Here is a 230,686-nt window from a genome sequence, read left to right as displayed (position 1 = left end):
GTGCGGATGTGAAAATGAATGCCGGAAGTTATAAAATATCTTAATACATTTCTTCAAATTCATCATAACGCAAAATGGCAATATGTGGGAATCGATTATTTTTTAATTGATGTAGATGACGATCATTGCTTATGATATAATCCGACTGGCTGGCTATATAACAATCTATAAATTTGTTGTGGTCTTTGTCATTCTCTACCAATTGCCATAAGTAGGATGGGTTTTGAGGATAACATTTGGAAGTAATAAAAGAAGCCAAGCGATGCTTATGTATGCTCGATGCTATACTGAATTGTTATTTGTTCCTGGTATCAGTTAAAATTTCGTTTGACACTATCATGTCAAATTTGCTATGGTTCAATGATTGATATATCCAAATTGTATTTATAACGTGGAGCAAGCGAAACCACGAATATGTTAGTATCAAGAATAAGGCGGAACTTATTCATCAATCCAATTATCCAAATCAGCTTCTGTTATACCCTTTTCGTCAATAGCTAATTGAATATTTTTCTGATGCTTATTTGAAAAATATTGAGCAAGCAAATTTTTTATTGCCAAAAGATCTTCTTCTTTAGGCTCAAATGAGTACAGGTTTAAGAGCTCTAATTGTAAATCGTTTAATTTTTGACTTTGCATAACACAATCAATTTATACAAAATACGTATTTTGTTAATTCTTATTGCTTATCAAAAATTGAATTAATTGTGAGCATTTATCCAATAAATTCACACAAAAATTTTCATTTCATACCTCCTTAAATCTGCAAACTTCATACCTTTGCAGCAATGTTAAGCCGTATAACTACATTGTTCCTGATGTTTGCCATTCTATCGGCAAATTTTACGCAATTGTATGTTTTTGCAGGTTTCAACTTAAATCAGAAGTTTATTGCCAGTACGCTTTGCGAAAACCGCGATAAGCCCTGGATGCATTGTAACGGTAAGTGCTACTTAGCCAAAAAAATAAAGCAAGCCGAAGAAAAGGAACGAAGCGAAGAGCGCCAAACTCAGAAGAGCCTTTTCCAGGAAGTATTCTTCGCCACTTCGGCACCTATCCAATTCCACAATCAATTGTTGCAGATCATCGCGACCCCCTATCATTTCGCCGTACAGCCTGTACAGCCCGGAGTTATCTTTCAGCCACCAAGAGTGTAAGTTTTAGTTATTGGGTTAACTGTTATTGTTACTAACTAACTAACTAACTATTAGTGATAAGTTATAGCATCGCGGAGTATATCTTCTGCGAACTAACTCTGCGCAGGTATTCACGTGACAAATAGCGTCTGTAAATTAGTTTACTAACAGCATAAGCCCCATAATTACGGCGAGGCCCTGTGCCATTTGCCTCTCGGAGCGGGTGTGTTCTATGCAAGCGACAATAAATATCTGTCGCGCGGTGAACACACCCCTTGCAGCCGCACAGCGAAACCCGCCCCCCTCAAGGGGGGAACTAAAAATTAAAAAGCCAGGCCCCGTGCGATTCCCCTCTCGAGAGGGGCGGAGGGGTGTGTTCTATGCGAGCGACAGGATATTCGTCGCGCAGCAAATACCCTCCAGCAACCGCACAAGCAAACCCTCTTGAGAGCATAGCCGTCAACTTTAGAAAAAAAAGGGATAAAATTTTTTTAGAGCAAGAATCGGAACTGCAAAATTGCAGTCATTATTCGAGCGAATGAGTTCGGAACTATTTGAACCAACGGTGTTAGATGGCCTGGCCCGTAAAACAGAGGCTATACAACGCAAACGAAAAGTGGGAGGCAAGGAACTATTGGATATGGCGTTATTTGATGGAGATCAATCGTTTAACGGCATGAGTATGCAGTTAATGCGGAGGGATGGGCTTGATATTTCGAAGCAGGCATTGCATCAAAGACATCACAGCAATATGACAAAGTTTGTACAAGCCGTTTTTGAGCAATTAATAGCAGTTGAGTTACCGCAAGAGCAAACACAGGGCTTGGAGATCCGTATCAAAGATTCTACCCGTTTCGCGTTGCCGGAAGTTATTGCAGAGACATTCCCCGGAACAAAAGGAAGTGGGATGAAAGCGGGAGCATCTGTACAATTTGAATTTGAAATCAAAAGTGGTAAAAGCGATATCAAAGTAACTCCGGCCAACGCAAATGACCAGGGTGAGAGTCATCTGGACAAGGCATCAATTCAGCCGGGGGTATTATATATGAGAGATCTGGGTTACACTCACTTGAGTTATATGAACAATATTAACAAAGTCAAAGCTTTCTTTATTAATAAATTATGTCCGAAAACAACGATTTATCTATTAAAGGACGACCAATACCAAAAGTTAGAGTTGTCGAAACTACAAGGCATAACCGGCGTATTTGATCAACAGGTATATATCGGAGCTGATAAGATGCCGGTAAGGATAATAATAGAACCGGTAAGTGAAGAGCTCAAGGCAAGGCGGATAGCCAATACTGAAAAGTACAATAAAAAGAAAGGCAGTACCACCAGTAAGGGATTCAAAGAGCGGGCAGGGTTTAACTTTATTGTTACCAACCTGGTGAGCGAAAAATATAGCGCTGAATTGATCCAAAAGTTATATCACCTGCGATGGCAGATAGAATTGGTTTTTAAAGCATGGAAGTCGTTTTTAAAGATACACACGTTCCCCAAAGGAAGTTCGGATCGTATAACCAGTATATTATACAGTAAGTTGATCTGGGCAGTTTTGAGTTGGAAAATATGCATGGCTATCGGTAAGATAGGTCAAATTAGTGTTTTAAAGGTGCATCGACTAATCGCTTCTACGAAAGAAGAATTGCGAGCGCAGCTTTTAGGGATATGCTCAAAGTGGTTAGCTCTGTTGGAGAAATTAAACTTAAAGCACCTTTCAAAAGAGCACAGAAAACATAGGTTAAAAATAGAAGAAATTGTAATAAGTATTTGATTATTAGATATTTAAATACTATATTTAGATAGTTAAACAAAAATAAGAAAGGCGGGGTCATCTAAACCTCCCCGCCTTAAAAAACGAAAAATATGAGAGTAAAAATACATAGGTTTGCCCATGCGGGCAAACCGCGCCTAAAAATTAAATAACTGAAAATCAACAATATATGAGTACAGCTACTTAAATTGACGGCTATGCTCTCAAGAGGGGAACTGAAAAAATATAAACATCAGCAAGCATCAAAATATTCACTAAATGCGCTATATCATACTCTCCATCCTACTACTGTTCTCCATAAAAATACACGCCCAAATTGCAGGTACCGTAACAGACGCCATTACCCACGAGCCCCTACCCGGCGTGGTTATCACCAGCCCCGCTGGGAAAGGCATCACTCAAACTAATGCTAAAGGAATATTTAACCTGCCCGAGTCGGTTAACGGTATACTCAGATTTAGCATGATCGGTTATACCTCAAAGCTGGTCGACTTAAATAAGCTCACATCCGCGAAGGCGTTAAACATTACTTTAGAAACTTCGAATGTAGATTTGCAGCCCGTTATTGTATCGGCCAGCCGCGAGGGACAATCGCGCCAGAGCGCCCCTATCGCTATCAGTCAGATCAACTCCATCCAGATTAAAGATACCAAAGCCACTGCTTTATACCAGTTGCTCAATAAGGTGAGCGGCGTATACATGGTTAACCTGGGCAACGAGCAGCATACCATGGCCATCCGCCAACCCATCACTTATAACGCCCTTTACCTGTATATGGAAGATGGGCTGCCTATCCGCCCAACGGGAATTTTTAACCATAATTCGCTGTACGAAATTAACATGGCGGGTGTAAAGGATATCGAGGTAATTAAAGGCCCGGCCTCATCGCTATACGGAAGTAATTCTATCGGCGGTGCGGTCAACTTTATCACGCAAAGTCCACCATCCGGTTACAGCGGCGATATATCCGTTCAGGGTGATAGCTATCATTACCGCCGGGTTGATGCTGACGGAGGTTTTACCGCAGGTAAATTCGGGCTGTATGCGGGCGGATACGTAGCACACCAAAAGGATAGCTGGCAGGATTATTCCGATTTCGATAAATATTCCGTCAACCTCAAAACTACTTATGATTTTGATGCCGATACACGCCTTACCACCTCGGCGGCTTACAATTACCTCAATACGCAAACTCCGGGTAGTTTAGATAGCGCCCATTTTTACAGCCGCAGCTATGGCTCCAACCAGCGCTTTACCTACCGCAAGGTAGAAGCTTTCCGTGCCAGCTCAAGGCTTGAACATGCCTGGAACGAGCGTAACAATACGTTTTTTACCGTCTTTTTTCGTGATAACTCCACGGCCCAGCTGCCCAGTTATTATATTGCCGATGTTCGGGATGCCTCGGGTAAATACCTGAGCTCGAACGGGCAGGTAAACGATCAGAAGTTTACCAGCTATGGCATTTTAACCCAGCACCGGGCCGATTTTAACTGGCTGCATTCCCGGTTAATTGTTGGTGCTTATCTTGATGATAGCCCAAGCTCATACTATGCCCAGCTTTTAAATATCCAGAAGGATGTTGTTAATAATTATTATACCGGCTTTAGCAATGCAGGCACTTATATCGATAATTATAAAATAGGCCTGTTAAACACTGCGGCATATACCCAATTTGAGCTTCGCCCGGTAGATGCCCTGCGTGTTGTGGCCGGTTTAAGGTATGACCATGTGCATTATAATTTTACCAACGGACTGCCTGCAAGCAATACCAAATACAAGCAACAGGAAACCAACGATTTTAATATTGTAGCACCCAAGTTAGGTTTAACTTATGATTTGGGCGGCAACAAAGGTTTTTACGCCAACTACAGCGTGGGGTTTCAGCCGCCCGAAACCAGCGGCCTGTACAGCGCGCGCCAGCTAACGCCTTTAAAGCAAGCCACTTTTAGCAATTACGAGTTGGGCGGATGGCTATCGGCATTAGATAAAAAAATGTATCTGGAATTGAGCCTGTATGACCTGGAGGGCCATAACGAAATTATATCGCAACTGTTGCCCGACAATACCACCCAAAACCAAAATGCCGGGGCTACAAGGCACCGCGGTATTGAATACGCGCTTACCTACGCGCCGGTTAAAGCAATCAGCTTCCGCTTTAGCGGTACCAATGCCAGGCACACTTATGTAGAGTATAGCGAAGTGGCTAACGGCAAGGTAAAGGTATATAACGGTAACCGAATGAGCAACGCGCCAGCCTGGATAGCCAATTCCGAACTAACTTATAAGCCACTTTTTATGCCGGGTTTCCGCGCTTCGGCCGAGTGGCAGCATATCGACAAATACTTTACCGATCCGGCCAATACCAAAACTTATTCAGGTTATGATATTTATAACCTGCGATTCGGGTACGATTTTAAGCGCATTGTAAAAGGCGCCGGCATCTGGTTTAACGCCATGAACGTGACCAATAAGCTGTACGCTACCACGGTAACCAGCGGCCAGTATGGCGATACTTATAACGCCGCGCCGCCAAGAATATACACTTTAGGCGTAAGCTATTCCTTTTCAAAATATTGATCGTCAACTATCATGAAAAAAAGCTTTTATCAATGGCACCGTGTATTGGGCTTAACTGCCTTGGTACCGGTGATCTTCTGGACGCTGAGCGGCTTGTCGCACCCGTTTATGTCCAACTGGTTCCGGCCTTTTATCCCGCGCGAAGTGTTTCATCCGCTTACGCAGGATCAGATGAAGCCGGTATTGTCCCTTCAGCAGGTGATGGATCAGAACCATATCCTTCGATTGCGAAATTTTAGCCTGGTGAATTTTGACCGGGGGACGTTTTACCAGATCCAGCAAAGCGACAGCACTTACCAATATTACTCCGCTATTAACGCGACAATATTGCCTGACGGCGATAAGCGCTATGCCATTTACCTTGCCCGTTATTTTACCAACGATACGAGTTCGGCAATTAAATCGGCACAGTTGCAAACTACGTTTGATGGCCGGTACCAACCCATTAACCACCTGTTGCCGGTGTGGAAAATATCGCTCGACCGCCCGGATGGAATGGATGTGTATATTGAAACCAGCCAAAGCCGGATGGGGACTTTTAATAACAATACCCGGAAGGCCTTTTTATGGTTGTTCGATCAGTTTCATACCTGGCGTTTCCTGGCCTGGATGGGTGGCGAAAAATTCCGCGTCATTGTGTTAATCGTTATCGTGGCTGTGATGTTGCTCTCGCTCATCAGCGGTTTAACGGTTTATGGTTTATTCTGGAAGCGATTTAAAGAGATTAAGCAGAAGCGTGAAGCAAACGGCACCGTGGATAAACGCTTTATCCACCGGTTTCACCGGCAAATCGGTTTAATCGTTTCGTTGGTGATGTTTACCTTCGTTATTAGCGGCGGCTTTCATTTGGTGGTTAAGCTTTATAATCTAAAGCCGGAGCACCGGCCATACCATCAATTAATTACCCGGCAGGAGCTGGGCCAGTCAAACCTGCGGCTACCTGTTGCGGATAGTGTGATCAGGAGGGTTGCCCTGGTCAAATTTAATAATAACGTATACTACCAGGTGCTCGATAAAAAGAAGCAAATTCAATATTTCAGGGCGGCAGATCATCAATTACTACCCAATGGAGATGTGGTATTTGCTACTTACCTGAGCCAGTTTTATCATGATGGGCCGGTGAACGGGCGGCCGGCAGTTAGCCAGGTTAAGCAATTTGATAACGAGTACGGCTTTATCAATAAACGCCTCCCGGTTGAAAAAATAAGTTATCCCGACGGCGAAAATTGGTATATAGAAACCACCACCGGTAAGTTAGCCACCAAAGTATCCGGTACCGACAGGGCAGAAGGGCTCTCGTTCATCTTTCTCCATAAATACTTCGGCATGGCCTGGGCCGGTAAAAACATCCGGGATATAGTGAGCATGCTGGCCGCGCTGGGTGTATTGGTAGTATCGCTTTTTGGCTTTGCCTCGTTTTTAAAGAATAAGTGATAGCAGGCCATGGGTGAGGCCATGTAAAAGCGTTATGATCTATCATGACGCTTTTACTGTTATTTTGAATTTTTTTGACTACCCAATATCCAATAACCCAATAACTCAATAACAAAACAACCAGTAACCCAATAACCAACAACTACGTTAATTTTTGTTAAAACCTCAACCAACTTATTACTCCTTTAGAATTTAAACAGAATTATATTTTACCTTTATGGCAAGGTTTTTTTAATTTCGCGAATATTTAGGTAAACTATGGAAGAATTTGAAGCCAGCATATCGGCAAAAAAAACCAAGGCGATATACATTTCAACCGTATTTGGTATTGCAATGGTATTGTTGATGATCGGGCTTTTGGGTTTGATATTGGTACATGCCAATAATTTATCGCGCTACGTTAAAGAGAATATCGTACTCAATATTATTGTTGACGATGCCGCGCGCGAAACCGATGTACTGCAACTGCAAAAACAATTGGATACCAACCCCTTTGTAAAAAATACGCAATATGTAAGTAAAGAGCTTGCCGCCCGTAACTTACAAAAAGATTTGGGCGAGGATTTTGTGAAGTTTTTAGGTTATAACCCCTTATTATCATCCATCGATGTTTACCTGAAGGCCGATTACGCCAACAATGCCAATATAGCGCAGTTTAAGGCGCAGTTGCAAAAAAATCCGCTGGTTAAGGAGGTAATCTATCAACAGTCCCTGGTTGATTTAATGAACCAGAAACTGGCCTCTATCAGTTTGGTGATATTGGCTTTTGCCGGTATCTTCCTGGTGGTATCGGTGGCGCTTATCAATAACACCATCAGACTGGCCATTTACTCGCAGCGGTTTTTAATCAAATCCATGCAGTTGGTGGGCGCAACCAAGGGCTTTATCCGTAAGCCGTTTTTATTATACGGTATATGGCATGGTTTATTGGGCGGCTTAATAGCCATTATTTTATTGATAGGTATGTTATACCTGGCTACCATCCAAATTCCGGATCTGGTTATCCTTCAAAATTATACCGAGTTCGGTATCGTGTTTTTGGGAGTAATAGGCTTGGGGATATTTATCTCAGCCTTCAGCACCTACCTGGCTGTAAGCAAATTCTTACGTTTAAAAATTTACGATCTATATAGATAATAATGGCACAAAAATACACAGCAAAGTACACTGCCCCGGCGGCAGCAAAACAGCCACGGCCAGAATCGGCCCCAGCACAATTTGTTTTTGGAAAAAACAATTACCGCGTTTTTTTACTGGCTATAGCCGTAGTTATACTGGGCTTTATTTTAATGATGGGTACAACCGATATTTACGATTTTCGTAAAATCGTATTGGCGCCTTTAACAGTTCTGGCTGGCTTTGCCATCGGGTTTTTCGCTATCTTCCAAAAATCTGAAAACAAAGCATGAACATTATCCAGGTAATTATCCTCGCTATTATTGAGGGTATCACGGAGTTTTTGCCTGTATCATCAACCGGGCACATGGTTATTGCCAGCGCTTTTATGGGCATAGGCAAGGAAGATTTTGTAAAGCTGTTTGAGGTGGTGATACAATTAGGAGCCATACTCTCGGTTGTGGTATTGTATTACAAACGTTTCTTCAAATCGCTCGATTTTTATTTCAAACTCGTAGTAGGTGTAATACCTGCGGTAATTGTTGGTGTACTGCTCAAAAAGAGGATCGATATGCTGCTGGAAAGCCCGCTGGTAGTAGCATGCTCGCTTTTAGTAGGTGGTATTATTTTATTGTTTGTTGACCAATGGTTTAAACAATCAACCGTTAAGGAGGAAGAAGATATTAGCTATGCAACAGCCTTAAAAGTTGGTTTTTTTCAATGTTTAGCGGTTATTCCCGGCGTATCGCGTTCCGCAGCTACCATAGTCGGCGGTATGAGCCAAAAGCTGAGCCGTACTGCTGCTGCCGAGTTTTCGTTCTTTTTAGCGGTGCCTACCATGTTTGGTGCTACCCTGAAAGAGATTTGGGATTATCATAAAGAGCACGAGCACCTGTTTAACAGCGAGCAAATAAAGTTTTTGGTTGTTGGTAACATTATCGCTTTTATTGTGGCCATGCTGGCTATCAAAACCTTTATCACCTTTTTGGAGAAAAAAGGATTTAAGTTGTTTGGCTTTTACCGTATCCTGGCAGGCATTGTATTAATTGTAATGTACTATACAGGCCACCTTACTGCTTAAATTACTTTAATTGATAGATAGAATATCGAATAATGCCCGTCATTATTCGATATTTTAGTTTAATAGCATCACTATATTTGTGATTCATTTTTTACCATCATCATTTGGATTCCCCAAACTCAAAATTCCGCGACTTTAACTTTACCCAGGGCGAACTGCTGCTGGTTAACAAACCTTATAACTGGACGAGCTTTGACGTAGTAGGCAAAATACGCAATACCCTCAAACCTCTTAAACTGAAGGTTGGCCACGCCGGAACCCTCGATCCATTAGCTACCGGCCTGTTGATTATTTGCACTGGTAAACTTACCAAGCAGATAGATACCTTTCAGGCCGAAGAGAAGGAATATACGGGCACCATGATATTAGGCGCCACCACACCATCATACGATATGGAAACCGATGTGGATGAAACATTCGATCCGGGCAGTTTAACCGAAGCGCAGATCCGTGCTAATTGTGCCCAGTTTACAGGCGATATTCAGCAATATCCGCCTGCGCATTCGGCTGTGAAGATTAATGGCGAGCGACTGTACGAAAAGGCCCGCCGCGGCGAGGATGTGGAGCTGCGCCTGCGTTTTGTAACCATCAGCGAGTTTGAAATAACACGGATTGAATTGCCCGAGGTTGATTTCAGAGTGGTATGCAGCAAGGGTACCTACATCCGGTCGCTGGTGAATGATTTTGGCAAGGCGCTTAATAATGGCGCTTACCTTTCAAACCTTTGCCGTACCCGTAGCGGTAGTTTCAGGATTGAGGATGCTTTTGAAGTGGTGGAGCTTGTTGAGCATATCCGCGAATTAAAAACTCAACCGGAATTGCTTAAATAATCTATTTTTGCATTTTAGTTCTCTGCGGGATACATGAAGATTTACAACAGTATTGACGAGTTTAAGTTAATCACAAACGCGGTTGTTACCATTGGTACATTTGATGGTGTACATACCGGCCACCGTAAAATTATTGCCAAGTTGCAGGAGCTTGCCCAGGAGTGCGGCGGCGAAACGGTGATACTCACTTTTTTTCCGCATCCGCGGATGATATTGAATCCAGAAGATCAGAGCCTGAAAATGATCACTACCATTAACGAGAAAGCAGAGCTTTTGGAGGGATTAGGCGTAGATCATTTAATAGTGACACCGTTTTCGCGGGATTTTTCAAATCTTTCGGCGCTGGAGTATATCCATGATATCCTGGTAGCCAAAATCGGCATCAAAAAAATTGTAATAGGCTATGACCATCGTTTTGGCAAAGACAGGAAAGGCGGCCTGGAAGACCTGCAACGTTTAAGTAAGATCTACGATTTTGAGGTGATTGAAATACCCGAACAGGATATTAACGATGTTGCCGTAAGTTCTACCAAAATTCGCACCGCTTTATTGAGCGATGATATCAGCCTGGCCAACCAGTTTTTAAGCTATCCTTTTTTCATTACCGGGAAAGTTATCCGTGGCGACCAGATTGGCCGCCAGATTGGCTATCCAACGGCAAACATCCTGATAGAAGAGACGTATAAGCTGATACCCGCCGACGGCATTTTTGCGGTAACAGTAGAAGTAGAGGGAGCAACCTACAAAGGCATGGCCTATATAGGGCACCGCCCAACCATCAACGGCATGACGCGCAACATCGAAGTGAATATATTTGATTTCGACCGCGATATTTATAACCAGTCTATCCGGATGAATTTTCACTACTTTGTGCGCAGCGATATTAAATTTAACTCGCTGGATGAGCTGAAGCTACAATTGGCTAAAGACAGGGAGAGTGTTTTGGCTTTGTTGTAAGGTTTGCCTGGTTGTACTTACCAGACAAGAAATACGATGAGTTATTGCTGACTGATATGTGTTATTGAATCTGTGGGCCAATTTTATCAATCAAGAACTACAATTCTGCCATGTAGGATTCGTAATTGCTCCGTTCATAGCATTCATATCACACTATAACTAACTTCGATTAAACCTCTTTCGCCCCAAAATTCCATCCATCGCAAATAATTCAAACATTCTATCCAATAAGAATTATCTTTAATCAATTAAAAAAAGGCCATTTTGGAAAAACTTGATCTGGATAAGCAAGAGAGCGAATTTTTAAGTCGTGCTATTAAACATTGGGAGCGCGAAGGCTTTATTGACAGTCTGGTTGCCGATACCTTACGAAGCTCTTATGATGTTAAAGGATTCGATTGGATGCGCCTGGCTAAATATTCTTTCTGGATCGCGCTGATCTGCGGCGGTATCTCCTTCGGCTGGTTCATCATTGATGATGCTTTCCTCAACTATATCAAAAAACTATACGATACGCCCAACATCGTCATCAGCATCCTATCGGGTATAGTTTCCGCTTCGCTGTTTTTGTGGGGCAGGCGGCTCAAACGCATCTCGCCCGAGAAGGTTTTCAGTAACGAGGCTGTCACGTTTATGGCCGTATTGTTCACCGCGCTATGTATCGCCTACCTGGGCAAAACCTTCGATAATGGGTCGGGCCATTACTCTATTTTATTCTTAGTATCAGTATTTGTTTACGGAGTGTTAGCCTGGAATATGGATTCGCGGCTGATCTGGTTATTCGCATTAGTTTCCCTGGGGAGTTGGTTCGGCAGCGAAACAGGTTACCAAACCCATTGGGGCTATTATTTTTTAGGGATGAATTATCCTTTGCGCTTTGTATTGTTCGGCATAGTTATAGTTACGGCAGGAGCAACTTTAAAGCGACAAACCTGGTTTAAGCATTTTGCCGATATTACTTATATCGCCGGCTTATTATACCTGTTTATGTCGCTCTGGTTCTTGTCTATCGTTGGTAATTATGCCAATTTTGACCAGTGGTGGCCCGTAAAGCAAATTACCTTATTTTACTGGGGCATCATTGCGGCGATATTTTTTGTCGGCTTTTTGCTATACGGTTTAAAAAATAACGATGTAATAGCCCGCGAGTTCGGCATTACATTTCTCATCATCCTGATCTATACCAAATACTTCGAATATTTTTGGTCGAACACCAACAAACCGCTTTTCTTTGCCATATTGGCCATTTCTTTCTGGTTCATCGGCCGCAAGGCAGAAAAAATATGGAACGTATCAACGGCTAAGCGAAAAAAGTAGCACCTTTGCGGTGCGTATTCAGGGAGTGAATCAGCCTCTTTATTTATAATACGAATAACAATTATGGCAACAGAAGTTAAGTGCCCCGGATGTGGTAATGTGTTTCCGTTAGAGGAAGCCATGACCGAGGAATATAAAAAGGAGCTGCGCGAAAAGATGCAAACCTTTACCCGCCAAAAAGAAGATGAGTACCAGCGTAAGCTGGATGAATTTAGTAAAAAGGAACAGCAGCAGTTGTTACAATTTGAGCAGAAGCTAAACCAGGAGAAAAAAAACCTACAGTTAAGCCTGGAAGAAAGCCTGCGTAAAACCATAGCAACCGATTTTGAAAACAAGCTGCGCATGCTGGAAAGCAGTAACAAAGATGCCGAAGAAAAATTAAAGCTATCGCGACAAAAGGAACTGGAGTTTTTGCAAAAAGAGCAAATACTGAAAGCCCGTGAAGAGGAGATGGAGCTTAACCTACAGCGTAAACTGCAGGAGCAACGCGCGGAATTAGCAGATCAGATCCGTAAACAGGAGCATGAAAAAACCCTGATGAAGGATACCGAGCACCAGTTGCAGATTATGGAATACAAGAAGAGAATTGAAGATCAAAGCAAACTTGTAGAGGAAATGAAGCGCAAAGCCGAGCAAGGCTCCATGCAATTACAGGGCGAAGTGCAGGAGCTGATACTGGAAGAGTTGCTGCGTAACAGCTTTCCGTTTGATGTGATCAGCGAGGTTGGGAAGGGCGTTCGCGGGGCCGATTGTATTCAGCTGATCCGTAACCAGTTTGGGCAGGAGTGTGGCCGCATTATTTATGAAAGCAAACGCACCAAGGATTTTGGCGGCGATTGGATTGAGAAATTAAAAAAAGACATGCGCGCCAACGGCGTGGATGTGGCCGTTATTGTAACCCAATGTTATCCTAAAGGCATGGACTGCTTTGGTGAACGGGACGGCGTTTGGATCTGCTCGTTCGAGGAGGCTAAGGCCGTGGCTTACGTATTGCGCGATGGCATTATCCGCTTGTATAACTCCACCCGTTCGCAGGAGAACAAGGGCGATAAAATGCACCTGCTGTATGATTATTTAACCGGCAGCGAGTTTTCTGAACAATGGAAAGCCATTCGCGAAGGGTTTATGAGTATGCGTTTATCTATACAGCGGGAGCGCGATGCGATGGAGAAGCTTTGGAAAGCCCGCGAAAAACAGCTGGAAAAAGTAATGCTGAACGCGGCCCATATCCGCGGATCGATAGAAGGCATAGCAGGCAGTGACAATATTCAACTCAGTTTGACCGACGACACAGACGAGTTATTGCTCGAATAAAACCTCGACAGAAAGGCCCGGAGTTAAAATATAAACACTCCGGGCCTTTTGTGATAAAGGTGGGTAATGTAAAAACACGATCTATATAATCGCTTGTGTGGGAACACATCGCGGCTCCTCTCCAAAGCTATTAAGTCAAGCAGTTTAACAGCGAGTTACAGAGTTCGTCGCACGACGAAACACACCCCTGCAGCCGCACCGCCTAGCCCGCCCCCTCTCAAGAGGAGATCTGGAAAAAAGCACTCATTATCAATGAGATAATTAAAAAAACGAAGGCCTGTGCGATTCCCCTCTCGAGAGGGGCGGAGGGGTGTGTACTATGCGAGCGAATATAAAGCGCAGATAGATTATCATTTAATAATCAACCAATTTCTTAACTTAATAGCGTTGCCACCCCTCAAGAGAGGATCAGATGTGCACGCCATTTCTTTTTGATATCGGATTGATAATGAGTGTATTTATTGTGTTTTCATATATAGGGGAGGCGATAGTACAGCTGTAGAGGCACCGCGCGACGAACTCTGCAAATTGGCGTAAGCTGCTTAACTTAATGTGTATTCAAGGTAAATGGAGTGTCTACTATCACCTATTATAGTGCCCTGTGTGCTAATGATATCCCTGAAATCTGCTCGCTTAAATTTTGAACTGTAATATAAATGCAATATATTGCGATATCAAAATATGAAGTGTTTACTGTTTTCCCTCTTATTTACATTTAACCATTTTGTTAAACCTTTACCTAAAGGCGATAACGTTAAAATTCATCCAGCAGCAACAGTTTGTAGTCCCGATGATGTTTGCCCTGATGATCTTTTATATTTTGCTCAAACCTTAATTGGTACGCGTTATCGCTCTGCATCGTCTAACCCATTGTACGGTTTTGATTGTTCGGGTTTTGTGAGTTATGTTTTTAAGTATTTTAACTTCAGCGTACCTCGTTCATCCTGCGAGTTTATTAATGTAGGCGAGAAGGTGAAACTGGAAGACGCCAAACCCGGCGACATTATCTTATTTACAGGCACAAGCAAAAAAAGCCGCAGAATAGGCCATATTGGGATTATTACCAATAACGAAAACGACGATGTGAAATTTATCCATTCTACCTCGGGTAAAGAGCATGGTGTAACCATCACCACTATGGATCAAAGTTACAAACGCAGGTTTGTTCAGATCATCCGGATGCTAAAACAAAACGAAGAGCCATCAATATAAGTGACAGACCCGGCGGGCCGGGAAAAAACGGATGACGTCAAGGTAGGCGTACAAACCCCTTCCTGCACCTTCCCAAGGGAAGGAATCGCACAAGGCCGCTGCTTTTTTTAGCCCCTACGCAGGACTCGGGGAGATTATGCACACTGGTTTATTAAGGAGACTTTAAGTCCTAACTGCCGGGTAGGATTTTGGTGGGCCTTAGATGCCATGAATTAAGAACCAATGATTATCAAAGCAAAAATAAGCACATTGATAATCAGTGCACCTAATATGATGCATACTTACCGCTTTTAGAAGTTCCCTCCTCGCGTCGGGATGACAAAATGTAGAGAAATTTAGTACTGATAATCAACACCTTAATAGGTCGTCATTATAAACCCTGCGTAAGCACACACGGCATATAGCTATCCGGGTAATACCGTTAGTGTTTAAAAAACAGCAAATAAATTTGTTTAACCAGGTGATAAGCGGCAAATAAAAAAAATAGAGCCGCTATACAGGTATTGATAATCCGGTTGCTCAATTCAAATTTGGCCTGGATATAGTTTGCCGACCTGGCGTATAAATACAGGCATAAAAACGCACCCGAGGCCGATCCTAAACTAAAGATAATTAAGGGCAGGGTACCGGTTAATATCCACCCGTGAGTAATTAAATAGGTTCCGCTAATCATCCAGAAAGGTATTTGCATGGGATTAACAAAACCCAGTATAATACCATATTTAATACTTTGATATTTGGAGTAATCGGTTTTGGGTGCCTTATTCCGGTTTATCCAGGTGGTAATAGCCAATGCCGAGAAAACAACAATCATCACCCAATCAATAATAATATTCAGTTTTAGTTGCCCTGAGAGCCAGTTGGCGGCATGGATAATAAACCAGGTAAAAAAAAACTCCACACACGAAAAAGCCGAAATAAAATACATGGCCTGTTTGTTGCCACGGTTTATCGCTATCTGAGCCAGCGTCAAGTTAATATTGCCCGGAGGTACGTATCCAATAAAGTTGACCACCAGGCCCAGGATAAATGTTAAAAAAATCATCGGCGCAAAAGTAAACAGTTTTTTTACCGGGGGTAAATGTTATTTGTGAATAGTTATTATGTTATTGGTTATTTTGTTATTTGTGGATGATTATCGGGGATTGTTATTGGTTATTTTGTTATTGAGTTAATGTGTTTCGCCTAACATAAGTTTTGATAGTGGTCACAAATTAACACTTGCCCGTGCCGGGATAAACAAGATTTGTACATTTGCGCAAATTTATATCATGGCTTCTCAAAAAATCATTTCGCTTTTACCTGCCGCTACCGAGATTGTTTGTGCGCTCGGCTTAGAGCATCAGCTGGTAGGACGCTCGCACGAATGTGATTATCCCGAAACGGTTAAAAATTTGCCGGTATGCTCTGAAGCTAAATTTATACCGGGCTCAAACAGTGGTGGTATCGACAGGCAGGTGAAAGAGATCTTAACCGATGCGCTGTCTATTTATACCATCAACCAGGAGCTGATCAAACAACTGAATCCCGATGTGATGATCACCCAAGCGCAATGCGAGGTATGCGCGGTAAGCTTAAAGGATGTAGAGGAAGCGCTTGAAAATCTGCTGGAAAAAGAAGCCGACATCATATCCCTGGAGCCGAATACCCTGGATGATATATTTAACGACATCCAACGGATAGCCGATAACTTGGGCGCAAGCGCACAAGGCGTAGAGTTATTGGAAAGCATGCATGAACGCATAGACCTGATTCGCCATAAGTTGAAATTTATTGCAGATAAGCCAACAGTAGCTTGTATAGAGTGGTTAGAGCCCTTGATGCTGGCCGGAAACTGGACTCCCGAACTGGTTGCAATTGCAGGTGGGCAATCGGTATTAACCACGGCAGGCAAACATTCGCCCTATATCGATTGGGGCGTATTGCAGGAGCAGGATCCGGAGATTTTGATCGTGATGCCTTGCGGGTTTTCTATTGAGCGCACCATGAAAGAAATTGACCTGTTGTTATGGGCGCCCGGCTTTGCCGAAATGAAGGCCGTAAAAAATAATCGTTTATATATTGCTGATGGTAACCAGTACTTTAACCGGTCGGGCCCACGGATAGTGGATTCTGTTGAAATACTGGCCGAAATAATTTACCCTAAACAGTTTATTTTTGGTTACGAGGGTAAAGGATGGATTAAGTTTTCGGTTTCGTAGGTTGAATTCACGCAAAGGTGCAGAGCCGCAAAGAAAACCTTCAAGAAAATTGCGTCTTAGCGCCTTTGCGCAAAATACAAGCAGCTTAATACCTTAATCCTACACCACCAAAATAATTGCGTAAAGGTGCCGGGTTATAATAGCGCCCACCGGCGGCATTTAAATCATTACCCAAACTATAATTCTGGTTGAGCAGATTATCTGCGCCAGCGTAAATTTCAATTTGAGTTTTTCCTTTTAAAAGGTGTCGCCAGCCCAACTTGGCCTCTAACAAATGGTAGCTGGAGGCATATACCGTATTGGCATCGTTTAAGGGGAGTTTATCAGTAAAACTATATTGGGTAAACAGATAAAAGCTTTTGGGCAGCAGCAAATAAACACTTGTGACTATGGCCTGTTTAGGTACGCCGGTTAAGTTATTGCCCGTGTAATTTTTGGTAGCATCCTGGTAATCCCTGAAAGTAAATTGGCTATAAGTATAACTTTGGTTTAACTGTAAGCCCCTGATTAAACCTGTTGAATTTTGTTGAATTAACCAGCCCGTAAAATAAAGCTCCAAACCCGGTTGGTTAGTGCCACCGGCATTGGTATAATAAGTGGTACCATCCTCGTGTGTTAACTGTACAATGGCATTGTTTAAACGGTAGTAAAATATGGAGGCATCTAATAAAAAGCGTTCATCTTTATTTCGTAACCTGAAGCCGGTTTCATAGTTGTAGCCATCCTGGGCTTGTAACGAAGGGTTGATGGTGTGATCGGTTGGCCTTACTTCGCCCGTGGTAGGCGTGGAGTATCCTCTGCTCAGGGACGCCCGCCAGATAAAATCGTTTGTTAGCTGGTACGAGAAAGCCAGCCTTGGCATCAGTTCGGTACTAAAAGGTCTTTTAATAAAGGATGTTTGAGCCAGCGGGTATAGATTTTTAAATTGGTATTGGTAATTATTTAAACTCAGGGCAGCTTCAACCTGTAGCTTTTCGGCAACATGCGCCTCAAACCGGGTAAAAATGAAGTTTTGGGTGGTGTGGATCTCGTCGCGCGTTTGGGTGGTATCTTTAGCGCCGCGATTATTACCATAATTGCCGATGGCCGAATTGGTTTGCTGCCACTCGCCGCCCAGGTTAAGTTTCCAATTGAAAGCTTTTTTCGGTGTGCCGGATAATTCAAAATAGGTACGCAGGCCGATGGTGTTTTCGTCGCGCTGTTCGTAAGTGGTAAAGGATGGGTTTGAAAAATCAACATGATTTCCGGATAAGGTAAGCACATTGCGTAACCTGCTGCTTAAATGTATATCATTTACCAGGCCGCCAAATAACATTTTGCTGTATATGGCTGCCTTCAAATCAGTAGCTCCTGGAATTGTTTTTGTGCCCAGGCGGGCGGCTTTCGGGTCGGCCTGTAGCTGCGTCAGCGTTAAACCACCGGGAGTCTGGTAATCGAGATCGGAGTAGAAAGCAACCGCTTTTACGCTGTTGGTTGGCGAGTAATTGAATTGATTAACCAATTGCAGGTAATTACGGTGCATGCCACTGTTTTGGCGGTAGCCGCCGTAATCTTGATAGGCCTGGCTAATATGAAGCAAGTTATTGCCCGATTGATTTTGCAGACTGACATTTTCATGTATCAACCCGAAGGAACCACTGTTAACAGCCGCAGTTATTACGTCAGCATCTGTGTGTTTATCAGCTGGCTTAATTAAGACTACACCGCCCGAATTAGCGCCAAATAAGCTGCCATCTGGCCCTTTTAATATTTCTATTCCCCGGATGGTGTTCACATCGATAGCATTAAGGTAGGTATTTCCGCCTGCATCAGTTAACGGGAGCTCATCAAAATAGATTTTTACATCCCGAACACCAAACGGCGACCGAAGTAAACTGCCGCGAATGGCCAGGCGGTAACTGCCGGGAGAGCGCTCCTCCATACGTACGCCGGGTACGGTATTCAGGGCGGTAACCAAAGAGTTGCCGGGTTGTAAACTTAATTGTTGTGCACTCAAAACACTAACCGATGTAGGGATATTTAACAAAGGCCGTTCGGAGAGGTAGCCGCTTACGGTAACCTCGTTTAAATGCCTGTTGGTATCTAAGCTGGTGGTATCGCCCCGCAATTGCGAGCGGGCCATGCTGTACTGGAGCAAAAAAATAACCGGAAGTAAAGTTTTGGTAAATCTGCCCTGCATATTGGTTTTAAACTGTAAAGATATTGATTCAAGCCAGGCTTGGTATTTGATTCCGGGCAAATCAAACACCTGCTATCAATATTTTACAATTGGGTGTATCATTTTATCCCCTGTTGCCTAAATTGATACCATAGTCCTCCGGAATAAGAGGAAGGTGGTAAGGACCTATTCGGCCAAACTCACCTTCCATATTTTATTTGAAGTATCATCGGCAACTAACAACGATCCATCATGTGCCACCGCTACCCCAACAGGCCTGCCGTGTACTTGTTTCTTGTCCAAATCTGCTATAAAGCCAGTTAAAAAATCCTCCGGCTTGCCGGGTTTGCCGTGGTTAAAGGGTACAAACAACACCTTATAGCCAACCAGTTTCGAGCTGTTCCACGATCCGTGCTGGGTAACGAAAGCACCGCGCCAGTATTTAACGGGGAATACTTTGGAAGTATAAAAAGTTAAACCGAGCGATGCCGTATGCGCCCCTAAGGAAACATCCGGCACTATCGTCTTTTTAACCAGGTCCGGGCGTTCATTTTTGTGGTTAGGGTCCTGGTGTGGGCCAAAGTAGGCGTAAGGCCAGCCATAAAAGCCGCCGTCTCTCACGCTGGTCAGGTAATCGGGCACCAGTTCGTCGCCTAAATCGTCGCGCTCGTTAACGGAGGCCCATAGTTCATAATTAAAAGGGTTGATGCTGATGCCTGCCGGGTTACGCAAACCGCTGGCGTAAACCCGCTCTTGTGATCCATCCGGTTTAATCTGTAAAATATCGGCCCGCCGCACTTCGTTTTCCATGCCATGTTCGCCGCTGTTGCTGCCCGAGCCTACCGATACAAATAAATGGGTGCTATCGCCGCTTACAACCACGTTACGCGTCCAATGGTTGTTATAACCACCGGCGGGCAGGTCGAGCAGTTTTTTACCCTCGCCGGTAATACGCGTGTCGCCCGCGTGGTAAGGGAATGCCCATAAACCATCTGTGCAGGCCACGTAAAAATAATTGCGCCATACCAACATCCCGTAGGGCTGGTTTAAACCGCTTAAAAACACGCCCATATTAACAGGTTTACCATTGATCTCCCTGAACAGAATAATATCGTTTTTACTTTTACCGAGGTATTGCGATTTGCTGATACCCAGCAGAGCGGCTCCCCATCGCTTAATCAGGCCAACCTCGGTATTAGCCTCCGATACAAAAACATCGCCGTTGCGGCCCACATAAATATTACGCGGATTGGTTAGGCTATCGCCAAATAAACTTACCTTAAAACCTGGCGGGGCAACAGGGGTTTTGTTATCCCAGCCTATTACATCACAGTATGCTTTGGTTGATTTTGTGGCGTATGGGGCGGGTAAATCAATTGTTCCGGTATGAGTTGCAATACTGGTTTTGCTTTGATCGGCCTTTTTATTGGGGGCACAACCGCCCATTGCCGTTATCAAGCCAATTAATGTTAACGCCTGTATCCTGGTCATCATATCAAATAGTTGAATTGATAGTTAACTGATAGCGGCGGCTTTTTGTTTTTTGGACAGGCATATCCTCGACTCCCTGCGAAATTCAGGACTCAACGCTCCCGGCTCAAGGCTCCCGATTCAGGACTCCTGACTCCGGGCTCAAGACTTAAGACTCCCGGCTCAGAACTCCCAACTCAAATAATAACGTAATATCAAGACTAATCCTAAATTGCTGATAGGCGTTGCCGCTGCTGCTAAAGCTGCTTACCTTTAACGATGCACCACGAGAACCATTTAAAGAGCTCCGATACGATACGCGATATTGTAATTGGCATGTCCGACGGACTAACGGTACCTTTTGCCCTGGCAGCTGGCTTAAGCGGCGCCATCAACTCGTCGGCCATTGTAGTTACGGCAGGCATCGCCGAGATTGTGGCGGGATCTATAGCCATGGGTTTGGGCGGCTTTTTAGCCGGGCGTACCGAGGCCGACCACTATACCTCTGAATTGAAAAGAGAATATGAAGAAGTGGAACGCGTTCCTGAACAAGAGAAAACCGAAGTAATGGAAGTTTTTGCCGACTTTGGTTTATCCGAAACCCTGCAAAGGCAAATAGCCGATGAGATGGCCAGGGACAAGGATAAATGGGTCGATTTTATGATGCGTTATGAACTGGGCCTGGAAAAGCCGGAAGCAAACCGGGCTACCCAGAGTGCTATCACCATTGGCCTATCCTATATTGTTGGCGGCATTATCCCGCTCTCACCTTATTTTTTGGTTGATAATTCGCAAATGGCCCTTTATTATTCCTGCGGTATTACTTTGATCTGCCTGTTTATATTCGGTTATTTTAAAAGCAAGGTAACAGGTCAAAACGCCGTAGTTGGCGCATTTAAAGTAGTAATCATAGGCGCGCTTGCCGCTGCGGCTGCATTTTTGGTTGCCAGGCAGATTACTGGTAAGTGATGAGATGTGTTATGCCGATAAGCGCTAAATAAGACTTAGTTTAAAGTAGGCTCTATGACGTTTTGTAGGGGTACTAAAAAAATCGATTTGTAAGTCATAAGCTAAACCAAGATTTTGATAATGACATTTTTATGAAATTTCAGTACTGTTTTAAGAACTCATTTTTAAAATAACTCTTGATTATCAATGTTCTATGTCTTCATGAGTAGAAGATCCAGCCACCCAAAAAATAGCGATGACACTTTGAACTTATAGATTACCCAACGCAGATAGGCAAAGTGCGCAAAGGCCAGACTGCACGCCGGGCCGGGTTTGGCCTGTGGGTGGAAGGATCGGGCAGTCCAAAGCCCCCTCTAAACAGCGTAAGCTCTCATGCACACAAAAAAACAAACACAGTGCATAATCTCACCCGGTAGGGGAGACTTTTTGAGCCCTCCCTACCGGGGAGGGTTGGGTGGGGCTTCTTCACGCGGCGATTGAGCGTGCCGATGCTCTAAATTATGAATATTGATTTTCGGGGAAAAAAACGAATTGGTAATAAATGCCTCTAATATGATGCACATTTAACGCTTTAAGAAAATCCCTCCTCGCGTCGGCATGACAAAACGGAGAGGTAAATGGAATTGATAATCAATAACTTAAGTAGATGCCATTATAGCCGTAATTTACTGGTTTGTTTTTCATCAGAAAAGCAGCAATGCAGATGGCTTTTATTCTATTAAAAATTACGGTTTGGAATTCCAGCGGACAAACTAAAACTATCCTACCCACACTATCCGTAATAGTGCCTTAAAGCTGCGGTGTTATCGCAAAATAAGCCCTCAATTAAAACTTAATAAACTTATCTATCTGCTCATGTACAAATTTAACCGTGTCGGCGTTAAAGAGCTCGGCGTTTTCATTTAGCTCACTCTTAACGGCAGTAATATGTATTTTGAGCGCCATTACATGTAAATTGATATAATTACAGATACCTGTAAAATGCTCAACACCCCTGATGTTGCCATATTTGCCCGAAGACAGGCCAACCAGTGCCGCCTTTTTATCGTAAAAGCTCTCCGGAAAATTACAGGCATCAATAAAAATTTTGAGCACGCCGGGGAAGCTTCCGTTATATTCGGGTATAATAAAAATAAATTTATCGCTTGCCGTTATTCTTTGCTGTATTTTTTCAAATTCGGGACTGCGTTTACCGTACAAATCGCTCACCATACAATTGTCGGGCAGCTCCGTTAACGATAGCAGATCGGCTTGTATACCCTTCTCGCTTAATACTTTTTGGTAATATTTTGCCAGTTTCAGGGTTGAGCTTCCGGGCCTGTTGGTGCCAGCGATAATTGTAACCATTTATATCGTTTGTTTGTAAGTTAATGTTAGGTGTAGATCGCCGAATTATTTAATTTTGTATCTTTAACCCGGTTTAAAACTTTGCGAAAATAGAAAATTCTGCTTGGTTTCCATTGAAGTAGTGTATTTTGAACAAGAATGAGGCTGACATGACAAATTTATTGTCCTGACTTTTATATCATTGGATAGCAATGTTTCGTTCTTGAAAAATACCAGCTTTTCCTTTTGTAAATTTAATAATATATAATGAGTAAAATTATTGCTTTAGCTAATCAAAAAGGGGGTGTAGGTAAAACTACATCATCTATTAATCTGGCTGCGTGTTTAGCTGTTTTGGAGTTTAAAACGCTGCTTGTTGATGCCGACCCGCAGGCTAACTCCACTTCGGGGATAGGTTTTGATCCACGCAATATAAAAAACAGTATCTACGAGTGTATCATTAACGATGTACATCCGGTTGATGCTATACAAAAAACAGATACACCATTTCTTGATCTTTTACCCGCCCACATTGATTTGGTAGGTGCCGAGATTGAAATGATTAACCTGAACGACAGGGAATATAAAATGAAGGCCGTGCTGGATAAGGTGCGCGATGATTACGATTTTATCATTATCGATTGTTCGCCATCTTTAGGTTTGATCACCATCAACGCCCTGTCTGCCGCCGACTCCGTGATCATCCCGGTACAATGCGAGTATTTTGCGTTAGAAGGTTTGGGCAAGCTTTTGAACACCATCAAGATCGTTCAAAACAGGTTGAACACTAAACTGGAAATAGAAGGCATTTTATTAACCATGTATGATGTGCGCCTTCGCCTTTCAAACCAGGTGGTTGAGGAAGTGAAAACCCATTTTGAGAATTTGGTTTTTGAAACCATCATCCAGCGCAACACCCGTTTAAGTGAAGCGCCAAGCTTTGGCGTATCGGTAATTATGCACGATGCCAGCTGCAAGGGCGCTATTAACTACCTTAACCTGGCGCGCGAGATTATCCGGAACAACGGCTTAACCAGGGATGAATCCAACTTAAAGATTGCAACTGTAGAATAGATGAGTGCTGAAAAGAGAAATGCTTTGGGGAGAGGCTTAGGAGCCCTGTTAAATAATTCTGAAGATAAGGTACCTAATACCAAAGGCCAGGTTGCAAGTAGCCCGCAGGTAAACGATATGGGTTCGGTTAATGAAATCAAGATCAGTGAGATTGAGGTAAACCCGTTTCAGCCACGCACCGAGTTTGATGAACAGGCATTAATTGAACTCGCTGATTCAATCAAGCTGCAAGGGCTCATCCAGCCCATTACCGTACGTAAAGTTAACGCGCATAGCTATCAGCTGATATCAGGCGAGCGCCGTTTGCGTGCCTCAAAATTAGCAGGCTTAGTACAAATACCGGCTTATATACGTACCGCCAACGACCAGCAAATGCTGGAAATGGCGCTGATAGAAAATATCCAGCGCGAAAACCTGAACGCCATTGAGGTAGCCCTGAGTTTTCAGCGAATGATTGATGAGTGTAATTTAAAGCAGGACGAATTAGGTGAACGTGTGAGTAAAAACCGGTCTACGGTTACCAATTATCTGCGTTTATTGAAATTACCCCCGGTTATACAGGCCTCCATCCGCGATGGGCAAATTACCATGGGCCATGCCAAGGCTTTAATTACCATGAACGACCCTGTGAGCCAGTTGTATATCCACCAACAGATTTTACAGGGCGGTTTATCTGTGCGGAAGGTTGAAGAGATGGTGCGCGAGATGCAGCAGCAACGTCCATCGGCAAAAAAAGACAACAAAAAACCGGAAGGATTAACATTCCAGGTTCAAAAGATACAGGACGACCTGGCCTCGAAATTTGGTGCCCGTGTTAAGCTTAAAATGAGTGACCAGGGTAAGGGCGCTATCGAAATCCCCTTCCTGTCGCAAGATGATCTGGGCCGGATCCTTGAAATGTTGGATTGGTAAGCATGCGCAGGTATCTACTGTTTGTTGCCCTGTTGTTTGTTAGTTTGGGCATTAAAGCCCAGGCATTACGCCCTCCTGCCCATCGCAGCAAAACCGACAGCCTTAATATGGTGCGCGATTCTGTTACTTCAAAGCCATTTGTGCCCAAGGTAAAGCCCGAAAAGGTTTATCATCCCGATAGTACCCACAGCCCGCATAAAGCTGTAATGCGCTCATTGATGTTCCCTGGGCTCGGGCAAATTTACAATCGCCATGGTTTGTGGTGGCGCTTGCCGGCCATTTATACCGGTATTACGCTGTTGGCCATTAATATTTATTCGAACGGGAAAGACTATAATCTTTTCTTAAAAGAATCTGAATGGCGGGCGCATGGCAGGATAGGTAATGAGCCTTTACCTGTTTATCAAGGTAATGTGATTACAAATATACTCGACCAAACCATTTACGATTATAAAGACAACCTGAGGCGTAACCGCGACTTAAGTATTTTTGGAATGGTAGGCGTATGGGGTATCAACATGATTGATGCCTATGTGGAAGCTAAATTTATGCATTCGTACTCGATGGATAATAACCTGAGTTTTAAAATTACGCCATCCATAACTGCGCCGCCTGTTTACGCTTCAAATTTTAATACTACATTTACTCCTTCATTAAAAATAACGATCTTTTTACGATGAGCCTGTCATTATATCCGGCTGACAAACAGGTTATAACCACTCGCTATAGCATCACGACCAACAGAAAATAAAATATAGAATGAAAATTGCATTATTGGGATACGGCAAAATGGGCAAAATAATTGAACAGATAGCCCTGGATCGTAAACATGAAATTGTATTAAAAATAGATTACACCAACCTGGACGAACTCACTGTTGATAATTTAACTAAGGCTGATGTAGCCATTGAGTTTAGTACGCCCGATTCTGTTTTAAATAATATCCGACAATGTTTTGAAGCTAAAGTGCCCATTATTATTGGTACGACAGGCTGGTACGGGCAACTGCAACAAATCAAGGACGAATGCATTAAAACTAATAATGCGTTGCTTTATGCGTCAAATTTTAGCGTGGGGGTAAACATATTCTTCCACATGAATCAGATTTTAGCTAAGCTGATGAATAGGTACCCTTACTACGAGGTGCAGGTTGAAGAGATCCATCATGTACAAAAGCTTGATTCGCCAAGCGGTACCGCCATGACCATCGCCGAAGGTATTATAGATAACCTGGACAGTAAAACCGAATGGGTGAATGTACTGCAAGAAAATGGCGATGAGCCGATTGATGCAGTAAAATCTAACCAATTACTCATCGAGTCGTTACGAATAGATAGCGTGCCGGGTACTCACACCGTTATTTACGATTCGGAAGTGGATATGATTGAATTTAAGCACACCGCGCATAACCGTTCTGGTTTTGCCTTGGGTGCCGTTTTAGCTGCCGAATGGATCCAAAATAAAAAAGGATTTTTTACAGCAAGCGATATGTTTAATTTTGATGTTAAATAATTAATAAACTTAAAAATTAAGTAAGTGAATATATTAGAATTTATTGTTGCCTTTATATTGTTAATTATATTGCCTTTTATAGGCTGGTATAAACTATTTGAAAAGGCTGGGCAACCAGGTTGGATGGGATTAGTTCCAATTTTAAATATCTACATCATGTTGAAGATATGTGGCAGGCCTTTATGGTGGATGTTTCTCCTTTTAATACCTGGTATAGGTATTATCGTTGCTGTAGGTATATCCGTCGACGTTTTAAAATCTTTCGGTAAAATAAAAGTTGGTGATCAATTCAAAGGAATTGTATTAGCATGTTATTTTATTCCTAAATGGGGATTTGATAGTGAAACTAAGTATTTGGGCCCATCCGCAAGTCCTGAATTTCGTGAAAAATATACGTCTATACTAAAAAAGTCATCAACACAGGAGTGGACCGAAGCTATCATATTTGCTGTTGTAGCTGCTACGCTTATCCGTACTTTATTTATTGAAGCTTATACCATCCCTACACCATCGATGGAGCGCTCCTTACTGGTAGGCGACTTTTTGTTTGTAAGTAAAGTGAATTACGGCGCCCGTACTCCTATGACGCCTGTTGCGTTTCCATTTGCGCATCATACCATGCCGCTCATCAATACCAAGGCCTATTGGGATGGCATCAAAATACCTTATTATCGTTTACCCGGTTTAAGCGAAGTGAAAAAGGGAGATGTGGTGGTATTTAATTACCCTATGGATGCCGATTCGCCATTGTATCGCCCGGTAGATAAACGCGAAAATTACATTAAACGCTGCCAGGGTACGCCCGGCGATACGCTTAGTTTGGTTGACGCCCAGGTTTACGTAAATGGTAAAGCGGCACCGAACCCGCCCGGCGAGCAGATTGACTACACCATGACCGCCAGTACCGAGCTTAACCCTAAAATATTGGACGATTTGCACATTACCTATTACGAAAGTAATCCAAACCCGACGATGACTAAAGAGGCCGCCAGTACGCTTAAGGGCTACTCAAACATACAATCGATAAGCCCTAAGATTACTCCGAAAGGTACCGATCCTATGGGCCCTGTATTTCCTGTTTACCCGCTATACAAAGTGTATAAGCTAAATAATAAGGTGCCCGATTATAAATGGAACCTGGATAATTTTGGCCCTATCATTATTCCTAAAAAGGGTTGGACTGTAAAGTTGGATAGCCTGACGTTCCCAATCTATGCCCGTGCTATAGAGATATATGAAGGCAATAAGTTAGAGGTAAAGGGCGGCGATATCTTTATCAATGGCGCCAAAGCTACCACCTACACCTTTAAAATGAATTACTATTGGATGATGGGGGATAACCGCCATGATTCATTGGACTCGCGTTTCTGGGGATTTGTTCCGGAGGATCACATTGTAGGCAAAGCCCTGTTTATCTGGATGAGCTGGGATGATAACGCAAGCTTCCTTAATAAAATACGTTGGAGCAGGTTGTTTAGGGGGATACATTAAAAAGATTAGTTCGCCCTTTCTCCTAAAATGTCATTTCGACCGGAGGGAGAAATCTTTTACGCGCGTTGTATATATGGCGTAAAAGATTTCTCTTCGTACCTCATCGAAATGACATTTTTGCGATATATATCCAACTATGTCATTCCGAGGTAGGGGGATCTTCTATGAGTGATAAGTCTGTTGTAGATAATCGCTGGTAAAAGATTTCTCTTCGTACCTCATCGAAATGACATTTTTTGTGATGTATATCTCCAATTATGTCATTCCCTTTGGTCTAAAGATAATAATTAATAGCAATTGTTATTGTTGAAAACGGGGGGTGCAGGGGGGTGTTAAAAACTAAAGAGTTTGTGGATAAGTTATAAAAAAGGCAGGGTGAACTTTTGTCATTCCTGGTTTTTAGAACCAATCGTCGTATTAGTTCCCTGCCTTTTTAAGATTGCCCAAGGCCCAGCTAGAATAATTCCATTGATTTATCAAAGGTGATTGGCAAAAGGCAATTAAATTAATTGATCAAAACACAAACGTATGAAAACATGGAATGTTGTTTTAGGTGTCGATGTATCAAAAAAGACGGTCGATATCTGTTGGTCGGAGCGTAAGCTGTTCGTTCACATCGATAACAATAGTGAAGGATTCGGCAAGTTTAAAAAATGGTGCAAAACCAACCTGATCGATTTACGGGAAACGTTTATCGTACTGGAATATACCGGCGGTTATGAATACCGTTTCATCCAGTTTTGCGAGTCACAGTCTATAGCTTATCGGCGGGTGCCTGGACTAGAGATTAAGCAATCGATGGGTATGATCAGGGGCAAAAGCGATAGGGCCGACGCATTCCGGATCGGTCAGTATGGAGAAGATAAGATCAAGCGTCTTGAACCATCTAAGTTGTTGGATAATAAAATCTTAGAGCTTAAGACCTTGCTTTCATTCCGTAAACGATTGGTACGGGAAAGTGCTGGATATCAGAGCTCTGTTGGTGAGCGGAAACATATGTATGAGGTAAGTAACCAGGATATGATCGTCCGTATATCTAACGAAAAAAGAGATGCCAATTCGGAATATATCAAGGAGCTAGAATCGCGGATCATGGAACTGATCAAAAGCAATGAGCAGATGTATCTGAATTACCGGATCATCACCAGCATTAAAGGCATAGGCGCAGTGAATGGTTGGATGACCATAGCCTACACGGAGAATTTTACAAGCTTTCCTGACGCGAGGCACTATGCTGTATATGTAGGGGTGATTCCCTTTGAGCATACCTCGGGAACAAGTAAAAAAGGACGAAGGCGAACAAGCAACCTAGCGCAAAAGGAATTGAAACAGGAACTTAACCAGGCAGCTAAAACAGCTATGCAGCATGACCCCGAAATCAGGGCATACGCAGAGCGCAAGATGCAGAATAAAGAATATGGGTTGGTGCTAAACAATATAAAATTCAAACTGATACTACGAATGTTCTCCTTAGTGAAAAGGGGAGAAATGTATGTTGAAAACTATCGAAGGTCAGCTTAAAATATCTTTTTTAAATTAAATTTGGAATTGTTCGAAACCTAGAATACGACGTAGGAGGAATCTTCTACGAGCGATAAGCCTGTTGTATATAATCGCTTACAGGAGATTTCTCTTCTTATCCTATCGATGACATATCAGGTAGAATATTATTACAATTTCTCCAGCCCAAACCTATCCGCCAGCTCGTTCAGATCATCCACAACCGCATCCACTAAAGGTATTCCGCTTTTTGATCGCTCTTTTTCGGCTTCCAGTTCCGGTTCGCCTGGGATAATTACGCTTGGCTCGCCGTTTACGGTTTTTGCTGATTTAAACCGGCTGATCCAATTATCCATATGGGTTTTAAACTCATCAACCGGTCGGAAACCATCTACACGCATGGCACCTAAAAAGTGGCCTATGCCTTTGCCAACCGGATCGGTTGGCGGATCTAAAAACGAAACAAAGGGTGGCACCCAGGGGCCATAGTTGGCTCCGGAGAGTACGGCGGATAAGATATCAACCGTTGCGCTTAAGCCAAAACCTTTGTGGCTGCCATGCTCGCGGTCGCTGCCTAAGGGCAGCAGGGAGCCGCCTTTTTTCAGGGCGTGCGGGTCGGAGGTGAAATTGCCGTCTTGATCCTGTATCCAGCCTTCGGGTACGGGTTTACCCGCGCGTTGTGCTATTTCCAGTTTGCCGTTCGCCGCCGCGGATGTGGCCATATCAACTACCACCGGTGGAAAATTACCTGCCGGGAAAGCATAACACATGGGGTTGGTGCCCAGCATCCGCTCGTTTGAAAAAGTAGGCGCTACCAGCGGACTGGCATTAGTCATGGCAAAGCCGATCATATCCCGCTCTACGGCCATCAAAGCATGGTAGCCCGAAATACCGAAATGGTTGGAGTTGCGTACAGATACCCATCCCGAGCCGTATTGCTCAGCTTTCTCCATAGCGATCTTCATGGCGAAGGGCGCTACAACTAAGCCCAGACCCGAGTCGCCGTCAACCGTGGCTGTGGTAGGCGTTTCATGAACGATCTGTATATCGGGTGTGGCGTTAATGCGTTTCTTTTCCCAAAGCCTTACATAGCCACTCAGGCGTGCCACGCCGTGCGAGTCGATACCGCGCATATCAGAGCGGATCAATACATCGGCAGCCAGTTCGGCATGTTGCTGGCTGCAACCTATGGCGAGGAATATGTTTTGAGTAAAGGTGCGGAGGGTGGGCTCAGAAAATGTCATGGCCCAAAGGTAGCAGTTTTACAGATGTGCGGATGTGCGAATTTGCAAATGTGAAGATGTGAAAGTGATGTGGGAATGAACAACCGTGCAAATGAATATTGACAATGTACATATCTCTACATTTACTTGTTGGTGGAATATTTGGACCCGCTAAATCTACCTGGTTATTCGGACGTTACCAATCTTGACTTGCTTCTTTCTTCTTGCTTCCTGCCTCTTTCCTCCTGCTTCTTATTCAACCTTCCGTTAGCACAGTAAACTTAAAATCCAGAGGCTCAAATTTTTCAATCAGGTCGTCAATCAGTTGGCGGCCATATTTTACATAAAACAAGCCGAAGTTTTCGGTGCGTTCCTGCAGGCTGCCGTTGGGGAATAGTGCGTTCTTAATTTGATCTATCTGGCTGAGGCGGGTGTCGTAGTTGCGCTTTTCGGCTTTAACTATTTTACGCTCCAGGTTATCTATGGCATGTTTTAAACGGGCCTGTATAGCCTCGGTGGAAGGGGCCAGGGTCGGGTCTATTTTAAAGGAGCGCAGTTTTACGCGTTCAAATATACAGTGCAGTTCGCGCCATTCTTCTTTCAGGGTAAGATCGTTATGGCTGTGCTGCTTTACCCACATCGTTTTTAAATTGTCGGCGCTTTTAAAAATATCGGCGGTTTTAAATCCCATCTTACGGATCTTGTCGGCAGCTTCCTTGTGGATCACCAGGCCGGAGTTGCGTAATAATAAGATGGGGAAATCAACCTTATAAAAATCGAAGTTCGATTTCAATTCAAGCCAGTAAACAATTTCGGCACCGCCACCTATGTAGGCCAGGTTAGGCAAAATCACTTCCTGGTAAAGCGGGCGCATAACTACATTGGGGCTAAAGCGATCGGCATGTTGTTCAATTTCCTGGCGCAGTTGCTGTTCGGTAAATTGAATGTCCGAATTTAAAACCTGGTACACACCATGTTCAAAAACAATCCGCTCGCGCAATCCATCGGTCAAGTAAAAAAAGTTGATCTCGCGCGGGTTCACCTGGATATGTACGCCCAGTTTTTGCAGGGCTGCGTTACTATCCGATATGTTTTTAAAGCTATGCTGACCTATAATATCCTGCTCAATAATGGGCGCGAATAGCTGTTTTAGTCGCTCATCATCGGCATCCACAATCACCAAACCGTATTGGGCAAACAAGGCGTTCACCATATAGCGGGTAGCATCAGCCAGTTGATCAAAGCGCGAATAGGCGGTTTCAACAATCTCTGCTAATTCGGGTGCATGGTTATCCATGCCCAGCACCCCCTTGTAGTGGTTTAAGGCTTCGCGGATAGTTTTGGTATTTAACCGGCCGGTTGCACCAGCGGCATCAAGGTTCCACTGTATTTTTTTGCCACCGGCGTTGGTATGGTTAATCTCCGCAAAATCATGATCTTCCGAAGCCATCCAGTAAACCGGTACAAAATTCTGATCCGGAAATTCAGCCTTCAGCTGCTTACACAACTTAATAGCCGAAGCTATTTTAAAAATAAAGTAAAAAGGTCCGGTAAAAATATTAAGCTGGTGTCCGGTTGTAATGGTATAGGTATTTTCGGATCTGAGCAATTCAATATTGGCATTCACCAAATCCGAAACCGGAAAACCGGTATCCGCTATTGATGCGTATTGCTCCCTCAGCACATCGGCCAGCAGCTGCCTGCCCGGCGTGGGCCTTTTGTTTTGGATGAGTTGTTTAAAGCCATCCAAATCGGGCCTGTAATTGTAAAAAGCTTTCAGTTCGGGATCGTTATCCAGGTAACTAACGATAGTTTTGGAGAAGAAGCCGGTTTCGGCGTAGTTAATACAATTAGCGTCCATTGGGTTCAAATGTAAAAGCAAAAAATAAATTAGCCTTACCGGATCAATTATTTTACAATTTGTCCATAAAGATCAAAGTCCTCGGCATTATCAATCTTTACGTTTACAAAGCTGCCCACGGTTGCATAATGTTTGCTCGCATCAATTAAAACCTCGTTGTCTACCTCCGGCGAATCAAATTCGGTGCGGCCAACAAAGTAGTCACCCTCTTTTTTATCGATCAGCACTTTGTAGGTATGGCCAATCCGTTCCTGGTTTTTATCAAAAGAAATACCTTGCTGAATTTCCATAATGGCATCGGCGCGTTCCTGTTTTACCTCATCGGGTACATCATCCACCAATTGATGCGCATGTGTTTTTTCTTCGTGCGAGTAGGTGAAGCATCCCAGGCGGTCAAACCGGGTTTCTTCCACCCAATCCATCATTTCTTCAAAGTCCTGCTGCGTTTCTCCAGGGTAACCGGTTATGAGCGTGGTGCGGAAAGCGATATCGGGCACCTTATCGCGGATAGCGTTAACGATGTCGATGGTTTTTTGCTTGGTGATACCGCGGCGCATCGATTTCAGCATATTATCGCTGATGTGCTGCAAAGGCATATCCATGTAGTTGCAGATGTTGGAGCGCTCGTTCATCACATCCAGAACCTCCATAGGGAAGCCCGAAGGGTAGGCGTATTGCAAGCGGATCCACTCAATACCATTCACATCCGATAATCGCCTGAGCAATTCGTCAAGGTTACGTTTGCCGTAAAGGTCGAGGCCGTAGTAGGTGAGGTCCTGCGCTATAACAACCAGCTCTTTGGTGCCATTTCTGGCTAAGTTTTCGGCGTCCTTCACCAATTGCTCCATTGGAGTAGAAAGATGTTTGCCGCGCATCAGCGGGATGGCGCAAAAAGAGCAGGGGCGGTTACAACCCTCGGATATTTTAAAATAAGCAAAGTGCGAGGGCGTGGTTAGCAAGCGCTCTCCCAATAACTCGTATTTATAATTAGCGCCAACACTTTGCAGTAAATTTTGCAGGTCGTTGGTGCCAAAGTAAGCATCAACATTGGTTATTTCGGCTTCCAGCTCGGGTTTGTAGCGTTCGGACAGGCAGCCGGTTACAATTACCTTGCCTACCTTGCCCTGTTCCTTCAGCTCACTGTATTGCAAAATGGTATCTATTGATTCCTGCTTGGCATTATCAATAAAACCACAGGTGTTAATCACAATAATATCATCGCTGGCAAGCTCGCCACTCTCGTGTACCACATCAAAGCTGTTGCCACGTAGCTGGCCCATTAATATCTCAGAGTCGTACGTGTTTTTGGAGCAACCCAGGGTAACTACGTTTACGCGTGGTTTCTTGATAGGAAATGGCTGGATTATATTCTTCGTCTTCATGAATCTTTCTTTTACTATGCCATCGCGGCCGATAGAGTGGTAACCTTATACTATACGGATGTTCTACTTTTCTTCATCCGGCGTCATTGCGAGGTAACGAAGCAATCTCTACTTAAGAAGAGCGGCCACGCAACTTCGCCCTGTACAGTTTAGAGATTGCTTCGTCGTTCCTCCTCGCAATGACGATAAGGTTTTTTTTTACTGTTTAAACAAGCTATCTACAAATCCCTTTCTATCAAATAATTGCAGATCATTCATCGCCTCGCCAACACCGATGTACTTTACCGGGATCTTAAACTGGTCTGAGATTCCAATCACTACGCCGCCTTTGGCTGTGCCGTCAAGCTTGGTGAGGGCAAGCGCATTAACATCGGTAGCCTGGGTAAATTGCTTGCATTGCTCAATGGCATTCTGGCCGGTTGAGGCATCTAATACCAGTAATATTTCGTGTGGGGCATCGGGTATCACCTTGAGCATTACGTTTTTAATTTTAGTAAGCTCGTTCATCAGGTTCACCTTGTTATGTAAGCGTCCGGCGGTATCGATAATGACTACATCATCGTTATTGGCCACGGCAGATTTTAAGGTATCAAATGCTACCGAAGCCGGGTCAGACCCCATCGGTTGCGCCACCACGCGTACGCCAACACGCTCGCCCCAAAGCTTAATCTGGTCAACAGCGGCGGCCCTAAACGTATCGGCAGCTCCCAGTACTACTTGGTTGCCAGCTTGTTTTAATTTATGGGCCAGTTTGCCAATGGTGGTAGTTTTACCTACGCCGTTAACGCCAACCACCATAATTACATAAGGTTTGTGTTGGCCGTATTCAAAGTTCTGAAAATCGTTGCTGTTGTTTTCGGCTAATAATTGCTGAATTTCGTCGCGGAGCAAATTGTTCAGCTCGGATGTGCCTAAGTACTTGTCGCGGGCAACACGAGCCTGTATCCGGTCGATAATTTTCAGGGTAGTGGTAACCCCAACGTCTGATGTAACCAGGATCTCTTCCAGTTCATCCAGCACGTCGTCATCAACGGTGGTTTTGCCGGCAACGGCTTTGGTTATCTTTGAAAAGAAGTTTTCCTTGGTTTTTTCTAAACCAGTATCCAGCGCTGCCTGCTCCTGCGGGGTGCTCTCCTTTTTCTTAAAAAAATCGAATAATCCCATTAAAATTCTAATTAACAAAAAAAGCCCTTCCGGTTATAAACGGAACGGCTTTTGTATTTTGGTTATAAAAAATTACTGACCTTTTTGACCTGCAATAATTGCATCTTTAACGCCATCGTTATGTACAATTACTTCTTTGAATGAATAAGCACCAGTTTTTGGTGATTTAGCCATTGTGATCACTTTTGAATATTCTTTACCCTTACCAGTGTTCAGGGTTGCAACTACTTTCTTTGCCATTGTTTTATTTTTTTAGTTGTTATGTTATTTGTTATTGAGTTATTAAGAGCCGTTATGCTTTGCGCAATAACTTAGTAACCTAATAACTTGTTAACTAAACTAAAATTACTTAATCTCTTTATGAACAGTAACTTTACGTAAAACCGGGTTGAATTTTTTTAATTCTAAACGCTCAGTTGTATTTTTCTTGTTCTTGGTAGTGATGTAACGAGACATACCAGGCATACCGCTGGTTTTATGTTCTGTACACTCTAATATTACCTGAACTCTGCTGCCTTTTTTTGCCATTGCCTTGTTGGTTATTGAGTTATAGGGTTATTTAGTTATTAAGCCAAACCGAGTTCAAAAATAACTCAGTAACCCAATAACAAATAACGTACTGTTATATGTATCCTTTTTTTACAAATTTATTGATGCAAGCAGTTATACCGTTCTTGCTGATAGTTTTAATAGCAGCAGTGGATACTTTTAAAGTGATCCATTTATCTTCTTCTGGTATGTAAAACTTTTTTGTTTGCAGGTTAGGATAAAATCTACGTTTCGTTTTAACGTTTGAGTTAGAAACGTTGAACCCATTCATTGAGCCCTTGCCTGTTAAATCACAAATTCTTGACATGATTGATCAATTTTTTTAATAAACCCCTTCTGTAAAAAGAGTTTGCAAATATCAGGATTCTAAGTCAAATATTCAATACCCTGCAGTAAATATTTTCAAATTCTTTTTAATGAATTTTTTTGGGCTAATTTTAGGGTATAAATTGTATTTTAACGCCCTCCAAATATACCTATATCAAAATGAATCTAAAAATAGCATCGTTTGAAGAGTACAAGCAAGTATACCAGCAAAGTGTTGAACAACCCGAACAATTTTGGGAAGGTATAGCTGATAACTTTTTGTGGCGCAAAAAATGGGACAAAGCCCTGGAGTGGAATTTTAAAGAGCCAAGCATCAAATGGTTCCAGGGCGCAAAGCTGAACATTACCGAAAACTGCTTAGACAGGCACCTGGAAGAAAAAGGCGATACCCCCGCCATTATCTGGGAGCCTAACGACCCTAATGAAGATCACCGCATATTAACGTATAAGCAATTACACGACAAAGTTTGCCAGTTTGCCAATGTGCTTAAAAATAACGGCGTAAAAAAAGGCGACAGGGTATGTGTTTATATGCCTATGGTGCCCGAACTGGCTATAGCGGTTTTGGCCTGTGCGCGTTTAGGTGCTATCCACTCGGTGGTGTTTGGCGGTTTTTCGGCCCAATCCATTGCCGACAGGATTATCGATGCGCAGTGCGAAGTGGTAATTACTGCCGACGGTAGCTATCGTGGAATAAAAGAAGTTCCGCTGAAATCGGTTATTGATGATGCCTTGGTGCGTTGCCCGTCTGTTAAGCGGGTAATTGTTTTAACCCGCAGCCATACCGGTGTATCTATGATTAAGGGCCGTGATGTTTGGTGGGAAGATGAAGTTAAGAAAGTAGAAACACAAGGTAACCCCGATTGCCCCGCCGTAGAAATGGATGCCGAGGATATGCTGTTCATCCTGTATACATCCGGCTCAACCGGTAAGCCTAAAGGCGTGGTGCATACCTGCGGCGGTTATATGGTTTATACCGGCTATACCTTTGCCAACGTGTTTCAATATGAGCCGGGCGAGGTGTATTTTTGTACCGCCGATATAGGCTGGATAACCGGGCACTCTTATATTGTTTACGGGCCGCTGTCGCAAGGGGCAACTACGCTGATGTTTGAAGGTATACCTACCTGGCCGGATGCTGGCCGCTTCTGGGATATTGTTCAGGAGTATAAAGTGAACATCTTATACACAGCGCCAACGGCCATCCGCTCGTTAATGAGTTTTGGCGATGATATGCTAAAAGGCAAAGATCTGAGCTCATTGAAAAAGCTGGGCTCGGTAGGTGAACCCATTAATGAAGAAGCATGGCATTGGTTTGACGAAAAAATTGGCCACGGGCAATGCCCCATAGTAGATACCTGGTGGCAAACTGAAACCGGCGGGTTAATGATATCGCCTATATCTAACGTAACGCCAACCAAGCCGGGGTATGCTACATTACCCTTGCCCGGAGTACAGCCGATATTGGTTGATGAAAACGGGAAAGAGATTATAGGTAACGGCGTGAGCGGTAATTTATGTATTAAGTTTCCGTGGCCCGGCATGCTGCGCACTACTTATGGCGACCATGAGCGCTGCCGTACAACCTACTTTGCTACTTATCCCGACCTGTATTTTACAGGAGATGGTTGCTTACGCGATGAGGATGGCTATTACCGCATTACCGGCCGTGTTGATGATGTGCTGAATGTTTCCGGCCACCGGATAGGTACCGCCGAAGTAGAGAACGCCATTAATATGCACTCGAGCGTGGTAGAATCTGCCGTGGTTGGATACCCGCACGATATTAAGGGCCAGGGCGTGTACGCCTTTGTGGTGAGCCCTAACAAGCACGAAAGCGAAGAGCTAACCCGCAAGGATATTATGATGACAGTATCGCGCATTATTGGCGCAATTGCCAGGCCAGATAAAATTCAATTTGTAAGTGGCTTGCCCAAAACGCGTTCGGGTAAAATTATGCGCAGGATATTGAGAAAGATAGCCGAAGGCGAAACATCAAACCTGGGCGATACATCAACCTTGCTTGATCCGGGCGTGGTAGAAGAAATTAAATCCGGGGCCTTGTAATCATTGTCCTTTTCAGCTTTGTCAACTTTTTAGAAGTTGACAAAGCTTGTTATCTATAAAAACATACCTGAGGCGATGATCCCGGAAACAACCCACACTGTATAGACCCGTTGGCCCGGAAGAACTGGCGCTGATAGAGCAGTCGGGTTACCGTCGGTTCCCGAAACGGTTGGCCCAGCAACCCATTTTTTATCCGGTTATGAACGAGGAATATGCCATCCAGATTGCAAGGGATTGGAATGTGCCTGCATGGGGCTCCGGCTTTGTAACCCGCTTTGCCGTATCAAGCAGCTATCTTAAAAAATTTGAGGTGCAAAATGTAGGTGGAGTAATTCATAACGAACTCTGGGTTCCGGCAGAAGAGCTGGAAGAGTTTAATGATCATATCATCGGGCTGATCGAGGTAACCAAAACGTTTTTGCCGGAATAAGAAATTGCCACTTAACCCGAAGTCTGATTTATTAATGATCCAATCTGAAAAATCAAGCTCGGGATTTAAGTATTTCTTAATTTGTGTTATTTAAACAGCGCCTCTACCTTAATATCATTTTGTATCAAACTGGTTTTGTAGCTATTATCTGTTGTTCCAAAAGTGGAGATCATCACCATGAATATTGTTTTTGAAGTTTTGGTTTTGTTTCTGAACACGTCCTGCTTGCGCTGCAGCTCAGTTGCATAGGCCTTATCTATAGTGAAAGTTGAGTTTGAAAACTTCATTTCGCATATACTGATGCAAAAATCCTGCCGGTCGAAAAGCAGGTCGATCTGGGCGCCAGGTTGATCGTTACCCGGAACATACCGCCATACCGATTCCTCCGTATAAACTCCGGCAATGCCTAAGGCTGCTTTAATTTCTTTGGTATGTTTTAAGCATACACTTTCAAATGCAGTGCCGCTCCAGCTTCGCCATGCAGGCGCCGCAGATAATTTAAGCCATGTACCCGCTCCCGATGCCCGGTTGCTGTCGATAAATTTAAGATAGAACCTTGAGTATTCATCAGACAGTTTATAGATGCTGTCCCGTGAGTTTTTTTCAAACGGCAGATAGGCAGAAATAAAGCCTGATTCTGTTAATTCTTCCAAAAGCAAAGATGCTGTACCACCGGTAGAAAGCCCGCAGGTTTTGATGATTTCTTTTCGTGTTAAGCCCGCATGTTTAGCGGAAAGCGCTCTTACAATCGCGATATGCTTATCTGCTTCAGCAAATAAAGATTGATAAAGGTTGTTAAACTCGTTTTGTAAAGCGCCGTCTTTTGTAAAGCAAATCCTGTCAATATTCTGTGCGGCACTTTGTCCGGGTAAAATCTCTTTCAGGTATTGTGGAATGCCGCCTAAGGCCATATATAACTGTACGATCTGATAATGGTCCAGGTTAACATGGTTATACTTTAAATATTCGGCGGTTTCCGCCAGGGTAAATGGCAGTAGCCTGATCTTTTTAGTGATCCTGTTATGTAATCCTCCTTTATTGTTTACTACTTTTTGTATCATCCAGGAAGCCGCAGAGCCACAGATAACGAAAATCAGGTTATTTTGCTTGGTGCCCCAGGAATTCCAAAAAAACTCGAACGCAGGCAGAAAGCCCGATTTAGCTGAGCTTAACCAAGGGAATTCGTCCAGAAAGATGATGCCTTTATTTGCATTCAGCAAAGGCTCTGCATAGTTTTTAAGCATTTGGAATGCTTCTGTCCAGCCTGAAGGGATTGCAGGTGGAATGGGTAACCTCATTAATTCTGCCAGGGTATTTCTGAAATTGCTTAGCTGATCCTTTAAAGTTGCGTTGTGCACGCCAGAAAATTCGAAGATGATGTGTTTGCGGTACGATTCTCTGATCAGGTAGGTTTTGCCTACACGCCTGCGGCCATAAACAGCAAGTAATTGCGCTTCATTTGATTTTAAGGTCTGTTCGAGAATTTTCTTTTCTTCTATCCTGCCAATAATTTCTTTCATTATAGGTGGCTTTATTTAAAGTTCAAGGTGTTTGATGGTAGTTGTGGCTGGATATGTTTTGGTATAATCAGCCATAACCATACAAATATACATACTTGTGGCTGATTATGAAATTTTATAATCAGCCACAAGTGTATTTTAAAAGATAGTTGTGGCTGGATATGTTTTGGTATAATCAGCCATAAGTGTGATTGCCATATCCCTATGGCCATACTGCAATGACTCGCAATTAGTGCTTGCCGTATTTTAAAAAAGGTTTTTTACCGTGGCGGAGGCTCTTTATATGAATATCTTTTCCAGGCCGAAAATTAGGCCTGGTAGTAGTACAGATGTGAGCTGCTCTGTTTTACCAGCCTTTTGTTTGAGTACAAAAATGCCATTCTCCAACACATACACATCAGCGTTTTCTTGCATCGGGTCAAATATGATGTACTCCTTTACACCATATTTCTCGTAGATGTCTTTTTTCTGACGGAGATCATAATACGCGTTAGACGGAGATAAAATTTCAATTACCAGATCCGGTGCGCCTTCGATTCTGTCTTTGATGATCTCTGCTCTTCTTTCCTCGGATATGAATAAAATATCTGGCTGATAAATATTACCGTCATCAAACCTTACATCCGTAGGCGCGTAAAACCATTCTCCCGAGTTTTCTATAGCCGAAAAGAAAGCAATAATGTTGGCAAGCCTGACCAGTATACGCTGATGTAATAAACCCGGAGACGGAGAAATAATTAAATCGTAATGAATTAACTGAAAAGGAGAACCTTCTTCCAGTATCGTATAGTCCTGATCTGTATATTTTTTCTTTTCAGTGGTAGGCATTACACCAAATTAGCTAAAAATAAATTTACTTAAAAGCGGCAGTTTATTATAAATTATTTGATACAGAGCGTCATTATTTTCAAACCAAATTGATGCTGCCTTGTTATCCTTATACATCTAAATAAAAATATAAATATCATGGATAAGTTAGAAATAAAAGGCAAGTGGAACGAGATTAAGGGAAAAGTTAAACAAGCGTATGGCGATTTAACCGAAGATGACCTGACCCACGAAGAAGGAAAAGATGATGAGCTATTGGGCAAGTTACAGCAAAAAACCGGCAAAGGCCGCGATGAGCTGGTGAAATGGATCAATAGTTTGTAAATACTACGGTACAATTAACAAAAAAGGTCGGTTTCATCCGGCCTTTTTTGTTAATTGCTTTTTTGATGGTGTGTTGTGCGGGTGATAAAATGTCGGTTATGCCTAAGTCTCCCAATCAATCTACGCGGCAAAATTTGAATTATAATCAACAATATCTACGGTACGCTTTATGTTTGCCAACGGTAAAATAATTCTTTAATGAGGCCGCCTCATTTCTTTAATGCGCTTTCCGGAAAAAATCAGGGTAAATTCTCCTGGAAAACATTTGCTCTTTCGTTAATCTGCTACACCCATGATCTGGCTTGGAGCAGGCGTTTATGCAATCTCATCAAGATTAAATTTTTACTTTAAATTATTGGGGGTTTTCTGTTGAATTCTGAATTTTTGCTTTTTTTTAATGTTTAGTTCGTCTTTTTCTAACGAATAAAAATTAAAAACTGATTATTTCTGCCTCGTGATGCTTTTTAGTTAGTGTGTATTATGCGTTTAGTTAATTTCTTGTTAAAAATTTACGTTTTAGATAAAATTATTGACACGTTAGAATATTTTATTTAATTTTAGCCCAGTAAATTTATTGTATTAGTAATTATAATGCAGAAAAACAACTCAGGTTCCCTTTCTAATTCCCTCGCGATGGTTTTTTTAGCGGGTTATTTGTTTTGTACGCTCGCAAATTTATTTTTTGTGCCAAAGCTTACATCTCCTGCTCAGCTGACTGTTTTTTCGTCGCAATCAGATTTGATAAAAAGTTATTCTAATCTGCACAGTACTAATTTTGTTCAAATTATAGATAAATCAACACTGGATGCCAAGCATTTTCAGTCTTATCCAATGTGGCCTGTATGTTTACTGTTGATTTTTTCGGGATGCGGTTTCCTGCTGATGCTTAAAACACTCGTCTGGCGGCGGTATCCATTCTATAATTTACAATATTGTTATATCAGTTTTCGCACTTTCCGGATCTGACAATAAATTGCCCTGCCCCCTCACCAATAGTTTATTTGTATTAAGGGAGTTTTTGCAAAAAACGGGCATTGCTTCAAATTAGTTTGACGATGCTGCTCCGCGGGACTAATATCCCCGGCATTAATATCTTTTTAATTTTTAAATGTTATCGCTCTTCATCGGGGAGCACCATGTTTTGTTTTTAGTCATCATATCATAATCCCCCAATTAAAGTTATGAAACTCTTTATTCCACTTGCAGCGGCATCAGCTTTATCTGTGATTTCGCTATCCAATACTTTTGCGCAGAGTTTAACCGAAGCTCAAACCGCTATCGACGCTGAACAATATCAAAAGGCCAAAATGCTATTAACCAAACTTACGCAGGGCGCCAAACCTACCGACGAAGATTGTTTTTATTTAGGCTGGGTATATTTACAGCAGGATTATCCCGATTCGGCCAAAATGGCTTTTAACAAAGGCTTGGGTATCAACCCTAAATCGGCCCTTAATTATATAGGTTTGGGTGCGGCGGCCAAAGCCGATAATGATGCAGCCAACTTGCAGGCTAACTTTACTAAGGCCCTGCCCTTAACCGGGAAAAACGATAAGCCGTATATTTTTATGGCTAAAACTTATTTGTCCGAGCCAAAGCCGGATGCCGATGCCGCTTTGGCAACGTTAGAAAAAGCTGCTGCCTTCGGCACCAAAGATCCGGAGTATTTTATGACACTGGGCGATGCTTATCGCGGTAAAGCAGATAATAACCACGCTTATTTAAACTATGCACAGGCGCAAAGTTTAGATGCCAAAGCCGCCGGTACTTATGTTGCTATCGGAATATTATGGAAACAAGCGCATAACTTTGAGGATGCCACCCAGAAATTTAAAGATGCCCTGACTATAAACCCTAATTATGGGCCTGCTTATCGCGGACTGGCAGAAACAGATTTGTTATGGGCAAAGATGGATCCGAAGATGGCTTCGGCCAAGGTTAAGGAAGGGGCGGATTATTATAAAAAGTATCTTGATTTTACTGATCAATCGGCAGAATCAAAAATGCGTTACGCCGATTTTTTAATACAAGCCGGTGATTATAAGGCGCTGGAGCAGGTAGCTAACCAGCTTGCTCAGTCCAGCAAATCAAATTTAAGAATCTACCGTTACCTTGCCTATTCGGCCTTTGAAAATAAAAACTACCCCGCCGGTTTAGAAGCGATTAACAAATTTATGAAAGAGGCGGAGGCAAAACGGATCATTCCACGCGATTATTTATACCTGGGCCGCCTGCAATTAAACAATAACCTGGATTCGCTGGGTATCATCAGTTTAAAAAAAGCGCTTGAATTAGATAGCACTAACACCGAGGTTTATGCCGAAATTGCCCGCGTATATTATACAAAACAAAAGTATGTGCAGGCTGGCGATGCTTATCAAAAATACATTGCAAGCTCAAAGCAGCCCAAATTGGGCGATTACTTTCGCGAAGGGATGAGCTATTATTTTGGCTACAGCGATCAGTACTACAATAGCGGCCAAAAGCCCGGAGCAGCCCGGCCAGATTCAACTTTGCTAACCAAAGCCGATTCGGCATTTAGCTATGTTCAACAAAAAACAAGCTCAAAGCCCTATCCTGATGTGTTTTTGTACCGTGCAAGGCTCAAAGATATGGAAGAACCCAACAGAAATAACTTACAAGGTTTTGCCAAACCTTTTTACGAGCAGTACATAACGCTTGCAACTGCTACACCGGCGGCCGACGAAAGAGTTAAAAAGAATATTGCCGAAGCCTACGCCTACTTAGGGTCGTACTTTGAGTTTAAAGAAAAGGACGATGCCAAAGCTGCCGAAAATTTTGCGAAGGCAAAGGATGCTTATGCTGATAACAAACAAGCTAAGGCTTATTTCGAGAGGAAAGAAACAGCCTCGGTAAAAGGAAAATAATCTGTATTGATTTGATATTATTGATGAACAAGTCGCCCCTTACCCTGGCGGCTTGTTCAATTTTTAGCGTGTCCCTTTTCTGTTGCATGGATACAGCTAAATAACACGCTGGTGGCGCAGCACGCTGTATTTTGCCGGCTAAAATGATATTGGCAATTGGTTTTTAGCAGGGCTAAAGGCGCAACTATAGTTGATATGAGGTAAGGCATTTATAAAATTCCTACCTTAGTGCCGATATGAAACCTACCATACTTGTAGTAAACGACGACGGCATAACCGCGCCCGGAATTAAGGCGCTGATGGATGTAATGAAGCAGATTGGCAACGTAGTGGTTGTAGCTCCGGATAGTCCACAATCAGGCATGGGCCATGCCATTACCATTGGTAAACCCTTGCGTTTGGATAAAGTTGATATTTACGAAGGCATTGAAATGTACCGCTGCTCGGGCACGCCTGTTGACTGTGTAAAGCTGGCCGTTACCAAAATATTTAAGGGTAAAAAGCCCGACCTGTGTGTATCGGGCATTAACCATGGTCTAAATAACTCCATTAACGTACTGTACTCGGGTACGATGTCTGCCGCGGTTGAAGGCGCTATCGAAAGTATCCCTTCCATCGGCTTTTCACTTGACGACTATACGCTTGATGCCGATTTTAGCCATTGCGAAAAGTTTATTAAACAAATTGCCTTAATGGTTTTGCAAAACGGTTTGCCAACTGCAACCCTGCTCAATGTAAACTTCCCAAATACTGCGCATATTAAAGGCATAAAAATATGCCGCCAGGCCAACGCCAAATGGGCCGAAGAGTTTGATGAACGCCTTGACCCTTATAAGCGTAATTATTACTGGTTAACAGGCGTGTTTCAAAATAACGACCTGGGAGAAGATACTGATGTTTGGGCACTTGAAAATCATTATGTTTCCATCGTCCCTGTTCAGTTTGACCTGACGGCCCATCACGCTATCCCGGTTTTAAACAGCTGGAAGTTTGATGTGTGATAGCCTGTTTTTGTAGAACTAATCCTTACGGTTTCAAATATTTTATTAGCGCTAAACGCTGATTTGATCGGATATTGTTATTTGTTTTTAGCAGTCGCAAAAAATTGAGGCTGCTAAAAACAAAAGTTATTGGGCTGAATTTAGACGACGGTGATCACGCTTGTTTGTCGCATTCGTTAGATTTTTATCCCCTGGCAGAAAATTGAGCCATTAAATTCTGACAGAATTATACTACAAATGTTTAAAAAGCAGTGTATGGAAAAAAAACTTCCTATTTTGGCCGGAGAAATAATTTATCTATCGTTATAAATGGTCTCCCATTTTTAAACCTTGTTGCAAATGACTAACGCTATCAAATTAACTATTGCTGCTGTGCTTATGGGCGGTTTAATCCATCCCTGCATAGCACAGCCGCCAACCCGTACCGTATGGCTCGATCAATTAGATTTGAGCGTTGCCACGCAAGGCTACGGTGTTCCCAAAAAAAATCGTTCGGTGGAAGGGCATACCCTTACCATTGCTGGCAAAACCTTTGAAAGGGGCTTCGGTACCCATGCAGAAAGTTCATTGCTTATTCAACTGGATGGTAAAGCAACTGGATTTGTGGCGCAGGTTGGGATTGACGATGAGGTGAAAGAACATCAGCCGGCGGTTGAGTTTGTGCTGGTAGGCGATGGCAAAAATCTATGGTCAAGTGGTGTGATGCGTTTAGGTGATCAGGCAAAATCATGTAAAGTGCCGTTAATCGGCGTTAAAAGGCTCGAACTTGTGGTTACCGATGGTGGCAATGGTAATTACTACGACCATGCCGACTGGGCTGACGCTAAATTTGAAACCAACGGAGGAAATGCATTGGCGACAATTAGTCCGGTACCAAGAACACCATATATTCTTACCCCGCCGCCTTCTCCTTCGCCTAAAATCAATAGTGCCAGCGTTTTTGGGGTTCGGCCGGGTTCGCCTTTCCAATTCCTGGTAGCGGCCACGGGCGATCGTCCGATGAAGTTTTCTGCCACAGGATTGCCTGCTGGGCTGAAGATTGATGCTGCCACCGGAATTATTACCGGGCAGCTCAGCCAAAAAGGCACTTTCCAGGTTGTACTTGCTGCAACAAACGGCAGAGGTAAAACAAAAAAAACAATGCGTATCGTATGCGGAGAGCGAATTGCACTTACGCCGCCGATGGGATGGAACAGCTGGAACTGTTTTGCCGATCAGGTTTCTGCCGAGAAGGTAAAACGTGCAGCCAAAGCCATGGTGCAAAGCGGCCTCATTAATCACGGGTGGACCTATATCAATATTGATGATTTCTGGCAGAACAACAGGGATTCAAAGGATCCTTCGCTCCGTGGTAAGCTACGCGATGAGGCAGGCAATATTGTACCTAATGTGCGGTTCCCGGATATGAAGGCCCTTGCCGATACTATCCATAGCCTGGGATTGAAAGCCGGGCTCTATTCCAGCCCTGGCCCATGGACCTGCGGTGGTTGTGTGGGAAGTTACGGTTACGAAAAGCCAGATGCGCAAAATTATGCTAAATGGGGGTTTGATTACCTTAAATATGATTGGTGCAGTTATGGGAACGTGATTGATGGTATGCCCGGGAATGATCCTTACAAGGTATCTTCCTTGTCTTACAAGGGAGGCGACCAATTGCAAACGGCTATAAAACCTTACCAGCTGATGGGCGAAGCGCTTAAACAGCAGCCAAGGGACATCGTTTACAGCCTTTGCCAGTACGGGATGTCTGACGTTTGGAAATGGGGCGACTCCGTTGGTGGTACCTGCTGGAGAACCACGAATGATATTACAGATACCTGGGCAAGCGTAAAGAGCATCGCGCTGGCGCAAGATAAAACTGCCGAAGGAGCCAAGCCCGGTAACTGGAGTGATCCGGATATGCTGGTGGTGGGTACAGTAGGGTGGGGCAATCCGCATCCAAGCAAACTGAGACCAGATGAGCAGTACCTCCATTTTAGTTTATGGAGTCTTTTTGCTGCGCCGTTGCTTATTGGCTGCGATATGGAGAAACTGGATGATTTTACGATGAATTTGCTCACTAATGATGAGGTGATTGCCATCGATCAGGATCCGCTTGGCAAACAAGCTACATGTGTTCACACTATTGGCGATTTACGTATTTATGTTAAAGAGCTGGAAGATGGCAGCCGTGCGGTTGGCTTTTGTAATTTTGGCCTCAATATTACCAATATATCCTTCCATGATTTTGATAAACTCGGCATCAAAGGCCGGTATAATGTGCGTGATGTTTGGAGACAAAAAAATGTAATGGTGATGGACAGCCGGAAGGATAAACTTCCACTTCGTGTACCAGCGCATGGCGTTTTGTTATATAAATTTACCGCTGTTAAATAGACTGTATCTGGGAGGATATAACGGAGTACTATTTTAAGTAACAGACCGGGGGGGCGACTTTGTGAATTACAATACTGATTATTAACGCAAAAAAACCATTGACAATCGGTGTGGGTATATATTGTATACTTGCCGGGTTATAATGATGTCTTATTAAGTTATTGATAACCAATGTAAAAGAAAGTGCCGTTGTGAGCAGGGAAGGTAACCGACAGAAGGGTGCTCGTTAATACTAATAAAAATTGACGCAGATTAATACTCGTTAACAATACAGAGCGAGCATGTCTCCGTGAGATTGCTTCGTCCCTTATAATGAGATGCTATTAAGTTGTTGATTGTCTATGCTGAATTTCTCTCCATCATGTCATCCCGACGGGAGGAGGGATCTTCTAAAAGCGGTAAGTATGCATCATATTAGGTGCACTGATTATCAATGTGCTATGTTTGCTAAGATAATCAGTATCCTTAATTTACAACATCGGCCCGCTCAAACGCCGCGGGAAGGGCTTTGTTCTTTTTGTCTTGACACAAAAAGAACCAAAAAAGTCAAGACTGCCCGATCCTTCCGCCCGCGAGGCCTAACCCGGCCCGGCGTGCAGTCGGGGCCTTTGCCCGCTTTCCTATCTGCGCTTGGTAATCTATAAGGTTCAAATGTCATCCCAGTTTTTTTCCAGTTGGCCTGGTCCATTACTTATAATTATGCGCTTTTTTGCGCGCGAAAGCTGTCAACCTAATACCTTTCAGAGACCGACGGTTTTAAATTCCCAACGACATAGTTAAGATGCTTTTTGAACGTCATCCCTTTTTTTTCGGGCACCCGGTTGCTTATTTAGGATGTCTTTCTTCCTATGTGATTAAGTTAAGAATTTGATTGCTTTTGCAATGAATTATAAAAGAGTAACGCAAAGATGCTAAGAAACGCTACATAAAAACTTGCGCCTTGGCGTCTTTGCGTGCAAAATCCCTTAACTTAATAGTGTTGGTTACTTCCTCGTTCCGGATTGCCAAAGAGGGGTAGTTTCGCTATCATGAACTTAAACTGCATGAAGTACTTGCTTCAATAAAAAAGGACAGCGTTGAACTGTCCTTTTTTATTCCCCATACAGCTATCGGCTTATTTTATGTATCTAATCAGGGTTTATCCGTGCGGAAAGGGGAGGCGGGCAGCCCTTCTTTATTCGAAAGATTGGCGCCTTCCGGATTGTCTGCCCACGCATACCTTACATATTGGGGATGATCTACTTCGGGGCTGTAAACAATAACCTTATCGCCTTCAATCCGTGCTTTGGCCCAAACAAACCTTTTATCGGAGCCAGAAATGGCAAATTGATTAAGTGGTTCCCCGTCTTTGGAAGCTAACCCGCCGCCAATATCAGCGAAGCTTAAAATAATCTGATTGCCCCGGATCTCGGCAGAGCGGAAGAGGGGGCCGGAAGAAGTGTTTTTAGCGTCGCCATAAGCCAACTTCTGTGCTGCCAGGGCAAGCCTTTCGCCCACATCTTTTTTATCAAGTGGATGGATGTCATTCCATTCTCCAACATCAATAGTTACGGCCATGGCGGTTGCCGGGAGTGCTAATGCCTGCCTTTGCGCTTCCCTGATCTCTGCCCATGCACTTTCTGACGGTGAATATTGAACTTCCGCATAATTGGGGAGCTGTACAATTAAAAAAGGCAGGTTGCCTTGCTTCCAGTCGGAGCGCCAGCTGTTAATCAGGGTATCCAATAATTCGCCATAGTTCCTGGTGCCTATATTGGCTTCTCCCTGGTACCATATAAAGCCCTTCACCGCAAAGTTGACCGCTGGTGCTATCATAGTGTTGTATAATCCTGTTGGTTCATTCTGGGCTGAAAATGGAGGACCGTTGCCCGCGCCCCGGAACCCTCTGAATGGCGGATAAACAAGTCCTACCTGGTATTGCCAGTCGCCACGCAGGTCTATTGTTGTCTTACCGTCAGTAAGTTCGTATCGCTTCTCCGGTACAAATCCCCCCTTGCCGGAGGTATTGGTAATGCGCACTGTGATTACATTTTTTCCCTCTTTTAATAAACCTGCAGGTATTTCATATCGCCGTGGCGGATACTGATAAGTGATATTGCCAATTTCCTTGCCGTTTACATAAGTTTCATCGGCATCGATAATCCGGCCGAGAAAAAGTTTGGCGGGTTTTCCAGCCATCCCGGCCGGAATGTTGATTTCTTTCCTAAACCAAACTATGCCGTTCAAATCCTTAACACCCTGGTCGGCCCAATACCCTGGGAGCCAGAATTTGTGCCAGTTTTTGGGTTCATAAGCCGGGTCATACCACTTCACATCGCCTGCCAGGCCTTTATCCGTGGCCAGGGCTGTTCGTGTGGCTGCCCCTATGGGCCTTTCAGGCCGTACCATGCGGTTCATTAAGGCGGTATCTTTAAACATCTCGAGCCGTTTGGCGTAGTCGTTAATGTTTTTGATACCGTTTTCGCCAATCCATGCTTGTATTGGGGTACCACCTACGCTCGAATTGATGATGCCGATTGGCACACCATACCTGGCATAAAGTTGTTTAGAAAAAAAATAGGCGACAGCGCCAATATCCAATATATGTTCTTTTGTTGTGCTTACCCAGCTACCTGGCGGCAGATCCTGGTGAACCTGGTCTACATCAGCCAGGGTTGGAACAAAGAAATACCGGATATTAGGAAAGTTGGCAGTAGCTATCTCCTCGGGGTATTTCTCTTTAACCCGCTCCATCTTGATCGTCATGTTGGATTGCCCGGAGCAAAACCATACATCACCAACGAGGATGTCTTTTAAAACAATACGGTTCCTGCCGATGATTTCCATTTGGTATGGGCCACCGGCTTTGGTTTCGGGCAGCGTAACTTGCCATTGGCCTGCACTACTTGTTTTAGTACTTAGCCTGCGGTTGTTAAATTTTATGGTAATTGACTCACCTGGCGATGCCCAACCCCATATTTTAAGTTTGGTATCACGTTGCAGAACCATGCCGTCACTAATCAGTTGTGGCAATCGTACTTGGGCTTTTACCGGTATCGCGTAAAAAATGGTAAAGATTAAAATAAAGTAGGCGAGGCGTAGCTTGTTCATTGTTATACTACACTAATTATTTTTTTACTGTGGTAGTCGGTTTAAAAGGATCGATCATGGCTATGCTGCCATCAGGCTGGTGGTATAGAGGGGTAACCTTAACGTTTCTTAAATGCGTTTTGCCCGAAAGTTGCGTATCATGATAAAACAAATACCACTTGCCCTTAAACTCTACGATGGAATGGTGAGTAGTCCAGCCCTGAACCGGTTTCAGGAAGATGCCTTTGTAATGGAAGGGGCCGTAAGGGCGATCGCCGATGGCGTAAGCCAGTAAATGGGTATCCCCGGTAGAATAGGTGAAATAATACTTCCCGTTGTACTTGTGCATCCACGAGCCTTCGAAAAAGCGACGGTTATGATCTTTACCGAGCAGCGGTTTCCCGGCAGCATCCAGTATGATAACATCCTGAACTGGGCCGTCAAATTCCTTCATGTTTGCTTTCAGTTTAACAACCTTGCAATTCAGCGCTGGCTGATTATCTTTTTGCAGGTCTGTTTTGGAACCGTTTGGATTATATTTTCCACCCGCCCAGCGTTGCAGCTGGCCTCCCCAGATCCCGCCGAAATACATATAAGATTGCCCGTCGGTATCGGTGAACACGGCAGGATCAATGCTGAAACTGCCTTTGATGGGTTGCGGTTCTGCCTTGAAAGGTCCCACGGGGCTTTTGGAGGTTGCAACTCCGATATGAAACACATCTTTTTTGTCTTTTACAGGAAAGTAAAGAAAATACGTCCCGTTATTATAAGCGCAGTCTGGCGCCCATAGCTGCCTGCCTGCCCAGGGGATGTCTTTAATGTCAAGGGCTACGCCGTGGTCGGTAACGGGGCCATCGATACTGTTCATGGAGAGGATATGGTAATCTCTCATTGCAAAATGGTCGCCGTTGTCATTTTCTGGTATGCCCGCGTTGATATCATGTGAAGGGTAGATGTAGATTTTTCCATTGAATACATGAACTGAGGGGTCTGCCGTGTAGATCGATTTGATCAGCGGTTGCGACAAATACTGTTTAGGAGCCTGAGAGAATACATTTACGGCCTGGCAAAGCAGCGGTACAATAAGCATTAACCGCCCTGTTTTAAACTTTCTTTTCATCATGATATTAATTTTTGTTTTATCAAATTAGTTAACTCCTTGTCCGGGCACGTTGGGGTAACGTAAAGACCGGTAGTAGGCCAGGTCATGTTCCGGCCTGTCATACCCCACAGGTATCGGCTGCCTGGAAAAGGTTTGAAAATAGAGTACACATGAATTTCGCCACCTGATGGCTTCTTCATATTGTACAGCCATTAACTGCTGTACTTCACTGAAACGTTCCTGATCCACATAAGGACGGAGTGAGTTCCATGTTTGCTGCATTTTTTTTACAGAATCAGCACCTGCATAGTAGTGATGAACCATTTCTTCCCAAAGGGTTTTTCCCGATCGCATTTTGTATTGCCAGCTGAGGTGATGAAACCACAACAGGTATTCATCCGGGCAAGTGTTCAGGTTGCCAAAATAGGCCTGCACCTCTGGCGAATATTGGCCAAGGGCATTGCTACCGCTTTTTGTACGGTCAAAACCGATACCAGCGGTATCTGCTTTATGGTAATAAACGGCTGTCCAATCCGCCCGCCCCATATTGTCGGTCCAGGGGCCGGGGCCGTAGTGGCCGCTCGCACCCATGATGTGGTGTAAGCCGAGTGGTGTCATGTAGTTCACGGTATTTTCCCGCGATTGTAACATCTCCCGCTTCATGGGGTCTATAAATACTTTTTCGCTGCTAAATGTCATGCGCAACCAATCATCAGCAATAGCCGCCGCACTTGCCTGCGGATTCCAGGCGAGCCTGCCAAAGGCATACCAGTTGGCTTGGGCAAAAGGGTGCCCGCACCAGTTCACATCCGTCCCGATGTTGGCCACACCGGCCATCCCTGTTATCAGTTTGGGATTGTATACTCCTTCTAATATCCGGGCTACGGTACTGTTTTTTCCCTGGCGGTACGTGTCGGCATCCATACATTCTTTAAATAGCGGAGCTTCGTAAACCAGGTGTGTTGAAAAGCCCAGGTATTCTTGCGTAAGCTGCAACTCCAGCATCACCGATGTGTTAGGCAGCGCGCCAAATAGAGGATGGAAAGCCTCCCGGGGCTGGAAATCAATAGGGCCACTTTTTACCTGGATAATAACGTTGGCGTTAAACTGCCCGTCTAATGGTTTAAATTCATTATATGCCTGTTTGGCTCGGTCATCCGGAACCTTGTCGTCATAAACAAATGCGCGCCACATTACAATACCATGGTGTGGCGCCAGTGCGTTACCCAGCATATTGGCGCCATCGGCATGGCTGCGGCCATAGGTTTGCGGCCCAGGCTGACCCTCCGAATTGGCTTTAACCAGGAAGCCTCCGAAATCGGGGATGTAGCTGTATATTTCATCGGTTTTTATCTTCCACCATTTAATAACTTCAGGATCGAGCGGGTCGGCCGTTTTTAAGCCACCAAGTTCAATTGGGCTATCAAATTTAACAGACAGGTAAACCCTGATCCCGTAAGGGCGAAAGGCATCGGCGAGTGCTTTAATTTTAACCAGGTAGGCAGGCGTAAGCATTTGGATACTCGCGTTCACATTATTCAAAACAGAACCGTTAATCCCCACGGAAGCGTTGGCGCGTGCATAATCTATATAACGCGAATCGATATAGCCGGGTAGTTTATGCCAGTTCCAGATGGAAAAGCCCGCATAGCCGCGCTCTACCGTCCGGTTGGGATTATCCCAGTGGTCCAAAACGCGAACCATTGTTCTCGGGTACTCAACAACGTCTAAACCGGAAAGTGTTTTACCTGTTTGCATTAATTTTAGCAAATAAAAGGTACCGTACAAAATACCCAGATCGGAGTTAGCTGTAACAAGCAGAACGTTGCGGCCAGCCTGATTAATCGTTTTGATGACAAATCCATCGTTCCCGATTTTTTTCAACACACTGTCGGGTACCCATTTTTTAAGCGCGCCTATTTTGTTGCTTGTTGCTATTACGGAGCTGCCTTGGGCGCGCACAAGTAATTGGGGTTTTATGCCAATCAATCCATTAAGGCCTAAGTTAAGCTCATCCAACGCAGCTTTTAAGCGATCGGACTCTGAGGGAAAATAGATTTGATTAAGATAGCTACGGTATTCTGTTTTTAAACTGGTGCTGTTTACTGGTTTATATCTTAGCCAAAGGTTATAGCCGTTTTCGCCGTGACACGGCTGGCTAAGCCAAATCATTAATAATGCGACTAATGTGATTAAACGTTGTCTCATAAGGATAGTAATTGGTTTTGTGTCGGGGCGGCCAGCGTTTTATTAATGCAACCGATTGTAAATATAGTAACGTTTTACGGTCTTTATCAAATTACATATAAACAATACTATTCCCCCTTTCTCACCCAAGTTTAGCATTGAAAAGCCTGATTTAACGACAGGTTTATAAGCAACAAAAACAAAATATAGCTGTCGATATGTTTTATCTGATTGTTTTTTAGGTGTTTACACCAGGTAGGGAAGAGGGGGAGTACTTTGCTGATAGCCGGTTACGAAGAAGCTTTGCCTGTAACACATCAACCGATTTGATGATTAATTTAACATTTGTACTATAAAAATGATCATTTGTCATGGTGAAATTTATCATACCTTGCCCAATAGACCCAAAAACAAGGTTACAGCCTTGGCCTTTAATCTATTAAAAAGCAGCCGGCATTAAGAGGGATAACAAAATACCCCGGGGCAAAAGTATTGCGTTTATCCCCCGGGGTTTGTAGTAGTCGTTTGATACGACGGGTTGATTAAGAATTTAACTTAATACTGGTGAAAAGTTGTCACGCTTTGCGCTGGCAGTGTATACGTAAAAGCATTGCCGGTAACAGCTACGCTGGCTAAATTAGCCATGTTTTGCGAGCTTGAGGTTTGAGTTACATTGAATGAACTTAAGCCGGTAATATTTTGTAGGGTGAATGATTGCGAAACCGCAGACGTACTGGTATTAACCGCCACAAGTACAATTCCGCCGTTTCTGTAGGCTGTTAAATAAACACCTGAGCTGGGGTTATAGGTTGCAGCTATACGTACTTTGCCCGGACGTACCCATTTTGCAAACTGGCCAATGGTGTAACCGTTTTTAAAGATAGTGCCGCTATTGGTTACCAGGTTTACATTGGTATCGTTATCATTTACCCACCACCAAAAATAGGTACTCATTTGGTTGTTCATACAGTCGCTGATATTTTTAGCAATCGTCATGCAGGCGGTAATATCAGTTTGCCCGTTAATATAATACTCGGTCATCCAAACATGTTTCCCTTTGTTAATAGCATTTTGATGAACATTAAGCCCCGATCCGTAAATATGGCCGCCTACATACGTTACTTTATTTACGGCGTCGGCATCATTCAAAACCGGATCTGAATAGGCATCATCAAAGTGAAAGGATTCAGGCATAACGATAGGCTTCCCGATAGTTGCCGAGTTGTTTTTAACAAAAGTCAGGATCTGGGCTGGAGTCCATAATACGGCGCCGCTGATATCTGGTTCATTTTGAAAAGAAACGAAGTCTAACCCAATGTTGGTTGCTGCCTGGTTGAGATAAGATGCGTAATTAGCATAATATTGGGGAAGCAGGTAGCCACCTGTGCTTTGGCCATTACTGGTCCAGGCCACCGGGGGCGACCATTCAGAGCCTAAAACCTTAACACCTGCGGCATGGGCTGCGGCCGAGTTTGCAGTTTCATCTGCCCAGTTGGCGCTGTTTTGGTCAATCCGCACACGTAGCAACGACATGCCCAGTGTCCCATAAAGGGCATTGTTTTTTGCTGTGCTTAGCTGTCCGCACCACGCACTGGAGAATCCTATTCCGTCGATTGCCTGATAGAGTGTGCCTCCATCAATCACTGCTGTTCCTTTCAAAGTTTCCTCTTGTGAGGCCTTTTGCTGGATACTGTTTTTGCTGCAACTGCCCATGATGGCTAAAAGCCCAAGCAAGCCTAATAAATTTTTTTTCATAGAAGGTAGTTTTAAGTTTAATAGGTCCCTCCGTGAAGAGCGGGGGGACCTATATTTTAGTTAGATACCAAAGTGGTTACACTGGAGCCAGTCAGATTAATTCCGAAGGTGTTTCCAGTAACAGTTAATGAGTTTGAAGCCAGGTTTGAGGTGCTGTTGGTATAATAGCGATTAAACCCGCTAACCGTGATGCCGCTCAAAGTGAAACTTTGATATGTAGTTGCCGCATTTTGATTTACGATAACAATAACAAGTTTGGTACCGCTTTTATAGGCTGTTACGTACACGCCGCTTGTCGGGTTAGATGTACAAGATATCTTGCTGTAACCCGGGCGTACATAACGTGCATATTGAGCCATAACATAGCCCAATTTAGTGATGGCACTACTTTCGTTGATGGGGCCATAGCTCCTGCGGATATACCACCAAACGTAGGCGGCCCAGCCGGAGTTCATGCAATCGTGAATTTCCTTAGCCGCTGTCATGGCGTTGCCCCAATCGTCTCCGCTGATAGATGAATTGGTATAGTGTTCTGTCATCCATACCGATTTGCCTATACTACCTAAATTATAAGGTGTTTTACCATAAATGTGCCCGCATACAAAGCTGGTGTTTGCTTTTGCGGTAGCATTACTAAGGTAGGTGTTGATAAAAGTTTGATCCATATTAAATGGTTCGGGTGCCATAATGGGTGCACCGCAATTGTTGCCCTGTGCTGCCACAAAATTAGCCACCTCTGTGGCTGTTGCTTCCATCCATCCGGAACCACTATAATTGGGCTCGTTAAAAGGGCTTACCGCGTAAACACCTCCTACAGCAGTGTTATAAGAGCTGATATGTGCCGCAAAAGCACCGTACGATGCGGTGTTAAGATGGTTGCCCGTCATCATGCTGGCAGGTGCGTTCCATGCGGTTGCCACTACCTTTGCTCCAAATCCTTTCGCTGCATCAATAGTTGGTTTCTCCGCTGCAAAACTACTGCTGCTGGTTGGTACCATAACACGTAATATGCTCATCCCGATACCGCTTGTGGTTGAAAAAGCTTTAGTTCTTTGGTCGCTGGTTAAATCAGCCTGCCAGGCCAAAATACTTGCGCCCCCAAAGCCCTGGATGGTTTGTTGCACTGCGCTGGCATCAATAGCAGCGTCGCCCTTTAGGGCCTCGTCTGGAATTTGTTGTTTAACATTCTGTTTGGTACAACTGGCTAATACCAAAACCACGCCCAACAGGCGTAATAATTTTCTTTTCATAAGAGAGGTAAATTTTGGTTAAATAAAATGATTGGTGCCTTCATCAGGCAAGTCAAAACTAAGTACAGCTGCCCGTGAGGAGGTATCACAAATCGGTCAAATAGTATAAAAAATGATGAAAGATTGATGCCTCATCGTCGTTACCGGCCATGTTTAGCCTTAACGTAGATTTTATTCAGCAGTTTTTTTTAGAAAGCCCGAAGGCGACTTGCCATATTGCTCTTTAAAGCTCTTGGTAAAATAAGCAGGCGACTTAAAACCAGTAAGATAAGCCACTTCAGCTATCGAATGCTTTCCGCTTTCCATTAGCTTTATCGCTTCTTTAAGTTTAATCGCCCTGATAAAATCAATAACTGATTTGCCCGTAGCTGATTTTACTTTTCTAAACAAATTGCTCCGGCTCAGGTTAAGCGCTTCCGACATGCTTTCTACCCCAAGGCTACTTTCACAACTTAAATTTTTCAAAACATAATCAGTCGCTTTTTTCAAAAATTCCTCCTGTTCGGTATTTAAAGTTTGGTTTTGGTGGCTGAAATGACTGTCCTGACTAATAGGCGCACGAAGGTGCTGCTGCGCAGTTACCAGTTGGCTAATATGTGCCTTTAGTATATCTATACTCAGGGGCTTTGTTAAGTAAGTGTCTGCTCCCGAAGTCATACCCTGCAATTGGTCTGCAATTGAAGTGGTTGCGGTGAGTAGGATGACAGGGATGTGAGCCGTTGCCCCGGTCGATTTAATTTTTTTACATAAGGCTATACCGTTGCAATGTGGCATTAATACGTCACTGATAATCACATCCGGCAAATACCGGAGGCTGATTTCATAGGCCTCATTTCCGTTGGCCGCTTCAATAACACGGTAGTTTTCTGATAATGCTGATACCAGGTAAGCTTTTAAGGCAAAATCATCTTCGGCGATAAGAATAAGTGGGACGTTGAGTTCCTCTTTTTTAGCTTTGGGGCTACGAAGATTTAGGCTTAGCGGCGCCCTGTGACGCAAAGGTTGTATAGCGAAATCAAAATTATTAAACGGATCAATGCGCAATGGGATTTCAACAACAAAGCAGGTTTTAAGCCATTTTTCGCTGGTGACGTAAACCGCGCCGTTATGCAATTCAACAATGTTTTTAACCAGGGTCAATCCAATTCCTGCTCCTGCGTTGTGGCCCGTGGCATTTTCTGACCTTTGAAAAAAAGGGTCGAATACCCGGCTTAAATCAGCTTCTGCTATACCGCTTCCGTTATCAATTACAGCTATTCTAACTTTGGCATCGTCGGGGAGTTGTGTGCCGGTACCAGATTGCTCGATGCATAGTTGGATACTTCCGCCGTTCGATGTATAATTAAAAGCATTGCTGATCAGGTTAACTATTGCCTTTTCCATCCTGCTTTTGTCAAACCAAGCCCAAATTTCAAAATCCTCACAAACAAAAATATAATTGATTTGCCGGTGTGCCGCTTCTTCAGCAAAAATACTGAACAGATCGCTGGCAAATTGAACTATGTCGTATTGATAAATATTCAATTTAGAGTTGGTATGTCCCGGTTTGGTAAAATCCATTAATTCGTTAACCAGTTCATGTAACTTTCCGGCATTGTGGTATACAAGGTTTAGCTCTCCTTGTACCTCGTAGGTTAAACTGCGGTTTTTAATAATCTGCTCAAGCGGAGCGAGCATTAAAGTTAACGGTATGCTGAGTTCGCGGGATATGTTAAGAAAAAACTGCATTTTAGCCTTACTTAGGTCTTCCACCTGACTGCGTTGTGCATGTTCTGACCTCTGTTTTTGCGCTTGAGAAATCCGCGATAGCATTAGTTTGATCAATACCCAGGCAAGAGTAATCAACACGGCGAGGCAAAACAGGTATGCCCAGGAGGTTTTCCAGTAAGGGTGTAAATCAACCATTCTTAACAGGGCATATTGGTTTGACCGCGTAACTTTAAAGGTATATTTACCTGGATAGGGATTGATGAAGGCAGCTTTATGTTTTTTGGACGCTATGTTATTACCTTTATCATCGCGTCCAACGGTATAGGCTTGATAGTTTTGGCCAGGTGTTTCATCCAAGGCGAGCAATTGGATTAAAAAGAACGTTTGTTTAAATGCCTGATGACGTTGGCCAAGTTGTTTATTTTCAAAGTGACTTTTTACTCCGCATTGCGCCAACGCTCTTGGCTGACCGCCAAGGGCACACACTGCCAGAAATGCAATGCCAGTTGTAAATGATAATTTGCCCGACAATTTCATATCAATGGATGATTACTGGTTCAATTGGCTTAGTTATTTATATCACCTGTTTTGTACGATAAATTTGGATGCCATTTGTTTTCCCGCGCTCATCACATAGAGCAGGTACACGCCCGGCTGGAGATCAAAAAAAACTCGTGGAGCAACTTCCGACGGGCGGAAAATTACCGGGTGCTGGTGCCCTGATATATCGTAACACCGCACATCGCTGACGATGAATCCATCCGGGGTGATCATATCCACATAGTTGTTGGTTGGATTGGGGAACAAGAGCAACTGGTTTCTTGTTAAGGCAGTTGAACGGCCGTAGCACTCCGTAATACTGATAGCAAGCGAGGTGGAATAATAAAATGGATCCATTGTTTGGGTACTGTTCCACGAACCATTAAAAACATACATAGATGATGATCCTCTTTTTCCGCGGTCGGCGGCATGATAAACGGCAAATAGGTAGGCCGGGCTATTGTAATTGATTTGATAGCCGATAAAGAAACCAGAACTTACCTTCACCGCAGAATCCAATGTGATGTAATTGGCTATCCCGGCTTTAAGGTCTTTTAAAAATACGGTCTGGTGGTATATTTCTTTTTGTGGTGAATTGTTGCCTTGCCATATTTTTACCTCAATGCTTGCTGCGGGGTTTGCGTAGGATAGGCTGGCTACATCGATATAAAAACCGGGGATGAGCAAAGAAGAAGCCGTGGTGAACTTTTCGGCAAAGGCTGAAAATCCGGAAGAGTTATTGCCGGAAAGATATCCCCATTGCAGCCCCGCAGAGCTTACCACCTTTTTCTCCGTGGCCGAAATCTGGGATATGGTATCGCAATCACCAGGGTTAAAACCATACGGGTCGTAGCCATCTATCACACCGGCGCCTGAGTTTGCAGGGTCAAGGGCGGCTTTTATGCTATTTACCGAATTAAGGGATGCATCCCAGGAGGTATTCAGTTTGTTAAAAAAATCACTTCCCTGGTAGTTACAAGATGAATAGCCGCCGGTTAATGTCCCGATTAAATGGTGTTGCTGATTAAACAAAGGCGCGCCCGACGAGCCTGGTTCGGTAGACCCAATATCCCAACGCTCAACTTTCCACGATGAGTTGGGTAAATATCCCATCCCGAAACTTGCCGTGCTAATTGCATGATAGTCCAGCGCAATTTGAGTATGCTTACCCCCTGGATGATGAATGCAGACTCCATTAAGCGGAACGTTATCGCGGATGTCCCACCCGGCGTAATAGGGACTGAATGAGGGTGGGGGCACATCATTTAGCCTGAGCAGGGCATAGTCCATCCCGGGGGTACTGGCAATGATGGTAGCGCCCGATAAGCTTTGCAGCTCATGTAGCGTTGTTTGGTTGCAATTGTTTTCGTAGTTAAAAATGAAAACAGCATCGGCGGCATGGATGCTGTCAAACATGGTGTGGTACGCTGTAATCAGGTACGGTTGCTTGCCTTTTGCAGTATTACCCATCATACAGCCTGTACTAAGGGCGCCATCCGTAATAATTTTACATACCGCCTTCTTTTCGGTTTGCCAGTAAATGCCGTTTTCGCAATTGATATTTTGATCGCACAAATCAGCGGAAACACCGGTACTAACCAGGTTTGATTTTTTAAAAACACCCACCACATCATGATAAACCCGCGACAGCTGCAAATGGCCGAAATTGCTGACACCCGCAGGTACGTCAAGCTCCAGGATCAGGCTGTCGCCTGATATCGGCGGAGTAGACAATCGTTTAAAAGCTTGGTTTGTTGATGTAATACCGCCTCTCAGTTGTTCCAGTTTAGGGCTGTAAACAAATAGGCGGGCACCATTTATCAGATCAAAAGTTTTAAAGTTTAAGTAAATGGAATAAGCCTTGGCGGATCGGATACCCAATCGCCACACGGAGCCGGCGGTGGTTGTTTCCCATACACCTGCGTTTGCCGGCGTTATGGCTACTTCGGTACGTTCTGCAAATTGAAAAGCTTTTACCGGTATGGAGTCTGGTTGGGATTTGAATGCCGACGTATTGATAAGAGCCGTATCTGCGGTTATGGTTAAAAAAACAGGCGACCTTTTCAGGCCGGCCAATACACTAAACGGAATGCTGCCATCACCTGTTTGACAAAAAGCAAGGCTATTGACGGTCATTAAAATGAGCATCAGAAAATAGCGCAATACTAATTTTGGCGTAGCCGGTAATCCAATCCACTTTTTTTTTAATGTAATGGAGCTCCGGCCCTGGCATACTTTAGTAAGCAGGACTGGTAAAGCAGTAAACATGTTTCAGGAATTATAATTCAGGGTACCCAAATTAACGAAGTATCTCAATAACAAGATGGAACGAATGTCCAAATCAATGCTACATATATTCATAAATATAGATAGATATTTTTTTTACTGCCTGTTTTGATATTCGTTTTCTTGTCGGGCGTAGTTTATCAATTGGTTTGCATAAACGGACGCAGGTTATTTGGCCGCCATAAAGTTTCGTTTTTTATAGGCTGTGGGTGTTAGCCCTGAATTTTTTTTAAATGTGCGCGAAAAATGCGAAAGGCTTTCAAAACCTGTTGATTCGGCGATGGCCGAATAGGTGGCCTGGCTGGTACTGATGAGGTATTGCGCGTGCTCAACCCGCTTTTGATTAATAAACTGTAGCGGCCTTGAGCCGGTATATTGTTCAAACAATCGTGAAAAATATTCAGGGTTCAGATTAATTCTTTCTCCGAGAAATTTAACCGACAAGGGCTTGTGCAGGCTAACAGAAATAAAATTAATGGTCTCTAATATTTTGTCAGGGATATAGTCCGGTTGTTTTTGTATCAAAAATTCAGGAGCCACAAACCTGGAGGTCAGTTGGATCAGGATGCCTTGTGTTTCCAGGAAATCGGACATATTTTGGTTATTATTCAGATCCTGATATTCTTTATAATAATTATTTTTTTCGTATATTTTAGGATTGTCCGACCGGTTGATTCCACGGCCCGGGTTAATTTCCACTAAGCGCTTAAAATTAATGATGTCGATATCCCTTGCAGGCACCGTTAGAATTGAACGGATGTTTGAAAATAACGATATTCCGTTTGACGATTCTTCAAAAAACTGTACGAAAAATTGACTCAGGTGTTCTGTACATTTCAGGCTGCACATAGTATAGCTGGGTATCATATACAAATGCCCCCGCTCAAGTTTGAATTTTTTTTGAAAATGAGATATTTCACCTTCTCCTTCGTTGATGTAATAAACGCGATGGTAAGGGCTGATCACATTGGCGTAATTCCATTTAGGGCCAAGTTTGACATGATCTGTATTGAGTAAAGAAAAATTATAGTTAAGAATCCGCTTGATCATGATGGCATCTAACGAAGATAATGAAAAGTCTGTTTTGTGCAAAAAAAAGTCTGATTGTGTTTAATTTAAAACAAAAGTGGCGCGTAGTTTTGGTTTATAAGCATAGTTGCCAGTATGGCGCCGTGTAACCAATTATCCATGCTGATCAGGAATCTTATGTCATATCAGGAAAGTATGACATAAAGAAACTGTCGGGTTAGGTTTAAAAACGTATCATTATCAATAAATTATGAAAAGAAGAACATTGATCAAAGGCGGGCTGGCCGCGGCATCATCTTTATGGCTGTCAAAATCATCTGCAAATAATCTTTTTCTATCCGGAGAGGGTGTTAAGGCTGCAGGTCCGTTTCAACCCACCTGGGAGTCACTCGCTAAATACCAGGTGCCCGATTGGTTTCGAGATGCTAAATTTGGAATGTGGGCACATTGGGGCCCCCAATGCCAGCCTGAACGTGGCGACTGGTACGCGCGGGGCATGTACCAGGAAGGGAGCGATCAATATAAATATCACTGTAAAAAATATGGGCATCCATCCAAATTCGGCTTTAAGGATGTGATTAACGAATGGAAAGCTGAGCGGTGGGATCCGGAGGAACTGGTATCGTTATACAAAAAAACCGGTGCGAGGTATTTCATGGCACTGGCAAACCATCACGATAATTTAGACTTATACAACAGCAAGTATCAAAGCTGGAACTCCACTAAAGTTGGCCCCAAAAAAGATTTGATCGGTGGCTGGGCAAAAGCGGCAAAGAACGCCGGTTTACCTTTTGGCGTGAGTGTGCATGCGGCACACGCCTGGAGCTGGTACGAAACCGCGCAACGAGCAGACAAGAACGGGCCGCTGGCAGGTGTTCCTTACGACGGCAAATTAACAGCTTCCGATGGGGCCGGAAAGTGGTGGAATAAATTTGATCCACAGGAACTGTATGCGCAAAACCATGCCCTGAGTGAAAAAAGCGATATTGATGGGACGATACACAGGCAGTGGAACTGGGGTAACGGGGTTTGCCCGCCTTCAAAGGAATACTGCGAAAAATTCTATAAGCGGACCATAGAGCTGATAGATAACTATGAGCCTGAATTTATCTATTTTGACGATACCGCATTGCCCTTATGGCCTGCAAGCGATGCGGGCCTGCGCATAGCTGCGCACTTATACAACACCAATTTAAAAAGGCACGGAAAGCTTAATGCCGGCATTTTTGGAAAGATACTGGATGAGCAGCAACGTAAATGTATGATATGGGATATTGAGCGTGGGCAAAGCAATAAAATTGAGCCGGAGCCGTGGCAAACAGATACCTGCATTGGGCAATGGCACTATGACCGTAGGGTTTACGAGGAGAACGGCTACAAAACCGCTAAAACAGTTATCCATACGCTTGCTGATGTGGTGAGTAAAAACGGTAACCTGATGCTGAATGTTCCATTGCGGGGTGATGGATCCATGGACGAAAAGGAAAGAGCCGTGGTAGACAATATAGGGCAATGGATGCAGGTTAACAGCGAAGCTATTTATGGTACCCGCCCGTGGACGGTTTTTGGCGAAGGCCCGGCTATCGAGTCTGCAGCACCATTAAGCGCACAGGGTTTCAATGAAGGGAAAGGTAAACCATTTACCGCCGACGATATGAGGTTTACCTCCAAAGGCAAAACATTATATGCCATTCTTTTAGGATGGCCTGCAGACCATGCTGTAACTATCAAATCGCTTGGCGAAGGTGTGCGGCAGCCGGGTAGGGTAAGCCTTTTAGGCCATGGCGGAAACCTTGTTTACAGCCAATCTGCTCAAGGCCTTAAAGTAACTATGCCAGAGCAGGCACCCTGCAAAGATGCCTTTGTGCTGAAAATAGAAGGGTTAATAGGTTAGGTCTCAAGTTAATTGCCTTAAATAACTTGTAAATAAATATGAGCTATAGTTAGTGCTGCAGGTAATACTATTCCGGCGGCCCTAAATAGCTCGGCTTTAATCCGCCGGAATCAACAATGATTTTTTCCAGCACTACAGCGGGATCGATCATCCAATATTTAAGGATGTGTGCACCTGGTTTGGTAATATGGTGCCTGGTGGACAGCTTCCTGATGTTGTTTGATACGGTTTTGGACCAATCTCTGCCATCCACCTTTGTTGTAATGACTACCTGCTGCGGTACTTCGTCATCTATTGATATGGCGTAGAAAAGCCCGTCGCCTTTTCTAAAATCTAATGTGGGCGAAATATAGCAGCTAACGGTTACTGTACCGGTGTCTTTGAGGTTGATGTTGTATTCCAAACGCGGGCTCATGGCATCCGGTTTAACACGTGGTGCTGTTACCGGCCAGGGTGTAACGCCTGAAAGCGTATTACCATAGTCTGGAATAACCATCCAGCTAATTCCGCCTGATCCCTCAATAGCGCGGCTGTAATGCGCAGCTTCTATGGCGACATAACCGCGGCTATCTGTATAATCAGCCTGTTGCACGCTTGCGCCAGTTTTACGGTTCGCTGGCAATAAAGCCTTGTTTAAAGCACTGTCTGGTTTCAGTATGGTTAAGGCAGGTATTTTATTATTCGGGGGCTGCTGCCAAAAAGTGTAACCGATATGCGTTTGGTCCATCATATGATTCCACTTGCCACCTGCCAGTTTGGTATTATAATAGGCCGATATTTGTTGATCTTTTTCAAAAAGACTTTTTACCCTTGCCGCAGCCGCGTTAGCTTCCATGGCATTTCCCGCTTGGGCGTAATACTTGTTTTTTGCTGTTTCATAATACATTTCATTCAAGTTGGCACAGGCTTGTATGGGGTGTAACACCAATTGATAAAAGGCATCCTTATCCTGTGCAGGTAACTTTTTATCCAAATCTTCGGCCTCTTGTTTTAGCTCGTTATATTGGTTAACAACGCTTCCAAACTCGTTGTAGTTGGTTAAGCTATAGGTGTTTTCATTTAATAATTCGGGTTTGCAGCGGGCATTGTAACGTGTGTAGCGTAAAAGCATGCCGGCAATTTGGCTGGCGTATTTTAACCCAAATTGCTGTGCTGCCCAGTCTACCGAATATTGATGTAGCTTTTCGGCGGGCCAGCGGTCGGGATTCCATGCATAATCCAGGAAAAAACTGATTGGATATTCCATCGGTTTCAGGTCACCTACATTCACAATCCAAATCTGGCGGGCGTTATAGGCATATGCCAGGTGCATTTGTTCCCAAGTTTTTGCAACGGTGTTGGTATTAAGCCATTTGTAATTTCGAGGCCCCCCAACGTAGTCAAAATGGTAGTAAATACCATATCCGCCTTTTCGTTGTTTGTCGGTGAGAGATGGAAGCTTACGGATGTTTCCCCAGTTATCGTCGCAGAGCAGCAGGGTTACATCGTCGGGCACGCGCATGCCTTTATCGTAGTAATCCTGTACCTCTTTATACAAAGCCCACATTTGAGGTACCTCCGCCGGATCCTTTTTTAAAACATCCCCAATAATCGTCCGCTGGTCTTTAACAATGTTTTCCAGCAAGGTAATATTACTGCTCTCGCTCATCGGCATATCACCATCTCCACGCATGCCTATGGTAACTATAGTTTCTTTGGAACCCATGTTTTCAATCCCTTTGCGCCAAAACGCCTGCAGGTTATCCTTATTAGTTTCATAGTTCCAATCCCCTTTGCCATACCGTTTCCATTCTTGCTGTGCTCTGTCCATGGGTTCGTGGTGCGACGTGCCCATCACAATACCATACTCGTCAGCCAGCCTCGGATTTGCCTTATCATCATCGTTAAATGCATTTCCCCACATGGCAGGCCATAAATAGTTCCCCTTTAACCGGAGGATTAATTCAAACATTTTTTCATAAACCAAGTGGTTTACGCCACCAAATTTTTCTTTGGCCCATCCGGAGAAGGCAGGAGCTTCGTCGTTGATGAAAATGCCCCTGTATTTAACTGCCGGTGTTCCGTCGGTGTGCGGCCCGGGCTCAACAAAGAGGTTTTTTTTAATTTTCGGACTTACATCTGCCCACCAATACCATGGCGATACCCCAATCTGGGACGACAAATCATAAACGCCGAAAATTGTTCCGCGTTTATCGCTACCGGCGATGATCAAAGCGTTATCAATGCCCGGAAACGGATTTGCTACCGTCTGCAAAAGATAAGTTTCCCACTTGCCTGCTATAGCGCTTGCATCGAGCTTTTTTTGCTTCACAAGCAGATCAATCCATTTGTTTTTACCGAGTGTGCCAATGATAACAACTTGCTTTCCTTTAAGGCTGATAGCAGAATCCGGCATTGAGCCGGTAACCGAATGTATATCCTTAATTAAATTCCGGCATGCAATCCTTACACCAGCCCAATCATTTTGGCTAACTACAATTACAGCTGCTTTTCCTCCGGATACTAATGGGAAGTATCCTTTTTGATTTTGCTCAGCGATGTATGAAGCGTGCCCGGGCTGCTGTGCGGTGGCCGGCAATGAAAAAAAGTACAGCGATAACGTAAATATCCCCCAAAAGTATTTTATGGTCATGATTTCAAAAGTTTAATTGGTTATACCAAGGCTTGCATATAGCACATCAATCCCTGGGTGCCTCAGTTGTTTATTGGTAATGATGTTTTAATTATTTTTACTATCATTCAGTTATTATTATTCGAATTATGGTAAGATTAGCACCAACCATGAACATTAAACTAACTGTTGGACAAAAAACTATTGGCGTAAACAAAATAAAAGGAATAGTTAATTTAATGCAACCGATTGCTATGTAATTTTTTCGATACCTGTGGCTAAATCGGTTGATATATAAAATATATGATTAATTAGGATTTGTAACCGATTGCTTTTTTATATTTGCGATAGAATACCAATTATAATAACCAGCGGCAAGCCTATTTAGCTGTTGATAAATACCGTACTTATGCGAAAATCCTGGATAGAAGTTTTGTTAGTATGTTTTTTTGTGTGCTGTTCGGGCGTGGCAGCCATGGCGCAAAGCAACATCAACTTTACGTCTCTTACTGTAAAGGAAGGACTGTCGTCCAATACAGTTTACACGATGATTAAAGATCGGCATGGAGTAATGTGGTTTGGGACAGCCAACGGTTTGAACCGGTTTGATGGAACAAATTTTACGGTATACCGGCATGATGCGAACAAGATCAACACATTGCCAAGTAACGAAGTGCTTTCGTTATTTGAAGACGGTGGAGGTGAAATTTGGATCGGAACTGTTGCCGGTGGCCTCAGTTATTATGATCGGGCAAAAGATAGAATAATGCATTATAAGGGCGACGGAACCTGGCCAGAGTTGAATCATATTTCTGCGAGAGCAATTCTAAAAGACCATCAAGGTAAATTATGGGTTGGTACCTACGGCGATTTTCGTTCCATTGATATCAAAACCGGCCATGCTACGCGCATGTTCACGCAGATCGCAGGGAAAAGCAATGATGATGCTTTTGTAGTGTTATCTCTTTTTGAAGACAGTAAGCATCAGTTGTGGATAGGTACCAACAATGGCTTGTTTTTATATAACGGGCAAAACCGGCCGATCAGGAAATTTATCAATAATCCTTCCGATGCGTCAAGTTTATCAAACAATGTGATCAAAGATATTGCCGAAGATAAGAACGGAAATTTGTGGTTTGCTACCCTCGGCGGGCTAAATCAAATGCGCTCAGATGGACATTTTAAAGTATATAAACACCGTAATGATTCTGGAAACAGCATCAGTAGTGATGCAGTATTCACCATACGTCCGGATAACGATGGTAAAATGTGGGTGGGTACCGAAGATGGGCTGAATATTTTAAATCCGGCCACGGAATCTTTTCAACTTTTGCAGCCTGACCCGAGGAGTGCGTTCAGCCTGAAAAGTAAATCCATCCGAAGTGTTTTTATAGATGCAGCCGGTATTTATTGGGTAGGTACCTATGGTGGTGGCTTAGCTAAATACAATAAAAATCTGGCCTTATTTAACCTCAAGCAAAGCAATCCTTTTGATGTGTCTGGGTTAAAATCTCCTATTATAACATCGTTTGCTGAGGCAGACGATGGATTGGTTTTTGTAGGTACCGATGGTGCCGGAATAGTAGTTTTTAACCGAAAAACGGGCTTATTCAAATCTTTCAATATCAGCAGCAGGCTGCACCAGCCTGGCTCCGGAATAACGATACTAAGATTGTTTATTGATCATAGCGGTTTTTTATGGGCCGGAACTTACAATGATGGGCTTTTTCGCATCGACCGGCGCAATGGCCAATATGAGCAATTTACCGCAGGGACTGATGTGAATGGCCTTAACAATAATAACGTGACTGCTATAGCAGAGGACGGAACCGGTAACCTGTGGCTGGGTACGTTAGGCGGCGGAGTCAATGTTTTCAATTTTAAAACACATAGTTTTACGCACTTTAATAATACATCCGTTTCAAGTCAATTTAACAAACTCCTCCCTCTTAATAAATTTATTAATTCGATTGTTAAGTCGCCGGGCGGAGATATGTGGATAGCTTCCGCCGGAACAGGCGTGGCTGTATTCAAACCCTTAACCAATAGCATTATCCATTATACCAAAGCCAAAAACGCTTTGCCTGACGATGGGGTTGCGAGCTTGTTTTTTGATCGCGATGGCTTACTTTGGCTGTCTACGGATGGTGGCATGTGTTCTTTGGATGAAAAATCGCAAAAGGTAACCAGCTATACCGAGAAAGATGGTTTGGCTAATGGCATGGTGAAAGAAATTCTTGAAGACAAATCAGGCATCCTTTGGATAAGCACCGACCGAGGTATAAGCTCTTTCAATAAAAACACCAGGAAATTCAGGAATTTTGATGCAGAAAATGGTGTTCAGCAAGGCTCGTTTTCAATAGGCGCGGCAATGCGGGCAAATAACGGAGATATATATTTTGGCGGAAGAGATGGGTTTAACTTCTTCAATCCATCTGCTTTACCTCAAAATTATAGTCCGGGGCAAGTGCTGCTAACCGATCTGAAAGTAAGTAATGAGTCGGTTATACCCGGAGAGGACGCGCCAATAAATCAACAGATTGCGGTGTCAAAAGAAATTAAGTTGCACTATGGCCTCAATTTTTCAATAGGTTACGTCGCTTTAAATTACACGGCACCCAAGCAAAACCAGTATGCATACAGGCTGGTTGGCTTTGACAAAGAATGGAACTTTGTGCATAAAGGCCGGATGGCTAATTATACCAACATTGACCCCGGAACTTATACATTTCAAGTTAAAGCCAGTAATGATGGCGAACACTGGAGTTTGCCGCCAACGGAGATCAGGGTGGTTATTCTTCCTCCCTTTTGGCGTACCAACTATGCTTATGCGGCTTATGTATTGTTTGCGCTGCTATGCCTGTTAGTGTTAAGGCGCAGGGGGATTCAAAAGATTCGTAAAGAATTTGAAATTCAACAGGAAAAATTAAAAGTTAAACAGCTGATGGAACAAGAGCGCCGGGAAGCTGAACAATTACATGAACTCGATCTTTTAAAAATTAAATTTTTAACCGACCTCAGTCACGAGTTTCGGACCCCTATATCCCTGATTTTAGCTCCGGCAGAAAAACTGCTTGAGCGAAAGCAGCTTACCCCAGAGGCACAGAACGACGTCAGGATGATTAATAGGAATGGGCGGCGCCTCTTGAATATGGTGAATCAACTACTGGATTTTAGGAAAATGGAAGAGCAGGAACTCCATATCCACCTGGAGCCCGGAGATATAATAAATTTTATCAGGGAAACCAGCGATTCTTTTCAAGATGTAGCTTCCGGAAAACAGATTTTATTTTTAATAGAAAGTAACTGCAACTCCTGGCAAACTTGCTTTGATCACAATAAACTTGAACGGATAATTTTCAACTTATTATCCAACGCATTCAAATTTACCCCATCGGGCGGAAAAGTTAGTTTATTAATTGAAGTTGTTGATATTTTGGGATCTAATCCGCATCTGTTGATGTCGGTTACCGATACGGGCATCGGAATTCCTCCGGAGTGCCTTACACGTATATTCGACCGTTTTTATCAGCATCAAACCAGTGCGGTACTTAACCAGGGAACCGGGATTGGTTTATCCATCACCAAGGAATTTGTTGAACTTCATGGCGGGCATATTTATGCCGAAACGGTATCTGAAACAGGGGCGCGCTTTGTTGTTGATTTGCCTGTACCCCCATCATATGAAAAGATGACCGATACCGGTATGGCCTTGCAACCACCAACAGAAGATTTTGCAGAAAACGATGCTGTTAAGCCTGAAGCCTGCACCATAGCACATCATGGAGGAGAGGCTGAATTGGAAACACAAACTAAGGATAGAAAAATAACGGTGCTGTTGGTTGAGGATAACGATGAATTCCGTTCCTACCTTGCAGATCATCTTAAACAATATTACCATATCATAGAAGCTGTGAACGGCAAAGAAGGTTGGCAAAAAACACTAAGCTCCCATCCACAGCTTGTTGTAAGCGACATTAATATGCCCGTGATGACAGGCATTGAATTAAGTAAAAAAATAAAGGATGATAAACGCACATCACACATACCGGTTATTTTACTTACTGCCATGACGGGGGAAGAAGACCAGTTAGCGGGATTAAAATCAGGGGCGAGCGATTACCTCTCTAAACCTTTCAATTTTCAAATCCTGAATACAAAAATCGGAAATCTTCTTGATTTGAACAGGAACCTGAAAGATACTTACTCAAAGCAGATACAGCTTATTGGGCACGATATGATTACCGAATCCGGCAATTTAAAATTGTTGAACTCCATTATGAATTATATCGAAGCGAAATTAAGTGATTCAGACCTTTCGGTAGAGGATTTAAGCAGGCATGTTGGAATGAGCAGAGGGTCGCTGTATTACAAATTAATTGAGCTTACCGGTTTATCGCCAATTGAATATATCAGAACTATAAAATTGGAGAAAGCTGCAGCATTGTTGGAAAACAGTGAGTTAAACGTAGCGCAAATTGCTTACATGACCGGATTTGGCACGCCGAGCTATTTTTCAAGAATGTTTAAAAATAAGTACGGCATGGTACCTTCGGAGTATTTGAACTTTAAACGTAACGGAGGTAAATTTGCTGCCGTGCCCGTAGGTTGAATTCTGTTTGGGTGAGGTTTTTTACGCAAATTTGATTGTCAATTTTTTGTTTTCCGGTATAGCATGCTGTTGACTTCAGTTAATGATCATCGTAACAGGGGTAGGCGTAACAGATGATAAACATTTATGCTCTTATTTTCTGCATTTGTGTTACCGGCGTTAAGCAATTAGAATATAAATTTGAATAGTTTCAACTGTTCAAAGGATAAATTTATTTTCTTATGCTCAAAAATTGATCAGATAAAATATCTTTACTGCTAATCCTCCGCCGGCCCAGAAGAAACAACTAAAGATAAAGTTGAAGCAGGCCACGCGGGCCTTTATTGCAAGTGTATTTTAAAGGCAGGAGGCAATTCTGCAAACATTTAAGGTATGGCGGGCATTGTTTTACCAGGGATGTTTTGAAACGTAAACCAATTTATCTGAAGATTATAAACCAATGTACCTATGCTCAAACCCAAGTACAATTTACTAACTATTTTACTTTTTGCCTGTTTAGCCCTGGCTGCAGGATCGGCAACAGCGCAAACATCTTTAAAGCCCGGGATTGATTATCCTGCCGAAATTGAAAACCCGGAGTTAACCGGCATCAATAAAGAACCCTACCATGCCACGTTGATGCCCTATGCCGACTTAAAGGAAGCTTTGCTGGCCAACCGGCACGCTTCGTCATATTGCCGTGTTTTAAACGGCAATTGGAAGTTTAATTGGGTTCCGAGCCCGGAGAAAAGGCCGGTTGACTTTTATAAACCTGATTTTGATGTGACCAAATGGGCCGATATACCGGTACCCTCAAACTGGGAAGTGCAGGGTTATGGTACCCCATTTTACCGTAATTTAGGATACACAATTAAAAAGGATTATCCGCGCGTAATGAGCGAACCACCCAAAAACTACACCGCTTTTGTTGAACGTAACCCGGTTGGCAGTTATCGCCGCGACTTTGACGTGCCTGCTGAATGGGATGGAAGAAGGATTTTTATCACTTTTGACGGAGTAGACAGCGGATTTTTTTTGTGGATAAACGGAAAAAAAGTTGGGTTTAGTGTGAATAGCCGTAATGCGGCAGAATTTGATATTACCGATTATTTAAAGCCCGGTAAAAATACCCTGGCGGCAGAAGTTTATCAGTATAGCTCGGGCACCTGGCTGGAAGACCAGGACATGTGGCGTTTGCATGGTATTTTCCGTAACGTTACTTTATGGAGCTCTCCGCAAGTCCATATCCGGGACTTTTTTATTAAACAAGATTTGGATAAAAACTATCGCGACGCAACGGTTGAAGTTGTTGCCAAAATAAAAAATTATGGCGATAAGGCAGGTAAGGCGCAACAGTTAACAGCAACGCTGTTTGATAATAAAGGGACAGAAATTGCTACACGAAGCATAGCGGGTAAGTCGCTCGGTTCCAAACAAGAGGAGCAGCTAACGATCCAATTTCCAGTTGCCGACCCTGCAAAATGGACTGCCGAGACCCCTAATTTGTATACTATGGTGTTGAAAAGTACCGACGGTGAAATCCTATCTCAAAAAATAGGTTTCCGCAAGCTCGAAATCAAAGGGAGGATATTCACGGTGAATGGCGTACCTATTAAACTTAAGGGCGTAAACCGGCATGAACACTGGTCGGACGTAGGCCATGCGGTAACAGAAGAGCAGATGATCAAAGATCTGGAACTGATTAAGCAGGGCAACTGTAACCACGTGCGTACCTGCCATTACTCGGACGACCCGCGTTGGTATGAGCTGTGCGACGAATGGGGAATTTGGCTGGTTGCCGAGGCCAACATGGAGTATCATGGCTACGACAGGTTTTTTGACGAAGAGCCAACCATCAAGGCAGCTATTGTTGACAGGAACGTTGCCAATGTAGAAAACTTTAAAAATCACCCCTCCGTAATTATCTGGTCGCTTGGTAACGAAGGTGGCATTGGCGGCACTAACCTAAGAGCGGCGATGAGCACAATTAAAGCAATCGACTCCTCTCGCTTTGTACATTATGAGCGTTTTGGAATCGGAAAGAATAATCCGGCAGACCTTGATGGGAGAATGTACGGCACTGCCGACGATTATATTAGAATAGCCCAGAACAAAGAACTTACCAAACCTTTGTATATATGCGAGTTTGTACATGCGATGTTTAATTCGATGGGTTCGTTGGATGAGTATTCGGCGGCATTTGATAACTCGCCCGAAATTTTGGGTGGCGCCATCTGGGAATTTCAGGATCAGGCGTTGTGGAACAAACGCAATCCTAACCATCCGATACTGGCTTACGGAGGCGGTTTTGGCGAATATCCTAATGATCATTACTTTATCCATAAAGGCGTTGTTGCATGGGATAGAAAAACAGTAAAGCCGCACTTCCCCGAAATGAAAAAAGCTTTTCAATGGATTAGTACGGATTTGAGCGAGCCTTCGGCCGGAATGATCCGGATCAGGAACAAGTTTCAATTTATTTCGCTTGATGGATTTGATGGCTCGTGGAGCTTAACAGAGAACGGGATAGAAATAAATCACGGAGATTTCAAAGTACCCGGCATACCGGCAAGAAGGGAGGGGAGAGCCTTTATACCCTATAAAGTTGAACATCCTAAACCGGGAGCCGAATACTATTTGCGGATATCCTTCACACAAAAAAACAGCACCTTGTGGGCTGCCAAAGGTTTTGAAGTAGCTTCAGATCAGTTTAAATTACCTGTTAGCACCTTGCCTGTTGTAGAAAAAAACATAAACCAGCCACTAACGCTAACCCAGACCCCACAACTGATAAAAGTTGCAGGCAACGGTTTTTTTGTAGTTTTCGATAAGCAAAAAGGGGTTATGAGCCAGCTGAATAAAGGCGGCGTGGATATTTTAACCGCTGATGGTTTCCCCAAGGTTAATTTGTGGCGCGCTGCGCATCGTAACGATGATATGTGGGCCTACGCCACATGGGAGAAATATGGGTTGACTGATTTGAAATATTCGCTGGTTGACATCAAAGTTCAAGCCACCGACCGGTTTAACGTGAAGGTAATCGCTACGGTTAAAGCCGAGGGCAAAGAGGGCTTTAGCGTTTACCACACCGCCACCTACGTTATCAATGGTGCTGGCTCTGTTAAGGTTGATAACGACTTGAAATTTGTGGGCATGCAGATCAACTTAGCACGGATAGGCGTTAGAATGCTGTTCAATAAACATTTAGATCATATGAGCTACTTTGGCAGGGGGCCGTTTGAAAACTATTCTGACCGTAAAAGCGCCTCCGATATAGGCATTTATAGCCTTGATGTAAACGATCAGTACGAATATGAAAAACCCATGGAACGCGCCAATCACGAAGAGGTAAGATGGGCCAAGTTAAGCGGCCAAAATGTGCCCACCATTTTAATAAAAGCAGATGAACAGCTGATGCAGGTTTCGGCATTACCCCATACTGATGAACAAATGCATCCGGTTGAATATAAGATAGACCTTCCGCCGAGCACGGCAACAGTTTTTTGTTTGTCTACCAAAACTATGGGTGTTGGTTCGGCAAGTTGCGGTCCGCGGCCTTTGGATAGGTTCCAGGTATGGTCAAACCGTACGCAATTTGTATATACGCTGCAATTACTTTAAATAAAATCACTTATAAAAAAGCCGGACCAGGATAGCATTAAGTCGCTATCCTGGTCCGGCTTTTTTACTTTAGGTAAGTTTCGGATTTATACTGTTACTTAGAAACGGAATCCGGCAAAGGGCTGTAAGCTAAGCTCACTAAAAATTAACCACCGACCAGTAGGCCTTCTTTCGTTGTAAATTTTCGTCAAATAACAAAGGATAAGCTTTACGAACAATCCTTGGTGTATTTATGCTCGCCGCCGCGCCCCCTGCTAAGCCCCCGTTCCTAAAGTCAAGCCAGCTGTACCGGTCAGAAAGATTCCAAAAAGTAACGCTGGTAATCACCTTTTTGTAATCCCTGAATATTTGAAATATGGATTGATAACGATCAGCCTGTAAACGTGCAATTCTTTCAGTATAACCTGAGTCTACAGGCATGGTAGCTGCCGTATCCGGTGGGCGGTTTGTTCTGGGCCTTGGCTCGCGGATGGTAACATCAAGCTCAGTGATTTGGATTTTTAATCCCAGCGAGGAGTACCGGTCTAAAGCCGTCCTGATCAGATCGGGGCTCGGATCATTCAATTTCCAGTGTCCTTGCAGCCCCACACCGTCTATAGGTACTTTGGCATCCTTTAAATTTTTGAGCAGCCGGTATATCTTTTCCCTTTTTGAGGGATCTTCGCTGTTATAGTCGTTGTAATAGAGCGCTGCCGTAGGATCTGCCTCATGGGCATATTCAAAGGCTTTCGCCAAAAAATCCTCGCCGCATATCTGGTACCATAACGAATTGCGAAGGTACTTTTCGGGGCTATCATCTATGGCTTCGTTAACCACATCCCAGGCGTAGATCTTACCGCGATACCGCTTAACAACCGTTGTGATATGATCTTTAAGGCGCCTTAGTAGTACTTCCTTGCTAACCAGGGCACCGGTACTGTCCCTGAACATCCAATCCGGTACCTGCGTGTGCCAAAGTAAATTATGACCGCGTATCTTAATATGGTGGCTCACGGCAAAGTCCACAATGGCATCTGCATTCTTCCAGTTATATTGCCCTTCCAGGGGATGGATCACCGAGATCTTCATATCATTTTCGGGAGTGATACTATTGAATTCCCTGTTAATCAGTTCGGCCTGCTGCCCATTCAAAGCAGCCATGTTAACGGCAACGCCTATCGGGAAGTAATTTTTATAGTAATCCTTTAATCCTTTCTGCTCCTGCAAACCGGGCTTACCCGGCCCGGTAATTTTGGGGCTGGAACCGTAGTTTATAAATTGGAGGCTGAACAACGCTGTCAGCACAGTTAATAACATAATAATAAAACGTTTTGAGGTTAACTTCATATGGCTTGTTTGCAAAATGTGATGATTGAAATTGGTTAACTTAGGTGTAGACAAAGTAAGGTGATTACTCAGTGATTTAGTTGTCGTTTTGTTTAAAAATATGCACCATAAGTTTATCAGGACAGCTAAATAAACATTTTTGTTTTTTCATCGCTTAAATGCAGTTCTTGTAAGCGGGGGTATCCCCTGTGGGAATACAGAGCGATTTTGGGCAGGTAAAATTGATGTTAAGTGCCGGTAACATGGCGTTCCATATGCAGGTTAAACATTCGTTGTATCAAATTGGTAAAATGTCACACACTCACTTCGCCAGTGTGCATACTTTCGTAGTGCCCGTTATACTTGGTTATAAGCCATATAAAACAAATAGTAAATACTGTTGAGTTTAGCCAGCCTGAACCCGGTTTGTTAATGATTTGTATTCACAAACGTATTACAACGGAGCAAAAGTTAACGAGCAAAACGTCAGCCGAAAATGTTTTATCCAAATTACCTGCGCATCTTCAGGATGCCTTTCATTTATGCTCAACTGCTGATGGCGGTATTTTTGAGGCCGTTTGCTTCTAAATCCCAGGATACAGTTAGCCTGTATTCAGGGAAAATACCAAATGCGAGGCCGGGGTATTTTAAAAATCCTCCAGCAAAGGCCTCAGCAGGAATGGTTTACTTCGTTAACAATCCTATACTGGAAATTTATCTTCCCGAAAAGTCGACAGCTACGGGTGCGGCGGTTATTATTTGCCCGGGCGGGAGTTATAAAGTACTTACCTACCAGGCCGAGGGTGTAAGAACAGCAATGGAACTTTCAAAACGTGGCATAGCGGCTTTTGTGCTTAAATACAGATTGCCTGATGATTCGCTGATGATTGATAAAAAAACAGGGCCTTTGCAGGATGCGCAACAAGCAATCAAAATAGTTCGCGAGCATGCTGCAGCCTGGGGCCTGGATGGAAAAAAAGTGGGAATTATGGGTTTCTCCGCGGGCGGTCATTTGGCTGCCACAGCGGCAACTCATTTTAAAACTGCGCTGATTGAGAATGAAAACCATACCGACTTGCGACCGGCTTTTCTGATTTTGGTTTACCCGGTAATTTCCATGCAGCAAGAGTTAACCCATGCCGACTCACGCAGAAATTTACTTGGGCCGACGCCATCCAAAGAAACAGTTGATTACTTTTCAAACGAGTTACAGGTTAACCAGGAAACGCCTCCCACTTACATTACACACGCCGGTGACGATAAGCTGGTAGACGTGGATAACAGCATTGTATTTTATGAACGGTTGCGGCATGCCAACGTTGCCACGGAACTGCATATTTTTCCGAAAGGTGGTCATGGATTCGTTCTGGGGCAGCGTCCTGAGGAATGGATGCCGCCTATTTTTAAATGGATGGCTAAAAATGGTATGATAAATCCGTGATACTGAAAACAACCTTATTGCCTGGCGAATAAAGATATGGCCGGCCGGTGAAACCTTGAATTATGAAACAGATAAAGCACAGTTTATTAGTTTTGATGATGTTGCTGGCAGGTAATGCCATGGCACAAAACCCGTTGATCCGCAACCAGTTCAGTGCTGATCCCTCAGCACGTGTTTTCGGCGACCGCGTTTATGTTTATCCCTCCCACGATATTTTAGCAACTCCCGGACATGGGCGCGTGGGATGGTTTTGTATGGAAGATTATCATGTTTTTTCCTCTTCGGACCTTACCGAATGGACGGATCACGGCGTCATAATAAGCCAAAATAAAGTTCCCTGGGCAGATTCTGCCGCCTATAGTATGTGGGCTCCCGATTGCATCTTCCGGAACGGTAAATATTATTTTTATTTTCCGGCAACGGAAAAGAGCAGTGCGAATGGCAGAGGCTTTCGGGTAGGCGTGGCGATAGCTGATAAACCATATGGGCCTTTTGTACCTCAGAAGGAGCCTATAGCCGGTATTCGTGGAATTGATCCGAATGTGTTTATGGATGACGATGGGCAGGCTTATATTTACTGGGCACAAGGCAATATTTATGCAGCAAAGCTAAAAAGCAACATGCTTGAACTTGCTTCAGAACCGGTTACCCTGGGCGTACTGCCGGATAAAGGCTTAAAAGAAGGGCCGTACCTGTTTAAACGTAATGGCATGTATTATTAACCTATCCGCATGTTGCCAACAAAACGGAAAGGCTTGAATACGCAATGTCGGAAAGTCCGCTCGGGCCATTCAAGTACGCCGGGGTAATTATGGACGAATCCGTTTCAGGTTGCTGGACAAACCACCAGTCTGTTATTGAGTTTAAAAAACAATGGTACCTGTTCTATCACAATAACGATTTATCGCCCAAATTTGATAAAAGCCGATCCATCCGGGCTGATAGCCTCTTTTTTAACCAGGATGGAACCATACGCCCGGTTATGCAAACCTTCAGGGGAGTAGGGGCTACTCCGGCTTTTTCAGCTATCCAGATCGACAGGTATAGCGCTATCAGCCAACCAGGTGTTTCGGTAACGTTTATAGATTCACTTCATACAATGAAAGGCTGGAAAACTACCCTGAATGAATCCGGAGCATGGATAAGGTATAACAAGGTGTCTTTTAGCCGTGCTGGTTCAAAATTTGTCACTGCTCAAGTGCGTTCTGCAGTTGGCGGCCGCTTTGAAATACGTGCCGACAACCCAGGCGGACCACTCATTGCCGTTTTGAATATTGATGCTACGCCGGAATGGAAACCGGTGACAACCAATCAGGCTAAAGCCCTATCCGGGATGCACGACCTGTTTGTGGTATCGGTTGATCCCCGCCCGATTGAGATAGACTGGATCAGCTTTAAATAACCTTGACCTTGCGGCTTTACTCGCCTTAAAATAATAAAAAAGAATAATAAAAATTTTAACCTGCCTGTACCAGGGGCATTTAGCCCACTATAAAGCAACCGTCCACAATCAATACTTATGAAATACCTACAACTGCGTTTATCACTTACCATGTTGCTTTTAACCGGACTAATATCCGCACGCGCGCAACAAAGTAATTCAGCCGATTCCTCCTCTTTCTATCAATCTGTTGGCACCTACGTCAATCCTGTTCTTCCCGGAGATCATCCTGATCCCACTTTGCTCAAGGTAGGAGACGATTTTTATCATTGCGGTTCCAGTTTTCATTTTAACCCATATATGCCGGTTTATCATTCCAAAGACCTGGTGCATTGGGAAATCATCAGCAGGGTACTTACATCAGCCAAAGGCAAGTGGGTGTCAGACCGCCCTTCATCAGGCACCTGGCAGGGGGCAATTACCTATTTTTATGGCTCCTACTGGATCTATTTTTCGGCAGGAGGGCAATGGTTTTCTAAGGCCAGCTCTCCAAAAGGCCCCTGGAGTACGCCCGTACAGGTGAAAACCAACCCCGAAACAGGTAACCTGGGTTACGACAATTCGATATTTGTGGATGATGACGGCAAGCCTTATATGGTGATTAAAAATGGGCAAAAAGTTAACCGCCTGCAGGCCTTAGGCAGAGACGGGCAATTGGCCGATGCCGTGATCAACCTGGATTGGATTAATGCAAAGCTGCAATACAGTTGGGCCGAAGGGCCGGTAATGTGTAAACGTAATGGCTATTATTACTATTTCCCGGCGGGCGATGTATCCGGCGGCCAATATGTGCTCCGTGCATCAGCTTTAACGGCAGATTCGACTAAATGGGAGCGGTTAGGTTCGTTCTTTAAGCCCATTTCAGATCCTAACGTAGGCTTTCGCCGTCCCAATCATATTTCAGCTCCGATAAAACTGGCTGACGGCACCTGGTGGACAATTGGCCAGAGTTACGAAAAATATGATGGGAACGACTGGTCGGGCCTTGGGCGGCAAACGGCACTCTACCCGGTAATTTGGGAAGGTGACAGGCCATGGGGAATGGCCCCCACTACTCAACCTATCGTGAAGCCAGCTCTCCCCCAATCTGGAATTCCGTGGAGAAGCGTGAAGACAGATTACTTCCAAAAGGATTCTCTCGGCCTATGGTGGCATTTTCTCACCAAAGCAGCATCATCACAATATTCCTTAACAGCCAGAAAAGGCTGGATTAGGCTCACACCCGATACTACACGAACGCATATCATGCAAAAAGAAACCGACCATGTGTATACTGTTGTAACCAAGGTGGATCTGGACGCGGTTAACGAAGCTGCAAAAGCAGGTATTTACCTTACAAATGGCAATCAAAAGGAGATTGTTAGGTTGTTTACAGGGAACGAGGATGGTAAAAAAATCATTTTTCAATTTGATACCGCTAAACGTACTGTTAGCAATACAGTGGGTAATACAGTCTGGTTAAAACTGGTGCGTAACCAACACATTTTAACAGCCTATTATAGCGGTGACGGCAAATTATGGACTTTAGTTGGAGCGCCTATCGGCGCGGAGAACCTGGACAAGGCTCAGCCCAATTTTAATTCGTGGGTAGGCACGAGCGTTGGTTTATTTGCCGAAGGGAAACCGGCAGATTTCAATTTCTTTATCTGTAAGGATGGTAAGTCGGTTTTGCCTGCGTCGGGCTACAGTAATTATTTTGGCGTAACAACCATCAATAAGGATGCTGTGAAAGCGGTAAGCAATACCACCGGCAAGGGCGGATGGTTCATGATATCCGGGGTTGAACTGGGCACGCAAACACCATCGTTAATTGATTTGATAGCCAGCACTCCAACAAACACCAAAGTGGAGATCTGGCTTGATGATCTGGAGAACGGGAAATTGATAGCAACCATACCATTAACGGCAAACGCGGCACACAAATGGCAGCACTTTAGCCAATCTATAAAGGGGAGCACGGGGCAGCACGATATTTTTGTGAGATTCCCGAAGGGCGCCGCTCCGGGTGTTTGTATTCAAAGTATTCAGTTTATTTCAAAATAGAGAGTGGCCAAATCCATCAAAAAAAATCACCTAATGATTCGGAAATGAAAAAATTAATGTCACTTTTTGCTGTGTTTGTTTTTTTACATGGTTTGGCAGTCTGTCAAAGTACTAAAAAGGCCGCGCGGTCCGCACATAAGGCCGCGTTTGAAACAGGCAGATACCGCAATTTATTTCTGCAAGCAGGCTATAGCCAGGCATCTATTGACGCGAAGGTAGCTAAAGCGTATCATGATGTGTTTGAGGGGCCAAACCGCGTATATTTCGAGGTTGGCGATTCGATGGCTTATGTTTCGGATGTGAAAAATCATGACGCCAGGACAGAAGGCCTTTCTTACGGAATGATGATCGCTGTGCAGCTGAACAAGAAGGAAGTATTTGATCGGATCTGGCGTTGGTCAAAAAAATACCTGCAACACCAGGAAGGGCCAAGGCAAGGTTATTTTGCCTGGAGTATGAACCCCCAAACGCTGAAGCGCAATTCGGAAGGATCAGCTTCTGATGGCGAATTGTATTTCGTAACCAGCTTATTGTTCGCGGCCAACCGCTGGGGAAATGATTCGGGTATTGCTTATGGTCAGGAGGCACGTAAAATTTTGGATGCTATGTGGAAAAAAGACGGCACCGGCAACATATATAACCTCATTAATACCGAACATAAGCAGATTAGCTTTGTACCCGAAGGGCATAACTATAACTGGACCGATCCCTCTTATCATTTACCGGCTTTTTACGAGGTATGGGCACTATATGCTAAGGATGGGCACGAACAATTTTACAGGGATTGCGCCGATACATCGCGGGCTTTTTTGCGTAGGGCGTGCACCGCAGCAACCGGTTTAAATACCGATTATACCGAATTTAGCGGTAAGCCACATTCAACACCATGGATGCCTGCTGCCTTCAGATATGATTCCTGGCGTGTGCCGATGAACATCACCATGGATTATGCCTGGTTCGGAAAAGATAAACAGTGGCAGGAAAACTATGCAGGTCGTTTTCAGGCCTTCCTGAGGTCTAAAGGGATAGATACTTTTGAAGATCAGTTTAATACGGACGGATCCCGTCCGGACTTTATCTTACAGGCCGGAGACGTCAAAAAACTAAGGCATTCCCTGGGTTTAGTATCTACTGCAGCCACCGCTTCTATGATGAGTAAAGATAAGGGAACGCTCGATTTTGTTAATGCGCTTTGGAATGCCAAGCTCGAGCCTTACCCTGACGGATACTTTGATCCCTATTATGATGGCTTGCTATACCTCTTCAGCCTGATGCACCTGAGTGGTAAATATCAAATTATCAAACCAATCGTCAATTAAAACCTTAATTTTAACCATCCAGTTATGAAAACATTCTCAAAAACTAAATCAGGGCTTTTTGCCGTCGGCATGGTCATGATTTTGAACGTTCAGCTTTTTGCTCAAGAAGTAGTTAAACAAGCGCCAGCCGGTTTTGATGTTTTACATCCCGAGATAGCGCATGGCCGGATCGATTCTATCAATTATAACTCCACTACGGTAGGGGTCACCCGCAAAGCGTTGGTTTATACCCCTCCCGGATACACCAAAACAAAAAAGTACCCTGTGCTATACCTTTTGCACGGTATTGGTGGTGATGAAAAGGAATGGCTGAATGGCGGAAAGCCGCAGGTTATTTTAGATAACCTTTACGCTAAAGGTAAGTTGGTACCCATGGTTGTTATACTACCGAATGGCAGAGCCATGAAAGATGACAGGCCAACCGGTAATATAATGGCGCCAGACAAGGTGCAGGCTTTTGCTACTTTTGAAAAAGACCTGCTGAACGATTTGATCCCTTATGTGGATCATCAATACCCTACTTTGGCAGATAGGGAGCATCGCGCCATTGCCGGGCTTTCCATGGGTGGCGGGCAATCGTTAAACTTTGGTTTAACCAACCTCGACAAGTTTGCCTGGGTAGGCGGTTTTTCTTCGGCCCCGAACACAAAAAAGCCTGAAGAACTTGTGCCGGACGCCGACGCGGCCAGGAAGCAATTGAAACTCCTCTGGATTTCATGCGGCGCCAGCGATGGCTTACTGATGTACAGCAAACGCACACACGATTACCTGGTGGAAAAAAATGTACCGCATATTTATTATGTAGAACCGGGCGTACATGATTTTAAGGTTTGGAAAAATGGACTGTATATGTTTTCGCAGCTTATTTTTAAACCTGTTGATGTTTCAACGTTCCCCAAGTACGTTTACAGCGACGAAGGTGTGCCTGCATCCACCAATATCCCGGGATTGAAATATCCTCAGATCTATCCGGATAATAGGGTACTGTTCAGGGTTAAAGCTCCAGGTGCGCAAAATGTTAAAATTGATTTGATGAAAAAATACGAGATGAAAAAGGATACAGCGGGTTTCTGGACTGTAACTACCGATCCCGTTGTACCGGGCTTTCATTACTATTCGTTACTGATTGATGATGTGCCCGTGGTTGACCCATCCAGCCAAACGTTTTATGGTATGGGCAGAATGGCCAGCGGAATTGATATTCCAGACCCGGATGGCGATTTTTATACGGCCAAAAAAGTTCCTCACGGGCAGGTGAGGTCAGTCAATTACTATTCGGAAATTACCCAGGCCTGGCGAAGAGCATATGTTTATACACCGGCGGGTTATGATGCGGTAGTAGCAAAGAAATATCCCGTGCTTTACCTGCAACATGGTTCGGGCGAGGATGAAACAGGTTGGGTTGCACAAGGCAAAATGGATTTGATTATGGATAATTTGGTAGCGGCTAAAAAGGCTGTACCGATGATTGTTGTAATGGATAGGGGCTATGCGTTTAGCCCGACTGGTAAAGCCGGCAATATCTTTCCGGAAGTGTTGGTGAAAGAGATTATTCCGATGATTGATCAAAACTTTAGAACCCTGCCAGACCGTGATCACAGGGCTATGGCCGGGCTATCTATGGGCGGATTTCAAACCTTCCAGACCACCATGGGCAATCTGGACAAGTTTGCTTATATCGGTGGTTTCAGTGGTGCCGCTTTTCTTCAGCCGGATGTAGATATCACTAAAATGTTTGCCGGTGAATGGGCCAACGCGGCAGCTTTTAATAAAAAGGTAAGGGTAGTTTACCTCAGTATTGGCACCGCCGAGCCGGAAAGAATGTATACCGGGGTGAAAAACTTCCACCAGGCACTCGAAAAAGCCGGGATAAAGCATACTTATTATGAGTCGCCCGGTACCTCGCACGAATGGCAAACCTGGAGGCGATCACTCAATCAGTTCGCGACATTGATTTTTAAAAACTAAGTTATTGATATGAGCATAAAATTAAAGTTTTCAATCATAATGATATTGGTTTTGCTGAGCAAGGGGGCTTTTTCGCAAGACAAAAATTTTTATATCTTTCTTTGTTTCGGTCAGTCCAATATGGAAGGTAATGCAAAGTTTGAACCGCAGGATACCACCGTTGATCAGCGTTTTAAGGTTTTACAAGCTGTTGATTGCCCCGAAATAGGCAGGGTTAAAAACAATTGGTATACCGCCGTTCCGCCTTTGTGCCGCTGTAAAACGGGGATTACCCCGGCAGATTATTTTGGCAGGACATTAGTAGCCAATCTGCCGAAAAAAATAAGGATCGGTATCATTAATGTTTCCGTGGCGGGAGCCAAAATCGAAGTCTTCGGGCAGGATACCTATCAATCGTACTCGGCCACTGCGCCCGACTGGATGAAAAGCATGATAGGCGAATATAACGGCAATCCCTATGCCCGCCTTTTGGAATTAGCCAAGCTTGCTCAAAAATCAGGCGTAATCAAGGGTGTTTTATTACACCAGGGAGAATCGAATACTAATGATACCTTATGGACAAAAAAGGTTAAGGCTGTTTATGATAACCTGGTTAAGGACCTTAATCTTAAAGCAAAATCGGTGCCTCTGCTTGCGGGCGAAGTTGTCAATGCCGATCAGGGCGGTATCTGTTCAAGCATGAACAAAATTATTGCCACGCTGCCGAAAACCATTCCTAACACCTATGTAATTTCTTCGGCAGGCTGCCCATGCTCGGCCGATCATCTGCATTTTACCGCGGCAGGTTACAGGGAGTTGGGGAGAAGGTATGGGCTGCAAATGCTCACGCTCCTTGGAGTTAAAAATCCTGAAGTAAAGTGATAATTATTTGCCAGGTCGAGAGCGTACTTATCGGAAGAGTTTAGTCGAATTCTGTTTTTTCACCAAAGGTTCTGTACGCTCAACTGGCCTACAACTGGTTGATAAAGCGGAATCCAATCTTTACAAAATAGGAGCCTGAATTTGGGAGCCATTGATTAAAATATACCAGTTACAAACCATATTTTATTTTTAACATATGAAATTGAAGAAAGTAATCATGTTAGGGGCTAACATGCTGCTAATGGCCCCGGCATTATTGTACGCTCAGCATTACCAGCGCACCTCGCTTGGGGTTAAAGCTACCATTGGTGCCGTTGATGTGGATTTGCAGTTTTATAGCCCTGTAATTGTAAGGGTTATCAAAGTTCCTGCTGGCAATCATTTCAATAAGGCAAGCCTTTCGGTAATTAAGGAGCCACAGCAAACGCAAGTCAGCGTGAAGCAACAGGGCGATATGGTAGATATACGGAGTAGCAGGCTACGTGTTAGCCTTGACCTTAAATCGGGCCAGGTTTTGTTTGCCGATGCAAATGGAACGCTATTACTTAAAGAAAAGCAAAACGCAACGCCTTTTACACCATTTAATGATGCGGGAAGCAATACCTATAGCGTATCGCAGGGTTTTACGTTAGATAAAGATGAACCCATCTACGGTTTAGGCCAGCACCAGCGCGGTAACTTAAGCCAACGGGGCCAGCGGTATAACCTGGTTCAGGGCAATACGGACGATGTGGTCCCCTTTTTTCAATCGATCAAAGGCTATGGCGTATTTTGGGATAATTATTCGCCGACGGTGTTCAGTGATGACATGAACGAAACCAGTTTTAAATCGGACGTAGGCGACGGTATAGATTACTATCTGATGAAGGGCGATAATGCCGATGGGGTAATTGCCGAGATGCGCAATCTTACCGGGGAGGCGCCAATGTTTCCGCTATGGACGTTTGGCTACTGGCAAAGTAAAGAGCGGTATAAAAGCCAGGACGAATTGGTAGGCGTGGTAAAAAAATACCGTGAGTTGAATGTTCCTTTGGATGGTATCATCCAGGATTGGCAGTACTGGGGCAGCAATTACCTATGGAACGCCATGGACTTTCTGAATGCCGATTTCAGTAATCCGCAACAGATGATCAAAGATGTACATGGTTTAAACGCGCACATGATCATTTCCATCTGGTCCTCCTTCGGTCCGCAAACCAAGCCGTATCGGGAACTGAAGGAAAAGAATATGCTGTTCAATTTTTCCACCTGGCCCGAGTCTGGTAGCGATAAATGGCCGCCAAATATGGATTACCCCTCGGGTGTAAAAGTATATGATGCTTACAATCCCGAGGCAAGGGATATTTACTGGAAATACGCCAGTAAAGGATTGTTCTCGTTAGGTATCGACGGCTGGTGGATGGATTCTACAGAACCCGATCATTTGAGTTTCAAACCGGAAGACTTTGATAATAAAACCTACCTGGGCTCGTTTCGTAAAGTGCGTAACGCTTACCCATTGATGACGGTGGGCGGCGTATCGCAGCATCAGCGCGGCGAAAGTTCAAACAAGCGGGTATTTATCCTCACCCGTTCGGCGTTTGCCGGGCAGCAACGTTTTGGCGCCAATACCTGGTCGGGTGATATTACTTCTTCGTGGGAAACGTTAACACGGCAGATACCTACCGGACTTAATTTTTCTTTAAGTGGAATTCCTTATTGGAACAGTGATATCGGCGGCTTCTTTCTAACACAATTCCGGAGAAAGCTGGCCGATCCCGAGTATAGGGAACTATACGCACGCTGGATAGAATTTGGCGCTTTCTGCCCTATGATGCGCTCACATGGTGCAGATGCTCCAAGAGAAATCTATCAGTTTGGGAAAAAAGGAGATAGGGTATACGACGCTATCGAAAAATTCATTAACCTACGTTATCGGTTTCTGCCCTATATATACGCTGCTTCGCACGATGTTACAGCTCACCATTCCAGCATGATGCGCGCGTTAATGATGGATTTTTCAAACGATAAGGCATCCTGGGACGTTAATGACGAGTTTATGTTCGGCAAATCAATTCTGGTAAATCCGGTAACCACTCCCATGTATGTTAAGCCCGGCGCCGTTGAAGGTCGGGGCAATATAAAAGAAGAGGATTTTACCAACTTAAAGTCAAAAGCAACTTATTTACCTAAAGGCTCTGATTGGTACGACTTCTGGACCGGCGAGAAATTTTCCGGTGGTCAGAAGGTAAGCAAACAAACACCGCTCGATATTATACCCCTTTATGTTAAAGCGGGTTCAGTTTTACCTTTTGGCCCTGCAGTGCAGTTTGCCAGCGAAAAAAAATGGGACAATCTTGAGATAGCCGTATACCCTGGAGCGGATGGCGATTTTACCCTTTACGAGGATGAAAACGATAACTATAATTACGAGAAAGGGAAATATAGCGAAATTAAGTTTCACTGGGATGATAAAAAGCGTAAGTTGAGTATATTGGACAGGACAGGTACTTTTGATGGAATGCTTAACGATCGCAATTTTAAGATCGTACTTGCGCCCGACAATCAAAGCCAGTTTGATCATTCAAAGGTCGCTAAATCAGTAACTTATAGTGGTAAGGCCTTAAATATCAGTTTGTAGTATAATGTGTTTGTTCGCACTAAAAACAAACTTTTGCAATACTACCAATCAAAGTGTAGTCAGTAATTTGCAGGTACTCAGGGTAATGCAAATTACTGATGCCACTACTTCAGGCTAAAGTACTATTGACTTGATGCTGCTGAATTATTGTTGGGGGCTCGTTAAACTAATTGAGATTCCTGCGGTATCCAGCAACACATAACTTGACAGCGCGAAAAGATCCTCGAAGAGGATTGCATATCAATCAGGGGGAAATGTTGTATCAAAGCTATTTCTGATTCAATTGAACTAATGTGCTATGTTTTTAGACATCAGTGATACCCGGATCAAGCTTCGCTACCTTACTTTTGAATGGATAGACCAATGGATGTTGCTGACCTGAAAACATCATTATTGTTATTTTTTTGAAAAGTTTATAAGACAAGATCAACAACCGCGCTTTTAAATAAGAAAGTTACAGACCCAGATCATCGAACCTGGCACAAGGAAAATCAAGTTGAATTTCCTGGTCAGGCATTGTATAACGGAACTGTTTACTAATGTCAGCGGTGTCTAATTGTTAGCGCCAAATAATAAGTAACTATAAATGAATGAAATGATAAAAAAATTAGTTTGGCTATTGCTGATACCTGTGTTCACAATTCCTTCTATTACTTACGGAAGAAGCGATACTACGCACTATGTGTTAAGCAAACAGGGTAATGGTATTGTTTTAAGTGCAGGAACACGGAAGTTAAGTATTCAATTCAATAGTGCTTCAATGGTAAGGGTACGTTATGTGCCCAATGGAGAATTTAAAGACAATGGTACCGAGGTTTGCGTACCCCGGAAGTTTAAAACGGTGCCTTTTATGGCCAACCAAATTTCCGGATCTGTTATTTTAAAATCAGCTGTTCTTAAAGTGGTGATATCTACCCAGTCCGGATTTATTCAATATTTCGACAGGTCTGGTAAAATGCTTCTGTCCGAAAATCCTACTCAGCCCAGGCTTACCGAAAAAATAGTTCTAAATAAAAGCACGTTCAATGATGCGGGCAGTCAGGTGGTAAAGACAGCCAACGGCGATCAGTTTTCGGCAAATATTACCGCTAAACAAGCTGTAGGTACGGCATTGAAAGCAAGGCAGCAATTTGTTTGGCAGCCCGGCGAGGCGCTTTATGGCTTAGGATCACACCAGGAAGACCATATGAACTTACGTGGTACCAGCCAATATCTCTACCAATATAATTTGAAAAAGAGCATGCCTGTACTGATGTCGAGTAAAGGCTATGGCCTGCTTTTCGACGCGGGATCTGCTATGATTTTTCATGATGACCATGCCGGGAGCTTCATGGAGATGCTTGCGGTAAACCAGGTTGATTACTATTTTATGTACGGCCCTGAGTTTGATCAGATCATTCACCAATTCAGAACATTGACCGGTAAAGTGGAGCTGCCGCCCAAATATATATTTGGCTATGTACAGTCGAAAGAAAGGTATGTGAACCAGCACGAAGTTGATAGCGTTGTGACCCGTTTTCGGGGCAGCCATATACCATTAGACGTTATCGTTCAGGATTGGCTGTATTGGAAGGATGGTTTGTGGGGTTACAAAAAATTTGACGCACAAAAGTATCCCTCCCCCCAAAAAATGATTGACGATGTGCATCAACAGAATGCACACTTCATGCTATCGATATGGCCACAGTTAGCCGCCGAGGAAGAAAAGGAGATGGGCGATAAGGGTTTAGTATTGGGGCGGCGCATTTACGATGCCTATAGCCCCGCTGGCCGTAACATGTATTGGGATAATTATGTTTACCCCAATTTATTTACCAAAGGGGTTGATGCCTGGTGGTGCGATTCGTCTGAACCGGTAGAAGCCGACTGGAACCGCGGCGCCAATGATATTGCCGGAGACGCTACCGCCCGGTTCGTCAAAAATGTAAAAGTGATGGCAGATTTGCTTGGAGAGGAGAGGGTAAATACCTTTTCGCTGCATCATGCCATGGGTATCTACCAAAACCAGCGTAAAACAGGTAGTGATAAGCGTGTGGTTAATTTAACCCGGGCATCTTTCCCAGGCCAGCAGCGCTACGGAACAATGGTTTGGAACGGCGATACCAAAGCAACCTGGGCAGATTTCAAGAGTTGGATTCCAGGAGGGTTAAATTATATGGTTACCGGATCGCCGTACTGGACTATTGATGCCGGCGCTTTTTTTGTTCGCACCCATGTGGAGTGGTTTGGCAAAGGTGAATTTCCCAAAGGCACTGCGGATAACGGCTATAAAGAATTTTATGTGCGTAACATCCAGTACAGTCAATGGCTGCCGCTTTTTAGAAGCCATGGTACTGATTTTGCCCGTGAGCCCTGGAGGTTTGGCGCGCCCGGAGATCTGTTTTATGATGCTATCCTTAAGCAGATCAATCTGCGCTATCGCCTATTGCCCTATACCTATTCTGTAGCCGCTATGGTAACGCGCCAGGATTATACGATGACAAGATCCTTACTTTTTGATTTCAGAAAAGATAACCTCGTGTATAATATTAAGGATCAGTTTATGTTCGGTGGCGCTTTCCTGGTATGCCCGGTTACATCGCCCATGTATTACGCCCCCGGAGATAGTGTTTTAAATACGGTCAATAAATCCCGTACACTGTACCTGCCTGCCGGAACCAAGTGGTTCGACTTTTGGACAGGTAAACAATACCAGGGAGGAAACACAATCGTTTCAGCCGCTCCTATTGATCATATTCCCGTTTTTGTGAAAGCCGGTTCAATTGTGCCGATGGGGCCGGTTATGCAGTATTCCGCCGAAAAACCTGATGCACCCTGGGAAATCAGGGTTTATCCTGGCGCTGATGGAAAGTTTACCATCTATGAGGACGAAGGAGATAATTATCATTATACCGAAGGCAAATTTGCAACCTGGCAACTTTCGTGGAACGATAAAATAAAGGAGCTCATGATAGAAGCCAGGAAAGGGGCCTATACAGCGATGAAAACTGCACGCGTGCTGCATGTTGTTTTAGTGAAGGAAGGCGTGGGGATTGACCTTAATGAAGGGAATGGAAGGATTGTGGAATATGATGGCAAAAAAGTAACTGTAAGACTATAAACAGGCTGATAGAATAGAACTAAACGATCAATTTAAAATTTACATATGATGAAGACAAAAATACTTATTGGTGCAGGCCTGATGTGGGGGCTTATCGCCTCTGCGCAGCAACTGCCTTATCAAAATCCGGCTTTATCCTCAGAAGCAAGGGCTAAAGACCTGGTTACACGACTGACATTGAAAGAGAAGGTGGGCTTGATGAAAGATGTGTCGGAAGCCGTTCCTCGTTTGGGGATCAAAAAATTTAACTGGTGGAGCGAGGCGCTTCATGGTTATGCAAACCAGGGGCCGGTTACGGTTTTCCCGGAGCCTGTGGGCATGGCGGCCTCGTTTGATGACCAAAAGCTGTTCCATGTATTTGACGCCGTGTCTGACGAGGCACGGGCCAAAAATAACGAGTATAGAAAACAGGTTGAAAGCCAGCGTTTTCATGATCTTTCCGTTTGGACCCCTAATGTCAATATCTTTCGCGATCCGCGATGGGGCAGGGGGCAGGAGACCTATGGTGAAGATCCATATTTAACCTCGCGCATGGGCGTGTCTGTAGTAAAGGGTTTACAGGGGCCTGCCGATGCCAAATACCGTAAGCTGCTGGCCTGCGCCAAGCACTACGCAGTTCACTCCGGGCCGGAGTGGAGCCGTCATGAAATGAACGTTACCGACGTTACTCCGCGGGATCTGTGGGAAACTTATCTTCCCGCTTTTAAGTCCTTAGTTCAGGATGCCGATGTAAGGGAAGTGATGTGCGCGTATCAGCGTTTGGATGATGAACCATGCTGTGGCAACAGCCGTTTGTTAGGGCAGATTTTACGTGAAGACTGGGGGTTCAAGTACCTTGTTGTGTCGGATTGCGGCGCCATTACCGACTTTTACAATTCTCATCATAGCTCATCCGATGCTACACACGCTTCAGCTAAGGCCGTTCTGTCTGGAACTGACGTAGAGTGTGTGGGTTACGCCTTTGATAAAATACCCGATGCGGTTTACCGCGGCCTGATTAAAGAAAAAGATATCAATACCAGTGTTGTACGCCTGATGACGCAACGTTTTGAGCTTGGTGAAATGGATAAGGACGAATTGGTTCCCTGGACTAAGATACCCTTGTCGGTAGTTAACTCCGAGGATCACCAGAAACTTGCGCTTGATATGGCTCGCGAAACCATGACGCTTTTGCAAAACAACAATAACATTTTGCCGCTGAGTAAAAGCATTGGCAAGTTAGCTGTTATAGGTCCTAATGCCAATGATTCGCAAATGCTATCGGGCAATTATAACGGCACCCCGTTGCGCACTATCAATATTTTAGAGGGTATCAAAACTAAACTGGGCGCAGATCATGTTATTTACGACGCCGGTTGTGACCTTACCGATGATAAAATTACAGAAAGCCTGATTGGTAATTGCTCTATTGATGGTAAAAAAGGCATCCGTGCTACTTACTGGAATAACCGCAATTTTGAATCTCCTACCGTAATAACCGAGCAATTAACAGCGCCGGTAGCACTTACTACGTTTGGGGCTCACCAATTTGCGCAAGGGGTAAACACACAAGACTTTTCTGCAAAATACGAAACAGTATATAAGGCATCTGTTACCGGCGAACTGGTTTTTAAACTGGAAGCAACGGGCTCAGCAGAATTATTTATTAACAATAAGCAGGTTTTTAGAACCGGCAGCTGGAGATCGCTCCCTGCCCGGTTCCCTTTGCAGGTTGAGGCTGGAAAAGAGTACGTGATTGAGCTGCGATACAAACAGTTGAACAACTGGACGGCGAACCTGGGATTTAACTTTGGTAAAGAAATTCCGCTTACTTATGACGGCATAATTGAAAAAGTAAAAGACGCCGATATTGTTGTGTTTGTTGGCGGTATTTCTCCGAAACTTGAAGGCGAAGAAATGCCTGTACAACTGCCTGGCTTTAAAGGAGGCGACCGTACTGACATAGAGTTGCCTGCCGTACAGCGTAATTGTATAGAGGCACTCAGGAAAGCCGGTAAAAAAATCGTATTTGTTAACTGTTCAGGTTCGGCAATAGCGATGGTGCCCGAGACGCAAAATTGCGATGCCATCCTGCAGGCCTGGTATGCGGGCGAGTCTGGCGGCCAGGCGGTGGCCGATGTGCTTTTCGGCGACTACAATCCTTCGGGACATTTACCGGTCACCTTCTACCGTAATGTTCAGCAATTGCCGGATTTTAGCGATTACTCCATGAAGGGCCGAACTTATCGCTATCTCAAATCTGCGCCCCTTTTTCCTTTCGGCTTTGGCTTAAGCTATACAACATTTAATATTGGCGAAGCCAAGTTAACCAAAAACAATATCACTAAGGGCGAGGCAATTCAACTTCGCGTACCGGTAGCAAATGCAGGCAAAACAGATGGTACCGAACTTCTGCAGGTTTACATCCGCAAGGTGGATGATCCTGATGGCGCATCAAAAACATTGAGAGGATTTAAACGGATACCTGTTTCCGCTGGAAAAACGGAAATGGTAACTCTCGATCTACCGCCTAAAACTTTTGAATTCTTCGACCCGACGGACGCTGTTGTACGCGTATCGCCCGGTAATTACCAGTTGTTATACGGTGAAAGCTCAGATCCAAAAGACCTGAAATCAATACAGCTGACCATCCGTTAGGTAGCCTCAAGTCCGATCTTTTTAAACAAAACTAAAAAACGATAACCGTAGTTAATCTGCGGTTATCGTTTTTTAGTTTTGGCCATGGGGAGTCTTTATCATAAAAGCAGGATCCCCAATCACCTGGAAACGGTATGAACATGTGTTATCAATCGTCAATATTAACGATTATAAAGAAGTGGATGGAGTTATGTATAGTAATAACTACCTGCTGGGCATACCTATTTCTGTTTGCCGTCAAAAGAGGCCTTGGGCTGCTAAATAGACCTGTTATTTGAGGTTAACCGGTATTTTGAATTTGCTTAATTACAATACAATACGGCCGATTTTTTTTATAGTTTGAACATTTATGATAGAGATTTATACATATGTAATAGTACAAAGGACACTTAATGTAGAGGTTTGCAATACAAATATTACATATGATGCCGATTGTGTGTGATTATAACCAATAAACTACAAACCTATTTTTTTAGCTCTTTTAAACATCTGTTTGCACGCGTTGATAAAAAAATGCAATCGATTGAATAAAAAACTAATCACTTAGGTGCTATATGCTCATTTAAGTGTTTTTGGTATCATAAAATCGATTGCAATTTCTGAATAAAGGAATAGCAATTGAGTTTAAAGTAGACCAGTGATTAACCGACAGAAAATTATGACTTGAGAAAAAACAAATTGAAATTAATGCACTCTCCCATATGCAAGGCATAGTGGGAATGGTAATTGAAACTTTGCTCTAATTGCAGCTAATAGTTATCCGTCGTGCAGGATGGAAAGTTATAATGCAAATAGCGGCGGAGGGGTAGAGGAAATCTAACTTATTAAAGAATGAGAAACTATGTTATCCGGAAGCTTTTGTTAGTGTTTAATTGTGCTTAAAGCTTTTAAATAACAAAGGTTCAATACTTCACCTAAGGAATTATGAAAGAATCAGTACTTAATTGTTTTAAATGGGGGATATTTACTTAAATAATTGAATTATAGCATTTTAAATACTAAACGTGATGGTGCTTTGTTTTGCCGGTAGCGGTAATTGAACATTTGTACTTGAGATTTAGACATTTGAAGTAGTACCAATCAGAGCGATTGCTGACTTTTGATGAGGTAAGTGTACCACATCTGGGTAACCGAGGCCAAGATTAAACCAATTCTAAAACAAATAGTATTATTTTGGGGGATTAAACTATGTTATTTGAATATGCTTTCATTTATTAATGCAATCGATTGAAATGTTTGTTTCGATTTAGTTAGATATATGGTTATATGTAGCTATTGAGCCCATTTAAACCGATTGAAATTAATCAACCTCATTGTATTTTGTAACTGGAATATCGCAAGGCAACCTAATGTAAATGAAGAAAAATGTATAGACCGTATAAATTAAATTTTAACATATGATAAGAGATACGCTGACCTGAATTGCAAACCTTAATGGGTAGACCTCTGAAATAAGACTTCTAAGAGGATTAATTTAAAATCACCAATTATTACAATAAAATTATGCAAAAACTTCAACTTATTAAATTTTGGAAAATTATGATGATCACCATTTCGGTGAACTTATTTTCCCTCACCCTTTTTGCACAGACGGTCGCTTTACATGGTAAGGTGGTCGATGAAAGAGGAGAAGCCCTAATAGGTGCTACAATAAAGGTTCCTGGTACTACAACTGCTACTACAACCGATATCAATGGCGCTTTTACTTTGAAAGTTCCAGCCGGAACAACAAAGGTCATCGTTTCTTTTGTTGGATATACCGAACATGAAAAGTTACTGTCCAAAGGCGTAACTAACCTGGGTACTATTTCTTTAACTCCAAATGCCAAAAACCTCAACGAAGTTGTGGTAGTAGGTTACGGTACACTGAAAAGAGAAAATGTTACCGGAACAGTAGTTAGTGTTGACGCCAAGGTTTTGAAAGAAATCCCGGCATCTAATGTTTTTGACCAGTTAAAAGGCCGTGTAGCCGGCTTGGACGTAGTTCAGGGGACTAACGGCCCTGTCATTAGCTTACGAGGTAACCGCACTATAGGCGCTTCACCTGGCACCGATGGCCCGCTGATCGTTTTGGATGGTGAACCTTATTACAATTCTATCGAGAATATTGATCCTAATAACATTAAAAGCATTGATATATTAAAGGGGGGCTCGGCAACTGCCATTTACGGCTCACGCGCCTCGGGCGGTGTAATTTTAATTACAACTAATCGCGGTCGTGTTGGCGAAACCATCACATCTTACGATACTTATTATGGTATTAACAAACTGGAAGGCAAAGTAAAAATGTTAAACGGGAAACAATTCGCCCAGTTACAAATTGATGCCAGACAAGGTGCGGTTCTTCAAAGTAATCAGAATGTTAACCCATACGACCTTACCGCTACAGAAACTCAAGCTTTAAACGAGGGTGTAAGTACAGATTATCCGTCATTGTTAATTAAAGATGCGTTTGTTTGGGATCAGAGCTTACGGATATCAAGTGGTACAGAAAAAACACAGTTCAATGTCGGCTTAGGCTACCGTGTAAACAACAACCTGGAACCTAACAACGGTACCAAACGTATTTCGTTAAATGCGGCACTTGATCATAAGATAAATAATTACATCAAGTTTGGCTTGAGTACCCAAACCACGGTACGGTTAATCAACGCAGGCGGTGGTAGTCAGTACCAAAATGCGCTGTATATAAGTCCGTTAAGCTATCCTTACAACGCGGATGGTTCAATAAATTTAACGCCTCAGGTAGGGCAGGTAGATGCTACTTTTGCCAACCCGCTTTTTCAAAGCAGCAGGCCAGATATTTATTATAACTATACCAGAGGTTTGGTATCAAATAATGTTCTGTATGGTGAGCTAAGCCCGGTTTAACACCTTAAGTACCGCTATACGGTTAATTATAATTTCTCTCAATCTCTGGCCGGAACTTACAATGGTATCAACAATTTCAGTATTTTTAATGTATCACAAACCACGGCCAGTACGGTAAATAATTATTCTTACCGCCTAAATCAGGAGCATTTATTAACCTATGATAACGTTTTTGCGAAGAAACATGCCGTAAATGTTGTTGCAGTTTTTACCAATGAACTGGCGCATACAGAAAATTCCGGGTTTAACGCAACCGGTATTGCTTCCGCTACCAATCTTAATTCAAATCTTGCACTGGCAAAAACTGTTGTACCACAAAACGGAGTTTTTAGCGAACAGGGACTTGTGTCTTACGTTGGTCGTTTAAATTATGCCTTTGACCGCAGATATGACTTTACTGCAAGTATTCGTTCGGATGCTAACTCTGCTTTAGCGAAAGGACATCAAACTACCAGTTATCCGGCTATTGGTTTAGGCTGGGTGATCAGCAACGAAAGTTTCATGAAAAAATATAGCTTTATTGATAATTTAAAGTTGCGGGCCGGTTATGCTCAAACATCAACCATTACAACTATTCAGCCTTACAATTCATTGGGACAGTTGAGTTCAAGCACTTATCAGTTTGGAGGAGCGTCGACAGGTGATCAGCAAGGTGTAAGGTTTACAAATATTGTTAATCCAGATCTAACCTGGCAACGCAGTTCGGAATACAACGTGGCCTTAGATTTTGCTGTATTGAAAAGCCGTCTTACCGGCTCGATTGAGGTTTACCAGACCAAAACTAACGGTATCATTTTACCAAACCAACTGCCGGTAACCAACGGCGCATCTACACAAACTTCTAATTTAGGTACATCACAAAATAAAGGGCTTGAAATTACATTAAGCAGCATCAACATTCAAAATGCCAAGGGTATTAATTGGAGTACAGATTTCAATATTGCTTTTGACCGCGAAAAAGTGCTTGATTTGCCAAATGGAGCTCTTGTTAACATTAGTTCCGGTGAATTTGTGGGACAACCGCTTAACGTTATTTATGACGTACGCAAGATTGGCATCTGGCAAACCAGCGAAGCTGCCCAGGCTGCAGTTTATGGTCAAAAGCCAGGCTCGATTAAAATTGAGGATGTTGATAATAACGGTAAAATTGATGCTAAGGATAATCAGTTCATTGGTCATTTTAACCCTAATTATACCTTGGGTCTAACCAATCGTGTGAGCTATAAGAATTTTGACTTGAGCATAGTAATCCAGGGCCGAATGGGCTTCACAACGGCAGTACCTTACGTGTCCTCGTCAAATTCGTCTAGTAATGGTTGGCAGTTCCTCAACTTGGGCCGCCATAACCAACCGGTGATTGATTACTGGACACCAACAAACCCAACCAATGCATTCCCCGAACCTAACGCTTATACTCAATTACCTTATTATTCAACCCTGCAATATTATGATGGTTCGTATATCAGGGCCAAAAGTATCAACCTCGGATATAATATTCCAGGCAATTTGGCTAAAAAAGCAGGCTTGAGTTCTCTTCGGATTTATGCCAACGTAACTAACCCATTCTTTATATATGCGCCGATAAGGAGCCATGGTTTTTCTGTACCTGATGCAGAATCAGGTTATGCCTACAACGCTGGAGCATTACCTGCCGACCCGTCGGTAAGCGGTAATATTGCAGGCGCAAATTCAGGCAATGGCGCCCAAAATTTCCGAGGTGTAAGTATTAATGCCGGTGAGCAGACAAGGGATTTTATTATTGGTATTAACGCAAGATTTTAATAAACGATTATGAAAATATTTAATAAAAGCAGTTTTATGATTGCCGCGGCAGCGGTACTATCATTAACCACGGGTTGTAAAAAGCTCCTGGAAGAAAATCCGCGTGCGGCGCTATATCCTGATTATTTTAGCACTGCAGCTGGTGTGCAGGCAGCGGTTGTAGGTATATATAATGATTTGAGAGGATCATTTTCCGGTGAAGGCCTGGTGTTTTACTATGATGGAACAGATGAAAATATCCCAGGCGGCAGCGCTGGTACTGTAGCGCCACTGTTTAATTCGTTTAGAGGTATCACGTCGTCCAACGGTCCGGATATTACCGGCTTATATGTGGATATCAATACGCTTAATGGCGTTTTTAAATTCGCATCTGCAATTACCGATCCAACTGCCCGTACACAATATGTTGCCCAGGCGAAATTTTTACGCGGTTTTCTTTATTTTTATTTGGTGCAGACTTATGGTGGGCTAACAGCCACGCAGAAAAGCGGCATACCTTTGCACACTACTTTTCTTACGACAGCAATTACTTCTGATGCTCCCGCACCATTGACTGATATTTACAATCTGATCATTCAGGACTTCACTGATGCTGCCGCCAATCTACCTAATACGATCACCAATACAAATCCGTTTTCGGCTGGTGGCGTAGGTAAAAGTGCTACCGCCGCAACAGCTAAAGCTTATTTAGCCAAAGCTTACCTTACCCGGGCTTATACAGAAGCTAAACAAAGCACCGATTTTCAGCAAGCTGCCGACATCACAGCCTCATTAATCGCCAGTAAAGGCACTTATGGTTTAGACTTATGGCAGGACTATTGGGATGAGCACAAGCCCGCAAATGACTATGGTAAGGAAAATATGTTCGCTATTGATTACGGCGGCATTTCCGATCCCAACTACACCGGTTATACACTACAGGGTTCAGGCGGTTATGGCTTAAATCAACTGTATGTCTTGGCACGTCAGAATTATGTAGGTCCCGGTGTTGATAACGTTACCGGTATTGATGCCGTTCCACAAGTGTATAGCACTGCAAAACCAGGTATGCTCCGTGACGTATATAATGGCCGCCCTTATGTCCGTTTAGCTCCTAATAAGCCATACACTATGGACGTGGCTTTTGCAGATCAAATACACGACACTCGGTATGACGCTACTTTCCAGACTTTTTGGATATGCAATAAAACGACAGCCGCAGGTACTCAAAGTAATGGAGCATTAAAAGGTGCTTTAATTCCAACATCAAATGTTTCTTTATCATCATTTAACGTGCCTGTTGATGGCGATACTGCTATCCTGATGCCAAGCACAGACGTGACTATGGCCCGCAGGGATGCTTTTAAAGGGCTGATCATTACGCCAAGACAGTTTAACGCGCTCAACTTCCCAACCGTAAAGAAGTTTGATGACCCTCTTCGTACGGGGACTGGTGACTTTTCCAGTCGTCCGATTATTATGATGAGGTTTTCAGAAGTATATCTGATGAATGCAGAAGCTAATTATATGTTGGGTAACGTTAGTAATGCTGTTACTTCATTAAATGTGTTAAGGCAACGCGCTGCATATCGCACAACAACCGATGCAGCTCTTACAGCAAAAAATCAATTTTATGTAACATCCGCAACTATGGCTGATGCCAATGCCACTAATGCAGCCGCCATGTTGTTAACTCCTACTCAGGTAGCATTGTTATCTATCCCTAATAATACTACCGATAAAAATACGAGGTGTGGAATGGATCTGATATTAGAAGAATACTCGCGCGAGCTATATGGCGATCCACGCCGTTGGTATGATTTAGTACGTACTCAGCAACTTGTGCGCAGAAACCAGATGTACAATCCAAACGGAGGTGCCAACGTACAGGCTTATCACGCCCGTTGGCCAATTCCGCAGGGACTTATCAACAACGTTTTATCCGGTCCTGCTTATCCGCAGAATAATGGCTACAACTAAAAAAGATTTATCAATCAAATAAGTTCGATAATTGAGGCTGTGTCATCAATTGAAGTGAACCCCAAAAGTTAGACAAAAACTTTTGGGGTTTATTATTTATGTCAAAGCACACATTTGAAGAGAAACTTGATGTAGTTTCTCAAGTAAGAAAGGGAAAGCCGATTCTACGGATATCCCGCGAACGCCATATCCGTGAAGGCATGATATTGGAATGGGTTCGGAAATATGATCTTTATGGCGAAAGTGGGCTGCTCAAACAACCTAACGTCAAGCCCACGCCTGATTTCAAAGAAGAAGTTGTAAGGCTTGTCATAGAAAAAAAAGTACCTTTAAATCAGGTTGTTCTGGAATATAGATTAAGCAAGACTGCTTTAGAGCGCTGGGTAAGATCAGTACGGGTTGAGGGATATGCAGTACTATACCAGCAAAAGAATCCTGGACGACCACCTAAATGCATGGGAAGATCAAAGAAGCTTGAACCTGAAACAGAAGTAGAGAAGCTCCAGGCGGAAAATAGCCGTTTGCGGGCGGAGAACGCACTATTAAAAAAAGTCACGGCCTTAGTCAAGGAAAAAGAAGCCCGCGAACGCATGAGTGGGCAAAAGCCATCGAAGAACTAAGGCCCGAACATGATGTTTCAATTCTATTGGATTGCAAACAGATGGCTCGTTCTGTATTTTATTATCATCGCAAGCGCCTAAATGATGATAAATACAAGCATGAAAAAGAAGAGATCGCAAGTATATACCACTTGCATAAAGGCAGATATGGTTATCGGCGGGTCACCGCCGAAATGAAGAACCGGGGTTATAGCATAAATCACAAGACTGTCCAAAAATTGATGGGAACATTAGGCCTAAAATGCAATATCAGGAAAGTAAGTTATCGCTCATACAAAGGTGAGGTTGGTAAAATTGCCCCTAATGTACTTGAAAGGGATTTTGAGGCAAATCTGCCTAATCAGAAATGGGCTACGGATGTCACTCAGATGAACATTAAAGGGGAGAAGATCTATTTATCTCCTATAATTGACATGTTCAACGGGGAAGTCATTTCTTATAGTATTTCAAAATCTCCAAATATGCAGATGATAGATGAAATGTTATATGAGGCTTTTGATAAAGTGAAAGATATAAGGGGACTTATTTTTCACTCTGACCAAGGGTGGCAATATCAACATTATGGATATAGAAAGGCTTTGGAAAAACATGGAATTATTCAAAGCATGTCCAGAAAGGGAAACTGCTTCGGATAATGCCTTGGCCGAAAGCTTCTTTGGGATCTTAAAGACAGAATTACTGTACAAACAGAGCTTTGAAACTGCGGAAGAATTTATAACTTCGTTAAAAGAATACATTCATTTACTATAACAAATGAAAGAATAAAAAACAGGTTAAATGGAAAGAGCCCGGTGGAATACCGAGCTCTCGTACAAAAAACTTAATTTTGTAAACTGTCCAACTTTTTGGGGTCACACCATTTTATGATACGGCCTCTTTTTATTAAACCAGCAGCATTTTCTGAGTATCAAGTTTGAGATGATACTACACTTTAAACATTTGTTTTATTAAATCATCAATTTATCACCCGCAATTGTCTGTCAATAGCTGAATTTAGAGGCTGAATAAACCAGCATACACATCAAGATCCGAGAAATATACCAATTTGTGGTGACTGTGTGGGGCTCTGTAAAATATGTGGGAAGAGGCTCTATAATAAATGAATAATTAATAAAATGTATATTAAAAAATCAGTTAATCAGTGGATTATACTTGTATTTAGCTTTCTTGCAACAATAAATGCAGGTTACGCGAAAGCGCAAACCAATCCTAAAGATCAGACTACCCTCAGGCTCTGGTACAATAAACCCTCAGGAAAAGTATGGGAAAATGCTTTACCCATTGGTAACGGAAGGCTGGGCGCAATGATCTATGGTAACGTTGGCGTTGAAACCATCCAGCTGAACGAGCATACCTTATGGAGCGGCGGTCCTAACCGCAATGATAATCCGCTGGCTTTAGATTCGTTAGCCGCCATCAGGAAGCTGATTTTTAACGGGAAGCAAAAACAGGCCGAACAGTTAGCCAACAAGGTTATTATCAGCAAAAAATCCCAAGGCCAGATATTTGAACCTGCGGGCGAACTTTATTTGGCTTTTAATAACCAGGAAAATTATACCAATTACTACAGGGAGCTGGATATTGAAAAGGCCATCTCGAAAACTTCTTACCAGGTGGGTGATGTTTCCTTTACCAGGGAAGCCTTCGCTTCGATCCCCGATCGTGTTATAGTAATGCATTTAACAGCCAGCAAACCAGGCAGCATTTCTTTTACGGCCTTTTATTCAAGTCCGCAGCATGATGTAGCCGTGGCAACCTTTCAGGCCAGGCAAATTACTTTTGCCGGTACCACTATTGATCACGAAGGGGTAAAAGGTATGGTACGCTACAAAGGTATTGCAGAATTTAAAACGAATGGAGGAACCAAGAGCGCAACCGATACATCTGTTACGATATACGGCGCTAACGATGTGACGATTTACATCTCAATAGCAACCAATTTTAACAACTACCACGATTTAGGTGGCAATGAGACGGAAAGGGCGGCAAACTATCTCAATAAGGCGTCAGGAAAATCGTACACTGAATTACAGAAAACGCATATCGCTGCCTATCAAAAGTATTTCAACCGGGTACGTTTCAGCCTCGGTGCGGCGGACATATCCAAACTCCCTACTGATGAAAGGTTAAAAAACTTTAACCAGGGCCAGGATCCTCAATTTGCAGCACTTTATTTTCAATACGGAAGGTACTTGTTGATATCTTCATCACAACCCGGCGGGCAGCCAGCCAATTTGCAGGGTATTTGGAATAATAAGCTATATCCTGCATGGGATAGTAAATATACAATCAACATTAATGCTGAAATGAATTACTGGCCGGCAGAGAAAACCAATCTTCCGGAAATACACGAGCCTTTTTTACAGATGGTGAAGGAACTTGCTGTTAATGGTGAACAAACCGCAAAAGTGATGTACGGTGCCAGAGGCTGGATGGCCCATCACAATACAGATATTTGGCGTGCCACAGGAGCTGTTGACGGCGCTTTCTGGGGGATATGGAACCAGGGTGGCGGGTGGACGAGTGAACATTTATGGGAGCATTACCTGTACAATGGCGATAAAGATTATCTCCGGTCTGTTTACGGCGTGCTCAGGGGCGCAGCTCTGTTTTATGTTGATTTTTTGGTAGAGCAACCCGTTCACCATTGGCTGGTAATCAATCCCGATATGTCGCCCGAAAATGCGCCGGCGGCACATCAGGGCTCATCGCTTGATGCCGGCACAACCATGAGTAACCAGATTGTTTTTGATGTATTCAGTTCAACCATCAGGGCGGCTGAAATTCTTAATATAGATAAACCCTTTGTTGATACCTTAAAACAAATGCGGAGTAAGCTCTCGCCGATGCATATCGGTCAGTTCGGGCAGCTGCAGGAGTGGCTTGATGATATTGACGACCCTAAAGATAATCACCGGCACATATCCCACCTGTACGGCTTATTTCCGTCGGGCCAAATATCCGCTTACCGCACCCCCCAACTATTTAACGCGGCAAAAAATACGCTGCTGCAACGCGGAGATGTTTCTACGGGCTGGAGCATGGGCTGGAAGGTGAACTGGTGGGCGCGAATGCTCGATGGTAACCATGCTTACAAATTAATCCAAAATCAATTAACGCCATTGGGTGTAAATAAAGGTGGCGGCGGCACCTACAATAATCTTTTTGATGCACATCCGCCTTTTCAGATCGACGGTAATTTCGGATGTACATCTGGAATGGCCGAGATGCTGATGCAAAGTGCAGACGGGGCTGTTTTTTTATTGCCAGCTTTACCGGATGCCTGGGAAAACGAAGGGTCGATAAGTGGCCTGAGGGCGATTGGCGGATTTGAAATCGTATCCATGGATTGGAAGAAAGGCAAGGTAACCAAGGTTGTGGTAAAGTCTGCCCTGGGCGGCAATTTGCGTTTAAGGGTACCTAATACCTTGAAAATGATTTCGGGCATTCTTAAAAAGGCAAATGGCGAAAACGTAAACCCTTTTTACCAGGTAAGCGCTGTGCCCGATCCTATTATTTCTCCTAAAACTACGCTTGCGCAGCCAGCGCTAAAAACAACAATGCTGTATGACATAGCTACCGCGCCTGGTAAAACCTATACACTTATAGCTCAATAATTAATTAACAGTATAAACCATTGAAACCATTTGTTTGCATGAAGATTAAGATAATCGTTATCAATACCCTAATAATAGGCTGCCTGCTCAAAGGAATATATGCGCAGGCTCAATCAATTAAATTGGTTAACCCCATATTGAGCGGCTTTTATCCCGACCCAAGCATTGTTAAGGTAGGGGCGGATTACTACCTGGTGAATTCTACTTTTGCTTATTTTCCCGGCTTACCCTTATTTCATAGCAAAGATTTAAAAAATTGGAAACAGGTAGCCAACATTATCGACAGAGACTCGCAGATGAATTTTATTGGCGATAGGATGACCCGGGGTTTATTTGCACCCGGCATCAGCTATAACAAGGGCACTTTTTACGTAACCTGTACCAATATCGACCATCGGGGCAATTTTGTAGTTACCGCCGCTAATCCCGCAGGGCCATGGAGCAATCCGGTGTGGCTACCTGAGGTTAAGGGTATTGATCCATCTATTTTCTTCGATGCCGACAAAGCTTATATTGTGTATAACAGTGATGCGCCCGATAATAAGCCTGCCTATTCCGGGCACCGCACCATCAGAATTTATGAGCTTGATATCCAGAATTTAAAAATCACCGGCGAGGAAAAAATATTAGTGAACGGCGGGGTTGATATCAGTAAAAAACCGGTATGGATTGAGGGGCCGCATATTTTAAAAAGAAATGACTGGTATTATTTGTATGCTGCCGAGGGTGGAACTTCTGTTAACCACTCCGAAGTGGTTTTCAGGAGCAAGCGGGTTGACGGGCCTTATGTACCCTACGAACATAATCCGATATTGACACAACGGGATCTTCCTGAAGATAGAAAATATCCTGTAACGTCTACCGGACATGCGCAGTTTGTTGAGGGGCCCGATAACAAGACTTATGCCGTTTTTCTGGGAGTAAGGCCTTATACCGGCGACTACTACAATACCGGCAGGGAGACTTTTATAGCCCCGGTGGAATGGAAAAACGACTGGCCGGTTATCAACCCCGGTAAGGGCGAAATTAAATACGAATATACAGCAGCTTACAAAGAGGTAAAACTTGGTAAGGCTTTACCCCAAAGCGGCAACTTTAGCTATACGTTAACATTTGACAAGGGGATAGATGCTTCACTGTTATTTTTACGAAGCCGCGACACGGCTTCGTACAGTTTTAATAAACAAGCGGGCCTGATATTGAAACTTAAACCAGAAACCTGTATGGGCACCGGCACGCCTTCGTTTGTAGGCAAAAGGCAGCAGCATTTGATTTGCACAGCGGAAACAGAACTAACTTTTTCGCCTCAAAAAGATAACGAAAAAGCGGGCCTGGTGATTTTTCAGGATGAGAAGCATTTTTACTTTTTGGGTAAATGCATCACAAATGGAAAAAATGTATTGCAATTATATAAAAGCAAGGATGATAAAAAAACAATGGAAGTGATTGCCGAGGTGCCCCTTACCCCAAATGCCAAGCCGGTACAATTACGGATAGACGCCGATGGCGAAAATTACAGTTGTTACTATGCCGTTGAGCAGGGTAAATGGATATTGCTTAAAGATAAGTTAGATGCTAAGTTTTTAAGTACCCATGAAGCAGGTGGCTTTATTGGCTGCATCTTCGGTTTGTATGCTACATCATCAGGCGAAACAGGTTCAAATACGGCCTCGTTCAAGTACCTGCGTTATAGCGGAAACGACCAGGTTTACAAGCAATAAAAAGACTACCCAACATAAAAAATGTAAAGGGAAAGGCCTTGCGCTATCACCTTCAGTATTTTACAACCCAAACACCTGTTAAAATCTGGACCTGAAAATTAACCGGATAAAAATTTGATGACACTGAATTACCAAAAAGCCTTATGAAAAAACTTTTCTTCGTTTATTTAACGTTTGCAGCTTTGTTTTCCTTTAACAAAGCTTTGGCACAAGAGGAAGCAAAAGCGCAAAATCCTATTATTTACGCTGATGTGCCCGATATGTCTATCATCAGGGTAGGGGACACTTACTATATGAGCAGTACAACGATGCATATGAGCCCTGGGGTACCGATCATGAAATCAAAAGATCTGGTAAACTGGCGTATGATAGGTTACGCCTCGGATACGTTAGGCCATATTGACGAACTGACGCTTACCAACGGTAAAAGTACCTACGGCCGCGGGTCCTGGGCAAGCAGCCTTCGCTATCATAACGGCATTTATTATGTTACTACTTTTGCACAAACCACCGGTAAAACCTATATCTACTCTACCCGGGATATAGAAAAAGGCCCATGGAAAGCTGTTTCGTTTAAACCGTCGTTGCACGATCATTCTTTGTTTTTTGATGACGACGGCAAAGTGTACATGCTTTACGGCACGGGGAAACTAACGCTTGTTGAATTAAATAGCGATGTTTCTGGTATCAAGGCTGGTGGAATAAACCAGGTTGTTATAGAAAATGCCAGTTTACCATCTGGTAGTAATGGAGGGCTTCCCGCCGAAGGATCTCAATTGTTCAAAATCAACGGTAAATATTATCTTTTCAATATCACCTGGCCCAGGGGAGGTATGCGTACGGTAGTGGTTCACCGGGCCGATCAAATTACCGGCCCTTACGAAGGTAGGGTGGCCCTACAGGATAAAGGTGTAGCCCAAGGGGGGCTTATCAATACCCCGGAGGGCAAATGGTTTGCTTATTTGTTTAAAGACAATGGCGCGGTAGGGCGTATCCCTTACCTTGTACCCGTGACATGGGCGGACGGATGGCCGGTTTTGGGTATTGATGGCAAGGTGCCGCAGACACTTGATTTGCCTCAGGGAAAAGGACTCATCCCAGGCCTGGTTGCTTCTGATGATTTTAACCGGAAAAAAGATGAACCTTCTTTACCGCTGGCCTGGCAGTGGAACCATAACCCGGATAATAAGCTCTGGTCGGTAACTCAGCGAAAAGGTTTTTTACGCCTTACTACCGGAAGAATAGACAGTAGTTTTTTAGGTGCCAGAAATTCATTAACCCAGCGCACTATTGGTCCGGTTTGTACTGGTTCTATTTTGGTTGATGTATCAAATATGAAAGACGGGGATTTTGCAGGCTTGGGTTTATTACAAAAAAACTATGGGCAGGTAGGTGTTAAAATTGCCGGAAATACCAGGGCGATTGTAATGATTGATGCCGGCACAGGAAAACCTGTAGAGTCGCAAAGTATCCCCTTGTTGCAAAAAATGGTTTATCTGAAAGCCGAATGTGATTTTACGGACAGAAAAGACGTTGCAAATTTTTATTATAGTTTAGATGGAAAAGCCTGGATAGCACTCGGCACGCAGCTTAAAATGGCCTATACCATTCCGCAGTTTATTGGGTATCGTTTTGCATTGTTCAATTACGCAGGCAAAAATCCAGGCGGATGGGCTGATTTTGATTTTTTCCATATTGCTGATACCATATCGGGCAGCGATAAGCAGGGGCAAAAAAAATAAATATGATACGGTTTGTTATCGCTGATTAGTTGCGGGTTAGCATCATAATGTTAAACATGCTTTGCACTTGGCTATCCAGGGGAGAAGCATGTTTAACAATTTAGTGCTGTTGGTACAGGTACCGTTAAACTAGCTATTGGCTTGTTGGGCAGGTATAGTTTGAGGTATAAATTTATAATACATGATAACAGCCAACAGTAAAATAAAAGTTGCTGCTACGTATAATATAGCCGGACTGTATAAATAGATAGCCGCCGCACCCACAGGAATAAGCACATTATTTGCCGATTGCATACTTTGATTTACGCCCTGTAACTTACCCTGTTGGCTTTCGTTAATAGACTGGGATAATTTTCCATTGTAGGTAGGCTCGAATAAACCTGAGCCGGATATGATGCATATGATGGCCATCGATATCATGGTTACCGAAGGTATTAATGCGCTTGCCGCAATTAACGCTAAGCCAATGCCGAACCCAACTAAGCCAGCTATCCCGATATTTTTTTCGGTAAACTGTTTCAATAACCAGGGCAGTAACAACGCGCGGGTAACCATATCGCAAATGCCAACAAGTGTTAACATTGTGCCGATAACGGCTGGTCCCCATTGATAAATATCTTTGAGGAAGATGATAAAATTAAACTGGAAAATACCCAGGCCCGCATAAAATAGAATACCCAAAAGCAGCAGCAATTTAACTTCTTTCAGGCTGAATATAGCTGCAAAATGCGAAAACGTATTGAAACTGCTGAATGTTACCTGTTTAGTTCTTTTTTCGGGCGGCAGGGATTCGGGCAACAGAAAGTAAACAGCCAACCCTGAAATGAATATCAACCCGGCAGTAACATAGAAAGGCAAAGCAATATCAATGCCACCCAGCAAGCCGCCTAATGCTGGGCCGCCCAACTTGCCGATACCCATGGCAGAGCCGATATAGCCGAACCATTTAGCCCGTTGTTTTGGTTCGGTACTGTCTGATACGTAGGCAAACAGTGTGCTGATATTTCCGGCAGTAAGCCCGTCTATTATGCGCCCCAGGAAAAGGATCCAGAGTGCTCCTCCTATGCCAAACAAAATATATCCCGCAACAGAGCCCAGCAAGCTTACAATTAAAATATTTTTCCGGCCATACCGGTCGCTTAATGCCCCCAAAGCGGGAGCTGCAAAAAAAGTACAGGCCGCGAATACTGATAAGAGCGCGCTCATGCCAACAACAACCTGCCCGGCGGAAAGATATTTACCCACTATGAAAGGCAGCAGCGGCAGCACTATCGACATGCCTATGGAGTTCAAGGCCACAATCCCTATAATAATCCATAATTGTTTCTTCGATTTCATTTCGTTACAGAAATTATTTTATGTTTAAAATGGTCAGCATCTTATCTAAAGCGCATTCGGAGTGCATCAACTCGCCATTTTCAAGCGAATGTCTCGCTGCTATTGCCGCTCTATTGCGCATATTTATTTCATAAAAAGAAATAGCATCCTTCAAAGTTGGATGTTGGCCGGATGTTAGGCATTCACTCAATTCCAAAGCATCAAACATAGCTGTGTTCGCGCCTTCTCCCGCAAAGGGCGGCATCACATGTGCGGCGTCGCCAAGTAAGGTTAAGTTGGGCAAGGCTTGCCAGGTTTGATCTAAAGGCATGCAATAAATTGGCCGCGGAACAACAGGCATTGTGGCACGCTCAAACAACTGGTGCCAAATAATACCCCAGCCACTATATTCTTTTTTAAACCAGGCCAACATTTCTGTTCGGTCAGAAAAATTTAAACCGCTATTTGCTACCCAGTTTTCGCCTGGTTTAAAGCTGACATAAAAACCCAGGCTTCCGTTGCCTTTTTGGCCTCCCAATATACATTTGCCATCTCCAAAGGCCATTATTTTTCCTCCGTTCAGCAGTGTATAAATATCAGGTATTGCTTTTTTAGCATCATCGATGTTTATCTCAACCATGGTGAAGCCGGAATAAAAGGCTTTAATGTTGGTAACATATGGACGGATTTTGGAATGAGTACCTTCGGCCGCGATTACCAGATTTGCATAAGCAGATGAACCGTTTTTAAAATGCAGTAACCAACCCTCATTCTGTTTTTCCATGGATACAAAATGGCTGTCCCAAACAACCGTTTCTGTTTGTAAAGATTCCAGGAGGATTTTTCTTAATGCACCGCGGCTTATTTCTGGGCGGGACGGTTCGTTGTTTAAATCCTCAGCCGGTTCGGTTTCGTGGTCGCTGAAGATGATCTCCGCTCGTTTATTAACGATGATCTTTTTATCCGCATCCTGTAAAATATTCTTTTTAAACTCTTGTATTAAATTCCCTTTGCGTAAAGCAGCCCATCCCGATGTTTCATGCATATCAAGCGGCGAACCTTGCACCCTGGCGTCTGCATTAATATCGCGTTCGTACACTTTTACATTTGCGCCTTTAAGCTGTAAAAGCCTGGCTAAGGTTAAGCCCCCGGGGCCGCCACCTACAATGGCAATTTGTTTGTTGTTGAGCAACATAATTTTGAGTTGTTAATTACAGTACAAAATTGTTGAGTATATTAGGGGTAAAATAACCGTTTTAGACTTAAAAATAGCTCTAAAAGACTTTTATGGAGACCAAATTGCAAACGGAACCCAATGTGCTGAAAGCATTTGCCCAATTATTAGGCACAGAAATCAAAAACTGGAGATTGGAGATCCCTCAAAAGTTTGGTAAAGGTTATTGTTCCGGATTCGTTTTCAATCAGCATATCCGGATGATGGTCTTTAATTATGAACTCAATGAAGATTTAATTGTTGAGAATCCGGATGTTAACGCTGCCGCCAGAACTATTCTTTTTAAGTTTCAAAACATATTCCCTCAAACTGAAATATTGCCGGGGGAAAGGCAATCAAGGGCAATGCCTTCGGTTTTAATTGCTACCAGAAGTTTGGATACCGAAGTGCTAATCCCGGTACATACCAATACGAGTACTATTAATATAGAAGTGAATGCCGACTATTTAAATGGGCTGTTTTATTCGTTTGGAGGGTCGGCGGTTTTACAAAGTCTTTTGCGGAATACACAGCCCCTATTATTTGAGCAGATTATTTATCCTTCGTTACAAAAAATTGTGGACGAAATGATTGCTGAACAGGTTGACGAAACTTTTAAATTGTTCTTTCTAAGGGTAAAGGCAGAAGAACTGATCTGCAGGCTATTGATGGTGCTGCAAATAAGGGATGCAAAACAGCTGTATCCTTTAAATAAACACGATGTTCAAACCATTTACAAAGTTAAAGAGCGAATGTTGGAACGGCTGGAAACTCCGCCCGTTATTAAAGAGCTGGCTGCTTCTGCCGGTATGAGCCCAACCAAGCTGAAACGTTTATTTAAGCAAGTTTTTGGTAACAGTATTTTTAATTATTACCAGGATTTGAGGATGAAAGAGGCCGCCCTTTTATTGAAAGAAGACAAACTATCCGTGTCTGATGTTGGTTACAGGCTGGGCTTTACTAACCTAAGCCATTTTTCGAGAGTGTTTAAAGATCATACCGGGATGAAACCAAAACAATATAGCCAGTCGTTTTAAGGCGAAAAAAATGAGCATCTGAGCAATTTAGGCTATTACTCCCAATATGCTTAGGTGCTCATTAATTGCTATCCTTTAAGTTGAAACTATCTTTAGCTTAAAAACAAAGGAACCACATGGCGTTCGTACAGGTTTGTAGTTACGTTGGCGGCTACAATATCTTTGTATTTTTTTAAGGCAGCGTAATAGCGGTCGGCATTTTCGCCGGCAACTTTGTAGGCTACGTGCAGCATCTGCCTGAAGCTTGGGTTAAAATCAGGGTTACTTTGGATATGGCGCAGTGTATTGGCAAATTTTTCGCCTGTCCATCCGTTTACTTCTTCGGCAGTTGGCAGGCTTGCTTTATCTACATCAATTACGGTGGCATAGGGTACGCAGAGTTCGTCAAAGCGGCCCAGCGAATTGGCATAAATTTCTTTAGCAAGCTCAAGGGCTTCGTTACCAGCTTCGGCAAGGCCAATCAGTTCTTCCAGCCAGGTGGTTCCGGCGGTTTTTAAATGGATACCGGTATCGTGCTTTTTAATCAGGTCGCTTATCGATTTGTATATCGAAAATTTATCGCTTCCGGAGTGTACGCTCAGTTTTAAATTTTCGGGTAGGTCAAACTCTTTAATGGCAAATTTGATCACCAAAATATCTTCTTCAAACTCCTTGGCAAACTGCGCTACATTACCAACATAGTCTACCCCTTTATTAAAGCGGCCGGTAAATTTAGGTGCAATGGTTTGAGCTTTAATGCCGTTATCAGCCAAAGCACTCAAAATAAAAAACAGCTCTACCGGTGTTTGCGGATCGTTCACTTCGTCCATAGATACCTCGGCAATAAAATTATCCTCGCCTTTGGCCTCAGCAATGTGTTTGTATAGCTTTCCGGCCTCAATGGCGGCTAATAAAAATTTGCCTGCAATTTCGCGAAGCATAGCCTCGTTTATTTCAAATTGCTCATCAATTCCGGGAATAGACAGGCTGCCGGTGTATTTTTTACGACGTTCAACAAAGGCATCTATTTCGTTTTGTGGGGCTGGTTTACCTATAAAGTCGGCAACATCTAAAGTGAAAAAATCAGAACTGTCAATAAAACCGTCTACAGTAGCCAGGGTGATATGGTCGGCATCCACGCGGTATGAGTCTGTCCAGCCTAAAGCTTTTACCGCTGCATCCGCTTCTGCACGCAAATCAGCCGGGTAGGTTTTAACTGTTTTGTGTTCGCGGTTTGATTTATTCCAAACCGGAGTAATATTAACGCCTTGTTCTTTTGCTTTTAAAACTGCTTTTAGCTGTGCTTCGCCCTGATGTGCGAAACGATCGCCCATCCCGAAGGAAAACTTTTCTAATTTCATGTTATTTACTGGATTTACGGTTGCTTATATTGTGGGCTAAGATATAAAACGGAGGTTGGATGCTTTGTTACTATAAACATTTTTGTTAGTGATTTTGATCATCAATTGAATAAAAGGTAAGCGCTATATGGGCATAAAACGGCAGCTAAGAGGCCCTGATTAGACAGCCTTTTCATAGTGAACTCAATCAATTTGAATGGCTATTGCCTATGTTTAGTAGTGTCGGGCTTATGGTGCCGCTATTGACGGCCAGCCGTTGGCGTTCTGGCGAAGTCCAAACTCGCCTAAGCTTGCTAAGTTGCTCCAGGTTTTTAATCATATTTTTCTAAGTAAAAGAGTATGTCCTGCTTGTTTTATTATCATAATGTGATATTGATCATGTTTTATACAGGCCGGTATTCCGAAATTTACTGCCGATGGCTTTGTTAATTTAAGGTCGTTCTATTTTTATGTTTTTGCAAATCTTGAATCTGCATTTTCTTCCCATACTTAAACTACAATCAATGAAAAAAATATTGACTACAGGTCTTATAGCCGGATGCATCTTATTTGTTATCAGTTACGGCGGTCTTTTCCTCGCTGTACGGTTTTTTCCGGGCCTTTTTATGGAGTATAATAACCCCTTGTTCAATTCGGATGGTAGCCGGGATGTGCTTTTTTATATGCACGCCTTTATTATCAGCTTTGCGTTATCATGGTTTTGGGACAGGTTTAAGGGGATATTTAAAGGTACTTTTATTATGAGAGGGCTGGAGTTTGGTTTCGTATATTCTATCGTTGCCCTGTTGCCTGTAATGTGGATATCTTTTAGTTCGTTAGATATTACTTTTACTATTGTATCAACCTGGTTTTTGTACGGCTTAACCCAAGCAATTATTGCAGGGTTGGTGTTTGCAAAAGTTAACCCTTGAGCGGCACGATGAAAAGCAAAAGTGGATGGCTCACAACGCTATTACTAATTGCTGCCACAAGTTTGGTTTTGGCTCAACAAAATGTGGGCGGCGGCCAGGCAAAAAAATGGATCATCAGCAAAAACAGCAGCCTGAGCGTAAACGGAACTACAAACGTTAACAAGTTTTCGTGCGCGGTGCCCAATTATGATCAGGTCGATACGCTCACGCTGAGTAAAAGTAAAACGGACAACGGGATCATCCTTTCGGGAAGCGTAACACTTAGCATCAATGCTTTCGATTGCCACAATTCGGGCATGACCAGTCAGCTACGGAAGACATTGAACGAGAAACAATTTCCGGTGTTGCGCATCAAATTTTTATCGTTGAATAAAATGCCGGTTTTAAATGCGAAAGCCGAAGCAATAACCGGTTTGGTTGAAATTAAAATTGCAGGCGTAAGCAAACGGTTTGAGGTAAATTATCAAATTACACAAACCGATCAAAAAAATATCCGCTTGTTAGGATCAAGGTATGTTAACTTCTCTGATTTTAACCTGGTGCCCCCAAGTAAGTTGGGTGGGATGATCAAAGCGAGAGATCAACTGAGTGTTGATTTTCAGTTGAATATGACTGTGATGAATTAGCTTGCTGAAGCTGTATTGCCTTCGCGCTAAATCGATGCTTGCTTGGTTCGGTGGCAAGATAAAAGGCTCCCGCAATAGTGATTGCCTTATACTTCCCTAATCAGGATATGTGTTTGCCAATTTTTTCCGGCAGTGGTTGAAGTCGTCCTGATTTCGCCATACTTTACCCCAGGTTACGATAGACTAACCCGGGGTTGCAAACTGACTGATATCAATTAGCTTATGGCTATGCTGCCAGTCTTAATAAGAGAACGCTACTTTGGCGATTCTGAATTTACCGTTGAGGAAGTTAATTTTAGCCTGATTTGAAGGATAAGTTTGGATGAAACTCAGATCAAATGTTCCGGTAAATATTTGTTTATCCGGATCGTAAGCTGTGATGGTTACCGAACTAACGGTATCGCTTCTCAGTCTATATCTGGATAACATAACATCTTGTCCTATGGTAGTGAAGTAACTGCATTGATCTGCTGTTACGCTGTATTTACCAATCTTGACGAACTTGATTTTCATGTGTAAGGTTTCTTCATTTCCATAACCCTGTAAATAAAGGGTATCGTTTACAAATCCGGCGTAAGTACTATTAGTGCCCCATGCATTGTTGCTTTTTAAGGCTGTTAGATAAAAATTAGTTTCTTCCGCCGGTTGATCGTGATCCTTTTTGCACGAATAGATGATTGTTAAAAGGAATAATAGAGATAGGGTGAGCCGTGTTTTCATGTTTTTCTTTTTATTTATTACGTAGCCCGAGTTGTTTATGCTACAATAAATAATATTATTTTATCTGGTAATAACTAATGAGTACCATCTGGTATCGCCCTTTTGATTTGAAGATTACAAATACACAGATATGGCTTGTTATGTAGTCTGCATCTCACGAAAATCGTCAGTAGAAGGATTTTATCTCCAATTATGACGGTGGGATATATAGATTTCGATAATGAGTAGCTGGCACTTGATATTGACCAGGTAAATTAGCTCAAGGAAAAATGTCGTTTCCGATGAGGTACGAAGAGGAATTTTTTAAGAGCAACACGTCTACAGTATACTTATCGCTCGCAAAAGCTTTCTTCTTTTGTGTGGGAACAGCAGAATTTGAGAACTGAGCTTACTATCCCAATATCCAACTTTAACGCAAAGTAGAAAAATTATAAAACTGCAACCTGCCGTTACCATTTATTTTAATGGTTTTAGTTTCGTCAGCTCCATTGCTGGTTTTCATGGTGATGCTGATGGTGTTTTCGCCTCTTTGCAATGGGATACGCGCGTAGCAGATCTGCGCGGGTAAAGTTTGCCAGTTGCGTGTATCGGCCTTTTCCGATAGCAGGCTATACAGTTGCATGCCGTAGCTCCCGGCCTCTAACAGCGAGTTGGTTTTGCCGTTGGTATTGGCTGCCGCTCGCATGCTGTACTCTGCCATTTTTTTTACGGCCAGCCGGGATAATACCTTACTCATTTCGGCCAGGGCGCGTTGCTTCAGTGTTTTAATAGCCAGGTCGGTTACGTCTTCCGTTTTTTCGAGGGGGACTTGTACCTGGTTATTGGTAATTGTAGCGCTGGCATAGTAAGGCTTTTGTGGGATGTATTTGGGGAAAGCGGCTCTTAAGCTTTCAACCGATTTCAGGTCAACCTTATTCCGGTCGCCACTGTATTCAAACGGAACGGTGATGCCTCCGGCTGCGTCGGTAAAAAATAGCGCGCCGTTACTATCCCTGATCAAGCTGAAATCCAGGTCGACCTGGGTTTTCACCGGGGCCAGTCCGTTCTCCCAAAAAAACACCAACTCTCCGCCTTCCGGTAATGGGGCAGGTTGATAAGTGATGCCAAAGGTTTTTTCAAATTGTTCAGCCTCGGTAGTAAAACCGTTTAACGATGCCGTGCGGATCAGGTCGCGCTTCAGTTCGGCCGGGATCCTGGTGCCATAATAAGTACTGTCCGGGCTGGCAAAGTATATTTCGGCAGCATTTCGGTAGGATATAAAGGCATTATTTACATCCTTATCGCTTTCATAAAGTAATCCCTGGAACGCCAGCGAAAAAGCGTCGTTGCTATACCTGTTGTTATTGTTGTTAAATTTATCGCCCTGTTGCTGTGCCTGTAGGCTGATGCGGCGCGCTTCAACAATGGCATCCTCGGTATTGTGCAGGTAGATATAGTTAAGGGCCTTATAATAGTGGATCATGAATTTTTCAAAATCCTCGCCTTTATACCGTTGCGACATCGGGTTAACAAACAGCCCTACAGCCGCATCGGCAACACTGGTAAGCCCCTGTTCCAACATCGAATCTGCTTCGTTAAAATATTGATTGCTCTCGTTATATTTACCGTTCAAATGGCATACTCTTCCCTTTTCCATCAAATACAATAACCTGTTGCGCGGTTTTTGTATCAGTGTGTTCTTGTCGAGCTGTTTTTCTGCATCTGCATAATTTCCCGCCGACACGTCTTTATAATAAGGTATGATGCGGTCGTTATAAGTAGCACAGCCTAACAAAAAAAGCATCAATCCGATAACAGATGATGCTCCAAGAATATTCTTACGAATGTTTATCATTAATTACAAAATGTAAATAACCCCTTTAACCAATGGTTACGGGGTTTAAGGTAAGGTCGGCTTGCAGCTTAGTTTTTAACGTATTTGGCTATTTTTTTCTCGCCTATCCATACCACTTCGTTGGTTTGGATATTGGTTAACTCCAAATTTACCTGGTAATAAACAACCTTTTGGCGTTTGTGCGCATCCACGATAGAATTGATAGAGCCCTGTAAAATAAAATCGGCACCGTTTTCCAGCCCGAATTTTTTCATTGACGAAACAGAGGCGTTGTTTTGCTGGTCTTCTTTCTCGGCACGCAGCTCTTCACGCTTTTTGCCTCCCTGTACCAGGCGTATCTTTTGCGTTTGTATAAACGAGTTTTCTACATCCTTTAAAAAGGTTTCGGCATCAATATGTTCATGGCTTTTATTCTGAACAAAACCAACAATAACGGTTGGCCTCTTGCCTTGCTGTTCTGTTTGGAAATTGGTGATCCAGGGGCCGTTTAAAATTTTACCGGTTAAATCTTCGGCAACCATCCTCGAGTCGCTGTTATTCCATGAACCGCTGATATCGATCGTTTGATCGGTACTTACGCGGGTTACCTGCCTGGAGCATGATGTTATGATGAATCCTGAAGTTAAAAGTGCGGCTATGGTTACTAATTTATTAAGTTTCATTACGTTGTTTAAAGGTTTATGATGTAATATAATTGTGTTGTCTGTAAATATTTACCAGCCGATGCCGAAACCAAAACGACCGCGACCGTAAAAGTGATTGCCATAGCCATAATTGCCGAAAATGTACGGGTATGAATAACCGCCATAAAGGCCCCATGACGGAGAGTAGTCATAGTAACCTGAATTCAGCATTTCCTGATGCCTCCATGCGCGGTTTTGCTGGCGTCGTTCCTGGCGGGCCTCGTACCAATCATAAGCTTTATAAGTGTTTTGCACGGTAGTGCCATGCTGGCTGTTCAGCGAATCGGCTATAGCGGCATATTTTTGCACACTGGCCATGTAGTTTGGGTTTTGATCGGGAGCAAGCGGTGCAGCTTCCTGGGCTTTTACTATGCCGCCATACAGGCTGCCTAATAGTAAACCGCAAATAATGATTAAATTCCTTTTCATCACTTTTTTAAATTATACTTCAAAAATACATAACTTTTAAATTCATCCGCCCTAAAAAAAAGCTGAGAAGCGTCATTTAACCTAATTTAACAATCATAGCAAGGTAAAAAAATGATACCCGACTTGTTTGATTAGCCTGCTTAAACAAAGAGTTGCGTTGTTAAACTTTATTTGGCCCGAACTATAAATTAGCCCTAACTTTACCCTAACAATCGGTCTGTTTTGCAATGGCGCGTTTGCCGCGAAAAACCAATTTACGAAACCTATAATGAATAAGTTATTTATATCTGCCTTTTTATTGTTCAGCACGCTTATCGCTCGGTCTCAGGATTATGTAATTACTAAGCTGGGTGTTGGTGCCGATAGCACAAAATTGAATACAACCGTTATCCAGTCCGTTATTGATAAGGCAAATGCCAGCGGTGGTGGTACCATTGTTATCCCTAAAGGTGTTTATCTTACAGGTGCTTTGTTTTTTAAACCCAAAACCCGCTTACGCTTAGAAGAAGGCGCCAGATTGAAAGGATCGGATAATATTGCGGATTATCCCTTAATACCCTCGCGGATGGAAGGCAGAAATCTTGATTATTATGCCGCCCTTGTTAACGCCTATCACGTAGACAACTTTAGCATTACCGGTCCCGGAGAAATTAATGGCAACGGTTTGCGTTACTGGAAAGCTTTTTGGGATCATCGCGACTCTTTGAAAAAGCTAAATCAATCGAGCACTAACCTGGAAGTACACAGGCCGCGCCTGCTTTTTATTTGGGGATGCAATAACGTCACTATCCAAAATGTTAAACTGCACAATTCGGGCTTCTGGACAACCCATCTGTACCAAAGTAATAACGTGCTGATTGAAAATTGTGATATCCGCTCGCCATTTAAACCAGTACCGGCACCCAGTACCGATGGGGTAGATATCGACGTATGTAAAAAAGTAACCATCCGCAACTGCTATATTTCGGTTAATGATGATGCCGTTTGTATTAAGGGAGGGAAAGGCCCGGACGCCCAGAAGTTACCCGGTAACGGTATAGTTGAAGATGTTCTGGTTGAGAATTGCTCTTTCGGATCTGCCCACGCTACGTTAACACTGGGGAGCGAATGCATTCACGCCCGCAATATTACCATCAGAAACTGTAAGGTAGATAATAATTGTCCCATCCTGAGGTTGAAAATGAGGCCTGATACTTACCAATTATTTGAAAATGTTACAGTAGAAAACATCACAGGCACCTGCGGGCAAATTCTTAATCTAAACCCCTGGAAACAATTTTTTGATCTGGGCAACAGCGGCGAAAAGCCATTCGGCATCGTTAAGAATATCAACTTCAAAAACATTAAAGTAAAATGCGATAACTTTGGTGATATTGAAGGGAACCCGGCCGACCAGGTTTCTAACATTGTATTCAAAAATATCGATGCTACAGCCAAAACGCCTTTAAATAATAAGTACAAGGATGTAAAGGCTGAAAATGTGCTGTTGAATGGCAAACCGTTAATTATCAATTAAGGCGGAGAAAATGGGTCTTCTTGATTGTGCAGTTTCCAACTTATAATGACGTTCTTTTAAGTTGTTGATTATCAATATCGAATCGTCATTGCGAGGTACGAAGCAATCTCTACGTATGCAGAGCGGCTCTGAAGGTTCGCCCTGTATATTATAAAGACGTCTACTTAAGTTATTGATTATCAGCACGTCTGTTGTTGCTTGGATAATCAGTATTCTTAACTTAGAACATCGGCCCGCTCAATCGCCGCGGAAGAGCTTGTTCGTTATTCACTATTGTTTGTTTTTGGGTGTGAATGATTGCTATCGCAATTTTGTCTTGATACAAAAAGTAACCAAAAAATCAAGACTGCCCGATCCTTCCACCCACAGGCCAACTCCCGGCCCGGCGTGCAGTCAGGCTTTTGCGCACTTTTCTTCTGACATAATAATAGTCTGCGAGGTTCAAACGTCATCTTAGTGGGTGTCCCCACCGACTTCTGATACCAGGCAGAGTTTGCGTAAGTAGTCGGTGGGACGCCGACTAAGGCATGAATCGGTGCATCCACTTCCGGCCTACAACTTCATTTAGTCCACCATGGACCATGGACTATCGACCATGGACTTCAATACATATAACCGCCCAGGCTAAATACCTATAGCTTCTCCCTTGCCGCCTGCATAAATTTACTGGCGAATACAAAGCTGTTCAGCTCCGGATTATCGGTATGGGCAATCTCTTTATTGCTGCCTTCCCACCATTTTTTACCCTCGTTTAAAAAGATGATATGATCGCCAATACCCATTACCGAGTTCATATCGTGTGTTACTACTACCGTAGTGGTTTGATATTCCTGGGTAATTTCGGCTATCAGTTCATCAATCAGGATAGATGTTTTAGGGTCAAGACCCGAGTTTGGCTCATCGACAAACAAATACTTAGGCTGCATGGATATGGCGCGGGCAATACCTACGCGTTTTTTCATCCCGCCCGAAAGCTCTGATGGGTACAGTTTGTTTTTGCCGGCAAGGTTTACCCGTTCGAGGCAAAAGTTAGCCCGGTCAATCTTTTCAGACCGTGGCATCTTGGTAAAAAGGTTGAGCGGAAAAATAATGTTATCCTCAACCGTCATCGAATCGAACAGGGCCGAACTTTGAAACAGCATCCCAATCTGCTTACGGATGGGTACGCGTTCTACAAAGTCCATGTTGGTGAAATTTTGCCCATCGTACAGTACTTCGCCTTCTGTAGGCTCATGCAAGCCAACGATACATTTAAGTAAAGTGGTTTTGCCCGAACCAGAGCCACCGATAATCAGGTTATTCATCCCCGGTTTTAATTGCGCGTTAATACCCTGCAGTACTTTATTTTCGCCAAAAGTTTTGTGAATGTTTATCGTTTCTATCATAGCATCAAACGCGAAATAACTAAGTCGGCAAATAAGATAAAGATACAGCTGAAAACTACGCCGCGTGTGGCTGATTGACCAACCTCTAAAGCGCCACCCGATGTATAAAACCCCTGGTAAGCGCAAATGGAAGTAATAATAAAGCCAAAAAAGGTGGCTTTAACCATACTTACCTGTAAAATAATAGTTTTAAAACCATCTGTCAAGCCGGTAATATAATCGGCCGTTGATACTTCGCTTGATGCTGCACAGGCTATGTAGCCGCCCAGTAAACCCAGGCTGATGGATATCACCGTCAATAAGGGGATCATGAGCACGCCCGATATGATTTTAGGCGAAATGAGATAACCGGGAGCATTTACGCCCATAATCTCGAGCGCGTCGATCTGTTCGGTTACGCGCATGGTTCCAATTTGGGATGCTATGCTTGAGCCCACCCGACCGGCCAGTACCAGTGCCGATATAGTAGGGCTAAACTCCAGGATGGTAGAGTCGCGGGTGATGGTACCTACTATGGTTTTAGGGATAAAATCGCTCACCAACTGGAAAGCAGTTTGAATGGTGGCCACAGCCCCAATAAAAACCGATATGATGCTGATAATACCCAGGGAACCTAATCCGATAGATACCATTTCGCGCATTACTTCGGCCCAGTAAACACTAAACTTTTCGGGCCGCTTAAAGCTTAGTTTCATCAAGAGTATATATCTTCCCAGGTGGTATAGCATTCTTTTAGTTTAATTGGGGTAAAAGTACATTTTTTTCATTTAATCGTTTGCTTTTTTGACTCGGTCGAATCATCAGCTTGCTTTTTTTGTTATTGTATCAATACGGCCACCTGTTTTTTAGCTTATTTACCGCCAGGGCTAACATTCCTTTTAAATTTCTAATTTTAAAGCGGGAGTTTAGAGCTCCATCATCCAAAATAAAAAAACATGGAAAATGTGATCATCACCGGCGCAACCAAAGGCATGGGCCGGGCAATTGCCATAGCCTTTGCTAAACAAGGAACAAACCTGGCTATTTGTTCGCGTAATAATGAAGAATTATTGATTTTAAAGGAACAACTCATCAAGATAAATCCCGAAATAAAAATTGTAAGCCGCCAAACCGACTGTAGTATCAAGGACGAGGTATTAACTTTTGCAGGCCTTGCCGAGCAGGAATTGGGCTTTATAAGTGTAATTATAAATAATGTGGGCGTGTACGAACCATTGAGCATATTGGATGAAGATGAATTTGCCTTTCAGCGCATGCTGGATATCAACTTGATGCCTTCGTATCAGTTATATCGTTATTTTGGTAAAACCATGATGGCATCCGGCCGCGGACATATCTTTACCATATGCTCGGTGGCCGCTATAAACCCCGTTGCAGAAGCCGGCATGTATTCTGTAACTAAATTTGCCCTGCTGGGTCTAAGTAAAGTAATGAGGCTCGAGATGCAGGATTACGGTGTAAAGGTAACTACGCTTTTACCGGGATCAACATTAACAGAATCGTGGAAAGATACCGGTTTATCTCCGGATAGGTTTGTATCTCCTGATGATGTTGCTTCGTCAATTATAGCAGCCTGGAAAATGAGCAAAGGTGCTAATATTGACGAGATCGTAATTAAACCTGTATGGGGCCAGGTGTAAAATTATTAAACTAAAAAACTCAGTCATGGAAAACAAATTATACCGAGATGAGCACCGTAAAGTGATAGGCGGTGTTTGCGCCGGTTTGGCAAATTATTTTAATGTAGATGTATCGCTGGTGAGGGTAGTGTTTGTACTTGCCCTGCTACTAAAAGGCGGAGGCTTTTTAATATACTTCATTTTATGGGCGGTAATTCCGGCCAGGCCCTTTTATACCGTTGACGATCAGTTTTTTACTCCACCACTTAAACAACCGGAACCTTTTGTGCCAGCTAAAAAAACGATATCTACCGGCAGCCTTATCGGTGGCATAGTGCTTATTATGTTAGGCGGCTATTTACTGCTCGAAGAATATGATATCATTCCGGATCTGGATTTTGATAAATTTTGGCCAGTGGTACTGATCGTTATCGGGTTGGTTTTAATGTTTGGTTTTTGGCGTCGCAAACCCGAGCCGGAACAACCCAAGGCGGCAACCTGGGATCAAAAAGACACTGAAGCCGAAAATAAAAACGACAACGATATTTCATCTACTGATTATACTAAAACGATATAAGATCATGCGGAACGATAAATTAATTCCGGGTACAATCCTGGTCATCATAGGGATACTTTTTTTGATGGATAACTTTGGCCTTATTCATTTCAGTTGGAGTAACTTTTTTCACCTTTGGCCAATAATTCTTGTAATTGCAGGTGTAAACCTGGTGTTTTCGCACAACCGCTCCGGAGTGGCAACGGCTATCAAAATAATTGTTTTGATTGTGGGCCTGGGCTTTTTAATATTCAGTGGCCTAAGGCGGCACCAGTATGATAATAACTGGGACTTTGGTTTTAACAGGCATTATGACTACAACGACTCGGACACTACCGATGATAATGATGACGACGAGATGGATGGCGATTCGATTGTAAAGGTTGAAGGGAATGGGCATTATCAAGAAGCCTACAAGCCCGAAATTAAACTTGCCCGCTTAAATATTACCGGTGGTGGTACAAGCTACACATTGAAAGATGCAACTAACAATCTTTTTGAGGCCGATACCAAAGAGTATAGCGATAGGTATGTGTTAACAAGCAGTGTTGATTCGGCCACGCAGACGCTCGATTTTGATATGAATAATAAGCACCACCATGGTATACACTTTAACTTTGGCGGGAATAAAGCCAACAAAGCTTATATTAAATTAAACAATAACCCGGAGTGGGAGATCAGGGTGCAAACCGGGGCTACCAAGCTCGATTTTGATTTAACCAACTTTAAGATCAGGAAATTGAAACTGGAAGGCGGCGCGGCATCTTTCCACGTAAAAATGGGTCAGCCCTTAGCCGAAAGCAGGGTGGAGGTTTCTACTGGTGTATCCGAAGTTTCGCTGAATGTGCCTCAAAACGCAGCTTGCCGTATCACAACCGAAACCGGCCTTTCCTCTAAAAGTATTACCGGCTTTCAAAATACCGGCGAGAACGAATACGAAACGCCGGGGTTTGATAAAGCTGCTAATAAAATGTATATTAAGCTAAGCGGTGGCATATCTGATTTTAAGGTGAAACAGTATTGATTTTAAGTCCAGAGTCCTTAGTCTGGAGCCTTGAGTCAAATTGCGTTTTTTTAATGAGCATTAGTTTGACTCAGGCTTAACCGACATTTGGCCGTTAAAACGGCAGTCCTTTTAATGGATAGCCAGGAGTGTAAGGCTCCTATTGGATTTGCTTTATTCAATTGCGATTAAAAGCGAAGGGCAATAGAATAATAACAATATTTAACAGCGGCAAAGGGGGCATCTTATTGTTCCCTTTGCTGTTTTTAGCAGGATATATGGATGACGAATATTTATTAGTGGTAAATGGTAAGCCCGAAGGGCCATATACACTGGATGAGCTAAGGGCAAAACGCATTCAGGCGGATGATTTTGTTAAAACAGCATCGATGGTTGATTATAAGGAAGCGCACGAAATTGCCGAACTGCGTTCCATATTTGGCTTTCGTTTACAATCGGTTGTGCCGCAATATTTCGGAGCTTTTGATCAGCGTGTGCTGGCCGCCCTTATCGATTGGCTTATTGTAACCGGAGTATTTGTTGTACCGGCCCTTTTGGCTGTATTGCTAATCGGCGATAAGCAAATCCGTGTCATTTTATCCCTTAGTCTTTTGGTCGTTGTTCCCTTAGCCAACCTGGTGTATCATATTGTAATGGAGGGTTCCGCGCGGCAGGCTACCTTCGGTAAAAAGGTTTTGAAGATCAGGGTTTGTAACCTGGATGGCTCTGATATTGACACCGCCAAAGCAGCGGGGCGTAACCTGGCTAAGGTGTTTTCTGCGCTTACGTTTTTCGTTGGTTATATCATTTGTTTTTTTAATAAAAAACAACAGTGCCTGCACGATATGATAGCCGGAACTTTGGTGATGCGCGACAGATTGGTTTGATAAAATCAATAAAAAAAATTGTCGCTTTTATTGTCGACATCCGTACAAGTTTTGCGATTGAAATAAGCGGCTTCAGCTGGTTGATGTAATGCTGATGTTAATTATTATGGATCAACTATCGCCTTTATAAGCAATCACCACATAAAACCATTACTTTTGCGCTATAGTACATTGCTGCATATATGAATAACGAATATTACATTTTAAAAGACGGTCAAAGAGTTGGCCCATTCAACACTCAGGAGTTAATGGACAAGCCTCTGGAATCCGATGATGTTATTTTGTTACCATCGCAAACACAGGGAATCCCGGCTTATACGATGCCGGAATTCAAATCTTATTTTAAAAGTGAAGGTATTTACTATCCCACTCGTGAAAATACATCAACTTATTTTTTGCGTTTACCAGCCTACATTATCGATGCTTTTGTTGTCGCGATTGGTACAGAGATACTCGCTCTATTTATTTTCCCGCAATACATGTTTAAGCTCCAGGGGGTTTTTACGTTGGAATTGATGAAGGATCCTAATGCGTTAGCACAAACTCTGAAGAAATACAGCACTGATGTGATTATTATTCATACTGTATTGTCGTTGATGATAATACTGTATAACGCGATCTGCGAATCGAGCAAGATAAGGGCATCAATAGGGAAATACGTTTTAGGCTTAGCCGTTGTTGACGAATCAGGTTACAGCCTATCTTTTGGCCAGGCATTTAAACGCAACATTGGTAAAATCATCTATCTGATTATGGATTTTTTAATCGGCGCTCTTTCTTACATAGCCTATATGCGAATCATCTGGGGCGACCGCCATCAGGCCATACACGACAGGTTTGCCGCATGCTTTGTAGTTAGTAAAAAAATGTAGATTGGTATTGAGGCATGAGCCGGGAGTCTTTAGTCCTGACTGATTACTAAAGACATTCCAGGCTTCTAACGCAAGGCTGAAGACTCCTGACTAAAGACTCAGGACTCCCGGCTCTCGGCTACTTTCTCCTCACTAACGTATATTTTAGCTTCCCTATCAGGGCCAATGTAGAATCTGCGTTGGCGTTAGTATCATATAGTTTTAAAGTGTCCTTGTTTATTTTAAAGGTATAACTCACCTGTTGGGGGCTATATAAATCGAATGCAATTTCATCCAGGTTCTTCATCGGCCCATTGTTCAGGTCGTTTTGAATGCTGTAGGTTAAAAAATTGAGCAGGCCGGTAACTCCGCCCCGGTCGGTAAAGGTGACATTGCTCCTCGCGCCCGAACTATCAGTCGAGGTATATTTACCCGCTATCAGGCCTTTGTTAATCAGGTAGTCTATACCATCATCTAAATTCTTGGTTTTTTTGTTTAGCGCCTTAACATACCGGGTAGTAGTGGTTGTATTATTCCCGGGGTTATAATCGTATAAAACCAGGGTAGTGTCATCGCTTCTGAACCGGATATAATAGCCGAGGTCAAAATTGCCAAGTTTAATAGTCCGTTTTGTTTTTCCGGGTGTAAACTTTAGCACCAGGTTACTGCCTTCGTGGTTACCCCAGCCAGCCGCCGTGATTATGCTGTCGCCTTTAACGCTTTGGGTGTCTATCACTAAAACGGTTAAACCAGTAGCCATATCAGCAGCCGCCAGGGGCGATTGGTATTTAATTACCTTGTCGATGTAATCGCTTTTTACCCATGATCCGCCAATAATGGGTTTGAATTTTTTGATCAGGTTCCGGGTTTCAATCTCCGCTGTGTTCGTTGCCGTGTCAGTGCTCTTGGTTTTTGTATTGCTTTTGCAGGATACCAATACAGCGATGATGGCTGCGATAAATAGGATATTCTTCATACGATAGTTTAAGTAGGATGCTCACTAAAATATAACTTTTTCTTTACCCGTCCATGTTTCCCGGCTAATTATTCGGCTATAAATCATCATCATTATCATTAACTTTGTACATTAATATTTTTACATGAACGCTGAAGCAATTAAGGCCCTGAAGGGTGGTTACTGTAATTCGTTAACGGAATATTCGCGTTTTGTAACACGCGAGGTAACTATTGGCGATGTGCCGATGGGCGGTAATAACCCCATCCGGATCCAGAGCATGACAACCACCAATACCATGGATACCCTGGGTACGGTTGAGCAAAGCATCCGCATGGTTGACGCCGGCTGTGAGTACGTACGTATTACGGCGCCCAGCATTAAAGAGGCCCAGAACCTGGCCGAGATAAAAAAAGAGCTGCGTAAGCGTGGTTATACCGTGCCGCTGGTGGCCGACATCCATTTTACCCCGAACGCTGCCGAAGTAGCCGCGCGGATTGTAGAGAAGGTGCGTGTAAACCCCGGCAACTATGCCGATAAAAAGAAATTTGACCAATTAGAATATACTCCAGCCGAATACCAGGCCGAGTTGGACCGCATCTACCAAAAGTTTGCGCCCCTGGTAAAAATATGTAAAGAATACGGTACTGCTATGCGTATCGGTACCAACCATGGTTCGCTGTCAGACAGGATTATGAGCCAGTACGGTGATACACCGCGTGGCATGGTAGAATCGGCTATGGAATTTATGCGGATGTGCGAGGCGCTTAATTATTATAACCTGGTCATCTCCATGAAATCGAGCAACCCGCAGGTGATGGTGCAAGCCTACCGGATGCTGGTGGAAACAATGGTTGCCGAGGGGATGAACTACCCGCTGCATTTAGGCGTAACCGAAGCCGGCGACGGCGAGGACGGACGCATTAAATCCGCCGTAGGTATAGGCACCTTGCTGGAAGATGGTTTGGGCGATACGGTAAGAGTATCGTTAACCGAAGAGCCTGAATATGAATCGCCGGTAGCCATTGCTCTGGTGAACCGTTATTTTGTAAGAGGACAGAGGGGGGGGAGTCTTGAGTCGGGAGTCTTGAGTCTTGAGCCGGTAGGCTCGAGCCACAACTCAGGACTCACAACTCAAGACTCAAGACTCGAGACTCAGAACTCAGAACTCAAGACTCCAGACCCGGTTACTGAAAGAAGGCACACCTACGAGGCCAACGCTTTTATAGGTGGGCACATGGTACCGAGGGTGGTGGTTGATCTTTCGGCCAAAAACCTGAAAGATCCGGCGGTATTGAATGATGCCGGTTATCTCTATTCGGAACTGTTGGATAAATATAACATGGCCGAGCAGTCGGTTGATTTTGTTTACCTGGCCAATCAGTTGCCCTCGTTTAACTTTCCCGGTAATTTAAAGCAGTTGTATAATTATGAAACCTGGAAAACTTTAACTGATAAAACCAATTGCCACCCGGTTTATAATTTAAGCGAATATATTTCGGCCACTGAGCGTGATTATGCGCTTAATTTAGTGATTGTTAAGCCAGGCGATTTGGAAACAGATGATTTTGGTTTGTTACCTTTAAACAATACCCTGGTTTTTGTACTGGAAACTGACGCCATTAACGGTATGCAGGATCAGCGCGGTTTCTTTTTTAAACTACAGGAATTAGGCTTAGATGTCCCGGTTATCATTAAAAGAACTTATCCCGAAAATGAGTTTGATTTAAGCAAATACGGCGATATCACCAGCCCCGAAGAACCTGTATCTAAATTGCAGCTTTATGCGGCTACCGATATGGGGGCCTTGCTGGTTGATGGGCTTGGAGATGGCATCTGGATAGATGCGCCCTCCATCCCCGTAAAAACTATTACCTCAACAGCTTTCGGAATTTTACAGGCTACACGCTCAAGGATTTCAAAAACCGAATATATCTCTTGCCCAAGCTGTGGCCGTACCTTGTTTGATTTGCAGGAAACCACCCAGATGATCCGCAGTCGCACCAGTCATTTAAAAGGATTGAAAATTGGTATTATGGGATGCATCGTCAATGGTCCCGGCGAAATGGCCGATGCCGATTATGGCTACGTGGGAGCCGGACCGGATAAGATAACCTTATACCGCGGCAAAGAGGTGGTACAAAAAAATGTAAGCGCCGCCAATGCACTCGATCAGTTAATCGGTATTATTAAGGGCGATGGAAACTGGATTGAGCCTGCTGTTTAATTTAACGGCGTAAAGGCGGCAAACATATCTGCCGTTTCGACCAGCGTATTTAAGGGCACATACTCGCAAACTTCGGCAAAGGCCGCCCAGATCTGGTGTACTCCCGGATTGGTATGTGCCTTTTCAATGGCATCAGCGTTCAGCCATTCAAAAACTTCGGTGATGGTGCCGTTGGCAGTTTTAACAATAATCGGCTTTCTATCGGTAACTAAGCCCAGCTTGGCAAGGTCGGGTACGTGGTTAAATACCAGTTGTTTTAATTCATTCGCTTTTCCCGGTTTTGGGCTTGTAGGCTACTATAACAAGATTGGGTGATGGACTGCTGTTCATTGTAATTTGGTTTCTACGAAGCAATGATCTCGTACTCATCATTTATAAACAAAAAGCCGTTAAGTGTATAATCTTAACGGCTTTTCTGGGTTATGCCAAAGCTACGGTTAACGTATCCTGCCACGATTGGCATAAGGGCTGGTATTTGGCCAACAGGCCTGCGTCGGTCTTTTTATTGAAGAAAGGCAATTCGTAGGATGGATTCAACACATCGTTTATCAATAACTTCAATGTAATGCTGTTTACATTTTTTGAAAACGTGGTAGTGCCCGAAGTGCCTCCAACAACAGCGCCCGCTACGCCAAACATTAAACCGCCTACCAGAGCGCGCGATATTGATTTGGAACTAACAGTTTGGCCATCGGCAATTATTTCTGTTTTAATCACATCATCATAGTTAACCACTGTATGGCTTATAAGTACCGGGTTAACCTTGTTGTGGAGTTTGGCCATCATCATATCGGCATTTGATAATTTTTTTGCCAGGATAAGCCTTTTACTGCTATTATCCAAGGCGATAAAGCAGGCGCCATTTTGATGTGTAAATGATTTGTCGGTTTTAAAGCCGGGGATGCCTGAAGCCAGGTTTTCAAATTGCTGTTTGGCTAATTTGTTGTCTTTTCCTTTTTTTAGTCCCTGCGTAACAATTAGAACTACAACTACAAGAAAGAATAAAAAAAATATTGTCATCATGATTGGTTTAGGCTGTGAAAGTAACAGTAATTGGTAAAGTAGACAAATATAAGATGAGGTAAAGTAGCAATATGCAAATATTTAATGGCGTTTTAACAAATTGGGTTTAGTATAGATTGGCAGGCTAATCAATCAGTAATCTTCATCCGGCGGCACATTTTAAAATGAATTAAAACCTGTTGAGCAATATCGGGTTATCAGATAAACAAGTTTTACAACACCATGTCAAAAAATGTAGCCGACCAATTGGTTGAAATGCTGGTTGATGCCGGCGTTAAAAGAATATATGCCGTTACCGGCGATAGCTTAAACCAGGTAAACGACGCCGTAAGGCGTAACGGGAAAATCCAGTGGATCCATGTAAGGCACGAGGAGGTTGGCGCTTACGCTGCAGGAGCCGAAGCGCAACTGGAGGGAATTGCCTGTTGCGCGGGCAGCAGCGGCCCCGGCCATGTGCATTTAATTAATGGTTTGTACGATGCCCATCGTTCTGGCGCGCCGGTAATTGCCATTGCTTCAACCATCCCGAGCTTTGAGTTTGGTACCGATTATTTCCAGGAAACCAATACCATTAAATTGTTTGACGATTGCAGCTATTACAACCAGTTGGCTACTACGCCCAAGCAATTTCCGCGGATGTTCCAAACGGCTATACAGCATGCCATCCAAAAGAAGGGTGTGGCGGTATTAGGCTTGCCCGGCGACCTTACTTCGATGGATGCCGAGGATAGCCCTACGGCTATGCAGGTTTTCAAAAACGAAGCGGTAGTTAAGCCGTCGGACGCGGACTTGCAAACCCTGGCAGAGCTGTTAAATAAACATCAAAAAATTACCATCTTTTGCGGTATTGGCGCCAAAAGTGCTCACGATGAGGTGGTTGAATTGGCCGGAAAATTGAAGGCCACAGTGGGCTACTCTTTCCGTGCTAAAATGAGCATTCAATACGATAATCCTTACGAAGTGGGTATGACGGGTCTTTTAGGGCTACCCGCTGCTTACCATAGCATGCACGAATCGGACCTGGTGTTGTTATTAGGTACCGATTTTCCGTACACGCCTTTTATGCCCCTGAATGCCAAAATTGTTCAGATCGATTTAAAGCCTGAACGCATAGGCCGCAGGGCCAAAGTTGATATCGGTCTGATGGGAGATATTAAGGATACGCTGATCGCCCTGCATCCATTACTCCACCGGAAAGAAGATGACAGCTTTTTAAAGGCGCAGCTGAAAGTTTATGCCGATGTGAAGGAGAAGATGCAGACTTATATTGAGGACAAAGGGAAAAGGGATGCCATCCATCCCGAATACGTGGCATCGGTAATTGATAAACTGGCCGATAACGATACCATTTTTACGGTAGATACAGGCATGTCATGCGTGTGGGGCGCCCGGTATATTAACGCCACCGGGAAACGGGTTATGCTCGGGTCGTTTAATCACGGCTCTATGGCTAACGCTATGCCACAGGCTTTAGGTGCGGCTTTAACCTATCCGGGCAGGCAGGTGGTGGCCTTATGTGGCGATGGAGGGATATCGATGCTGTTGGGCGATATGGCTACCATTGCACAGTACAACTTACCTGTTAAACTTGTGGTATTCAATAATAAATCGTTAGGGATGGTGAAACTGGAGATGGAAGTTGCGGGCCTTCCCGATTGGCAAACCGATATGGTGAATCCGGATTTTGCAGCCGTAGCCAAAGCGATGAATATCAAAGGTGTAACGGTAACTGATCCTGACGATGTAAACCAGGCCATCCGCGAAGCGTTTTCATTCAACGGCCCTGTACTCATCAACATCATGACTGATCCGAACGCCTTAGCCATGCCTCCCAAAGTTGAATTTGAGCAGGTAAAAGGTATGGCACTCTCCATGACCAAGATGGTTTTAAATGGCAGGATGGATGAAGTGTTGGATACGGTGAAAGCCAATTATAAACATTTGAAGGATGTTTTTTAATGCCTAAAAGCCACGTCGCGTATATTTTGAGCGGCTAAAAAAAGGCATCAGTAATCTTAGAATACCGGGAAATCAAAGCGCTACGGTTGTGGGGACAGAGTTTTGTCAACTTTTTAAAAGTTGACAAAACTGATTACTCAGCCAAAATAAATCAGCGTCTTTATTTCAAGAGGAAAGCCACACTTTTTTCACAAAACTCCAGAAGCGGTGCCGGTAAAACGTCCCCGCTATAAGGATGTGATGCTCCAAAAACATGATCTCCGCCCTTAATCACAACCAGTTCAGCATTGGGTTGCGCGGCATGTAATTGCTCCGCACGTTTTAATGGTACACTTGCATCCGCATCTCCATGAAAAATCAGCCAGGGCTGGCTAACCTCCGACGCTTTTTTTAGGATATCCAAACGTTCCGGGTGCTGTTCCAGGTCATTCAGCAATGTTATCCTTAAAGGCATTTGCTGGTTGGTGCGCCCGTTGTTTACGTACATTACGCCCTGTATCTTCCATTGCGCCTCGTGCTCTTTAGGCCACAGGTTATAAAAGTCGGCAATAGAAGCAAACGTGATCAGCTTGGTTATACGGCTATCTTCAGCGGTTTTAATAATGCTGATGCCGCCGCCCATGCTATGGCCTATCAGGTACACTTTTTTAGCCGGGGGTATGGCAGAGCCGTTACAGGCAAAGTCAATCACCGCGTTTAAATCGTCCAGTTCAATCGAAAAGGTATTGTCGCCAAAAGCAATCAGATCGGTAAAGTCTGTCGGGTGTTCAGGTGTGGTGCCATTGTGCGAGAAATTAAACTTTAAATAGCTGAAACCTTGTCCGGCAAAATAACGGGCTACCAGGTTATGTGTTCCCCAGTCTTTAAATCCTTTAAAACCATGCGCAAATATCACCAATGGCGCTTCAGGATAAGCATCATCAAAATTGAGATCCATTAACATATTCCGGCCCTTGGCGCCAGGTATGGTGTATATTTCTTTGGTAATCATGGCTTTTGTGTTATAAAAATAGGTTGTGTGTTCGGGTGATGGAAGTAAATTGTTCCCCGGGCCAGCAAGTATAAGGTTAATTATATTTTCTTCCCGTTATAACTGATGGAATACAAATCCGATCTCCTGTCTTTTAAATTTTGCACGCTGCCGTACTCATGCAGTTTATCTAATAAAGACAGATCTACATCGGCAATAACAATCATTTCAGAATTTGCCGTCGCTTCCGATTGGATGCCATTGGTAGGGAAGCCAAAATCCGAGGGGGTATAAACTGCCGATTGCGCATAAGATATTTCCATGTTGTTTACATTAGGCAAATTACCTACGCAACCTGCTATGGCAACATAACATTCGTTTTCTACAGCGCGCGCCTGTGCACAAAATTTAACCCGGTTGTAGCCGTTTTGGGTATCGGTTAAAAAGGGTACAAATAAAATCTGCATATCCTGCATGGCCAGTATCCGCGAAAGCTCCGGGAACTCCACATCGTAACAGATCAATATACCTATTTTGCCTGCATCGGTATCAAAAGCCCTAACCTCGCTGCCTCCACGCATCCCCCACGAGTTAATTTCAGACGGGGTAGGGTGTATTTTATAACTCTCTTCCATACTGCCGTTCCGGCGGAACAGGTAGGTGGCATTGTAAAGCGAATCCTCGTCAATTTTGGGCATGCTGCCCGCAATGATATTTACGTTATACGATACCGCCAGTTTAGAAAACTCCTCAACAATAGGCTGGGTGTACTTTGCCAGCCCGCGCATGGCTTGTGCCGCATCCAGATGGTTCAGGTCGGCCATCAGGGGCGTGTTAAACAATTCGGGGAATAAGATAAAGTCCGATTGGTAGGCGCTCACCGCGTCTATAAAATATTCGGCATGTTTCATCAATTCGCTGATGTTGTTATAAGGCCGCATTTGCCATTGTACCAAACCTATTCTAACCGTTGTTTTATGGTTAATAACCGAACTCAGTTCCTCGTAATAAACGTTGTTCCATTCTATCAACGTAGCAAAACCTTTGGAGCGGCTATCTTCGGGCAAATAATTGCGTAATACTTTACGCACGTGAAAATCATTCGCCAGTTGGAATGATAGTGTAGGGTCGTAAATTTCTTTATAGCGTACCTTATCAATATACTGCCGCGGTGTAAGTTCGTTCTGGTGCTTTTGATAATTAGGGATACGCCCACCGGCGATGATGCTTTTTAAATTCATCTTTTCGCATAGTGCTTTGCGCGCCTCATAAAGGCGGCGGGCCAGGCGCAGTCCGCGATAATTGGGATGCACAAAAATATCTATCCCATATAAAACATCGCCCTTATCATCATGTGTTTTAAACGTGGAGTTGCCGGTAATTTGTTTGTAAGTGTGATTATCACCATATTTTTTATAATCAACAACAATAGCCAGCGCGCAACCTACTACAACATCATTTACGGTTACGCATATTTGCCCTTCCGGGAAAATTTTAATGAGTTTTTTGATGGAATTGGCATCCCAATAATCTTCGTCCATGTCGGTATAGGCCGATTTCATAGACTTTTTTAATTCCTGGTAATCTTGTATTTCGAGGTTTCGCAGCTCAATGCTTTGCAGGTCCATATTTGTTACTGAATAAGTTTACTTTACAAAGGCAATATAAGGCCTATTTGTTTGTAAAAATAGGTAATGAGCTTATTACTTGGTATACCACCACGCCCAGGCAATCAGCAGGGCCTGCAATGGTACCCTGGCCCAGGCCATTAAGGGGCCAACTACCAGGTTACCCATTTTCATGGGCGCGTTTTGTATCATATAAATATGTACAGGCATAAAGGCCATAAGCATCAGGATAATTCCCCAGGCAGCTAAGTGCCTGGTTTGCGGAAAGATCATCAATAAGGCAAAAGCCACCTCAAAAAAGCCCGCCAGAAAATTTAGCGCCTGCGGATAAGGCAAATAAGGAGGCATTATTTTGAGGTATCCGCCCGGATGGCGGAAGTGATTAATGCCGGCAAAAATGTAGCCCGCAATTAACAGTACTAAACCGATATTTTTGATGATTTGCATGGTATATAAACGTAAAAAGATATTATCCGGATTAAAAATGATTTGCGTTATTTGCGGGCATGATCGTCGTCACAAAACAGTCCGGAAATCAATTTATAACCGTTCTAAATTGAAGTTGTTTGACAAAGTGTTGACACAGCATCATTTTAAGGATATTACTTTTGTCAGGTCTTATTTAAACTGCTTTGAAGTATTTAAAAATTATAGCATTTACGCACAAACAGATCGAACTGAGGGAACTGGGTAAACTGGTAATTTGTCAGGAAAATCTTACTGTAAAACTTCAACAGGTTAAAGCCGAATTTAATATTCCCGAAATTTTTTATCTGTCCACCTGTAACAGGGTGGAGTTTGTAATGGCAACATCACAAACTATTGATAAGGATTTTACCCGCCAGTTTATCGATTCGTTAGAGATTGGTATTTGCACCGGCCACATGGAAACCTTTTTGAGCGGGGCATGTATCTACCAGGAACAAGAAGCGCTTAACCATTTATTACGTACTTCATGTTCTTTAGAGAGCCTGATAGTTGGCGAAAAGGAAATATTGGCGCAAGTACGTAAAGCTTACGAAAGCTGTAAAGAAGCTGGCCTTACCGGCGATTACCTGCGTATGGTGATGGCTCGCGTAGTAAAAACGGCCAAAGAGGTATATACCGATACGTTGATTTCGCGGAAGCCGATTTCCGTAGTGTCTTTGGCTTACCGTAAACTGAAAGATTTAAAGCTTTGTAACAATGCCCGTGTGGTAATTATCGGCGCAGGCGAAACTAATAGAAATATTTCAAAATATCTTCAAAAACATAAGTTCTCTAATTTTTTTGTATTTAACCGCACGCTGTCTAAAGCGCAGGAATTAGCTGCCGATTTAAATGGCGAAGCCTTTGGACTGGAAGAGCTAAAAAACTTTAACCATGGTTTTGATGTAATTATTACCTGTACATCGGCTGTGAGCCCTATCATTACACCTGAGATTTATAAGATATTGCTAAACGGCGAAACTAACAAAAAAACCATTGTTGATTTAGCCATACCCAACGATACCGCTCCCGAAGTTTTAGAACAATTCCCTGTTAATTTTATCGAGGTTCATTCGTTAAATGAGTTGGCGAAAAATAACCTGCAGGAACGTTACCAGGAACTGGTACATGCCGAAAGGATTATTGAAAATAACATTGACGAGTTTTTACCGATGTTAAAACAACGCCAGATAGAATTGGCCATGCGCCAGGTTCCCGAAAAGATCAAAGAGATCAGAAAAAAGGCACTGACATCCGTTTTTGCCGATGAGGTAGAAACTCTGGACGTACAATCGCGCGAGGTTTTAGAAAAAATCATGGATTACATGGAGAAAAAATACATTAGTGTACCCATGGTAATGGCTAAAGAGATTTTTGTTAAAAATTGCAGTAACTGAGCAATCGCCTTCTGTATCCTGTGTTATAGAATAGCTTTACTATTTCCTGCGGCGTTATATATTAGTGGCATATAATTATGTATCCTGATATGTACCCAAGCGTTACCGTTGATGAAGCAATTAAAAAAGGGAAACGGATAGTTGCCATTCCTGTTTTATGCATCATGCTGGGTTCGTTTTTTTTAACTGCGCTCTTATATACTCAAATTGAATTTTCAACGCGCATATTGGTGGCCTGTTTGTTAGGCAGTTTTGCTATGCCCTGGTTATATTGGAGCGTGATGATTACCCGCTGGCGTATCTGGGCTTTTGAAAACGTTAGAAACGTACATGAATTAAAAAAGCGTGCCATCAAAGAGCAGTTAATCTGGAAGGATGGAAGCTTTTTTGAGAATACTGAAATTCGCACCGCCGATCGGCAAAAAATACAAATCCTTCAGGATAAATTCAAAAAGCCCGATGTATTTATTGATGATATTTCAGTTCCCGGCGAAATCCTAATTTGTTATTCCGCAAGGAAGGCTGTTTTTCTGCTGCTGATGTCATTATTGATAGCAGGGGGCGCAACTTGCCTGATGTCGATGAAATACACCCGAATTTTTAGTATAGCACTCATCGGCGTTGCCTTAATAATGGCTTACGGGGCGGTTAAAAAAATGAATAATAAGTTGCCGCAAATTATTCTCGGTAATCAAGGTATCCAAAGCGCTACGGCTAAGTTTTATGCATGGAGCGAGGTGGTTAACGAGGATGTGATTGCCGTTCAGTCTGGAAAAACCAGGCGGTATTTCCTGGTATACAATTATCCTTTGGGGAAACAGAGAATCGACATTGGGCCTTTAAATATCAGCAGGCGAAGGCTTGAACATTTGTTGAGGATTTACCGGGGCAGGGTAAATGGTGTTAAAGCAAATCATTAAATTGACTTTCTTTTGGTCAAACAATCCTCACAATAAAACAAAAATTACGCTTAACTCTATTTTAAAATTAAATTTGCGTTGCAAAACAATTCAATGTTCGATAGAAAACTCATCATAGGTACGCGCGGAAGTGAACTGGCGCTTTGGCAGGCTAATTTTGTTAAAAATAAACTGGCCGAAAATGGTATTCAGGCCGACCTGAAAATTATTAAAACACAGGGAGACCGCATACTAAATTTGAGTTTTGATAAACTTGAGGGCAAAGGCTTTTTTACCAAAGAGCTTGAAGAGGAGTTGCTTGCCGGTACAATTGATCTGGCCGTACATTCGCACAAGGATCTGCCTACCGAAAACCCTCCGGGATTAACCATCGCTGCAGTATCTGAGCGGGAAGACCCTGCCGAACTGCTGCTGGTTTTAAAAGATTGTGTGGATGTACATCAAAAGCTGTCTGTTAAATACGGGGGCATTGTAGGCACATCCTCTAATCGCCGTAAGGCACAACTGCTGGCCGTAAGGCCCGATCTGGAAATTGATGAACTGCGTGGCAATGTGCCTACCCGTATCAACAAACTGCGTAATGAGGATTATGATGCCATTATGATAGCCAAAGCAGGTGTGGTAAGGTTAGGTTTGGATATGAGCGAGTTTCATGTGGAAGAGATACCCCCAACCGAATTAATTCCGGCTCCGGCACAGGGTGTATTGGCTATACAGGTACGTGAAGCTGATACGGAGTTATTTGAAGCATTACAAATACTAAACCACCCCGACGTTGCCGAAGAGTTGGCGGTAGAGCGCTCCCTTTTAAAATTGTTTGGCGGCGGTTGCCATTTGCCCCTGGGCTGTTATTGCCGTAAGCGCGATAATGTTTTCCAGGTGTTTACCTCCAAGGCAGATGATGCCGAAGGTTTCCCCGACCGTTTATATCTCGAAGCGGATACCACAGAGGGCCTGGCCAATAAAATTGTTTCGTATTTTGATAAGGACCGGCAGTTTTTTAAATCGGTTTTTATTTCGCGCGAGTTATCAGAGCAAAGCTATTTTAGGCGGGCTATCGAGAAATTAGGTATGGAGGTTGAGGCACGCTCGCTTATCCGCACCGTTCCGGTAATTACCAAGCTCGATCCCTATATCTTAAGAAATGCCGACTGGATATTTTTTTCGAGTAAAAATGCGGTTGAATACTTTTTTGAACTGAAGCCTGCCTTCCCTAAAAAGGTAAAGTTCGGTGTGATGGGAAGCGGATCAGAAGATACGCTGCGACGTTGCGGACATTTTGCCGATTATACCGGCGAGGGTATTGATACGGCTGATGTGGCACAGGCATTTGCTAAATTGGCCGAGGGCTCTACCGTATTGTTCCCAGGAGCCGAGGCATCCATGCGCAGTATCCAGCAAGGCCTTTCTGCCGATACAAAAATCATCGATTTGCCAGTTTACGAAACTGTTTTGCTGGATGAAGTTGAACCAACCAACGCCGATATATTGGTATTTACCAGCCCATCGAACGTAGACGCTTATTTTGTAGATAATTTATTACAACCCAATCAAAAAATAATAGCCATAGGTAAATCAACCGGTAAAAAATTTGATGAGATGGGTATTCAATATAAACTCCCTTTTTCACCTGATGAAATAGGCCTGGCCGAAGCGGTGTTTGGGGTGGTTTAAAAAGTCCATGGTCAATAGTCTATAGTCCATGGGGTTAGAGAAGAGTCCATGGTCAATAGTCGATAGTCTATGGCTTTGAAAAGAGTCCATAATTGATGTTCAATAGTCCATGACTTTGAATATGAGAATAAAGTGTATAGTAAAAAACATACCATGGTCTATGGACTATTGACCATGGACTAAAAAATTACCATGGTCCATCGACTATTGACCATGGACTAAAAAAAGTTATGTTACAAAGACCAAGAAGAAACAGGAAAAGTGAGGTGATCCGTCAGATGGTGCAGGAAACACATATTAGCGCAGCTAATTTGATATTTCCGCTGTTTATTGTTGATGGTGTAAGCAAAAAGAGCGAAGTGGCATCTATGCCCGGAATATTCAGGTATTCCATCGATAACTTATTGCGGGAAGTTGAGGCCTGTGCTAAGCTGGGTTTAATGTCGTTCGATTTGTTCCCTAATATCGAAGAGTCTTTGAAAGACAGGTTTGCAACCGAGAGCCACCGCGAAGAAAGTTTGTATTTACGCGCTATACGCGAGGTGAAGAAGAATTTTCCGGAAGTGTGTGTAGTTACAGATGTGGCTATGGACCCCTACAGCAGCGATGGTCATGATGGCTTGGTAGAGAATGGCGAAATACTGAACGACGAAACTTTAGAGATTTTAGGTAAAATGGCTTTGGCTCATGCCCGTGCCGGTGCAGATATTGTCGCCCCATCAGATATGATGGATGGCAGAGTGGGATATATCAGGCGGGTACTTGACGACCATCAATTTACCAATGTATCCATCATGTCGTATTCGGCTAAATATGCCAGTGCCTTTTATGGCCCTTTCCGGGATGCGCTGGAATCGGCCCCTAAGTTTGGCGATAAAAAAACGTACCAGATGAATCCTGCCAACCAGCGCGAAGCATTAATAGAAGCCAACCTGGACGAAATGGAAGGCGCCGATTTTTTGATGGTAAAGCCAGCGCTATCTTACCTTGATGTAATTAAGTTATTAAAAGATAATACTGAACTGCCTATTGCGGCGTATAACGTAAGCGGCGAATACGCCATGGTAAAAGCCGCCGCGCAACGCGGCTGGCTCGACGAGCGCCGCACTACAGTTGAGGTACTAACCAGCATACGCCGTGCAGGTGCCACCTCTATTTTAACCTACCATGCCAAAGAGGTTTTAGAGAAAGGGTGGATTTAGGATGGAGCTTGAGGCTGTAAGCAAGAAGCCTGAAGCAAGCCCATATGTTAAAAGAATAGAGACTAAAATATAAAAAAGATAATTTAAAACAGAAGCCCCGGCTTCGCAAACAAAAGCTTCCGGCTTCGCGCTTCAAGCTTCCAGCTCAAAAACAATGTTCGACTCATTTAAAAAGATATTTTCGGGAAACGAGGGCGATTTACCGGTAACTACAACAGGCAAGCCGGATATCAGCAGGGAAAAATCTGCAGAATTGTTCGAAAAGGCCAAAACCTATTTCCCGGGCGGTGTAAACTCCCCGGTAAGGGCATTTAAATCGGTATACGGTACGCCGCTATTTATCCAAAAAGGTGATGGTTGCCATGTGTGGGATGCCGATGGTAACCAGTTTGTTGATTTTTGCTGCTCGTGGGGGCCGCTCATCCTGGGCCACAACAATGCCAAAGTACGCGAAAAGGTGATCGAGGTAATGCAGCATGGCATGTCGTTCGGCGCACCTACCGCCTTGGAGAACGACCTGGCGGAGCTGATTCTGAAGAACAATAAGTTTATTGAGAAGATCCGTTTTGTAAGCTCGGGTACCGAGGCTGTAATGTCGGCCATCAGGTTGGCGCGTGGTTATACCAAGCGGGATAAAATATTAAAGTTTGAAGGCTGCTATCACGGGCATGTTGATGCCCTGCTGGTAAAAGCAGGCTCGGGCCTGGTAACCTTTGGCGAAACCTCATCAGCAGGCATACCCAAAGCATTTGCTGATGAAACCATCGTTGTATCTTTAAACGACAGGGATGCGTTGAAAAAAGCGTTCGAGGAATTTAAAGATCAGATAGCTGCCGTTATTATCGAGCCCATCCCGGCCAACAATGGGTTATTGCTGCAAGAGAAGGAGTTTTTGCAATTTATCCGCGAAATATGCACCGAAAATAAAACCCTTTTAATTTTTGACGAAGTGATTTCGGGTTTCCGCATAAGTTTTGAAGGGGCCGCAGGTTACTATCAAATTAAGCCCGATATTATTACTTACGGAAAAATAATAGGCGGCGGCATGCCGGTAGGGGCTTATGGCGCATCCAAAGAGATTATGAGCAATATCTCTCCCGAGGGGGCTGTATATCAGGCTGGCACTTTATCGGGTAACCCGGTAGCTATGGGGGCCGGAATTGCGCAACTATCAGAGCTGCTGCGACTTGGCTTTTACCGAGACCTGAATAACAAAACCGAAGAGTTTGTAGCCTCTATCCAGCGTTTTGCCACGGCCCGTAATTACAAATTCAAGGTTTTTAGTGTTGGATCGATATTTTGGTTTGCCTTTACTGATCTGGAGCATGTGCGCAAGGCCGAAGAGATCGACCCCACCAGTATGGAAAAATTCAAGTTAATGCACCGCGAATTATTAAACAGGGGGATTTATTTGGGCCCTTCAGGCTACGAAGTGGGATTTATTTCGTCGGCACATACCAAAGTGGAGTTGGAGAAAGCAAAAAGGGCTATATTTGAAAGTCTGGATCTGGTATTCAGGAAGTAATCAATTGTAAATAAATTTAGTACATAACAGAACTGTATCCTTTTAGCAATAGTGTTCAAATGAAAAAGCCATTTGTAATATTTTATTTCCTGATGATTTACGCCCTGGCGGAGTTGTTTTGGTGGGCCGTTCTGTTGCTTAGGCCCCGCCCAATTAGTTTGGGGATGATAGCGGGCGAATTGGCCGTTTTTATATTCATTTTGCTGGTGGGTGCCTATCATCTGCATAAATCCATCAACAAAGAGCGCGAACTCCATATGCGCCAAAAAAACTTTTTACTTTCTGTTACACATGAGCTTAAATCGCCTCTGGCTTCTATTAAGCTTTTTTTGCAAACCATGCAAATGCGCGATCTGAACAAAGAGCAACGCATTAATTTTATAGAAAAGTGTTTACAGGATATTGAACGGCTGGATGACCTGGTTGAAAACATGCTGATCGCTTCGAAAATTGATAACGAGAATTACACCTTCCCGAAAGAGAAATTTAATTTTTCGATACTGGTTGATAGCGTTGTTAACCGTTTGCAGATTAATAAATGCGATTGTAACCAGCAAATTATTAATGCCGAAATTGAGCCCCAGGTTGAAATTACCGGCGACAAATTTACATTAACATCCGTAGTAACCAACCTGATTGAAAATGCGGTAAAATATTCTGCTCCCTGTGAAGTGGTTGATGTAAAGTTGTATCGTAAAAACAATGAGGTACACTTAACCGTTGCCGATAATGGGATAGGAATTGCCGACGCCGAGAAACCGCATATTTTTGATAAGTTTTACCGCGTTGGTAACGAAGACACGCGCAATACCAAAGGCACGGGTTTAGGCTTATTTATTGTAAAACAAGTGTTGGATAAACACGAAGCAAGTATTAACATCCGCGATAACCGACCTAAGGGAAGTGTGTTTGAAGTCGTTTTCGGGTAACCATAAACCATATATAATTAAAATATTATGCCTAATAAAAAAAGAATATTACTGGCAGAAGATGAAGAGCATTTACTCGAAGCCATTAAACTGAACCTTGAACTGGAAGGTTACAAGGTATCAACCGCCAATAATGGAAAAAAAGCACTTCAAAAATTTAAAGAAGAACGCTTTAACCTGGTGATACTGGACGTAATGATGCCCGAGATTGACGGCTTTGTAGTTGCCGAAACCATCCGGTTAGAGAACTCCGAAGTACCCATCATGTTTTTAACCGCTAAAAATACCACCGAAGATAAGGTTGCCGGTTTGAAAAAAGGTGCCGACGATTATTTAACCAAGCCGTTTAACCTGGAAGAGCTAATCCTCCGTGTAAATAACCTGGTTAAACGCAGCTTAAAGGGTGACGCGCTTAAAGAGTTTAACAGCTATAAAATAGGCGACAAAACCATCCACTTCAATTCGTTCGAGTTGGTGAATGCTGATGGTTCCATTACGCCTTTAACTAAAAAAGAAACCATGTTGCTGAAGCTTTTAATTGAGCGCCGCAACGATGCCGTATCGCGCGAGCAAATACTGGAAACCGTATGGAACTATGATGTTTACCCATCAACCCGTACCATCGATAATTTTATATTAACCTTCCGTAAATATTTTGAGCCCGATCCTAAAAGCCCGGTTTATTTTCATTCCATTCGCGGGGTAGGCTATAAATTTACCGATAACCAACATTAATGTTTACCAACCAGGCACGGATACTTGTTATTTGCATTTTTGCAATGCTCCTGGTTTTTTTTGTTTACCAGCATAATGAGCAGCTTGCCGCCGTATCAGGATTATTTATTTTGATGCTGATATGGGGATATTTTAAAGAAGGGCCCATCATTTTGGCGGCGAAGCATTATCACAATAACGATTTTGAACGCGCCGAAGATCTGCTGATGCAGATCCATAAACCGGAGTGGCTAAGCAAAAAACGACGCGGCTTTTACGAGTATATGTTGGGTGGCATTTGTTTAAAGCAGCATAAATTTGAAGAAGCCGAAAGGCATTATGAGTTGGCTGCCCAGTTTCCGTTGCGCTCGGCAAACGACCATGTGGCGGCTTTGGTACACGTAGCCAATATTGGGTTACGGCAAAATAATTACGAAAAGGCCGAAGCTTATTTAAAGCTGGCCACAAGGCAGGAGGATAAGATAAGCGCCAAAATGAAGGATGTTATTGCCCGCCTGCAAAAAGAACTAAAAAATCGGAAGGCAAACTAAGCTTTGCCTTTTTATATGATATGAAAGACTCTTTATTTATAAAAGCTGCATTTTCTGAAAAAACAGAACGTCCCCCGGTGTGGATGATGCGCCAGGCCGGCCGTTTTATGAAAGAATACTGGGATATTAAAAACAAGTATTCGTTCCTGGAAATGTGCAAAACGCCTGAGCTGGCGGCTGATGTTACCATGCTACCGGTTAATCTGCTGGATATTGATGCGGCTATCTTGTTCTCGGATATCCTGGTGACAGGCGAAGCCATGGGTGGCGACCTGAGTTTTACGCAAAACGTTGGCCCCAGATTTGCCAACCCCGTGAGGACACAGGCCGATATTGATAATTTACAAGTTGAGGTTGGCGATAAACTACAATACGTTGCCGATGCCATTAAAGTGATACAGCAGCGTTTAAATGGCAAAATACCTTTGATAGGTTTTGCTGGTGCTCCTTTTACCGTAATGAGTTACTTGGTTGAAGGCGGCTCGTCAAAAGATTTTAAGTTAACCAAGCTGATGTTGCATAATGAGCCTGCAATGGCTCATCAGCTGCTCTCGAAAATTGCGCAGGTAACAGCCGACTACCTAAACCTGCAGATTGCCGCCGGTGTTAATGCCGTACAAATATTTGACAGCTGGGCTCAGGCCCTGGCTTGGGACGATTATAAAGAGTTTTCGCACCGTTATATTGTCGAGATTATTAGTAAGCTAAACAGGAAAGATATCCCGGTAATATCTTTTTGCAAAGGCAGTTCTGTTTTTGCACCACTGATGGCAGAAGCCAAACCGGATGTTGTATCCATCGATTGGAATGTTGATCTGCTGGATATGAAGAAACGTTTACCGCAAGGAGTAGCAGTTCAAGGTAACCTGGACCCGCATATTTTGTATGCCGATAAAAAAGTAATAAAAGATCGTATCCATAAACTGTTTGAACGGATGCGCGACGAGCCCGGCTACGTATTTAACCTGGGCCACGGTATTATGCCCGATATCCCGTTTGATAACGTAAAATATGCAGTGGAGGTAATTAAAGAGTGGCACTAATGGAGATTGGCACTAATTTCACGAATGAAAGCGAATTTTGAAGATTGGCACGAATTTCACGAATTGGGGCGAATTTTCACTAATGTAATGTTGTAATAGTTCGGGAAGTTGGTTAAAAGTAATTTGAGCCAATCAATTCAGAAAGAATAACTTTTGTTAAAATTTAAGCCGATCAATTCGTGAAAATTTGGCTTTATTCGTGAAATTAGTGATGTATCTTTACGTTAAATCAATCCATATCATATTTGTGGTCTGCTGGATGGCGGGGCTGTTTTATATGGTGCGCTTATTTATTTACCATACCGAGGCGCAGGAAAAACCGGAGATGGAACGCGATGTTTTATCCAAGCAATTCCAGGTGATGGAGAGCAAGCTCATGAATATCATTACCACCCCCGCCATGCTGCTAACCACGGCGGCGGGTATCACCATGCTTTGCTTAAACCCGTATTTAATGCAGGAGCCCTGGATGAACGTTAAGCTATGCTTTGTGGTCGGGCTGATAGGGTATCATTTCATCTGCCAGGGTAAAATGCAGCAAATGCGCCGGGGAGTTTTCACCTGGACATCAACACAACTTCGCCTTTGGAACGAGGTTGCAACACTGTTTTTATTCGCCATTGTGTTTTTAGCGGTACTGAAAAATGCAGTGGACTGGATCTTCGGTGTTTTAGGCTTAATTGTATTCACCATGATCCTGATGTCGGCAGTGAAAATTTATAAGTATTACAGGATGAAGAAGTGAGGCTATGGCTTTACTATCCTCAGTTCGCTATTTGCAGCAATAAAATCAAAGTCTTTATCGTCGTGTAATACAGCTAAGTTGTTTTTAATGGCATAGGTTGCTATTAAACAATCGTTCGGCTTTCTAATCGTAACTCCAACACTTCTTAATTTCCTATACAGTATCGCCGATTCAATGCTTAACTGGTATTGATCTTCCCTTAACTGCATGGTCTCATCAAACATGGATTTGATTTTCGCAAAATCTTGATCCAGCCTCACACCTTGTAAAACTTCCTGAACAATAGTAGGACAAGTTGCAACCAACGTATTTGATAAGCTTTGCTTTAAATGCAAGCTTGAACGCGTTGAATTACCTTTAAAAAAGTTAACCCATACTGATGTATCAACTAAAATGATATTCATTATTCAAATGCCTTATCGTCAAGTTCAACTTTACCCCACAAATCAAGAATCTTTTTCTGACTCTCAAGCTGTATTAATAATTGCAAGGCTTTTTCAACGATAGCTTTTTTTGTTTTTATTCCACTCAATTTCTGTGCTTTTAAAAGCAAGCCATCGTTAATATCTATATTGGTTCTCATATACACATAAATTTCAATAAATATACACATAAATTTATATCAGAAAAAACTTTTATTCCCATGCAACCATTTGCGGGCTTCTTTCATCTTACCTTTAAATGATGTTTTTGGAACATAAATATACTATAGACGAACTGATCGAAGGCTGTCGAAACGGCCAGCGAAAAATGCAGGAAATGCTGTACAAGCTCTTCGCCTCAAAAATGCTGGGTGTTTGTATGCGGTACGCTACCGACAGGATGGAAGCAGAAGATATGTTGCAAAACGGATTTATCCGGGTGTTTAAAAAGCTGGATGATTTTAGGGGAGAAGGATCGTTTGAGGGTTGGGTAAGACGTATTATGGTGCATAGCTCGATAGAGTATTACCGCAAGCATCATAAAATGATGCAGGTAGTTGATATTGAAACAGCGGGCGAAGAGCAATCGGTTGATCCGGTAGCGGCATCAAACCTGGGCGTTCAGGATTTGCTGGTTATTATTCAGCAATTGCCGCCTGGCTATAAAATGGTATTTAACTTATATGCTATAGAAGGTTACTCGCATAAAGAAATCGGCGAAATTATGGACATTACGGAGGGCGCATCAAAGTCCCAACTATCAAGGGCCCGGGGAATATTAAAAGAACAGATTATTAAAATGGAGGGGAAGCGATATGAATATGTCGGATAAGGATTTTGACCAATTATTCCAGTCGAAACTGGCCAATATGGAAATGGAGCCGTCAGCAAGCGTTTGGAATAATATCACTGACGAATTGGATGGCAAAAAAAAGAATAAAAGCGCTGGATTGCCTTTTATGCAGATAGCGGCCGGTATTATTGTGTTGATGGGAGTCTCTTTATTTTTTCTGCGGCCCAATACCGAAAAAATTCCATTGCACGGATATGCCGCTATAACAACAAGCAAAACAGCCGATGTGAGGGCCGAAGATGCTACGGAAGGGGCTATATATGATACAGCAAATACAAATACGCTGGTAATTGCCGCCGTAAGCCGCCCGGCTAAACATGTTGTAAAAAAACAAGCCATCACTAAGATAGTATCAGAGCCGGTTAATACAAATGTTGATTCCGTTCAAAGCCCGATTATCGTGGCCACAATGGCGAGCAATGTAAATACTCCTCAGGCTACCGATGTAAGCCGCCGGAGTACTGCTGGTTCCGATGTAAATCCGCCAGCTCAATCCAGGTATGCTACGCCGTTAAATCAGGTAAACACATTAGCCGCAGCTAAAAATGCTACAGCTAAAAATGCTCAGCCTGTTAAGCGGAGAAAAATACATAGCCTTGGCGATATTTTGAATGTAGTTATTGCAAAAGTTGATAAACGCGAAGACAAAATTATCGAATTCACTAACGATAGTGATGACGAAACCTTTAACATCACCGGTGTTAACCTGGGGCTGTTCAAGGCAAAAAAAGAAAAATAATTCAATCTAAAAATCACTTATAATATGAAACGAATAGTAATTACTGCAATACTTTGCGGGATGATGGGTGGCGTATATGCTCAGCAAGTTAAAACTGATTCTGTTAAAACCACTGCTGATACTGTAATGACTAAAAAGAAACATTTTAGGATACGGATAGGCACGCCACGTAAAGCGGATACTACCAGTGTGAGTAACCAGAAACAAGTAGAGCACCATGATGCAAAGCCCCAAAAAACGTCTGGATTTTCATTCGGGCTCACATTTTCCAATCTGCATTTAGGCTTCGCTACGCTGCTGGATAATGGGAGCTTCACCTTATCACCAAAAAACGATTTTTTGAGCTACAGGCAATTTAAAACAAGCAATGTAGGGTTTGATCTGCTGAAGTTTGGTTACCGCTTTAACGACAATTTTAAGGTGTCACTGGCGGCCGGATTCGACTGGACCCACATCCGCCTCACCAAAAATATCACCATGTTGGGTGATGGCCCGGCCCTGGCTTATCGTACCGATAATATTACCTATAGTAAAAATCGTTTCTCTTCTAATTACCTGGTGTTGCCGCTGTCATTCGACCTGAGGACCAAAGAGGATCGCGACGGAAAAAGATTTCACTTTATATTTGGGCCAGAAGCAGGTTTCCTGATTGATGGTATGGTAAAGCAGATCAGCGAAGAACATGGCAAGCAAAAGGATTTTAACGACTTCCATTTTACCCGGTTTGAGTATGGAGGCTTTGCACGCATAGGATATGGCGATGTGGCAATATATACCAAGTACTACTTTAATGATATGTTTGAGAACAGCCCCGATCAAAAAGGATTAAAAAGCTTCTCTTTTGGATTAACGGTAGGTTTTTAAAGTCCTGAGCCGGGAGTCTTGAAGCCAGGAGACACTGGAATCTTTCCCGGCTCGTGACTCGAGACTCCGGACTGGTCGATAGGTATTTTTCTTTTGTTGTATATTTGCCGTTTATGGGTAAGATACATTTTCTGAATGCTGAATCGGTAACAAAAAACTATAGCAATGATAAAGCGTCGGGTGTAAATAACATCAGTATATCTATCACTCCCGGTAAAATAACAGCCATTGTTGGCGAGAGTGGCACTGGCAAAAGTACCTTACTCAAACTATTATATGGTTTGTTATCGCCCGACGAAGGAGAGGTTTTTTTTAAGGGGGGATTGATTATGGGCCCGATTGAAAAGCTGATACCAGGCCACGATCACATGAAAATGGTAACCCAGCATACCGACGATTTAAATCTATTTGCAACCGTCCGCGAAAACGTATCGGCCCTGCTACCCAATACCAACCTGGAATATAAAAAAAACGAAACGGAAAGAATGCTTCGCCAACTTAATGTTTTGGCATTGCAAGATAAGCGCGTGGCTGATTTAAGCGGAGGCGAAAAGCAACGGGTAGCCATTGCCCGCGCCTTAATAACCAAGCCGGTAGTTTTATTTTTAGATGAGCCCTTTAACCAGGTTGATGCATCATTTAGGGAGGGCCTGCAGCAAAATATCCGCGATATTGTAAAGCAAAGCGGCTTAACGGTTATCATGGTTTCGCACGATCCGGCAGAGGTGCTCTCTATGGCTGATGAGTTGGTGGTATTAAAAAAAGGCAGTATAGTTGAGCAAGGCACGCCCGAAAATATGTACAAGGAACCTGCCATGCTTTATACCGCTCAATTGTTATCGCGTTGCACCATTCTTACTCGGGCGGAGGCAAAGGTATGCGGTATTGATACTAAAAAAGCCGCCGTAGCCATTAATCCCGAATATATTGAACTTATAGCAAGCGGATTAAACAATGATTGGCGGATTAAACAAGTACTGTTTAAAGGTTTTTTTGAGGAACTGCTGGTTGAAAAAAACGATGTATTGTTACGGGTTTTAAATATGGATAGGGGCAGATATAACGAGGGTGCCAATGTTGGTCTCAGGATAAAGAAGTATTTGGAATATGAAAATGAGTAAGACATTGTTTCGGATTAGGCAATATTTTACTCAAGAATCCTGAAAGATAAAAAGACATTATTCCTATGGGATGAGCAATGCCTTTTTTATCCATACTCAACAAACCCTAACTAATTGACGGAAACGAAATTCCCTTAATCTTCCTGAAAAGCTCCACGGCATAAATATCTGTCATGCCGGATACAAAATCAAGCACACTTTGAATTTTTGAGTATACATCTGTTTGATGTGTCAAGAATTGTTTAGGCATCAGCGCAACCAGTTTTTTGTGGTATTTGGAATCGTTTTTTAAGTAAGCTGGTATAAATTCTTCCAACAGGCCGTTCATCACCTTATAACCAGCAATTTCAATTTGTACCACCGATGGATAGTTGTAGATTTTTTGGATGGATACTTGTTCAATCTTTTTAAGTACCGAACGGTAGGGCTCATCAATCACATCAATTAGGGAGTGGTTAAAATTGCCGTTCATAATGCTGTCCTGCTCTTTATAAAATAATTCGGAGCATTGTGTGATCAGCGAATTGATGGATCGCGCTCGCATGTAGCTGATCTTTGCATCTTCATCTTCAATGGCGGCTAAGTATTTAGGCATATTGGCACTGTTGCACAAGGGCAGCAGCAACTCTTCCACTTCTTGGTACGATAGGATATTCAGGCGGTGCGCATCTTCCAGGTCGATCACGTTATAACAAATATCATCAGCGGCTTCTACTAAATAAACCAAAGGATGGCGTTTATATATCAGAGGATCGTCCTGAACTTTGGTAAGCTGTAACTCTTCGGCTATCTTTTGAAAGCCTTGCTGCTCCGATTGGAAGAAGCCGTATTTTTTTTGATGGAGTAATATTTTATTGCCGCCTATGATGGAAGCGCAGGGATATTTGGCAATAGCTGCCAGCGTGCTGTAAGTTAAAGCGTAACTTCCGTTGCCCCTGCCTGTAAACGGATGAGTTAGTATACGCAGTGCATTGGCATTACCTTCAAAATGAGTAAGATCGGCCCACTGAGCGGGTGTTACCTGGTCCTGGTAAATTTTGCCGTCGCCATCGGTAAAGTAATACGAAATGGCGGCTTCGCCCGAATGCCCGAAAGCCGGGTTGCCCAGGTCATGCGCCAGGCAAGCCGAAGCGATAATATTGCCAATCTCGCTCATCAAGGGCAGGCGCCGGTCGATGTCAGGCTCGTTCGCTTTTAATTTATTGTAAAAAATGCGGCCCAATGAGCGCCCCACACTGGCTACTTCCAAGCTATGCGTTAACCGGTTATGAACAAAAATGCTACCCGGTAGCGGGAATACTTGTGTTTTGTTCTGTAGCTTTCTGAATGGGGAAGAAAATATCAACCTGTCATAATCTATCTGGAACTCCGACCGGGCGTCCGGTTGATTTTCGTTATATCTGTCCTCATAACCCCAGCGTTTAGCCGAAAGTAATTTTTCCCATTGCATAGCATTCATATCGCTTCAATATTACCACTATTTCAACAAATTTCAATTGTTAATATTGAGTTAGGACTTATTCGGCCTTGCGTCTTTTTTAGAATTGTCGAAGATTTAACTAATCGGGGTGTAAAATAGTTAGGTGGCTGTTCGGAACTGAGAGCGTTGTTAAACTAAAATTTCTGCTTTTAGCCATCAATCCTATCTAAATAATTATTTTAGCCACGTTCATGCCTTCATCAAATATGATTGATCTATAAACCATGAACACATAGCTATGGAACAAAAAATTGGCCGCTTTATTGATCCTTTGAGCGATTTTGGCTTTAAGCGATTGTTTGGAAGCTAGCCCCATAAAGACATATTGATTGATTTTTTAAACCAACTATTCCTGGGCCAAAAGGAAATAGCTGACTTAACTTATAGCCCTACAGAATACGCTGGCGATACCGAGAAAATCAAGAAAGTATTTTTCGATCTGCATTGCACCGGGAAAAATGGCGAGAAATTTATCATCGAGATGCAAAAAGCCGAGCAGCGGAACTTTAAAGACAGGGCCGTATTTTATACCTCGCGCCTTATCAACGAGCAACTGCCCAAAGGCGAGAGCCACTGGAATATTCAACTGGACGAACTATACCTGATAGCTATACTGGAGTTCAAATTCAAGAATGGCAACCCGGACCGGTATTTACATAACGTAGCACTGACCAATACCGATACGCATGAAATATTTTAAAATAAATTGGGTTATAAGTTTTTAGAATTACCTAATTTTGTTAAAACAGAAGAAGAGTTAGAAACCGACCTTGACCGGTGGTTTTATTTACTGAAAAATATGAGCCACCTGGAAAAGATTCCCGCTGTATTAAACAAGCGGATTTTCCAGCAGGTATTCAACATAGCCGAATTAAGTAATCTGACGAAAGAGGAGAAAGCGATGTACGATTCAAGTTTAAAAGCCAAATGGGACTATGAAAACTCAATAGCTTTTGCAGAAGAGCTGGCTGAGGAAAGGGGCATTCAGAAAGGCATTGTGAAAGGCCGGGAAGAAGGCCGAGAAGAAGGCAGATATGATGTTGCCAAAGAAATGAAGAAAGAGGGTATCTCCGCTTCACAGATAGCTAAATTTACCAAGCTCCCCATTGAGGTAATAGAAAGTTTGTAATATTTAACCTGATCTTACTTGCAGTAATATTTGAAAAAATCCCCACGGTGCTAAACGAGAGATTTTTCAGCAGGTATTCAAGATAACCGAATTAAGTAATCTGACAGAGGAAGAAAAAGCGATGTACGATTCAAGTTTAAAAGCCAAATGGGACTATGAAAACTCAATAGCTTTTGCAGAAGAGCTGGCTGAGGAAAGGGGCATTGAGAAAGGTATTGAGAAAGGCCGTGAACAAGGCCGAGAAGAAGGCCGTAAAGAAATCAAATATGATGTTGCCAAAGAAATGAAGAAAGAGGGTATCCCAGATGCACAGATTGCTAAATTTACTAAGCTTCCGATCTCGGTAATTGAAGACTTATAATGGTTCTCAAAAAAATCAGATAATAAGGCTCTCTCATACGATAGTTTACGTGGATATCTGTGAAAACTATCCCTTAATTACAAACAAAAACAGCGATGAGTTTTAAATTTATCGCTGTTTTTGTTTGTTGAAAATGAATTACTTATGCTTTTTCCAGTTTTTCGCCGGTAACGGTAGCCCTTATTTTTTCTTCAAGCTCTTCCATTAGCTCGGGGTTATCCAATATGAGTTGCTTAACCGCGTCGCGGCCCTGGCCAAGGCGGGTATCGCCATAGCTAAACCACGATCCTGCTTTTTTAATGATTTCGTACTCAACGCCTAAATCGATAATTTCGCCCGCTTTGGAGATGCCTTCACCAAACATGATATCAAACTCTGCTATACGGAAAGGAGGGGCAACTTTATTTTTTACAATTTTTACCTTTACCCGGTTACCTGATACCTCGTCGGTATCTTTAATTTGCGATACCCTGCGGATATCCAAACGTACCGAAGCATAAAATTTTAAGGCATTACCACCGGTGGTAGTTTCGGGGTTACCAAACATTACGCCAATTTTTTCGCGTAATTGGTTAATAAATATACAGCAGCAGCCTGTTTTGCTGATGGTACCGGTAAGCTTACGCAAGGCTTGCGACATTAAACGAGCCTGTAAACCCATTTTAGAATCACCCATCTCGCCTTCAATTTCGCTTTTTGGAACCAGGGCCGCCACAGAGTCGATCACGATAATATCGATAGCGCCCGAGCGGATCAGGTTATCGGCAATTTCGAGGGCCTGCTCACCATTATCCGGTTGCGATATCAGTAGATTTTCCACATCAACACCTAACCTTTTGGCGTAATATTTATCAAAAGCGTGTTCAGCATCGATAAAGGCGGCAATGCCACCGGCTTTTTGGCACTCGGCTATCGCGTGGATAGATAAAGTAGTTTTACCAGATGATTCCGGTCCGTAAATTTCTATTACACGGCCTTTAGGCAAACCGCCAACACCTAAAGCAATATCCAAACCTAAAGAACCTGTTGATATCACTTCTATGGGCTCAATGGCGGTATCCCCTAACTTCATGATGGTACCTTTTCCGTATGATTTTTCCAGCTTATCTAAGGTAAGCTGTAATGCTTTTAATTTTTCTACGCTGCTCATTGTTCAATTGTATGGTGTAAATTTACTAATATTTTTAGAATTACTAATTTTTTTGGTAAAAAAAATTAAATTTTATTTTGAGTAAACATACCTAACCGCCTGTGGCTAATCAAATATCTTTATCCACACTGCGCTTTTTGAGCTCTTTGCTAATCAAATCGAGCTTTCGCTTCTTTTTAACATCCTCGGCTTTTTTTAATTGCTGCGCTTCGGCTTTTAGTAAAAAGGCTTCGGTATGGGTACGCTCGTAATATTTACAGAACCAGGTTAGGGGGCAAATATCACATTTGGGGCTCCGGGCAACGCAAATGTAACGGCCATGCAAAATAAGCCAATGGTGTGCTATGGCCAATGTATTTTGCGGCAGGTACTTTACCAGTTGTTTTTCAACAGCTAAAGGCGTATTGGCATTGGTGGTTAAACCGAGGCGGTTTGATACCCTGAAAACGTGTGTATCTACAGCTATAGCCGGAGCATCGTAAACCACGGATGCTATTACATTAGCAGTTTTACGGCCAACGCCAGGCATTTTTTGCAACTCGTTAATGTCCGACGGTACTTCACCGTTAAAAACATCAACCAGCATTTTGGCCATGCCTACTAAGTGTTTGGCTTTATTATTAGGGTAGCTTACGCTGCGGATATAAGTAAAAACTTCTTCGGCGCTTGATGCTGCCAGCGATTCGGGCGTGGGGAAACGCTCAAATAACGGTGGAGTAACCTGGTTGATACGCTTATCCGTACACTGCGCTGACAAAATAACCGCTATCAATAATTCAAACGGATTTGAATAATGTAATTCAGTTTCGGCAATCGGCTGGTGCTTTGAAAAATATTCAACAAAATGCCGGTAACGTTCAGGCTTTAGCATCTGCAAATATAACAAGAGCCCAGTTGATGTAAGTACTACTCCAGATATTTAACGCACGTAATTTAACGAGTGATTTAAAATACTCTGGATGGTAAATATCTTAGGGGCTGTTTCTAACCTATCCAGATCGGCGCGGATGGAGTTGTAAAATGTTGTTTCTTCCAGTCCTAAAGCCTCTATCCCTTCTTGCTCTTTCATCTCAAAGTTGTTAATTGAGTTCAAAATAGTTGTAAATGTTTCAGTCATACGCTTATGTTATCATAAAATATGAACTTAAAACGAAAGCCCTGATGAATTATTTTATTCGACCGGTAATTTTTTCATCTAAATTTCATCTTCGTTTATTAACGAAAAACTAAATCAAATATGCCTATCACCATAAAAGAATAAAGTATAAATAAGAAACGCACGGAACTTGCATTATGTTATAGGTAAATTGTTTTTTAATGCTTAGGGGGGGGGATGTGCTGGGGGGGGGCACAGCAGGTCCGGATAAAGCAGCCTACACCGGGGTGCCAAACGACACCAAAAGGATACTAAGGTTTGGCAACTCCTATAAATAAAGTTGCCAAACCTTAAAAAAGACTAAAGTTGGTATTAATTATTCAGTTTCAAGCTCGATTCTTTGCTTTGCATCATTTTACGCAGGTTGTTTAGAGCGTAGCGCATACGCCCGAGGGCTGTGTTGATGCTTACTTCGGTAATATCGGCAATTTCTTTAAAGCTCAAATCGCCGTAATGGCGCATAATCAATACTTCCTTCTGTTCCGATGGTAAAAGGTGGATCAGTGCTTTCAGGTCCTTGTGGGTTTGTTCGCGTACCAATCGGTCTTCAATACTTTCGTCATAATGGCCAAGCACTTCAAATATATCGAAGTCGTCGCCGTTATTAATAACGGGGGTGCGTTTTTCGCGCCTAAAGTGGTCAATAACCAGGTTATGGGCAATGCGGATAACCCAGGGTAAAAACTTACCTTCTTCGTTATAGCGGCCCGCCTTCAGGGTATTGATAACTTTAATAAATGTATCCTGAAAAATATCTTCGGCCAGGTATTCGTCTTTAACCAATAAATAGATGGACGTATATATTTTTGATTGGTAACGACGGATCAGTTCTTTCAAACCGCTTTCGTCGCCAGCAATGTATAGATGGATCAGATCCTGGTCACTCTGCAATTGGAAATCCATAGAAATACTACTTTAGTTCTTAATTAATAAACGAAAAATGTTAAAGTAGAGTTCTTATCTATAGGGGGATAGTTTAGTGAAACAGTATATTACTCAAATGAAATAATTATTTTAACAATTAGCAAAATAAAATGTAAAATTCTGGTTTTTAAATCAGCACTTAGCCATATTTTTGCAACCGTTAAACAAATTAGGAATATAGTTCTTATTACACAAATAATTTAGGTTTTTTAACATTTAGATGAAGATAGAAGCAGAGAAGGATTCACAAAGATATATTATTATAAAGGGAGCCAGGGTACACAATCTGAAAAATATGGATGTGGAGATACCTAAAAACAAGCTGGTAGTTATTACCGGCATGTCGGGCTCTGGTAAATCATCGTTAGCATTTGATACTTTATATGCCGAAGGGCAGCGCCGCTATGTAGAGAGCCTGTCATCCTACGCCCGCCAGTTTTTGGGTCGAATGAATAAGCCTGATGTAGATTATATCCGGGGCATTGCACCCGCCATCGCTATTGAGCAAAAGGTAATTACATCAAACCCGCGCTCAACGGTGGGTACATCAACCGAGATTTACGATTACTTGAAATTACTTTTTTCGCGCATAGGCCGTACTATCTCCCCGGTATCAGGCAATGTGGTCAAAAAGGATACCGTTACCGAGGTAGTTAATTTTATATCGGGCCTGCCCGACGATACTACGGTTACCGTGCTGTGCCCATTGCATCCACACAATAACAGAAGCCTGAAAGAAGAGCTTGCCGTTTTGATGCAAAAAGGTTTTGTAAGGGTAGAATATCGCGGCAAGCTGGCTCGGATTGAAAGCATGCTCGAGGATATTGAAGTTGGCAACGAGACGCTGAAAGATGATGAATCGTTGCGGATTGTGATTGACCGGATTACCAAGAACAACGAGGAGGAAACCCTGAGCCGTGCCGCCGACTCGGCACAGACTGCTTTTTTTGAAGGCAAAGGGGACTGCTATGTACGCTACCAGGAGCCGGATGGCGAAACGGAAAACGAGCGCTTTTTTTGCGACAGGTTTGAGCTGGATGGTATCCGCTTTGAAGAGCCATCGCCTAATTTTTTCAGTTTCAATAACCCGTACGGCGCCTGTAAGCGCTGCGAAGGCTACGGAAAGATCATTGGGATTGACGAGGACCTGGTTATACCCGACAAAAGCAAAACCATATACGAAGGTGCCATTGCGCCGTGGCGCGGCGAAAAAATGCGAGAGTGGAACGATAAGCTGGTAAAGGAGTCGTTAAAGTTTGATTTTCCTATCCACAGGCAATATAACCAGCTCACCGAAAAACAACAGCAGCTTTTATGGAAGGGCAACAAACACTTCCGTGGGCTGGATGAGTTTTTTAAGGAGCTGGAAGAGCAAACTTATAAGATACAATACCGGGTGCTGTTATCCCGCTACCGCGGAAAAACCAATTGCCCCGAATGCAAGGGCAGCCGCCTTCGTCAGGATGCATCGTACGTAAAGATTGACGGCAAATCCATCACCGATATTGTGTTGATGCCCTTAGATAAAGCCTTTGAGTTTTTTCGCGATTTAAAATTGAACGAACACGATTTAACTATAGGCAAGCGTTTACTGCTCGAAATTGTAAACCGCTTAAACTTTTTAAACGATGTAGGCCTGGGGTATTTAACACTCAACCGCTTATCCAACACCTTATCGGGGGGAGAATCTCAACGGATTAACCTGGCTACTTCCTTGGGCAGTAGCTTGGTAGGATCCATTTATGTGCTTGATGAGCCCAGTATCGGTTTGCATCCGCGCGATACCCAGAAATTGATTGGGGTGTTACAATCCTTACGGGATGTAGGCAATACCGTAATTATTGTGGAGCATGAGGAGGAAATTATGCAGGCCGCCGATTACCTGATTGATATTGGCCCCGAAGCTGGTACACATGGTGGCGAATTGATTTTTACCGGTACCTATGATGAAATATTAAAGGATAAACTGAGCCTTACCGGCAAGTATTTAAGCCGGAGGGAGGAGATAGCCATACCGCAGCACCGTCGCCCATGGACAGATTTTATTGAGATAAAAGGCGCCCGCGAAAATAATTTGCAAAACGTGGATGCCAAATTCCCTATTGGTGTACTTACGGTAGTTACCGGGGTATCCGGCTCTGGCAAAACCAGTTTGGTAAAGCGTATACTGGCGCCTGCTATTCAAAAGGCACTGGGCAGTTATACCGGCGAACAAACGGGGAGCTATGACAGCATTGAAGGCGACTACCGCAAAATTGAGCAGGTTGAACTGGTTGATCAAAACCCGATAGGCCGCTCATCGCGCTCCAATCCGGTGACTTATGTTAAAGCCTGGGACGAGATCCGTAATCTGTACGCGTCACAAACGGTGGCTAAGGCAGCAGGTTTAAAGCCATCTGCATTTTCGTTTAACGTGGAAGGCGGTCGTTGCGATACCTGCCAGGGCGAGGGCGAGGTGAAAATTGAGATGCAGTTTATGGCTGATATCTTTCTGACCTGCGAAACCTGCGGCGGGAAGCGGTTTAAACAACATGTGCTGGATGTAACCTATAACGAAAAAAATGTAGATGATGTGCTGAACATGACCATTGATGAAGCCCTTGATTTTTTTGCCAAGGAAACCAAGATCATCAATAAAATAAAACCTTTGGTTGATGTTGGTTTAGGTTATGTACACCTGGGCCAGTCGTCAAACACATTATCCGGTGGCGAGGCGCAGCGTATCAAGTTGGCATCGTTCCTGGTGAAGGGCAACAACGCCAACAAAACCCTGTTTATATTTGACGAGCCTACAACGGGTTTACACTTCCATGATATTAAAAAGCTGCTGAAATCGTTTGATGCGCTGCTTGAACATGGCAATACCATCATCGTGATAGAGCACAACATGGACGTAATTAAGTGCGCCGACTGGGTAATTGACATCGGGCCCGAAGGTGGCAACAAGGGTGGCAAAGTTGTTTTTGAAGGCGTACCCGAAAATTTAATTAAGCAAAAGGGATCATATACCGGGAAATATTTGAAAGAGAGGTTTAAGTAGTAGGGGGGAGTTGTTGGGAGTTTACAGGTAGAGAAAATAAAATCGAGATATAACGAAGCGCTCTCTATGTTTACGAGGTGGACTTACAGGGCCGCTCTGCCTATGTAGAGATTGCTTCGTACCTCGCAATGACGATTTGGTGTTGATTATCAATTGCTTATTGTTTCGTCATTGCGAGGAGGTACGACGAAGCAATCTCTATGCTATACAGGGTGGACTTACAGGGCCGTTCTGTCTGTGAGAGATTGCTTCGTAACTTATAATCATGTATTGTTAAGGTGTCGATTATCAGCGCGTCTATTTTTGCTCTTATAATCAGTATTCTAAATTTAGAACATCGGCCCGCTCAAACGCCGCGGGAAGGGCTTTGTTCTTTTTGTCTTGACACAAAAAGAACCAAAAAAGTCAAGACTGCCCGATCCTTCCGCCCGCGAGGCCAGCTCCCGGCCCGGCGTGCAGTCAGGGCCATTGCCCGCTCTTGCCTGTGCTCCAATAATTACCGAAGGTTCAAACGTCCTATTTTTTTCTGACTACCAGGATCGATTACTCCGGGGTACCACTTTAGCGCACAAAAAAGGGGTGTCATGTTGAACTTGTCGAAGCACGGTGTGGTGCTTTTCTAACATCGCTCCTATTTCCATTTTCCGCTTTTTTATTACATTTAAGCAATGAAAGCAACATTTCTGTATCTCATACTTATCTTCACCGGCACCATCGCTTTTACATCCTGCAATACCAACACCGGCGGTAATAAAAAAACAACATTCAACATCAACCTCGAGGATGGCTTAACCTCGCTCGACCCGGCTTTCGCGCGTAACCAGTTTGCCATGTGGCTGGATAACCAGATCTATAACGGCCTGCTACAAATTGACGATAGCTTACACCTGAAGCCTTGCCTTGCCAAAAGCTGGGATATATCGGCAAATAATACCTTATATACCTTCCATTTACGCAACGATGTTTATTTTCAGGATGATCCGCATTTTAAAAATGGTATTGGCCGCCGTATGGTTGCCGCTGATGTGGTATACAGTTTAAGCCGGTTGATAGACCCCAAAGTGGCATCATCAGGTTCCTGGATTTTTAGTGATAAGGTACAGGATAGTCATGCTTTTAAGGCTGTAAACGATACAACATTTCAAATTCAGCTAAAGTTCGCATTCCCGCCCTTGCTGGGCATGCTCACCGGGCAGTACTGTTCGGTAGTGCCTCAAGAGGTGGTTGAATTTTACGGTAAGGATTTTCGCAGCCATCCGGTAGGTACTGGCCCTTTCAAATTTAAGTACTGGAAAGAGGGAGAAGTGCTGGTATTGCTTAAAAACGAAAAATACTGGGAAAAGGATGAGCAAGGGAATCATTTGCCTTATCTTGACGCGGTTAAGGCCTCGTTTATCAGCGATAAGCAAACTGCCTTTATGGAGTTCATTAAAAAGAATATCGACTTTTTTAATGATATCGATGGTAGCTACCGCGATGATATTTTAACTAAATCGGGCATCATCACTAAAAAGTATCAGGGCAAATTTCAATACAATTCTCGCCCTTACTTAAATACCGAATACTTGGGTATGCTGGTTGATAGCTCGATCCCGATAGTAAAAAAATCTCCTTTGAAATTTAAAAAAGTACGGCAAGCTATCAATTATGCTATTGACAAGCAAACTATGCTCAAATATCTGCGTAATAATGTAGGTACGCCCGGTTATGCCGGTTTTGTGCCGAAGGGGATGCCGGGATACGATGATGAGAGGGTAAAAGGATATAGGTACGATCCCGACAGGGCAAAAAAGTTGTTAGCCGAAGCGGGTTATCCGGAAGGTAAAAACATGCCCGAAATTTTACTGAGCGCCACCACCACCACCCGCGACCTGATTGAATTTATACAAGGCGAATTAGGTAAAATAGGTATCCGCACCCGGGTGGAGATTACCCAAAGGGCCAGCCTGCGCGAACTGATCGCTAAAAATGGCGTTAACTTTTTCAGGGGTACCTGGATAGCCGACTATCCGGACGGCGAAAATTACCTGTCGGTATTTTATTCAAAAAACAAAATACCCTTTGGGCCCAATTATACGGGCTTTAACAACCCGCAATTTGATGCTCTATTTGAGAAGGCTTATACTGCGGTTAATGATACCGAGCGTTTTAAACTGTACCAACAGATGGATAATGTTATTATGGAGCAGGCGCCTATCGTGGTTTTATATTATGATAAATTGGTGAATTTGTACCAGAACAATATTACCGGCTATAGTAAAAACGCCGAGAATTTATTGGTGCTGAAACGGGTTAGGAAGTTGTAGCGCTAATGAAAAATGTCGAATAGAGCCAGCATGCCTCCGTGCGATTGTTTCGTTCATTATAATGATACCCTCTTTTTTAGTGCGCGCAAGCTGTCATCCTGAGTATCCGATCCGGCCAGCCGGAAAAAAACGGGGATGACATTCGAACCTGTAAGCTGTTTTGCGCAGATAAGAAAAGTGCGCAAAGGCCTGACTGCACGCCGGGCCGGGTTTGGCCTGTGGGCGGAAGGATCGGGCAGTCTTGACTTTATTCACCTGTGTTTGTTTTTAGGTGTTCATGAGCTCCCTACGGTCGGTTTTTGGTTCTTTTTGTGTCAAGACAAAAAGAACAAAGCCCTTCGCGCGGCGATTGAGCGCGCCGATGCTATAGATTATGAATACTGATTTTCTGAGCAAAAATTGCACATTGATATCAGTGCACTAATATGATGCATACTTAACGCTTTTAGGAAATCCCTCCTTGCGTCGGGATGACAAAACGGAGAGTTAAATAGTATTGAAAATCAACAATTTAAGAATATGTCATTATAAGCCTGTCGAAGGACGTGCGCATGGCCCCACCCGGGATGCTGTTTCAGCACACGGTTGTAAGAGTTTAGATAAAAAAATTAACTTAAGTTAGCTTAGTACGCGAAGAACACCCGCAGATGCCCGCCGCACATGCTTCGAGGGGCCTCAGCATGACACCTCTTTTTTTTGATCCAGAAGTCCAACACTTTCTTAACCCTTTGGTGCGTGAAAGCTGTCATCCTGATACTTCGTCAAGGTCAGTAGGTAAGCACGTGCGGCATGGCCATGTACGCCATATCTATTGAAAAACACCATAAATGTCAAAAGTCTTTGGCTCTAAACCCGCACGGATTAGAACTAAAGACTTTTGGCGCATTACTCTCTAAAACTATTGAAATCTAAATCTTTCAACTCATAACCTCAAGCCTCCCGGCTCAAGACTGTAAAAAGACTAATTCCTGTTATTTGATTCAGTTTCCTTCAGGTCATCGTTGTTAACACCTTTCTTTTTCTTTTGAGTAGGATCGTTTGGATCAGCAAAACTTACCTTACCGAAGCTATAGCTAAATGTTAAACCGAACGAGCGGAAAGGGAACACTACGTGGCTGCTTTGTACCAAATGGCTGCTTGCAATATCGGTATTGAAGGTTTTATTCTCGGTAAACGGATCGTAACTATTGATACCAATGCTTGCTTTTTTATCCATGAATTGCTTTTTAACGCCTATTATCCATAAGTTGAACGATTGACCCGGCCCCTGTATGGTGCGGCGGGGCGAGTTGAGTATTAAGATACTTTCGGCCTGGAAACCGTTTGTAAGGCTCACCGAGCCCATTAGGAAGGCATTATACTGAATATACGTACCGTTTTGCGATTGATCTGCAGTAAAGCTGCCCGTAGGGTCTGGCTTGTAGGTATAAGCGTTAATATTGCCACGGACGGTTAATATTTTAATGGGATTTATTGAGCCGAAAAAGCTTGCGCCCCACGAGTTATTAGTACCAATGTTGCGGTAGGTGGTTAAAGTATTATGCAGGTAAGTTAACGGAGTTGTATTAAGTATAACGTTATAATCAACGTTGCCCTGCGAAATACTTTCGATTAGGTTATTGGTATTTTTATAATATACCGAAGCGTTGATCATGGACGACTTAATAAACGTGGTATAGGTGAACTCTACCAGTTTGGTTACCTCTGGGCTCAATTGAGGGTTGCCTTGCGAGTAAGACTGCCTGCTGGTGGTGTTAACAAAAGGGTTTAAATATTGCAGACTCGGCCTTTGGATCCGTTTGGTGAACGTTAATTTAAGTGTTTGATCCTTAATGGTTTTTGTGAAGGCTACCGTTGGGATATAGGTGTTGTAATTTTGTGTAAACGGCTGTAAACTAACGGTAGTGTTTTGCGGATCGCCGTTGATCTGCGTATTTTCAAGACGGCTGCCCAATTGTAAGGCATAATTTTTTGGCAGCGTAAATGTGCCTACCACATAACCGGCATAAACATTCTGGCCGTAATTATAATTGTTGGATGTACGTGCATTGTAAACAAAATTATTAGGGTTATCTGTGTTTATATTGTTTGATACGCCATCATAATTATCAAACTCACTCTCGATGCGGCGGATAATGGTTTTGCCACCCGCTTCCAGTTTAAACTTATCGTTAACCGGCAGGGTATAATCGGCCTGTAAGGTATACTCGTTATTACTGCCCTTATTATAGGATTGCAAATCAGGTTGTGCTACAATAGAGTACAAGGACAATGAATTATAATCAGTGGTGCCATGGCTCCATTGGCCGGCAATATCAATCTGGTGACCTTCTTTTTTAAACTTGTGCACATAATCATTATTCCAGTCGAAGTTGCTGGAGGTGGTTTTTCCATTGCTCAATCCGAGGTAGTTTTGGTTTACATTCGGGCTGGTATAAAAGTTACTTGATGTTCCGTCATTTGTAAAGCCAAACTTCATTACGGCTATAGACGAGGTAAAGCTGTTAAAGTTATTAAAATCGTAACTAACCGAGCCGGAACCACGGCCGCTATAACGGCCTATTTTACTGGTGGCATCCGAGCCGGAGTTTACGTTGCTGGTATCAATGTAAGTGCGTTGGGTTATTAAACTGGTTTGGGGCCAGGTAAAGTTGCCACCAAAATTAGCGGTAATGCTTAAGCGGTTTTGGTTGATGTTAAAGTTCAAATTTCCATTGTTTTGGCGGGTACCAATACCACCGCTTACAGATGCGCTTACGCCAGACATGTTACTTTTTTTGGTGATGATGTTCAGAATACCGGCTGAACCTTCGGCATCATATTTGGCCGATGGAGAGGTAATTACCTCTACGCTTTTAATCTGATCGGCAGGGATGGCTTTCAACACATCCGCCACGTTGTTTGACATGGCTCCCGATGGTTTGCCATTAATCAGGATCTTCACATTCTGATCACCACGTAACGATACGTTTCCATTAATATCAACCGATACCATCGGTACCTTTTGCAAAACATCTGTGGCGTTACCCGAGTTGATAATTTCTTTTTCAGCATTATAAACCAGTTTGTCAATCTTAGTTTCGATCACGTTGGACTGGCCGGTAATTTGCACTGCTTTTAAGGCTTTGCCCGATGGCGCTATAAAAACGGTGCCCATATTGAAATCGGGCTTCTCGGGCGTGGTTACTACCGGGTCGATAGTTTTGTTAGGATAGCCAATAAAGGATACCACAATTTTCCATTTCCCGTTTTTAACTTCGTTTAATTTGAAACTGCCTTTTTCGTCGGTTAAAACACCGTTAAGAGGAGCCCTGCCACCGCTGCGGTAAATAGAAACGGTAGCGTAATCCAACGGTTTCCTCGTGATGGAATCGATAACAATTCCGGATATTTTACCAACCACACCCGTAGTTCCACCTCCCAATTGGGCTTTAACAGCGGTAGTGATCAGCAATATAATTATAAGGGTAAAAAGTTTTTTCATTTTTATATTTTGATTATTAGAGGCAAAAATAATTTAATTGTTACAGCTTGCTCAACAAAATATTGTCACAATAGCATTGATGAACCGGTATTTTTAACAGGATGTTAATCTTAAGCCCATGCTAAAGCGCAAGAGGTAAGCCTTAGCTAATCTATTGCGCTTTTAATTGATATTATAAAATACCCTTGCGTAAATATTTGCTGAGTGTTATACGGTGGCAACATTTATAAACAAAAAATGCCCGCATTGCAGGCATTTTTGATTAAGGTTTCTCTGCCGGTTTAGATTACGATATTGACAATGCGGCCTTTTACAACAATTACCTTTTTGGGCGTTTTACCCTCCAGGTATTTTTGAATATCGGCATTGCCCAATACCATGGCTTCCACTTCGGTATTTTCCAAACTAAGTGGTACGTTTAAATTCATACGGGTTTTTCCGTTGATAGAGATTGGATAAGCAAACTCGTTCTCAATTAAATAAGCCGCGTTAAATTTAGGGTAAGGAGCATACGATAAAGTACCGGGGGCATTACCAAGCAACGTCCATAACTCCTCGCAGATATGCGGCGCATAGGGCGAGAGGATGATCACCATGTCTTGCAAAATAGAGCGCTTGTTGCATTTAAGGTCGGTTAACTCATTAACGGCAATCATAAAGCTGGATACCGAAGTATTGAACGAGAAACGGTCTATATCTTCTTCAACCTTGCGGATGATTTTGTGTAAAGATTTTAACTCCGCTTTAGTAGGTGCCTCATCTGATACCTTAAAATCCCAGGAATCGGTATGGAACAAGCGCCAAAATTTACGCAGGAATTTAAATACGCCTTCAATACCGTTGGTGTTCCAGGGTTTGCTTTGCTCTAACGGGCCCAAAAACATTTCGTACATGCGTAGCGTATCGGCACCGTAACGAGTTGCAATGTCGTCGGGATTTACAACGTTATAATAACGTTTAGACATTTTCTCAACTTCAACACCACAGATATATTTACCATTTTCCAGAATGAAGTCTGCATTTTCAAATTCAGGACGCCATTGTTTAAATTTCTCGATATTTAATATATCGTTCTCTACAATATTAACATCAACATGGATTGATGATGTATTGTACTGATCTTTTAAGCCAAAAGAAACAAATGTATTAGTGCCGCGGCCGTCATTATCTATCAGGCGGTAAACAAAATTGCTGCGCCCCTGTATCATCCCCTGGTTAATCAGCTTTTTAAAGGGTTCTTCTTCAATCACCAAACCAATATCCTTTAAAAACTTATTCCAAAAGCGGCTATACAATAAGTGTCCGGTAGCGTGTTCGCTTCCGCCGATGTACAAATCAACATCTTTCCAGTAGGCAATCGCTTCTTTTGAGGCAAACTCATTGGGGTTTTGCGCGTCCATATAGCGGTACCAGTACCAGCTTGAGCCGGCCCAGCCAGGCATTGTGCTTAATTCGTACTCGTAAGCAAATCCAGCCCCAGGGGCTGCTTTGGGTTTGTATTTCCAATCCTCGGCTCTTGCCAAAGGTGGTTCGCCGCTTTCTGTGGGCAGGTATTTATCAACTTCGGGTAGTATCAAAGGCAATTCGCTTTCTTCGATCAGATACGGCAGGCCATCCTTAAAATAAACCGGAACAGGCTCGCCCCAGTAACGCTGGCGACCAAAAATGGCATCGCGCTGGCGGTAATTGATTTTGGCGCTGCCCATGCCTATTTCTTCCAGTTTGGCAATAACGGCAGTGGTGGCTTCTTTGCACTCCAGGCCGTTGATAAAATCCGAATTAATATATTTACCTTCCTTGGTAGGGTCGGCTTCGGTTTCAATGTTTTGGGAATCCAGTATCGGGATGATCGGCAAGTTAAAATGCTTCGCAAACAGGTAGTCCCGCTGATCTCCTGAAGGTACGGCCATCACCGCGCCGGTACCGTAGCCAGCCAGCACATAATCGGCTATCCAAATCTGGATCTTGTTTCCGTTTAAGGGGTTAACCACGTAGCTTCCGGTAAAAGCACCCGAAATGGTTTTGGTATCTGCCATACGGTCCAGTTCCGATTTCTTTTTGGTTTGTGCTATACAGGCATCAATTGCGGCCTTATGCTCGGGCGTGGTCAATGCCTGAACCAATTCGTGCTCAGGGGCTATCACTAATAGGGTAACACCAAAAATGGTATCCACACGGGTGGTGAAAACTTCAATAAAAGAAGCCTCACCTAAATCCTCTCCAAAGGAGAGGACTTCAGAATCTTGCTTTTCGTCAATTTTTCTGTCGGCCTGCTTATCAAGCTTAGTTTTTATGGCCTTGACAACGTCTTCCGGATTGCTTAAAACTTCATTATTGCTAAAACGAATAACGTCAAATCCCCAATCATTCAAAACTTTTGTCCTAAGTTCATCTTGTTCTTGAGTTTCGATATGGTATCCACCATCAACTTCGATAACCAAGCCCTTGCCTAAACAAACAAAATCAGCAATATAACCATCAATAGGGTGCTGTCTTCTAATTTTGTAACCAGATTGATTGTTCCTGAGTAACTGCCACAGAATATTTTCAGCTTCTGTTAAGTTTTGGCGATTGGAGCGCGAGTTAGCTTTTAATATCTCCCACAAATTTTTATCAGCAGTTTCATAACCGAAGCTGCTTGTTTTTGGGGCTATTTCTTTTGAAGTTTTTTCAACTCCCTCTCCTTTGGAGAGGGCCGGGGTGAGGCGGAATTTCACCATTGCGCCAACGCTTTTGCCAATCCAGTTGCGTTGCATCTCTTTTAAGGGCTCGGGCCAGTCAATATGGTCGAGTCCCTGCAAAAGGCGCTCGGCATAAGCAGTAATGCGCATGCTCCACTGCATCATTTTCTTTTGCTCAACAGGGTAGCCTCCGCGTTCTGAGAATCCGTCCTTCACCTCATCGTTGGCTAAAACAGTACCCAAGGCGGCGCACCAGTTAACGGTACTTTCGCGCAGGTAGGTTAAGCGGTATTTTAACAATTCGGTTTGCTGCTCATTGTGGCCCATGGCTTTCCATTCGTCGGCGCTAAAGGTAGCAGTATCATCGTCGCTTACCGCTTTGATACCTTTTGAACCGGCGGTTTCAAAATGTTGTATCAATACATCGATTGATTCAGCTTTATCAGCCTCCTTATTATACCAGCTGTTAAACAACTGCATAAAAATCCATTGGGTCCATTTATAATAGTCGGGCGAACTGGTGCGCACCTCGCGGCTCCAGTCGAACGAGAAACCGATCTGGTCCAGCTGGCGGCGGTAGGTAGCAATATTATCTTCGGTAGTAATGGCAGGGTGCTGCCCGGTTTGTATGGCGTATTGCTCGGCGGGTAAACCAAACGAATCGTACCCCATAGGGTGCAATACGTTAAAACCCTTTAAGCGTTTGTAGCGTGCAAAAATATCGGAAGCGATATAACCAAGCGGATGCCCCACATGTAAACCTGCCCCTGAGGGGTAAGGGAACATATCAAGAACATAGTACTTAGGTTTGGTTGACTGGCTATCAGCCTTAAACGTTTGATTGGCCGCCCAAAACGACTGCCATTTTTTCTCGATGTCTTTAAATTGATAATCCATTTCGCTTTTTTCCGAATGAAGTGCGAAAATAGTAAACTTTGTGTAATTAGGTAGGGGTTTAGTTGCGGGTTATTGAGTTAATAGTTATTATGTTATTGGGTTAATCGTTATTGAGTTATTGGTTACTGGGTTAATCGTTATTGGGTTGTTAGTTACTGGCAACTGGAATAGTGTGATTACAATAGATTCAATAACTGAGTAACATAATAACTCAATGACCCATCAACCAATAACTACTTCTTCACCGGGTTAACAGGTTGCTCTTCGTTCTCGTGCTTTTGGGCAACATTGTCGTTTTTACGCTCATCGGCGTGATATTCTTTGTCGGATTTTTTAACAACACTTTTATGCCCGTTATCTACGGGGCGTTTGGTTGGGGTATCTGCCGGTGATGGTTTGTCTTTGGAGTTGGCGCTTTTCATGGTCGATTGTTTGGTACATTTAGTTAACCATTCAACTAAAAAATAGTTTGATTGCAGGTTATATATCATATTGTTTAGCCTTGCGATGGTATGAATTTGTGCATTGTATTTAAAGGTGGGTAATTTTCAATAATGCAAATACATCGTAAAAAGCACGAACGATAAATCTGGTTTTGTGGAAACAACAAATTAAATTAGCGGCATGAAAATCATCATCATGTTAACGAGCCTGTTGATACTCGTTACAGCCTGTAACAGCAACCAGCCAGTCTCAAAAGCCGATACCCTGTCTGCAAAAAAAGTAAACGGTATCCAATACACCTGCCCCATGCATCCTGCGGTAGTGAGCAGCAAACCTGGTACCTGCCCCAAATGCGGTATGGAGTTGGTTGAAAAAGACGACAGTAAATGAAAATTATATTTGGGAATTGTTCTTTATGATGATGTCTTCTTAAATATTTGATTATCAGCGTATATATTTTGCTTCGATAATCAGTGTTCTTAACTTAGAGCATCGTCCCGCTCAATCGCCGCGGGAAGGGGCTTGTCACTTTTTGTCTTGATACAAAAAGTAACCAAAAACCGACCGTAGGGAGCTCATGAACACCTTAAAAAACAAATAAGAGGTGAATAAAATCAAGACTGCCCGATCCTTCCACCCGCAAGCCAAACCCGGCCCGGCGTGTAGTCAGGCCTTTGCGCACTTTCTTTCTGCACCTGACAATCTACAATGTTCAAAAGTTATCCGTATTTTTGCCCGTTGTCCGGGTCCATTACTTATAATGAAGCTTTAGTTACTTTTTGCTCGATTTAGCTAAAGGGTTAAATTCGAGCGCAAGTTTAACCCAATAATTTAGCTCCTGGGGGCTGCTCAGAAACTCATCTATCACAAATACATAACCCTTCATGCCCCTGCCTTCGCGGGCCATAGGTACAACACCTTCTTTTTCGAGGGCATCTTCAAAGATGGCAGGGTTAAGGCGTACCAGCATCCGGTCTTTATTAACACCCACACAAATTTTATCGTCCACCAGGAAACACAATCCCCCAAACATTTTTTTTTCTTCCACGCGTTCTTCTCCCGAATCGGCTATGATTTCGCGAACGCGGTTGGCAAGGGTTTCGTTATAGGCCATGCTGCTCAATTTATTTTCTAAACTTCTTTAATCTTCTCGCGCGCCTTTTTTCGTCCGGGTCCGGTTTACTTTCCATCTGGCTTAACTGGTTAATGTATTCTTCCGGTAATTGCTGCCAGCGGGCAAACGTGACCAGCTTTTCCTGGTACCAGTCATAAGGTAATAAATAATTGCTTACGGCATGCGGCCTGGAAATAAAAACATAAGCTTCATAAGTTTTACCATCAGCGCCGGTACAATTCAGCGGAACAAGTTCCAGGTGCTCAGCCCAGTCCTGGTTTGGGTTAAAAACCCTCAAGCGGTCCTCTTCACTTAATTCTATCAGTATTCCCCAAACGGCAGCATTTGGGGGGCAACACGGGCTACATTGGCTTTTGCCGAATCATCAGCGCCGATCTTGTTAAAAACAAATTCGTATCCGGGTAAACAGGCTACCCCCCAGGTTTTTTGCCGACGGAATATGAGTGGCAAAATCCTCAAAGTACATGTTGGATGCGTATGCAAATAGTATCATGATTGCCGATCTTTTAAATAAAAATAAGAATTATGACGAAAAAATGCACTAAGCAAATTATGTTATCCGAATGTTCAAAGATAGCCAGGTAAGTAAAGATGCTTGACCACTGATTTATGCCTTTAGCGGTTAAAATGAATTGGCCACCACAAGGCCTGTACGGTACGGTAAGATGAATGTTTAATTTATGCTGACGACTCACAAATAGTGAATCATCAGCATTGAAATATCCGGTCGGTAAGTGATTTGTTAATTTGCTTATCCAAACAAGGTACTGCTCAAATACCGGTCGCCACGGTCGCAGGCGATGAACACGATGATGCCCGATTCCAGTTCGCTGGCTAACTGTATAGCCGCAGAGCACGCGCCACCGCTGCTCATGCCAGCAAATACACCTTCGGTTCTGGCTAATTTGCGGGCCATTTGTGTGGCATCTTCTTCCGAAATATCCATCACGCGGTCAACCCGCGAAGCGTCAAATATTTTAGGCAGATAGGCCTCTGGCCAACGGCGTATGCCGGGAATAGACGAGCCTTCAATGGGTTGGCAACCTACAATCTGGATATCGTTATTTTTTTCCTTTAAAAACCGCGAGCAGCCCATAATGGTTCCGGTGGTGCCCATGGCACTCACAAAATGAGTAATGTGGCCTTCGGTATCGCGCCACATTTCGGGGCCGGTGGTTTTGTAGTGGGCCATATAATTATCCGAATTGGCAAATTGATTCAGCAAAAAGAACTCGCCTGTGGCACCTTTTTCTTCCGCATAATCGCGGCAGCGCTCAATGCCATCCAACAGGGTAACCTTGGCTCCAAAAGCTTCCATAGTGAGCGTGCGCTCACGGGTGGAGTTATCGGGCATTACCAATTCAATTTCCAGGTCAAACAGGCGGGCTATCATGGCTAAGGCTATGCCGGTGTTGCCGCTGGTAGCTTCAATCAGTTTCATACCGGGTTTGATCTCGCCGCGTTCTATTCCACTGCGGATCATATTCAGCGCGGCGCGATCTTTTACGCTGCCACCCGGGTTATTACCTTCCAGTTTGGCGTATATTTTTACATTGGGGTTGGGGTTCAGTTTGCTGATCTCAACCATTGGCGTATTACCTACCAGATCTATAATGCCTGCCATGTTATGTCGTTTTAAAGTTCGCGTTTTAATACCTGGATATCGGGTTTATGATATACCCTTGAGCCAGCGGGCACACTTTTGGTGAGCCATACATTGCCCCCTATAATACTATCCCGGCCAATAACGGTTTCGCCGCCTAAAATAGTAGCGCCGGAATAGATCACCACATTATCTTCAACCGTAGGGTGGCGCTTGGTAAAGGCCATATCCTTGCTTACACTTAAGGCGCCTAAGGTAACACCCTGGTAAAGCTTAACATCTTTACCTATAACACAGCTTTCGCCAATAACGATGCCGGTACCGTGGTCGATATGGAAATATTCCCCGATAACAGCTGCCGGGTGAATATCAATGCCGGTTGTTGAATGCGCATGCTCCGTTAATATGCGGGGCAGCAGGGGCACTTTTAGCTGGTAAAGGCAATGCGCCAGCCTGTAAAAGCAAATGGCATAAAAGCCGGGATAAGCGCGCACCACTTCAAATTCGCTTTGCGCGGCCGGGTCTCCTTTAAAAATGGCCTGGATATCTGTATTAAGCAGACGGTACAATTCGGGGATCTGCTCAAAAAATGAATGCGCCACCTTATCATTATCGCAATCGCGACAGGCTTGGGTGGCATCTAAAATTTCGCAAAGTTCCTGCTCTAATTTTGCAAATTCAGCCTCCAGTTGTTTAACGGTGGTATAGGCCTGTCTTGAATGTTCAGGATAAAGCAAGCTGATAATTTGCAGCGCCCAGTCTGACATTTGTTTGTTAGAGGGCACAGCCTCAATAAATTGCTGCTTATTAAAAATATGCTTGTAAAATTCCTGATCCATTTTGCCGTAATTTCCTATCTCCCTTATAGGGAACATAGAATTATACCGCAAGTTTATAAAAAAGAATGTTGTTTGTGTGTAAAAAGGAATTTTGTGTTGGGTGGGATGATGAAAAGATTTGCGGTTATTGGTTCTGTTGATAGTAATAAAAGAAAAAAGGGGGGGCGACGAGGCAATGACGCTTGGTGGAGGTTATTTATGCTGTGGTAATCAGTTAATTGAAAAAAAAACGTCATTGCGAGGAGGTAGGACGAAGCAATCTTTATGCTATACAGAGCGGCTCTGCGAGTTCGCTCTGCCTAAGTAGAGATTGGTTGGTAAGTTATAATGATTTCTTTTTAAGTTATTGATTATCAGAACGTATATTTTGCTCTAATAATCGGTATTCTTAACTTAAAACATCGGCCCGCTCAAACGCCGAGGGAAGGGCTTTGTTCTTTTTGTCTTGACACAAAAAGAACCAAAAAAGTCAAGACTGCCCGATCCTTCCGCCCACAGGCAAACTCCCGGCCCGGCGTGCAGTCTGGCCTCTGCGCACTTTTCTTTTTGCGCAAAACAGCTTACAGGTTTCGAATGTCATCCCCGTTTTTTTCCAGTTGGCCGGATCGGTTAATCCATAATCGCTTGGTGAAAGTTGTTTCTGTTTTGGTAATCAGTAAGTTGAAAATAAAAAAAGCGTCATTGCGAGGACGAACGACGAAGCAATCTCTATGCTATACAGGGCGGAATTGCATGGCCGCTTTGCCTGTGTAGAGATTGCTTCGTACCTCGCAATGACGCTTGGTGAAGGTTGTGTGTTGCTGCTTAAAGCATTCGCTTAACGCCTCAAAACTTCAGTAAACTACTTACTGATACTGAATGTAATTCGGATTCGGTTTTAATTTTAAAACCTCTTCAGGTGTCATCATGTGGTGAGGCGCTTTTTTAATGTCGTTTTTGTAAAACAACTTAAAGCCGGTAAACTGTACAGGTTCGCCGTAAACAAAATAGCGCCAGGTACCTAACTTTAAATCAGGTTCGCCCCATCCGTCCATGTCCATTACCAATTGTACTTCGGGATGTAATTTAATGCTCTTGTAGTTAGTAACCATTTTTTTAGTAAAACGGTGAACCACCAGGATTTTTGGAGGAAGGTGATATTTTTTTACCATGCTGGTTAAGAAGCCCGATACGTAATTAATATCTTCGGCATCATAAGTACCAATTCTTTTGCCGGGTTTGCTTCCATCCTTCATCGAAAATTCCGGGTCCATCCCAAAGTGTACTTGTGGCATGGCCAGGTACTTTTCAAATAAAGGCAACTCGGCATGTATGTTGCTCAAAGCTACCTGCACATCTAAAAATACAATAGCGTTTATCTTTTTTGCCAATACCAGCACGCTGTCAATTTGTTTAAAAGGCATGCGGTAACGGTATTTACCATCTTTACCGGCATCACCCTGGGCTACTACGGCAATATAATGCAAAGCTGGCTGAACCGGGGTTTTAGGATCTGCCTTTGCCCAGTGTTTGCATTCGCCTTGTAGTTTGGCCAACATTTCTTTAGGTGGTATCTCGCCTAAAATACCCATCTTTTTGGCATATAGGTTACCGTAAAACGCAACTACCCTTTTAAATGGAAGTATGGCGCCATCAAGCGGGTAAGGGGTGTTTTTTACCGGCCATTTGCCTGTGGTATCGCCATGGGCGATGTAGGTCATTTTAGCATCGTAGTCGGCTTTGTTAAGCGGCGGATAAACTACTTTGCCGGTATCTGCCGCGGCAGATACTTCTGGCTTCGCCGTGCTGGCAGCCGTTGTGGTTTTGGTTGTCGCCGCCGATTTTGTGTTTCCACCACAATTGGTAAAAACAACTGTAAAGGCCGAAAGCGCGAATACAGGTAGGATGGTTTTTAATTTCATTTTTTTTTAGATATACAATGGCCAGGCCCGTGCAATATAGCACCATTCCTGTTACCATCGTGTTTAAAATTTTCAACAGTGATTTTGCCGTTCACAAAAACGTATTTAAAGCCTTGCAAAAAAGCATGCGGATATTTATTAGTTGAATCGCCATTCAGGCTAAATTAAACTTTGAGTAGTTTAAATACAAGTTAAATGATTAAGATTTGTGTTTAAAAAATTTCCCGAAAACGCCTAAAGGTAATTTGGAGCCTGCGGTTGCCTGTAAATACAGCTCGCCAATTTCCAGGTTTTGCACTTGAGGATAGGCGCTCTGGATCAGGTTTTGTACGATTACCGACGAAAAGCCAAGCGAGTAGGTATTCAATATTAAGAAGTGCTCTTCCGGGTCGAGTAGCTTCACCACATCGTGCATCATTTCGTTCAAGCTGTCTTCCAGCTTCCATTTTTCGCCATTGGGGCCGTGGCCGTAGGCTGGTGGGTCCAGTATGATGCCGTTATAAGTTTTTCCGCGTTTTACTTCACGCTTTACAAACTTCAGGGCATCCTCAACTACCCAGCGGATGTTGCTCAGGCCCGATAGTTCCATGTTTTCGTTTCCCCAGGTAACAACTTGCTTAATCGAATCCACGTGCGTGGTATCGGCACCGGCGGCTTTGGCAATTAGCGACGCCCCACCTGTATAGGCAAAAAGATTAAGTACTTTAGGCTGATCGGTTTTAAATTGCTTTACATGTTTGGAGATATAATCCCAGTTAACGGCCTGCTCGGGGAACATGCCCACATGCTTAAACGAGGTAAGCGCCATACGCAGGTTGATCTTTACATCATCGTTTTGGTACTCAATGTTCCAGCGGTCGGGCAGGTTATTATTCTTTTTAACCCATTCGCCCGAAGTGGCAGAACGGCCCTTGAATTTAATATGATGTTGTTTTTGCCATTCGGTTTCTGATAAACCCTTGTTCCACACGGCCTGTGGTTCCGGGCGTATCAGTATCAGGTTGCCAAAGCGTTCCAGTTTTTCAAAATCACCACAGTCAATCAGTTCGTAATCTTTCCAGTGGGTGGGAGTAAGCAGTTGAATCATTCTGTTTTGTTGTGCTTGCGTATTGCGGGTGCAAATATACTTATATAATGTGCGAATATGCAGATGGGCAAATGTGAAAATGGAATTATGATGTGCGAATATGCAGATGTGTGAATGGCGTTATAATGTGCGGATATGCAGATGGGCAAATGTGAAAATGGAATTATGATGTGCGAATATGTAGGTGTGCAAATGTGAAAATGGAATTATAATGTGCGAATATGTAGGTGTGTGAATGTGAAAATGGAATTATAAATGTGCGGATATGCAGCAGGTGTGCGAATGTGAAAAAGGAATTTGTTGATATGATTTTGCGGCAGATAGGAGTGATTTTTTTAAATGGCATGATCAATACCAAAAGCGGTAAAACATCGGCAGCTGTTAAGAAGCCGGGTACCGTGCAGGTAAGGTTTTTAAATTCAACATTAAGTATTAAAAAACTTGATATTAACTCAAAATTAACACGTACTTTAGCTATCACAACTGTTGCCGTAAGTTTGCTGGTTATTCGTTTTCAACATTAATCAGCAAGGTTTAATAAATAAGATGTTAAACGTATCCCCTGATCGAGAAATATTGGTTGCGTTGAAAGCCGGTGACGAAACTGCTTTCCGTACAGTTTTTGATCTTTTTTTTAAGCGGCTATACGCGTTTTCCTACAAAATGCTTAAGGATAAGGGGCAGGCAGAAGAAATTGTTAATGATACCTTTATGAGCGTATGGGCAAACCGCGATAAATTAAATGTTGAGCTGCCGATAGGGCCATATCTTTACACCATTACCAGGCGGTTAACGCTCAATGCCCTGAGGCAGATAGCAAGTTCTCAAAAAGCGGTTGACGAACTTTGGGCAATTATTGAAAAAGTAAGCCATGATACCGAACAATCGGTTTTGCTGAACGATTTACAGCGCTTTACTGATGCCGCGATAGAAGCTCTGCCCGCGCAGCAGCAATTGGTCTTTAAATTGAGCAGATATGAACATTTAAATTACGATGAAATAGCTGTTAAGTTAAATCTGTCCAGAAATACGGTTAAAAATCACCTGGTTGCGGCGCTAAAAACCTTGAGATCGCATTTTAATCACTCCGATTTGAATTATTTTATTCTTATTTCCGCGGTTTTTATAAAAAAATAAAATTTTTCTTCCGGTTAACTAGTCCTTTGTTCGTTTTGCTGTGTAATGCTATTATAAACCCAAGGTAAAGGGAATGTAACTATGGCTGATAACAGATACGAACGTATAACATATTTATTTCGGGTATTTGCGGATGGAAGTATCAGCAGAAAAGAATACGAAGAATTAACTGTTATATTAAATGTAGCGGGGAACGACGATGAAATATTTACCGCTATGAACGGGATATGGAACGATGCCGTTGATACAGATTATCACACGGAAGCAGACCGGGATATTTTTTACCAGCGCTTAATAAACTCGAAAGAATTTAAAGAGAAAAGTGTTAAGCTTCGGTCCATCAAACCTTGGTACCGGTACGCTGCCGCTGTCCTTTTGATAGCCTTATCAGCCGCGGCATATCTCTTTTTTCAATCTCAAAATCAACAGGGCGTATTTACCGCTAAAAACGATATAGCTCCCGGCAAAAACAAGGCGATATTAACCCTGGCTAATGGCAGTAAAATTAGTTTAACCGATGCCAAAGCCGGTAAGATAACGAACCAGTACGGCGTAACCATTTTAAAAAATGCCAGTGGCCAATTGGAATACAAGGCCACCGGCGATATACCTGGTGATAAAGAGGCCGCGCTTTACAATAATCTGGAGGTTCCGTACGGGGGCCAGTATCAACTAAGCCTGCCCGACGGCACCCGTGTATGGCTTAACGCCGGATCATCTTTAAAGTACCCGGTTAAATTTTCGGGCCAGGAGCGCCAGGTTACTTTAACGGGCGAAGCATATTTTGAAGTAGCAAAAAATAAGACGATGCCTTTTAAGGTGAAAACAGCTAAACAGGTTGTTGAAGTATTGGGCACCCATTTCAATATTAATGCTTATAGCGAGGAGCCTACTGTTAAAACTACCCTTTTAGAAGGTAGTGTAAAAGTAACGCCAGCCACAAGCCTGGCGTTTATGATGCTTAAACCGGGCGAACAGTCTGTACTGGAAAATAATAAGCTGGAAGTTAAGGAAGCTGATACCGAAGAAGCCATTGCCTGGAAGAACGGTTTGTTTTTATTTAACAGCCAAACTCTCGGCGAAATTATGCGCCAGGTTGCGCGGTGGTATGACTTGCAGATTGTGTTTGATGATGCCGAATTGAAAAGCCAGCGTTTTGGCGGTTCCATATCGCGTTTTAAAAACGTGTCGCAATTGTTGCAGGTTTTGGAGTCTACCGGTTCTGTTCACTTTAAAATTGAAGGAAGGAGGCTAACGGCCATGAAGTAAACTTTTACTTAAGGTGAACAACTACAAAAAAACCGGGAATGCAGCGAACATCCTCGGTTTAAAATAGTGTTCCGAAGAGACGTATCCATACATATCAACTTAACCACTAAATACAAATGTAATGAAATTTAAGGATCTGATCCGATCCAGGCATTCCGCCTGCTTTAATAATCCCATAGTTCGTATCATGAAGCTAACTATACTTTTAATTACCACTTTTTTGCTGCAGGTTAGCGCGGCCAGTGTGGCCCAAAAAATAACCTTTAATAAAAAGGATGCTACGTTGAAGCAGCTTTTTACCGAAATAAGAAAGCAAACCGGCTTTAATGTTTTTTGGCAGGAAGGTAAAGTGAACGACGAGCTGAAAATTAACGCGGCTTTTAAAAATGCACCGCTCGAAGATGTGCTTAACAATGTGCTTAGTCCGCAAGCGCTTACCTACACCATTGTTAATAAAACGGTTGTAGTAAAAAAGAAGGAACAAACCTTATTTGAAAAAATAAAGGCAGTTTTTTCCAATATCGATGTAAACGGTAAGTTATTAGATGCCGAAACCGGCCAACCTATTCCTTACGTTACAGTTACGCTAAAAGGCACCAACAGAAGGGTTTTTACCAACGAGAATGGTACTTTCTTTTTTGCCAATGTGCCTGATAATGGCAGTATGGTTTTTACCAATATAGGTTATGAAACGGTTGAAAAAACTTTGTCTGCCACTATGGTGGTCAAGCTATCCGTCAAAGTACAGAAACTTGAAGATGTAGTCATTTCAACAGGTTACCAGCAGATCAGGAAAGGCAGCACCACCGGTTCATACAGTGTAATAACAGATAAGGATATTGAAAGTACGCCAAACGTAAACCTGTTGGAACGCCTTGATGGTAAAATACCGGGTGTTCGCTTTGATGTGCGTAATAATACCATCCAAATACGAAGCATTAATAGTATATCCGGGAAAAACTCTCCGCCGTTAATCGTAATTGATGGTTTCCCGGCAATTAACGGAAGTTTGGTTAGCATCTCCACTAATATTATAGATGGTAACCCTAAAAATGCCAATCAACCAGGTACGTCTGGCAATGCTATACTTGATAACATCAACCCAAACGATATAGAGAGCATAGCCGTTTTAAAGGATGCCGCAGCTTCTTCTATATGGGGAGCTCAGGCAGCTAATGGCGTGATTGTGATTACCACCAAAAAGGGTAAACGTAATGCGCCAAGCATCAATTACAGTACCACCTTCAGCACCGCCGCCCCGGGCAACTTCTCTAACGTTAAAGCCATGACCAACAGCCAGTATATTAACCTGGAGCAGGAAATGTTTAACAACGGTTTTTTTACCGACCCAACCGGCAACTGGAGATATGGAGCTGTAAGCGAAGCGCAGGAGTGGATGTTTCGCGTTAAAAGAGGCTCAGCAACTGCCACCCAACGCGATTCGGCACTTAACGTGCTCTCAAACCGCTCAAACCGCGATCAATTGCGTAAGTATATGCTGCAAAATGCTACAACCCAACAGCATAGCCTGTCGTTATCTGGCGGTGGTACTAACAATACCTATTACATTGCAGCTAATTATAACAGGGATGTGCCTATTTACCGCAGCAATTACGGCGAAACCTACTCGCTTACATCCAACCTTAGTAATGAGTTTTTTGATAAGCGCATTACGGTTAACACCGGTATTAATTACCAGTATACCAAAAGCCAGGTTAATAATGCGGCGCTGGCTGCATTAAGTACCGGGCAGTTCGGCTACGCGCCCTACGAAATGCTTGCAGATGGCCAAGGTAATTCCATTAGTAAACCAATTGTATTTACCCAGCACGTGGCCGATAGTTTAAGCCGCCTTGGCTATATGCCATGGGGATACAGCGCCATTGACGAATTGAACTACAATAATACCATAACGGCTAAAAACGCTATAAGGCTAAACTCAGCCATAAAAGGCAATATCACCAATTGGATGTATTTAACGGTGTCTGGTCAATACCAGCGTAACCTGACTAATCAAAGCTATTTGCAAAATCAAAACAGTTTTGCTACACGTAATCTTCTTAATACGGGTACTTCGATCAACAGCGCCAAAACATTAGTTTATGGCGTGCCGGTTGGAGGTGTGTACCAAACCAGCAATAGCACTAACGATGATTACAGCGTACGCGGCCAGTTAAATATTAATAAAAATTTTAACCAGCACCATATTGATTTCCTTGGCGGTTCGGAGATTCGCCAAACACAGTATACAGGCGGCACTCAAACCAGGTATGGCTATAACGAGGATCTTTCTAACTCTTCTGTGGTTAATCCTACAACACCTTATACCACCATTTATGGCTATACCACAACGCTGGGCTACTCGGATGGCACTATTTTTAAGGATACGAAACGTAACCTGTCATACTTCGGATTAGCAACATACTCTTATCAGGGCAAGTATTTTGTGAGCGGCAGTGCACGTTTTGAAGATTTCACTAACCAGGGCCTTGATCGTAGGCTGCGTGCTATACCGCTTTACTCGGCTGGCTTAAGATGGAACATTCACCAGGAAAACTTCCTAAAACAGGCAAGATGGATAGATGGGCTTAACCTGCGTGTTAGCATCGGTACAGGTGGAAATATACCTAATACCGGCACATCATACCAAACCATAAACGTAGGCTCTAACGACCCATACACAACACAGCCCACAGCAACTATCACGATACCTGCCAACAGTCGCTTAACCTGGGAAACAGCCCGTACTATTAACGAAGGTTTAGATGCAGAGTTTTTTAACAGCAGGTTAAGTTTATCTGCAGATATCTATCAAAAGCAAAATTATAATCTTCTCGTCAACCTGCCTTATAATTCTACCTATGGTTTTTCAAGCTTACAATATAACGCGGGCAATGCAAAAGGACATGGATACGAGTTTATCATCACTGGACAGCCTATAAGTGCAAAAAATTATAACTGGACATCGTCATTCAATTTTTCGTACGCTACAAATCTTATCACCGACCAGCGTTTAACATCTACCACAACATCAGGCGGTTCAACTCAATTTATAGCAGGATACCCAAGTGATAATATTTTTGTTTACCGCTGGGCCGGTTTGGATAACCAAGGCCATTCCCAAATTTACGGTGCAGATGGCACTATACTGAAAAGCAGCGGGTCGCGATCTGTAACCAATGCCGATTTGGTTTATGGTGGCCGTACAACACCTCCTTATTTTGGTGGCTGGACCAACACTTTCCGTTATCATGATCTCAGCCTTATTGTAAGGGCAACTTATGCTTTGGGATATAAATTTCTGCGGACCGATATCAATACCAGCTCGTATCCAGCAGGTACAAGTTACAGTGGCCTGATTGTTAACAGCGCAAGGCTGGATACCCGGTGGCGCAAACCGGGCGATGAAGCTACCACCGATGTGCCGGGACTGGTAGGTAACAGCTTCAACAGTACCTCACGCTTTTTGGGTGCGGATGTTAACCTGAAAGATGCAGGCAACATCCGTTTGCAGCAGATATCGCTTAACTATCGCTTGCCCCAGTCGTTAATAGGCCATGCGCAGTTTATAAAGGCGGTAACTGTAGGTGCTTCGGCAACCAACTTAGGTTTAATTTGGCGTGCCAATAAAGACGGTATCGATCCTGATTACCAGGTTACCGGCTCCTATACCAATTTGCCACCGAGCGCCACGTTTCTGTTCAATCTCAATGTATCACTTTAACATACACTCGTACTCGTCATGAATAAAATTAAGATATTGGTTTTTAGTCTTTTGCTTTTAAGTATGGGGGCTTGCCGTAAATATGTTGAAATTCCGCCCAGCCAGGTAAGGGCGTTAAAATCAACCAACGATTATCAACTACTGCTCAATGCCGGGTCTACTATTGAGCCGGGATATTATTATCCTTTGTTTGCGGCTGACGATTTTGGCGTTGACGATGCCGGCTGGTATGGCAAATTTACCATCAGCGCGGCAATTAACACCTATACCTGGGCCGATAAAATTTACGGTTCAACAGAAGAAGATACCGATTGGGCCTCTTTTTACAAGCAAATTTTTACATTCAATACCGTTGTTACTGGTGTAATGGGTAGCGCTGATGGCACCGACGATCAGAAAAAAGCAATACAGGCAGCCGCACTGGTACACCGGGCTTATGCCTATTTTACCCTGGTAAATATTTACGGCAAGCAGTACGATTCGGCTACTTCAACTACCGATCCGGGTGTGCCCTTGTTGCTTGAACCCAACCTGTATGCTGATCTCACCCGCGCCAGCGTTCAAAAAGTGTACGACCAAGTTAAGGCAGATTTATTGGCCGCATTGCCTTATTTGCCAGATAGCCCTACGTATAACGTTAATCCATCAAAAATGGCAGTATACGCATTGCTGGCACGGGTTTGTTTAAATACCCGCGAGTTTACCCAAGCCGAAAGCTATGCTAACCAGGCTTTGACCATTAAAAGCACTTTGTTGGATCTTAATAACTACGTAACCACAACAACCACTCTGCCCCTTAAACTGGCAAATCCCGAGGTTATGTTTTTTAAGCGTACTATCCAAAATCCTACTAATATTCCGTTGCAACCAACCGCCGTTGGCCTTTATGATCCGAAAGATCTTCGTTATGTGATTTTTACGCAAGATGGTAGTAAAATAACAGGAAGCAGCTTTACCATAGGCCGGGGACTTTATACGCAGCGTTTAATTACCGACGGAGTTTACATCGGTCCAGGCGTGCCCGAAATGATGCTGATTAAAGCCGAATGCGAAGCCCGTGCGGGCAATACAGCAAACGCGCTCCTTGCTGTAAATACCCTGCGCAAAAAGCGTTTCAAGCCAGCCGAATATACGGACTTGACCGCTGCCGACCCCAATGCCGCACTGCATGTAGTGATAGATGAACGCCAGCGTGAATTTATGGGCCGGGGTTACCGCTGGTTTGATCAGCGCCGTTTAACCAAGGATAATGGGTTTATTGGCACTGTAACCCATCTATTTAAAGGCGTAACCTATACTTTAGCTCCAGGCGATAATCACTATGTGTTTCCTATTGCTGATAAATATATCGCGCAAAATCCCGAAATAACACAAAACCCCAGATAAACCTATAATAAAACATGATTTTAACACAACAAAGGCTGCTGTTATGCACTGCGGTCGGCTTAGCTACCTTAGCATCGGGTTGCGCTTTATTTCATAAAAAGCCTGCAAAAAGCCAGCAGCATCCCATGGCAGTTATCGATCCGGCAAAAAAAACGGCCGACAGCTTGCGTAAGGCCCATGCTTTAAAGCCTTATGGCGAGATAATTACCAAGGATACCAGGAGCCAGGCCGGCTTTTTTACCGTTCATAAAAGGGATACCAAATATTATTTTGAGATACCCAACAACTTGCTGAACCGCGAAATACTGATTGTAAGCCGCATAGCCAAAGCATCGGCAGATATGCGCAGTGGTACGTCGGGCTACGCCGGCGACGAGATCGGCGAGTCTGTTTACAGGTTTGAAATGGCGCCTGATAATAAGATGATGATCCGGAGAATGTCGTATTCAGAGTACTCAAAAGACAGTACCCAAACCATGTTTGCAGGCGTGCAAAAAAATAATGTGGGCGCCATTATGGCTACCTTCCCGGTACTGGCCTTAAAGAAGGACTCATCCGCAAGAGTTATCGACGTGACCGACTTTTTAAATGCCGATAACGAGGTGCTTTACTTTCAGAAGGCATACTTTAAAACCAAGGCTGGTGTATCTGGCCAGCAGGCCGACAAAAGCTATATCGATTACGTTCATGCTTTTCCAAAAAATGTGGAAATTAAAGCCGTTAAAACTTATGGGGCAGGCTTAAACCCAACCAATACCAGTTATACCCTTGAGATCAACTCATCTATGGTATTGCTGCCTGTTAGACCCATGAAGGCCAGGGCACTTGACGAACGGGTAGGTTATTTTTCAACTTCGTTCCGGGATTATGATACCGACCCGCAAGGCGTAAAAAATGTGGCCTACGTTAAGCGCTGGGATTTACAGCCAAAGCCTGAGGATGTTGAAAAATACAAGCGTGGCGAACTTGTTGAGCCTGCCAAACAAATTGTTTTTTACATTGACCCGGTAACGCCTAAAAAATGGGTGCCTTACTTAATCCAGGGCGTAAATGATTGGCAAAAGGCATTTGAAGCAGCTGGTTTTAAAAATGCCATTATTGCCAAAGAAGCTCCTACCAAACAGCAGGATAGTACCTGGAGTATTGATGATGCTAACCATAACGCTATCATTTACAGACCATCGGTTGTTGCTAACGCGATGGGCCCGAGCGTGGCCGATCCGCGAAGTGGAGAAATTATTGAAAGCCATATTTTTTGGTATCACAACGTAATGGATCTGTTACAACGCTGGTACCGCATACAAGCCGGTGCTGTTGACCCACGCGCAGGGAAACAGGTTTTTGATGATGAGTTAATGGGCCAACTGATCCGCTTTGTGTCTTCGCACGAGGTGGGCCATACCCTGGGCCTGATGCACAACTTTGGGTCGAGCTCTACCGTACCGGTTGAGAAGTTAAGGGACAAGGCCTGGGTGGAAGCACACGGCCATACACCATCCATAATGGATTACGCGCGTTTTAATTATGTAGCACAACCTGAAGATCATATCGGCGACAAAGGAATGTTCCCGCGTATCGGCGACTATGATAAATGGGCCATCAAATGGGGCTATACCTGGAGGCCAGAGTTTAATACCGCCGAAGAAGAAAAGAACTTTTTAACCAAGATGGTTACCGATTCGCTCAAAGCTAACCATCGCCTATTGTTTGGCTTTGAAGGAGAGCGGGCCGATCCGAGGTCGCAAAGTGAGGATATGGGTGATGACGCCATGAAGGCCAGTGTTTATGGCATCAAGAATTTAAAACGGATCATACCTAAGTTAGATAGTTGGGTGAGTCAGCCGGGAGAATCGCAGGAAAAACTGTTTAAAATTTACTCGGAAGTATGGGATCAGTGGGAACGCTATAACGGGCATGTGATGAAAAACCTCGGCGGCACCTACCACACACCAAGGGTAAATGGTGAGTCGGGGGCAATTTATGCGGTTGTGCCATACGAAAAACAAAAGGCAGCTATGAAATACCTGGACGAGCAGGTGTTTGAAACGCCGCTTTGGCTAAACTACACGCCTGTTGTTAACAAGCTGAATGTGAACTTTAACCGTGAGCTCAGCGAAATTCAGCAGGAAAAATTGGCCTATATATTGCACAGGGAACGTTTTACGTGGATGTTAGATGAGCAATTAGGCTCCAAAACCAGAACCTATACCGTTAAAGATATGTTGTACGATATGGAGCACAGTATTTTTAAAGAGGTATACGCCGGTAAAAATGTGGATGTTTACCGTAGAACGGTGCAGAAATTATACCTGTACCGCTTGCTGGAACAAACCTTCAATAAAACCGATATGGATTTTAATCCGGCACATAATCTTTACCACTTTTCCGCTACCGACCTGAGCTTTATTTTGAAACAAGATGTTAAAGCCTTGCAGGTGTTGCTTGGCAGGGCGGCGAAAAAACCGGGCATCAACAACGTGACCAGGTTGCATCTTCAGGATATGGTGGATGTGATAACGTCTAAACTGGCGGCCGAAAGAAACGGCTTAACTGCCAAATAATACTTCATCAGGGCAGGGGCTAATGCCAGATTCCCCGGTCAATCCCATATTGTGCTGAATCTCAGTTACAGTATGGGATTTTTTGTTTGGGGGGGATCCCTTTTTAATAATTATTGTGCTGCGCGTTTAGCAATATCGCCTTGTCTCCTGTTTCTTGTCCTGCAAAAACATAGAGCTTCTGCCGGGCTTTAATTATAACTTTCTTTCCCTAACCAATTTTAAAGCTCACAAAATTTGAAAAATGAATAGGTGCTGCGCCGGTTTTTACATACTTGTTTGTATGTGCCAAAAAATACCTTTTCATATTGATGTTTGTCAATATAATTTAAAGGTAATTTCAGTGATATTTGCTTGATCATGGCATTTTATTAATATAACATCAATCTTGAAGAAAAATACTTTGGCCAGCAAAAGCATCGTCCTGTTTTCACTGATTACGATGTTTAGGCAGCTATTTAACTTAATACAGAATGGAAATGCGTATGCACGGCAACCGGTTATTGGATATTTTATGATGACGGCAACGCATGAGCAATTACAGTAGGTTAAGCTTTTTATTATTTATCGTATGGATAAGTTTTGGCTTCGGGGCCAGCGCTCAATCTCAGTTCAAGGTATCTGGCAGCCTGATCGATAGTTTAAAAAATCCAATAGCAGGGGTGACCGTTAAGTTAGTGACTGAAAAAGATACCCTCAAATCAACTTCGGATTCCGGTGGTAACTTCACGTTATCCAAAGTGAACGCAAACAAGTTTTACCTTGAGGTAGCCGCGTTGGGTTACAAAGCTTTCACTTCTTTTTATGAAATAGAAACCGGTAAAAAAACCTTGGTTCTGGCCCCCATCATGCTAAAAGTTGAAACTATCCATTTAAAGGATGTGGATATTAAAGATAAGGTTGACCCTATCAAAATAAAAAAAGACACCATTGAATATAACGCCGCCGCATACACTGTAAGACAGAACGATATGGTGGAGGATTTGCTTAAACAGCTTCAGGGGGTTGAAATAGATGCCCATGGCGCGGTTACGGCTATGGGTAAGAAAATGACGAAGCTGAGGGTGAATGGCAAAGATTTTTTTACCGGAAATGTAGAAGACTATATCCGGCAGTTACCTGCGGATATTATAGCGAAGATCCAGGTGATTGATGACTATGGCGACCAAGCCAATTTTACGGGTGTTAAGATTGGCCCTCCTCAAAAAATGTTAAACCTGGTAACCAAGCAGGGGATGGACAAGGGCATATTTGGCGCGATAAATGCCGCCTCATCCACCCTTAATTCGAACAGTATGGGTGGCACCGCCAATATTTGGAAACCAGCAAAACAGATTGGTTTAGGTGCCAATTATGGTTTTACGCATAATGACCTCACAACATCGGACAATAAAGGATTGAACGGAAATATCCGTACAGATTTTTCAAAAAGCGTTAAATTTAATGCGGGTTATAACCTTGCTGGCCGCTCGAACCAGTCTTCTGGCAGCGAATACGTCGAATCCTTTAACCCGCAGGGAACTCTTTATGACCTGCAAACAAGCGCCAATAACTCATCAGGGTTAAATGGCTCTGTTAACCTGGGCCTGAACGCTGTAACTAAACATAATTATCTTTCTGTCTCTTTGGCCGCATCGCTGAACAATAACCGGAATACGGCACTGTCTACCTCCAATAAAACGGGATTTATTCTCCAGGACCTCTCTTCTAATTCAGGCTCGCGGAGCAACAGCCCCAATATAAGCGGTGATATCCAATATTCAAGGCGCTTCGACAATAGTCAGCGTTCCTTATCCATGGGTTTAAATTTTAACCAAAGCCAGGGTAATTCAAACAGTAACATTAACGACCTGATAAAATATTATAATGCCGCTACCAGTTTGCTGGAAAAAGATTCCCTTTTAAACAGACTGGTTGATAGTCGCAATCTTAATGGTCACATAGGCGGCAATGTACAATTTTCCAATTCACTCACCAAGCCAACTGATACAACGGGCCAAACTTCAATAACCTTATCCTACAATTTTTCTGTAAGCAATGCTGATAATTTGCAAACTACTCAAGCCGCCAATCCCTCAGGCAATATACACGTGGTAGACTCGCTGAGCCAACATTTTATCTCTACCTCTTTTAGCCAGGGTATAAATTTGAGCCTTAACCGGAATACAAAAAAAATGAACTACAGTTTCGGGCTTAATTTTTCTCCTAACCTCATTATTGGCCGGTATCCAAATACTAACGAAAATATCAGGAATTATCAGAGCAGCTTTTCGCCGACAGCTAACGCAACCTATGAGCTTAAGCAAAATAGAAGTTTAACCTTTAATTATGGTGGCAACACCAATTCTCCCGACTTTAATCAACTACAGCCGGTGAAGAACACCAATAATGTTCAGAATGTTATTATTGGTAATCCGAATCTGAAAGCCACTACAATCCACTCATTAGGTTTGAGCTATAATGATTTCGGGGCAAAAACCGGCTTGGGGGTTATGGTAGGTATATCAGGTACCGTTACCATCAACAGCTCAGTTAGTAAAACAATTTTTTTGAAGGATACCCTTAACAGTTTGAAGCAGCAAACTACCTACGAAAACGTAAATGGTAACTATAATATTGGGGCCAATTATTCGGTAAATAAACGATTGTTAAGTAATCAACTATCCCTTTCTTTAGCCGGCAATATGGGTTACGGCCGTAATGTATTTTATACAGACACAGTATTGAATGCAAGTACCGGGATCAATATATCCAGTAACTTAAATTGTACCCTGAATAAAAAAACATTTTCAGTAAATGCAGGTGTTTCTTACAGCTTTAGTTCAAACACCTATGCTATGATGAACCAAAATATCAGCAATGTTCAAATTTTAGCTGCAAACGGTGGCTGTAGCTGGATGATCGGAAAAAAGTTCAGGGTCAATGCTTCCGCATCTAAAAGCTTTAATTATGGGTATAGCTTAACGGCAATCAATCCTTTGCTCATCAGCGCCGGATTGAAAACGATGTTCCTGAAAAGCAATAAACTTACATTTTCAGTTCACGCAAACGATCTATTGAACCAGGGCTCGGCTTTCAGTTCGGTTATCGATAATAATTCAATCTCCCAGAACCGAACCAAAATTATCAGCCGTATGATACAGGTTTCCTTAAATTATAACCTAAATCATTTTGGAGGCAGAAGAAACAAGTCGGCTTAGTATGATTTTTATACAGGAGTAGCGATAGGAGAGAAGCACATTAGCTATCAGATTCCATCATTCTTAACGCTGTTGCCGCAATGTTATTCTGGGGATATTGAGCCAATACCTCTTCGTAAATTTGTTTAGCTTCGGCCCCGCGGTTGATCTGCGAAAGCGAGAATGCTTCATTGCACATCGACATTTCTTTATAAGTGTATCTTGATGAACTCAAGATAGTAATGCTTCGGTATTGATCTAACCAGGCATACTGAGTGAAAAACTGCACGCTCCGTCTAAAATAGGGGATAGCCTCATCAAACTTATTGTGTTTTATTAAGCTGACGCCCTTACGCATGCTCAATGGGATGAAATAACGTACCAGATAAATAATTAAAAGGTAAGTTATACTTCCATATAAAACACCTAAGTCGGGGCTAATCTGGTAAAATAGCGTGAACAACAGGGCTATGAGTAATAGTTTAGGTATCATTAAAACAAATTTACCTTGTGTGCGGACAAATGGTACGTTGGCAGGCATACGAGCGATTTTTGGATAAAAGTATCATTTAAATAAACCGGCCAAGCAAGTGAGGTTACTTGCTTGGCCGGTTGTAAATATTGCTGGGCTGTGGCTTAGTTGGCTTGGCCAAACAATTCCTTTAGTTTATTAGTTAACGTTACCCCCCTTAAATCTTTGGCGATGATGTTTCCCTGAGGATCGACAAGTAGGGTGTATGGGATGCCCTTTATTCCATAATAAACCGGTAGTTCATCATCCCATCCTTTTAAATTAGATAATTGTGTCCAGGGCATTTTATGGGCAGCTATTGCATTTAACCACCTTTTATCATTTTCGTCAAGCGAGATGCTTACAACCGTAAAGTTATGGTCTTTATAGGTATTGTAGGCGTGTATCACGTTTGGAATCTCCTCGCGGCAGGGATAGCACCAGCTTGCCCAAAAATCCACCAGCACATATTTACCCTTAAAAGCCGAAAAATTAACCGGGTTGCCGCTGGTATCTTTTTGGGTAAAGTTCATCATCTTTTCACCTATGGCGCTGCGCTTCAGGATAGCCAGCCGCTCAGCAACGCGTTTGCCTTCCGAACTTGATTTTATCCGGGGGCTTAACAGGTTGTACATCTTCGCCACATCTTCATAAGTACCCAATCTGGAAGCCTCAGTTACCATATTTAAGCTGAAGGCGCTTTCCCGGTGGGCGGCAATGTAGTTAGTGGCCAGTGAGTTTTTTTGCTTAGCAATATCAACAAGCTTGGTTTCCAGCTCCACTTCCTTATCGCCACTTAAGGTATGATATTGGGCAGAAAGAAGCTTCTCCTCATCTTTTATCCTTTTCATCATCCCGGCATAGGCTACAGCCTCATCATTTGTTTTAGAACCGGTTACTTTAATCGCCTCTACGGAATCTCTGCTTCCGGTCATTGTCATAACTCCAGGTTCTATAAAAATATAGGTTGCCCGGCCCGGAAAAATCATCGTTATTTTTTGCGCTTCAGTTACCGGGGCCTGCCAGGTGAATTTTCCACCGATAATTTTTACGGTGACTGATTTGGCTGTGTTGCCTTCATAGTATTGGATAATTACCTGGCTGGTACTTTCCAGTTTTTTAATATCTCCGCTTAGCCGTAACTGGCCAAACAGAGTTCCGGTAAAGCAAGTTAATGCGGTAAATGCGAGAATTGAAAAAAGTTTCATATCGTTAAATGTTTTAAATAAAGCATCCCGGAACGCTTAAAAATAGGGATAGTCATTTCAGTATAATCCCCGGTACTGATTGCGTTATAATTAAACTGTGATGAGTGCAACATGCGGTTTAGGTTTTGTGATGGGTTTTATTGAATAGATTGACGCTATTGAACCTGGATTAAACTTCGGATGGACTGTGCTGGAATAGTTTTTTTGACTACCATTTGTAAATTAATCTGAGGCTGATCATGAGCGTAGATAGAGTAAGTGGTAGATACCATACCCGCCATGTTACCCTTATTATCTAAAATAGGGCCGCCGCTCGAGCCCTTTGCATAATCGGCCGTGATCTCCATCCGGTTGCCCATCGGGCCAATTTTATGATCGGCCGTTTTACGTGCTACCACGCCTTTGCTGTAATAATATATATATTGTTCCGGATTGGTAAGGGTATGTACGGTTTCGCCAACGGCAAGGTCTGTTCCCAAGGGTATGGGGCTAAGGCGGCGCGCGCCGGTATTGATCTTGAAGATAGCGGCATCCGCAGCTTTGCTAAATGCTAAAATCCGTTCAATCGGATAAATATCGCCTTTTAAGGTAACCACAAAGGTAAGGCTATCGTTAGCGGCAAGCGTAACTTCGGGTTGTACCATACCCATAAAAACATGCCAGTTTGATACGCATACCCCGTCTTCGGTTAACGCGGTGGCAGTTGCGTACAGCTGTATCTTTTCTGGTTCTTTTGCGGTAGCGGTGAAATATTTGTATACCATTAAAACACCATCTTTGCGATCGTTCACAATTTGGGTAGCCGGTATTTCCTTCTTGCCTGGTGCAGCTAATAAGGATACCCGGGCTTTTGAATCTGGTGGCAACTTAAGCGCCTGTTCCCGCAGCCCTGCCGACCCGGTAAATGGCACCTTAGTCTGGGCTGCCTTAAGCTGTTTCAGTACATTGCCGGTTAGCTCGTCATAATCAACATAATCGGTACTTTTTTCAGTTTGCGCGTAACCGGATAAGTGTGCCAGCCACAGCAATATAAAAAGGGGAACCATAACGGCCCCCTTTATTTTTATTTGTAAATTGAATAAATTTACCATGGCTTGTTAAAGTATAGCTGCAAGTTTGGCTTCAAGCTCTTCGCCGCGCAGGTCCCTGCCAATTATTTTTCCTGCCGGGTCCAGCAAAAAGTTGGCCGGTACAGCGTTGATATGGTAAAGCTGAACAACGTAGCTTCCCCAGCCTTTCAGGTCAGATACCTGTTCCCAATTCAGGCTGTCTTTAGCTATGGCGTCCATCCATTTTTCTTTGGCGTTTTCGCCTCCGTCTAACGAAACGCCAAGCACGGTAAAGTTTTTAGCTTTATACTTTTGATAGGCTTTAACCACATTAGGGTTTTCCCTTCTGCAAGGGCCGCACCAGCTTGCCCAAAAATCTACCAGTACATATTTGCCCTTAAATGAGGCCAGGCTCACCTCCTGATCTTTGGTGTTTTTTAAAACAAAATCAGGTGCCATGCCGCCTACGGTCAAGGCTTTTGCCTTGCCGATTTTATTTAAGTAAGACTGTCCGGCGGGAGATGCTTTCAGTTCCGCACTGAAGCCATTAAACAAGCTGTTCGCCTTTTCAGGATACTTATCAGGATCGACAGCGGAACGTAGCAGGTTTAAGCTTACTAATGAATTAGGGTGGCTCTCTATAAAACCCATCTGGATCTGTAGCTTTGCTAATGCCAGGCTTTCAAATGCCTGTTGTATTTGCGCTTGCTCCTGGCTTTTGCCTTCCGCTTTTTTAAATCCGGCATTCATTTCAGCCTCTGTTTTCTTAAAAGGAAGCAACAAAGAGATCATTTCCTGTTGATCTCTATTCAACGGAGTACCGCCAACTTTAGCTCTGAACAGCGAATCGGGCGTGGTTATTTCTGTAGTGCCGTTCTCTAAATAAACCCCTACCTGATCCGGACTTGGCCTGGAGTTTAACTTTTCTCCGTTTTGTGCCACCATAACAAAGGCCTTCATGGGTACAGATACGTTGCCTTTAAGAATAAATTTACCATCGGGCTGAACCGTGGCCGAGTCAAACTTCATTTGCCCCCTTTCCTGGTAGACCACATAAGCGGTAGCCGGGAACTTTACTTTACCTATTGTACCGTTAATGGTGTATTGTTGCTGTGCTGCTGCCGCAAAAGGTAATGCTGCCAATACTGTGATTAATGCTTTTTTCAATGTATTAAGTTTTGTTGTGTATAAATGGTTTGGAAATGCATGCCGGTATTTTACGTACCGCCGCGTATTAAAAATTATAAGAAAATGCTTTTTAGTTTTTTATTGAGTTCATCTCCGCGTAAGTCGCGGGCGATGATCTTGCCTGACGGATCAATTAAAAAATTAGCCGGTATAGAGTTCACCTTGTAGAGCTGAGCAACCGGACTAAGCCAGCCTTGCAGCTCAGATACCTGTTCCCAGGTCAAGCCATCTTTAGCAATAGCATCCATCCATTGTTGTTTAGCATTTTTGCCGCCATCCAACGACACGCCTAAAACGGTAAAATTTTTGTTTTTAAACTGATTAAAAGAGGCTATCAGGTTAGGATTCTCTGCTCTGCACGGGCCGCACCAGCTTGCCCAAAAATCAACCAATACATATTTCCCCTTAAACGATGCCAGCGAGATATCCTCACCTTTTGTATTTTTCAACGTGAAGCCTGGAGCCAGGCTGCCCACCTCAACAGATTTAGCCTCTTCAATCACCTTTTTGTACGTTTGGCCGTTGACTGAGTTTTGCACTTCCGCCGTTAAGCTGTTAAAAAGGCTGCGGGCTTTAGCCATGTCCTGAGCCGGGTCTACCGTGGTCAAAAGCAGGTTTAAACTGACCAACGAGTTAGGATGGTTTTTAATAAAAGTTTCAATAGCTTCCTTTTTCTGGGTTTGGAGCTTAGCAAAGTCAGCTTTGAGTTTATCTTGTTCATTGGCCTTGCCTGCGGCTTGATCATAAGCGTCTACCATAGCTTTACCCTGCTTTTTATAAGGTTCTAACAGATCAACCATTTGTTGCTGGTCGTCATTAAGCCTGGTACCGCCTACCGTGGCATGTACCAATGAGTCGGTGGCGTTAACGGTGATAGTGCCGTTTTCAAGATACACAGCCACCTGGTCTGATCCGTCCAGGCTCTTAACCGGGGTTCCGGTATGGCTCAATAAAACAAAGGCCTTCATTTTATTACTCTGCGTACCTTTAAAAACAAATTGGTTATTGACTAAACTCGCAGAGTCCTGGTTTATTTTTTGATTTACCTTATAGTTCAAGTAAGCTTTAGCCCCAGGCGTGACATTTTTAACGTTCACCTTGATGGTATAATTTTGCTGTGCTAAAGCAGCTAAGGGCGAGGCTATCAGCAGCGTAATGATGGATTTTATCATCTTAATTTATTTATGTTTTAAATTCCTTTAAGCTTATTCAGTTCTTGCTCAAGTTCGGGATGTGATGGCAGTGGCATTTTAAGGCTTAAAACATTGCCCTTTTTATCGAGCAAAATAAACCGGGGGATCATATTAATACCAAAGGCTTTCTCGAAAGTCTCGTCTCTTACCATCCACTGGATGCCTCCCATTTTGCTGAGTACCGGGCCCTTCCATCTGAAAATTCGGGTGTCTATTGATATGCTGACAAAGGTTATCGCTTTGTTTTTCATCTTCTCTTCCAATGTAACAAGATGGGGATACTGTGCGCGGCATGGGGCACACCATGAGGCCCATACATCGATAAGTACGTATTTGCCTTTAAAAGCGCTAAGCTTAACATTACGGCCGTCGTAGCCGGTTGTATCCCTGAATATAAAGTCGGGGCATTTATCGCCTACTTTAAGCAATGTGGTATCGGCGTTAAGGATGCCTTTGTTAGCCCTTAAACTGTAGCTGGTTGTTAAGTGCTCATTTTTATCCCGTACTGGGGCGTTTTTGATATATCCGCTAAACAGCATGGCAGAAATGGATACAGCAGTAATTATAGTTGCCTTTAACATATTAATTGAGTTTGCTTTGTTAATTATAAGTAGAGTGAATAGTGTATTATCTATATTGATTATAAATTTTTGATGTGTTAGTTATTGTTTTTACCCGGCCGAAGATGTCCAAATCATGCTGGCGATTATATGCCGGCGGATGTTTTATCTGATAAAATATAATCTGTCAATATCTGGCCTGCTTCCGTTTTCATAAAATCAAGATCGTCCGTCCGGGGCCTGGCCTCTCCCTTTTTTAAGGCAGGAAGCCCAATGGCTACCCTGAGCTGATTTTCACGATCTAATGCTTTGGCAGCGTTGGCATCACGCACGCGTTTAAGTTCTTGCGCGTTTAACGGGATACTTTTAAGCGCCTCGTCATCCTGATAGGCTTTTATCACGTTATAGTAGGCTTTATAGGCAGGGTTAGTTTGGCTGCGTTGCTGGTACAGGCCTGTTAAAACCGGTACTACCTTGTTCAATGATGCTGTTTGGGTATAGTCGCTTTTGCCAATGGTGTCCCAGGGCATAGCCGAAGGTTCGTTATCTTCGCCATATTTTGATGGTGTTATATATGACGGAAGCTCAATATCGGGCGTAACGCCTTTGTGCTGTGTTGAGCTGCCGCTGATTCGGTAGAATTTCCCGATAGTAACATTCAATTGCCCAAATTGATCTTGCTTGCTTGTATCAGCGTTGGCTGTGCCTTGGCCGGCCAGTTTTCTGACAACCTGGTTCAGGTTTACCGTGGTTTGTACACTGCCTTTGCCGTAAGTTTTAGAACCTAACACCAGCCCCCGGCCATAATCCTGTATAGCGGCCGAAAATATTTCGGAAGCTGAAGCGCTTGTGCGATCAACCAACACGGCCATTGGGCCACTGTAGTAGATTGAAGGATCCAAATCCTGACTGACCTGAATTTTCTGATTTACATCACGCACCTGCACAACAGGACCCGATGCGATAAAGAGCCCGGTCAGGTTAATCGCCTCGGTTAATGATCCGCCACCGTTGCCGCGCAGGTCAATCATCACACCGTCAACTTTTTTTTGTTTCAAGGTATCCAGCAGTAATTTTACGTCGCGGGTTGTACTTTTATAATTACGGTCGCCTGCTTCATACGCCTTATAATCCAAATAGAAAGCCGGGATGGTGATTATCCCGATTTTAACATCTTTGCCACCCGATTTGCAGGTCCGGATCTCTTGTTTTGCCGATTGATCTTGCAGAATGATCTTATCCCGAACCACCTCTACAGTTTGCGGCCCGTCAGAAAAACTTTTTCCCTTGGGCAATATCTTCAGCTTAACGATAGTCCCTTTCGGCCCCCGGATTAGCGATATGGCATTGTCCAGCCTCCAGCCTGTAATATCTGCAAACTGGCCATCTTTGCCCTGGGCTATAGCGATGATACGGTCGTCCGGATTGATCAATTTAGTTTTATAGGCCGGCCCGCCGGGTGTTAAACTTTTAATGGTTACATATTCGTTCTCTAAAGCCAGAGTTGCTCCAATCCCTTCAAGGGCACGGGTTATACCTACATTGAACTGTGAGGCATTGAAAGGGTTAAAATAGGCAACATGAGGATCAACTGAAGCCGTAAATGCGCTCATAAATAACTGAAAAACATCCTGGCTCGAAGTTTTGCCCGATTGATCTAACAGGTTTTGATACTTCTTTTTCAGGATTTCTTTATTTTTGGCGATATCCTGATTTGCCAACTGAAGTTCCAGTAGGTCGTATTTTACACGCTGGCTCCACAGTGCGTTCATTTCCGCTTCTGTTTTTATAAAAGGCATTTCTTTACGGTCGGGTGTATAAGTCTCCTTCTTGCTGAAATCAAAATCGGTATTGAGGAGCGCAAGCGCATATCTTAAACGCTCCTCATTCCTCATTTTAAAGGTATTGAACATGCCAAATACATGGGCCAGGTTGCCGTTTTGCAGATCATCATCCAACAAAGTCCTATACTGCTCAAAGCCGGTTACATCTCCTGCTAATAAGTAGCTGTGATTTTCGTCGAGGCTTTTTAAATACCTGTCGAAAACCAAAGCAGACAGCGAATCATTCACCGCTACTTTTTTGTAATTGCTGGCGCTTAGCATTTTAACTACCAAACGGCATACCTCGCTTTCATTCTTATCCGGCTGTATATCACCCGCCGGGTATGCCTTAACTGGTGAGAAAGCTGAACTATTAAATGATATGTACAAGCACATCACGGCGGCCCCCAGGCCCATTTTTTTTAACATTGGTATAAATTAAATTGATAAATAAACAACCATTTTAGTTGCTCAGGAAAAATCGGATATAAACCCTGCTCGAATCATTAGCCACCGGCGGTACTCCATACTGCGAACCGTTGTAGGTAACAATTTTCACACCGGTAAAATACCATTGCGACTTGGCTAAATTTGCTTTGTTCGGAAATTTGAGCGTTATACTATCTCTGCTTAATAAAGAATTGGCCGGTATAGTAACCAGATCTTTAGTAAGAGCCCCGGTATTGTCTGGCACAGGAATGCCAGGAAACCCTTCTTTTTTGAGAGCTGCGCTAATCTCGCTCTGGGTAAGCATAGTCGCCTGTACGTTTACATCGTGAGCAGGAAACAAAGTAGTTAGGGTTGTTCTAAGCTTTATCGAATCCGGTACTGTAAAGTAATAAGCCTGTAATGCTCCGCTGCTCAACCTGTTGGCGCTGGTGCCATTAACAATACCCACACCATACATTTTGGCTTTCAAGTCTCCTTTGGTAACAAATACCTTAAAAAAGAAAACCGAATATTTTAACTTGGAGCCCTTTTTTGCTGCCAGGGTAACCGGTACAAGGTAAGCAGTGCTATCTTTCAACTGGCTGCCATCGTTCAATAAAACATACAGGGAATCTTTAGCCTGGGTAGATCCTGAAGCTATCGGGAAAGCCCCCTGGTGCGAAACCTGGAACGCCCCCTGCGGTATAGTTGGATTTTTTTCCAGGTAGATCTGATTATATTGAGATACCAGTGACGGATCAACAACGGAGGTTACCGTGTCGTTTGTTTTTGCCCCATTTGTTAGCGTAATAGGCACTCCAATATGATTAGGTGTAAAACTATAATTGTTTCCATTTAATGCCAATACGTTGCCTTGCTCAACATAGGAAACCATTCCGCTGGCAAATTTGGATTGTAATGAGTCCGCGTCGCTCATGCTTTTTTTGCACGAGGCTATCCCTATGCCAAGCAAGCAAAGAAGCAAGGCCCCTTTAAAGTTGAACATTGGCCGGAGGGTATGATGATATATTTTGTACAACATGGTCTTATTTATTGAAGATTAAAAATTGTCCTCATTATCTGGGGTTTTGAACGATGTTAGGGTTAGCAGCTAAAACCGTTGGGCTGAATGGTACCAAGTATAGGCCTGAGCCCGCCGGAAGTGTGGCTATGACGGTACCGGCTGTATTCAAACGCGTAATATCCTTTTTTAAAGTAGCATCCTTGTTTAACCTTTTCAGATCGAACAAGCGAAGCCCGCCGTGGTAAAATAATTCACGTCTTCGTTCATCCAGCACATATCCTAATATGTTAGCCGCGGTATAGGTACGTTTCTCCGCCGCAAATGTCGAGGCGGATAACCGGGCTTTTCTAAGCGTGGATATCAGGGTGCCGGCAGCTGCAAAAGAGCCATTGCGGGCTAAACATTCGGCCTTAATCAGCATTACTTCGGGCACGCCAACGCTATTGTCAAAAAACATCGTATTCCCGCCCGAGACAGCGTATGTAGCAGGCGAAAACCTTGATGCGGACGAGAACTTTTTTGAATACCTCAGGTCGGAAGTGGTTAAGGTGGAAGTTAAAGTTGAACTCGGCATAATAGTCGCGGTATAAAAGGAGTAAAAGGCAAGGTCTGCAGTTACTCGCCCTAATAATATTTCCGGATTGGTTACCAGGTCAGGCAATTGAGAGGGGGCTAAATAACCGGTAGCACTATAACTCTGTAAGGTACTTTGCGTAGCCAAAACAGAATCCGCATAAGCCGCAGCGGAAGTATAATTGCCCTCGTATAGATAAGCCCGGGCTAATAATGCAAAGCCCGATGCCTTTCCGGGGTGGATAATATCGGTGCCTTTGCTTGTTAAATACGGGTTGTTAACGGCGGTCTTCAAATCGGCAATCACCTGGGCGTAAACCTCGGCTACGCTTGCCCTCGGTAATAAGGCGTAATTGTTTGCCGTAACTACAAGCGGCACACCCGGATCGGTAGCTGATGTAGTAGCATCGTAGGCGGCGCCATAGGCGTTCACCAATTGCAGGTAATACCATGCCCTGTTAATAAGAGCCTGGGAAATAACGATGCTTTTATTTTGCGGGGTATTGTAACTATCGGCGGGGGCCGAGTTTATCCGGTCTAAAATGATATTCATTTGCAATATCCTCGAATAAGTAGAATTATACATTACATCCGCATCAGCCGGGTTCCAGATGAGACTTTGCCATAAATACCCTCGCAGATAGTAATTGGTGGAGGCCGCTACCTGCGCGTCTGAAAGCAGGAGATCGTCGCTCATCACATCCAACATAAAGAAATGGCATTTGCTTAATGAATCGCTGTTCAGCATCTCCTGAAAATCTTTAACCGTAGTGGGGTTAATACTTGTAGAAGATGGCCCTATAGTTAGGAATTTTTTACAGGCCGATAGTGACCAGATGGCGCAAACGGCCAAAACAAAAAATAGTGATCTTTTATACATCGTCATATCGCTTAAAAATTTACACTTAAATTGCATGAATAGATTCTTGGCAAGGGGTTTCCTATTCTTCCATCAACGGCGACGGTTGCCGGGTCTATGTGGTACTTGTTTTTGGCCCAATAGGCGAGATTTTGTACCTGGAAAGTCATCACCAGGTAACTTAAGCCATATCTTTGAACGTATCTATTGGGTACGTTAAAGCCCACCATCACCTCCTGCAAGCGGATGTTATCGGCAGGTAATATACTATTGCTGGAATAGCGGGTAACAAACTCTCTGTAGCTGTTGGTACCTGATACGCTGATTTTTGGCACATCGGTAAATTTCTCGTCACCGGGCTTTTGCCATCTGTTTGCCACCAGGCTACTGGTTTCGGTATCGCTTCCGGGATAAGGAAGATAATACCGCATTACGTAGCCTAAGTTAAATGTAAGGGCCACGCGGGAAAAAAACTGGTGTACCCTGAATTCCTGTATGAAACCGCCGGTCCAAGGGGCTTTGGTAACACCTTGTTTCACTAATGCGCCTGCTATGGTAGCGCTGTCAAGGGTGGAAGTTATTTTTCCGTTCTTGTCATAGATCTGTGGGTCGCCGCTTGAGTTAAGGCCGGCCCATTTGGGGGCCCAAATATTACTGATATCGTAACCATCCCTTACCGCTACGGTATACTCCCGGGTGGCAGTAAACTTTGTAACCGGTACACTTTTTGCAATATTGCTATTACGTGCGCCATTTAAGGTTATACTATAACTAAAATTGCTGTTTTTAATCAGTCCTGCATTCATAAAAAATTCCACCCCCCTGTTGGTGATGCTGCTATAGCTCACCTGGCTAGAAAGGCCCGTGCTTGGATCGGTTAAAACATTGAGGTTATTGTTTAAGCCGCCGGATGTTTGATCATAGTATCTCAGATCTAAACTGTATTTATTATTGAGAATGCCAATTTTACCATGAGCTTCAAAAGTTCTGTTAGCCGATGGAAGCACGGTAAAATCACTGTTGATAGCCTGGCTGTAAGCGCCATTGGTTGCAATGTTTGTACTCTGCATCAGTGCAAGCCCCTGGTATGGGCTTATTTCCTGTAAAGTCGCGTTAAGTTGCAGGTCGCTTATGATATTCGAACTGAAAAAGCTTTCCCGGCCGATGTTGTAGTTAAAGGAACCGTTGTATTGAGGCCCCCCTTCCGGTGATTTGTCATAAGTAAGTTGGAAATTCAATAACTTTTTTCTCAAAAATACAGTAACCCCTGTGCTGATATAGTTTGATGTTGTAGTGGTGTTGGCGGCAGCAGCATTAGAGTTTGTGGATGTCAGATCGCCTTTATTTTTTTGCGTGTTAAATGCTCCGTATGCAACAACAGAGCTATCGGCAAAACTCAGGGTTAATTTTTCGTATAAATTTTTTGAGCTTTGCCCTTGTTGCTGTGTAGGCGTGGCACCGTTAACCCAAATGGTGTAGTTATTCCAGTAGGTTTGCAGATACCTGGTGTTGCTATACTGCGCAGGCAGGTCCGGCAATAGGATGCCTTTAGTGCCTACAGATAACAAAACATCTTTTAAAAATCCGTTCCAGTTTTTAACTACACGCCCTGTAACATCACCTTGATAGGTTGACTGTACAGAATAAATAGTAGCTTGCCCGTAAAGCGGGGTTAAACTGGCTATATACGAGCCTGTAGCCAGTATCCTGTCTGAAAACTGATAACCAACCGTGGCATTGCCGTTCAGGTTACGGGTTAAGGTGGTATCGCCTCCCTGAGGCTGTGTTAAATTATATGGGTACGCTGTGGCTGAAGCGCCCGTAAAGAGTGAATAGAAATTGTTGATAGAACTTTGTGTTGAAGGGGTTGTTGGTAAGTAAACAGGTGTGCTGGTATTTGTATTTGAATTATAACCGTACAATGTCACGGTAGAAGGGCTACTGGTGGAAACACTGGAAGCCGCACCCCCTAAACCGATATTAAAAATATGTTTGCCTATGGACTTTGAGTAGGATAAACCCGACCTTACGTTCCAGTTATTATAAACAGCCTTGTTTGAATTCAGAATATCCCCGTAAGGAAGATAGAAATTAACGCCGTTAGTACCTATTTGTCCATATTTATCTACCAATTGCCTTGTATAGCTTGATTCTGCGGCGTATAGGTTTCTGGCATCATTATCTCTGTGGGTATAAACTACAGATGAGGCCCATGTTAAGCCAGGTAACAAATTCCAGTTCATATTGAAATTTGATTGCTTGTTTATTACCTTGGTGGAAATATCATTGATCCTTGCGTCTTGCAGCAGGTTTACACCATAATTTTTATACCCGCGGGATTCAATCAGTTGATTTCCGGCGTTCGATAGCTGGGTGTAGTCATAAACGTAATTTCCTTGCCCGTCCAAGAGCATCTGGTAAGGATCTAATCCCACATTAGTTGGATTAAATGAATACCCGGATTTTGTTTTCGCATCGGAGTAATTGATGAGCCATCGGATACGGAGTTTGTTTTTTAGCAGATTGAAGGCATTATTGAGGTTAAAGGAATAGGTGCGGTTGTTGCCGCCCACATCATTACCCTGCCCACCCACATAGCTGCCGGTGGCGGTAAATTTATAGGCTTGAGTACCCCCGCTTACCGTTAAGTTGTGGGTTTGGCTCCAAGAATCTTGTTGAAGCATATTCAGTTGGCTGTCGTTATTTAACCTCGACAGGGAATCCCATTTGCTGTTAAATTGGGCCGTACTAATTTTGCCCAGACTTTTTTGAGCAAGCAGCTGTTTTGCCGGCGAAAGGCCAAACTGCGTGTTACCATAGCCGTTGCTTAAATTTAAAACAGAATCAATATCCTTGAGGTAATTTAAATAAGTGCGTGTATCGGCTAATTTTAACTTTTCCCTATCAAATTTGGCTGCAGGCGAATAATAAAAGCTGGCTGAATAATTGAACTGCAATTTTCCGGGCTTGGCCGATTTTGACTTGATCAGGATAGCACCGCCGGCGGCCTTTGGGCCCCATTTAATTAACTCTTTAGGATCCTTAATCACTTCGATAGATTCAACATTGGTCATGGGATAATTAGCAGGAAAACCATCCTGAGGGAAACCATCGATAACCACAAGCATATTGGAGGTACCACTTCCAAAATTGTTCGCACCCCTTATCTCGGGTACCAAGGCGTTAGTAACCGTGGTGGTGGTATTGATATGGTAAATATTACTGATAGATGTTGGCACATTAGTGCCATTTAACAGGATATTAATAATATTCTGCGCCTTTGTAGCATTCCCAATAAATGTATAAAAATCTTCCACCGAAAAACGTCTGAACGCGAGAACCGGGGTATTGCCATCCCGGTATACATAGGCATCTACACTGGTAACCGTTTTACTGCTGGAGTTAACCACTTGTAAACTTAAACCGGGGATAGTACCCTGCAATACCTGCGACAGGTTCATGTAACTCCGGTTTTCCAGGTCAACAAATTTGGTAGGGTTCTCTTTTACCTCATTTGATAAGATTTTTACTTCAGACAAGTCGATAGTTTTATCTTTCCCTTTCTCCATCATGATATCCAAAAAGGTAGTATCCGAATAGCCCACAGTTTTTTTGGCAAAGCCGGCGGCGGATACGGTGATAAAGCCAGAACGTCCACCTTGAATTTTAAACCCTCCGTTGGCGTCGGAAATGGTTACCTTACCCAGCGCGGGTTCCCTTATCGTTACATCTTTTAACGGTAATTGGTTTTCATCTATCAGCCTCCCCCTGATCAGTATCCCCGCTTTTTTCTGCGTTGAGTCTGTAGTGGCACCATGAGCGGCCTTTTTTATAGCGATAGTTTTGTCAAATATTTGGTATTCAAGGTTGTATCCTTTTAGGATGCTGATTAACGCCTGTTCTAACGGGATGGCTTTCAGGTCAACCGAAACATTATTGATGCTTGCTATTTCGCCCTTTTTATAGAAAAAAACATACTTGCACTGGGTTTCGATATTCTTAAGCACACTCTCCAGGGATGCGTGGTTCTTTTTTAAAGTAATGTTTTGTGCATAAGCGCCAAAGGTGAAGCTAAACAATATCAAAAACAGTATAAGGCCTGTTTTCGAGAGGGTTCCGTTTGTTTTATTTTGATGATCAGAGCCTGCTTTAAACCAACTTGCGGACGTTTTGTTTAGGCTGAAATTGGCAAAAAACGGCATTATTCGTCTCTTTTTATCGAGACGATGTAGATAAATTTTCATTAACTTTGTTTTGTTTAGAGCGTGATTAGATATTACTACTACTTTTCATTTTAGCAGCTAAACAGTAAGATATGCCGGGATGTGCGTCAACACGTTCCGGCTTTTTTGTTTAGCGCTTTCGCGTTGGGTGCTACCTGTCGTGTATTTATTTTTCCATATACTTTATTTGGGTTTTCAATTAGTTTACAATTAATTTGAGTTGGTCGTTTTTATCTTTAAAAGCCTGTACATTAATATCTGCATAGCTTAGCAGTTTTACAAGGCGTGCCATGCTGATGTTTTTGGGTATTTTACCCGCATATTTTACCGGCTTATTTCCCAATTTGTAGTCAACCTCAATGCCATACCATTGGCCTATTTCGCGGATAACCTCTTCGGTATTGCTGCCGTCGAAAACAAAAAAGCCGTCTTTCCAGGCAATTACCTGCTGCGCGTCTATTTCCTCACTTGCAATATCACTATCGCTTAATATGGCTTGCTGGTCTGGTTTGATGATCAATGGCTTGATGGCCTTGTTTTTCGGAGTGATGCGTACCGAGCCTTCTGCAAGGGTTGTTTTAACCAGTGGGGCATCCGCGTAAGCTTTAACATTGAACTTGGTACCCAGCACCTGGATGGATTGTTTGTCAGTTTTTACAATAAACTTACTGTGTTTTAAGGTTTTGGTTACCTCAAAATAAGCTTCGCCGCTTAGCTGCACCACACGGTCGCCGGTTCCGAACTGCCCGGGGAAAGATAATCGTGATTTTGCGTTTAAAAATACTTTGGTACCGTCGGATAATTCAATACTATATTGCGTACCCTTTGGCGTTTGCACCGTACTCATCACGTTTTCTGCCGATTTTTGCATATCAGCTTTATATAATAAATGGCCCGTGCTATCCTTTTGTACAATGGCGTTGCCAATGGTAACTGATTTGCCAGCGCTCAAAGTATCCGGGTCAACAGTTTTGCCGGTAGAAAGGGTGATGATTACCTTATTAGATACCGGGACAATTTTTTCCAGTTCGGCCAGTTGAACTGGAACCATTTTTTCGCTGCCGCGGAAATATTTAATAGTAAAATAGCCAACTATTATCACCATGGCTACAGCGGCTACCCGGTACCAAAGCGGCCTTACTGTGGCCTGCCTAACAGACATCCCGCCTATTTCGGCAGCCAGCCTTTCCCTGTTTCTGCGGTAAGACCGGGCAATGGATTTTTTTTCAATGGATTTACCTTCCGACAACTCATCATACCATTGGTAAAGTGCCCGCCTGTCTTCGCCCGTTTCTTCCCGGCGAAGGTATTTTGAAATTAATTTAAGGATGTTGTTATCTAAACTCATGAATAAACTTAATGCGGCTCCTATTGTGGCCCATATAATAACAAGTGTGTAAAAACGGCCGTAGCACCTACTCTAATTTTACTTTTTTTTAATATAAATTTAAAATAGCGCTATTTATTGCCTTTAGATACCAAAAATGAGGGTTTTGGTATGTTAGAATAACGAAAATAATGCTGATAAATGATTGGAATTTGTCTCTAAGCCGCGGATTTTTGATCGTTCTGAGAAAAAAAAACAAAAAAAGATGGTTATAAAAACAAAGAAAACAGGTAGTAAGCGTCTTTAGTTACTATCCTGATCCGTTTTAATGCTTTGTGGATCTGATTTTCTACCGTTGATTCGGAAATTTGCATGTACTCCGCTATTTCCCGGTTGCTTTTATACTCTTCCCGGCTTAGTTTGAATATCTGCCTGCATTTTTCGGGGAGACTTTCTATTTCTTTATTCACCATATCCAGCAGGTACCTGTAGTATAGCCGGTCTTCCAATGGCTGTTCATCAGAGCGGATGTCCAGATCGGCCAGGTTGTTATGGCGGACGGACATAGACGATTTTTTGAGATGTTCAAAAATAAGGTAACGGCTTGAAGTATAAAGATAGGCCGGGAGCGACTCGATCTCCTGTATTCGCTCACGGCTTCTCCACAAGCTCAAAAACAGGTCGTGCAGGATATCTTCGGCAACCGACTCATCGTTCACCTTTAAAATAACATGTTGAAGTAATGAGGGATAAAAAAGGTGATATAATTCCGAGAAAGCACCTTGATCCCCATTAGCCACACCAGCTAATAAATTGGAGTACCCGTCCTTCTCAAATTTCTTCATCCTAAAAAATACTTACAGAAAACAATCATGATATACCATCAGCCCGGTGGGCTACTTGAGAATAAACGTTATGTGGGTAAGTTTAATATCTCAATGTTTTAAGATATAAAATGATCTCTGCTGCTAATAAGCAAATATATCATTATTCCGGATAATCCGAAACAGGGCGTAGGCAGGATAGGGAAATCAATTTTAAGATTTTAACGTGTGGTTATTTTACTCATGAACTCATCATCTCTGGAAGTTCTTCATATTTTCATAGGTTTGCTATATTTTGATTCTTTTATTTTTCGATCATAGCAAGGCAGGTATGGCGGTGATCTCGTTGCTTTTTTCTGCAACTGTCCGTTGTCCCAGTCAAAGCTTGTTCCCGCAAGAATAGCCGAGATAACATACAGCGCCCGTTTTTCTGTTTTATTGTTTGATCCAAAAGTGTTTTACCAATGAGTGTCGTACAATTAATTAATTCGTAATTGATACTGCCTTCTGCTTTTAGCTACGATTACAACCCAGAGTAATAATCGTAGCCCTGCTCGGCCCAGTAATCGGGCGGGCGATTATCACTAAAAGTCATGGTACCTATGCGTTTCAGGTTTTTGATGCCATATTTAACCGGGATAATAAGCCTTAAAGGTGCGCCGTGCTGGGGCGGCAGCGGTTGTTCATTTACCTCATAAGCCAGCAAGGTTTGCGGGTGCATGGCGCTTGGCATATCAATACCTACATAATATTGTTTATCGGGCGTTGCCAGGCCTACATACTGTAATTTTACCTGGTCGTCTAATTTAAAATGGCTTATAAAATCGCTGAATTTTACGCCGCCCCAATGCGATATCTGGTCCCAGCCCTCTACGCATTTAAAATCATAAACAATATCTGTTTTTGGCAGGGCTTTAATATCATCAATCGAGATGCTCAATAGCTCACCCGAGTGTTTTTTTACCTGCAACCGCCAAGTCGCCGCCTCTATTGTTCCTTCGTTGCCTATATCCTCATTGTGGCGTACATTTTTTGCGGCCAGTTCTTTGGGGTAAGTTTTAACCAGGTTATTATTGCTGAATACCCTGCGGAAGGCAAGCTCGGTTTTGTTTAAAGCCCGGCGCAATGGTGCGCGTGCGCCTGCGGTTACAGTTGCCGTTTCCCCGGGAGAATTATAAAGCCATCTCCATCCACTATATGCAGCCCCGGCGGCTATAAAAAAGGTACCAAATGATATGAAATTACGGCGGCTGATTTTTTGCTCAACTGTAAGCAGTTTTTGGGCGGCTTTATTTTTTTTATTGAACGGGTTTTTCATCGGTATTGTGGGTTGGGGTAATGGGTTCAGGATCTTTTACTTTGATCACTTCGAAGCCGGATATTACTGAACGGAAATTATTCCAGCCGGCAAGTATCACCTGTGTAATATGGATCAGGAAGAAAAATACATAGCCAATAGTTAATGCAAAATGAAGTATGCGTGCAAAATGATAACCGCCGCATAACCATGTTAAATAATTAAACTGCACCGGTTTGTAAATAGCCAACCCGGTTATCAACGAGCCAAAACCCATTACAATAATTGAGGTGTAGGCAATGCGCTGGGCCGCGTTGTATTTATTTTGCGGCGGCGCCATTTTACGGATATGCAGATCATGCAGCAGCACCAGCCAGGCTTGTTTAAACGAGTTTTTTTGCGGCACCAGTTCGCGCCACCCGCCCGATATGATGGTGTACAATACATAAGCCAGGCCGTTAAGCGCAAAAGCCCACATAAACAGGAAATGAAAGGCCATTCCCTCAGATAACCGGTGCGTTATGTTAAAGGCATTGTAAAATCCCTGCGGAAAAAAACTAAAAAAAGTATGCCCGAACAGGGTGATGCTATACTCGTCATTGGCCCAGTAAATAAGCATCCCGCTCCATATCATAATTGTAAGGATGGGGAAATTTACCCAGTGCGTCCAGCGCATGGCCAGCGGGTGTTTTTCTTTTATTATTTTCACTTAGTGTGGTGTTTAATTTACAAAATCCCTGCAATGGGCCAATTATCCACTTACAGGCTATCAACAGAAAACCGCTGTTGGCTATTTACTGGCGCCCATATCAAAGCCTGATTTTGCCGCAGCCAATATGGCGCCGTTGCTGGTGTTTTGTACAAAGCCAATAACTTCGTAACCGGCAGCGTTAAAGCCATTGGGCAAAGCAATATTTGCTGTGCCGGTGCCACCGGTGTTTAATGGCACGCTTTGTAAGTTACGCACTATTTGTACGTGCGATAGTGTGCGGCCGCCGTTTTCGCCATGCTGCACTTTGGTTTGCCCGTTTTTTTGCACCAGGGCCAATAGTAACACGGCATTTTTGCCGGCACCTTCGGCCTTGTACTGTACGGTAATATGGCCTGTGCTGTTCTGCGCGTTAAGGGTTAGCCCGCCCGCCGGCGTAGCGCGTAAGCCGGCCGTAATAGCGTTACGCAAAGTGCCTTCTTCCGATCCTACAAATTCCTTGTGCCCGTTAACTACTATCTGTGGTGTATAAACCGATTGCAGGTTTAGCCATGTTGTATATTGGCTTTGGCGTTTAGAGTAATCGGCACTGCTAAAAGGGTCTTTCCAGCCCAGTCGGTTCCAGTAATCAACGTGGAAAGCCAGAATGTACACCGGTTTATCGGCATCTTCTTTCTGTACCCGCGCCACCAGCTCATCAGCCGGCGGGCAGCTGGAACAACCCTCGGATGTAAACAGCTCAATTACTGCAAATCCGTTACCTGTACTTTTGCGGTAATTCTTGTTTGCCGAACTACCCGGCATAGTAAATGCTGATATCGCCCAAACCGCTACTGTAAGGCCTACAGCAACGGCCAATATTTTAAATCGTCTCATAGTTTTTATCAGTTTGATATACGTTTTTATGGCTTAGTCGGCTTGTTTTGGATATCCTTACAAAAAATATTTTTTTATTTGGCAGGCCCGACAGCCGGTAAATAAATATGTAATTAAAATATAATCAATAGGATATATGTAAATTTAAGCAATTGTAAACCGGTTTTGGGCAAGTGAAAAAAGCGATATTCTATTGTAAGGATTGAGAAGTATTGACGACTAATGGAATAATGATTTTATGAAAAGACTTATTTAATGGCAGCTGATAAGCAATTTTTAAATCCCAGGCTTTGGGTTGAAACCCATGCTGAGTATCTGTATGGCTACACGCTGTCACGATTGAACGACGAAGAACTGGCTAAAGACCTTGTGCAGGAAACTTTTTTGGCGGCTTTACGAAGCGCCGGTAAGTTTGAAGGTAAAAGCTCCGAACGTACATGGCTAACAGCTATCCTTAAAAATAAAATCGTTGATGTTTACCGAAAAAAATCATCGGGCTTAAAAAACACCGATGTTAAACAGGCAGAAGAGGAGCAGGAGAATTTTTTTGATGAAGACAACGGGCATTGGAACAAAGCCTACCAGCCTAAGCCTTTTGGTATTGAAGACCACGACCCGCTGGCAGGCAAGGAGTTTAACAGCATATTACAAAAGTGCATGCAAAAACTGCCCGCGCTTTGGATGGCCGTTTTCACCATGAAACATATTGATGATGCCACTGCGGATATGATTTGCAGTGAGCTTAAAGTTACACAGGCCAACTTTTGGGTAATTATTCACAGGGCCAAGCTTAACCTGCGTGCCTGCCTGCAAAAAAACTGGGTTTAAAAAAAATGAGCAACATGAGTCCACTAAAACATATTATATACAATTGCAGGCAGGCTACATTTTTGATTGAAAAAAAACAATACAAAAAATTAAGCTTCCGCGAATTTATCGAACTGCGTATCCACCTGGCGGGATGCTCGGTTTGTGTATTGTATAACAAGCAAAGCCGTGTTATTAATCAAATGGTACAGCAACTTTTTCATGATTCGATGAAAAACGAAGGAGCGCATCTTGACGAGGGTTTTAAAAATGAACTGCAACAACGCATTGATAAGGAATTAGATAAAAATTAAAATATTTTGTAAGGCATCATTAAGCCGCCCGACTAAGGTTGAAATGTTAGAAAAAAACAATATGAAAACTAAAAACCAAAGTATGAAAACAATTATTTCAGGCGCATTGGCAGCAACGGTACTTGCACTATGTTTAACCTTTAATGTGCAGGCTAAATCATTAACGCCGACAAATTTAAAAGTATCAGTTACCGCAGTAAGCGATACAGGCAAAATGGCTAAGGGCAAAATGAAAATGGCTAAAATGGAAAAGAAAAAAATGGCCAAAATGGAAAAAGGGAAGATGGGTAAAATGAAAAAAGAGACATCAGGTAAAATGTAACCTGGTTTTGGTTTGTTAATCATTTAGAGGGAGGTGATGCTCCCTCTTCTTTTTTAATTCTATTGTATAAATCTTAATGAGTTCAATGATGAAAAAATACGTTTTAATTTTAGTGCTTACTTTTACAGGCTTACAGCTTTGGGCGCAAACAGGGCTTAAAAAAGGGGATGATGCACCCGTTTTTAGTGCTACCGATAATGCAGGTAAGGCCGTTGATTTGAAAGCTTTATTAAAGGCTCATCAATCTGTGTTGTTGTTTTTTTACCGTGGCGAGTGGTGCCCTTACTGCAATAAACACATTGCCCAATTGCAGGACTCGTTGCAACTGTTGATTGCAAAGGGAGTTTACGTAATTGCGGTAACTCCCGAAACTAAGCAAGGCATTGATAAAACTATCCGGAAAACACATGCTTCATTTTCAATAGTGCAGGATAAAGGGTATTTTATTATGAAAAGTTACAAGGTTAATTATGTACTTGATGATGCTACGGTAGCTAAATACAAGGGCTTCGGCCTTGATTTGAACGTAAGCAATGGTAATACCGACCACGTATTGCCGGTGCCTGCTACTTACTTAATTAACCCATCAGGAAAAATTGCGTTTGTACATTTTAACAAGGATTACACCAGGCGCGCATCAGTAAGCGATATGATGCGGGCTTTGTAATGGCAACTCGATGGATCGCCCGGCTATGAATGAACGTGACTAAAACGATAGGGAATCGCACCGTTCTTTGCTTGTTTTTTATATCTTATTGATAATGAGTTGTTTTTTATGGATTTCTATTTCGGGAGTGGGCGGGCTTGCCGTTGCGGCTTCACGGGGGCTCCCGCCAGGAGCTCTGCAACCCTGCATGAAACTGTTAACTCAATAGCATCCGTCCTGCTCTCGGGTGGAGTAACGGTGCGCGCGCGACGCTTTTTAGCAGTTCTGTTTCATCAAAAAAGAAACAGAATTTTGCAGGTCGATTGATCAAATTGCCCATACGATTTGCTTCCTACCTCAAATCCCGCCAGGCTGAAGAATATTGAAAAGCATTTAAGGCAGATCAGTTTAATCGATCTGCCTATGTATCCACTCGTTAATAATTGCCAGGGCGTCAGTATCAAAAACTTCGTTCAATTGGGCGTATTCCTGGTTGGTGCAGGTTTTGCAATGCTGAAACAAATGGTTTATACCGGGTAATACTACCGTTTTAACATTTTTATTGCCGCCCATGGCCGGGTATTTTTTCCAGTTGGCCAGGTTTTCATTACAGGCTACCATCAAATCCTTATCCCCGTTAAGGGCTAATATGGGTACCTTAACCCTGGGCAGATAATTTGCAGGGTCGTACTTAATAAAATACCGGTACCATGCGCCAGTTGCCGTTTTGGTATAGCTGTAAATAGGAAAACGGAAATGATCAAACTGAACGTTGAGGGTTTTAAAATACGCGTCGTCTTTGATTTTCCAGGCGGCATAAGTTTGCGTTATCTTTTGCTCCAGGTTGGGCGAGTTGGCATAAGTGTAAACGGTATCAAACATCATATTGTTAATTTCGTTCGATCGTTTTTTATCATAATCCATGAGTTTCGAATTGGCCACCAAATCTGCATTTTGTTTTCTTAGTGCCTCTAAGCCGCTGGTTGCCAGCCCGGCTATACTTACCAGGAACGCCACATCATGGTTGTTTGCGGCTGCTATAGCAATAACGGCTCCTCCTTCGCTGTGGCCCAGCAGGCCAATTTTTTCAGGATTAATCTCTTTCCTGGTTTTAAGATAGCTGATGGCTGTTAACACATCAGCGGCAAAATCGGCTGTGGTTGATGTTTCATATACCCCTGTTGTTTTACCGGTTCCGCGGTCGTCAACCCTTAATACTGCAATGCCATTACGGGTAAGATAATCGGCAATGGCGGCAAAAACAGCGTGCCCGGCCATGTGGCCATCCCTATCTTGCTTGCCCGTGCCCGATACGATGATTACCGCCGCGCATGGTTTTTTAATAGCGGGCAGGGTTAAGGTAGCGCCAAAGCTGATGGATGCATCGCTGTTGGTATAGGTGATGCTATCTTGTTGGTAGGGTGGTTTGGATACGGTGCCCTGTGCACGCACATTACCGATAGCCAGGCTTATCAGCCCGGTTATCAGTATGGTTAGTTTTGTTTTCATATCAACCTTAGTCGGCTTTTTTAGTCATCTCAATCATGGCCGACATTTCATCGGCAAGTTCGCTGGCGCTGCCTTTATATCCCACAGCTATAAAACGCAGCTTCCCGTTTTTATCGATAACCAGTTTTTGGGGGATGCCCGATATGCCGAAAGCTTTGCACATCCGGTTATATACTTCTTCGGTAATGGCACCGCCTTTTAATTTATTATCGAACAGGATATGGAAAGGATAATTATTGTCTTTAATATATTTTTTAACCTGTTCCTTATAATCGGCAGTGCGCTCTTCGGTGTCAACAAAGTAAAATACTACGTTAGGGTCGTTCTTATATTTCTCAACCGCCAGCTTCATACCCGGGAAGGATGCTTTGCAGGGTACGCACCAAGTGGCCCAAAAATCCATCACGATGGTTTTGCCACGGAGGTCTGCAAATTTGATAAGTTTGTCGTCTGCATCATACATGCTCCAGTCCGGGAAATCTTTTTTCACCATTTCCATCTTTGCGGTTGAAGCTACCGATAAAGCCACGTTTTTTAACGATTCCAGATATTGATCAAAGCCATCCTCTGTTTTATACTGCTTGATGTAATTGGCTTTCAGCATTTCAATCATTTCGGGCGTGCTTTGGTTTTCGTACATGCTTTTGATCAGTACATCATTCACCTGGGCCGTTTGGCCTTTTTTGTTGAGCAGAAAAACTTCGTCGTTATTTAAATTGGCTCGTTTATACTTTAAGGTTTGTTGCGCCTCTAAAGCGTATTGAAGTGCTTGGTCAAACTGGCCCACATTTTTTAGCAGGTTTACGTGTGTGATGAGTAATGAATTAACCAGGTCTTTTTCAAACTGTTGCTGCCATTCTGATGGCGAGAGGTACCAGTATTCTTCAGGCTTTTGGTTTCGGAACGATTCCATCCTATCCACTAAAAGCTTAGCATAAGGGTACAGGGTTTCGTCGGTTTGGTCCTTTCTGTTGTGCGCTATCTGGATGATCTTATAATAAGTGCCGATCACGGCATAATAAGGCATACTGGCAACGTACTTATTCAGGATATCGAAGTTTTTATTAAGCACATTCAGCACAACAATATTCTGGTATACCGTGGGGTATGATATCCGGTTATCGTCATCAAACTTCACGTCAGCTTTCGCCATCGGGAAGTCTGTTAGAAACTGTTCTGACAAGGCTATTTTTTTGTTCACATCACGTTCGTAGTTTAATTTGTTGTAAGCCCTTAAAGCCGCTACGTTACCGTGTGGATATTGCTTCATCATGATCTCCTCCAACGAATCAACAGAAGTCTTTTGCCTTAGCACTTGTGCGTAAATCTCCCGAACTTTTATCAGGTTACCCTCGCCACCGCGCTGACATAAAAATGCGATCACATTGTTAATCCTTTTAACACCGGCCTGGCCCTGGTAAGCGTAAACACCTTTAGCAAAAGGTACGGCTACCGCTTCGCTGGCTTCTTTGGGGTGGCGGGTGATTTCGTTATTCATCCAATAGTAAAAAGCGGTATCGGTTATTTTTGGCGATTTAAAGTACCCGGGAATGCCATAACCAAAACGTTCGGCCCTTAGCAGTCCCCATCCGGCATAAGCGCCGGGGGCATCATAGGCTGGTACCTTGGGGTCGAGCGCCATAATGGTATAGCTCAGGTCATGATTATTGTCCGTACTGTCGCCGGCTACAAATTTGAGTGTTACCATGCCGGCGTTTTTATCTAACTGTAGTGTAGCGCCAAATTTTCCGGCAGATGGTGTCATGTTCAGATTACTGGTGTGCCAGGCGTAATTACTGTAGGCGTAAACCACGGCGTGTACATCTTTTTTGCCAGCAAGTGGCGTACCTGCGGGGTTGTAGGTAATTAGTACGCCCTGGCCCGGCAGCGGGCGTTGCGGCTCGAAAGTAAAAGTTTTTGATTGCGCGCGAAGGGTTGAAGTGGCAGCTAATGCAACGCCCAGCAAGCCTAATTTAATGCTATTCATAATGGGGAGGATGTTCGGTATGTTTAAAGCGAGTATTTACCAGCTTAAAATTATCCCGACTTGTTTTTTGCCAACAAGCCGGGAATAATTAACTGACCAATTTTTAAGGGTTTTGTACGATCTCCGGATTAAGCCCGATCAGGTAACCGGCTATCTGGAAAGTGTATTTGTTGCTTGTAGGTTCAAGTGTGTAGGTTACGCCCGCAAAGGTACGTGTATAAGTTTTTTGGAACTGCGGATCGCTTTTTAACCGGCGCATATCCCACCAGCGCAGCATGCGGCAAAAGAATTCGCGGTGGCGCTCGTCTATCACTTTTACAAGGGCATCGTTGGCGCTGGTGGCAGTCAGGTCGGCATAGTCTGCGGCCTTAAAACGTTTTTTTCTCAAATTGTTCACCCAAAGCATGGCGTTGTTGGCATCACCGGCGCGGGCATAAGCTTCTGCTTTGATCAGCATCATCTCGGGTACCGAAGGGCCTATGTTACGTGCTTCGCTAAGCGCCTTATCCTTATAAAAGAAACGACCACCTGCCGCCGTGTACGATGAAGTCATCACGCTGGGCAGGCAGGTAAATAAATTGTAGCGCTGATCCTTAGTGCCTAAAAGGGTTAACAGGTCGTCGCTCAGGCGGATCACAGTTGGCGCAAAGGGAACTCCGCCGTACGGTACTTTTGACAATAATACTTCAGGGTCAAACTTTCTTAATGGGTAGGTAGTGGTGTTTACTACGGTAAGCGGCCCCAGATCATTCAAAGTAGATTTGAGCGCAAGCGTGCTATCGGCATATTTGGATGCGTTGGTATAATCATTCATATACAGATAACACCTGGCCAGTTCACCATAGGCGGATGCCTTTGACGGAAGGGTATTATAGGCTTGTGTTGCCGGCAATGCCGGTAAAGCTTTCTTCAGGTCGGTTATGATTTGGTTATATACCGTTTGTACGGGCGTACGCACCAGCGACTGTACGGTAGTTTCCTGGGTAAGCAACGGTACACCCGGGTCTGATGCCGCGGTAGCCGCATTGTAAGGCTTAGCATAGGTATTAACCAGCATTAAATAAGCATCGGAACGATGTACCAGGGCTTCGGCTATCAACTCAGCTTTATCGGCATCAGTACCACCGGTGCTGGTAGGTACTTCTGTTGTAACGGTATTGCAATAAGCAATTGTATTATACATGGCGTTCCACTCGTAATCGGTAAAAGCACTTGTAGTTACCGGGTATGCAGCTTGCCAGGTATAGCTATTGGCAAACCACGCATAAGATACGCTGGCTGCCAGGGCCAGTTGTTGCGTGCTGCCATCTACTATACCCGCATCGTCTGAGGCCAGATCGCTCATCCGCGGTCCACCCTCGTAAGCAGACGTATTATTAAGCAAATAGCGGTAATTGGTAATATCGCCGGGAGTAAGTTGTCCCTGGGTTTTAATATCTACATACTTTTGGCAACCGGTAAGCAAAATACCTGTCATCGCCATACTGAAAATTTTATGTAATGATCTCATTGTAGGCCTTTGGTTATAAGTTAACATTTAATGAAAGAATGTAAGAGGGAGTTGCGGGCAAGCTATAGGTTCTGTCCAGGGAGTTAACAAAATCCGGGTCGTAGCCTTGTTTGTTAGCCGTCCATAGTAAACCCAGGTTGCGCACTGCAAAGCCTAACTTAGCGTTTTTGATCATCACCTTATTGGTCAAAGCGGTTGGTAACTGGTAGCTTAACGAAACTTCGCGTAAACGGATATAATCACCTTTTAAAACATTAATGTCCGAGTATTGGTAACGTACTAAACTGGCGTTAACAGCCGTTGAAGTTCCGTTCAATCCCGGAACGTTGGTGGTAGCTTCATCACCTGGTTTTTGCCACCTGTTAGCTATATCGGCACTCAGATCGTATTTTACCTGGTTAATGTTGGTGCTGTAAGTGCCAATACTTGGTTTCAGAAAAACGTTACCGAACTGGTAAGTGGTCAAAGCAAATAAAGTAAAATCTTTATACCTTACTGATGTATTCCAGCTACCGTAATAGGGTGCCACCCTGCGTCCAGCGTATTTTAAAGCGCCTAATGTGGGTATGGCTGCTGTTGTTGCCTTAATAATACTGCCATCTTCGGCGTATACCTGCGTTAAGCCGTTAGCATCAAGCCCCGCGTTCCTGAATACCATGATCTTATCGGTAGGGTATCCGGACAGGTAAGCCAATGCTGATGGATTTGCGTAATAACTGGTAGTGGCAAAAGCAGAACTGGTATATTGTTTGGTATAGCGCTCATCTTCTAACTGGTTGGTATTGTATGAAAATGTGCCACCAAGATTCCATCTCCAATCTTTAGTATTATATGCAATGCCGTTTAAGCTCAGGTCAACGCCTTTACCGGTAATGTGGCTTGAATTCTGTACAATAACACCACTGTTGATATTACCTGTGTAGGTGTTGTTTATTGCAAAAGAAGCCAGAATATCTTTGCTATTCTTTTTATAATAATCTACCGACCCGCTAATACGGCTGTTCAGAAAAGAAAAGTCGGCTGCCAGGTTTGTTACATAGGTTTTTTCCCATTTAAGCTGAGGGTTGGCAGTGTACAAGATGCTTGAATTTGGCAGCCCGGTGGTGCCGTCGGTACCTATCGAGATATAGGTAAACGGATAGACGGTGGTTGAGATATTGCCGTTGATGCCATAAGTAGCCCTGAGCGCCAAATGGTCAATCCAGGTAAATTGTTTCATGAACGCTTCATCGCTCAGGTTCCATTTAGCTCCTGCCGACCATGCCGGTGTGGCGCGGTATTGCCTGTCTAAACCAAAGTTATTATAATCGTCATAGCGCACGCTACCGGTTAAAACGTACTTGTTATTATAGGTGTAAGCCGCGTTGCCGTAGTAGGATAAGTAACGGCGGGTCTTATCTGCCTGTGAAGTTGGCGAAGCTAAATTAAAAGTATTGCCTGTTACGGTAGCATAGCCTACATTGGTTGCCGATGTGTTACCTGCATTTACACCGGTACTTAAGCCGGAAGACAGGTTGTAGCCGTAAAGTGTTTCAGTACCCTGGCCTAATTGCGTTTCTCTTATTTCCGTACCTGCTAAAGCAGTAACCTGGTGTACCTGGGCAAAAGTGTTACTATAATCCAACTGCCCCCTAACTGTATAGTTATTGTTGTTGGTATTAACCAGGTTCAATATCCCACCGTTGGTAATGCCTATACTGTTAACAGACGCTGTAGGTGCGGTATAGTAGTTAATAAAGTTACGATAGTAATAACTATCTTGGTTATAAAATGTTCGGGTTGTGCTAAAGGTACGCTCGGTAGAATATAAGCCCGATGCGTTTAGTCCTTTAAAAACAGGGATTCTTAAGTTAACTGTGGCAGTATAGTCATTATCTTTTTGTGTATTGTCATTATTGTTCTGCTCATTTAAGTAACTGTACTGCCAGTTTGGCCGTGCGGATGAAAGTGTAGCTGTGTAGGATGACGGCACAGCAAAGTCATAAGACAGATTATTGCCATTTGCATCTTTAAGTAAGCTGTAAGGCATTAATGTAGACTGAGATGCGGTACATAACGAGGATAATGCAATACCATCATTAACATATTTAAAAGATGATCCCTTGATATTTACAGACAAGTCTGCTACTTTAAACAGTTTCCAGTTATGAGTAAGGTTAAGGGTTAAACGCTTTGCCGAATTGCCTATGGTGTTGGGAAGCTCTTTGCTGTATGACGCCGAATAATAATAATTGGAAAAATCGTTACCGCCGCTCACAGCAAAATTATACTGCTGGCTTTGTGCATTTTGAAGTAAGTATTTTGATATTTGCGAGCGGTTATCAATAGTGCTAAGTTGCACTACCTGGGCATCATATTGCGCCTGTGTTATGGTACCCGCTTTTAATTGCAGGGCAAGTAAACTGCCTTGGCTTCTTACATTAGCTGCAGCGTTATAGTACGTTGAGTTGGTTAAATCGGTAACAAAACCCCGGTCCACCAGTTCCTTTTCATAATTAAGTGTTTGTGCCGATGTCATGGTTTTTAGATATCCTAAATCGGGCTTGCCTGAAAAAGAGAAATTGGTAGAAAAACTGATTTTGGGTACCGCACTATTAATCCCTTTTTTGGTATTGATCACAATTACTCCGTTAGCGGCACGTATCCCCCAAATGGAAGCGGCGGCAGCATCTTTCAAAAAAGTAACATTGTCTATATCGTTGGGGTTAATGGTAGAAAGATCTAAGGTACTAACGGCGCCATCAACAACAATCAATGGGAAACTTTCAGCCGACAGCGTGCTTGTACCCCTGATAGTCATGTTGTAATCGTTGGTGCCTACTGTACGTGTGTTGCCGTTTACCGCCTGCTGTGTATTGTTGTAGTCAAAAGTACGGTCGCCTGCGGTAACTGCTACTTGTAGACCTGGTACCATGCCTTCCAGTATCTGTACGATATTCGGAATCGGTATTTTTTCAATGTCTTTAGCTGTAGCTGTAGAAAAAGCTCCGGTGCTGCGTTCTTTGGGCAGTGTTTGATAACCGTTGGATATCACAGAAACTTCTTTAAGTGTACTGGCCGGATCGCGCACCAGTTTAACATGAATAGTTTCCTGGCTCCCTACTATAATTTCTTGTGTAGTGTAACCAACAAAACTTACAATCAATACATCTTTATCACTTATACTCGGTATATAAGCATAACCATCCTGATTGGCCTGTACCACCATCCGTGTTGATCCTTTTACCGTAATATTGGCAAAAGGCAGCAGTTGGCCGTCCACATCAGTAATATACACTTTAAGTACGTGGCGTACAATAGCTTCAGTCCGCTCTTTTGCCGGGGCTGGGGCTAAAGCTGGTTTGCTAATAATCATGATGCTGTTATTGAGTTGCTTGTAGGTGTAAGCACTGTTTTTAAATAACAGGTCGAGCGTTTGGGCAACGGTCCGCTTTTCGGCAGGCAGGTTTAATTTGCTGAATGTTTTAAGATCCTGATCACGATAAATAAACCGGAATTTGGTTGCTGACTCGATCTTTTTAATAGCCGACTCAAATGATTCGTTCTCCAAACTGATGGTAACGCTCACATCAGCAACCTTTTGTCCGCTAACCGAGGTGGCCAGCAGCAAATGCAGGGTAGTGATAACCAGGATGGCGGTACATAAACTTATTCGCATAATTTGACGAATTACATACGGTGATAAGAAGAGAGCAATTTGGGCATGGCGTACCCGCCACGAATTGCCTTCTGCGGATTGTGCAGAAAAATTCATAAATTTGATTGTTTTAAGTGATCCTCGAAAATTGTTTAAAACAGCCTGCCTACGGTTGGCGCCGAAACAGGCATACTCTTAAACCTCCTGTTAGTAGCAGGGGGTTTTTGCTTTACCGGCTTACTTTTAGTACATCTTTTTCATTTGCTGGGGTTTAATCGTTTAAGTTTTGTTAATTAATTATATATATGGTGTGCTTAGGGGCAGCCTGCTCCATTAATGATGTAATGCTCTGCATCAACAGCCTTACTGGTAGCGTTATTAAAATCACAGATCACCTGCAAAATATCAGTAAATTTTTCGCCGTGTAAAAAAGTGCCTGTAAAGCGGCAGTTCTTAACGGCATCGTTAGCAAAGGTTATTTTTACATTAAAGCGTTGCTCAAGCGTTTGTGCAGCCTGCAGCATAGTTACATCGGTTAAAAAAAGATCCTTGCTTTGCCATTCTACTACTTTTTCTGAGTTAACGTTAAGCTGCACCATATTCTGAGCATTCTTATCAAAAGCTATCTGCTGGTTAGGCGTTATCACGCCCAATACCTGCTGGCTATTACTTACGCTCACCTTTCCGCGGGTTACGGTTACTGTAATGTTTTTTTCCTGGCTATACGCTTTGATGTTAAAGGCGGTGCCCAAAACCGTGGTAAATAGTTTCCCCGTATGAACGATAAAGGGGTGTGCCGCATCATGCCGGATATCAAAATAGCCTTCGCCTACTAAATTCACTTCCCGGGTTTTTCCGGTAAATCCAGCCGGATAAGTTAAATAGCTGCTTTTATTTAAAACCACGGTGCTGCCATCCGGCAGTTTAATTAATTGATGTTCGGTAGTGGTTTTAGCCAGCAGTGCTGGTGCGGTATGGGTTTTATCGGCACTGAAATAAACTGCAGATATCGCGATACCCAATGCCGCTACGGCTGCTGCCGCCCATTTAAACCACGATCTGTTTCGGGGTGCGGCATCTTCGTTAACTGTACGGTTGTTATTATTGATTACCTGGGCGAATAATTCGCGCGCCCTTTGCTGGCTTAGGGCGATGGTTGATTCCTGGTTATCCCATGCCAATTCCATCAACAAGCTGAGTTGTTGCTCGTTGGCTTCATCGTCTATCATGGCCATCAATTCCAAACGTTCGCTGTCGGTACACAAGTGGTCCAGGTATTTTTGAAACAGATACTCAAATCTTGTATTAGTACTCATTTTAATTGAGGGAGAGATTAATTTAGCAATTACTTAACCGCTTATTAATCTGCTTTTTTATTACTTGACCTCCGGGAAGAAAAAAAGGAGCAGTGAAATAACTAAAAAAAATGAATTATTTTTTAACTGATTGATTTACAATGAGAAAAATTGTAATCGATATGGCGTCCTGATGGAGCAGCATAAATGACCTTACCGCCTGCGCAGCCTGGCGAAGGTGTGATTTTACCGTTAAGGGCGATATTTTTAATTTTTGGGCAACTTCATCTTGCTTCATACCCTCAACTTTACACATGCTGTAGATCAACTTTTGCTGTGGTGGCAGCGCGTTTAAGGCCTGGTCGAGTATCTTACGGGTGTCTTTATAATGCAGATGGTTTTCCGTATCCAGATCGGCATCCGTCCAGCCTTGATTTTTAATAGCGAAAGCCAGCGTTTCGCGCGCGGCCTTCTTTAACGCGTTTAGTGTATGATTTCGTGACACAGTGCGGATATAGCCGCCAAAATTTTCAACGTTAACTAATGATGCCCTGTTAACCCAAATGCGAATAAAAACATCCTGAACCACCTCTTCGGCAGCGGGCAGGGACTGGAGCATTTTGTAGGCGTAATTTAAAACCTTTTGGTGGTATTGGTTAAAGAGCAATTCAAAAGCATGTTCACTACCTTCAGATATCTGAATCAGCAAATCGTTCTCGCTCCATAACTCTTTCATGTTCACACTGCTAATATACCATTTTTAAAGAGGTATAAAAAGAGCACATCGCTCAAGTTAATAATCTAAACTTCCGTTTAACCTGTTTTAGTATCCTGATAAGGGATGAATATGTTTTTTTTTCGCAGTTTTAGAACAGATGATTAAAAAAATTGACTTTAACAAGATGAAAAACTTTCGGGATGAAGATACAACGAGGTATAAATTGCTGTTTACGTTTTTTTTGTAGCGCCAACAGGATATGGGTCGATTTACTTGGCGGTAACGGAGGCTATCGATTAAAAATGACGTTGATGCCATGAGGCAATTTGAAGAATGCTGATGATAAAGCAGGTAATTAACCAGAAGCATACCGTTGGATGTGAAAAAAGGGCCAACCATGAGTTATGGTACAGCCCTTACTGGTAAACATTTGGTTTTTCTACATCTTGTTCAGAGCTTGCGAAAGCTGCCCCGGCTATTTTGATTATCGCGACCGGATTTCTTTGCGCATAAATAAGGAATACGAAAGCGCGAAGCATAACACCGTGGCTGCTATAAGCCCCGTAAGCTGTGGCCATACCAGCAATAAGCTTTGCCCTAATGGTAGCGGGTTGGGTATAGCACCCGATACTTGCTCCATTGTTAACGGCCCAAGGCTGCGTACAGCTGGCATTAGTAAAGTTGTGGTGGCATCGGTATAGAGCTGGCTGGGTACTACACGCATCAGGTTCAAAATAAACTGCTGATATTGCATTACGTCCTGCTGTGCGGCACCTTCTGGTGGCATTATTGCTCTTGCCACAAGGCTGACGATGATCTGGTAAAATATCGTAAAAAATAACCAGGCAGCAATGGCGGTAAGTGCTGAGGTAGCTGCCTGCCTGAACCTGATGGAGAACAATATCGACAGGTTAAGCCAGAACGCTACATAAAGCACGCTGAGCATCAGGAAGAAAACAACCCGGAAAAACTCCTCTACCGTAGGCGGTATGCCGATGATGATGAGCCCCAGGCCCATCACCAGGAAGCCAAGCGCGAAAAATAGCGTGCTGATCACGATCAGTGCGGCTACAAATTTAGCATTGATCACATAATCGCGATGGATAGGCTGGGCCATAATGCGGCTCAATGTACCTGCGTTTTGCTCGGAGTTAACAGCATCAAAACCGAGGGCTATACCCAGTAGCGGCCCCAGGAAGCCGATGAATACGTGAAAGGGCGGCAAGGTACCGTCGGATAGTGTAAAGAGCTTAAGAAAAAAAAATGTACCCGTTGGATCATTTGGTTTGATGGATTTGGCCAGGTTACTCACAGAGGTGTACAACGAGCCAAAGCAGGTAAGCAGGATCAGCAACAGCAACACGATAAAGCGCCAGCTTCGTACATGGTCTGTTACCTCTTTATTAATCATTACCCAGAAAGGGTGGGGGGCACGGCTATGCCCGGCTGCAAAGCTAAAGCGTTGTGTTAAAATATTTTGCTGCCATCCCCTGATGGTGTTAGTTAACTTTTCCATTATCCTCCCTTCCTTCAAAATAGCGGTGATAAATATCGTCTAAGCCATATTCCTTTTGATGCAGGTGTACCAGGCCGAAGCCGTTATCTACTATGGTTTTGGCAATCACTTCGGTAATATCGCGTAAGCAACCAATTAAAAAAAGCCCGTCGTTCGCCCTAACGTTGATCACTCCGGGTATCGATTGTAAAATGTTGAGCAACCGTTGATGTTGAGCTTCAGGGCTTTCGCCTGCGGCAGATTTTATTTTTACACTGATGGTAAAAGCCTCGTCGGGGAATAGTTTGGCTGATAATTGAGGGATATTCCCCTCCGCCAATAATTTGCCGCCCACAAAAAGGCCAACCCGGTCGCACACTTGCTGTACCTGGTGTAAATGGTGCGATGATAGCAACACGGTAATGCCTTCTTCGCGGCTTAATTGAACGATGAGGTCCAGAAATTCGCGTACGCCCTGCGGATCAATCCCCAGGGTGGGCTCGTCCAGGATAATTACTTCAGGGTTTTTGATCAGCACATCGGCCAGGCCAAGCCTTTGCCGCATCCCGCGCGAGTATTTCCCGGTTTTTTTGTTTGCCTGGGCATCCAGGCCCACCCGTTGCAACAGCTTTGTAGCACGGCTCATGGCAATATCGTCGGGCAGGCTGTTTAGCCGGGCAGTATAAAGCAGGTTTTCGAGCCCGGTATAATTTTCATAAAAACCGATATCGTCCGGCAGGTAACCTACGCGCCGTTTCACCGCGATAGGATCATGCGTGGCATCAATACCGCAAACTTTCACCGAGCCGCCCGACGGTTCGGAAAGGCCCAGCATCATTAATATGGTAGTTGATTTGCCTGCACCATTGGGCCCCAGCAAACCAAAAACCTCGCCTTTGTTAATGGATAGGTCGAGATGGTTAACCGCCGTAAATGTTCCGTATCGTTTGGTAAGGCCCTTCAATTCGATAATTGATTGCTCCACAGCTTACCTCCTTCCGTATTTTCTGAATAAATAGTATACGCTGCCTAAAGCCAGTAAAATAATCAGCAGCCCGAGCCAGCCCGAAAGGAGGGAGGTTTCTACCGATACCCTTAAATCTGCCTTGGATGATACCGCCGCTGTTTTAGCTTCCAGGTTGGCCACATAATCGCCCGCTATGGCATGCTTATCGGCTTTAATAATGGCAAATACCTGCGCGGTGGCCCCGGCATCCAGGTTATCCAGTTTTTTAGGGTCGAAGCTGATATCCCAGTTGGCGGGAGCGGTAGCCTGCAACTGAATGTCTTTTAAACCGGCGGTACCGGTGTTTTTTACCGACAGCTCTACGCGCTTCTCGTCGCCGGCAGTGGTTTTTGTGCTCAATAAACCGGTGGGCGTGCTTAGTTGCAGGCCATAAGAGCCGGTAACTACCATATCAAGGTTAAGGCTGGCCGAGGTAGCGCTCGTAGCAGCGGTTAAGGGTATTTTATAGGAACCTGCTGGTGTTTCGTCGGGCGGATCAACTTCAATAGTAATGTCTTTGGTTTTATTGGCTTCGATACTAACGGAGGATACTTGCTTATAATCGGCCTTAAAGTTAACGTTCCAGCCCGGCGGAACGGCGGCTGTTAAAGCGTACACCTGGTCGGCCGCTGTGCCGTTGCGTAAGGTGGCCGTATAAGTAAACATAGAATTAGCCGCACCCTGCATATTGGATTGCGCCGTAGTAAATTCGGTTTTAAAAGTGCCTTGCTGTGATACAATTACGGTAAGCGGCAATTGGGCTATACCGGCTGCCCTTACCACAAAATGATAGGTGCCTTTATTAACCTGCAAGGGTACCAGCACCTGCAGATTAATGGTTTTTTTGTCGCGCGGTAGTACCGAAACCTGCCCCACGCTCCATCCCCCGGATTTGGCGGTATAGGTCCAGCCTTTGGGTAAGCCGGTAACCGACAGCGATGCATTGGCTACCGCCCCGCCCTTGTTAATTACATCAATATCGTAATTGATAGACTCGCCCGGAGGTACTGATATACTGGTGTAAGGGGTGTAAAGGGTAACACCCTGGGCGCTGCAGCGCAACGCTAAGCCGCTCATCATAGCGGTTAAAAAAGCTACATAGGTTAAGCACGTTTTTAGTTTTTTTGCACGTGCCGACATCGAAAATGCTAACATGGATTTAAAAATGTTTAACAGTACACACCATAAAATAAATAACACTGCCCCAGGTGGCAAGCCATCACTTTAAAATCCACAGTAAAAATATTGCCGTTAATGGTCATTATCGATACCCTGAAGTTTGTATTTTGGTTTGCACCCTGAAAAAAGGCGCACAAAAATTTAAAATTGAAACGAAATTTACAAGAGGGTGGAGATTAAAAATTTATTAAAGCTGTTTGGCTGTAAGTGGCCTCGCGCTCTAAAAACGGGTAGCCAAAATTGTATTTATGCTATTGGGTACAACTCAGCAAAGCAACCGGTTATTTATCGGCGGGATGGCTTGTTACATAAAGAGCTAAGTTTGCATGATGCAAACAATACCAACTGTGGCACTACGGCCTCTATTGATAAAGCCGGTTATATAGGGCAATGGGGGATTATAACCCACAATCCATGTGTGGTTGTATGCTTTGCTAAAAGTTGATTACATTCGCTAATAAAAATAGTATGGCGTCCTATAGCACTCTTCCGGATCAGGAGTTGGCTAATCTTTTTAAAGATGGTGACGAATACGCCTATGCTGAAATTTTTAACCGGTATAATGCCTTGCTGTTAATGCATGCTTATCGAAAACTCCAAAATAAAGAAGAGGCAAAAGATGTGGTTCAGGAGGTGTTTGCCATGCTCTGGAGTATCAGAACAACGTTTGTATTGAAAACTAACCTGGCAGGTTTTTTATACACTTGTATCCATTACAAAATACTGGATAAAATTGTTCATGAAAAAACGGAAACAAAGTATCATCATTTTTTACAACAGTTGAGTATTGAAGTGAAGGAAGCGGATTACCAAGTGAGAGAAAGGCAATTGGCGGATATTATAGAGAATGAAATTGATGATTTGCCCGATAAAATGAAAAATGTATTCAAATTGAGCCGGTATAAGCATCTTTCTCACAAAGAAATAGCATCAGAACTTCATATTTCAGAAGAAACGGTAAAAAAACAAATAAAAAATGCTATAAAAATTCTGAAAATTAAACTTGATCTCTTTATTTGGGGTTTATTGCTACTTATGGCGCTATTTTTTTCATAATTATAAAAAAAATTAAATTCATATACCCCTTCGCTCTTAATTATTCGTCTTGTTTATAAAGGAGATTATTATCCGGCTAAGCATGACTCATAAAGACATTACTGAATTACTGGAAAAATACCGGAACGGAACTGCGACGGAAGAAGAAATCGATGTACTGCTTTATCGCATTCAAAATTTAAATAAGGATAGTAAACTTACCTTCTCCGAGCTTGAATACAAATCTTATCAAGCCCGCATATCAGAAAATTTACCCGTTACCCATGGCCGGATCCGGCCTTTAAAAACGTGGTTAGGTATGGCGGCAGCTGTACTGATTTTTGCAGGTTTGGGCACTTGGTTTTATTTAAGCGGCCAACATCATCAGGTATCTTCTAAAATCAGCAGGAATGAGCTGCTGCCGGGCGGAAACCAGGCTATACTTACCCTGGATAACGGCAAACAGGTTATTTTAAATGGCACCCATGCCGGTACAATAGCGAGCCAGGGCAACGTAGTGGTTAGTCAAACCGCAAACGGGGCAATTGCTTATTTGCCTGGCTCATCTTCCGGAAATCAGGATCAGGAGATACGCTATAACCAGATAGCAACCTACAAAGGAGGCGAATATCAGATAACCCTTGCAGACGGAACAAAAGTATGGATCAATGCAGCATCTGCTTTAAAGTATCCTACCAGGTTTACCGGGAACTACAGAACGGTAGAGCTTACCGGTGAAGCCTATTTTGAAGTTGCTAAAAATAAGCATTTACCTTTTAAGGTACTCTCTAAAGGGCAGGTAGTTGAAGTTTTAGGTACGCATTTTAACATCAATACTTATGGCGATGACGGGCTTATTAAAACAACCCTGCTGGAGGGAAGCGTGAAGATTTCGGCCCCTGGTAAAACAGCCTTGTTAAAACCGGGGCAACAGGCCCGGCTTGATACCCTTCCACAAAAAACAGGCGGTCATATTAAAGTTGTTGAAAATATTGATACAGAGGATGTTGTTGCATGGAAATCCGGTGCTTTTGTTTTTGATAACAGCCATATCCAGCAGATTATGCTGCAAATTGCGCGTTGCTACAACGCGAACATCAATTATGAGGGGATCAAACCACAATTAACGTTTACCGGCGTAATTAAAAAAAGCAGCGATATTAACGATGTGCTGGAACTTATTGAGCGCGCAGGAGACGCGCAATTTAAGGTGAACGGAAAAACCATTACAGTAAAAAAGAAATAACAATAAAACAGATTGCCTATGTAGATAAAAACCATCACACGAGGTAGCCTGAAAAACCTTTCCGGATCCCACTCCGGAAAGGCTAAAGTTTGGGCTAACCTGATCCGACAAGTCGGACTTACCAACGCTATTATTGATTTTAACACTTAACCCAAACATTTCAAATGTATGAATGAACATGTACATTCTAAAATTCCGAATGGAATTAACTTTCAGCGCCCGGCGCCTCTCCAGCCACTCCTTAAAAAACTCAAAAAAGCTGCTGTTATTATGAAATTAACAGGTTTGTTATTACTCGTATTTACTTTGCACATCAGCGCATCGTCGCTGGCTCAAAAGGCAAGCATTGTAAAAAAAGATGCCGAACTTAAATCGGTTCTGCGGGAGCTTCACAGGCAAACCGGCTATTTCTTCATCTATAATAACGAAGTAATTAAAAAGGCTGTTCCGGTAACCGTTAACCTCGTTAATGCCGATATCAATACCATTTTGCAAGAGGTATTTGATAAACAACCCCTTACTTATTTTATCGATAAAAATACCATTCTCATCAAAACAAAGGTTGTAAAAGAGCCGGTTATCAGCGCGCCCTCGCAACAGCAAACTCCTCAACAACTTAAGGTGAGCGGTTTGATAACCGATGATAAGGGTGAGCCGCTTGCGGGAGCAACGGTAAAAATAAAAGGCAGCGCGATGAGCAGTACCGCCGATCAAACCGGCCATTTCAGTTTAGATGCAGCCCAAGCCGGGCAAATACTCCAGGTCAGTTTCGTTGGCTATGAGATGCAGGAAGTTAAAATTCCGGCAGGAGGCCAATTGACGGTGCGGTTAAGCCCATCGGTAGGCGGGTTAAACGAGGTTTTGGTGGTAGGCTATGGCACGAGTTTAAAAAAAGACCTTACCGGTTCGGTAGGGAGGATAAGTGCCCAAAATATTAATGAACAGGCGGTGGCTAACCCATTGCTTGCGCTTGAAGGGCGTATAGCTGGCTTAAACGTAACCCAAACAAACGGGACAGCTGGTGCATACGTATCTGTGCAGATAAGAGGAAGCAATTCCATAGGTGCCGGTAACGAGCCCTTATATGTCATAGATGGGATGCCGTTTGAATCGACACCGATGAATTTATTTGAAACCTATTATTCTACGGCCAATAAATATGCGGGCTATTTAAGTCCGTTAAGCAGTATTAACCCGGGCGATATTGAAAGCATCGATGTATTGAAAGATGCGGATGCTACAGCCATCTACGGCTCAAGAGGCGCTAACGGTGTTATTTTAATCACCACCAAGAAAGGAAAAAACACCTTGGGTAAGCTAAATGTAACTGTGGGTGCCGACTATGGCATCAGCCAGGTGGCCCACCAGATGGATTTGTTGAATACGGAACAATACCTGGCCCTCAGAAAGCAGGCCTTTACCAATGATGGACTTGATTACGCTAAGGTAAGTGCGCCTGATCTGAATGTTTTTAGCCCCAATCAAAATACAAACTGGCAAAAAGTGTTGCTGGGCAACAACGCCGCTACAACCAACGCTAACATCAAGCTTGAAAGTGGCACCGAGCAAAGTAAGTTTTTATTTAGCACAGCCTATCATAACGAAGGAACGGTTTATCCCGGTTCGGATAACGATTCGAGGATAGCCATCCAGAGCGGGTATGATTTTAATTCTATCAACCAGAAGTTTGGAATCAGCATTAAAAATAATTTTTCGTATGATCTGAACAAATTGCCAGGTGCCGATCTGGGTACTTCTATTTTAATGGCTCCTAATTTTAATCCTTATAAGGCTGATGGTACTTTAAATTGGCAGGGATTGGATGATACGCACCCTAACCCGCTCGGCGCTACCAATAGCTTGTATAAAAATACCACCACCAATTTAATCAGCAATGTGTTGCTGCATTACAAGGTGCTTCATACCCTGGATTTAAAACTAAACCTGGGTTATAACCAGGACGAACTGGAATCATACCAGGGGAATCCGTTTTCTTCTTTTTTACCTAACAGTTTATATTATCCGGCTCCCTACGCCCAATTTGGCGATACTAAAAGAAAAAGCTTCATTATAGAGCCGCAGGCAGTTTATAATATCAAACTGGGCGAAGGCAAACTGGAGGCGCTGGCAGGCGGTACCTTCCAACGGAGAACCAACAATACCGCCTACATTTACGGGTATAACTATTCGTCTGATCTATTGATCAACAGCGCCTCGGCGGCCGGAAGCACCCTCCTGAGCAATACCAATTATGATTATCGTTATCTGTCCGTATTCGGCCGGATAAATTATAACTGGAAAAGTAAACTGATCTTTAACGGAACCATCAGGCGCGACGGATCGTCAAGGTTTGGGCCCGATAAACAATTCGGCACCTTCTGGTCTGCAGGCGGTGCATACGTTTTTAGCGAAGAAGAATTGTTTAAAAAGCTATCGGACATTTTAAGTTTTGGGAAACTACGTGCAAGCTATGGTACCACCGGTAACGATCAGATTGCCGATTATGGCTATTATTCTAAATATACGGCCTATCCTTATACTTACCAGGGTGTAGCAACTGTTAACCCGGCCAACCTGGCCAATAGCGAGTATAGCTGGGAAACGGTAAATAAATTAGACGTGGCACTTGATCTGGGATTTTTTCACGACAGGATTTTTATCACAGCCGACTACTATCGTAACCGGACTGGGAACCAGTTAGTTGGTTATCCCTTGTCGTTGGTAACTGGTTTTAGCACCGTACAATATAACCTGCCTGCCGTTATCCAAAACAAAGGTATTGAGTTAAGCTTAAGCACAGATAATGTGCACACCGCTAACTTCAGCTGGAAAACGAGTATTAATTTTACCATCCCACGTAACACGCTGTTGAGTTATCCCGGTTTAGCGGGATCGTCTAACGCGGCTAATTATGTCATCGGCCAATCTATTAATATATATCGCGGATATGAGTACGCAGGTTACAACCAAACCACCGGGGCCATTATTTACAAAGACAAAGACGGCAGCGGCACCATCAATACATCAGACTATGTTACCATCGGCAGTAAAGACCCCAAATTTTACGGCGGCGTGCAAAATACGTTTGCTTACGGCAACTGGCAGCTGAGTTTTGCTTTTCAATACGTAAAAAAGGAGGCGTTTAATTACTTGTATTATACCGGCAGCGCCAACCAATACGGTTCCATGACCAATCAGGATTTCAGCACCCTCAACAATGCGCTTGTTCCGCGCCCAACCACTTCTTCGGCGGGTTACAGCGATTATAGCAGTTCTACCGCCACCTGGGGAGATGCGTCTTACTTAAGGTTAAAGAATGCCTATCTATCTTATAATTTGCCTAAAGCCTGGCTCAACCGGGTTAACATAGCAAGCTGTAACCTGTATTTACAAGGGCAAAACCTATTTACGATAACTAATTACAAAGGCCTTGATCCGGAAACGCTGGGTTTATATACACCGCCATTACGGTTATATACAATGGGTATTAAAGTCGGGTTTTAAATTTAAATCAACATGAAAAAGATATTTTACATAAAAAATAACCTGCTTGTTTATTTGCTGCTTGGCTTACTATTCAGCTTG

At 43.3% G+C, this 230,686-nt stretch carries 170 protein-coding genes and 2 pseudogenes (1 of these 172 running past the window's edge); 94 read left to right on the top strand and 78 right to left on the bottom strand.

The features are described 5' to 3' along the window. Positions 1–441 precede the first annotated feature (441 nt). On the bottom strand, positions 442–639 hold the full coding sequence (locus tag MUCPA_RS06015) for a hypothetical protein (protein WP_008505089.1): 198 nt from the start codon (positions 637–639) through the stop codon (positions 442–444). Between the two features lie 149 nt (positions 640–788). Between MUCPA_RS06015 and MUCPA_RS35740 the strand changes: the two genes are divergently transcribed. The 12 genes from MUCPA_RS35740 to MUCPA_RS05955 all read left to right on the top strand — a co-directional run bounded on the left by MUCPA_RS35740 (position 789) and on the right by MUCPA_RS05955 (position 14,751). Then, positions 789–1,157 carry a hypothetical protein gene (locus tag MUCPA_RS35740; protein WP_050982034.1) on the top strand — a complete coding sequence of 123 codons (369 nt, stop codon included), beginning with the start codon at positions 789–791 and terminating at the stop codon, positions 1,155–1,157. A 517-nt stretch (positions 1,158–1,674) separates the two neighbouring features. Beyond that, the gene (locus MUCPA_RS06005; protein ID WP_008503844.1) at positions 1,675–2,913 is read left to right on the top strand and encodes an IS4 family transposase; all 1,239 of its coding nucleotides are present in this window, start codon (positions 1,675–1,677) and stop codon (positions 2,911–2,913) included. Between the two features lie 258 nt (positions 2,914–3,171). Then, positions 3,172–5,490: a TonB-dependent receptor gene (locus MUCPA_RS06000; RefSeq protein WP_008505086.1), complete on the top strand. Its 2,319-nt coding sequence runs from the start codon at positions 3,172–3,174 to the stop codon at positions 5,488–5,490. A gap of 12 nt (positions 5,491–5,502) precedes the next feature. Next, positions 5,503–6,924, top strand: coding sequence for a PepSY domain-containing protein (locus MUCPA_RS05995; RefSeq protein ID WP_008505085.1), 1,422 nt, complete (start codon positions 5,503–5,505; stop codon positions 6,922–6,924). 258 nt (positions 6,925–7,182) lie between these two features. Beyond that, positions 7,183–8,061 carry a cell division protein FtsX gene (locus MUCPA_RS05990; protein WP_008505082.1) on the top strand — a complete coding sequence of 293 codons (879 nt, stop codon included), beginning with the start codon at positions 7,183–7,185 and terminating at the stop codon, positions 8,059–8,061. A 2-nt stretch (positions 8,062–8,063) separates the two neighbouring features. After that, positions 8,064–8,333: a DUF3098 domain-containing protein gene (locus MUCPA_RS05985; RefSeq protein WP_008505080.1), complete on the top strand. Its 270-nt coding sequence runs from the start codon at positions 8,064–8,066 to the stop codon at positions 8,331–8,333. After that, on the top strand, positions 8,330–9,121 hold the full coding sequence (locus MUCPA_RS05980) for an undecaprenyl-diphosphate phosphatase (protein ID WP_008505078.1): 792 nt from the start codon (positions 8,330–8,332) through the stop codon (positions 9,119–9,121). The genes MUCPA_RS05985 and MUCPA_RS05980 overlap by 4 nt, the downstream gene beginning before the upstream one ends. Before the next feature lie 104 nt (positions 9,122–9,225). Continuing rightward, the gene (gene truB / locus MUCPA_RS05975) at positions 9,226–9,951 is read left to right on the top strand and encodes a tRNA pseudouridine(55) synthase TruB (RefSeq protein ID WP_008505076.1); all 726 of its coding nucleotides are present in this window, start codon (positions 9,226–9,228) and stop codon (positions 9,949–9,951) included. Positions 9,952–9,984: 33 nt separating this feature from the next. Then, on the top strand, positions 9,985–10,908 hold the full coding sequence (locus MUCPA_RS05970) for a bifunctional riboflavin kinase/FAD synthetase (protein ID WP_008505074.1): 924 nt from the start codon (positions 9,985–9,987) through the stop codon (positions 10,906–10,908). 264 nt (positions 10,909–11,172) lie between these two features. Further along, complete coding sequence (locus tag MUCPA_RS05965; protein ID WP_008505071.1) at positions 11,173–12,225, top strand: DUF2157 domain-containing protein; 1,053 nt, start codon at positions 11,173–11,175, stop codon at positions 12,223–12,225. Positions 12,226–12,288: 63 nt separating this feature from the next. Further along, entirely contained in the window at positions 12,289–13,539 is a 1,251-nt protein-coding gene (locus MUCPA_RS05960) for a DUF2130 domain-containing protein (RefSeq protein ID WP_008505069.1), read from the top strand. A gap of 681 nt (positions 13,540–14,220) precedes the next feature. Beyond that, positions 14,221–14,751 (top strand): C40 family peptidase, encoded by a 531-nt coding sequence (locus MUCPA_RS05955; protein WP_008505068.1) that lies wholly within the window; start codon positions 14,221–14,223, stop codon positions 14,749–14,751. A gap of 421 nt (positions 14,752–15,172) precedes the next feature. On the opposite strand, the gene MUCPA_RS05950 is transcribed toward MUCPA_RS05955, so the two are convergent. Beyond that, positions 15,173–15,796, bottom strand: coding sequence for a LysE family transporter (locus MUCPA_RS05950; protein ID WP_008505067.1), 624 nt, complete (start codon positions 15,794–15,796; stop codon positions 15,173–15,175). Positions 15,797–16,022: 226 nt separating this feature from the next. Here MUCPA_RS05950 and MUCPA_RS05945 point away from each other — a divergent pair, with 226 nt between their 5' ends. Further along, positions 16,023–16,952 (top strand): cobalamin-binding protein, encoded by a 930-nt coding sequence (locus MUCPA_RS05945; RefSeq protein ID WP_008505066.1) that lies wholly within the window; start codon positions 16,023–16,025, stop codon positions 16,950–16,952. An 85-nt stretch (positions 16,953–17,037) separates the two neighbouring features. Here the strand turns inward: MUCPA_RS05945 and MUCPA_RS05940 are convergent, their stop codons facing one another. Then, positions 17,038–19,131: a TonB-dependent receptor gene (locus MUCPA_RS05940; protein WP_008505065.1), complete on the bottom strand. Its 2,094-nt coding sequence runs from the start codon at positions 19,129–19,131 to the stop codon at positions 17,038–17,040. 165 nt (positions 19,132–19,296) lie between these two features. Next, a complete protein-coding gene (locus tag MUCPA_RS05935; RefSeq protein ID WP_157543825.1) occupies positions 19,297–20,604 on the bottom strand; it encodes a PQQ-dependent sugar dehydrogenase in 1,308 nt (435 codons plus the stop codon). 255 nt (positions 20,605–20,859) lie between these two features. On the opposite strand from MUCPA_RS05935, the gene MUCPA_RS05930 reads away from it, so the two are divergent. Next, the gene (locus MUCPA_RS05930; protein ID WP_008505063.1) at positions 20,860–21,549 is read left to right on the top strand and encodes a VIT1/CCC1 transporter family protein; all 690 of its coding nucleotides are present in this window, start codon (positions 20,860–20,862) and stop codon (positions 21,547–21,549) included. Between the two features lie 825 nt (positions 21,550–22,374). Here the strand turns inward: MUCPA_RS05930 and MUCPA_RS05925 are convergent. Continuing rightward, positions 22,375–22,896, bottom strand: a complete 522-nt coding sequence (locus MUCPA_RS05925; protein ID WP_008505062.1) for an NADPH-dependent FMN reductase — start codon at positions 22,894–22,896, stop codon at positions 22,375–22,377. Between the two features lie 246 nt (positions 22,897–23,142). On the opposite strand from MUCPA_RS05925, the gene MUCPA_RS05920 reads away from it, so the two are divergent. The 6 genes from MUCPA_RS05920 (at position 23,143) to MUCPA_RS05895 (ending at position 29,385) form a co-directional block, all read left to right on the top strand. Then, positions 23,143–23,949, top strand: coding sequence for a ParA family protein (locus tag MUCPA_RS05920; RefSeq protein WP_008505060.1), 807 nt, complete (start codon positions 23,143–23,145; stop codon positions 23,947–23,949). Continuing rightward, positions 23,950–24,861 carry a ParB/RepB/Spo0J family partition protein gene (locus MUCPA_RS05915; protein WP_008505058.1) on the top strand — a complete coding sequence of 304 codons (912 nt, stop codon included), beginning with the start codon at positions 23,950–23,952 and terminating at the stop codon, positions 24,859–24,861. It abuts the gene before it with no gap. 2 nt (positions 24,862–24,863) lie between these two features. Then, complete coding sequence (locus MUCPA_RS05910; RefSeq protein ID WP_008505056.1) at positions 24,864–25,541, top strand: DUF5683 domain-containing protein; 678 nt, start codon at positions 24,864–24,866, stop codon at positions 25,539–25,541. A gap of 79 nt (positions 25,542–25,620) precedes the next feature. Beyond that, entirely contained in the window at positions 25,621–26,373 is a 753-nt protein-coding gene (dapB, locus tag MUCPA_RS05905) for a 4-hydroxy-tetrahydrodipicolinate reductase (protein ID WP_008505054.1), read from the top strand. Between the two features lie 24 nt (positions 26,374–26,397). Continuing rightward, complete coding sequence (lepB, locus tag MUCPA_RS05900; RefSeq protein WP_008505053.1) at positions 26,398–27,864, top strand: signal peptidase I; 1,467 nt, start codon at positions 26,398–26,400, stop codon at positions 27,862–27,864. Positions 27,865–28,392: 528 nt separating this feature from the next. Further along, positions 28,393–29,385, top strand: coding sequence for an IS110 family transposase (locus tag MUCPA_RS05895; RefSeq protein WP_008505051.1), 993 nt, complete (start codon positions 28,393–28,395; stop codon positions 29,383–29,385). A gap of 149 nt (positions 29,386–29,534) precedes the next feature. On the opposite strand, the gene MUCPA_RS05890 is transcribed toward MUCPA_RS05895, so the two are convergent. The 7 genes from MUCPA_RS05890 to rpmB form a co-directional block, all read right to left on the bottom strand. Then, positions 29,535–30,608 (bottom strand): Ldh family oxidoreductase, encoded by a 1,074-nt coding sequence (locus tag MUCPA_RS05890; RefSeq protein WP_008505049.1) that lies wholly within the window; start codon positions 30,606–30,608, stop codon positions 29,535–29,537. 235 nt (positions 30,609–30,843) lie between these two features. Next, on the bottom strand, positions 30,844–32,448 hold the full coding sequence (gene bshC / locus MUCPA_RS05885; protein WP_008505046.1) for a bacillithiol biosynthesis cysteine-adding enzyme BshC: 1,605 nt from the start codon (positions 32,446–32,448) through the stop codon (positions 30,844–30,846). Positions 32,449–32,495: 47 nt separating this feature from the next. Continuing rightward, complete coding sequence (gene rimO / locus MUCPA_RS05880; RefSeq protein ID WP_008505044.1) at positions 32,496–33,830, bottom strand: 30S ribosomal protein S12 methylthiotransferase RimO; 1,335 nt, start codon at positions 33,828–33,830, stop codon at positions 32,496–32,498. Between the two features lie 198 nt (positions 33,831–34,028). Continuing rightward, positions 34,029–34,994, bottom strand: a complete 966-nt coding sequence (ftsY, locus tag MUCPA_RS05875; protein WP_008505043.1) for a signal recognition particle-docking protein FtsY — start codon at positions 34,992–34,994, stop codon at positions 34,029–34,031. 72 nt (positions 34,995–35,066) lie between these two features. After that, positions 35,067–35,234: a DUF4295 domain-containing protein gene (locus MUCPA_RS36855; protein WP_008505042.1), complete on the bottom strand. Its 168-nt coding sequence runs from the start codon at positions 35,232–35,234 to the stop codon at positions 35,067–35,069. Positions 35,235–35,339: 105 nt separating this feature from the next. Further along, positions 35,340–35,522: a 50S ribosomal protein L33 gene (rpmG, locus tag MUCPA_RS05870; protein WP_008505041.1), complete on the bottom strand. Its 183-nt coding sequence runs from the start codon at positions 35,520–35,522 to the stop codon at positions 35,340–35,342. Positions 35,523–35,616: 94 nt separating this feature from the next. Further along, the gene (gene rpmB / locus MUCPA_RS05865; protein WP_008505040.1) at positions 35,617–35,850 is read right to left on the bottom strand and encodes a 50S ribosomal protein L28; all 234 of its coding nucleotides are present in this window, start codon (positions 35,848–35,850) and stop codon (positions 35,617–35,619) included. 179 nt (positions 35,851–36,029) lie between these two features. Between rpmB and acs the strand changes: the two genes are divergently transcribed. Both acs and MUCPA_RS05855 read left to right on the top strand, forming a co-directional pair. Then, positions 36,030–37,937 carry an acetate--CoA ligase gene (acs, locus tag MUCPA_RS05860; protein WP_008505039.1) on the top strand — a complete coding sequence of 636 codons (1,908 nt, stop codon included), beginning with the start codon at positions 36,030–36,032 and terminating at the stop codon, positions 37,935–37,937. A gap of 199 nt (positions 37,938–38,136) precedes the next feature. Next, complete coding sequence (locus tag MUCPA_RS05855; protein WP_217220424.1) at positions 38,137–38,367, top strand: hypothetical protein; 231 nt, start codon at positions 38,137–38,139, stop codon at positions 38,365–38,367. Positions 38,368–38,453: 86 nt separating this feature from the next. Here the strand turns inward: MUCPA_RS05855 and MUCPA_RS05850 are convergent, their stop codons facing one another. Both MUCPA_RS05850 and MUCPA_RS05845 read right to left on the bottom strand, forming a co-directional pair. Continuing rightward, on the bottom strand, positions 38,454–39,887 hold the full coding sequence (locus tag MUCPA_RS05850) for an AAA family ATPase (RefSeq protein ID WP_008505038.1): 1,434 nt from the start codon (positions 39,885–39,887) through the stop codon (positions 38,454–38,456). A gap of 279 nt (positions 39,888–40,166) precedes the next feature. Continuing rightward, a complete protein-coding gene (locus MUCPA_RS05845; RefSeq protein ID WP_008505037.1) occupies positions 40,167–40,715 on the bottom strand; it encodes a Uma2 family endonuclease in 549 nt (182 codons plus the stop codon). 138 nt (positions 40,716–40,853) lie between these two features. On the opposite strand from MUCPA_RS05845, the gene MUCPA_RS05840 reads away from it, so the two are divergent. From MUCPA_RS05840 to MUCPA_RS05820, 4 genes are all read left to right on the top strand, one after another. Then, a complete protein-coding gene (locus tag MUCPA_RS05840) occupies positions 40,854–41,039 on the top strand; it encodes a CsbD family protein (RefSeq protein ID WP_008505035.1) in 186 nt (61 codons plus the stop codon). Positions 41,040–42,220: 1,181 nt separating this feature from the next. After that, positions 42,221–43,927: a tetratricopeptide repeat protein gene (locus MUCPA_RS05830; RefSeq protein ID WP_008505034.1), complete on the top strand. Its 1,707-nt coding sequence runs from the start codon at positions 42,221–42,223 to the stop codon at positions 43,925–43,927. 236 nt (positions 43,928–44,163) lie between these two features. Further along, a complete protein-coding gene (surE, locus tag MUCPA_RS05825) occupies positions 44,164–44,928 on the top strand; it encodes a 5'/3'-nucleotidase SurE (protein WP_008505033.1) in 765 nt (254 codons plus the stop codon). Positions 44,929–45,267: 339 nt separating this feature from the next. After that, on the top strand, positions 45,268–47,304 hold the full coding sequence (locus tag MUCPA_RS05820) for an NPCBM/NEW2 domain-containing protein (protein ID WP_008505031.1): 2,037 nt from the start codon (positions 45,268–45,270) through the stop codon (positions 47,302–47,304). 1,131 nt (positions 47,305–48,435) lie between these two features. Here the strand turns inward: MUCPA_RS05820 and MUCPA_RS05815 are convergent. The 8 genes from MUCPA_RS05815 to MUCPA_RS05780 all read right to left on the bottom strand — a co-directional run bounded on the left by MUCPA_RS05815 (position 48,436) and on the right by MUCPA_RS05780 (position 62,253). Beyond that, positions 48,436–50,394 carry a sialate O-acetylesterase gene (locus MUCPA_RS05815; RefSeq protein WP_008505029.1) on the bottom strand — a complete coding sequence of 653 codons (1,959 nt, stop codon included), beginning with the start codon at positions 50,392–50,394 and terminating at the stop codon, positions 48,436–48,438. Positions 50,395–50,410: 16 nt separating this feature from the next. Beyond that, positions 50,411–51,496, bottom strand: a complete 1,086-nt coding sequence (locus MUCPA_RS05810) for a glycoside hydrolase family 43 protein (RefSeq protein WP_169316157.1) — start codon at positions 51,494–51,496, stop codon at positions 50,411–50,413. 24 nt (positions 51,497–51,520) lie between these two features. Then, positions 51,521–53,683, bottom strand: coding sequence for an alpha-glucuronidase family glycosyl hydrolase (locus MUCPA_RS05805; protein ID WP_040625742.1), 2,163 nt, complete (start codon positions 53,681–53,683; stop codon positions 51,521–51,523). A 534-nt stretch (positions 53,684–54,217) separates the two neighbouring features. Further along, positions 54,218–55,417, bottom strand: a complete 1,200-nt coding sequence (locus MUCPA_RS05800) for a glycoside hydrolase (protein WP_008505025.1) — start codon at positions 55,415–55,417, stop codon at positions 54,218–54,220. A 56-nt stretch (positions 55,418–55,473) separates the two neighbouring features. After that, positions 55,474–56,667 (bottom strand): glycoside hydrolase, encoded by a 1,194-nt coding sequence (locus tag MUCPA_RS05795; protein ID WP_008505024.1) that lies wholly within the window; start codon positions 56,665–56,667, stop codon positions 55,474–55,476. Positions 56,668–56,838: 171 nt separating this feature from the next. Beyond that, positions 56,839–58,914, bottom strand: a complete 2,076-nt coding sequence (locus tag MUCPA_RS05790) for a hybrid sensor histidine kinase/response regulator transcription factor (protein ID WP_008505023.1) — start codon at positions 58,912–58,914, stop codon at positions 56,839–56,841. A 42-nt stretch (positions 58,915–58,956) separates the two neighbouring features. Continuing rightward, positions 58,957–61,065: a trypsin-like peptidase domain-containing protein gene (locus tag MUCPA_RS05785; RefSeq protein ID WP_169316156.1), complete on the bottom strand. Its 2,109-nt coding sequence runs from the start codon at positions 61,063–61,065 to the stop codon at positions 58,957–58,959. 306 nt (positions 61,066–61,371) lie between these two features. Then, on the bottom strand, positions 61,372–62,253 hold the full coding sequence (locus MUCPA_RS05780; protein ID WP_008505021.1) for a helix-turn-helix domain-containing protein: 882 nt from the start codon (positions 62,251–62,253) through the stop codon (positions 61,372–61,374). Between the two features lie 229 nt (positions 62,254–62,482). Here MUCPA_RS05780 and MUCPA_RS05775 point away from each other — a divergent pair, with 229 nt between their 5' ends. Further along, the gene (locus MUCPA_RS05775) at positions 62,483–64,126 is read left to right on the top strand and encodes an alpha-L-fucosidase (RefSeq protein WP_008505019.1); all 1,644 of its coding nucleotides are present in this window, start codon (positions 62,483–62,485) and stop codon (positions 64,124–64,126) included. A 67-nt stretch (positions 64,127–64,193) separates the two neighbouring features. On the opposite strand, the gene MUCPA_RS05770 is transcribed toward MUCPA_RS05775, so the two are convergent. Continuing rightward, positions 64,194–66,758 (bottom strand): glycosyl hydrolase 115 family protein, encoded by a 2,565-nt coding sequence (locus tag MUCPA_RS05770; protein WP_008505018.1) that lies wholly within the window; start codon positions 66,756–66,758, stop codon positions 64,194–64,196. A 388-nt stretch (positions 66,759–67,146) separates the two neighbouring features. Between MUCPA_RS05770 and MUCPA_RS05765 the strand changes: the two genes are divergently transcribed. Further along, positions 67,147–71,349, top strand: coding sequence for a hybrid sensor histidine kinase/response regulator transcription factor (locus tag MUCPA_RS05765; RefSeq protein ID WP_008505017.1), 4,203 nt, complete (start codon positions 67,147–67,149; stop codon positions 71,347–71,349). Between the two features lie 447 nt (positions 71,350–71,796). Then, positions 71,797–74,949, top strand: a complete 3,153-nt coding sequence (locus tag MUCPA_RS05760) for a glycoside hydrolase family 2 TIM barrel-domain containing protein (protein WP_008505016.1) — start codon at positions 71,797–71,799, stop codon at positions 74,947–74,949. 138 nt (positions 74,950–75,087) lie between these two features. On the opposite strand, the gene MUCPA_RS05755 is transcribed toward MUCPA_RS05760, so the two are convergent. Further along, the gene (locus MUCPA_RS05755) at positions 75,088–76,275 is read right to left on the bottom strand and encodes an endo-1,4-beta-xylanase (RefSeq protein WP_008505015.1); all 1,188 of its coding nucleotides are present in this window, start codon (positions 76,273–76,275) and stop codon (positions 75,088–75,090) included. 475 nt (positions 76,276–76,750) lie between these two features. Here MUCPA_RS05755 and MUCPA_RS05750 point away from each other — a divergent pair, with 475 nt between their 5' ends. From MUCPA_RS05750 to MUCPA_RS05675, 19 genes are all read left to right on the top strand, one after another. Beyond that, the gene (locus MUCPA_RS05750) at positions 76,751–77,695 is read left to right on the top strand and encodes an alpha/beta hydrolase (protein ID WP_008505014.1); all 945 of its coding nucleotides are present in this window, start codon (positions 76,751–76,753) and stop codon (positions 77,693–77,695) included. 62 nt (positions 77,696–77,757) lie between these two features. After that, complete coding sequence (locus MUCPA_RS38605) at positions 77,758–78,417, top strand: family 43 glycosylhydrolase (protein WP_217220422.1); 660 nt, start codon at positions 77,758–77,760, stop codon at positions 78,415–78,417. A 44-nt stretch (positions 78,418–78,461) separates the two neighbouring features. Beyond that, the gene (locus MUCPA_RS38600) at positions 78,462–79,097 is read left to right on the top strand and encodes a carbohydrate-binding protein (RefSeq protein WP_217220419.1); all 636 of its coding nucleotides are present in this window, start codon (positions 78,462–78,464) and stop codon (positions 79,095–79,097) included. Positions 79,098–79,214: 117 nt separating this feature from the next. Continuing rightward, positions 79,215–81,179, top strand: coding sequence for a family 43 glycosylhydrolase (locus MUCPA_RS05740; protein WP_008505012.1), 1,965 nt, complete (start codon positions 79,215–79,217; stop codon positions 81,177–81,179). Between the two features lie 44 nt (positions 81,180–81,223). Beyond that, a complete protein-coding gene (locus MUCPA_RS05735; protein ID WP_008505011.1) occupies positions 81,224–82,498 on the top strand; it encodes a glycosyl hydrolase family 8 in 1,275 nt (424 codons plus the stop codon). Positions 82,499–82,522: 24 nt separating this feature from the next. Beyond that, on the top strand, positions 82,523–84,466 hold the full coding sequence (locus MUCPA_RS05730; RefSeq protein ID WP_008505010.1) for an alpha/beta hydrolase-fold protein: 1,944 nt from the start codon (positions 82,523–82,525) through the stop codon (positions 84,464–84,466). 9 nt (positions 84,467–84,475) lie between these two features. Further along, positions 84,476–85,327 (top strand): sialate O-acetylesterase, encoded by an 852-nt coding sequence (locus tag MUCPA_RS05725; protein WP_040625741.1) that lies wholly within the window; start codon positions 84,476–84,478, stop codon positions 85,325–85,327. A gap of 196 nt (positions 85,328–85,523) precedes the next feature. Then, the gene (locus tag MUCPA_RS05720; RefSeq protein WP_008505008.1) at positions 85,524–87,947 is read left to right on the top strand and encodes a glycoside hydrolase family 31 protein; all 2,424 of its coding nucleotides are present in this window, start codon (positions 85,524–85,526) and stop codon (positions 87,945–87,947) included. 595 nt (positions 87,948–88,542) lie between these two features. Then, positions 88,543–91,047, top strand: coding sequence for a glycoside hydrolase family 31 protein (locus MUCPA_RS05715; RefSeq protein ID WP_008505007.1), 2,505 nt, complete (start codon positions 88,543–88,545; stop codon positions 91,045–91,047). 45 nt (positions 91,048–91,092) lie between these two features. Continuing rightward, positions 91,093–93,684 carry a xylan 1,4-beta-xylosidase gene (gene xyl3A, locus MUCPA_RS05710; protein ID WP_217220415.1) on the top strand — a complete coding sequence of 864 codons (2,592 nt, stop codon included), beginning with the start codon at positions 91,093–91,095 and terminating at the stop codon, positions 93,682–93,684. Positions 93,685–95,187: 1,503 nt separating this feature from the next. Further along, complete coding sequence (locus MUCPA_RS35735) at positions 95,188–96,555, top strand: carboxypeptidase-like regulatory domain-containing protein (RefSeq protein ID WP_050982032.1); 1,368 nt, start codon at positions 95,188–95,190, stop codon at positions 96,553–96,555. A gap of 345 nt (positions 96,556–96,900) precedes the next feature. Beyond that, complete coding sequence (locus MUCPA_RS35730; RefSeq protein ID WP_050982031.1) at positions 96,901–98,337, top strand: TonB-dependent receptor domain-containing protein; 1,437 nt, start codon at positions 96,901–96,903, stop codon at positions 98,335–98,337. Positions 98,338–98,346: 9 nt separating this feature from the next. Beyond that, on the top strand, positions 98,347–100,296 hold the full coding sequence (locus MUCPA_RS05700; RefSeq protein WP_008505005.1) for a RagB/SusD family nutrient uptake outer membrane protein: 1,950 nt from the start codon (positions 98,347–98,349) through the stop codon (positions 100,294–100,296). Between the two features lie 98 nt (positions 100,297–100,394). Then, positions 100,395–100,916, top strand: coding sequence for a helix-turn-helix domain-containing protein (locus MUCPA_RS05695; protein WP_008503751.1), 522 nt, complete (start codon positions 100,395–100,397; stop codon positions 100,914–100,916). After that, positions 100,838–101,551 carry an IS3 family transposase gene (locus MUCPA_RS05690; RefSeq protein WP_157544087.1) on the top strand — a complete coding sequence of 238 codons (714 nt, stop codon included), beginning with the start codon at positions 100,838–100,840 and terminating at the stop codon, positions 101,549–101,551. Before MUCPA_RS05695 ends, MUCPA_RS05690 begins: the two co-directional genes overlap by 79 nt. Continuing rightward, entirely contained in the window at positions 101,478–101,666 is a 189-nt protein-coding gene (locus tag MUCPA_RS39475) for an IS3 family transposase (protein ID WP_083839307.1), read from the top strand. Before MUCPA_RS05690 ends, MUCPA_RS39475 begins: the two co-directional genes overlap by 74 nt. Positions 101,667–102,031: 365 nt before the next feature. Beyond that, on the top strand, positions 102,032–104,533 hold the full coding sequence (locus MUCPA_RS05685) for a glycoside hydrolase family 95 protein (RefSeq protein ID WP_008505004.1): 2,502 nt from the start codon (positions 102,032–102,034) through the stop codon (positions 104,531–104,533). Between the two features lie 38 nt (positions 104,534–104,571). Further along, entirely contained in the window at positions 104,572–106,254 is a 1,683-nt protein-coding gene (locus MUCPA_RS05680; RefSeq protein WP_008505003.1) for a glycoside hydrolase family 43 protein, read from the top strand. Positions 106,255–106,397: 143 nt separating this feature from the next. After that, the gene (locus MUCPA_RS05675) at positions 106,398–107,996 is read left to right on the top strand and encodes a glycoside hydrolase family 43 protein (RefSeq protein WP_008505002.1); all 1,599 of its coding nucleotides are present in this window, start codon (positions 106,398–106,400) and stop codon (positions 107,994–107,996) included. Between the two features lie 129 nt (positions 107,997–108,125). Here the strand turns inward: MUCPA_RS05675 and MUCPA_RS05670 are convergent, their stop codons facing one another. Both MUCPA_RS05670 and MUCPA_RS05665 read right to left on the bottom strand, forming a co-directional pair. Next, on the bottom strand, positions 108,126–109,334 hold the full coding sequence (locus MUCPA_RS05670; protein WP_008505001.1) for a tetracycline resistance MFS efflux pump: 1,209 nt from the start codon (positions 109,332–109,334) through the stop codon (positions 108,126–108,128). A gap of 13 nt (positions 109,335–109,347) precedes the next feature. Next, positions 109,348–110,508, bottom strand: coding sequence for an FAD-dependent oxidoreductase (locus tag MUCPA_RS05665; RefSeq protein WP_008505000.1), 1,161 nt, complete (start codon positions 110,506–110,508; stop codon positions 109,348–109,350). A 92-nt stretch (positions 110,509–110,600) separates the two neighbouring features. Here MUCPA_RS05665 and MUCPA_RS05660 point away from each other — a divergent pair, with 92 nt between their 5' ends. Beyond that, a complete protein-coding gene (locus MUCPA_RS05660; RefSeq protein WP_008504999.1) occupies positions 110,601–111,563 on the top strand; it encodes a helix-turn-helix domain-containing protein in 963 nt (320 codons plus the stop codon). 92 nt (positions 111,564–111,655) lie between these two features. Here MUCPA_RS05660 and MUCPA_RS05655 read toward each other — a convergent pair whose 3' ends face one another. Then, on the bottom strand, positions 111,656–112,903 hold the full coding sequence (locus MUCPA_RS05655; protein ID WP_008504998.1) for a tagaturonate epimerase family protein: 1,248 nt from the start codon (positions 112,901–112,903) through the stop codon (positions 111,656–111,658). A 503-nt stretch (positions 112,904–113,406) separates the two neighbouring features. On the opposite strand from MUCPA_RS05655, the gene MUCPA_RS05650 reads away from it, so the two are divergent. Both MUCPA_RS05650 and MUCPA_RS05645 read left to right on the top strand, forming a co-directional pair. Continuing rightward, positions 113,407–113,814: a hypothetical protein gene (locus MUCPA_RS05650; RefSeq protein ID WP_008504997.1), complete on the top strand. Its 408-nt coding sequence runs from the start codon at positions 113,407–113,409 to the stop codon at positions 113,812–113,814. Between the two features lie 8 nt (positions 113,815–113,822). After that, positions 113,823–114,440 carry a YceI family protein gene (locus MUCPA_RS05645; protein ID WP_008504996.1) on the top strand — a complete coding sequence of 206 codons (618 nt, stop codon included), beginning with the start codon at positions 113,823–113,825 and terminating at the stop codon, positions 114,438–114,440. 240 nt (positions 114,441–114,680) lie between these two features. Here the strand turns inward: MUCPA_RS05645 and MUCPA_RS05640 are convergent, their stop codons facing one another. The 4 genes from MUCPA_RS05640 to MUCPA_RS05625 all read right to left on the bottom strand — a co-directional run bounded on the left by MUCPA_RS05640 (position 114,681) and on the right by MUCPA_RS05625 (position 118,106). Next, on the bottom strand, positions 114,681–115,160 hold the full coding sequence (locus tag MUCPA_RS05640) for a DUF6252 family protein (RefSeq protein WP_008504995.1): 480 nt from the start codon (positions 115,158–115,160) through the stop codon (positions 114,681–114,683). Positions 115,161–115,569: 409 nt separating this feature from the next. Next, positions 115,570–116,994: a COG3014 family protein gene (locus MUCPA_RS05635; RefSeq protein ID WP_008504993.1), complete on the bottom strand. Its 1,425-nt coding sequence runs from the start codon at positions 116,992–116,994 to the stop codon at positions 115,570–115,572. Between the two features lie 68 nt (positions 116,995–117,062). After that, positions 117,063–117,656, bottom strand: a complete 594-nt coding sequence (locus MUCPA_RS05630) for a penicillin-binding protein activator LpoB (protein WP_008504992.1) — start codon at positions 117,654–117,656, stop codon at positions 117,063–117,065. Between the two features lie 51 nt (positions 117,657–117,707). Then, complete coding sequence (locus MUCPA_RS05625; protein ID WP_008504991.1) at positions 117,708–118,106, bottom strand: hypothetical protein; 399 nt, start codon at positions 118,104–118,106, stop codon at positions 117,708–117,710. Positions 118,107–118,374: 268 nt separating this feature from the next. Between MUCPA_RS05625 and MUCPA_RS05620 the strand changes: the two genes are divergently transcribed. After that, the gene (locus MUCPA_RS05620; protein WP_008504990.1) at positions 118,375–119,622 is read left to right on the top strand and encodes a glycoside hydrolase family 28 protein; all 1,248 of its coding nucleotides are present in this window, start codon (positions 118,375–118,377) and stop codon (positions 119,620–119,622) included. A 632-nt stretch (positions 119,623–120,254) separates the two neighbouring features. Here the strand turns inward: MUCPA_RS05620 and MUCPA_RS05615 are convergent. Together MUCPA_RS05615 and MUCPA_RS05610 are read right to left on the bottom strand one after the other, a co-directional pair. Beyond that, on the bottom strand, positions 120,255–121,007 hold the full coding sequence (locus MUCPA_RS05615; protein ID WP_008504989.1) for an ABC transporter ATP-binding protein: 753 nt from the start codon (positions 121,005–121,007) through the stop codon (positions 120,255–120,257). Next, entirely contained in the window at positions 121,004–121,735 is a 732-nt protein-coding gene (locus tag MUCPA_RS05610) for an MlaE family ABC transporter permease (RefSeq protein ID WP_008504988.1), read from the bottom strand. Before MUCPA_RS05610 ends, MUCPA_RS05615 begins: the two co-directional genes overlap by 4 nt. A gap of 207 nt (positions 121,736–121,942) precedes the next feature. Between MUCPA_RS05610 and MUCPA_RS05605 the strand changes: the two genes are divergently transcribed. From MUCPA_RS05605 to MUCPA_RS35725, 5 genes are all read left to right on the top strand, one after another. Beyond that, positions 121,943–122,647 (top strand): SDR family oxidoreductase, encoded by a 705-nt coding sequence (locus tag MUCPA_RS05605; RefSeq protein ID WP_008504987.1) that lies wholly within the window; start codon positions 121,943–121,945, stop codon positions 122,645–122,647. Between the two features lie 25 nt (positions 122,648–122,672). Continuing rightward, positions 122,673–123,203: a PspC domain-containing protein gene (locus MUCPA_RS05600; RefSeq protein WP_008504986.1), complete on the top strand. Its 531-nt coding sequence runs from the start codon at positions 122,673–122,675 to the stop codon at positions 123,201–123,203. A 4-nt stretch (positions 123,204–123,207) separates the two neighbouring features. After that, entirely contained in the window at positions 123,208–124,206 is a 999-nt protein-coding gene (locus MUCPA_RS05595) for a LiaI-LiaF-like domain-containing protein (RefSeq protein ID WP_008504985.1), read from the top strand. 257 nt (positions 124,207–124,463) lie between these two features. After that, positions 124,464–125,072, top strand: a complete 609-nt coding sequence (locus MUCPA_RS05590) for an RDD family protein (RefSeq protein WP_040625738.1) — start codon at positions 124,464–124,466, stop codon at positions 125,070–125,072. Between the two features lie 182 nt (positions 125,073–125,254). After that, positions 125,255–125,944 carry an RDD family protein gene (locus tag MUCPA_RS35725; RefSeq protein WP_008504983.1) on the top strand — a complete coding sequence of 230 codons (690 nt, stop codon included), beginning with the start codon at positions 125,255–125,257 and terminating at the stop codon, positions 125,942–125,944. Positions 125,945–126,062: 118 nt separating this feature from the next. Here MUCPA_RS35725 and MUCPA_RS05580 read toward each other — a convergent pair whose 3' ends face one another. Beyond that, the gene (locus MUCPA_RS05580; RefSeq protein WP_008504981.1) at positions 126,063–126,899 is read right to left on the bottom strand and encodes a hypothetical protein; all 837 of its coding nucleotides are present in this window, start codon (positions 126,897–126,899) and stop codon (positions 126,063–126,065) included. 124 nt (positions 126,900–127,023) lie between these two features. Here MUCPA_RS05580 and ispG point away from each other — a divergent pair, with 124 nt between their 5' ends. Next, complete coding sequence (gene ispG / locus MUCPA_RS05575; RefSeq protein WP_008504979.1) at positions 127,024–129,105, top strand: (E)-4-hydroxy-3-methylbut-2-enyl-diphosphate synthase; 2,082 nt, start codon at positions 127,024–127,026, stop codon at positions 129,103–129,105. 420 nt (positions 129,106–129,525) lie between these two features. Here the strand turns inward: ispG and MUCPA_RS05565 are convergent, their stop codons facing one another. Next, the gene (locus MUCPA_RS05565) at positions 129,526–130,128 is read right to left on the bottom strand and encodes a hypothetical protein (RefSeq protein ID WP_008504977.1); all 603 of its coding nucleotides are present in this window, start codon (positions 130,126–130,128) and stop codon (positions 129,526–129,528) included. A 222-nt stretch (positions 130,129–130,350) separates the two neighbouring features. Here MUCPA_RS05565 and MUCPA_RS05560 point away from each other — a divergent pair, with 222 nt between their 5' ends. Then, entirely contained in the window at positions 130,351–132,087 is a 1,737-nt protein-coding gene (locus MUCPA_RS05560; RefSeq protein WP_008504975.1) for a ubiquinone-dependent pyruvate dehydrogenase, read from the top strand. Positions 132,088–132,247: 160 nt separating this feature from the next. On the opposite strand, the gene MUCPA_RS05555 is transcribed toward MUCPA_RS05560, so the two are convergent. The 3 genes from MUCPA_RS05555 to MUCPA_RS05545 form a co-directional block, all read right to left on the bottom strand. Then, positions 132,248–133,078 (bottom strand): alpha/beta hydrolase, encoded by an 831-nt coding sequence (locus MUCPA_RS05555; RefSeq protein WP_008504974.1) that lies wholly within the window; start codon positions 133,076–133,078, stop codon positions 132,248–132,250. An 80-nt stretch (positions 133,079–133,158) separates the two neighbouring features. Next, complete coding sequence (locus MUCPA_RS05550; RefSeq protein ID WP_008504973.1) at positions 133,159–134,685, bottom strand: bifunctional GNAT family N-acetyltransferase/carbon-nitrogen hydrolase family protein; 1,527 nt, start codon at positions 134,683–134,685, stop codon at positions 133,159–133,161. A gap of 75 nt (positions 134,686–134,760) precedes the next feature. Beyond that, on the bottom strand, positions 134,761–135,132 hold the full coding sequence (locus tag MUCPA_RS05545) for a DoxX family protein (RefSeq protein WP_008504972.1): 372 nt from the start codon (positions 135,130–135,132) through the stop codon (positions 134,761–134,763). Between the two features lie 185 nt (positions 135,133–135,317). On the opposite strand from MUCPA_RS05545, the gene hemA reads away from it, so the two are divergent. From hemA to hemJ, 10 genes are all read left to right on the top strand, one after another. Further along, entirely contained in the window at positions 135,318–136,550 is a 1,233-nt protein-coding gene (gene hemA / locus MUCPA_RS05540) for a glutamyl-tRNA reductase (protein ID WP_008504971.1), read from the top strand. Between the two features lie 89 nt (positions 136,551–136,639). Next, positions 136,640–137,470 carry a hypothetical protein gene (locus MUCPA_RS05535; protein WP_040627082.1) on the top strand — a complete coding sequence of 277 codons (831 nt, stop codon included), beginning with the start codon at positions 136,640–136,642 and terminating at the stop codon, positions 137,468–137,470. A 93-nt stretch (positions 137,471–137,563) separates the two neighbouring features. Continuing rightward, a complete protein-coding gene (gene hemC, locus MUCPA_RS05530; protein WP_008504968.1) occupies positions 137,564–139,144 on the top strand; it encodes a hydroxymethylbilane synthase in 1,581 nt (526 codons plus the stop codon). A 230-nt stretch (positions 139,145–139,374) separates the two neighbouring features. After that, a complete protein-coding gene (gene hemB, locus MUCPA_RS05525) occupies positions 139,375–140,346 on the top strand; it encodes a porphobilinogen synthase (protein ID WP_008504966.1) in 972 nt (323 codons plus the stop codon). Between the two features lie 154 nt (positions 140,347–140,500). Then, the gene (gene hemL, locus MUCPA_RS05520) at positions 140,501–141,871 is read left to right on the top strand and encodes a glutamate-1-semialdehyde 2,1-aminomutase (protein WP_008504965.1); all 1,371 of its coding nucleotides are present in this window, start codon (positions 140,501–140,503) and stop codon (positions 141,869–141,871) included. A gap of 59 nt (positions 141,872–141,930) precedes the next feature. Continuing rightward, positions 141,931–142,800, top strand: coding sequence for a sensor histidine kinase (locus MUCPA_RS05515; protein WP_008504963.1), 870 nt, complete (start codon positions 141,931–141,933; stop codon positions 142,798–142,800). A 27-nt stretch (positions 142,801–142,827) separates the two neighbouring features. After that, entirely contained in the window at positions 142,828–143,535 is a 708-nt protein-coding gene (locus MUCPA_RS05510; protein ID WP_008504962.1) for a response regulator transcription factor, read from the top strand. Positions 143,536–143,579: 44 nt separating this feature from the next. Continuing rightward, entirely contained in the window at positions 143,580–144,065 is a 486-nt protein-coding gene (locus MUCPA_RS05505) for a tetratricopeptide repeat protein (RefSeq protein ID WP_157543823.1), read from the top strand. A 20-nt stretch (positions 144,066–144,085) separates the two neighbouring features. Continuing rightward, on the top strand, positions 144,086–145,108 hold the full coding sequence (hemE, locus tag MUCPA_RS05500; protein WP_008504960.1) for a uroporphyrinogen decarboxylase: 1,023 nt from the start codon (positions 144,086–144,088) through the stop codon (positions 145,106–145,108). A gap of 211 nt (positions 145,109–145,319) precedes the next feature. Then, positions 145,320–145,853 (top strand): protoporphyrinogen oxidase HemJ, encoded by a 534-nt coding sequence (hemJ, locus tag MUCPA_RS05495; RefSeq protein ID WP_008504959.1) that lies wholly within the window; start codon positions 145,320–145,322, stop codon positions 145,851–145,853. Between the two features lie 2 nt (positions 145,854–145,855). Here the strand turns inward: hemJ and vapC are convergent, their stop codons facing one another. Both vapC and MUCPA_RS05485 read right to left on the bottom strand, forming a co-directional pair. Continuing rightward, positions 145,856–146,257 (bottom strand): type II toxin-antitoxin system VapC family toxin, encoded by a 402-nt coding sequence (gene vapC / locus MUCPA_RS05490; protein WP_008504958.1) that lies wholly within the window; start codon positions 146,255–146,257, stop codon positions 145,856–145,858. Further along, positions 146,257–146,436 (bottom strand): type II toxin-antitoxin system VapB family antitoxin, encoded by a 180-nt coding sequence (locus tag MUCPA_RS05485; protein WP_040627079.1) that lies wholly within the window; start codon positions 146,434–146,436, stop codon positions 146,257–146,259. Before MUCPA_RS05485 ends, vapC begins: the two co-directional genes overlap by 1 nt. 101 nt (positions 146,437–146,537) lie before the next feature. Here MUCPA_RS05485 and MUCPA_RS05480 point away from each other — a divergent pair, with 101 nt between their 5' ends. The 4 genes from MUCPA_RS05480 to MUCPA_RS05465 all read left to right on the top strand — a co-directional run bounded on the left by MUCPA_RS05480 (position 146,538) and on the right by MUCPA_RS05465 (position 149,852). Continuing rightward, positions 146,538–147,107, top strand: coding sequence for an RNA polymerase sigma factor (locus MUCPA_RS05480; RefSeq protein ID WP_008504954.1), 570 nt, complete (start codon positions 146,538–146,540; stop codon positions 147,105–147,107). Beyond that, entirely contained in the window at positions 147,091–147,867 is a 777-nt protein-coding gene (locus MUCPA_RS05475; protein WP_008504952.1) for a hypothetical protein, read from the top strand. The genes MUCPA_RS05480 and MUCPA_RS05475 overlap by 17 nt, the downstream gene beginning before the upstream one ends. Positions 147,868–147,891: 24 nt before the next feature. Then, complete coding sequence (locus MUCPA_RS05470) at positions 147,892–148,731, top strand: outer membrane beta-barrel protein (protein ID WP_008504951.1); 840 nt, start codon at positions 147,892–147,894, stop codon at positions 148,729–148,731. 113 nt (positions 148,732–148,844) lie between these two features. Next, positions 148,845–149,852, top strand: coding sequence for an ABC transporter ATP-binding protein (locus MUCPA_RS05465; protein WP_008504950.1), 1,008 nt, complete (start codon positions 148,845–148,847; stop codon positions 149,850–149,852). A 106-nt stretch (positions 149,853–149,958) separates the two neighbouring features. Here the strand turns inward: MUCPA_RS05465 and MUCPA_RS05460 are convergent, their stop codons facing one another. Then, positions 149,959–151,311: a deoxyguanosinetriphosphate triphosphohydrolase gene (locus MUCPA_RS05460; RefSeq protein WP_008504949.1), complete on the bottom strand. Its 1,353-nt coding sequence runs from the start codon at positions 151,309–151,311 to the stop codon at positions 149,959–149,961. Between the two features lie 259 nt (positions 151,312–151,570). On the opposite strand from MUCPA_RS05460, the pseudogene MUCPA_RS05455 reads away from it, so the two are divergent. Both MUCPA_RS05455 and MUCPA_RS05450 read left to right on the top strand, forming a co-directional pair. Beyond that, a pseudogene (locus MUCPA_RS05455) lies at positions 151,571–152,461 on the top strand (Rpn family recombination-promoting nuclease/putative transposase). Positions 152,462–152,493: 32 nt separating this feature from the next. Beyond that, a pseudogene (locus tag MUCPA_RS05450) lies at positions 152,494–152,822 on the top strand (PD-(D/E)XK nuclease family transposase); the annotation flags it as partial. Between the two features lie 142 nt (positions 152,823–152,964). Here the strand turns inward: MUCPA_RS05450 and recA are convergent. The 4 genes from recA to MUCPA_RS05430 all read right to left on the bottom strand — a co-directional run bounded on the left by recA (position 152,965) and on the right by MUCPA_RS05430 (position 156,031). Next, positions 152,965–153,972 (bottom strand): recombinase RecA, encoded by a 1,008-nt coding sequence (gene recA, locus MUCPA_RS05445; RefSeq protein ID WP_008504947.1) that lies wholly within the window; start codon positions 153,970–153,972, stop codon positions 152,965–152,967. Positions 153,973–154,081: 109 nt separating this feature from the next. Further along, the gene (gene nth, locus MUCPA_RS05440; protein ID WP_008504946.1) at positions 154,082–154,843 is read right to left on the bottom strand and encodes an endonuclease III; all 762 of its coding nucleotides are present in this window, start codon (positions 154,841–154,843) and stop codon (positions 154,082–154,084) included. Positions 154,844–154,891: 48 nt separating this feature from the next. Then, entirely contained in the window at positions 154,892–155,089 is a 198-nt protein-coding gene (locus MUCPA_RS05435) for a hypothetical protein (RefSeq protein WP_008504945.1), read from the bottom strand. 351 nt (positions 155,090–155,440) lie between these two features. Beyond that, positions 155,441–156,031, bottom strand: coding sequence for an RNA polymerase sigma factor (locus MUCPA_RS05430; protein ID WP_008504943.1), 591 nt, complete (start codon positions 156,029–156,031; stop codon positions 155,441–155,443). Positions 156,032–156,272: 241 nt separating this feature from the next. Between MUCPA_RS05430 and uvrA the strand changes: the two genes are divergently transcribed. The 3 genes from uvrA (at position 156,273) to MUCPA_RS05415 (ending at position 161,782) form a co-directional block, all read left to right on the top strand. After that, positions 156,273–159,092, top strand: a complete 2,820-nt coding sequence (gene uvrA, locus MUCPA_RS05425) for an excinuclease ABC subunit UvrA (protein ID WP_008504942.1) — start codon at positions 156,273–156,275, stop codon at positions 159,090–159,092. 668 nt (positions 159,093–159,760) lie between these two features. Then, the gene (locus MUCPA_RS05420; protein WP_008504941.1) at positions 159,761–161,398 is read left to right on the top strand and encodes an ABC transporter substrate-binding protein; all 1,638 of its coding nucleotides are present in this window, start codon (positions 159,761–159,763) and stop codon (positions 161,396–161,398) included. Positions 161,399–161,533: 135 nt separating this feature from the next. Continuing rightward, positions 161,534–161,782 (top strand): hypothetical protein, encoded by a 249-nt coding sequence (locus MUCPA_RS05415; RefSeq protein ID WP_008504940.1) that lies wholly within the window; start codon positions 161,534–161,536, stop codon positions 161,780–161,782. A gap of 577 nt (positions 161,783–162,359) precedes the next feature. Here MUCPA_RS05415 and MUCPA_RS05410 read toward each other — a convergent pair. From MUCPA_RS05410 to MUCPA_RS05400, 3 genes are all read right to left on the bottom strand, one after another. Next, positions 162,360–164,882: a TonB-dependent receptor domain-containing protein gene (locus MUCPA_RS05410; RefSeq protein ID WP_008504939.1), complete on the bottom strand. Its 2,523-nt coding sequence runs from the start codon at positions 164,880–164,882 to the stop codon at positions 162,360–162,362. 281 nt (positions 164,883–165,163) lie between these two features. Further along, positions 165,164–168,460: a leucine--tRNA ligase gene (leuS, locus tag MUCPA_RS05405; protein WP_008504938.1), complete on the bottom strand. Its 3,297-nt coding sequence runs from the start codon at positions 168,458–168,460 to the stop codon at positions 165,164–165,166. A 233-nt stretch (positions 168,461–168,693) separates the two neighbouring features. Next, complete coding sequence (locus tag MUCPA_RS05400) at positions 168,694–168,951, bottom strand: hypothetical protein (protein WP_008504937.1); 258 nt, start codon at positions 168,949–168,951, stop codon at positions 168,694–168,696. Between the two features lie 133 nt (positions 168,952–169,084). Here MUCPA_RS05400 and MUCPA_RS05395 point away from each other — a divergent pair, with 133 nt between their 5' ends. Continuing rightward, positions 169,085–169,294, top strand: coding sequence for a heavy metal-binding domain-containing protein (locus tag MUCPA_RS05395; protein WP_008504936.1), 210 nt, complete (start codon positions 169,085–169,087; stop codon positions 169,292–169,294). 382 nt (positions 169,295–169,676) lie between these two features. Here MUCPA_RS05395 and MUCPA_RS05390 read toward each other — a convergent pair whose 3' ends face one another. From MUCPA_RS05390 to MUCPA_RS05365, 6 genes are all read right to left on the bottom strand, one after another. Further along, positions 169,677–170,018, bottom strand: coding sequence for a TfoX/Sxy family protein (locus tag MUCPA_RS05390; RefSeq protein WP_008504935.1), 342 nt, complete (start codon positions 170,016–170,018; stop codon positions 169,677–169,679). 10 nt (positions 170,019–170,028) lie between these two features. After that, positions 170,029–170,316: a hypothetical protein gene (locus tag MUCPA_RS05385; RefSeq protein ID WP_040625734.1), complete on the bottom strand. Its 288-nt coding sequence runs from the start codon at positions 170,314–170,316 to the stop codon at positions 170,029–170,031. 474 nt (positions 170,317–170,790) lie between these two features. Next, positions 170,791–171,663 (bottom strand): cysteine synthase CysM, encoded by an 873-nt coding sequence (cysM, locus tag MUCPA_RS05380; RefSeq protein ID WP_008504934.1) that lies wholly within the window; start codon positions 171,661–171,663, stop codon positions 170,791–170,793. Positions 171,664–171,674: 11 nt separating this feature from the next. Next, positions 171,675–172,517, bottom strand: a complete 843-nt coding sequence (gene epsC, locus MUCPA_RS05375; protein WP_008504932.1) for a serine O-acetyltransferase EpsC — start codon at positions 172,515–172,517, stop codon at positions 171,675–171,677. A gap of 809 nt (positions 172,518–173,326) precedes the next feature. Continuing rightward, the gene (locus MUCPA_RS05370) at positions 173,327–174,382 is read right to left on the bottom strand and encodes a hypothetical protein (protein ID WP_008504930.1); all 1,056 of its coding nucleotides are present in this window, start codon (positions 174,380–174,382) and stop codon (positions 173,327–173,329) included. A gap of 199 nt (positions 174,383–174,581) precedes the next feature. After that, entirely contained in the window at positions 174,582–175,469 is an 888-nt protein-coding gene (locus MUCPA_RS05365) for a class I SAM-dependent methyltransferase (protein WP_008504927.1), read from the bottom strand. 344 nt (positions 175,470–175,813) lie between these two features. On the opposite strand from MUCPA_RS05365, the gene MUCPA_RS05360 reads away from it, so the two are divergent. From MUCPA_RS05360 to MUCPA_RS05330, 7 genes are all read left to right on the top strand, one after another. Then, positions 175,814–175,993: a hypothetical protein gene (locus MUCPA_RS05360; protein WP_217220412.1), complete on the top strand. Its 180-nt coding sequence runs from the start codon at positions 175,814–175,816 to the stop codon at positions 175,991–175,993. A 22-nt stretch (positions 175,994–176,015) separates the two neighbouring features. Continuing rightward, complete coding sequence (locus MUCPA_RS05355; RefSeq protein WP_008504925.1) at positions 176,016–176,606, top strand: RNA polymerase sigma factor; 591 nt, start codon at positions 176,016–176,018, stop codon at positions 176,604–176,606. Positions 176,607–176,687: 81 nt separating this feature from the next. Then, positions 176,688–177,875, top strand: coding sequence for a FecR family protein (locus tag MUCPA_RS05350; protein WP_008504924.1), 1,188 nt, complete (start codon positions 176,688–176,690; stop codon positions 177,873–177,875). Positions 177,876–177,996: 121 nt separating this feature from the next. Then, positions 177,997–181,599 (top strand): SusC/RagA family TonB-linked outer membrane protein, encoded by a 3,603-nt coding sequence (locus MUCPA_RS05345; RefSeq protein ID WP_008504923.1) that lies wholly within the window; start codon positions 177,997–177,999, stop codon positions 181,597–181,599. An 18-nt stretch (positions 181,600–181,617) separates the two neighbouring features. Further along, the gene (locus MUCPA_RS05340; RefSeq protein WP_008504922.1) at positions 181,618–182,985 is read left to right on the top strand and encodes a RagB/SusD family nutrient uptake outer membrane protein; all 1,368 of its coding nucleotides are present in this window, start codon (positions 181,618–181,620) and stop codon (positions 182,983–182,985) included. Between the two features lie 14 nt (positions 182,986–182,999). After that, the gene (locus MUCPA_RS05335) at positions 183,000–185,546 is read left to right on the top strand and encodes a zinc-dependent metalloprotease (protein ID WP_008504921.1); all 2,547 of its coding nucleotides are present in this window, start codon (positions 183,000–183,002) and stop codon (positions 185,544–185,546) included. 527 nt (positions 185,547–186,073) lie between these two features. After that, entirely contained in the window at positions 186,074–188,743 is a 2,670-nt protein-coding gene (locus MUCPA_RS05330) for a TonB-dependent receptor (protein WP_008504919.1), read from the top strand. Between the two features lie 40 nt (positions 188,744–188,783). Here the strand turns inward: MUCPA_RS05330 and MUCPA_RS05325 are convergent, their stop codons facing one another. The 15 genes from MUCPA_RS05325 to MUCPA_RS05255 all read right to left on the bottom strand — a co-directional run bounded on the left by MUCPA_RS05325 (position 188,784) and on the right by MUCPA_RS05255 (position 208,395). Beyond that, positions 188,784–189,215: a tetratricopeptide repeat protein gene (locus MUCPA_RS05325; protein ID WP_157543820.1), complete on the bottom strand. Its 432-nt coding sequence runs from the start codon at positions 189,213–189,215 to the stop codon at positions 188,784–188,786. Between the two features lie 143 nt (positions 189,216–189,358). Then, entirely contained in the window at positions 189,359–190,441 is a 1,083-nt protein-coding gene (locus tag MUCPA_RS05320; RefSeq protein ID WP_008504915.1) for a TlpA disulfide reductase family protein, read from the bottom strand. Positions 190,442–190,596: 155 nt separating this feature from the next. After that, complete coding sequence (locus tag MUCPA_RS05315; protein WP_008504914.1) at positions 190,597–191,487, bottom strand: S1 family peptidase; 891 nt, start codon at positions 191,485–191,487, stop codon at positions 190,597–190,599. 51 nt (positions 191,488–191,538) lie between these two features. Continuing rightward, positions 191,539–192,657, bottom strand: a complete 1,119-nt coding sequence (locus tag MUCPA_RS05310) for a TlpA disulfide reductase family protein (RefSeq protein ID WP_040625731.1) — start codon at positions 192,655–192,657, stop codon at positions 191,539–191,541. Positions 192,658–192,731: 74 nt separating this feature from the next. Further along, complete coding sequence (locus MUCPA_RS05305) at positions 192,732–193,850, bottom strand: TlpA disulfide reductase family protein (RefSeq protein WP_008504912.1); 1,119 nt, start codon at positions 193,848–193,850, stop codon at positions 192,732–192,734. 17 nt (positions 193,851–193,867) lie between these two features. Beyond that, a complete protein-coding gene (locus MUCPA_RS05300) occupies positions 193,868–194,452 on the bottom strand; it encodes a TlpA family protein disulfide reductase (RefSeq protein WP_008504911.1) in 585 nt (194 codons plus the stop codon). A gap of 125 nt (positions 194,453–194,577) precedes the next feature. Next, positions 194,578–196,683, bottom strand: coding sequence for a carboxy terminal-processing peptidase (locus tag MUCPA_RS05295; RefSeq protein ID WP_008504910.1), 2,106 nt, complete (start codon positions 196,681–196,683; stop codon positions 194,578–194,580). A gap of 34 nt (positions 196,684–196,717) precedes the next feature. Then, complete coding sequence (locus MUCPA_RS05290; RefSeq protein ID WP_008504909.1) at positions 196,718–197,725, bottom strand: DUF1735 domain-containing protein; 1,008 nt, start codon at positions 197,723–197,725, stop codon at positions 196,718–196,720. A 34-nt stretch (positions 197,726–197,759) separates the two neighbouring features. Then, on the bottom strand, positions 197,760–199,166 hold the full coding sequence (locus tag MUCPA_RS05285; RefSeq protein ID WP_169316154.1) for a RagB/SusD family nutrient uptake outer membrane protein: 1,407 nt from the start codon (positions 199,164–199,166) through the stop codon (positions 197,760–197,762). 5 nt (positions 199,167–199,171) lie between these two features. Then, a complete protein-coding gene (locus MUCPA_RS05280) occupies positions 199,172–203,383 on the bottom strand; it encodes a SusC/RagA family TonB-linked outer membrane protein (protein ID WP_083839305.1) in 4,212 nt (1,403 codons plus the stop codon). Between the two features lie 178 nt (positions 203,384–203,561). Continuing rightward, entirely contained in the window at positions 203,562–204,710 is a 1,149-nt protein-coding gene (locus tag MUCPA_RS05275) for a FecR family protein (protein ID WP_008504906.1), read from the bottom strand. Positions 204,711–204,958: 248 nt separating this feature from the next. Beyond that, entirely contained in the window at positions 204,959–205,534 is a 576-nt protein-coding gene (locus tag MUCPA_RS05270) for an RNA polymerase sigma factor (RefSeq protein ID WP_008504905.1), read from the bottom strand. Positions 205,535–206,036: 502 nt separating this feature from the next. After that, a complete protein-coding gene (locus MUCPA_RS05265; RefSeq protein ID WP_008504904.1) occupies positions 206,037–206,831 on the bottom strand; it encodes a molybdopterin-dependent oxidoreductase in 795 nt (264 codons plus the stop codon). Further along, the gene (locus tag MUCPA_RS05260; protein WP_040625730.1) at positions 206,812–207,519 is read right to left on the bottom strand and encodes a cytochrome b/b6 domain-containing protein; all 708 of its coding nucleotides are present in this window, start codon (positions 207,517–207,519) and stop codon (positions 206,812–206,814) included. Before MUCPA_RS05260 ends, MUCPA_RS05265 begins: the two co-directional genes overlap by 20 nt. Before the next feature lie 81 nt (positions 207,520–207,600). Then, a complete protein-coding gene (locus tag MUCPA_RS05255; RefSeq protein WP_008504901.1) occupies positions 207,601–208,395 on the bottom strand; it encodes a DUF1223 domain-containing protein in 795 nt (264 codons plus the stop codon). Between the two features lie 255 nt (positions 208,396–208,650). On the opposite strand from MUCPA_RS05255, the gene MUCPA_RS05250 reads away from it, so the two are divergent. From MUCPA_RS05250 to MUCPA_RS05235, 4 genes are all read left to right on the top strand, one after another. Further along, positions 208,651–209,223 (top strand): sigma-70 family RNA polymerase sigma factor, encoded by a 573-nt coding sequence (locus tag MUCPA_RS05250; RefSeq protein WP_008504899.1) that lies wholly within the window; start codon positions 208,651–208,653, stop codon positions 209,221–209,223. Between the two features lie 14 nt (positions 209,224–209,237). Continuing rightward, positions 209,238–209,516, top strand: a complete 279-nt coding sequence (locus MUCPA_RS05245; RefSeq protein WP_008504897.1) for a hypothetical protein — start codon at positions 209,238–209,240, stop codon at positions 209,514–209,516. A 61-nt stretch (positions 209,517–209,577) separates the two neighbouring features. Then, entirely contained in the window at positions 209,578–209,838 is a 261-nt protein-coding gene (locus tag MUCPA_RS05240) for a hypothetical protein (protein WP_157543818.1), read from the top strand. 85 nt (positions 209,839–209,923) lie between these two features. After that, on the top strand, positions 209,924–210,505 hold the full coding sequence (locus tag MUCPA_RS05235; protein WP_157543817.1) for a peroxiredoxin-like family protein: 582 nt from the start codon (positions 209,924–209,926) through the stop codon (positions 210,503–210,505). Between the two features lie 387 nt (positions 210,506–210,892). Here MUCPA_RS05235 and MUCPA_RS05230 read toward each other — a convergent pair whose 3' ends face one another. The 9 genes from MUCPA_RS05230 to MUCPA_RS05190 form a co-directional block, all read right to left on the bottom strand. Then, the gene (locus MUCPA_RS05230) at positions 210,893–211,993 is read right to left on the bottom strand and encodes an alpha/beta hydrolase family protein (RefSeq protein ID WP_008504893.1); all 1,101 of its coding nucleotides are present in this window, start codon (positions 211,991–211,993) and stop codon (positions 210,893–210,895) included. Positions 211,994–212,000: 7 nt separating this feature from the next. Then, a complete protein-coding gene (locus MUCPA_RS05225) occupies positions 212,001–213,980 on the bottom strand; it encodes a TlpA family protein disulfide reductase (RefSeq protein ID WP_008504891.1) in 1,980 nt (659 codons plus the stop codon). Positions 213,981–214,083: 103 nt separating this feature from the next. Further along, positions 214,084–215,490 carry a RagB/SusD family nutrient uptake outer membrane protein gene (locus MUCPA_RS05220; protein ID WP_008504890.1) on the bottom strand — a complete coding sequence of 469 codons (1,407 nt, stop codon included), beginning with the start codon at positions 215,488–215,490 and terminating at the stop codon, positions 214,084–214,086. Between the two features lie 13 nt (positions 215,491–215,503). Further along, complete coding sequence (locus MUCPA_RS05215) at positions 215,504–219,244, bottom strand: SusC/RagA family TonB-linked outer membrane protein (RefSeq protein ID WP_008504889.1); 3,741 nt, start codon at positions 219,242–219,244, stop codon at positions 215,504–215,506. Positions 219,245–219,441: 197 nt separating this feature from the next. Then, complete coding sequence (locus tag MUCPA_RS35720) at positions 219,442–220,443, bottom strand: FecR family protein (protein WP_008504888.1); 1,002 nt, start codon at positions 220,441–220,443, stop codon at positions 219,442–219,444. 115 nt (positions 220,444–220,558) lie between these two features. Next, entirely contained in the window at positions 220,559–221,158 is a 600-nt protein-coding gene (locus MUCPA_RS05205) for an RNA polymerase sigma factor (RefSeq protein WP_008504887.1), read from the bottom strand. A 466-nt stretch (positions 221,159–221,624) separates the two neighbouring features. Next, positions 221,625–222,656 (bottom strand): ABC transporter permease, encoded by a 1,032-nt coding sequence (locus tag MUCPA_RS05200; protein WP_008504886.1) that lies wholly within the window; start codon positions 222,654–222,656, stop codon positions 221,625–221,627. Further along, positions 222,640–223,620, bottom strand: coding sequence for an ABC transporter ATP-binding protein (locus MUCPA_RS05195; protein WP_008504885.1), 981 nt, complete (start codon positions 223,618–223,620; stop codon positions 222,640–222,642). The genes MUCPA_RS05200 and MUCPA_RS05195 overlap by 17 nt, the downstream gene beginning before the upstream one ends. Positions 223,621–223,623: 3 nt before the next feature. Next, the gene (locus tag MUCPA_RS05190) at positions 223,624–224,796 is read right to left on the bottom strand and encodes a COG1470 family protein (RefSeq protein ID WP_008504884.1); all 1,173 of its coding nucleotides are present in this window, start codon (positions 224,794–224,796) and stop codon (positions 223,624–223,626) included. A gap of 492 nt (positions 224,797–225,288) precedes the next feature. On the opposite strand from MUCPA_RS05190, the gene MUCPA_RS05180 reads away from it, so the two are divergent. The 4 genes from MUCPA_RS05180 to MUCPA_RS05165 form a co-directional block, all read left to right on the top strand. Continuing rightward, on the top strand, positions 225,289–225,876 hold the full coding sequence (locus MUCPA_RS05180) for an RNA polymerase sigma factor (RefSeq protein WP_008504883.1): 588 nt from the start codon (positions 225,289–225,291) through the stop codon (positions 225,874–225,876). 82 nt (positions 225,877–225,958) lie between these two features. After that, on the top strand, positions 225,959–227,101 hold the full coding sequence (locus tag MUCPA_RS05175; RefSeq protein ID WP_050982030.1) for a FecR family protein: 1,143 nt from the start codon (positions 225,959–225,961) through the stop codon (positions 227,099–227,101). Positions 227,102–227,371: 270 nt separating this feature from the next. Continuing rightward, positions 227,372–230,605 (top strand): TonB-dependent receptor, encoded by a 3,234-nt coding sequence (locus tag MUCPA_RS05170; protein ID WP_157543816.1) that lies wholly within the window; start codon positions 227,372–227,374, stop codon positions 230,603–230,605. A 12-nt stretch (positions 230,606–230,617) separates the two neighbouring features. Continuing rightward, positions 230,618–230,686 carry the beginning of a RagB/SusD family nutrient uptake outer membrane protein gene (locus tag MUCPA_RS05165; RefSeq protein WP_008504876.1) on the top strand. The gene runs 1,341 nt beyond the window's last position, so only the first 69 of its 1,410 coding nucleotides appear in the window; its start codon is at positions 230,618–230,620; its stop codon lies off the right edge, out of view.

The sequence above is a fragment of the Mucilaginibacter paludis DSM 18603 genome, assembly GCF_000166195.2.
GTDB lineage: Bacteria > Bacteroidota > Bacteroidia > Sphingobacteriales > Sphingobacteriaceae > Mucilaginibacter > Mucilaginibacter paludis.
This window is presented reverse-complemented; position numbering and strand designations above follow the sequence as displayed.

What these genes read in the sequence shown, in the direction of transcription:
- MUCPA_RS05765 (WP_008505017.1), top strand. Translation starts at nt 67,147, where the DNA reads ATGCGAAAATCCTGGATAGAAGTTTTGTTAGTATGTTTTTTTGTGTGC.
- MUCPA_RS05515 (WP_008504963.1), top strand. Translation starts at nt 141,931, where the DNA reads ATGAAAAAGCCATTTGTAATATTTTATTTCCTGATGATTTACGCCCTG.
- MUCPA_RS05675 (WP_008505002.1), top strand. Translation starts at nt 106,398, where the DNA reads ATGAAAAAACTTTTCTTCGTTTATTTAACGTTTGCAGCTTTGTTTTCC.
- MUCPA_RS05390 (WP_008504935.1), bottom strand. Translation starts at nt 170,018, where the DNA reads ATGGCCTATAACGAAACCCTTGCCAACCGCGTTCGCGAAATCATAGCC.
- MUCPA_RS05715 (WP_008505007.1), top strand. Translation starts at nt 88,543, where the DNA reads ATGATAAAAAAATTAGTTTGGCTATTGCTGATACCTGTGTTCACAATT.
- MUCPA_RS05655 (WP_008504998.1), bottom strand. Translation starts at nt 112,903, where the DNA reads ATGAAATTAGAAAAGTTTTCCTTCGGGATGGGCGATCGTTTCGCACAT.
- MUCPA_RS05470 (WP_008504951.1), top strand. Translation starts at nt 147,892, where the DNA reads ATGAAACGAATAGTAATTACTGCAATACTTTGCGGGATGATGGGTGGC.
- MUCPA_RS05550 (WP_008504973.1), bottom strand. Translation starts at nt 134,685, where the DNA reads ATGGACCTGCAAAGCATTGAGCTGCGAAACCTCGAAATACAAGATTAC.
- MUCPA_RS05935 (WP_157543825.1), bottom strand. Translation starts at nt 20,604, where the DNA reads ATGATGACCAGGATACAGGCGTTAACATTAATTGGCTTGATAACGGCA.
- MUCPA_RS05755 (WP_008505015.1), bottom strand. Translation starts at nt 76,275, where the DNA reads ATGAAGTTAACCTCAAAACGTTTTATTATTATGTTATTAACTGTGCTG.
- MUCPA_RS05345 (WP_008504923.1), top strand. Translation starts at nt 177,997, where the DNA reads ATGAAATTTAAGGATCTGATCCGATCCAGGCATTCCGCCTGCTTTAAT.
- MUCPA_RS05420 (WP_008504941.1), top strand. Translation starts at nt 159,761, where the DNA reads ATGAAAGCAACATTTCTGTATCTCATACTTATCTTCACCGGCACCATC.
- MUCPA_RS05785 (WP_169316156.1), bottom strand. Translation starts at nt 61,065, where the DNA reads ATGCTCATTTTAATGACCGTCAATAGCCTTGCTTTTTGTCAAACAGGT.
- hemB (WP_008504966.1), top strand. Translation starts at nt 139,375, where the DNA reads ATGTTACAAAGACCAAGAAGAAACAGGAAAAGTGAGGTGATCCGTCAG.
- acs (WP_008505039.1), top strand. Translation starts at nt 36,030, where the DNA reads ATGAATCTAAAAATAGCATCGTTTGAAGAGTACAAGCAAGTATACCAG.
- MUCPA_RS05370 (WP_008504930.1), bottom strand. Translation starts at nt 174,382, where the DNA reads ATGAAATTAAAAACCATCCTACCTGTATTCGCGCTTTCGGCCTTTACA.
- MUCPA_RS06005 (WP_008503844.1), top strand. Translation starts at nt 1,675, where the DNA reads ATGAGTTCGGAACTATTTGAACCAACGGTGTTAGATGGCCTGGCCCGT.
- MUCPA_RS05845 (WP_008505037.1), bottom strand. Translation starts at nt 40,715, where the DNA reads ATGCCTACCACTGAAAAGAAAAAATATACAGATCAGGACTATACGATA.
- MUCPA_RS05415 (WP_008504940.1), top strand. Translation starts at nt 161,534, where the DNA reads ATGACATTCGAACCTGTAAGCTGTTTTGCGCAGATAAGAAAAGTGCGC.
- MUCPA_RS38605 (WP_217220422.1), top strand. Translation starts at nt 77,758, where the DNA reads ATGAAACAGATAAAGCACAGTTTATTAGTTTTGATGATGTTGCTGGCA.
- MUCPA_RS05480 (WP_008504954.1), top strand. Translation starts at nt 146,538, where the DNA reads ATGTTTTTGGAACATAAATATACTATAGACGAACTGATCGAAGGCTGT.
- MUCPA_RS05795 (WP_008505024.1), bottom strand. Translation starts at nt 56,667, where the DNA reads ATGAAAAGAAAATTATTACGCCTGTTGGGCGTGGTTTTGGTATTAGCC.
- MUCPA_RS05970 (WP_008505074.1), top strand. Translation starts at nt 9,985, where the DNA reads ATGAAGATTTACAACAGTATTGACGAGTTTAAGTTAATCACAAACGCG.
- MUCPA_RS05215 (WP_008504889.1), bottom strand. Translation starts at nt 219,244, where the DNA reads ATGAATTTTTCTGCACAATCCGCAGAAGGCAATTCGTGGCGGGTACGC.
- MUCPA_RS05350 (WP_008504924.1), top strand. Translation starts at nt 176,688, where the DNA reads ATGGCTGATAACAGATACGAACGTATAACATATTTATTTCGGGTATTT.
- MUCPA_RS05565 (WP_008504977.1), bottom strand. Translation starts at nt 130,128, where the DNA reads ATGATGACAATATTTTTTTTATTCTTTCTTGTAGTTGTAGTTCTAATT.
- MUCPA_RS05815 (WP_008505029.1), bottom strand. Translation starts at nt 50,394, where the DNA reads ATGAACAAGCTACGCCTCGCCTACTTTATTTTAATCTTTACCATTTTT.
- MUCPA_RS06000 (WP_008505086.1), top strand. Translation starts at nt 3,172, where the DNA reads ATGCGCTATATCATACTCTCCATCCTACTACTGTTCTCCATAAAAATA.
- MUCPA_RS05910 (WP_008505056.1), top strand. Translation starts at nt 24,864, where the DNA reads ATGCGCAGGTATCTACTGTTTGTTGCCCTGTTGTTTGTTAGTTTGGGC.
- MUCPA_RS05670 (WP_008505001.1), bottom strand. Translation starts at nt 109,334, where the DNA reads ATGAAATCGAAGAAACAATTATGGATTATTATAGGGATTGTGGCCTTG.
- hemJ (WP_008504959.1), top strand. Translation starts at nt 145,320, where the DNA reads ATGTATCTTTACGTTAAATCAATCCATATCATATTTGTGGTCTGCTGG.
- hemL (WP_008504965.1), top strand. Translation starts at nt 140,501, where the DNA reads ATGTTCGACTCATTTAAAAAGATATTTTCGGGAAACGAGGGCGATTTA.
- rpmB (WP_008505040.1), bottom strand. Translation starts at nt 35,850, where the DNA reads ATGTCAAGAATTTGTGATTTAACAGGCAAGGGCTCAATGAATGGGTTC.
- MUCPA_RS05355 (WP_008504925.1), top strand. Translation starts at nt 176,016, where the DNA reads ATGTTAAACGTATCCCCTGATCGAGAAATATTGGTTGCGTTGAAAGCC.
- rpmG (WP_008505041.1), bottom strand. Translation starts at nt 35,522, where the DNA reads ATGGCAAAAAAAGGCAGCAGAGTTCAGGTAATATTAGAGTGTACAGAA.
- MUCPA_RS05225 (WP_008504891.1), bottom strand. Translation starts at nt 213,980, where the DNA reads ATGAATAGCATTAAATTAGGCTTGCTGGGCGTTGCATTAGCTGCCACT.
- MUCPA_RS05315 (WP_008504914.1), bottom strand. Translation starts at nt 191,487, where the DNA reads ATGGTTCCCCTTTTTATATTGCTGTGGCTGGCACACTTATCCGGTTAC.
- MUCPA_RS05535 (WP_040627082.1), top strand. Translation starts at nt 136,640, where the DNA reads ATGTACCCAAGCGTTACCGTTGATGAAGCAATTAAAAAAGGGAAACGG.
- MUCPA_RS05365 (WP_008504927.1), bottom strand. Translation starts at nt 175,469, where the DNA reads ATGATTCAACTGCTTACTCCCACCCACTGGAAAGATTACGAACTGATT.
- MUCPA_RS05230 (WP_008504893.1), bottom strand. Translation starts at nt 211,993, where the DNA reads ATGAAAACAAAACTAACCATACTGATAACCGGGCTGATAAGCCTGGCT.
- MUCPA_RS05740 (WP_008505012.1), top strand. Translation starts at nt 79,215, where the DNA reads ATGAAATACCTACAACTGCGTTTATCACTTACCATGTTGCTTTTAACC.
- surE (WP_008505033.1), top strand. Translation starts at nt 44,164, where the DNA reads ATGAAACCTACCATACTTGTAGTAAACGACGACGGCATAACCGCGCCC.
- MUCPA_RS05200 (WP_008504886.1), bottom strand. Translation starts at nt 222,656, where the DNA reads ATGGAAAAGTTAACTAACACCATCAGGGGATGGCAGCAAAATATTTTA.
- MUCPA_RS05180 (WP_008504883.1), top strand. Translation starts at nt 225,289, where the DNA reads ATGGCGTCCTATAGCACTCTTCCGGATCAGGAGTTGGCTAATCTTTTT.
- MUCPA_RS35720 (WP_008504888.1), bottom strand. Translation starts at nt 220,443, where the DNA reads ATGAGTACTAATACAAGATTTGAGTATCTGTTTCAAAAATACCTGGAC.
- MUCPA_RS05545 (WP_008504972.1), bottom strand. Translation starts at nt 135,132, where the DNA reads ATGCAAATCATCAAAAATATCGGTTTAGTACTGTTAATTGCGGGCTAC.
- MUCPA_RS05615 (WP_008504989.1), bottom strand. Translation starts at nt 121,007, where the DNA reads ATGATAGAAACGATAAACATTCACAAAACTTTTGGCGAAAATAAAGTA.
- MUCPA_RS05475 (WP_008504952.1), top strand. Translation starts at nt 147,091, where the DNA reads ATGAATATGTCGGATAAGGATTTTGACCAATTATTCCAGTCGAAACTG.
- MUCPA_RS05695 (WP_008503751.1), top strand. Translation starts at nt 100,395, where the DNA reads ATGTCAAAGCACACATTTGAAGAGAAACTTGATGTAGTTTCTCAAGTA.
- recA (WP_008504947.1), bottom strand. Translation starts at nt 153,972, where the DNA reads ATGAGCAGCGTAGAAAAATTAAAAGCATTACAGCTTACCTTAGATAAG.
- MUCPA_RS05285 (WP_169316154.1), bottom strand. Translation starts at nt 199,166, where the DNA reads ATGACGATGTATAAAAGATCACTATTTTTTGTTTTGGCCGTTTGCGCC.
- dapB (WP_008505054.1), top strand. Translation starts at nt 25,621, where the DNA reads ATGAAAATTGCATTATTGGGATACGGCAAAATGGGCAAAATAATTGAA.
- MUCPA_RS05170 (WP_157543816.1), top strand. Translation starts at nt 227,372, where the DNA reads ATGAAATTAACAGGTTTGTTATTACTCGTATTTACTTTGCACATCAGC.
- MUCPA_RS05560 (WP_008504975.1), top strand. Translation starts at nt 130,351, where the DNA reads ATGTCAAAAAATGTAGCCGACCAATTGGTTGAAATGCTGGTTGATGCC.
- MUCPA_RS05920 (WP_008505060.1), top strand. Translation starts at nt 23,143, where the DNA reads ATGAGTAAAATTATTGCTTTAGCTAATCAAAAAGGGGGTGTAGGTAAA.
- MUCPA_RS05950 (WP_008505067.1), bottom strand. Translation starts at nt 15,796, where the DNA reads ATGATTTTTTTAACATTTATCCTGGGCCTGGTGGTCAACTTTATTGGA.
- MUCPA_RS05410 (WP_008504939.1), bottom strand. Translation starts at nt 164,882, where the DNA reads ATGAAAAAACTTTTTACCCTTATAATTATATTGCTGATCACTACCGCT.
- MUCPA_RS05645 (WP_008504996.1), top strand. Translation starts at nt 113,823, where the DNA reads ATGAAAAGCAAAAGTGGATGGCTCACAACGCTATTACTAATTGCTGCC.
- MUCPA_RS05995 (WP_008505085.1), top strand. Translation starts at nt 5,503, where the DNA reads ATGAAAAAAAGCTTTTATCAATGGCACCGTGTATTGGGCTTAACTGCC.
- MUCPA_RS05725 (WP_040625741.1), top strand. Translation starts at nt 84,476, where the DNA reads ATGAGCATAAAATTAAAGTTTTCAATCATAATGATATTGGTTTTGCTG.
- ftsY (WP_008505043.1), bottom strand. Translation starts at nt 34,994, where the DNA reads ATGGGATTATTCGATTTTTTTAAGAAAAAGGAGAGCACCCCGCAGGAG.
- MUCPA_RS05830 (WP_008505034.1), top strand. Translation starts at nt 42,221, where the DNA reads ATGAAACTCTTTATTCCACTTGCAGCGGCATCAGCTTTATCTGTGATT.
- MUCPA_RS05360 (WP_217220412.1), top strand. Translation starts at nt 175,814, where the DNA reads ATGATCAATACCAAAAGCGGTAAAACATCGGCAGCTGTTAAGAAGCCG.
- MUCPA_RS05290 (WP_008504909.1), bottom strand. Translation starts at nt 197,725, where the DNA reads ATGTTGTACAAAATATATCATCATACCCTCCGGCCAATGTTCAACTTT.
- MUCPA_RS05485 (WP_040627079.1), bottom strand. Translation starts at nt 146,436, where the DNA reads ATGAGAACCAATATAGATATTAACGATGGCTTGCTTTTAAAAGCACAG.
- MUCPA_RS05805 (WP_040625742.1), bottom strand. Translation starts at nt 53,683, where the DNA reads ATGAGACAACGTTTAATCACATTAGTCGCATTATTAATGATTTGGCTT.
- MUCPA_RS05650 (WP_008504997.1), top strand. Translation starts at nt 113,407, where the DNA reads ATGAAAAAAATATTGACTACAGGTCTTATAGCCGGATGCATCTTATTT.
- MUCPA_RS05985 (WP_008505080.1), top strand. Translation starts at nt 8,064, where the DNA reads ATGGCACAAAAATACACAGCAAAGTACACTGCCCCGGCGGCAGCAAAA.
- MUCPA_RS05340 (WP_008504922.1), top strand. Translation starts at nt 181,618, where the DNA reads ATGAATAAAATTAAGATATTGGTTTTTAGTCTTTTGCTTTTAAGTATG.
- MUCPA_RS05175 (WP_050982030.1), top strand. Translation starts at nt 225,959, where the DNA reads ATGACTCATAAAGACATTACTGAATTACTGGAAAAATACCGGAACGGA.
- MUCPA_RS05685 (WP_008505004.1), top strand. Translation starts at nt 102,032, where the DNA reads ATGTATATTAAAAAATCAGTTAATCAGTGGATTATACTTGTATTTAGC.
- MUCPA_RS05895 (WP_008505051.1), top strand. Translation starts at nt 28,393, where the DNA reads ATGAAAACATGGAATGTTGTTTTAGGTGTCGATGTATCAAAAAAGACG.
- MUCPA_RS05915 (WP_008505058.1), top strand. Translation starts at nt 23,950, where the DNA reads ATGAGTGCTGAAAAGAGAAATGCTTTGGGGAGAGGCTTAGGAGCCCTG.
- MUCPA_RS05460 (WP_008504949.1), bottom strand. Translation starts at nt 151,311, where the DNA reads ATGAATGCTATGCAATGGGAAAAATTACTTTCGGCTAAACGCTGGGGT.
- MUCPA_RS05600 (WP_008504986.1), top strand. Translation starts at nt 122,673, where the DNA reads ATGGAAAACAAATTATACCGAGATGAGCACCGTAAAGTGATAGGCGGT.
- MUCPA_RS05640 (WP_008504995.1), bottom strand. Translation starts at nt 115,160, where the DNA reads ATGAAAACACGGCTCACCCTATCTCTATTATTCCTTTTAACAATCATC.
- MUCPA_RS05680 (WP_008505003.1), top strand. Translation starts at nt 104,572, where the DNA reads ATGAAGATTAAGATAATCGTTATCAATACCCTAATAATAGGCTGCCTG.
- MUCPA_RS05400 (WP_008504937.1), bottom strand. Translation starts at nt 168,951, where the DNA reads ATGATATATAACCTGCAATCAAACTATTTTTTAGTTGAATGGTTAACT.
- MUCPA_RS36855 (WP_008505042.1), bottom strand. Translation starts at nt 35,234, where the DNA reads ATGGCAAAGAAAGTAGTTGCAACCCTGAACACTGGTAAGGGTAAAGAA.
- MUCPA_RS05890 (WP_008505049.1), bottom strand. Translation starts at nt 30,608, where the DNA reads ATGACATTTTCTGAGCCCACCCTCCGCACCTTTACTCAAAACATATTC.
- rimO (WP_008505044.1), bottom strand. Translation starts at nt 33,830, where the DNA reads ATGAAGACGAAGAATATAATCCAGCCATTTCCTATCAAGAAACCACGC.
- uvrA (WP_008504942.1), top strand. Translation starts at nt 156,273, where the DNA reads ATGAAGATAGAAGCAGAGAAGGATTCACAAAGATATATTATTATAAAG.
- MUCPA_RS05610 (WP_008504988.1), bottom strand. Translation starts at nt 121,735, where the DNA reads ATGCTATACCACCTGGGAAGATATATACTCTTGATGAAACTAAGCTTT.
- MUCPA_RS05245 (WP_008504897.1), top strand. Translation starts at nt 209,238, where the DNA reads ATGAGTCCACTAAAACATATTATATACAATTGCAGGCAGGCTACATTT.
- MUCPA_RS05220 (WP_008504890.1), bottom strand. Translation starts at nt 215,490, where the DNA reads ATGAGATCATTACATAAAATTTTCAGTATGGCGATGACAGGTATTTTG.
- MUCPA_RS05800 (WP_008505025.1), bottom strand. Translation starts at nt 55,417, where the DNA reads ATGAAAAAAAATTTATTAGGCTTGCTTGGGCTTTTAGCCATCATGGGC.
- MUCPA_RS05955 (WP_008505068.1), top strand. Translation starts at nt 14,221, where the DNA reads ATGAAGTGTTTACTGTTTTCCCTCTTATTTACATTTAACCATTTTGTT.
- bshC (WP_008505046.1), bottom strand. Translation starts at nt 32,448, where the DNA reads ATGGACGCTAATTGTATTAACTACGCCGAAACCGGCTTCTTCTCCAAA.
- MUCPA_RS05620 (WP_008504990.1), top strand. Translation starts at nt 118,375, where the DNA reads ATGAATAAGTTATTTATATCTGCCTTTTTATTGTTCAGCACGCTTATC.
- MUCPA_RS05665 (WP_008505000.1), bottom strand. Translation starts at nt 110,508, where the DNA reads ATGTTGCTCAACAACAAACAAATTGCCATTGTAGGTGGCGGCCCCGGG.
- MUCPA_RS05465 (WP_008504950.1), top strand. Translation starts at nt 148,845, where the DNA reads ATGGGTAAGATACATTTTCTGAATGCTGAATCGGTAACAAAAAACTAT.
- MUCPA_RS05205 (WP_008504887.1), bottom strand. Translation starts at nt 221,158, where the DNA reads ATGAAAGAGTTATGGAGCGAGAACGATTTGCTGATTCAGATATCTGAA.
- MUCPA_RS05810 (WP_169316157.1), bottom strand. Translation starts at nt 51,496, where the DNA reads ATGATGAAAAGAAAGTTTAAAACAGGGCGGTTAATGCTTATTGTACCG.
- MUCPA_RS05395 (WP_008504936.1), top strand. Translation starts at nt 169,085, where the DNA reads ATGAAAATCATCATCATGTTAACGAGCCTGTTGATACTCGTTACAGCC.
- MUCPA_RS35740 (WP_050982034.1), top strand. Translation starts at nt 789, where the DNA reads ATGTTAAGCCGTATAACTACATTGTTCCTGATGTTTGCCATTCTATCG.
- MUCPA_RS05510 (WP_008504962.1), top strand. Translation starts at nt 142,828, where the DNA reads ATGCCTAATAAAAAAAGAATATTACTGGCAGAAGATGAAGAGCATTTA.
- MUCPA_RS05635 (WP_008504993.1), bottom strand. Translation starts at nt 116,994, where the DNA reads ATGATAAACATTCGTAAGAATATTCTTGGAGCATCATCTGTTATCGGA.
- MUCPA_RS05300 (WP_008504911.1), bottom strand. Translation starts at nt 194,452, where the DNA reads ATGTTAAAGGCAACTATAATTACTGCTGTATCCATTTCTGCCATGCTG.
- MUCPA_RS05580 (WP_008504981.1), bottom strand. Translation starts at nt 126,899, where the DNA reads ATGAAGAATATCCTATTTATCGCAGCCATCATCGCTGTATTGGTATCC.
- MUCPA_RS05265 (WP_008504904.1), bottom strand. Translation starts at nt 206,831, where the DNA reads ATGAAAAACCCGTTCAATAAAAAAAATAAAGCCGCCCAAAAACTGCTT.
- hemE (WP_008504960.1), top strand. Translation starts at nt 144,086, where the DNA reads ATGAAAGACTCTTTATTTATAAAAGCTGCATTTTCTGAAAAAACAGAA.
- vapC (WP_008504958.1), bottom strand. Translation starts at nt 146,257, where the DNA reads ATGAATATCATTTTAGTTGATACATCAGTATGGGTTAACTTTTTTAAA.
- cysM (WP_008504934.1), bottom strand. Translation starts at nt 171,663, where the DNA reads ATGGCAGGCATTATAGATCTGGTAGGTAATACGCCAATGGTTGAGATC.
- MUCPA_RS05630 (WP_008504992.1), bottom strand. Translation starts at nt 117,656, where the DNA reads ATGAAACTTAATAAATTAGTAACCATAGCCGCACTTTTAACTTCAGGA.
- MUCPA_RS05820 (WP_008505031.1), top strand. Translation starts at nt 45,268, where the DNA reads ATGACTAACGCTATCAAATTAACTATTGCTGCTGTGCTTATGGGCGGT.
- MUCPA_RS05325 (WP_157543820.1), bottom strand. Translation starts at nt 189,215, where the DNA reads ATGATACCTAAACTATTACTCATAGCCCTGTTGTTCACGCTATTTTAC.
- MUCPA_RS35735 (WP_050982032.1), top strand. Translation starts at nt 95,188, where the DNA reads ATGCAAAAACTTCAACTTATTAAATTTTGGAAAATTATGATGATCACC.
- MUCPA_RS05930 (WP_008505063.1), top strand. Translation starts at nt 20,860, where the DNA reads ATGCACCACGAGAACCATTTAAAGAGCTCCGATACGATACGCGATATT.
- MUCPA_RS05250 (WP_008504899.1), top strand. Translation starts at nt 208,651, where the DNA reads ATGGCAGCTGATAAGCAATTTTTAAATCCCAGGCTTTGGGTTGAAACC.
- MUCPA_RS05190 (WP_008504884.1), bottom strand. Translation starts at nt 224,796, where the DNA reads ATGTTAGCATTTTCGATGTCGGCACGTGCAAAAAAACTAAAAACGTGC.
- xyl3A (WP_217220415.1), top strand. Translation starts at nt 91,093, where the DNA reads ATGATGAAGACAAAAATACTTATTGGTGCAGGCCTGATGTGGGGGCTT.
- MUCPA_RS05660 (WP_008504999.1), top strand. Translation starts at nt 110,601, where the DNA reads ATGGAGACCAAATTGCAAACGGAACCCAATGTGCTGAAAGCATTTGCC.
- hemC (WP_008504968.1), top strand. Translation starts at nt 137,564, where the DNA reads ATGTTCGATAGAAAACTCATCATAGGTACGCGCGGAAGTGAACTGGCG.
- ispG (WP_008504979.1), top strand. Translation starts at nt 127,024, where the DNA reads ATGAACGCTGAAGCAATTAAGGCCCTGAAGGGTGGTTACTGTAATTCG.
- epsC (WP_008504932.1), bottom strand. Translation starts at nt 172,517, where the DNA reads ATGTTCCCTATAAGGGAGATAGGAAATTACGGCAAAATGGATCAGGAA.
- MUCPA_RS05780 (WP_008505021.1), bottom strand. Translation starts at nt 62,253, where the DNA reads ATGATCAAGCGGATTCTTAACTATAATTTTTCTTTACTCAATACAGAT.
- MUCPA_RS05760 (WP_008505016.1), top strand. Translation starts at nt 71,797, where the DNA reads ATGCTCAAACCCAAGTACAATTTACTAACTATTTTACTTTTTGCCTGT.
- MUCPA_RS05990 (WP_008505082.1), top strand. Translation starts at nt 7,183, where the DNA reads ATGGAAGAATTTGAAGCCAGCATATCGGCAAAAAAAACCAAGGCGATA.
- MUCPA_RS05235 (WP_157543817.1), top strand. Translation starts at nt 209,924, where the DNA reads ATGATGAAAAAATACGTTTTAATTTTAGTGCTTACTTTTACAGGCTTA.
- MUCPA_RS05700 (WP_008505005.1), top strand. Translation starts at nt 98,347, where the DNA reads ATGAAAATATTTAATAAAAGCAGTTTTATGATTGCCGCGGCAGCGGTA.
- MUCPA_RS05625 (WP_008504991.1), bottom strand. Translation starts at nt 118,106, where the DNA reads ATGAAAAGGAATTTAATCATTATTTGCGGTTTACTATTAGGCAGCCTG.
- MUCPA_RS05945 (WP_008505066.1), top strand. Translation starts at nt 16,023, where the DNA reads ATGGCTTCTCAAAAAATCATTTCGCTTTTACCTGCCGCTACCGAGATT.
- MUCPA_RS05840 (WP_008505035.1), top strand. Translation starts at nt 40,854, where the DNA reads ATGGATAAGTTAGAAATAAAAGGCAAGTGGAACGAGATTAAGGGAAAA.
- MUCPA_RS05925 (WP_008505062.1), bottom strand. Translation starts at nt 22,896, where the DNA reads ATGGTTACAATTATCGCTGGCACCAACAGGCCCGGAAGCTCAACCCTG.
- nth (WP_008504946.1), bottom strand. Translation starts at nt 154,843, where the DNA reads ATGCTAAAGCCTGAACGTTACCGGCATTTTGTTGAATATTTTTCAAAG.
- MUCPA_RS05270 (WP_008504905.1), bottom strand. Translation starts at nt 205,534, where the DNA reads ATGAAGAAATTTGAGAAGGACGGGTACTCCAATTTATTAGCTGGTGTG.
- MUCPA_RS05750 (WP_008505014.1), top strand. Translation starts at nt 76,751, where the DNA reads ATGTTTTATCCAAATTACCTGCGCATCTTCAGGATGCCTTTCATTTAT.
- MUCPA_RS05435 (WP_008504945.1), bottom strand. Translation starts at nt 155,089, where the DNA reads ATGACTGAAACATTTACAACTATTTTGAACTCAATTAACAACTTTGAG.
- MUCPA_RS05940 (WP_008505065.1), bottom strand. Translation starts at nt 19,131, where the DNA reads ATGCAGGGCAGATTTACCAAAACTTTACTTCCGGTTATTTTTTTGCTC.
- MUCPA_RS05960 (WP_008505069.1), top strand. Translation starts at nt 12,289, where the DNA reads ATGGCAACAGAAGTTAAGTGCCCCGGATGTGGTAATGTGTTTCCGTTA.
- MUCPA_RS38600 (WP_217220419.1), top strand. Translation starts at nt 78,462, where the DNA reads ATGTCGGAAAGTCCGCTCGGGCCATTCAAGTACGCCGGGGTAATTATG.
- MUCPA_RS05775 (WP_008505019.1), top strand. Translation starts at nt 62,483, where the DNA reads ATGAAAAGAAGAACATTGATCAAAGGCGGGCTGGCCGCGGCATCATCT.
- MUCPA_RS05295 (WP_008504910.1), bottom strand. Translation starts at nt 196,683, where the DNA reads ATGTTAAAAAAAATGGGCCTGGGGGCCGCCGTGATGTGCTTGTACATA.
- MUCPA_RS05605 (WP_008504987.1), top strand. Translation starts at nt 121,943, where the DNA reads ATGGAAAATGTGATCATCACCGGCGCAACCAAAGGCATGGGCCGGGCA.
- MUCPA_RS05275 (WP_008504906.1), bottom strand. Translation starts at nt 204,710, where the DNA reads ATGAGTTTAGATAACAACATCCTTAAATTAATTTCAAAATACCTTCGC.
- MUCPA_RS05595 (WP_008504985.1), top strand. Translation starts at nt 123,208, where the DNA reads ATGCGGAACGATAAATTAATTCCGGGTACAATCCTGGTCATCATAGGG.
- MUCPA_RS05505 (WP_157543823.1), top strand. Translation starts at nt 143,580, where the DNA reads ATGCTCCTGGTTTTTTTTGTTTACCAGCATAATGAGCAGCTTGCCGCC.
- MUCPA_RS05770 (WP_008505018.1), bottom strand. Translation starts at nt 66,758, where the DNA reads ATGACCATAAAATACTTTTGGGGGATATTTACGTTATCGCTGTACTTT.
- MUCPA_RS05590 (WP_040625738.1), top strand. Translation starts at nt 124,464, where the DNA reads ATGGATGACGAATATTTATTAGTGGTAAATGGTAAGCCCGAAGGGCCA.
- MUCPA_RS05980 (WP_008505078.1), top strand. Translation starts at nt 8,330, where the DNA reads ATGAACATTATCCAGGTAATTATCCTCGCTATTATTGAGGGTATCACG.
- MUCPA_RS35725 (WP_008504983.1), top strand. Translation starts at nt 125,255, where the DNA reads ATGAATAACGAATATTACATTTTAAAAGACGGTCAAAGAGTTGGCCCA.
- MUCPA_RS05335 (WP_008504921.1), top strand. Translation starts at nt 183,000, where the DNA reads ATGATTTTAACACAACAAAGGCTGCTGTTATGCACTGCGGTCGGCTTA.
- MUCPA_RS05305 (WP_008504912.1), bottom strand. Translation starts at nt 193,850, where the DNA reads ATGATAAAATCCATCATTACGCTGCTGATAGCCTCGCCCTTAGCTGCT.
- MUCPA_RS05240 (WP_157543818.1), top strand. Translation starts at nt 209,578, where the DNA reads ATGAAAACTAAAAACCAAAGTATGAAAACAATTATTTCAGGCGCATTG.
- MUCPA_RS05730 (WP_008505010.1), top strand. Translation starts at nt 82,523, where the DNA reads ATGAAAACATTCTCAAAAACTAAATCAGGGCTTTTTGCCGTCGGCATG.
- MUCPA_RS05280 (WP_083839305.1), bottom strand. Translation starts at nt 203,383, where the DNA reads ATGAAAATTTATCTACATCGTCTCGATAAAAAGAGACGAATAATGCCG.
- MUCPA_RS05555 (WP_008504974.1), bottom strand. Translation starts at nt 133,078, where the DNA reads ATGATTACCAAAGAAATATACACCATACCTGGCGCCAAGGGCCGGAAT.
- MUCPA_RS05850 (WP_008505038.1), bottom strand. Translation starts at nt 39,887, where the DNA reads ATGAAAGAAATTATTGGCAGGATAGAAGAAAAGAAAATTCTCGAACAG.
- MUCPA_RS39475 (WP_083839307.1), top strand. Translation starts at nt 101,478, where the DNA reads ATGGATATAGAAAGGCTTTGGAAAAACATGGAATTATTCAAAGCATGT.
- MUCPA_RS05255 (WP_008504901.1), bottom strand. Translation starts at nt 208,395, where the DNA reads ATGAGACGATTTAAAATATTGGCCGTTGCTGTAGGCCTTACAGTAGCG.
- MUCPA_RS05855 (WP_217220424.1), top strand. Translation starts at nt 38,137, where the DNA reads ATGAACGAGGAATATGCCATCCAGATTGCAAGGGATTGGAATGTGCCT.
- MUCPA_RS05735 (WP_008505011.1), top strand. Translation starts at nt 81,224, where the DNA reads ATGAAAAAATTAATGTCACTTTTTGCTGTGTTTGTTTTTTTACATGGT.
- MUCPA_RS05790 (WP_008505023.1), bottom strand. Translation starts at nt 58,914, where the DNA reads ATGAAATTGTCGGGCAAATTATCATTTACAACTGGCATTGCATTTCTG.
- MUCPA_RS05330 (WP_008504919.1), top strand. Translation starts at nt 186,074, where the DNA reads ATGAGCAATTACAGTAGGTTAAGCTTTTTATTATTTATCGTATGGATA.
- leuS (WP_008504938.1), bottom strand. Translation starts at nt 168,460, where the DNA reads ATGGATTATCAATTTAAAGACATCGAGAAAAAATGGCAGTCGTTTTGG.
- MUCPA_RS05720 (WP_008505008.1), top strand. Translation starts at nt 85,524, where the DNA reads ATGAAATTGAAGAAAGTAATCATGTTAGGGGCTAACATGCTGCTAATG.
- MUCPA_RS06015 (WP_008505089.1), bottom strand. Translation starts at nt 639, where the DNA reads ATGCAAAGTCAAAAATTAAACGATTTACAATTAGAGCTCTTAAACCTG.
- MUCPA_RS05430 (WP_008504943.1), bottom strand. Translation starts at nt 156,031, where the DNA reads ATGGATTTCCAATTGCAGAGTGACCAGGATCTGATCCATCTATACATT.
- MUCPA_RS05320 (WP_008504915.1), bottom strand. Translation starts at nt 190,441, where the DNA reads ATGAAACTTTTTTCAATTCTCGCATTTACCGCATTAACTTGCTTTACC.